This is a genomic window from Thalassospira sp. CH_XMU1448-2 (assembly GCF_037027285.1).
Lineage (GTDB): Bacteria > Pseudomonadota > Alphaproteobacteria > Rhodospirillales > Thalassospiraceae > Thalassospira > Thalassospira profundimaris_C.
Genome location: NZ_JAYMEA010000001.1, coordinates 1,324,950 through 1,555,635, shown reverse-complemented (window position 1 = coordinate 1,555,635; position 230,686 = coordinate 1,324,950). Strand labels below are relative to the sequence as shown.

The 230,686-nt window shown below is 53.9% G+C and carries 198 protein-coding genes, 5 tRNA genes and 1 other RNA gene (2 of these 204 only partly in view); 97 read left to right on the top strand and 107 right to left on the bottom strand.

Annotated elements, in window-relative coordinates; all coding sequences use genetic code 11:
• Positions 1–586 carry the 5' portion of a phospholipase D-like domain-containing protein gene (locus WA318_RS06985; RefSeq protein ID WP_336080406.1) on the bottom strand. It extends 479 nt beyond the left edge of the window, so 586 of the gene's 1,065 nt are visible here — the first part of the coding sequence; its start codon is at positions 584–586; the stop codon falls past the left edge of the window.
• 212 nt (positions 587–798) lie between these two features.
• The gene (gene clpB / locus WA318_RS06980; protein WP_336080405.1) at positions 799–3,390 is read right to left on the bottom strand and encodes an ATP-dependent chaperone ClpB; all 2,592 of its coding nucleotides are present in this window, start codon (positions 3,388–3,390) and stop codon (positions 799–801) included.
• 354 nt (positions 3,391–3,744) lie between these two features.
• Here clpB and WA318_RS06975 point away from each other — a divergent pair, with 354 nt between their 5' ends.
• Positions 3,745–4,509: an MOSC domain-containing protein gene (locus tag WA318_RS06975; protein ID WP_336080404.1), complete on the top strand. Its 765-nt coding sequence runs from the start codon at positions 3,745–3,747 to the stop codon at positions 4,507–4,509.
• Between the two features lie 71 nt (positions 4,510–4,580).
• Here WA318_RS06975 and WA318_RS06970 read toward each other — a convergent pair whose 3' ends face one another.
• From WA318_RS06970 to WA318_RS06920, 11 genes are all read right to left on the bottom strand, one after another.
• A complete protein-coding gene (locus tag WA318_RS06970; protein WP_114099161.1) occupies positions 4,581–6,170 on the bottom strand; it encodes a type IV secretory system conjugative DNA transfer family protein in 1,590 nt (529 codons plus the stop codon).
• Positions 6,171–6,436: 266 nt separating this feature from the next.
• Entirely contained in the window at positions 6,437–7,228 is a 792-nt protein-coding gene (locus WA318_RS06965; protein ID WP_336080403.1) for a DUF4167 domain-containing protein, read from the bottom strand.
• 291 nt (positions 7,229–7,519) lie between these two features.
• Entirely contained in the window at positions 7,520–8,422 is a 903-nt protein-coding gene (gene prmC, locus WA318_RS06960; RefSeq protein ID WP_336080402.1) for a peptide chain release factor N(5)-glutamine methyltransferase, read from the bottom strand.
• A 2-nt stretch (positions 8,423–8,424) separates the two neighbouring features.
• The gene (prfA, locus tag WA318_RS06955; protein WP_114099158.1) at positions 8,425–9,507 is read right to left on the bottom strand and encodes a peptide chain release factor 1; all 1,083 of its coding nucleotides are present in this window, start codon (positions 9,505–9,507) and stop codon (positions 8,425–8,427) included.
• Positions 9,504–10,850, bottom strand: coding sequence for a glutamyl-tRNA reductase (gene hemA / locus WA318_RS06950; protein WP_336080401.1), 1,347 nt, complete (start codon positions 10,848–10,850; stop codon positions 9,504–9,506). Before hemA ends, prfA begins: the two co-directional genes overlap by 4 nt.
• Before the next feature lie 7 nt (positions 10,851–10,857).
• Positions 10,858–12,099 (bottom strand): histidine--tRNA ligase, encoded by a 1,242-nt coding sequence (hisS, locus tag WA318_RS06945; RefSeq protein ID WP_336080400.1) that lies wholly within the window; start codon positions 12,097–12,099, stop codon positions 10,858–10,860.
• A gap of 129 nt (positions 12,100–12,228) precedes the next feature.
• Positions 12,229–13,353: a flavodoxin-dependent (E)-4-hydroxy-3-methylbut-2-enyl-diphosphate synthase gene (ispG, locus tag WA318_RS06940; RefSeq protein ID WP_114099155.1), complete on the bottom strand. Its 1,125-nt coding sequence runs from the start codon at positions 13,351–13,353 to the stop codon at positions 12,229–12,231.
• Positions 13,354–13,532: 179 nt separating this feature from the next.
• A complete protein-coding gene (locus tag WA318_RS06935) occupies positions 13,533–14,780 on the bottom strand; it encodes a helix-turn-helix domain-containing protein (protein WP_336080399.1) in 1,248 nt (415 codons plus the stop codon).
• A 96-nt stretch (positions 14,781–14,876) separates the two neighbouring features.
• On the bottom strand, positions 14,877–17,159 hold the full coding sequence (gene ptsP / locus WA318_RS06930) for a phosphoenolpyruvate--protein phosphotransferase (RefSeq protein WP_114099154.1): 2,283 nt from the start codon (positions 17,157–17,159) through the stop codon (positions 14,877–14,879).
• Between the two features lie 5 nt (positions 17,160–17,164).
• Entirely contained in the window at positions 17,165–18,193 is a 1,029-nt protein-coding gene (locus tag WA318_RS06925; protein WP_114099153.1) for an NAD(P)H-dependent flavin oxidoreductase, read from the bottom strand.
• A 150-nt stretch (positions 18,194–18,343) separates the two neighbouring features.
• Positions 18,344–19,564 (bottom strand): aspartate kinase, encoded by a 1,221-nt coding sequence (locus WA318_RS06920; protein WP_068519662.1) that lies wholly within the window; start codon positions 19,562–19,564, stop codon positions 18,344–18,346.
• A gap of 427 nt (positions 19,565–19,991) precedes the next feature.
• Here WA318_RS06920 and ubiG point away from each other — a divergent pair, with 427 nt between their 5' ends.
• A complete protein-coding gene (ubiG, locus tag WA318_RS06915) occupies positions 19,992–20,756 on the top strand; it encodes a bifunctional 2-polyprenyl-6-hydroxyphenol methylase/3-demethylubiquinol 3-O-methyltransferase UbiG (protein ID WP_336080398.1) in 765 nt (254 codons plus the stop codon).
• On the opposite strand, the gene WA318_RS06910 is transcribed toward ubiG, so the two are convergent.
• Both WA318_RS06910 and WA318_RS06905 read right to left on the bottom strand, forming a co-directional pair.
• Positions 20,753–22,180: a GGDEF domain-containing protein gene (locus WA318_RS06910; protein ID WP_336080397.1), complete on the bottom strand. Its 1,428-nt coding sequence runs from the start codon at positions 22,178–22,180 to the stop codon at positions 20,753–20,755. The two genes, ubiG and WA318_RS06910, sit on opposite strands and share 4 nt — an antisense overlap.
• Before the next feature lie 346 nt (positions 22,181–22,526).
• Positions 22,527–22,961 (bottom strand): DUF1178 family protein, encoded by a 435-nt coding sequence (locus WA318_RS06905; protein ID WP_114099150.1) that lies wholly within the window; start codon positions 22,959–22,961, stop codon positions 22,527–22,529.
• A gap of 116 nt (positions 22,962–23,077) precedes the next feature.
• Between WA318_RS06905 and WA318_RS06900 the strand changes: the two genes are divergently transcribed.
• Both WA318_RS06900 and WA318_RS06895 read left to right on the top strand, forming a co-directional pair.
• Positions 23,078–23,617, top strand: a complete 540-nt coding sequence (locus WA318_RS06900; protein ID WP_336080396.1) for a class I SAM-dependent methyltransferase — start codon at positions 23,078–23,080, stop codon at positions 23,615–23,617.
• Positions 23,618–23,800: 183 nt separating this feature from the next.
• On the top strand, positions 23,801–25,714 hold the full coding sequence (locus WA318_RS06895; RefSeq protein ID WP_336080395.1) for a PhoX family protein: 1,914 nt from the start codon (positions 23,801–23,803) through the stop codon (positions 25,712–25,714).
• Between the two features lie 107 nt (positions 25,715–25,821).
• Here the strand turns inward: WA318_RS06895 and WA318_RS06890 are convergent, their stop codons facing one another.
• Positions 25,822–26,361 (bottom strand): YHS domain-containing (seleno)protein, encoded by a 540-nt coding sequence (locus tag WA318_RS06890; protein WP_336080394.1) that lies wholly within the window; start codon positions 26,359–26,361, stop codon positions 25,822–25,824.
• A gap of 230 nt (positions 26,362–26,591) precedes the next feature.
• Between WA318_RS06890 and WA318_RS06885 the strand changes: the two genes are divergently transcribed.
• A complete protein-coding gene (locus WA318_RS06885; protein ID WP_114099147.1) occupies positions 26,592–26,993 on the top strand; it encodes a VOC family protein in 402 nt (133 codons plus the stop codon).
• A gap of 33 nt (positions 26,994–27,026) precedes the next feature.
• Here WA318_RS06885 and WA318_RS06880 read toward each other — a convergent pair whose 3' ends face one another.
• Positions 27,027–27,851 (bottom strand): carbon-nitrogen hydrolase family protein, encoded by an 825-nt coding sequence (locus WA318_RS06880; RefSeq protein WP_114099146.1) that lies wholly within the window; start codon positions 27,849–27,851, stop codon positions 27,027–27,029.
• 254 nt (positions 27,852–28,105) lie between these two features.
• On the opposite strand from WA318_RS06880, the gene WA318_RS06875 reads away from it, so the two are divergent.
• The 3 genes from WA318_RS06875 to WA318_RS06865 all read left to right on the top strand — a co-directional run bounded on the left by WA318_RS06875 (position 28,106) and on the right by WA318_RS06865 (position 30,997).
• The gene (locus WA318_RS06875; protein WP_114099207.1) at positions 28,106–28,777 is read left to right on the top strand and encodes a GntR family transcriptional regulator; all 672 of its coding nucleotides are present in this window, start codon (positions 28,106–28,108) and stop codon (positions 28,775–28,777) included.
• Positions 28,778–28,839: 62 nt separating this feature from the next.
• Complete coding sequence (locus WA318_RS06870) at positions 28,840–29,634, top strand: phytanoyl-CoA dioxygenase family protein (protein WP_336080393.1); 795 nt, start codon at positions 28,840–28,842, stop codon at positions 29,632–29,634.
• 25 nt (positions 29,635–29,659) lie between these two features.
• Positions 29,660–30,997, top strand: coding sequence for an NAD(P)H-dependent oxidoreductase (locus WA318_RS06865; RefSeq protein ID WP_336080392.1), 1,338 nt, complete (start codon positions 29,660–29,662; stop codon positions 30,995–30,997).
• 87 nt (positions 30,998–31,084) lie between these two features.
• Here the strand turns inward: WA318_RS06865 and grxC are convergent, their stop codons facing one another.
• From grxC to WA318_RS06850, 3 genes are all read right to left on the bottom strand, one after another.
• Positions 31,085–31,342, bottom strand: coding sequence for a glutaredoxin 3 (gene grxC, locus WA318_RS06860; RefSeq protein WP_114099206.1), 258 nt, complete (start codon positions 31,340–31,342; stop codon positions 31,085–31,087).
• Positions 31,343–31,467: 125 nt separating this feature from the next.
• A complete protein-coding gene (locus WA318_RS06855; protein WP_336080391.1) occupies positions 31,468–32,232 on the bottom strand; it encodes a ComF family protein in 765 nt (254 codons plus the stop codon).
• A 63-nt stretch (positions 32,233–32,295) separates the two neighbouring features.
• Complete coding sequence (locus tag WA318_RS06850; RefSeq protein ID WP_336080390.1) at positions 32,296–33,207, bottom strand: LysR family transcriptional regulator; 912 nt, start codon at positions 33,205–33,207, stop codon at positions 32,296–32,298.
• Positions 33,208–33,339: 132 nt separating this feature from the next.
• On the opposite strand from WA318_RS06850, the gene WA318_RS06845 reads away from it, so the two are divergent.
• The 3 genes from WA318_RS06845 to WA318_RS06835 all read left to right on the top strand — a co-directional run bounded on the left by WA318_RS06845 (position 33,340) and on the right by WA318_RS06835 (position 35,956).
• Positions 33,340–33,957: a glutathione S-transferase family protein gene (locus WA318_RS06845; RefSeq protein ID WP_336080389.1), complete on the top strand. Its 618-nt coding sequence runs from the start codon at positions 33,340–33,342 to the stop codon at positions 33,955–33,957.
• Between the two features lie 45 nt (positions 33,958–34,002).
• Entirely contained in the window at positions 34,003–34,968 is a 966-nt protein-coding gene (locus tag WA318_RS06840) for a pyridoxamine 5'-phosphate oxidase family protein (protein ID WP_336080388.1), read from the top strand.
• A gap of 88 nt (positions 34,969–35,056) precedes the next feature.
• A complete protein-coding gene (locus tag WA318_RS06835; protein ID WP_114099140.1) occupies positions 35,057–35,956 on the top strand; it encodes a methyltransferase domain-containing protein in 900 nt (299 codons plus the stop codon).
• 15 nt (positions 35,957–35,971) lie between these two features.
• On the opposite strand, the gene WA318_RS06830 is transcribed toward WA318_RS06835, so the two are convergent.
• A complete protein-coding gene (locus tag WA318_RS06830; protein WP_114099204.1) occupies positions 35,972–36,190 on the bottom strand; it encodes a DUF6500 family protein in 219 nt (72 codons plus the stop codon).
• A gap of 127 nt (positions 36,191–36,317) precedes the next feature.
• Between WA318_RS06830 and sfsA the strand changes: the two genes are divergently transcribed.
• The 4 genes from sfsA to WA318_RS06810 all read left to right on the top strand — a co-directional run bounded on the left by sfsA (position 36,318) and on the right by WA318_RS06810 (position 39,305).
• On the top strand, positions 36,318–37,031 hold the full coding sequence (gene sfsA, locus WA318_RS06825; protein ID WP_336080387.1) for a DNA/RNA nuclease SfsA: 714 nt from the start codon (positions 36,318–36,320) through the stop codon (positions 37,029–37,031).
• A 115-nt stretch (positions 37,032–37,146) separates the two neighbouring features.
• Complete coding sequence (gene map, locus WA318_RS06820; protein WP_114099138.1) at positions 37,147–37,953, top strand: type I methionyl aminopeptidase; 807 nt, start codon at positions 37,147–37,149, stop codon at positions 37,951–37,953.
• 26 nt (positions 37,954–37,979) lie between these two features.
• Complete coding sequence (radC, locus tag WA318_RS06815; protein ID WP_336080386.1) at positions 37,980–38,840, top strand: RadC family protein; 861 nt, start codon at positions 37,980–37,982, stop codon at positions 38,838–38,840.
• A 36-nt stretch (positions 38,841–38,876) separates the two neighbouring features.
• On the top strand, positions 38,877–39,305 hold the full coding sequence (locus WA318_RS06810; RefSeq protein WP_336080385.1) for a VOC family protein: 429 nt from the start codon (positions 38,877–38,879) through the stop codon (positions 39,303–39,305).
• A gap of 77 nt (positions 39,306–39,382) precedes the next feature.
• Here the strand turns inward: WA318_RS06810 and WA318_RS06805 are convergent, their stop codons facing one another.
• Positions 39,383–40,237, bottom strand: a complete 855-nt coding sequence (locus WA318_RS06805) for a MipA/OmpV family protein (RefSeq protein ID WP_258548755.1) — start codon at positions 40,235–40,237, stop codon at positions 39,383–39,385.
• Positions 40,238–40,363: 126 nt separating this feature from the next.
• On the bottom strand, positions 40,364–41,575 hold the full coding sequence (locus WA318_RS06800; protein ID WP_336080384.1) for an AraC family transcriptional regulator: 1,212 nt from the start codon (positions 41,573–41,575) through the stop codon (positions 40,364–40,366).
• Between the two features lie 610 nt (positions 41,576–42,185).
• Here WA318_RS06800 and WA318_RS06795 point away from each other — a divergent pair.
• The 5 genes from WA318_RS06795 to WA318_RS06775 all read left to right on the top strand — a co-directional run bounded on the left by WA318_RS06795 (position 42,186) and on the right by WA318_RS06775 (position 47,736).
• Entirely contained in the window at positions 42,186–43,820 is a 1,635-nt protein-coding gene (locus WA318_RS06795; RefSeq protein WP_336080383.1) for a peptide ABC transporter substrate-binding protein, read from the top strand.
• Positions 43,821–43,898: 78 nt separating this feature from the next.
• Positions 43,899–44,822 (top strand): oligopeptide ABC transporter permease OppB, encoded by a 924-nt coding sequence (gene oppB, locus WA318_RS06790; protein WP_114099131.1) that lies wholly within the window; start codon positions 43,899–43,901, stop codon positions 44,820–44,822.
• A complete protein-coding gene (locus WA318_RS06785) occupies positions 44,822–45,730 on the top strand; it encodes an ABC transporter permease subunit (protein WP_336080382.1) in 909 nt (302 codons plus the stop codon). The genes oppB and WA318_RS06785 overlap by 1 nt, the downstream gene beginning before the upstream one ends.
• 18 nt (positions 45,731–45,748) lie before the next feature.
• Positions 45,749–46,723, top strand: a complete 975-nt coding sequence (locus tag WA318_RS06780; protein ID WP_336080381.1) for an ABC transporter ATP-binding protein — start codon at positions 45,749–45,751, stop codon at positions 46,721–46,723.
• The gene (locus tag WA318_RS06775) at positions 46,720–47,736 is read left to right on the top strand and encodes an ABC transporter ATP-binding protein (RefSeq protein ID WP_336080380.1); all 1,017 of its coding nucleotides are present in this window, start codon (positions 46,720–46,722) and stop codon (positions 47,734–47,736) included. The genes WA318_RS06780 and WA318_RS06775 overlap by 4 nt, the downstream gene beginning before the upstream one ends.
• Before the next feature lie 86 nt (positions 47,737–47,822).
• Here the strand turns inward: WA318_RS06775 and WA318_RS06770 are convergent, their stop codons facing one another.
• Positions 47,823–49,577: a GAF and HD-GYP domain-containing protein gene (locus tag WA318_RS06770; protein WP_336080379.1), complete on the bottom strand. Its 1,755-nt coding sequence runs from the start codon at positions 49,575–49,577 to the stop codon at positions 47,823–47,825.
• A 290-nt stretch (positions 49,578–49,867) separates the two neighbouring features.
• On the opposite strand from WA318_RS06770, the gene purB reads away from it, so the two are divergent.
• Positions 49,868–51,178 (top strand): adenylosuccinate lyase, encoded by a 1,311-nt coding sequence (purB, locus tag WA318_RS06765; RefSeq protein ID WP_336080378.1) that lies wholly within the window; start codon positions 49,868–49,870, stop codon positions 51,176–51,178.
• A gap of 63 nt (positions 51,179–51,241) precedes the next feature.
• On the opposite strand, the gene WA318_RS06760 is transcribed toward purB, so the two are convergent.
• Positions 51,242–52,150 (bottom strand): LysR substrate-binding domain-containing protein, encoded by a 909-nt coding sequence (locus WA318_RS06760; protein ID WP_336080377.1) that lies wholly within the window; start codon positions 52,148–52,150, stop codon positions 51,242–51,244.
• Positions 52,151–52,248: 98 nt separating this feature from the next.
• On the opposite strand from WA318_RS06760, the gene WA318_RS06755 reads away from it, so the two are divergent.
• Positions 52,249–53,190: a DMT family transporter gene (locus WA318_RS06755; protein WP_336080376.1), complete on the top strand. Its 942-nt coding sequence runs from the start codon at positions 52,249–52,251 to the stop codon at positions 53,188–53,190.
• Positions 53,191–53,254: 64 nt separating this feature from the next.
• Here the strand turns inward: WA318_RS06755 and WA318_RS06750 are convergent, their stop codons facing one another.
• The 3 genes from WA318_RS06750 to WA318_RS06740 all read right to left on the bottom strand — a co-directional run bounded on the left by WA318_RS06750 (position 53,255) and on the right by WA318_RS06740 (position 55,243).
• Positions 53,255–53,962 carry a CTP synthase C-terminal region-related (seleno)protein gene (locus WA318_RS06750; RefSeq protein ID WP_336080375.1) on the bottom strand — a complete coding sequence of 236 codons (708 nt, stop codon included), beginning with the start codon at positions 53,960–53,962 and terminating at the stop codon, positions 53,255–53,257.
• 123 nt (positions 53,963–54,085) lie between these two features.
• Positions 54,086–54,763, bottom strand: coding sequence for a response regulator transcription factor (locus tag WA318_RS06745; protein WP_336080374.1), 678 nt, complete (start codon positions 54,761–54,763; stop codon positions 54,086–54,088).
• 162 nt (positions 54,764–54,925) lie between these two features.
• Complete coding sequence (locus tag WA318_RS06740; RefSeq protein WP_114099123.1) at positions 54,926–55,243, bottom strand: DUF1476 domain-containing protein; 318 nt, start codon at positions 55,241–55,243, stop codon at positions 54,926–54,928.
• Positions 55,244–55,396: 153 nt separating this feature from the next.
• On the opposite strand from WA318_RS06740, the gene WA318_RS06735 reads away from it, so the two are divergent.
• The 6 genes from WA318_RS06735 (at position 55,397) to WA318_RS06710 (ending at position 61,426) form a co-directional block, all read left to right on the top strand.
• Complete coding sequence (locus tag WA318_RS06735) at positions 55,397–56,176, top strand: NRDE family protein (protein WP_181850340.1); 780 nt, start codon at positions 55,397–55,399, stop codon at positions 56,174–56,176.
• Between the two features lie 222 nt (positions 56,177–56,398).
• A complete protein-coding gene (gene purC / locus WA318_RS06730; RefSeq protein WP_114099121.1) occupies positions 56,399–57,163 on the top strand; it encodes a phosphoribosylaminoimidazolesuccinocarboxamide synthase in 765 nt (254 codons plus the stop codon).
• Positions 57,164–57,285: 122 nt separating this feature from the next.
• Positions 57,286–57,525 carry a phosphoribosylformylglycinamidine synthase subunit PurS gene (gene purS, locus WA318_RS06725; protein ID WP_008891731.1) on the top strand — a complete coding sequence of 80 codons (240 nt, stop codon included), beginning with the start codon at positions 57,286–57,288 and terminating at the stop codon, positions 57,523–57,525.
• Positions 57,526–57,606: 81 nt separating this feature from the next.
• Positions 57,607–58,296 (top strand): phosphoribosylformylglycinamidine synthase subunit PurQ, encoded by a 690-nt coding sequence (purQ, locus tag WA318_RS06720; RefSeq protein WP_336080373.1) that lies wholly within the window; start codon positions 57,607–57,609, stop codon positions 58,294–58,296.
• Positions 58,293–60,503, top strand: a complete 2,211-nt coding sequence (gene purL, locus WA318_RS06715; RefSeq protein ID WP_336080372.1) for a phosphoribosylformylglycinamidine synthase subunit PurL — start codon at positions 58,293–58,295, stop codon at positions 60,501–60,503. The genes purQ and purL overlap by 4 nt, the downstream gene beginning before the upstream one ends.
• 137 nt (positions 60,504–60,640) lie before the next feature.
• Positions 60,641–61,426, top strand: coding sequence for a substrate-binding periplasmic protein (locus tag WA318_RS06710; protein WP_336080371.1), 786 nt, complete (start codon positions 60,641–60,643; stop codon positions 61,424–61,426).
• A gap of 33 nt (positions 61,427–61,459) precedes the next feature.
• Here the strand turns inward: WA318_RS06710 and WA318_RS06705 are convergent, their stop codons facing one another.
• A complete protein-coding gene (locus WA318_RS06705; RefSeq protein WP_336080370.1) occupies positions 61,460–62,275 on the bottom strand; it encodes a helix-turn-helix domain-containing protein in 816 nt (271 codons plus the stop codon).
• A gap of 135 nt (positions 62,276–62,410) precedes the next feature.
• On the opposite strand from WA318_RS06705, the gene WA318_RS06700 reads away from it, so the two are divergent.
• Complete coding sequence (locus WA318_RS06700) at positions 62,411–62,818, top strand: hypothetical protein (protein ID WP_336080369.1); 408 nt, start codon at positions 62,411–62,413, stop codon at positions 62,816–62,818.
• A 55-nt stretch (positions 62,819–62,873) separates the two neighbouring features.
• Here WA318_RS06700 and WA318_RS06695 read toward each other — a convergent pair whose 3' ends face one another.
• A complete protein-coding gene (locus WA318_RS06695) occupies positions 62,874–64,049 on the bottom strand; it encodes an Mrp/NBP35 family ATP-binding protein (protein ID WP_336080368.1) in 1,176 nt (391 codons plus the stop codon).
• A gap of 413 nt (positions 64,050–64,462) precedes the next feature.
• On the opposite strand from WA318_RS06695, the gene hflK reads away from it, so the two are divergent.
• From hflK to WA318_RS06675, 4 genes are all read left to right on the top strand, one after another.
• On the top strand, positions 64,463–65,590 hold the full coding sequence (gene hflK, locus WA318_RS06690; RefSeq protein ID WP_336080367.1) for an FtsH protease activity modulator HflK: 1,128 nt from the start codon (positions 64,463–64,465) through the stop codon (positions 65,588–65,590).
• The gene (hflC, locus tag WA318_RS06685; RefSeq protein WP_114099111.1) at positions 65,590–66,462 is read left to right on the top strand and encodes a protease modulator HflC; all 873 of its coding nucleotides are present in this window, start codon (positions 65,590–65,592) and stop codon (positions 66,460–66,462) included. The genes hflK and hflC overlap by 1 nt, the downstream gene beginning before the upstream one ends.
• A 116-nt stretch (positions 66,463–66,578) precedes the next feature.
• A complete protein-coding gene (locus WA318_RS06680; protein ID WP_114099110.1) occupies positions 66,579–66,770 on the top strand; it encodes a DUF2065 domain-containing protein in 192 nt (63 codons plus the stop codon).
• Positions 66,771–66,971: 201 nt separating this feature from the next.
• Positions 66,972–68,465 (top strand): DegQ family serine endoprotease, encoded by a 1,494-nt coding sequence (locus WA318_RS06675; protein ID WP_336080366.1) that lies wholly within the window; start codon positions 66,972–66,974, stop codon positions 68,463–68,465.
• 78 nt (positions 68,466–68,543) lie between these two features.
• On the opposite strand, the gene serB is transcribed toward WA318_RS06675, so the two are convergent.
• Positions 68,544–69,434, bottom strand: a complete 891-nt coding sequence (gene serB, locus WA318_RS06670) for a phosphoserine phosphatase SerB (protein WP_336080365.1) — start codon at positions 69,432–69,434, stop codon at positions 68,544–68,546.
• 206 nt (positions 69,435–69,640) lie between these two features.
• On the opposite strand from serB, the gene miaA reads away from it, so the two are divergent.
• The 4 genes from miaA to ilvC all read left to right on the top strand — a co-directional run bounded on the left by miaA (position 69,641) and on the right by ilvC (position 74,276).
• Positions 69,641–70,609, top strand: a complete 969-nt coding sequence (gene miaA / locus WA318_RS06665; protein ID WP_336080364.1) for a tRNA (adenosine(37)-N6)-dimethylallyltransferase MiaA — start codon at positions 69,641–69,643, stop codon at positions 70,607–70,609.
• Between the two features lie 152 nt (positions 70,610–70,761).
• The gene (locus WA318_RS06660; protein WP_336080363.1) at positions 70,762–72,525 is read left to right on the top strand and encodes an acetolactate synthase 3 large subunit; all 1,764 of its coding nucleotides are present in this window, start codon (positions 70,762–70,764) and stop codon (positions 72,523–72,525) included.
• A 104-nt stretch (positions 72,526–72,629) separates the two neighbouring features.
• Positions 72,630–73,139 (top strand): acetolactate synthase small subunit, encoded by a 510-nt coding sequence (gene ilvN / locus WA318_RS06655; RefSeq protein WP_114101451.1) that lies wholly within the window; start codon positions 72,630–72,632, stop codon positions 73,137–73,139.
• A gap of 117 nt (positions 73,140–73,256) precedes the next feature.
• On the top strand, positions 73,257–74,276 hold the full coding sequence (gene ilvC, locus WA318_RS06650) for a ketol-acid reductoisomerase (RefSeq protein ID WP_114099102.1): 1,020 nt from the start codon (positions 73,257–73,259) through the stop codon (positions 74,274–74,276).
• A gap of 77 nt (positions 74,277–74,353) precedes the next feature.
• Here the strand turns inward: ilvC and WA318_RS06645 are convergent, their stop codons facing one another.
• Positions 74,354–75,064, bottom strand: a complete 711-nt coding sequence (locus WA318_RS06645) for a zinc ribbon domain-containing protein (protein ID WP_336080362.1) — start codon at positions 75,062–75,064, stop codon at positions 74,354–74,356.
• A gap of 52 nt (positions 75,065–75,116) precedes the next feature.
• Positions 75,117–76,313: an MFS transporter gene (locus tag WA318_RS06640; RefSeq protein WP_336080361.1), complete on the bottom strand. Its 1,197-nt coding sequence runs from the start codon at positions 76,311–76,313 to the stop codon at positions 75,117–75,119.
• A gap of 229 nt (positions 76,314–76,542) precedes the next feature.
• Between WA318_RS06640 and WA318_RS06635 the strand changes: the two genes are divergently transcribed.
• The gene (locus tag WA318_RS06635; RefSeq protein ID WP_336080360.1) at positions 76,543–77,451 is read left to right on the top strand and encodes a pseudouridine-5'-phosphate glycosidase; all 909 of its coding nucleotides are present in this window, start codon (positions 76,543–76,545) and stop codon (positions 77,449–77,451) included.
• Positions 77,452–77,513: 62 nt separating this feature from the next.
• Here WA318_RS06635 and WA318_RS06630 read toward each other — a convergent pair whose 3' ends face one another.
• Positions 77,514–78,200 (bottom strand): pyridoxamine 5'-phosphate oxidase family protein, encoded by a 687-nt coding sequence (locus WA318_RS06630; RefSeq protein WP_336080359.1) that lies wholly within the window; start codon positions 78,198–78,200, stop codon positions 77,514–77,516.
• Positions 78,201–78,318: 118 nt separating this feature from the next.
• Between WA318_RS06630 and pdxR the strand changes: the two genes are divergently transcribed.
• Positions 78,319–79,839 (top strand): MocR-like pyridoxine biosynthesis transcription factor PdxR, encoded by a 1,521-nt coding sequence (pdxR, locus tag WA318_RS06625; protein ID WP_336080358.1) that lies wholly within the window; start codon positions 78,319–78,321, stop codon positions 79,837–79,839.
• Positions 79,840–79,961: 122 nt separating this feature from the next.
• Complete coding sequence (locus tag WA318_RS06620) at positions 79,962–81,446, top strand: cryptochrome/photolyase family protein (RefSeq protein WP_336080357.1); 1,485 nt, start codon at positions 79,962–79,964, stop codon at positions 81,444–81,446.
• Positions 81,447–81,456: 10 nt separating this feature from the next.
• Here the strand turns inward: WA318_RS06620 and WA318_RS06615 are convergent, their stop codons facing one another.
• Together WA318_RS06615 and WA318_RS06610 are read right to left on the bottom strand one after the other, a co-directional pair.
• Positions 81,457–82,047: a hypothetical protein gene (locus tag WA318_RS06615; protein ID WP_336080356.1), complete on the bottom strand. Its 591-nt coding sequence runs from the start codon at positions 82,045–82,047 to the stop codon at positions 81,457–81,459.
• 6 nt (positions 82,048–82,053) lie between these two features.
• A complete protein-coding gene (locus WA318_RS06610) occupies positions 82,054–83,601 on the bottom strand; it encodes a CYTH and CHAD domain-containing protein (protein WP_336080355.1) in 1,548 nt (515 codons plus the stop codon).
• A 402-nt stretch (positions 83,602–84,003) separates the two neighbouring features.
• On the opposite strand from WA318_RS06610, the gene WA318_RS06605 reads away from it, so the two are divergent.
• The 3 genes from WA318_RS06605 to WA318_RS06595 all read left to right on the top strand — a co-directional run bounded on the left by WA318_RS06605 (position 84,004) and on the right by WA318_RS06595 (position 88,266).
• A complete protein-coding gene (locus tag WA318_RS06605; RefSeq protein WP_336080354.1) occupies positions 84,004–85,746 on the top strand; it encodes a ShlB/FhaC/HecB family hemolysin secretion/activation protein in 1,743 nt (580 codons plus the stop codon).
• A 30-nt stretch (positions 85,747–85,776) separates the two neighbouring features.
• Positions 85,777–87,090, top strand: coding sequence for a hypothetical protein (locus WA318_RS06600; protein ID WP_336080353.1), 1,314 nt, complete (start codon positions 85,777–85,779; stop codon positions 87,088–87,090).
• Positions 87,091–87,216: 126 nt separating this feature from the next.
• On the top strand, positions 87,217–88,266 hold the full coding sequence (locus WA318_RS06595) for a hypothetical protein (protein ID WP_336080352.1): 1,050 nt from the start codon (positions 87,217–87,219) through the stop codon (positions 88,264–88,266).
• A 27-nt stretch (positions 88,267–88,293) separates the two neighbouring features.
• On the opposite strand, the gene WA318_RS06590 is transcribed toward WA318_RS06595, so the two are convergent.
• From WA318_RS06590 to infA, 5 genes are all read right to left on the bottom strand, one after another.
• Positions 88,294–88,369: transfer RNA gene (locus WA318_RS06590), tRNA-Phe, on the bottom strand.
• A 103-nt stretch (positions 88,370–88,472) separates the two neighbouring features.
• Entirely contained in the window at positions 88,473–88,673 is a 201-nt protein-coding gene (locus tag WA318_RS06585) for a DNA gyrase inhibitor YacG (protein WP_114099089.1), read from the bottom strand.
• Position 88,674: 1 nt separating this feature from the next.
• Positions 88,675–90,075 (bottom strand): ribonuclease E/G, encoded by a 1,401-nt coding sequence (locus WA318_RS06580; RefSeq protein ID WP_336080351.1) that lies wholly within the window; start codon positions 90,073–90,075, stop codon positions 88,675–88,677.
• 2 nt (positions 90,076–90,077) lie between these two features.
• Positions 90,078–90,659 (bottom strand): Maf family protein, encoded by a 582-nt coding sequence (locus tag WA318_RS06575; RefSeq protein ID WP_114099086.1) that lies wholly within the window; start codon positions 90,657–90,659, stop codon positions 90,078–90,080.
• Between the two features lie 147 nt (positions 90,660–90,806).
• The gene (gene infA / locus WA318_RS06570) at positions 90,807–91,025 is read right to left on the bottom strand and encodes a translation initiation factor IF-1 (RefSeq protein ID WP_007092059.1); all 219 of its coding nucleotides are present in this window, start codon (positions 91,023–91,025) and stop codon (positions 90,807–90,809) included.
• Between the two features lie 251 nt (positions 91,026–91,276).
• Between infA and WA318_RS06565 the strand changes: the two genes are divergently transcribed.
• Positions 91,277–91,780, top strand: coding sequence for a GNAT family N-acetyltransferase (locus WA318_RS06565; protein ID WP_336080350.1), 504 nt, complete (start codon positions 91,277–91,279; stop codon positions 91,778–91,780).
• Here WA318_RS06565 and WA318_RS06560 read toward each other — a convergent pair.
• The 7 genes from WA318_RS06560 to WA318_RS06530 all read right to left on the bottom strand — a co-directional run bounded on the left by WA318_RS06560 (position 91,777) and on the right by WA318_RS06530 (position 97,039).
• Positions 91,777–92,223, bottom strand: coding sequence for an arsenate reductase ArsC (locus WA318_RS06560; protein WP_114099083.1), 447 nt, complete (start codon positions 92,221–92,223; stop codon positions 91,777–91,779). The genes WA318_RS06565 and WA318_RS06560 overlap by 4 nt on opposite strands.
• 6 nt (positions 92,224–92,229) lie before the next feature.
• Complete coding sequence (locus tag WA318_RS06555; protein ID WP_114099082.1) at positions 92,230–92,706, bottom strand: UPF0262 family protein; 477 nt, start codon at positions 92,704–92,706, stop codon at positions 92,230–92,232.
• A gap of 43 nt (positions 92,707–92,749) precedes the next feature.
• Entirely contained in the window at positions 92,750–94,045 is a 1,296-nt protein-coding gene (hisD, locus tag WA318_RS06550; RefSeq protein ID WP_336080349.1) for a histidinol dehydrogenase, read from the bottom strand.
• The gene (gene hisG, locus WA318_RS06545; protein ID WP_114099079.1) at positions 94,035–94,694 is read right to left on the bottom strand and encodes an ATP phosphoribosyltransferase; all 660 of its coding nucleotides are present in this window, start codon (positions 94,692–94,694) and stop codon (positions 94,035–94,037) included. Before hisG ends, hisD begins: the two co-directional genes overlap by 11 nt.
• Before the next feature lie 62 nt (positions 94,695–94,756).
• The gene (gene murA / locus WA318_RS06540) at positions 94,757–96,049 is read right to left on the bottom strand and encodes a UDP-N-acetylglucosamine 1-carboxyvinyltransferase (protein WP_114099078.1); all 1,293 of its coding nucleotides are present in this window, start codon (positions 96,047–96,049) and stop codon (positions 94,757–94,759) included.
• 82 nt (positions 96,050–96,131) lie between these two features.
• The gene (dcd, locus tag WA318_RS06535) at positions 96,132–96,686 is read right to left on the bottom strand and encodes a dCTP deaminase (protein ID WP_062956196.1); all 555 of its coding nucleotides are present in this window, start codon (positions 96,684–96,686) and stop codon (positions 96,132–96,134) included.
• 191 nt (positions 96,687–96,877) lie between these two features.
• Positions 96,878–97,039 carry a hypothetical protein gene (locus tag WA318_RS06530; RefSeq protein WP_181850337.1) on the bottom strand — a complete coding sequence of 54 codons (162 nt, stop codon included), beginning with the start codon at positions 97,037–97,039 and terminating at the stop codon, positions 96,878–96,880.
• Between the two features lie 202 nt (positions 97,040–97,241).
• On the opposite strand from WA318_RS06530, the gene WA318_RS06525 reads away from it, so the two are divergent.
• Both WA318_RS06525 and WA318_RS06520 read left to right on the top strand, forming a co-directional pair.
• A tRNA-Thr gene (locus tag WA318_RS06525) sits at positions 97,242–97,316 on the top strand.
• Positions 97,317–97,345: 29 nt separating this feature from the next.
• Positions 97,346–97,420: transfer RNA gene (locus WA318_RS06520), tRNA-Thr, on the top strand.
• A 105-nt stretch (positions 97,421–97,525) separates the two neighbouring features.
• On the opposite strand, the gene WA318_RS06515 is transcribed toward WA318_RS06520, so the two are convergent.
• Entirely contained in the window at positions 97,526–98,809 is a 1,284-nt protein-coding gene (locus WA318_RS06515) for an oligosaccharide flippase family protein (protein WP_336080348.1), read from the bottom strand.
• Positions 98,810–98,815: 6 nt separating this feature from the next.
• A complete protein-coding gene (locus tag WA318_RS06510; protein WP_336080347.1) occupies positions 98,816–99,847 on the bottom strand; it encodes an NAD-dependent epimerase in 1,032 nt (343 codons plus the stop codon).
• 209 nt (positions 99,848–100,056) lie between these two features.
• On the opposite strand from WA318_RS06510, the gene WA318_RS06505 reads away from it, so the two are divergent.
• Both WA318_RS06505 and WA318_RS06500 read left to right on the top strand, forming a co-directional pair.
• The gene (locus WA318_RS06505; RefSeq protein WP_114099075.1) at positions 100,057–100,800 is read left to right on the top strand and encodes a putative metalloprotease CJM1_0395 family protein; all 744 of its coding nucleotides are present in this window, start codon (positions 100,057–100,059) and stop codon (positions 100,798–100,800) included.
• A 288-nt stretch (positions 100,801–101,088) separates the two neighbouring features.
• Positions 101,089–101,742 carry a response regulator gene (locus WA318_RS06500; protein ID WP_114099074.1) on the top strand — a complete coding sequence of 218 codons (654 nt, stop codon included), beginning with the start codon at positions 101,089–101,091 and terminating at the stop codon, positions 101,740–101,742.
• 80 nt (positions 101,743–101,822) lie between these two features.
• On the opposite strand, the gene WA318_RS06495 is transcribed toward WA318_RS06500, so the two are convergent.
• From WA318_RS06495 to WA318_RS06455, 9 genes are all read right to left on the bottom strand, one after another.
• Complete coding sequence (locus WA318_RS06495) at positions 101,823–103,781, bottom strand: response regulator (protein WP_336080346.1); 1,959 nt, start codon at positions 103,779–103,781, stop codon at positions 101,823–101,825.
• A gap of 88 nt (positions 103,782–103,869) precedes the next feature.
• The gene (acuI, locus tag WA318_RS06490; RefSeq protein WP_336080345.1) at positions 103,870–104,868 is read right to left on the bottom strand and encodes an acrylyl-CoA reductase (NADPH); all 999 of its coding nucleotides are present in this window, start codon (positions 104,866–104,868) and stop codon (positions 103,870–103,872) included.
• Positions 104,869–104,976: 108 nt separating this feature from the next.
• Positions 104,977–105,348: a YkvA family protein gene (locus WA318_RS06485; protein WP_336080344.1), complete on the bottom strand. Its 372-nt coding sequence runs from the start codon at positions 105,346–105,348 to the stop codon at positions 104,977–104,979.
• A gap of 34 nt (positions 105,349–105,382) precedes the next feature.
• A complete protein-coding gene (gene asnB / locus WA318_RS06480) occupies positions 105,383–107,143 on the bottom strand; it encodes an asparagine synthase (glutamine-hydrolyzing) (RefSeq protein ID WP_336080343.1) in 1,761 nt (586 codons plus the stop codon).
• On the bottom strand, positions 107,143–108,162 hold the full coding sequence (locus tag WA318_RS06475) for a glycosyltransferase (protein WP_336080442.1): 1,020 nt from the start codon (positions 108,160–108,162) through the stop codon (positions 107,143–107,145). The genes asnB and WA318_RS06475 overlap by 1 nt, the downstream gene beginning before the upstream one ends.
• A gap of 2 nt (positions 108,163–108,164) precedes the next feature.
• Positions 108,165–109,148 carry a glycosyltransferase family 4 protein gene (locus WA318_RS06470; RefSeq protein WP_336080342.1) on the bottom strand — a complete coding sequence of 328 codons (984 nt, stop codon included), beginning with the start codon at positions 109,146–109,148 and terminating at the stop codon, positions 108,165–108,167.
• A gap of 55 nt (positions 109,149–109,203) precedes the next feature.
• Positions 109,204–109,971, bottom strand: coding sequence for a glycosyltransferase family 2 protein (locus tag WA318_RS06465; protein WP_336080341.1), 768 nt, complete (start codon positions 109,969–109,971; stop codon positions 109,204–109,206).
• Complete coding sequence (locus WA318_RS06460) at positions 109,968–110,927, bottom strand: glycosyltransferase family 9 protein (protein WP_336080340.1); 960 nt, start codon at positions 110,925–110,927, stop codon at positions 109,968–109,970. The genes WA318_RS06465 and WA318_RS06460 overlap by 4 nt, the downstream gene beginning before the upstream one ends.
• 3 nt (positions 110,928–110,930) lie before the next feature.
• Positions 110,931–111,959: a glycosyltransferase gene (locus WA318_RS06455; RefSeq protein ID WP_336080339.1), complete on the bottom strand. Its 1,029-nt coding sequence runs from the start codon at positions 111,957–111,959 to the stop codon at positions 110,931–110,933.
• Between the two features lie 160 nt (positions 111,960–112,119).
• Here WA318_RS06455 and ygfZ point away from each other — a divergent pair, with 160 nt between their 5' ends.
• A complete protein-coding gene (ygfZ, locus tag WA318_RS06450) occupies positions 112,120–113,034 on the top strand; it encodes a CAF17-like 4Fe-4S cluster assembly/insertion protein YgfZ (protein ID WP_336080338.1) in 915 nt (304 codons plus the stop codon).
• A 141-nt stretch (positions 113,035–113,175) separates the two neighbouring features.
• The gene (locus tag WA318_RS06445) at positions 113,176–113,853 is read left to right on the top strand and encodes a hypothetical protein (RefSeq protein ID WP_336080337.1); all 678 of its coding nucleotides are present in this window, start codon (positions 113,176–113,178) and stop codon (positions 113,851–113,853) included.
• A gap of 46 nt (positions 113,854–113,899) precedes the next feature.
• Here WA318_RS06445 and ppdK read toward each other — a convergent pair whose 3' ends face one another.
• From ppdK to WA318_RS06430, 3 genes are all read right to left on the bottom strand, one after another.
• Positions 113,900–116,566 (bottom strand): pyruvate, phosphate dikinase, encoded by a 2,667-nt coding sequence (gene ppdK / locus WA318_RS06440; protein ID WP_336080336.1) that lies wholly within the window; start codon positions 116,564–116,566, stop codon positions 113,900–113,902.
• 74 nt (positions 116,567–116,640) lie between these two features.
• On the bottom strand, positions 116,641–118,704 hold the full coding sequence (gene glyS / locus WA318_RS06435) for a glycine--tRNA ligase subunit beta (protein WP_336080335.1): 2,064 nt from the start codon (positions 118,702–118,704) through the stop codon (positions 116,641–116,643).
• A gap of 3 nt (positions 118,705–118,707) precedes the next feature.
• On the bottom strand, positions 118,708–119,598 hold the full coding sequence (locus WA318_RS06430) for a glycine--tRNA ligase subunit alpha (RefSeq protein ID WP_336080334.1): 891 nt from the start codon (positions 119,596–119,598) through the stop codon (positions 118,708–118,710).
• A gap of 246 nt (positions 119,599–119,844) precedes the next feature.
• Here WA318_RS06430 and WA318_RS06425 point away from each other — a divergent pair, with 246 nt between their 5' ends.
• Positions 119,845–120,183 carry a hypothetical protein gene (locus tag WA318_RS06425; protein WP_336080333.1) on the top strand — a complete coding sequence of 113 codons (339 nt, stop codon included), beginning with the start codon at positions 119,845–119,847 and terminating at the stop codon, positions 120,181–120,183.
• Here the strand turns inward: WA318_RS06425 and WA318_RS06420 are convergent.
• Both WA318_RS06420 and WA318_RS06415 read right to left on the bottom strand, forming a co-directional pair.
• Entirely contained in the window at positions 120,163–120,948 is a 786-nt protein-coding gene (locus tag WA318_RS06420; protein WP_336080332.1) for a tRNA1(Val) (adenine(37)-N6)-methyltransferase, read from the bottom strand. The genes WA318_RS06425 and WA318_RS06420 overlap by 21 nt on opposite strands.
• 25 nt (positions 120,949–120,973) lie before the next feature.
• Positions 120,974–121,234, bottom strand: coding sequence for a putative signal transducing protein (locus tag WA318_RS06415; protein ID WP_114099060.1), 261 nt, complete (start codon positions 121,232–121,234; stop codon positions 120,974–120,976).
• Positions 121,235–121,488: 254 nt separating this feature from the next.
• On the opposite strand from WA318_RS06415, the gene WA318_RS06410 reads away from it, so the two are divergent.
• Entirely contained in the window at positions 121,489–122,526 is a 1,038-nt protein-coding gene (locus WA318_RS06410) for a polyprenyl synthetase family protein (RefSeq protein WP_114099059.1), read from the top strand.
• 99 nt (positions 122,527–122,625) lie between these two features.
• Positions 122,626–122,702: transfer RNA gene (locus tag WA318_RS06405), tRNA-Pro, on the top strand.
• Between the two features lie 119 nt (positions 122,703–122,821).
• Here the strand turns inward: WA318_RS06405 and WA318_RS06400 are convergent.
• Together WA318_RS06400 and WA318_RS06395 are read right to left on the bottom strand one after the other, a co-directional pair.
• Positions 122,822–123,574 (bottom strand): substrate-binding periplasmic protein, encoded by a 753-nt coding sequence (locus WA318_RS06400; RefSeq protein WP_336080441.1) that lies wholly within the window; start codon positions 123,572–123,574, stop codon positions 122,822–122,824.
• 49 nt (positions 123,575–123,623) lie between these two features.
• The gene (locus tag WA318_RS06395) at positions 123,624–124,964 is read right to left on the bottom strand and encodes a diguanylate cyclase (protein WP_336080331.1); all 1,341 of its coding nucleotides are present in this window, start codon (positions 124,962–124,964) and stop codon (positions 123,624–123,626) included.
• Between the two features lie 353 nt (positions 124,965–125,317).
• On the opposite strand from WA318_RS06395, the gene WA318_RS06390 reads away from it, so the two are divergent.
• The 4 genes from WA318_RS06390 (at position 125,318) to WA318_RS06375 (ending at position 129,139) form a co-directional block, all read left to right on the top strand.
• Positions 125,318–125,394, top strand: a tRNA-Pro gene (locus tag WA318_RS06390).
• A 575-nt stretch (positions 125,395–125,969) separates the two neighbouring features.
• The gene (locus tag WA318_RS06385; RefSeq protein ID WP_114099513.1) at positions 125,970–127,031 is read left to right on the top strand and encodes a TRAP transporter substrate-binding protein; all 1,062 of its coding nucleotides are present in this window, start codon (positions 125,970–125,972) and stop codon (positions 127,029–127,031) included.
• 110 nt (positions 127,032–127,141) lie between these two features.
• Complete coding sequence (locus WA318_RS06380; protein ID WP_114099514.1) at positions 127,142–127,726, top strand: TRAP transporter small permease subunit; 585 nt, start codon at positions 127,142–127,144, stop codon at positions 127,724–127,726.
• A gap of 21 nt (positions 127,727–127,747) precedes the next feature.
• Entirely contained in the window at positions 127,748–129,139 is a 1,392-nt protein-coding gene (locus WA318_RS06375) for a TRAP transporter large permease (RefSeq protein ID WP_114099515.1), read from the top strand.
• A gap of 145 nt (positions 129,140–129,284) precedes the next feature.
• Here WA318_RS06375 and WA318_RS06370 read toward each other — a convergent pair whose 3' ends face one another.
• Positions 129,285–130,421 carry a DUF2336 domain-containing protein gene (locus WA318_RS06370; RefSeq protein ID WP_114099516.1) on the bottom strand — a complete coding sequence of 379 codons (1,137 nt, stop codon included), beginning with the start codon at positions 130,419–130,421 and terminating at the stop codon, positions 129,285–129,287.
• Between the two features lie 431 nt (positions 130,422–130,852).
• Here WA318_RS06370 and WA318_RS06365 point away from each other — a divergent pair, with 431 nt between their 5' ends.
• Positions 130,853–131,251, top strand: coding sequence for a c-type cytochrome (locus WA318_RS06365; protein ID WP_114099517.1), 399 nt, complete (start codon positions 130,853–130,855; stop codon positions 131,249–131,251).
• 96 nt (positions 131,252–131,347) lie between these two features.
• On the opposite strand, the gene WA318_RS06360 is transcribed toward WA318_RS06365, so the two are convergent.
• The 9 genes from WA318_RS06360 to WA318_RS06320 form a co-directional block, all read right to left on the bottom strand.
• Positions 131,348–132,088 carry a DUF6969 family protein gene (locus WA318_RS06360; RefSeq protein WP_114099518.1) on the bottom strand — a complete coding sequence of 247 codons (741 nt, stop codon included), beginning with the start codon at positions 132,086–132,088 and terminating at the stop codon, positions 131,348–131,350.
• A 188-nt stretch (positions 132,089–132,276) separates the two neighbouring features.
• Positions 132,277–133,149 carry a formylglycine-generating enzyme family protein gene (locus WA318_RS06355; protein WP_336080330.1) on the bottom strand — a complete coding sequence of 291 codons (873 nt, stop codon included), beginning with the start codon at positions 133,147–133,149 and terminating at the stop codon, positions 132,277–132,279.
• A gap of 306 nt (positions 133,150–133,455) precedes the next feature.
• Positions 133,456–133,839, bottom strand: coding sequence for a hypothetical protein (locus WA318_RS06350; protein ID WP_336080329.1), 384 nt, complete (start codon positions 133,837–133,839; stop codon positions 133,456–133,458).
• Between the two features lie 41 nt (positions 133,840–133,880).
• Positions 133,881–134,309 carry a universal stress protein gene (locus tag WA318_RS06345; RefSeq protein ID WP_114099521.1) on the bottom strand — a complete coding sequence of 143 codons (429 nt, stop codon included), beginning with the start codon at positions 134,307–134,309 and terminating at the stop codon, positions 133,881–133,883.
• Positions 134,310–134,323: 14 nt separating this feature from the next.
• A complete protein-coding gene (locus WA318_RS06340) occupies positions 134,324–136,927 on the bottom strand; it encodes a TRAP transporter permease (RefSeq protein ID WP_336080328.1) in 2,604 nt (867 codons plus the stop codon).
• 198 nt (positions 136,928–137,125) lie between these two features.
• On the bottom strand, positions 137,126–138,103 hold the full coding sequence (locus WA318_RS06335) for a TAXI family TRAP transporter solute-binding subunit (protein WP_114099522.1): 978 nt from the start codon (positions 138,101–138,103) through the stop codon (positions 137,126–137,128).
• Positions 138,104–138,308: 205 nt separating this feature from the next.
• On the bottom strand, positions 138,309–139,142 hold the full coding sequence (locus WA318_RS06330; protein ID WP_336080327.1) for a 3-keto-5-aminohexanoate cleavage protein: 834 nt from the start codon (positions 139,140–139,142) through the stop codon (positions 138,309–138,311).
• Complete coding sequence (locus WA318_RS06325) at positions 139,139–140,515, bottom strand: aspartate aminotransferase family protein (RefSeq protein WP_336080326.1); 1,377 nt, start codon at positions 140,513–140,515, stop codon at positions 139,139–139,141. Before WA318_RS06325 ends, WA318_RS06330 begins: the two co-directional genes overlap by 4 nt.
• Positions 140,516–140,543: 28 nt before the next feature.
• Complete coding sequence (locus WA318_RS06320) at positions 140,544–141,419, bottom strand: MurR/RpiR family transcriptional regulator (RefSeq protein ID WP_336080325.1); 876 nt, start codon at positions 141,417–141,419, stop codon at positions 140,544–140,546.
• Between the two features lie 277 nt (positions 141,420–141,696).
• Here WA318_RS06320 and WA318_RS06315 point away from each other — a divergent pair, with 277 nt between their 5' ends.
• Positions 141,697–142,791, top strand: a complete 1,095-nt coding sequence (locus tag WA318_RS06315; RefSeq protein WP_336080324.1) for a response regulator — start codon at positions 141,697–141,699, stop codon at positions 142,789–142,791.
• On the opposite strand, the gene WA318_RS06310 is transcribed toward WA318_RS06315, so the two are convergent.
• Entirely contained in the window at positions 142,759–144,684 is a 1,926-nt protein-coding gene (locus tag WA318_RS06310; RefSeq protein ID WP_336080323.1) for an asparagine synthetase B family protein, read from the bottom strand. The two genes, WA318_RS06315 and WA318_RS06310, sit on opposite strands and share 33 nt — an antisense overlap.
• 5 nt (positions 144,685–144,689) lie before the next feature.
• Positions 144,690–144,962 carry a ribbon-helix-helix domain-containing protein gene (locus tag WA318_RS06305; RefSeq protein WP_114099527.1) on the bottom strand — a complete coding sequence of 91 codons (273 nt, stop codon included), beginning with the start codon at positions 144,960–144,962 and terminating at the stop codon, positions 144,690–144,692.
• Between the two features lie 75 nt (positions 144,963–145,037).
• Between WA318_RS06305 and WA318_RS06300 the strand changes: the two genes are divergently transcribed.
• Positions 145,038–145,823, top strand: coding sequence for a phosphodiesterase (locus WA318_RS06300; protein ID WP_336080322.1), 786 nt, complete (start codon positions 145,038–145,040; stop codon positions 145,821–145,823).
• Here the strand turns inward: WA318_RS06300 and queG are convergent, their stop codons facing one another.
• From queG to WA318_RS06250, 10 genes are all read right to left on the bottom strand, one after another.
• Positions 145,824–146,978, bottom strand: coding sequence for a tRNA epoxyqueuosine(34) reductase QueG (queG, locus tag WA318_RS06295; RefSeq protein WP_336080321.1), 1,155 nt, complete (start codon positions 146,976–146,978; stop codon positions 145,824–145,826).
• A 122-nt stretch (positions 146,979–147,100) separates the two neighbouring features.
• The gene (locus WA318_RS06290) at positions 147,101–149,533 is read right to left on the bottom strand and encodes a TonB-dependent siderophore receptor (protein WP_336080320.1); all 2,433 of its coding nucleotides are present in this window, start codon (positions 149,531–149,533) and stop codon (positions 147,101–147,103) included.
• 249 nt (positions 149,534–149,782) lie between these two features.
• Positions 149,783–150,853 (bottom strand): FecR family protein, encoded by a 1,071-nt coding sequence (locus tag WA318_RS06285; protein WP_336080319.1) that lies wholly within the window; start codon positions 150,851–150,853, stop codon positions 149,783–149,785.
• A gap of 100 nt (positions 150,854–150,953) precedes the next feature.
• The gene (locus WA318_RS06280) at positions 150,954–151,478 is read right to left on the bottom strand and encodes an RNA polymerase sigma factor (protein WP_336080318.1); all 525 of its coding nucleotides are present in this window, start codon (positions 151,476–151,478) and stop codon (positions 150,954–150,956) included.
• Between the two features lie 191 nt (positions 151,479–151,669).
• The gene (gene queF, locus WA318_RS06275) at positions 151,670–152,137 is read right to left on the bottom strand and encodes a preQ(1) synthase (protein ID WP_008889637.1); all 468 of its coding nucleotides are present in this window, start codon (positions 152,135–152,137) and stop codon (positions 151,670–151,672) included.
• Between the two features lie 4 nt (positions 152,138–152,141).
• A complete protein-coding gene (tgt, locus tag WA318_RS06270) occupies positions 152,142–153,284 on the bottom strand; it encodes a tRNA guanosine(34) transglycosylase Tgt (protein WP_336080317.1) in 1,143 nt (380 codons plus the stop codon).
• Positions 153,285–153,290: 6 nt separating this feature from the next.
• On the bottom strand, positions 153,291–154,343 hold the full coding sequence (gene queA / locus WA318_RS06265; RefSeq protein WP_336080316.1) for a tRNA preQ1(34) S-adenosylmethionine ribosyltransferase-isomerase QueA: 1,053 nt from the start codon (positions 154,341–154,343) through the stop codon (positions 153,291–153,293).
• Positions 154,344–154,434: 91 nt separating this feature from the next.
• The gene (locus WA318_RS06260) at positions 154,435–154,980 is read right to left on the bottom strand and encodes a VUT family protein (RefSeq protein ID WP_336080315.1); all 546 of its coding nucleotides are present in this window, start codon (positions 154,978–154,980) and stop codon (positions 154,435–154,437) included.
• A 233-nt stretch (positions 154,981–155,213) separates the two neighbouring features.
• Positions 155,214–156,740, bottom strand: coding sequence for an inorganic phosphate transporter (locus WA318_RS06255; RefSeq protein ID WP_114099534.1), 1,527 nt, complete (start codon positions 156,738–156,740; stop codon positions 155,214–155,216).
• A gap of 171 nt (positions 156,741–156,911) precedes the next feature.
• Positions 156,912–160,505, bottom strand: coding sequence for an AsmA family protein (locus WA318_RS06250; protein ID WP_336080314.1), 3,594 nt, complete (start codon positions 160,503–160,505; stop codon positions 156,912–156,914).
• Between the two features lie 469 nt (positions 160,506–160,974).
• On the opposite strand from WA318_RS06250, the gene WA318_RS06245 reads away from it, so the two are divergent.
• A complete protein-coding gene (locus WA318_RS06245) occupies positions 160,975–161,811 on the top strand; it encodes a DUF2189 domain-containing protein (RefSeq protein ID WP_114099536.1) in 837 nt (278 codons plus the stop codon).
• Positions 161,812–162,076: 265 nt separating this feature from the next.
• On the top strand, positions 162,077–163,165 hold the full coding sequence (locus WA318_RS06240; RefSeq protein ID WP_336080313.1) for a lipid A deacylase LpxR family protein: 1,089 nt from the start codon (positions 162,077–162,079) through the stop codon (positions 163,163–163,165).
• 56 nt (positions 163,166–163,221) lie between these two features.
• Here WA318_RS06240 and WA318_RS06235 read toward each other — a convergent pair whose 3' ends face one another.
• Positions 163,222–164,625, bottom strand: a complete 1,404-nt coding sequence (locus WA318_RS06235; RefSeq protein ID WP_114099538.1) for an FAD-linked oxidase C-terminal domain-containing protein — start codon at positions 164,623–164,625, stop codon at positions 163,222–163,224.
• A 254-nt stretch (positions 164,626–164,879) separates the two neighbouring features.
• Between WA318_RS06235 and WA318_RS06230 the strand changes: the two genes are divergently transcribed.
• Entirely contained in the window at positions 164,880–167,723 is a 2,844-nt protein-coding gene (locus WA318_RS06230) for a glycine betaine ABC transporter substrate-binding protein (protein ID WP_336080312.1), read from the top strand.
• Between the two features lie 54 nt (positions 167,724–167,777).
• On the opposite strand, the gene WA318_RS06225 is transcribed toward WA318_RS06230, so the two are convergent.
• Complete coding sequence (locus WA318_RS06225) at positions 167,778–168,485, bottom strand: TIGR00266 family protein (protein ID WP_114099540.1); 708 nt, start codon at positions 168,483–168,485, stop codon at positions 167,778–167,780.
• Between the two features lie 228 nt (positions 168,486–168,713).
• On the opposite strand from WA318_RS06225, the gene WA318_RS06220 reads away from it, so the two are divergent.
• The 4 genes from WA318_RS06220 to WA318_RS06205 all read left to right on the top strand — a co-directional run bounded on the left by WA318_RS06220 (position 168,714) and on the right by WA318_RS06205 (position 172,335).
• A complete protein-coding gene (locus tag WA318_RS06220; RefSeq protein WP_336080311.1) occupies positions 168,714–170,108 on the top strand; it encodes a branched-chain amino acid ABC transporter permease in 1,395 nt (464 codons plus the stop codon).
• A 72-nt stretch (positions 170,109–170,180) separates the two neighbouring features.
• The gene (locus WA318_RS06215) at positions 170,181–171,182 is read left to right on the top strand and encodes a sensor domain-containing diguanylate cyclase (RefSeq protein WP_336080310.1); all 1,002 of its coding nucleotides are present in this window, start codon (positions 170,181–170,183) and stop codon (positions 171,180–171,182) included.
• 144 nt (positions 171,183–171,326) lie between these two features.
• A complete protein-coding gene (locus WA318_RS06210) occupies positions 171,327–171,803 on the top strand; it encodes a GNAT family N-acetyltransferase (protein WP_336080309.1) in 477 nt (158 codons plus the stop codon).
• A gap of 163 nt (positions 171,804–171,966) precedes the next feature.
• Positions 171,967–172,335: a DUF4870 family protein gene (locus WA318_RS06205; protein ID WP_336080308.1), complete on the top strand. Its 369-nt coding sequence runs from the start codon at positions 171,967–171,969 to the stop codon at positions 172,333–172,335.
• Between the two features lie 65 nt (positions 172,336–172,400).
• Here WA318_RS06205 and WA318_RS06200 read toward each other — a convergent pair whose 3' ends face one another.
• The 9 genes from WA318_RS06200 to WA318_RS06160 all read right to left on the bottom strand — a co-directional run bounded on the left by WA318_RS06200 (position 172,401) and on the right by WA318_RS06160 (position 186,697).
• Complete coding sequence (locus WA318_RS06200) at positions 172,401–172,754, bottom strand: VOC family protein (protein WP_114099543.1); 354 nt, start codon at positions 172,752–172,754, stop codon at positions 172,401–172,403.
• A gap of 14 nt (positions 172,755–172,768) precedes the next feature.
• On the bottom strand, positions 172,769–174,442 hold the full coding sequence (locus WA318_RS06195) for an FMN-binding glutamate synthase family protein (protein WP_336080307.1): 1,674 nt from the start codon (positions 174,440–174,442) through the stop codon (positions 172,769–172,771).
• Between the two features lie 333 nt (positions 174,443–174,775).
• Positions 174,776–178,417 carry a hydantoinase B/oxoprolinase family protein gene (locus WA318_RS06190; protein ID WP_336080306.1) on the bottom strand — a complete coding sequence of 1,214 codons (3,642 nt, stop codon included), beginning with the start codon at positions 178,415–178,417 and terminating at the stop codon, positions 174,776–174,778.
• Between the two features lie 68 nt (positions 178,418–178,485).
• Positions 178,486–179,787, bottom strand: a complete 1,302-nt coding sequence (locus WA318_RS06185; protein ID WP_114099546.1) for a TRAP transporter large permease — start codon at positions 179,785–179,787, stop codon at positions 178,486–178,488.
• Positions 179,788–179,796: 9 nt separating this feature from the next.
• On the bottom strand, positions 179,797–180,249 hold the full coding sequence (locus WA318_RS06180; RefSeq protein WP_258548788.1) for a TRAP transporter small permease: 453 nt from the start codon (positions 180,247–180,249) through the stop codon (positions 179,797–179,799).
• Between the two features lie 193 nt (positions 180,250–180,442).
• Positions 180,443–181,417: a TRAP transporter substrate-binding protein gene (locus tag WA318_RS06175; protein WP_114099548.1), complete on the bottom strand. Its 975-nt coding sequence runs from the start codon at positions 181,415–181,417 to the stop codon at positions 180,443–180,445.
• A 343-nt stretch (positions 181,418–181,760) separates the two neighbouring features.
• A complete protein-coding gene (locus WA318_RS06170) occupies positions 181,761–182,270 on the bottom strand; it encodes a winged helix DNA-binding protein (RefSeq protein ID WP_114099549.1) in 510 nt (169 codons plus the stop codon).
• Positions 182,271–182,407: 137 nt separating this feature from the next.
• Positions 182,408–184,369, bottom strand: a complete 1,962-nt coding sequence (locus WA318_RS06165) for a methyl-accepting chemotaxis protein (RefSeq protein WP_336080305.1) — start codon at positions 184,367–184,369, stop codon at positions 182,408–182,410.
• A 330-nt stretch (positions 184,370–184,699) separates the two neighbouring features.
• A complete protein-coding gene (locus tag WA318_RS06160; RefSeq protein ID WP_336080304.1) occupies positions 184,700–186,697 on the bottom strand; it encodes a methyl-accepting chemotaxis protein in 1,998 nt (665 codons plus the stop codon).
• A gap of 278 nt (positions 186,698–186,975) precedes the next feature.
• Between WA318_RS06160 and WA318_RS06155 the strand changes: the two genes are divergently transcribed.
• From WA318_RS06155 to rnpB, 5 genes are all read left to right on the top strand, one after another.
• A complete protein-coding gene (locus WA318_RS06155) occupies positions 186,976–187,716 on the top strand; it encodes a TerB family tellurite resistance protein (RefSeq protein WP_114099552.1) in 741 nt (246 codons plus the stop codon).
• Between the two features lie 121 nt (positions 187,717–187,837).
• Positions 187,838–189,664 (top strand): ATP-binding cassette domain-containing protein, encoded by a 1,827-nt coding sequence (locus WA318_RS06150; RefSeq protein WP_336080303.1) that lies wholly within the window; start codon positions 187,838–187,840, stop codon positions 189,662–189,664.
• 219 nt (positions 189,665–189,883) lie between these two features.
• Entirely contained in the window at positions 189,884–190,756 is an 873-nt protein-coding gene (locus WA318_RS06145; protein WP_114099554.1) for a DMT family transporter, read from the top strand.
• Positions 190,757–190,761: 5 nt separating this feature from the next.
• The gene (locus WA318_RS06140; RefSeq protein WP_336080302.1) at positions 190,762–191,520 is read left to right on the top strand and encodes an N-acetylmuramoyl-L-alanine amidase; all 759 of its coding nucleotides are present in this window, start codon (positions 190,762–190,764) and stop codon (positions 191,518–191,520) included.
• Between the two features lie 71 nt (positions 191,521–191,591).
• An RNA gene (gene rnpB / locus WA318_RS06135) (RNase P RNA component class A) lies at positions 191,592–191,988 on the top strand.
• Between the two features lie 82 nt (positions 191,989–192,070).
• Here the strand turns inward: rnpB and WA318_RS06130 are convergent.
• The 4 genes from WA318_RS06130 to WA318_RS06115 all read right to left on the bottom strand — a co-directional run bounded on the left by WA318_RS06130 (position 192,071) and on the right by WA318_RS06115 (position 195,383).
• On the bottom strand, positions 192,071–192,703 hold the full coding sequence (locus WA318_RS06130; protein WP_336080301.1) for a pyridoxamine 5'-phosphate oxidase family protein: 633 nt from the start codon (positions 192,701–192,703) through the stop codon (positions 192,071–192,073).
• Between the two features lie 68 nt (positions 192,704–192,771).
• Positions 192,772–193,332, bottom strand: coding sequence for a cysteine hydrolase family protein (locus tag WA318_RS06125; RefSeq protein ID WP_336080300.1), 561 nt, complete (start codon positions 193,330–193,332; stop codon positions 192,772–192,774).
• 123 nt (positions 193,333–193,455) lie between these two features.
• Entirely contained in the window at positions 193,456–194,553 is a 1,098-nt protein-coding gene (gene corA / locus WA318_RS06120; protein ID WP_336080299.1) for a magnesium/cobalt transporter CorA, read from the bottom strand.
• Positions 194,554–194,648: 95 nt separating this feature from the next.
• Entirely contained in the window at positions 194,649–195,383 is a 735-nt protein-coding gene (locus WA318_RS06115; protein WP_336080298.1) for a hypothetical protein, read from the bottom strand.
• Positions 195,384–195,979: 596 nt separating this feature from the next.
• On the opposite strand from WA318_RS06115, the gene WA318_RS06110 reads away from it, so the two are divergent.
• From WA318_RS06110 to WA318_RS06005, 22 genes are all read left to right on the top strand, one after another.
• A complete protein-coding gene (locus tag WA318_RS06110) occupies positions 195,980–196,483 on the top strand; it encodes a division/cell wall cluster transcriptional repressor MraZ (RefSeq protein ID WP_336080297.1) in 504 nt (167 codons plus the stop codon).
• Positions 196,480–197,466, top strand: a complete 987-nt coding sequence (gene rsmH / locus WA318_RS06105; protein WP_336080296.1) for a 16S rRNA (cytosine(1402)-N(4))-methyltransferase RsmH — start codon at positions 196,480–196,482, stop codon at positions 197,464–197,466. Before WA318_RS06110 ends, rsmH begins: the two co-directional genes overlap by 4 nt.
• Positions 197,463–197,894, top strand: a complete 432-nt coding sequence (gene ftsL, locus WA318_RS06100; protein ID WP_336080295.1) for a cell division protein FtsL — start codon at positions 197,463–197,465, stop codon at positions 197,892–197,894. The genes rsmH and ftsL overlap by 4 nt, the downstream gene beginning before the upstream one ends.
• Positions 197,891–199,609, top strand: coding sequence for a peptidoglycan D,D-transpeptidase FtsI family protein (locus WA318_RS06095; RefSeq protein WP_336080294.1), 1,719 nt, complete (start codon positions 197,891–197,893; stop codon positions 199,607–199,609). The genes ftsL and WA318_RS06095 overlap by 4 nt, the downstream gene beginning before the upstream one ends.
• The gene (locus tag WA318_RS06090) at positions 199,596–201,056 is read left to right on the top strand and encodes a UDP-N-acetylmuramoyl-L-alanyl-D-glutamate--2,6-diaminopimelate ligase (RefSeq protein WP_336080293.1); all 1,461 of its coding nucleotides are present in this window, start codon (positions 199,596–199,598) and stop codon (positions 201,054–201,056) included. Before WA318_RS06095 ends, WA318_RS06090 begins: the two co-directional genes overlap by 14 nt.
• 59 nt (positions 201,057–201,115) lie before the next feature.
• On the top strand, positions 201,116–202,546 hold the full coding sequence (locus WA318_RS06085) for a UDP-N-acetylmuramoyl-tripeptide--D-alanyl-D-alanine ligase (RefSeq protein WP_336080292.1): 1,431 nt from the start codon (positions 201,116–201,118) through the stop codon (positions 202,544–202,546).
• 24 nt (positions 202,547–202,570) lie between these two features.
• A complete protein-coding gene (gene mraY / locus WA318_RS06080; RefSeq protein WP_114099567.1) occupies positions 202,571–203,659 on the top strand; it encodes a phospho-N-acetylmuramoyl-pentapeptide-transferase in 1,089 nt (362 codons plus the stop codon).
• Between the two features lie 12 nt (positions 203,660–203,671).
• On the top strand, positions 203,672–205,078 hold the full coding sequence (gene murD, locus WA318_RS06075; protein ID WP_336080291.1) for a UDP-N-acetylmuramoyl-L-alanine--D-glutamate ligase: 1,407 nt from the start codon (positions 203,672–203,674) through the stop codon (positions 205,076–205,078).
• Positions 205,075–206,214: a putative lipid II flippase FtsW gene (gene ftsW, locus WA318_RS06070; protein WP_114099569.1), complete on the top strand. Its 1,140-nt coding sequence runs from the start codon at positions 205,075–205,077 to the stop codon at positions 206,212–206,214. The genes murD and ftsW overlap by 4 nt, the downstream gene beginning before the upstream one ends.
• Positions 206,215–206,380: 166 nt before the next feature.
• Positions 206,381–207,577: an undecaprenyldiphospho-muramoylpentapeptide beta-N-acetylglucosaminyltransferase gene (murG, locus tag WA318_RS06065; RefSeq protein WP_336080290.1), complete on the top strand. Its 1,197-nt coding sequence runs from the start codon at positions 206,381–206,383 to the stop codon at positions 207,575–207,577.
• Positions 207,578–207,588: 11 nt separating this feature from the next.
• Positions 207,589–208,998 (top strand): UDP-N-acetylmuramate--L-alanine ligase, encoded by a 1,410-nt coding sequence (gene murC, locus WA318_RS06060; protein ID WP_114099571.1) that lies wholly within the window; start codon positions 207,589–207,591, stop codon positions 208,996–208,998.
• Positions 208,999–209,005: 7 nt separating this feature from the next.
• Positions 209,006–209,950 (top strand): UDP-N-acetylmuramate dehydrogenase, encoded by a 945-nt coding sequence (murB, locus tag WA318_RS06055; RefSeq protein WP_336080289.1) that lies wholly within the window; start codon positions 209,006–209,008, stop codon positions 209,948–209,950.
• Positions 209,947–210,861 (top strand): D-alanine--D-alanine ligase, encoded by a 915-nt coding sequence (locus tag WA318_RS06050; RefSeq protein WP_336080288.1) that lies wholly within the window; start codon positions 209,947–209,949, stop codon positions 210,859–210,861. Before murB ends, WA318_RS06050 begins: the two co-directional genes overlap by 4 nt.
• Positions 210,849–211,730 (top strand): cell division protein FtsQ/DivIB, encoded by an 882-nt coding sequence (locus tag WA318_RS06045; RefSeq protein ID WP_258548790.1) that lies wholly within the window; start codon positions 210,849–210,851, stop codon positions 211,728–211,730. The genes WA318_RS06050 and WA318_RS06045 overlap by 13 nt, the downstream gene beginning before the upstream one ends.
• A 277-nt stretch (positions 211,731–212,007) precedes the next feature.
• Positions 212,008–213,258 (top strand): cell division protein FtsA, encoded by a 1,251-nt coding sequence (gene ftsA, locus WA318_RS06040; RefSeq protein ID WP_114099574.1) that lies wholly within the window; start codon positions 212,008–212,010, stop codon positions 213,256–213,258.
• 231 nt (positions 213,259–213,489) lie between these two features.
• The gene (ftsZ, locus tag WA318_RS06035; protein ID WP_114099575.1) at positions 213,490–215,151 is read left to right on the top strand and encodes a cell division protein FtsZ; all 1,662 of its coding nucleotides are present in this window, start codon (positions 213,490–213,492) and stop codon (positions 215,149–215,151) included.
• Positions 215,152–215,461: 310 nt separating this feature from the next.
• Positions 215,462–216,430, top strand: coding sequence for a UDP-3-O-acyl-N-acetylglucosamine deacetylase (gene lpxC, locus WA318_RS06030; protein ID WP_336080287.1), 969 nt, complete (start codon positions 215,462–215,464; stop codon positions 216,428–216,430).
• A 279-nt stretch (positions 216,431–216,709) separates the two neighbouring features.
• Positions 216,710–217,495, top strand: a complete 786-nt coding sequence (locus WA318_RS06025) for an outer membrane protein assembly factor BamD (protein ID WP_404969467.1) — start codon at positions 216,710–216,712, stop codon at positions 217,493–217,495.
• A 259-nt stretch (positions 217,496–217,754) separates the two neighbouring features.
• Entirely contained in the window at positions 217,755–219,425 is a 1,671-nt protein-coding gene (recN, locus tag WA318_RS06020; protein WP_336080286.1) for a DNA repair protein RecN, read from the top strand.
• Between the two features lie 49 nt (positions 219,426–219,474).
• Positions 219,475–221,574, top strand: a complete 2,100-nt coding sequence (ligA, locus tag WA318_RS06015; RefSeq protein ID WP_336080285.1) for an NAD-dependent DNA ligase LigA — start codon at positions 219,475–219,477, stop codon at positions 221,572–221,574.
• A 30-nt stretch (positions 221,575–221,604) separates the two neighbouring features.
• Positions 221,605–221,997: a hypothetical protein gene (locus WA318_RS06010; protein ID WP_114099580.1), complete on the top strand. Its 393-nt coding sequence runs from the start codon at positions 221,605–221,607 to the stop codon at positions 221,995–221,997.
• An 8-nt stretch (positions 221,998–222,005) separates the two neighbouring features.
• Positions 222,006–222,554 (top strand): thermonuclease family protein, encoded by a 549-nt coding sequence (locus WA318_RS06005; RefSeq protein WP_336080284.1) that lies wholly within the window; start codon positions 222,006–222,008, stop codon positions 222,552–222,554.
• A 25-nt stretch (positions 222,555–222,579) separates the two neighbouring features.
• Here the strand turns inward: WA318_RS06005 and WA318_RS06000 are convergent, their stop codons facing one another.
• Positions 222,580–223,605 (bottom strand): DMT family transporter, encoded by a 1,026-nt coding sequence (locus WA318_RS06000; RefSeq protein ID WP_336080283.1) that lies wholly within the window; start codon positions 223,603–223,605, stop codon positions 222,580–222,582.
• Between the two features lie 140 nt (positions 223,606–223,745).
• Here WA318_RS06000 and WA318_RS05995 point away from each other — a divergent pair, with 140 nt between their 5' ends.
• Positions 223,746–224,651 carry a LysR family transcriptional regulator gene (locus WA318_RS05995; protein ID WP_114099583.1) on the top strand — a complete coding sequence of 302 codons (906 nt, stop codon included), beginning with the start codon at positions 223,746–223,748 and terminating at the stop codon, positions 224,649–224,651.
• Positions 224,652–224,732: 81 nt separating this feature from the next.
• Here WA318_RS05995 and mgrA read toward each other — a convergent pair whose 3' ends face one another.
• Positions 224,733–225,785: an L-glyceraldehyde 3-phosphate reductase gene (gene mgrA / locus WA318_RS05990; protein ID WP_336080282.1), complete on the bottom strand. Its 1,053-nt coding sequence runs from the start codon at positions 225,783–225,785 to the stop codon at positions 224,733–224,735.
• Between the two features lie 168 nt (positions 225,786–225,953).
• Complete coding sequence (locus tag WA318_RS05985; protein ID WP_336080281.1) at positions 225,954–227,978, bottom strand: aminopeptidase P family protein; 2,025 nt, start codon at positions 227,976–227,978, stop codon at positions 225,954–225,956.
• 267 nt (positions 227,979–228,245) lie between these two features.
• Here WA318_RS05985 and WA318_RS05980 point away from each other — a divergent pair, with 267 nt between their 5' ends.
• On the top strand, positions 228,246–228,437 hold the full coding sequence (locus WA318_RS05980) for a hypothetical protein (RefSeq protein WP_147252051.1): 192 nt from the start codon (positions 228,246–228,248) through the stop codon (positions 228,435–228,437).
• 194 nt (positions 228,438–228,631) lie between these two features.
• Complete coding sequence (locus WA318_RS05975) at positions 228,632–229,369, top strand: SDR family oxidoreductase (RefSeq protein ID WP_336080280.1); 738 nt, start codon at positions 228,632–228,634, stop codon at positions 229,367–229,369.
• Between the two features lie 8 nt (positions 229,370–229,377).
• Here WA318_RS05975 and WA318_RS05970 read toward each other — a convergent pair whose 3' ends face one another.
• Positions 229,378–230,686, bottom strand: the 3' end of a protein-coding gene (locus WA318_RS05970; RefSeq protein WP_336080279.1) for a PAS domain S-box protein. Its footprint extends 2,270 nt past the window's final position; the window shows 1,309 of its 3,579 coding nt (coding positions 2,271–3,579); its start codon lies beyond the right edge, outside the window; it ends in the stop codon at positions 229,378–229,380.

The window sequence follows — 230,686 nt, the reverse complement described above, 5'->3', positions numbered from 1 at the left end:
CGAAGGCGATCTTTATCGGAATGCCTGAAACAGTTTCATAGGTTGGCTTGGCGTCATGCCCTTCATTCCGCTTGCCAAAATGCCCTTGCTGAATTTCCCGAAATTCCCGGGCATAGGTTAAAGCGATTTTCTTGTCATGCAGGATCACAACATGATTAAGGTTTTTGTGCGTTCCTGTCGGTGTAAAATTCGTACTGCCGGTCAAAACAGATTGGCCATCACGAATGATAAATTTTTGATGGAAAATGCTGGAATTGAAGTCAACCTTTACGTCGATATTTGACCGTAATATTGCATCGTGAATGACACGGTTCGGCTCATTCTTTCCGCCAGGTTCAAATGGCTCGGGCTTGATCGTCGAGCTGCGCAGATAGCTTTGCTCAACAACCAGTTTTACCCGAACCCGATTTTGTCGCGCTCTAATGATCGCCTCGGCAATAGGCCGACTTTCAAGTTCCTGGACGGCGATTTCCAGACGTTTTGTCGCTCCATTGATGAATTCGACAATGACATCTTCCAGATTGTCCGGCGCACCCAGCGTATGAGGGCCATTGTAGAATTCCACATTTCCGACTTTCATCGCCATATCTGGTCCTCTCACCGCGCAACCAAAACAAACATACAATCAAATAAATTCAACCCAGAGAATATTACATATCCATGATCCAGTCAGCAATCCAGCGACCAGTGTGAATTTCATCAAAATGTCCGAATTCCGGCAGTCCGGGACAATGCAAAAGAAAACCCCGGCTTTCTCAACCGGGGTTCTCGTTTTGGCTGTTGTGATGCTTTCGATTTTTAATCGACAATCTCGACCTTTTTGCCATTCAGCAAAAGATCATTTCCCTCTGTCGAGACCGGAACGGTATCCCCGTCCTTGATCCCGCCTTCAAGGATCTGCATTGCCAGCGGGTTCTGCAGGTAGCGTTGAATAACGCGTTTGAGCGGACGCGCCCCATAGACCGGATCATAACCCTTTTCGGCCAGCCAGTCCTTGGCGGCATCATCAAGCTTGAGTTCGATCTTGCGATCAAACAGAAGCTTCTCAAGACGGCCCAGCTGAATATCCACAATCTTGCCCATCTGCTCACGGGCCAGACGATGGAACAGAATGGTTTCGTCCAGACGGTTCAGGAATTCCGGACGGAATGATGCCCGGACGATTTCCATGACCTGATTGCGGACTTCGCCGCTGTCATGCCCCGGCTGCTGATTGGCAAGAATCTCGCCTCCCAGGTTGGAGGTCAGAATGATCAGGGTATTGCGGAAATCGACAACCCGGCCCTGTCCGTCGGTCAGACGACCTTCATCAAGAACCTGAAGCAGGACGTTGAACACATCCGGGTGTGCCTTTTCGACTTCGTCAAACAGCACAACCTGATATGGACGACGACGAACTGCCTCGGTCAGTGAACCACCTTCTTCATAGCCAACATATCCCGGAGGTGCACCGATCAGACGGGCGACTGCATGTTTCTCCATGAATTCGGACATATCAATCCGCACCATGGCCTGTTCATCATCAAACAGGAACTGCGCAAGCGCCTTGGTAAGCTCGGTCTTGCCAACGCCAGTCGGACCAAGAAACAGGAACGAACCAATCGGTCGGTTTGGATCCTGAAGCCCCGCACGGGCACGACGAACCGCATTCGAGATCGAACGAACAGCTTCATCCTGTCCGACAACCCGCTTGCGCAGGGTGTCTTCCATTTCCAGAAGCTTTTCGCGTTCACCTTCAAGCATCTTGTCGACCGGAATACCCGTCCAGCGCGACACGATGGATGCGATGTGCTTTTCCGTAACCGCCTCTTCCTTCATGCCGTCAGCCTGATCTTCCTCGGCCTTTTCAAGCAAGCGTTCAAGAGCTGGGATTTCTTCATACTGAAGCTGACCGGCGCGTTCGAGCTTGCCATCACGCATGGCGCGTTCAAGTTCGCTGCGTGCCTGATCAAGCTGTTCCTTGATCTGGGTTGATGCCGCCAGTTCGGTTTTTTGCGCTTCCCATTTCGCGGTCAGAAGGGTCGATTTGCCTTCAAGCTCGGTCAGTTCCTTTTCCAGACGGCCAAGACGATCTTTTGACGCACTGTCGTCTTCTTTCTTCAGTGCTTCGCGTTCAATCTTGAGCTGGATGATCCGGCGATCGAGTTCATCGATTTCTTCGGGTTTGGAATCAAGTTCCATCCGCAGACGCGATGATGCCTCATCCATCAGGTCAATCGCCTTGTCAGGCAGGAAGCGATCCGTGATGTAGCGGTTCGAAAGCGTTGCTGCGGCCACCAGCGCCGCATCGGCAATCCGGACCCCGTGATGAAGTTCGTATTTGTCCTTGATGCCACGCAGGATCGATACCGTGTCGCTTACCGACGGTTCCGAGACAAAGACCGGCTGGAAACGCCGGGCCAGTGCCGCATCCTTTTCGATATGCTGACGATATTCGTCCAAAGTGGTCGCACCGACGCAATGCAGCTCGCCTCGTGCCAGTGCCGGTTTAAGAAGGTTTGATGCATCCATCGACCCTTCGGCCTTGCCGGCCCCCACAAGCGTATGCAGCTCGTCAATGAACAGAATGACCTGACCTGCTTCGGATTCAATTTCGCTCAGAACGGCTTTAAGACGTTCTTCAAACTCGCCACGGAACTTGGCACCGGCAATCAGCGCACCAAGGTCAAGCGACAAAAGTTTCTTGTCCTTGAGCGTTTCGGGTACGTCACCCTTGACGATGCGCAATGCCAGACCTTCGGCAATGGCGGTTTTACCAACGCCGGGTTCACCGATCATCACCGGGTTGTTCTTGGTCCGGCGCGACAGGACCTGAATCGCGCGACGGATTTCCTCGTCACGGCCAATCACCGGATCAAGTTTGCCTTCACGCGCGGCCTCGGTCAGGTCACGGGCATATTTCTTAAGCGCGTCATATTGGCTTTCCGCACCGGCACTATCAGCTGTCCGGCCCTTGCGAATGTCATTGATCGCCCCATTAAGGCTTTGCGCCGTGACACCGGCATCAGCCAGAACCTTGCCCGCGGTTGATTTCGGATCAAGGGCAATGGTCAGCAGCAGCCGTTCAGCCGTGACATAACTGTCACCGGCTTTTTTGGCGACTTCCTGAGCCTGATCAATCAGTCGGGCAAATTCCGACGAGAGATAAATCTGACCATTGCCACCGGAAACCTTTGGCAATTTCGCCAGTTCCTGTGCGCAACGCTCCTGGGCAAGCTTGGGCTTGCCGCCGGCTGCCTTGATCAGATTGGCTGCCAGACCTTCTTCGTCATCAAGCAGCACTTTCAGAAGATGGATCGGGACAAATTGCTGATGATTTTCGCGCAGCGCAAGCGATTGCGCGGACTGCAAAAACCCTTTGGACCGGTCCGTAAACTTTTCAAATTCCATTCCTGTCACTCCTTGAGCCAACAGTATTTAAACGATGTGGACCTTCTTGGAAGCATCCACGGCCTTGGCGTCATTGCCGAATTCTAAAATTATAGATTATTTCAACAGCGACAACATTGATATGTATCACCCTTGCACGTTTGCAACCATATACCCCTACAAAAGTTGCAAGAATTAATTGTGCGCCGCAGCACTGAAATCTGACATTATTCCAGCAATCATCGAACCACTCTGAAAGATACATGATTGTCCGGGGTTGCTCTTGGCAAAACAACGAATTAACGTCACCGTTTATGGCATGCATCACGCCCCCGACTTACCCGCATGTCAAAGCGCCAGACAGGAACAAAGAACATGACGGTCGAGCTCAAAGCCATCAAACGTTACCCGGTAAAGGGACTGCGCGGCATCGATATGCCAAGCGCAACAATTACGGCTCATAAAATGATTACCGATGACCGTCGGTTCGTCATTGGCACCCAGTCATCTCTGGGGCAGGACGGCGTGCAGGAATGGGCCCGCAAAAGCAACTTCCTGCAGCTGGTCAATACGCCCAAGCTTACCGAGCTTGGCACCGAATATGATGAAAGCACCTGCACCCTGACCATTCTTCGCAATGGCCGTGCGATCTGCAAGGGCAAGCTTGATGATGCCATGGGACGCACCGTGATTGAGGATTTCCTCAAGGCGTTCCTGAAAAATGACGTCGCGGGCACCCCGAAAATCTATTCAGCGCCCGACACCCAGTTCGGTGACATGAAGGAACCCTATATTTCGATCCTCAATCTTGCATCGATCCGTGATTTCGGTACCCGCATCGTGCAGGCAGATGTCGATCCGATGCGGTTTCGTGGCAATCTTCTGATTGACGGGCTTGACCCATGGAAAGAACTGGAGTGGGAAGAAGGCCAGATCATCAAGATCAATGGCGCGTCCTTCCGCTTCATTCATCCGATCACGCGGTGCAAGGCTACAAGCGTCAATCCCGACACAGCAGTTTCCGACATCAATGTCCCGCTGATGCTGCGTAAGGGTGTGAACCATCTGTATATGGGCGTTTATGTCGAAGCCATGGAAGACGTTACCCTGACACCTGGCAACGCAATCACCATCGACTGAGCCGCTTGACCATATTGACATCATGCTTGCCGGGGCATATCCGGCAAGATGATCTTTAGGTCTGCTCGAAATCAGTTATCCGCATCGAAGGTTGGCGCATGTACCGCCAGCCCGGCAAACATGTCATCATGATACCAGTCTATCCGATAGGCACGAATGGGCGGGCATCCCTTACGGAATAAAATCTGTTCTTCCTTGGGGAAACGCGCGACCTCGGCAGATTTCAGAATGGGTTGATTATCCTGTGGACGCAGATGAACAGGACGCGTCGTGTCGGCCCCGCCACCGGTATCATCAAAGCGCGACATCGCAGTCAGACCGGAAACCCAATCAAGGTTAAAGGCCCCTTCCTGACTCAGCACCGAAATGGCGTCAACCCGTCCAACAACATTCTCCCAGTTAAGACACACATCCATCAGGCCGCTGACACCGCTAAAGCCCGGCCAGACAACCATTCCATCACCATATCCGCCCCCCAGAAGGCGTTCGAACAACGGCATACGGCCAACCCGCTCAACCCCGTCAAGCAGGACAAGGAACTCCGGGTCACCGGATTTCCATCCCCGCTGATTGATCATATTCATCAACCCGGCGAGCATTACACGGCTAAAGGATGGCTGCACGTCCGGGTTTTCCCCGCCCAGTTGCCCGATCACATAGATTGAAACTGCACCGGAAGTGATGTCTTCTGTTGTAAAGCTGCTGGCACTGAGCAGTCGGGAGATTTGCGGATGATCAAACTCGGCAGTTGCATTCCGGCACGCCTCGATGATTTTCATCCGCTGGTCTTCGGTCATATCAAGAATATTAAGCGCGACCTCGGATATCCGGCCATCTGCGGAATCAATTCCCATCAGTTCTTCAAGAATTTTATAGAACCGGTGCGATGGCATGATCAGGTTCCGGCGCACCTCGCCCAGATTGCGGTCTTCTTTCAGGCTTTTCTGGATCGTATAGACGATAAAGCCCTGCAACAGGGTGCGGGCAATCCTGACTTCCTGTTCATCAAGTTCCTGTACGAACATCGGCGCCAGAAGCGTATCTGCGATCAATCCGGTATCGGTGATCATACCCTCGCCCTGCTGGCGGATGAAATCGAACGGATTGAACTGGTGTGTTTTCGTCCCGCTTTGCCCGTGGGGATCAAGCACAATGAGTTTTTGACCCATCTTGCTGCGACGATCATGTGTCGCGCGATAGATGCTGCCGAAACGCTCATATACAAACAGATTGCCTGTATGCAAAAGCGCATTGGGTTCTGCCGATGCGCGGTAATATTCATCGGGTGTGGTTGAAAATGTCAAAACACGCTTTAAACCGGCTGCACCAATCAACCGTTTCTCGTCACCCCAGCGACCCAGAACAAAGGGCGGGTTGTTTTCAAGAAGTTTACGCGCGGTAAGGTCTTCGCGCTTGGCCCATTGCCCCTCGGCCTTGATCTTGGCAGCCTGGGCCGGAGAAAGCGATTTCTTGGACTTTGGCGACGGGTGACTTGCCCGGTTAACCGCCATGATAACCAGCGGCAGGAACATCGGGATAATGAAACAAACACCCCCAAGCAGGGCTAACTCATAGTCGCCGTTAAACAGTCCCAGAGCGATGATCATCCCGCCCAGCGCCCATAACAGCACCATGACGACCCGAAATAACCCAGCCCCCATCAAAAACTCCCCGATTAAACGCGTTTTCCGATGGTCATGATCAAACACGACAAGCTGACAACAACCTCACGGAAGTATTTGTGATTTTCATAAACTGATATCAACATTAATCAGCGGTTGCACGTTATATTCCGCTTTATTGTTTTACAGGTTTGACCGGTAAAACCGCCCGTCGATCTGGCAAAATGCACCTGAAACGACAACACCCCTGCAAGTCATTGACCTGCAGGGGTGTTTGTCATGTTGAGACGAGCGATATGACGCGATCAGGCCGATACCGGCTCCGATCCCTCGTCCGAAGAAACGGCTTCTTCATCATCACGACCGGCAGCACGGCTGCGTCCGCGGCGTGCGGTCGGATGACGACCACGCGTACGCGAAGTTGCACTTGATGCGCGACGCGGTTTCTTTTCACCGTCGTCACCCTGCTCTGCCGTGTCGGCACCAGCAGGTGCATCATCAACAGCGGCATCTGCCGCCGGGGCCGGGGTGCTGTCGGCAGCAACCGCATCACCGCTTTCGGATTTGCGCGGGCGACCACGACCGGTCGCGCGACCATCGGTACGGCGTGTACGCGGGTTGCGTCTCGGCTTGTCTTCACCATCATCTGCGGATGCAGTGTCAGTGTTTTCGCTTGCCGTGGTTTCGCCGTCGGACTGGTCTACACCGTTATCATCAGACATGTTGTCTGCACTCTCGGTGTTTTCAGTCTGCGCATCGTCACTCTGACCGGACTGGTCATCTGTACGATCATCGCGGTTTCCGCGGTTATTGCGCGGGCGGTTATCGCCGCCACGCTCTTCGCGACGCTGGTTTTCCCATTCCTGAGCCGCCTGAAGAATGCGGTGGTAATGTTCAGCGTGCTGATAGAAGTTTTCCGCAAGTACAGGATCGTCGGTGCAATCCTTGGCGAGCGAAATGTATTTTTCATAGACCTGCTGCGCGTTTCCGCGAACACGACCATCCGGTCCATTACTGTCAAAATTCTGGAATTTTGGATTAACTGGACGTTTGTTAGACTGTTGCCGTCCGCGCGGACGTTTATTGTTATTTCTCATATCAACATGACTTTGGTGTTGAAGGACAATCCGGTGGCATCATCGGCCCCGGAACCACTCCGTCTGAAAAACATATTTCCCGCTAAACAGCACCGGTCAAACGGCAACTACACAAACCTGCCGAGAACCATCAAAGGAACGGAGATTGTTGACTGTTTACTGGGGAACACGGCGCTTTCATAAGCGCGTCGGGCACCCGGCCCGTTAAAACCAACCTATATGGCTTGATCTGTTATTCCAACTGTTTTTTTCATTGCCAATCGCTTTTTTTACATCACAGCGACGCAAAACTCAGATTACGCACCGCCCGACGGAACAACGGGTTTTCTTTGCTGCCACGCAGCGAACAATTCCGCCAAGGTCTTCACGATATTCCACACCAACAAATCCGGCCTCGACCAGCAGCTGGCCGACGTCCTTTTCCTGCCCGCGTCCAATTTCGAAGATCACAAACCCGCCGGGCCTGGCCAGATCAAATGCCACCTGTGACAACACCCGATAGGCCGCCAATCCGTCACCTTCGTCCGTCAGTGCGCGACGTGGATCAAACTTCCGAACTTCGGGTGACAGCGTTTCCATTTCCGCCTGTGTGATATAGGGCGGATTGGACATCACAAGATCAAATCCCTCGGCGCGCTCGCAGTCATCAAGGGCACTATCCCAATCCGAGACCCGAAATACGACCTGGCTGTCCAGATCAAGGGCTTTGGCATTTTCCTGCGCACAGGCAACCGCCCCTTCGCTGATATCAAGCCCGATCCCGGTTGCCCCGGGAAGATCACCAACAGCGGACAACAACAAACATCCTGTCCCGGTCCCGAAATCAACGATCCGTGGCGCGTCGTTATCTTCAAGGAAATCAATTGCCCATTCGACAAGCGTTTCGCTATCGGGTCGCGGTTCAAGTGTATCAGGCGCGAGTTTAAAGGTATGCCGCCAGAAATCACGTTCACCCAAAATCCGCCCGACCGGTTCATGACCGATGCGACGCGCAATCATATCGCGAAAAATCGCGGCTTTTGAGTCCGATACTTCGTCTTCGGGCCATGCCGAAATGCGACCACCATCAACACCGGCGGCACGTGCAAGTAAAATGCGCGCATCCATCCGGGCATTCTCGATCCCCGCAGCATCAAGAGCTGTAACGCCCTCAGCCATCAGACCACCAAGTGTTGATGCAGTTTGCACTGACATGCTTACCCTTCGATCTCGGCCAGTTTCTGGGCCTGTTCTTCGGCAATCAGGGCATCAATCATTTCATCCACCGACGGACCACCCGCAATGAAGTCATCAAGACGATAAAGTGTGAGGTTAATACGATGATCCGAAACACGACCCTGCGGGAAGTTATAGGTGCGGATACGTTCCGAACGATCCCCCGAACCGACCTGTGATTTACGGTCAGCCGCACGCGCGCTGTCCTTGCTTTCACGTTCCTGATCATACAGGCGCGAAAGCAGCATCTTCATCGCTTTTTCCTTGTTCTTGTGCTGCGATTTTGCTTCCTGGCTGGCCGCGACAACACCAGTCGGAATATGGGTGATGCGCACTGCACTATCGGTGGTGTTAACGTGCTGACCACCAGCCCCCTGGGATCGATAGGTATCAATACGCAGATCTTTTGGATCGATGCGGATATCGACTTCCTCGGCCTCGGGCAGAACAGCAACGGTGGCGGCAGATGTGTGGATACGCCCGCCGCCCTCGGTCACCGGAACACGCTGAACGCGATGCACGCCACTTTCGAACTTCAAACGCGCAAAGACGTCGGTGCCCGATACGTTGACGATGACTTCCTTAAACCCGCCAAGATCATTTTCGCTGGCATCCATCTGTTCGAACTTCCAGCCGCGGTTTTCGGCATAACGCTGATACATGCGGTAAAGATCGGCGGCAAACAGGGCTGCTTCCTCGCCGCCCGTCCCCGCACGAATTTCAAGAATGGCGTTTTTGGTGTCTGCGCTGTCTTTCGGGATCAGCATCAGCTTCATCTGACGTTCGGCATCAGGAAGCTTTTCGAGAATTTCATATTTCTCGACTTCGGCCATTTCGCGCATCTCGCGATCACCGGACGTATCGGCCAGAATTTCCTCGGCCTCTTCAAGATTGCTTAAAAGACGCTTATAGGCGTCAATCGCCTCAACCACCGGCGCCAGTTCCGCATGTTCACGCGACATTTTGGCAAAGCCGTCGCCATCCAGTTCGCCACTGGAAAGAAGCGCATTGAGTTCGTCGAACCGGCGTACAACGCCTTCAAGTTTACCAAGGTCCAAACTCACTCTTTATTCTCCTGTTCGGGATCGCCCGGGTCGGTATGACCGGCAAGCGGTTTATCATCAAGTTCAAACAGACGCGCCAACAGTTTCTGGGCTTTCACCCATTCCACGGTGCCTGCACCGTCTGTTGTCGTCGCCAAATCTTTCAGGGCCTGGGTCGGTGTATGCAAAAGACGATTGATCAGCAATCGGGTCGCCTTTTCTGCATCACCATGACTTTCGCGCAGCGCATCTTCGCGCACGGCTTCGAACCGCCTGCGCAAATCGGCAATCGCTGGCACTGCTGCACGCTGGGCCCGGTCGCGGACAAAACCGTCAAGTTCGGCTTCAATCAGCGTCCAGGCTTCATCAGCCTTTTCCTCGCGTCCGCCACGGCCCTCGGCCGCGATCTTTTCCAGATCCTCGATCCGGTAAAAGAACACTTCATCAATTTCATCAACCTGCGGATCGATATCACCGGGAACGGCGGTATCGATCATCAGCACCGGACGGAACCGGCGGCGTTTGACCGCCGCATGCGCGCGTTCCTTGTCGATCATGTAGCGCCGCGACCCGCCAGCGGTCAGAACCAGATCAGCCTCGGCCAGAAGCCGGTCAAGATCATCCATTTCCGACCAGTGGCAATCAAGCCTGCGCGCCACCAAACGTGCCCTTGCGGTCAGGCGGTCTGTCACAAGAATGCGACCAATACCGCGCTCGGCAAGCGATGCGGCGATCAGTTCACCCATATCCCCGGCCCCGGCGAGCAACAGCGTGCAATCCCTAAGGTCACCATGCAGATCCCTGGCAACAGATTGCGCTGCGGCGGCGATGGATACCGCTCCCTGCCCGATACCGGTCTGGCTTCTGACCTTTTTGGCAATCGCATAGGCGGTCTGATAGACCAGCTCCAGCTCACGCCCGACAAGATCATGCTTGCGCGCAATGCGATGCGCATCCTTGACCTGCCCGAAGACTTCGGGCTCACCAATCACCAGACTGTCAAGCGACGCCGCCACAGCAAACATGTGGCGAAGCGCATCACGACCGGACCGGATATAAAGTTCGCTTGCCAGCTGGTCGCGGTCGATATCGCCCCAAAGCGACATCAGATCAATCAGACGTTCACGACCCCGTTCGGCCTCGGACGCCAGAAGATGAACCTCGGTACGGTTGCAGGTTGAAACGACAACGGCCTGCCCCAGTCGGGCTTGCTCGATTGCGGCAAGAAACTGTGGCAGGCGGGCTTCGTCGATGAACAGACGGTCTCTGGTATCCTCGCTTGAGCGCCGATGATTGGTGCCGATCACCATCAGGCGATCAAGCGGCCAATCTCCGGCATCCTCATGCGTTGGTCCGTCTGTCACACCGCTCTCACTTTTTGCCGATCACATCCGCAAGCTGATCAAGCGCAACTTCCTGCTGCTCGCCGCTATCAAGATCACGCAACTGGGCGACACCCTTGGCCAGTTCATCATCACCAAGGATGACAGCACGGCTGGCATTTGCCTTGTCGGCGCGCTTCATGCGTTTCTTCATATTTCCGGAATAGCCAAGCTCGACCGCAATACCTGCTTCACGCAGGGTCTGGGCCAGCGTGCGACATTTTGCCTCGGCGGCATCCCCCATCGGGATCAGGGCAACCGGGCGTGCGCCCGCCGGTGCTTCACCGACCATAAGGGCGAGACGTTCAACACCCGCGGCCCAGCCAACACCGGCAGTCTGCGGACCGCCCATGGTCGAAATCAGACCATCATAACGGCCACCGGCCATCACCGTGCCCTGTGCGCCAAGGGTGTTGGTGGTGAATTCAAAGCAGGTGTGGCAATAGTAATCCAGACCACGCACCAGACGCGGGTTCAGCTCATAGCCGATCCCGATATCACCCAGACCACCGGTCAGGCCCTTGAAGAATTCCTTGCTGTGCTCATTCAGATACTCCGAGAACAACGGCGCATTTGCCACCAGTTCACGGTCGCCTTCATCCTTGGAATCAAGAATACGCAGCGGGTTCTTTTCAAGACGCGCCCGGCTGTCTTCGGACAGCTTGTCAAAATGGCCCTTGAAATATTCGACCAGCACATCGCGATAGACCGCACGGCTTTCGGGATCACCAAGGGTATTGAGTTCAAGCGTGATATCGTCCCAAAGACCAAGGCGTTTAAGGATATGCGCACCATAGCCAATCATCTCGATATCGCCGGCAACCTGTTCAACGCCAAGAAGCTCGGCACCGATCTGGTGGAACTGGCGCTGACGGCCTTTCTGCGGACGTTCATAGCGAAACATCGGGCCATAATAGCTGACCTTGACCGGCGACATCTGCTGCATGCCGTTTGAGATATAGGCACGCGCAATGCCTGCTGTTCCTTCGGGACGCAAGGTGATCTGTTCGCCGCCGCGATCTTCAAAGGTGTACATTTCCTTGGTCACAACGTCGGACGTATCACCAAGGGTACGGGCAAAGACCTCGGTAAATTCAAAGATCGGCGTGGTCATGCGATGGTAGCCATACAACTCGCCGATTTCGCGTGCAGTATTCGCGATGTAATCTTGCAGACGGTTCTGTTCTGGCAGAAGGTCGTGCGTACCACGGACGGGTTGAAGCGATGCCACTTTGGGTCTCCGATCTAACTTGAATTCCAGATATTTGCGCTAAAAATCCAGCATGCGCAAATTCATGTGAACATGAAAATAGCTTTCCGCCGATGTAGCGGAAAGCCAAAATTGATCAATACAGCGTTGCTATTCCGCTGCAGTCTGTTTTGCAGCTTCTTCGGCTTCGATCTTGGCAGCACGTTCCTCGACCAGTTCGACGATGTGGTCGACCATCTTTTCGGTGCTGATATTATGATCGGGACGGCCTGAGATATACATCTTGTGATTTCCACCACCACCGCCGGTCAGACCGATATCGGTCTCGCGGGCTTCGCCCGGACCATTGACGATACAGCCAATGATAGATAGCGAAATCGGGGTCGAGATATGGGCAAGACGCTTTTCAAGCTCGGCCACGGTATCAACCACGTTAAAGCCCTGTCGTGCACATGACGGACAGGAAATAATCTGAACGCCACGGGTCCGCAGACCAAGCGATTTCAGGATATCAAACCCGACATGGATTTCCTCAACCGGATCAGCCGAAAGCGATACACGCAGCGTGTCGCCAATCCCCGCCCAAAGAAGGTTCCCCATGCCGATGGATGATTTGACCGTACCACCACGCAGACCACCGGCCTCGGTAATGCCAAGATGCAGCGGATAGTCACATGCCTCGGCAAGGCCGTAATAGGCGGCAACCGCCAGGAACACATCCGATGCCTTGACAGAAATCTTGAATTCGCGGAAATCCTGATCTTCAAGAATTTTGGCGTGATTAAGCGCGCTTTCGACCATGGCTTCCGGGCATGGTTCGCCATAGCGTTCCAGAAGCTCCTTCTCAAGCGACCCGGCATTCACACCAATACGCATCGAACAGCCATGATCCTTGGCGGCCTTGACGACTTCGCGCACACGCTCGGTCGATCCGATATTACCCGGATTGATACGAAGACAGGCCGCACCGGCTTCTGCAGCCTCGATGGCACGTTTGTAATGGAAATGGATATCGGCAACGATCGGGACATGCACCTGTTTGATGATGTCTTTCAGGGCCGCCGTTGACTCCTGATCCGGGCAGGATACACGAACGATATCCGCACCGGCTTCTTCCAGACGAAGGATCTGCGCAACTGTCGCGTTCACATCGGTGGTCAGGGTATTGGTCATCGACTGCACAGAGATCGGTGCATCTCCACCAACTTCCACATTACCAACACGGATTTTGCGGCTTTGGCGGCGTTCAATATCGCGATATGGGCGGACGCTCATTTCCGGTTCCAAAATGTTCAAGATGTCTTGGGGGTGTATATAGCTTATCAGACACAGATTAGAAACCGTTGCCTGACAGATTTTCAGCCAGATTTCGCATATCTGACACGAAAAAGGCGACCCTTGGGGCCGCCTTTTGCATTTATTCGGTTCCGAGTGCAGTCTTGCTGGCGAAAAACCTACTGAACGGTTGTCTGTCCAATGGCCGACAGATCGTCAACATCAAGCGAGAAATCAGAGATCACTGCGCCATAATTGCCGACCGGTTTGGCCTCGGCACCGTCGATGCTGTATGTCAGCGCACCGGCATTCCCGACTTCAAGTTTCAAACCGTCACGATTCGGCACCTTGTAGGTGTCTCCAGCTGTCAGCATCCGGGTCAGAAGAACATTTCCATCTGCTTCGCGGATGCGAACCCAGCTGGTTTCAACCGCTGAAATCGTCACCCGGCTATCAACATTGACGGCACCAAACACACGGGCACCACCGGCATCATCAACGTCCGGCGCGGCCGGAACCGATGCAACTTCGGCACTTGGTGCCGCAGGTGCCGGTGCTGGCGTTGCAGCAGGTGCTGTCTGGGTTGCAACCGGTGCAGGTGTTGCTTCCGGTGCCTCGGCGGTTTCCGTCACAACCGGCTCGGCTGCGGCGGGTTCCTCGGCAACGACCGGTGCAGGTGCCTCGTTCGTTTCGGCAAGTTCAGCAGCAGGAGCAGCTTGCGGTTCGACAACCGGTTCCTGAGCAACGGTTTCTTCGGTCGCGGCCAACGGCGCATCAGATGCCCCCGTCACCGCAGTCTCCGAAGCAGCCGGTGAAGTTACAGGAACCTCGGCCTCGGCAGCCCTTGCTTCTGCCGCATTTTCAAGATTACGCGGTTCGGACTGTTCATTTGCCATTGTCGAATAGCTTGCCAGACGTTCTGGCAGCGGATCGACAAGATCGGCAATGGTTTTGCCCTGGCTCGACAGATAGTACCATCCACCATAGGCACCAAGGCCCAGCATCACCGCAATCAGCAGCACGGCCCCACCGGGCACACGGCTTTCCTGAACCGGTTTCGGGAAGGACAATTCGCTGCGGACCGCGGGCGCATTGCTTTCTTCACGGAAACGACGGATCATTTCGGCCCCGTCAAGGCCAAGATGCTCGGCATATGCCTTTACGAAGCCAAGACCATAGGGACCATTTGGCAAAACCGAATAGTCACCATTCTCGATGGCTTCGATATAAATTTTACGAATACGCAGCATCTGGCAAACGTCTTCGACAGATTGCCCTAATCCTGTACGGGTCGCCCTAAGCAGGCTTCCGACGTCGGCGGATCCACCGCCGAACTGATTATTCTCTGCGTCCATCACGACATCATTTGATGGCATATCCCCTGAAAGAGGCCTGAAACGCAGGCGTTCACGGGATTCATCATCCAAATGATCTTCCTTTCGCTTTTTGATCGCCAACTCCGCACCCCCACGTTACGATCTAGCAATAAAAATAGCAGACTACCCCACCAAAAGCGATATTTTTTAAAGTTTTACACCATGATCTATTGCGAAAGCCTTAAGACGCGAACGCAACGATCTGGTGGAACTGCCCATTATCGACAGAACATATTGTTCAACTTCAGCCTTGCACATACTTCTGACCATTTCCTTGATAGGACCGACAGAGGCAGGTGCCATCGACAATCGTTTGATTCCCAAACCGATAAGAGCCATCGCTTCGAGCGGGCGCCCGGCCATCTCACCACAAATGGTCAGGCGGACATTCCGCTGGTCACACAATGTCACCAATTGCCGCATAAAAGCAAATACACTTGGTGAAAGCGTATCATATCGCCCTTCAATCCGCGGATTGCCACGATCTGCGGCAAACATGAACTGCAACAGGTCGTTGGTCCCGACAGACAGGAAATCCACCCGGTCAAGCAACGCAGGCGCCTGCCAGATAAGAGCCGGGACTTCAAGCATCGCACCGACTTCGACCTTACGCGGCACAAAGCCGCGCGCAGCTTCACGCCTGAGCTGATGATCAAGAAGCTCTTTGGCCTGATCGAATTCGGCCACTTCGGCGATCATCGGGAACATGATATAAAGATCACGGTCATGCCCTGCACGGATCAATGCGCGCAACTGATGAACCAGCACTGCAGGACGATCAAGGGTAATACGGATCGACCGCCACCCCATTGCCGGATTTTCCTCTGTCATATCCTCCCAATACGGCAGCAATTTGTCACCGCCGACATCAAGGGTTCGAAATACGACAGGACGACCTTCGGCCTGTTCGAATATCCGGTCATAAAGGCGCGTCTGATCGGTGATGTCTGGCATGGCCGAGCGCACCATGAACGGGATTTCCGTCCGGTACAGCCCGATCCCGTCCGCACCGCTTTCCACAACATGGGGAACGTCGATCAAAAGACCCGCATTCACATTCAGCGAGATATCGGCTCCGTCTGTCGTGCGCGCGGGCATGTCACGCATCTGGGCATAAAGTGCCTTGCGTTCGGCACGCGCCCGTAATGCCCCGTCAATTACGGCACGCACATCTTCGGACGGGCGCACAAACAACTGGGCGTTATCGGCATCGACAATCAGCGGATCACCGCCTTCGACCTTGTCGAGAACGCCCTTGACCCCGCCCAGAACCGGAATATCAAGCGCACGCGCAACAATCGCCACATGCGAGGTATGCGACCCTTCTTCAAGGGCAAGACCACGCAGACGGGTATGGTCATAATCAAGAAGCTCTGCCGGACCGATATTGCGCGCAACCAGAATGATATCATCCGGAAGATCGCCAAATGCCGGGGACTGATATTGTCCCGAAAGGTGCTGCAACAAACGGTTGGCCAGATCTTCAAGATCATGCAAGCGCTCGCGCAAATACGGATCTGAAACCTGCGCCATGCGCGCCCGGGTATCGTCATGAACTTTTTGAACGGCCGCCTCGGCGGTCAGGCCGGTATGCACAGCTTCGGTAATACGGTTCAGCCAGCCAGTATCCTGGGCAATCATCCGGTAGGCTTCAAGGATGTCCCCCGGATCATCGGCCTCATCAATGCCGTCAATGCCCGATACGGCTTCAAGCATCTTGTCGAGATGGTTCTGAAGCCCGCGCATTGCTTCGCGCAGACGCGTCAGCTCCTCTTCGGGGTCTTCGGCAACCATGCGATCAATGACGATGCGTGGTTCGTGAAGAACGGCAATCCCCTTGCCAATCCCCGGTGCCAGACGCGCACCGCCAAGACGCAGTGGCAAAAGCGCAATCCCGTCGGTCGGTATCAGTTCCTCACGGCTGACCAGCTCACCACCGGCGACCATTTCGGCCAGCACCATGGCAACGTTTTCAAGCGCTTCCTGCTCGTCCTCGGAATAAAGGCGTTCTGTGCGGTTCTGAACGGCCAGAACGCCGATGATCCGACCACCGCGCAAGATCGGCACGCCGATCATGGAATGATAGATTTCCTCGCCCGTTTCCGGGCGATAGGCAAAGTTGGGATGGCCTTGCGCATCCTTAAGGTTCAGCGGGCGGGCATGGGCGGCAACAAAACCGACAATCCCCTCGCCGACGCGAAGACGCGTCATGTGGACGGCCTCTTTGGACAGACCACATGTCGCAAACAGCTCAAGCACCTCGCCCGCACGCATGACATAGACCGAGCAAACCTCTGCCACCATATCAGCAGCAATGATCGTCACGATCTGTCCCAGTCGTTCCTCAGCAGTCCCCGGACCAGCCATGACGTCGCGGACGCGCTTTAAAAGGCGTCGCGGACCTGAGACTGCGGCGGACGGAATGCTCATTTGGCTTAGCTGTCTCTCTTAATCAGGGATTGCACGGCCTGTTCGACCAACTCTTGCAGAATTTCTGTAACCGGTTGTTCTTTCTTTACCATACCAACCGACTGCCCTGCCATAACCGATCCGCTTTCGACGTCACCATCGATCACCGCACGGCGCAATGCACCGGCCCAGAAATGTTCGATTTCAAGCTGGGCAGCACCCTGATCAAGTTCACCGGAACGGAATTTTTCGATGACCTTGCGCTGGGTTTCACGGAACTCGTCAGTTCCCTTGTTGGCAAGGGCACGCACCGGAATAACCGGGAAACGATCGTCAAGCTGCACGGTGGTTACTGCATCGCGCGCACTTGCACGGATGAAGGCCTTTTTGAAATCAGGATGGGCAATGCATTCTTCGGCACAAACCAGACGGGTTCCGATCTGAACACCGGCGGCACCCTGCTCAAGAAGACCGGTGATGGCTTCGCCACGTCCGATACCACCGGCACAGAAAACCGGGATGTCGGAAATCTCGGGCAGGATTTCCTGCACCAGAACGGTCAGCGATACCGGGCCAATATGACCGCCTGCTTCGCTGCCTTCGATGACCAGCGCATCAGCACCCGAACGGATCAGCTTCTTGGCCAGAACCAGTGCCGGGGCAAAACAGACAACCTTGGCAAATTCCTTGGCCTGCTTGATTGATGCCGAAGACGGCAAACCACCTGCCAGAACCACGTGACCGACATTATGTTCGCGGCAGACTTCAATCAAATCATCAAGCTGCGGATGCATGGTGATCAGATTGACGCCAAACGGCTTCTTGGTCATTTCCTTGGTGGCGGCAATTTCAGCCGACAGCAAATCCGGGGTCATGGACCCGCAGGCAATCACACCAAAGCCGCCTGCATTCGAGACTGCCGAAACCAGGTGACGTTCAGACACCCACGACATTGCACCAGCCATGATGGCATAGTCGGTCCCAAGGAATTCCTTGCCCGCTGCCCACAGCTTTTCAAGGCGCGCGTGTGCTGCGTCAAATTTCGGATCGCTCATATTGTCAGTACCCCAAAGCAGAAATGCAGGGAACGCGAGGTTCCCTGCCATTTCATTACAAAGGCCGAAACACATCGTTCCAGCTAGTATGTAGTATTACACGTAATTTAACAGTGGCTTAATCGCGCAAAAGCGATCGTTCTGTCGAAATTATTCGTCATCAAGACCGTAGGCAGTGTGCAGGGCACGGACTGCAAGTTCGGTATATTCCTCGGCGATCAGCACGCTGACCTTGATTTCCGAGGTCGAGATGACCTGAATGTTGATGCCCTTTTCAGCAAGGGTTTCAAACATTTTGCGCGCAACGCCAACATGGGATCGCATACCGACACCGATGATCGACACTTTGGTCACATCAGAGGTGCTCAGGAGTTCCTGATAGGCGATCTTGTCTTTGTTTTTTTCGATAACCTGAAGCGCACGCTGGAATTCACCCCGCGGAACGGTAAAGGTCATGTCCGTGCTTTTGCCGTCTTCGGAGACGTTCTGCACGATCATATCGACGTTGATATTCGCATCAGCCAGCGGGCTGAAGATAGAAGCGGCAATACCCGGTTTATCAGCGACTTTAACCAAGGTGATCTTGGCTTCGTCACGGCTATAGGCAATTCCGCTGACGACTTCCTGTTCCACGATTTCGTCCTCGTCTACAACAAGTGTTCCTTCTGCTTCACTAAAGGTCGAACGGACCTGTACCCGGACGCGATGGTTCATGGCCATCTCAACCGAACGGGTCTGCAGGACCTTCGCACCCAGCGAAGCCAGTTCCAGCATTTCTTCGTAGGTAATCTTTTCGATCTTCTTGGCCTTGGGCACAATGCGCGGATCGGTGGTGTAGACACCCTCGACATCGGTATAGATGTCGCAACGATCAGCATTCAGTGCAGCCGCAAGCGCCACAGCAGATGTATCAGAACCACCACGACCAAGTGTCGTGATCCGGTTATCCGGGGCAATCCCCTGGAAACCCGCCACGCAAACGACTTCGCCGCCATTCATGCGCTTGTCGAGTTCGGTGGTGTCGATTTCCTTGATACGGGCCTTGGCATGTGCGCCATCGGTCTTGATCGGGATCTGCCATCCGAGCCAGGAACGTGCAGGCACATCCATGCTCTGCAGTGCCATGGCCAGAAGACCGACAGTCACCTGCTCACCCGACGATACGATGACGTCATATTCACGTGCATCATACATCGGCGAGACTTCCTGCGCCCAGCCGACCAGCTCGTTGGTCTTGCCTGACATGGCGGAAACGACAACAGCTACCTGATTTCCAGCGTCCACCTCGGCCTTGACCCGACGTGCTACGTTTTTGATTTTATCAACATCAGCGACCGAAGTGCCGCCAAATTTCATGACAATACGGGCCATGAAGTATCCCCGCTATGCTCTCCGTCCATCGGCGATCCGAGAATGACGGTATGTGATCCGGTCCCATATCAGGGGTGCAATGCCATTAACTCGGCGCTTCTCCTGATCCGGGCGGCGTTATCAATACTTCCATAATCATCGCGAAACAAGCATCAACGCAGCCGATAAATTGCGTCGATGCAATTTTTATAAGGCAAATATGTCCGGAAAGGCTCGGAGACCGCAAATTCAGAGAAATATCGTGCGAATTTTACCCAGAAACCCTGACAAACCATTCCACCCTTGCAAGGCACCTGACACCGGACACATCGCGGCTGCTGCTTATGGAAGATCGCGCTTTTGACAGCTGAGTATTGCCTTGCCGTTCCGGCCCGCGTAAACAGGGCACAGCATAACAGATTTGATTTCATGCCTTTGGAGCCACGTCATGTCGGAAGCATCCGCCAAAACCAGCCGTACCGCCAATGCAGAGGAAATTGCACGTTTTTCCGCAATGGCCGAAAAATGGTGGGATCCGAATGGCGTGATGAAGCCCCTGCACCGCTTCAATCCGGTCCGCTTGCAGCTTCTGCGAGATAATATCTGCGCCCATCTCGGTCGTGATCCCAACCAGATCGAACCGCTTAAGGATATCGAGATCATCGATATTGGCTGTGGTGCCGGTTTGCTTTCCGAACCATTGGCGCGGATGGGGGCAAAAATGACCTCGATTGATGCAGCCGAAAACAACATCGAAGTCGCCAAGGTCCATGCTGCACAATCAGGCCTTGAGATCGATTACCGTTGCTGCACGCCCGAAATGCTGGCCGATGAAGGCAAACAGTTTGATATCGTGCTGAATATGGAAGTCATCGAACATGTCGATGATCCGCAATTCTTCATGCAGGCCTGTGCATCGGTGCTGAAACCCGGCGGATTGATGTTTGTCGCGACCCTGAACCGCACCATCAAGTCACTGGCACTGGCCAAGATCGGTGCGGAATATATTCTTCGCTGGCTTCCGGCTGGTACGCATGACTGGCGTAAATTCGTCAAACCGTCTGAAATGTCGGCCTATTTGCGCGGGGCCGGGCTTGAGTTGACCGATATCACCGGGGTTGCCTATAACCCGATCAATGACAAATGGTATCCCGCGCCGCGTGATCTTGATGTCAATTACATGGTGATTGCGCGCAAGCCCGATGCGGCTTAACGCGCGACCACACGGTTACGACCGTTTTCCTTGGCTTCATACATTGCCCGGTCAGCTTCATTCAAAAGAGTATCGATCCTGATCGGCTGATCGGGTTGGCGATATAGAAGTCCGATACTGACCGTCGTATGGATCGGCACATCGTTCGCGGCCACGATGCTTGCCTGTTCGACCGCCTTGCGAATGCGTTGCGCCAATCCCTGGGCATCGACTTTGGCGATATCAGGAACAAGAATTGCGAATTCCTCGCCGCCAAGACGAGCAAACAGATCGGTTCCCCGCAAGTTGCGCTGAATGACACGGGCCACTTCGATCAGGATTCTGTCACCGGTCGCATGTCCATGGCTGTCATTGATTTCCTTGAAGAGATCAAGATCCATCACCATGACCGTCAGACGGCCCTTTTGCGCGGCAATCCGGTCAACCATTTCCTGCCCCAACGGCATGAAAGCCCCGCGGGTAAGAAGACCGGTAAGATAATCATGATTGGCCGCATGATCGAGCCGCTCGACAAGGGCTGACCTTGCACGATCAATTGACGCAACCGTCAAAGGGCCAAGGGCAAGCATGGCAATCCCCAGCCGGGTGGATATGACACCATAATAGGGGTCGGCCCCTTCTGGCAGATTAGCAAGCAGATCAAGCTCCAACACAATCATAAGCCAGAGCGAAAGCAACATAATCAGAACCGATACAACACTGAGCCGATAACTCAGCGCACACCACAAAAGTGCCGGGACCGGAAAAACGATTGCGCCCGGCCCGCCGACAAACGAGACCATAACCAGACTGAAGGCCAGTGAAAGCGCAGGCATCCCGCCCAGCAGCAATTTCCAGTCCTGTCTAATGCGCCCTGCAAGCCGCTGCCAACCATTCAGGAAATCTGGCAATCGCGACACTGCCATCGCAAAGGGAAGGATGATGACATAATTGGCGAACTCGGTGCTCGACCAGAACACGAATGCCATAACCGGATCGGAATGGAAGACAATCAGGGCGACGGCAATGCCCATCAATCCGGACCCGGTCGCGGCTGCCGCACTTGTCAGGCAAAGATAAAGAACCCCCGACGGCCTGCGCAAGTTCCGGTCTTCCGGATCGAGTTTGCTGATCAGCGCCAACCCGACGGCAACGCCGGACATATTGGCCACGGTCAACCAGGCAGCCTTGCTGACATCACTGCCGGTCAGGATATCGGCAAGCATAAACCCGCCGAATGCCGCCAGCCATCCGATCGGCGTATTCATGGATGGCACTCGCACAAATGCCGCCAGCAACAACGCATTGGCTGGCCACAGAACGGCAAGCAGCCCTTCGGGTCGCGTCAGGATACCAAAAAGTGAAGCACCAAAAACCAGTATCCCCGCACCGATTGCACCGACCAGATATGGCACGTAATCAACAATTGCAGTCCGTGACGTCACGTTTCTCCCCCGACTTTCGTCACAGCCTCAGCTCAACCGGGCACGGAACAAAGTCCTTAATGTCTCGGTGGTCATCATGAGACGGTGAAACCCGCACATGGCCAAAGCCAGTCGCACGGGACCTTTACCAAATCGCCCAACCACCACTTTTGTATAGTCTTTGCGTTTTAAAGTAATCACGGCCCGATGTTTTTCAACATGTCCAGCCGCAATAAGAGCCCATGGACCATGTTCTCCCTGCAAATTTTCCGCCGTCACCCCGTGCTGAACAGCTCGGCTCCGGCTCTTCAAAAAGTTCGTTAGGAGATATGTTCCGCAGACCCTATAGACCCACAGATTGTCGCGATCAATTTTTCTTGTGTGCGTCGTCCCAGGGCAAGGCATGAACATCAATGCCTTCCTCGACCAGTTCGGCGGTTTCCTTAAGGGATGCCTCGCCGTAGATACCGCGCTTTTTGGCTTCGCCATAATGGATCTTGCGGGCTTCTTCAGCAAATTTGCTGCCGACATGCTCGCAATTGGTTTCGACCTGTTTACGGATTTCGGCGATGGCAGCCTTGGCGGCTTCGGCAACGGCTTTCTGATGCTGCTTCTCGGCGGCCTGTTCTTTCTGGCGTGAGGTCCGCAAACGCGGCGCCATCAGGGCCTTGCCCACATTTGACGTGCCGCATACCGGACAGGACAGGTCGCCATCGGCGGCCTGCGCGTCATAGGTCGCGCCGTCTTTGAACCAACCTTCAAATTCGTGATCATGTTCGCATTTAAGCTGGAAAAGAATCATGATGGTACTTGTGGAAACCGAATATGTCGCAGAACATTAAGTTATCTGTAATATGGCCCGGACGGAGGCATTCCGCCAGTCACATGCGAAACCTTCAATAAACAAGATTTACAAAAATGTCATCCCAATTGCCGTCCAACTGGATCACACAGCACTGCCCCGCCCCGTCTGCCGGGCAAAACCATGCGCTTGATCTGGCTTGTGGTGCCGGACGTCACAGTTTCTGGCTTGCGCAGCAGGGATGGGATGTCACCGCCCTTGATCGCGATCTTTCACGTGTCGATCACTTGGCCCATCAACTGGCCGATCAATCCATTAACTGGCAGCAGGCCGATCTGGAAACCGGACATTGGCCGATGGGAAATCAGCAATTCGATCTGATTGTTGTCGTCAATTATCTGCACAGGCCGCTATTTGATCATCTGCGCAATGCCACGCAATCTGGTGGCACAATAGTCTACGAGACTTTCATGACCGGGAATGAAAAGATCGGGCGCCCCCGTTCACCTGATTTTTTGTTAGAAAAAGACGAACTGAAGAACATCTTTGCCGACTGGGGCATCGTTGCATTCCAACAAGGCCCCGTCAGACATGGCGATTCTGGGATTACAGCCATCAAACAGGCAATCGTCGCCCAAAGACCCCTGACATCCTGATATGCATACGACATCACCACCTGAGATACGGCTTGGTGCCCGCGCTTGCTTCCGCAGATTTCCTTGTGGTTTCCGATCCACCCGTCTCGCCGTTATAACATAACAAAAACATCACAATTACATTTCGAATCTTCTGGCATTTTCTCCGCGCTGTATCAGGCACTGCACAGAGAGAGAAAAGCCATGAGCGAACAATTCGAAATTATTGAAGATCGCGACGACATTCCTTCCAATCCAACCCGTAACCCGCGCATCTCGGACCTGATCGACGCACGCTTCTCGCGGCGTGGTTTCTTCAAGGGCCTGATGGCAACTTCGGCCGTGGTCGGCGCAGGCATTGCGACCCGCGGTGTTGCCAAAGCGCAGTCAGCATCCACGCTGACCTTCAAATCGATCCCGCAGAAAATTACCGAAACCCATGCGGTCGCAGAAGGCTACGACGCCGACGTGCTGATCCGCTGGGGTGACAAGGTTGTCGCCGATGCACCGGAATTCGTTCCCGGTCAGGTCGACGCAACCGCACAGAACAAGCAGTTTGGCTATAACTGTGACTATGTCGGCTATATGCCGCTTCCGGTTGGCTCAAACAGCTCGGATCATGGCCTGCTGTGCATCAGCCATGAATACACCAACGCCGAATTGATGTGGCCAGGCCTGAAAGACTCGATGGGCGCATCACAGGAACAGGCACTTCATGAAATTGCTGCTCATGGTCACTCGATTGTCGAGATCAAAAAGACCAATGGCAAATGGCAGGTCATTGACGGCTCGAAATATGCCCGCCGTATTTCCGCCCTTGATACCGAAATGCAAATCACCGGTCCGGCAGCAGGCCATGACCGCCTTAAAACCAGCTCGGACAATACCGGTACCCGCGTTATTGGCACCCTGAATAACTGTGCTGGTGGCAAGACCCCATGGGGCACCATTCTGATTTCCGAAGAAAACTTCAATGGCTACTTTGGCGGCGACATTGCCAAGACAAGCGAAGAACGCAATTACAAACGTCTCGGCATCAGCCCCGAGAGCTGGTACTCATGGGTTAAATATTTCGACCGTTTCAATGTCGAAAAAGAACCCAATGAACCGAACAAGTTTGGCTGGATGGTCGAGATTGACCCGTATGACCCGACTTCCATGCCCAAGAAACGTACTGCACTGGGCCGTTTCAAGCATGAAGGGGCAACGGTTGTTCTGAACAAGGACAACTCGATTGTTGCTTATTCCGGCGACGATCAGCGTTTTGACTATCTCTATAAATTCGTTGCTGCAAACAAGTACAACCCGAACGACCGCGCTGCCAACATGGACCTTCTGAATGAAGGCACCCTGTATGTAGCAAAGTTCAACGATGATGGCTCACTTGACTGGATGCCTTTGATCTTTGGCGAAGGTCCGCTGACCGCAGAAAACGACTTCAACAGTCAGGCAGACGTCCTGATCGAAACCCGTCGCGCGGCTGACCTTCTGGGTGCAACCCAGATGGACCGCCCGGAAGATGTTGAACCGAACCCGGTCAACGGCAAGGTCTATGTCATGCTGACCAACAATTCCAAGCGCAAGGAAGGCAATGCGCCGAACCCGCGCGCTGCCAACCCGCATGGTCACGTTCTTGAACTCACTCCTCCGGGTGGTCGTGGCAAGGATGCCGATCATACCGCCAACCGGTTCACCTGGGACATCATGCTCGCGGCCGGCAATCCGTCCAACCCGGACGACAAGGCTGTCTATCATCCGGCTGCTGAATCCTGGCTGTCCTGCCCGGACAACATGGCGATCGACCATCGTGGCCGCCTGTGGATTTCTTCTGACGGCGCACAGGGTTCGGACATTCCGGACGGTATGTGGGCAACCGATGTTGACGGTCCGGGCCGCGCCCTGACCAAGTTCTTCTTTGCCTGCCCGGTTGGTGCCGAAATGTGCGGTCCGGAATTCACCCCGGATGGAACCACCCTGTTCCTTGCAGTGCAGCATCCGGCGGATGGTTCGAGCTATGAAGCCCCGAGCACACGCTGGCCGGACTTTGCCGATGGCATTCCCCCGCGCCCGTCAGTTGTCGCGGTTACCAAACAGGATGGCGGCGAAATCGCAGGCTGATAACGCTCGCGCACACTGATCGCAACCGCATCATCTGTGTGCCAACCACATACCGAAACACCCCGGCCACAATATGTGCCGGGGTGTTTTGCTTTGCGCGAGCCCGCCTACTTGATCGGGGCCGTCATATCATATGTGCCATCATTGTCACCGATCTCCATCCAGCTGTCATTTGAAGCCGATTTGGGCTCAAGGTCCGACCATTCATCATTGGCGTCCATGATGTAGTCGGCAATATCGCTGTTCCATGTTTCGGCAACTTCGGGCGTGATGTTAAGATACAGCTCGCCATCCACGATCCGCCAAAGGTTCGGGTTGGCAGGAACCTTTGCCCCTTTTGCAACACCATAGGCGCAATGCCCGTCATATTTCGGGGCATATTTCACCGGGTCAGCCAAAAACATGTCGCGATTTCCGGTGGTTGCAAAGGCCCATTTGGCACCGTTGTAATCCGCCGTAATATCCGCACGCCCAGGCACAGCATGAGGCTGCATCATGCCATCATCTTTTTGGGTCAGGTTGAAATATGCCACCGCATCATAGCCGCTGATGGCAAAGCCGGTTTCATCGACATATTGCTCCCCCGCCACAGCGGCACTCGAAAGAGCAAGAAGGATAGCCGTCCCGGCCAGAAATTGTTTGAACATCTTTGCATCATCTCCGCTTGGGTTTCCGTGATGGCCAATCGTGCCCCGAACTGCCCGAAATTCGAAATGACGTTGCGACACTGTTTCGTGAAAACCTGTGAACTGCCCGAGAAGAAAAATCAGAAATCCATATATTTCAGTACAAATTATTGCTTGACCTGAACTTAACTTGAGGAATTACCAACAAGGAACAAGATCAATGTAACCCGCAAAAATGAAGGGGAAATGCCATGAGTGAAGCATATCTGGAACACGTGAACTTTACCGTTTCCGACCCGGCCAAAACCGCACAGCACCTGCATGACTGGTTCGGATGGGAAGTACGCTGGAAAGGACCATCAATCAATGATGGCGAAACCTATCATGTCGGCAACAGTTCAAGCTATGTCGCCCTCTATTCGCCGGGCAATGCCGACGGCAAGAGCGGCACAGCCGAGCCCAATGACAATTCCTATCACACCCGGGGTGGCATGAACCATATTGCTGTGGTGGTTGAAGACCTTGATGCGACCGAGGAAAAGATCAAGGCATCAGGTTTCAGCACCCATAACCACGCAGATTACGAACCCGGTCGCCGCTTCTATTTCCGCGACGGCGATGACATCGAATTTGAAGTGGTCAGTTACGCCTGACCACTTCAAACCGGCAATCTGCACTGTGCGTTATCAGCACGGTTTATAGGTCTGGCCGTTTTGCAGGGATGGCACCATGCGCCGGATTTCATCCACCCGATCCAGATCGATCTCGGCTGTAATAAAGCCGGGATCGGTCCCGCCATCTGCCAGAACCTCGCCCCAGGGATCAAGGATCAGGGAATGGCCGAATGTCTGACGCCCACCCGGATGATCCCCGCACTGGGCCGCGGCAATCACAAAGCAGCCATTTTCAATAGCCCGCGCTTTCAAAAGTGTATGCCAGTGCGCCTGCCCGGTCGTCCGGGTAAAGGCCGCCGGGATGCTAAGAATCCGTGCCCCCGCCTTGGCGTAATCACGAAACAGATGGGGAAACCGCACGTCATAACAGATCGAGACACCGACCTTGCCAAATTCGGTATCAGCCAGTTTTGCACTGTCGCCGGGGCGGAATGTTTTGCTTTCGCGGTAACTCTCACCATTGGCCAGATCGACGTCAAACATATGGATCTTGTCATAGGACGTGATCACCTTGCCATCCGGGCCAACGACAAAGCACCGGTTTGCCACCCGGTCTTCACCCGCGACTTTCACATGCAGCGATCCGACAATCAGGGTTGATTGCAGTTCTTCGGCCAGATCACAAAAGAATGTCAGGCCGGGATGCTCACTTTCCGGAAAGGCCGCTGCACGGACATTCTCGCCACCAAAGGACATCATTGATACGTTTTCGGGAAATGCGATCAACCGCGCACCCGCCGCATGGGCATCGCGCGCATAGGTCGCGGCACGCGCAAGGTTGTCTGACATGACGTCACGGGAATTGACCTGAACGCAGGCAGCTATGAAACGGGTCATGATGCATTCTCCTTTTTATCGTTATCGCAATCATGATGGCCCTGTCTGGGCCAAGCGACAATACGCAATTGGATGAGCGCCCCTGTGAACACGATCACGCCTGTCATTTTCCCCGGATTTCCAAGAGAAACCGCACAAACCTGTCATGGACATCAGCCAGGCGTACAATCCTGAAGACCGATAGCCCGAACTTGCATCTTCCCTTGGTTGAAATTAGTGTATACAGTATTCCGCATACTCAAGAAGGATCGAAGATGGAACCTCTTTCCGGTCGAAAAAGTCTGACTGACGAAGTGCATGACCGTCTGGTTGATGCCTTGTGTTCCGGTGCACTCCCTCCCGGGACACCCTTGCGTCAGGAAGCATTGGCTGAGGAACTCAATGTCTCGCGGCAACCAGTGTTGCAAGCTCTGGGGTTGCTGCGTCGTGACGGACTGGTCGAACCGATGGGACGACGCGGATATCGCGTTGCTGCCGTTGATGCCGATCTGGTCCGTCACGTTTATGACCTGCGAGAAGCCTTTGACGGGCTCGCCGCCCGTCTTGCGGCGCACTCCCTGGCCTCGGATCGGGAATCGGCTCTGCGGGCTGCGATAACACAGGGGAACCACGCCCTGGGCAGCGGCGACACCGCAGAACTTGTTGCAGCCGACGTCGCATTTCATCAAACGATCTATCGTCTTTCGGGCAACCCCCTTTTGCCCGAGGCATCCGCAGCTGTATGGTTGCAAATTCGGCGCGTGATGCATGCTGACCTGCAGACCGGATCATCCCGAGACCCGGTCTGGACGGAACACGGAGCCATCGCCGACGCGATCTGTGCCGGCGATGGTGACCGTGCCCAAATGCTGGCCATCACACACACGCGCAATGCCAAGCATCGCCTGATCTCGAAAATGAAGGATACCGATCACCAAACCAACTAACCGCCCGAACGGGCATCAGCCGCAACAGAACAAACAATAATGTGCGGCGCGGAGGAAACGTCATGAAACTGAGTGAGACGGAGCTCGCGAAATTTCGCGAAGATGGCTTTGTGTTTTTGCCGGAACTGTTTTCGCGCGAAGAAGCCGCCCTTTTGCTGACCGAAGCCAAGCAGATCTATGCCTCTGACCGTGAAGAGGTCTGGCGCGAAACATCCGGTGTCGCCCGCACGGCCTTTGCCGCACATACCTATAACGAAGCCCATCGCCGCCTTGGGGCCCATCCCCGCCTGATTGAACCGGTTGTTCAGTATCTTGAAGAACAGGTTTACATGCATCAGTACAAGATCAACGCCAAGGCAGCCTTTGATGGTGCTGTCTGGCAGTGGCATCAGGATTACGGAACATGGCAGCGCGACGATGAAATGCCCGAACCGCGTGCCTTTAATATCGCCCTGTTCCTTGAAGACGTGACACCGGCCAACGGTCCTCTCCTGTTCATTCCCAAAAGCCATAAGGCAGGCGTTCTCAAGGCCGGACACGATCTTGAAACCACATCCTATCCGCTTTGGACACTTGATCGCGAAACCGTCAGCAAACTCGCCGCTGAAGGTGGCTGCGAAGCCCCGATTGGTCCGGCAGGATCGGTTGTGATGTTCCATGGCAATCTGGTGCACGCGAGCCCACCCAATATCAGCCCGTTTGATCGCACGATTGTCTATCTCAGCCTGTGCGCGGTCTCGAACCATATCCGGGCCTTCAATCGCAAACCGTGGATTGCGCATCGCGATTTTACCCCGATCAGCCCGCTTGCTGATAACTGCCTTGAAGAGCTGGTCGCCAAGCGATCGGCTGCGTAACGTCCTGCCGGAGAAGTGAATTTAAATGAATCTCGATGCAAAACTGCGCAAGCGCGCCGATGAAGGCAATCCCGTGCGGGTTGGCATCATCGGTGCCGGTAAATTCGGATCGATGTTTTTAAGTCAGGCCGGACACCATCCGGGCTATCACGTTCTGGGCATCGCTGATCTCAGCATCGACCGGGCCAAGGCGGCATTACGCCGCGTTGGCTGGTCCGATGACCGGTTTTCGGCAACCGATCCGGCCAGTGCATATAAAAACCGCACCACCTGGATCACCGAGGATGCCGATGCCCTGATTGCCGCAGACGGACTTGAAGTCATCATTGATGCCACGGGAAGTCCATCGGCGGGTATTCGCTTTGCACTCAAGGCCATAGAATATGGCCGCCATATCGTCATGGTCAATGTCGAGGCCGATGTTCTTGCAGGGCCGCTTCTGGCCAAACGGGCCGAGGCTGCTGGCCTTGTCTATTCCATGGCCTATGGCGATCAACCGGCCCTGATTTCTGAAATGGTTGATTGGGCGCGGGCTATTGGCATGCCGGTTACATGCGCAGGCAAAGGCACCAAGTATCTGCCGATCTATCATCATGTGACGCCCGATGATGTCTGGCACCACTATGGCCTGACACCGGAACAGGCGCAGGCAGGCGGCATGAACCCGCAGATTTTCAACAGTTTCCTTGATGGCACCAAATCCGCCATTGAAATGGCGGCTGTGTCGAATGCCTGTGATCTTGTACCGCAGGAATGCGGGTTGCAGTTCCCGGCCTGCGGGGTGGATGATTTGCCAAGATTGCTCTGCCCGCGTGAAAGTGGCGGCATTCTTGATCGCAAGGGTACGGTCGAGGTGGTTTCAAGCCTTGAACGTGATACCCGTCCGGTATTTCGTGATCTGCGCTGGGGTGTTTATGTCACCTTCGAAGCACCAAGCGATTATGTCGCGCGCTGCTTTAACGAATATGGTCTTCTGACCGATCCAAGCGGACAATATTCCACCATGTACAAGCCCTATCACCTGATCGGGCTGGAACTTGGCATTTCGGTGGCGTCTGCGGCCCTGCGCCATGAGGCAACGGGCACGTCACGTGCATGGTCGGGTGATGCGGTTGCCACCGCCAAGCGCGACCTTAAAGCGGGCGAAATGCTTGATGGTGAAGGCGGCTATACGGTCTATGGCAAGCTTGCCCCGGCCAGCACATCGCGCGCGCGCAATGCCCTTCCGATTGGCCTTGCCCATCACCTGAAAATCAAACGTCCGGTCAACATGGATCAGACCCTGACATGGGATGATGTCGAATTTGACGCCAAGGACCCGGCGATTGCATTCCGCAAGGAAATGGAAGCAACCTTCGGCTAGACGACCAATTATCAGACCAAATAAAAACCCCGGCCAAGCTGGCCGGGGTTTTGTATGACAAATGTCTTTGACCCTGTCGGAATGCGATCAGGCAGACAGTTTTGCTTCGAGTTTGCTGGCAGCTTCAAGCGCCATCAGATCGTCGCAACCGCCGATATGTTCGTCATTGATGAAAATCTGCGGCACGGTATGACGGCCATTGGCACGGTCCATCATTTCCTTTTTGCGCTTCGGCTCCATCATCACGTCGATCAGCTGGTATTTCGCACCTTTTTCTTCCAGAAGCTTGCGGGCGCGCTTGCAATACGGGCACCATTCGGTGGCGTAAACTTCAACTTTTGCCATGTAGCAATCATCCTTCTTCAAGCAGCCGATCATGCCAAAGGACCCGCTTTACGGGGCTTTCAGCGTTTGATACGGCGCGGAAAACAGTTCAGATGAGCGCTATATAACAGATTTCTTGCACTGCGTCATCGTACGACGCGTGCAACTGTGATCACAGATACGTGCATGGCCCCTGACTGCTTTAAAACCCGGGCACAGGCATTGGCGGTTGCCCCGGTTGTCAGCACATCATCAATCAAAACCACCCGAGCCCCGTCGAGCCCGCATCTGCCAGCCCGATCTTTATCAATGGCAAAAGCCCCGCCGACTTCGCGTTTGCGCGAAGATGGCCCAAGCCCGCCCAGACTGCGTGTATTGCGCTTGCGCCCCAGGATCAGCCCATCCCACGGCACACCGGTCATGCGCGACAAACTGGCTGCGAGCAAACCCGACTGGTTATAGCGGCGATTTAACAATCGCCGCCGGTGAAGTGGCACTGGCACAATCACATCCGCCTGATCCCATATCCCGTGTCCGCATTGAAACAACCAGCGTGCAAGAAGCGGTGTCAGATCGGTACGATCCGCATGTTTGAACCGCAACAGGTAATCGCGGCTGTGATCATCATAGACCAGTGCTGCCCGCGCACGGTCAAAAACCGGTTTCTTTTGCAGGCAATTGCCACACAGGGCCTGCCCGTCCACCGCTTCGCCGCCGGGGATATTCGCGCTATCATCAAGTTCAAACGGATAACCGCAACAGGCACAATGCGGGGCAGATATGAAACGCAAGCCCGCCCAGCAATCAGCACAGACCGCATGGGTTGTGTCGGTAATAATACCGCATCCGCCACAGCGCGGCGGCAGGATGGCATCCATCCCGATCCGGCCAACTGTGCGCAGTAATGCCATAACCATACCCACGCCCCCGATCACATCAGCAACGGGGATACGATATCACAATCAATGATTGAATTAATCGGAATTCAAAACCGGATTGGATCGCAGGGTTTCGGTGGCAAGATCAATAAAGCTTCGAACCTTTGCCGGGGCATGACGGCCTTCGGGATGGACCAGATGGACCGGCACCGGATCGGGTCCGTAATCATCAAGCACCGTAATTAGCTTGCCTTCAGCAATGAATGGCGCCGCCTGATAGGACAACAGGCGCACAATGCCCCACCCGTCCATTGCGGCCTTGCGGGCGGCTTCGATGGAGTTGGTTTGCCATTTTGCATCTGGCGACAGATGGATATTGCGTCCATTGGTCGGTGATTTGAAATGCCAGTCAAGGCGCGCGGATGAGCCGGTTGATGCCACGATCCGGTGCGATGCCAGATCGGCTGGCGTTTGAGGAATGCCGGTGCGTTCGAAATATTCCGGCGCACCACAGACGACTTGCCGCACCTGCCCCAGCCGCACGGCACTCAGTGATGAATCCGCGAGATGCCCGATGCGCACGGCAAGATCAATACCCTCCTCGACGATATTGACGATGCGGTCAAACAGCAAAAGCTGGGCGCGCATATCGGGATATTGATCAAGATAGCGACCGACAATTGGCGCGACATGCATCTGGCCGAACTGCACCGGGGCCGTTATGCGCAAAACGCCGCTTGGCTTGGCATAGGCACCACCTGCGGCGGCTTCGACTTCGTGCAGATCGGCAAGCAGCCGTTTGCAATCGGCCAGATACCGCGTCCCCGCCTCGGTCATGGTGACCGTACGGGTCGTTCGGGTCAGAAGCCGTGCCCCGATGATTTCTTCAAGCTGGGCAATGGTTCGGGTGACGGCAGCCGGGCTCATATTAAGGGCACGGGCAGCAGCAGAAAAGCCCTGTTCCTCGGCCACGCGGACAAAGACTTTCATGGCGTTAAAACGATCCATCGGCATCCCCGGGACAGCATTTCACTATTTCAATAAACGGAACAATAAATTGCAAAATACGTTTATTCCATAATTTTTATGAAACATCGATGATGCAGCATCAATCACGCAGCAAATACAGGGAAACCTGCCATGAAGCTTTATCATCATCCCATTTCCGGTCACGCCCATCGTGCGCGCCTGATGCTCGGTCTTTTGGGACTGGATCATGAACTGATCGAACTGGACTTGTCCAAGGGCGCACATAAGAAACCGGAATTTCTGGCGATCAACCCGTTTGGGCAGGTCCCGGTCTTGCAGGATGGCGACACGGTCATTTCCGATTCAAACGCCATTCTGGTCTATCTTGCCAAAAAACAGGGGGCGACCGACTGGCTGCCTGAAGACCCGGCAGGTGCGGCAAAGGTTCAGCGCTGGCTCTCGGTTGCAGCGGGCCAGATTGCCTTTGGCCCGGCGGCTGCCCGCCTTGTGACCCTGTTTGGTGCACCGTTTAACGCTGACGAAGTCATTAACCGCGCCCATGCCATTCTTGGTCTGATGGAAGCCCATCTGAAAACACAGGACTGGCTTGCTGCCGATCATCCAACCATCGCCGATATATCGCTTTATAGCTATGTGGCCCGCGCGCCCGAGGGCAATGTGGATCTTGCGCCCTATGGCAAGGTACGTGACTGGCTTTCCCGCATTGAAGAATTGCCGGGTTTTGTGCCCTTCATGCATGCCCCGGCCGAGATGCTGGCATCGGCATAGGTAACTTTCCGACCTTCCTCGCACCATCAGCCTGAAAGACGCCCCATGCCTGATCGCATCGACACACGGAACGGCCATTCTCCCCAACCGCCAATGCCAACGGATGCCCCCTCACCGTGGCATGCTGGAGAAATCCGTCTTCAGCAAGTTCTGGGTGTCGATGCGCGCATGGATGAAGTCGGGCGCAAGGTGTTGCGCGATCATCTGATCGAACAACACCGGCTGTTTTACCCGCAACTGCCCTTTGTCGTGCTGGGCAGTGTCGATAGGAATGGCAAACCCTGGGCGACCCTTCGTGCCAACAGGCCGGGATTTTTATTTGCGACCGACATCTATCATCTGACGGTATCATTGCCCCGCGATGGGGATGACCCGGCCGATGCCGGGATGGAAGACGGCGATGCCATCGGAATACTGGGGATCGAGCTTCATACACGCCGACGCAATCGTCTGAATGGGACAATCAGTCGCACAAATGAGACATCGTTTGAGATTGCCGTCGGGCACAGCTTTGGCAATTGCCCGAAATATATCACGCCGCGTGATCTCGAACCTGCAGAGACCGCTGTTGCCAAAGGTTCCACTATTGAACGCGGAACAGATGCCCTGTCCGATGCCGCCCGAGCACTGATTGCGCGCAGTGACACATTTTTCATCGCATCCTTTATCGAACACGAAGATCAGAAACGAGACATCGATGTCTCCCATCGCGGCGGAGAAGCGGGCTTTGTCCATATCGAGGATGACGGGCCCCTGATCATTCCCGACTATGCGGGAAACCGGTTTTTCAACACGCTGGGCAATCTTTTGATCAATCCGCGTGCGGGGCTGGTATTTGTTGATTTCAGCAATGGCGACATGCTGCAAATCACCGGCACGGCTGAAATCATCATGGGCGGTGCGATGGTTGCAAACTTTGATCGCGCCGAACGTCTTGTATCCTTCAGGCCAACCGAATGGATATACCGCCCGGCAGTATTTCCGTTGCGCATGAGGCCTGCGAATGGCTGATTGGCTTGATGGTTGATTGCACCGCAGTACAAGACGCTCTATCTAGGTCGTAACATCTATAACGACTTTTGCCGGAGCATCCCGCCCGATGGCCGATCCGATCACTGTCTTTGATCGACAGATTCTGAAACTGCGCCGTGATCGCGCAGCAACAAAGGCACAGGATTACAACTTCCTGTTTGCCGAAACCGCCGAACGGCTTGCCGACCGGCTTGACGATACCACCCGCAAATTCCCGCTGGCTGTTGACCTTGGATGTCACAGTGGTGAACTTGGCCGAATCATTGGCAAGCGCGGCGGTATCGAAACCTTTTACCAGTCCGATATCTCGGCTCGTTACGCCCAAAGTGCGCACGCCAGCAACGGCAAAGCCACCCTTGTCGCAGACGAGGAATTCCTGCCCTTTGCCGAGGGTTCGCTTGATCTGATCCTGTCCAACCTGTCGCTTCACTGGGTCAACGACCTTCCGGGTATGCTACTGCAGGCCCGCCGCGCGCTTAAACCCGACGGGCTGCTTTTGGCCTGCATGCTGGGCGGCGATACTTTGCGTGATCTGCGCGAAGCCTTGATGACCGCCGAGGCCGAGGAAGAAGGTGGCGTATCACCGCGTGTTTCACCGTTTGTCGATGTGAAAGATGCCGGTGCGTTGCTTCAGCGCAGTGGTTTTGCCCTGCCCGTCGTCGATGCCGATGACATCACCATTGATTATCCCGATGCGCTTAAACTGATGCGCGATCTGTCGGGGATGGGTGAAAGCAACCTGATTGCCAAGCGATCAAAGAAATTCACCAAACGCAGCACCCTTGCCCGCGCAGCGGCGATCTATCACGAACGCCATGCGCGCGCTGATGGCCGCATCCATGCCAAGTTTCAGGTGATCTATCTGACTGCCTGGGCCCCTGACGAAAGCCAGCCCAAACCGCTCCGCCGTGGATCGGGTCAGGTCAGTCTGGTTGATTTCCTTGGCGATGACGCCAAAAAACAATAGGGCCTGTTTGGCGGGCTATTTGCCCGCCAGTACCATCTCGCGGATTTTGGTCGCCTTTTCGAAATGATCAAGCTGATGGGTTGCGATCCACCAGGTTGCGGCCTCCATCAAAAGCCCCGGATCATCATTGCGATTGGCAAAGAACGCATAGAATGACAGGCCGACATCCGGTCCCTTTTGCGTGATTTTGCGATCACAAACGGCAATGATTTTGTCGCGCAGGCTTTGACGCATGATGGCTCCGATAAAAACCGATTGGGTGTAAGGGGTTGATATATGACCGGTTTGTCGCAAAATTGGCACCCTGATCGCGATCATCACATGACAGTTTCTGTCAGGACAGAATTCCGAAAGGCTCGACATGCAACTTCCCCAGCCCCTGATCCATGGCAGACTGATCAAGCGTTACAAGCGTTTTCTGGCGGATATCGAACTTGATAATGGCGAGATGATCACAGCCCATTGCGCCAATCCGGGCGGGATGATCGGGCTTAAGGAACCGGGCATTGATGTCTGGCTGTCGAAATCGGACAACCCCAAACGCAAACTCAAATACAGTTGGGAGCTTTGCCAGATTGGTGATGCATGGATCGGGATCAATACCGCCCATCCCAATGCCATCGTCGAAGAAGCAATCGTTGCGGGCAAGGTGCCGGAACTGGTGGGTTATGAAAACCTGAAACGCGAAGTCAAATATGGCAAGAATTCGCGGATCGATATTCTGCTTTCTGATCCCGAGCGCGGGCTTTGCTATGTCGAGGTCAAAAACGTGCATCTGAAACGCGATGAAGATGTACCCGGCCTTGCCGAATTCCCTGATGCCGTCACCGCACGCGGGGCCAAACATCTTGATGAAATGGCAGATATGGTTGGCGAGGGGCATCGGGCGGTGATGTTTTACCTGATCCAGCGTACCGATTGTGACCGCTTTACGCTTTCGACCGATATCGACCCGCATTATGGCGAACGGTTCAAGGCCGCACGTGCCCGCGGCGTCGAGGCAATTGCCTATGACTGTTCGATTGATACCAGTGCGGTGACCGTGCGGTCGGCCTTGCCGATCACCGGTCTTTAGAATTCAGGTCCCAAATCCCCGCATATCAGCCAATCCTTGCCAATCCCGGCGTCTGGCTTTATGTCATTGGGCTATAAAACACAGATATACCTCGCTGAGATTAAGGAGATTTCGGGTGGCGAACGGAACAGTCAAACTTCACGGCCCCGAAGCATTTGAAGGCATGCGCGCCGCCGGACGGCTGGCAGCGGAAGTGCTTGATATGATTACCCCGCATGTGGTGCCGGGTGTGACCACGGGTGAACTTGATCGCCTGTGTGATGAATATATTCGTGATCACAATGCGATTTCAGCCTGCCTTGGCTATCGCGGATTTCCGAAATCCATCTGTACGTCGATCAACCATGTGGTCTGTCACGGTATTCCCGGTGACAAGAAACTGGCCAATGGCGACATCATGAATATCGATGTCACGGTCATTCTTGATGGCTGGTACGGCGATACTTCGCGCATGTATATTGCAGGCACCCCCAAAGTGATGGCGCAGCGCCTTGTCGATGTGACCTATGAGTCGCTTTGGCGCGGGATTAATGCGGTCAAGCCGGGCGCGACCCTTGGCGATATTGGTCATGCCATCCAGTCCTATGCCGAGAGCGAGCGTTTTTCGGTCGTGCGTGATTTCTGTGGTCACGGTCTTGGTCAGGTGTTCCATGATGCCCCGAATATCCTGCATTACGGCAAGCCGGGCGAAGGTCTGGTTCTTGAACCGGGCATGATTTTTACGATTGAACCGATGATCAATCAGGGAACCTATGCGTGTAAAATTTTGCCCGATGGCTGGACAGCCGTAACGCGAGACCGCAAACTGTCTGCACAGTTTGAACATTCGCTCGGCGTGACGGATGACGGGTTTGAAATCTTTACCCGCTCGCCCGCCGGTCTGGACAAGCCGCCCTACAACCTGCCCGCCGCGGCAGAATAAACAAGGGCCAAACGGGGGAAGCAGAATTGAGCGAAACCGAAGATCGCAAACCTGCTTCCGCCCCGAACAACCCCACTCCATCTGAAATTGATGACGGCACGCGGGTCTTTTTTGATCTGGCCCGCGACCATCTGGCATCGGGCACATCGCCCATCGCAGACATCCGAAGCGCGCCAAAGGGTGGCGATGCCCCATCAACGTCGTCCAAGACGGCAAAACCCCACTATCACGGCCATCGTCAACGCCTGCGCGAACGCTTTATCAAGGGTGGATCGGATGCATTGGCCGATTACGAACTTCTGGAATTGATGCTGTCCATGGCGATGCCGCGCGGTGACGTCAAACCGCTGGCGAAATCACTGATTGCGCAATTCGGAAGCTTTGCCAACGTTCTGGCCGCCCGCCCCGAAGACCTGCAAAGCGCCAAAGGGCTTGGTGAAGCAGGGATAGCTGCGATCAAGATCGCCGAGGCCAGCGCACGCCATTTATCGCGCGAACGGGCAATGGAATTACCGGTAATCGCCAGTTGGGAACAGCTGATTGATTATTGCCGGGTTCGGATCGGGCATCTTAAGACCGAAGAACTGCATTTGCTGTTTCTTGATCGCAAGAACCGGTTGATCGCCGATGAATGCCATCAACGCGGCACCGTCGACCATACGCCGGTTTATCCGCGCGAAGTCATCAAACGCGCCCTTGAACTTCATGCCTCGGCCCTGATTCTGGTGCATAACCATCCAAGTGGCGATGCCACGCCATCCAAGGGCGATATCGACATGACCCGCAAGATTGTAGATGCCGCAAAGGCGATGGAAATCACGGTGCATGATCACATCATCATCAGTCATGCAGGATATAATTCGTTCAAGACGCTTGGATTGATATAACCCGCCCCTCCATTTCATCATTTGCCGGAAAACACCATGCCCCATATCGGTTTGTTCACGCTGGTCGTGCGCGACTATGACGAAGCCATCGCTTTTTACACGGACAAAGTCGGATTTGATCTGATTGAAGACAGCGACACGGGCGGCGGCAAACGCTGGGTCGTTATTGCCCCAAAAGGGGCGATTGAAACCCGCATTTTGCTTGCTCAGGCAAGCAATGAGGATCAAACCAAGGCCGTTGGCAATCAAACCGGAGGGCGGGTTGGCTTTTTCCTGAACACCGATGATTTTGCGCGCGACCATGCCCGCATGACAGCCGCTGGCGTGATATTTCTGGAACAACCACGATATGAACCATATGGCACGGTCGCAGTGTTTGAAGACCTGTACGGTAACAAGTGGGATCTGCTTGAACTGGCAACCCGTCAGGAAACCGAAAAGATACGTGGGCCCGTCGATGAATAGGGTGAGACAAGCCCACGCCGATGCAACTATGGCACATCGGAAAGTGTGGGGTTAGATGAAAGAGACCTTGTTAGTCCCTAGAAGCTGTAGACAAGACCGATACCGGCACTGAAAACATAGTCTTCATCAATGATCGGGCTATCGGTGTACTGGTCTGGCAGATACTGGAAACCATGCGTTCCAATCAGCATGATTTGTTCTGTCAGCGGATAGGTAACCGTAAAGTCGATATGCGGGATGAAAGCAGCATCGGGCGCATAATAAGCCCGGTCGCTGCGGACTTCCTTGCGGCGGACACCAACCATGTAATCAACAAGTTTGTCACTTTGCCAGGTGACACCTCCGCCCCAGCTGAAACCTACGTCCCCCCATTGTTCAGGCACAACATAAGACATATCGACCTGATGACCATCATGGGCATCGTTCACATCTGTGAGATAGTTGGTAATCAATGAACCGCGCCAGATATCGGCCGAAAAACCAATACCGGCCTCAAACGCCATGTCCCGTTCTTCCATCCCGCGCAGATAATTGCCATCGCCATTATCAAACGGTTCCATCCGCAGCGCCCCGATCACCGATGCGCTAAAGACGTCGTTTTTAAAGAATTTGATGTCGATCCCGTCCACACCGATATGCATACGTTCAGAATCATATGCGACAATCGGCAACAGCCCCAATTCAACATCATCGGTCCCGCGATACGGATTGTTTGATACGCCACCAAATGCACCGACCTGCCAGTTTCCACCAAACCACGGATCAAGAGCATCGCCGGTTTTCGGATTGACCTGATCACGGAGAGTTTCTTTTTTAGCCTGCTGAGCCTGCGCAGGAGACATAAACAAAATCAGGAGTGCGGTCAGGCATAACGTCACGCCCGCAAACAGCATACTGTTCCCGGCACGATGCAGAACGTAATTTTCAGACATCTATTTAAACACCATGAAATGAAAAGGTGCACATAACCTGCCTGAATACGAATTACCTGGCGTCCGGCTCTATAACATCGAACCGGACAGAACGGCGACCATGGTACGAATGATCATTCGTACCATTCAATCATCTGATTTATTTGAGTTTTCGGCGCGATAGGCGCTTGGTGTCCTGCCGGTGATTTTCTTGAAAGCCTGATTGAAGGTCGATTTCGAATTGAATCCAACCTCGGTCGCAATATCGAGGATGGTACGGTTCGGCTCTTCGATCAACAGGTGTGAGGCCGCATCAATTCGGACTTCATTGATGAAATCAAAGAAGCTTTTGCCGAGATGCTGGTTCAAGACAAAGGAAAGCTGATTGGGGGTTACCCCGACTGCCGCGGCCAATTTCGGCATGGTCAGAAGTGGATCAAGCATCATTTCGTGATTCGCGACAAGCTTCTCAAGGCGGGTACGAATACGTGCGATATTCGGGTCGTCAACAGTATCACGCGACATCGATGCTTGCTGGTCCTCGGTCCCCTGGCGACCACGACGCACGGGTACATCAGCAGAAACACCTTCGTCCGTTTCCGGTTGCACAAAGAGCGCAGGATTCTGCGCAATCACCTGACACATTCGGAAGAACACAAGTACAAAGCCCACCTTGACACCAAGAGACAGCCATACAGCGTGAAAAAGAAACAGGTCTAACAGATTGGTCAGGGTAAAGACCGTAAACAACACTGTCATCCCGACAAGAAATTCGATAACCCAGCGGCGCATCCGTCGGCTATCGGTTTGCAGTTGCCGGTCGGCCTGCTGTAAATAGCGCCGGGCACACCGCCAGATCCCCGTCATATAAACAACAAATAGCACGCAAAACAGGATCACTGTCGCCAGCAGGATCAGATCGCCCAGACCTTCCGCCGAGAAAGAAATCTGCAAGCCGACATCACGCACATCTTCCAGACCGGAGATCATGCGCGCACTTTTTAGATAGACCATAAGTCCAATCATCGCGGTGACCGGAACCAGCACAAGAAAATGCAGGCATGGCCGTGATACCGGATCACTGGAAATTTCACGAAAATACAAATAGATAGACGGGATGAAGGCAAAAAAGAACGGTGCAAATGCCGGCACAAGATACAGGTTCAAAAGCGGGCTGATCAGCGGGTCAAATGTATCATCCAGGAAACTCATGCCAACGGAAAACCCGAAGACCATCAACCACCTATTCGCAGCAAATGCCCGCTTTCCTTCATCCATCAGCAGGATAATCAGGAAAATCGCCTGAGATGCGCCAAGAACCGAAACGATCAGAAAAAGAATATCGACTGTTTCAATCATTCTTGTGCCTGTGTAGCGGATTTCTGTTGATGAGAAGTGCCAGGTCGGAAGGAACGCAAGGGCCCTCTGAAGCAGGCATTCTTCGGGAATAGTTTAATGTCAGTCACTCTGCGACAAAGGTTCTTACAAACTTTGCGGCCACAATGCGTGCAAAAAATACAGTCAGGACAGTCAAAACGATCTGATACCGACCATGCAAGACTGTGCTGCACTGAGATATTTCTGACCAACTTCGTTACTTTTGATCATCCGGGTAACCGTCCATCAGACCGATTCGACAGCGATCAAACACCTCGCAAGCCCTTGAATGTGAAGCACTTCACAGGAAAAAATGCAATCCCCGCGTGTAAATAAAGAAGGCCCGCATCAGTTAAAGAGAAACCGCCCCCGTCCCGCACAGTCTATCGAAGACCGCAGGAAATAAACCATTTTTTTGATATCGCGCAAAATAAACCTCAAAAACCATCAAAATTGCGCAAACATCAACCAATTGCGTCAGTTACGTGAAATCCGACTTGCAGTTGACGCATGGCAGCCTCAGTATTTTTGCGTACGTACTTTCAGGGAGTACGTTCGCAACAAATCATAATTGTTGAGGGAGACATCACACATGTCAGAAAACGCGATGACTGCAAAAGGTCTCGTGAACGGATTGCTGAAATCCTCACGAGCACTCGTATTTGGGACGGCGCTGATCGCCGGTTCCATGACCATGCTGTCGAGCACCCATGCGCAAGCAGAGAAAATCCTGCGCATCGGCAATGACGGCGAACCGCAATCCATGGATCCGCATTTCATTTCCACAGTTCAGACCAGCCGTATCTCCGATGATATGTCGCTTGGCCTTCTGACCTATGGCCCGGATGGACAGCCGGTGCCAGGTGCGGCAGAAAGCTGGACGGTTTCCGAAGACGGCAAGACCTATACGTTCAAAATCCGCAACCATAACTGGTCGGACGGAACACCGGTTACAGCACTGGATTTCATCGCGGGCTGGGAACGCCTGCTTGATCCGGAACTTGGTGCAGAATACGCATCACTTCTTTACATCATCGAAGGTGCCGAGGCCGTTAACACCGGCAAGGAAGGCGCAAAAATTGGTGCACGTGCGATTGACGATCATACCCTTGAAGTCAAACTGACAGCACCCGCCCCCTATTTCCTTGCACAGCTGACCCACCAGACCGCATTTGCCATTCCCCGTCATGTCGTTGAAAAATACGGCAAGGACTGGGTAAAGCCGGAAAACATCGTGGTTAACGGCGCTTACAAACTGGTCGAATGGCTGCCGAACGTTCACACCAAACTGGTCAAGAACGAAGAATTCTATGATGCCGCAAATGTTCCGATCGACGAGGTGATCTACTACACCTACGAGGATCGCACCGCGATGCAGAACCGTTTCCGCGCCAGTGAACTTGATGTTGCGCGTGACATCGCATCCGAACAGATTTCATGGCTGCGCGACAATCTGGCTGACAGCCTGCGCATCGCACCATATGCCGGCATCTATTACTATGCCATCCGCACCGATAAGGACAAATTCAAGGATGTCCGCGTTCGCAAGGCACTGTCACTTGCGCTGAACCGTGAAGCCATCACCGATGCTGTCCTTAAGACCGGCGAACTTCCGGCCTATTCCTTTGTTCCGCCGGGAACCGGCAACTACACCGAACCGGCTTACGTTTCGTGGAAAGACCTGCCTTATGCAGAAAAGCTTGCTGATGCCAAAAAACTGATGGCAGAGGCCGGTTATGGTCCGGACAATCCCCTGAAATTCACGCTGCGTTACAATACCTCGGAAAACCATAAACGTATCGCGATTGCGGCACAGAACATGTGGAAACAGATCGGCGTTGAGGCAGAATTGTTCAACTCCGAAGGCAAAATCCACTATGCCGACCTGAAAGTAGGTGACTTCGAAGTTGCCCGCGCAGGCTGGATTGCTGACTATAACGATGCGCAGAACTTCCTTTTCCTTGGTGAAGAGCGCACCGGTCCGCTGAACTATGCTTCCTTTGACAACCCGCGTTACAACGAGTTGATGCTGGCTGCCGAAAACGAGGGCGACCTGAAAAAACGCGCTGATCTAATGCATCAGGCAGAAGCCATCATGATGGAAGCCCAGCCCTACATCCCCATTTACTACTATGTCTCGAAACAGCTCGTCTCTCCGAAGATCAAGGGCTGGATCGATAATGCCCCGGATCGTCACCTGACCCGCTGGCTTGACATTGCTGAGTAAACCCTGACGTCGTGTCGCAGGCTGCGCGGTTTTCCTCCCACCCGCAGCCTGTGACCACCCCGGGGATGAGAGAGAATTATGTTATCTTATGCCATTCGGCGCCTGTTGATCGCGATACCGACCTTGTTCATCGTGATCACGGTGGCCTTTTTCATGATGCGCATTGCACCAGGTGGACCGTTCGACCAGGAACGCGCACTTCCGCCGGAAATCGAAAAAAACATCAAGGCGGCCTATGATCTTGATAAGCCGCTGATCGAACAATACGCCATCTATATTGGTAAACTGTTTCAGGGTGACTTTGGCCCGTCAATCAAGATACGCGACTTTTCGGTTGCAGAACTGATCATGGCCGGTGCGCCCGCATCCATGCAGCTTGGCCTGACGGCAATCGCCATTGCGCTTGTTTTCGGAGTCGGATTTGGCACCTATGCCGCCCTTCGACAAAATAGCGCAGTTGATTTCGCCGTCATGGGCATTGCCATGATCGGCATCGCCATTCCGAACTTTGTTATGGCACCGCTTTTGTCGCTGGTGTTCGGATTGTATCTTTCGATCCTGCCGACGGCCGGATGGGGGGATGGTGAAATCCAGTACAAGATCCTGCCGATCATTGCCCTTGCCCTGCCGCAGATCGCCTATATCGCACGTCTTACACGCGGATCAATGGTCGAGGTTCTGCATTCCAACTATATCCGCACTGCACGCGCCAAGGGATTGCGTGAAAAGCTTGTGGTCAACCGACATGCCATCAAGGGCGCGCTTTTGCCTGTTGTTTCCTATCTTGGACCGGCTACAGCAGCTGTCATGACCGGTTCGGTCGTGATCGAGAGCATCTTTGGTGTCCCCGGCATTGGCACCTATTTCATCAAGGCAGCATTGAACCGCGACTACCCGCTCGTCATGGGTGTGGTCATCGTCTATGCGGTGATGATCATCATGCTGAATTTCCTGGTCGATATGGTTTACGGCCTTCTTGATCCAAAATTGAAGTCAAACTGATGATGAATAAATCTGAAAAGACAGCAATGCTGGAAGCTGCGGGCGCGCCTGTGGAAATCGAGGGCCGCAGCCTGTGGCGCGATGCCCGCATTCGCCTGTTTCGAAACAAGGCAGCCGTCGGATCGATGATCATTCTGGGCATCATCACGCTTCTGGCTGTTTTTGCACCGCTTTTGAGCCCCTATGCCTATGACCAGATCGACTGGGGCTATATTCAGGAAGGCCCGAACTGGGAAAACGGCCATATCTTTGGAACGGACGGCAATGGCCGCGACCTGTTTATCCGTGTTCTTTATGGCGCGCGCGTATCGCTTGCGGTCGGTTTACTTGCAACATCGGTCTCGCTGGTCATCGGCGTGACCTATGGGGCGGTCGCCGGTTTCTTTGGCGGCAAAATCGACAACATCATGATGCGCTTTGTCGATGTGCTTTATTCCCTCCCCTTCATGTTCTTTGTGATCATGTTGATGGTGGTATTTGGCCGAAATATCTTTCTGATCTTTGTTGCACTTGGTGCAGTTGAATGGCTGACCATGGCGCGTATTGTACGCGGCCAGACCCTTTCACTGCGCAGACGTGAATTTATCGAGGCAGCCCACGCAACCGGTGTGTCGAACTTCAAGATTATTTTCCGCCATATCATCCCCAACGTGCTTGGTCCGGTCATTGTCTATATGACGCTGACCATCCCGCAGGTCATCCTGACTGAAAGCTTCCTGTCCTTCCTTGGACTGGGCGTTCAGGAGCCACTGACCAGTTGGGGCGTTCTGATTTCCGAAGGGGCCAAGGTGATCGAGGCATCCACATGGATGCTGATTTACCCGGCTGTGTTCCTGGCACTCACCCTGTTCTGTTTCAACTTCATCGGTGACGGTCTGCGCGACGCGCTTGATCCGAAGGACAGGTAAGGCAGCAAGGACAATATCATGACAACCAATCACATTCTGACTGTCGAGAACCTGACAACCCGCTTCCAGACACCCGATGGCGAGGTCGAGGCGGTGAACAATGTCAATTTCCATATTGATCCGGGCGAAACACTGGGCGTGGTCGGAGAATCCGGTTCCGGCAAAACGCAGATTTTCCTGTCCCTGATGGGGCTTCTGGCCAAGAACGGATCGTCAAGCGGATCGGTGCGCTACAAGGATACGGAAATCCTGAATTTGCCCGCGCGCGAGCTGAATAAAATTCGCGGCGTTTCTATGTCGATGATCTTTCAGGATCCGATGACATCACTGAACCCGTATCTGAAAATCTCAAGACAGATGACCGAGGTTCTGGTCGAACACCGCGGCATGTCCGAGGCCGAGGCACTCAAACGAGCCATTGCCATGCTTGATCGTGTCGGTATTCCCGGCGCGGCCCAGCGCGTTCACATGTACCCACATGAATTTTCTGGCGGCATGCGTCAGCGGGTCATGATTGCCATGGCGCTGTTATGTGATCCGGAAGTTCTGATTGCCGATGAACCGACCACCGCCCTTGATGTTACTGTTCAGGCGCAAATTCTTGACCTGCTCCGTGATCTTCAAAAGGACTTCAACACCGCCACCGTCATGATCACCCATGATCTGGGCGTGGTAGCCGGATTGTGTGACCGGGTGATGGTGATGTATGGCGGGCGCGTCGTCGAAACCGGGTCGGTGCGCGACATCTATTACGACAGTCATCATCCCTATACCGAGGGGCTTTTGAAATCGATGCCGCGCATCGATCATGCCAATGAAGAAAACCTGTTTGCCATTCCGGGGCAACCGCCCAACTTGCAGAACCTTCCGACCGGGTGCGCCTATCAGGAACGCTGTGGCTATGTGATGGAACGTTGCAGCAAGGAACGTCCGCCGCTGAAGGCATTTGATCAGGACCGAGCAAGTGCCTGTTTCCGGGAGGACGGACAATGACCGTAATGACACCAAAATCCGGAACACAGGATACCAGTCCGATCCTTTCGGTGCGTGACCTGAAGGTTCATTTCGCCATTCCCGGCAAGGGTCTGTTTGCACCGGACCGGCAGCTTAAAGCTGTCGACGGGGTGAATTTTGATCTTTATCCGGGCGAGACACTTGGCGTTGTCGGTGAATCAGGTTGTGGCAAGTCAACCCTTGGCCGGGCGATCCTGCAACTGATTGCACCTTCTGGCGGACAGGTTGCCTGGCTTGGCAAAAACATTGTCGGCTCGCCCCACCGGGAGATGCAGCCATTACGCCGTGATCTTCAGATCATCTTCCAGGACCCGCTTGCCAGCCTTAATCCCCGCATGACCATTGGCGAAATTATTGCCGAACCGCTGGTCACGCACAAACCGGAACTCGGCAAGGAAGAAATCAAGGCACGGGTCAAACGCATGATGGCGCGCGTTGGGCTTTTGCCCCAGATGATCAACCGCTATCCGCACGAGTTTTCCGGCGGGCAATGTCAGCGCATCGGTATTGCACGCGCTATGATCCTTGAACCGAAACTGATTGTCTGTGACGAACCGGTATCGGCCCTTGATGTTTCCATTCAGGCGCAAATCGTCAATCTGTTGCAGGAATTGCAGAGGGAATTTGACCTGTCGCTGATTTTCATCAGCCATGATTTGTCGATTGTGCGCCATATCTGCCACCGCATCATGGTGCTGTATCTGGGCAATGTCATGGAGTTGGCTGATCGCGACAACATTTATGCCAATCCAAGACACCCCTATACCAAGGCGCTGATTTCAGCGGTTCCGATCCCGGACCCCGAGATCGAACGCAACAAGGAACGCATTGTCCTGACCGGTGATCTGCCAAGTCCGCTATCGCCGCCATCGGGTTGCGTTTTTCGGACCCGCTGTCCTTTTGCGAAAGACAAATGTGCATCCGAGATGCCGAAACTTGACCGGGTGTCCGACACCCAGGAAGTCGCCTGTCATTTTCATGACAGCCTTTAGATAAAAGCCACCATAACATTGCACCCTGAACTTGCCGGACCGTCCCTGTGACGGTCCTTTTTTTGCGTATAAACTTGCGAACTGGTTCAGTTAGAGATGATGAATTGTTCGATATCGACTTCATCGCACTGTTCGGGACGCAGATATTTCAGGCCATATTCGACATAGGTGCCACTGATCAGAAACAGTTCGAACAGATCGTTATCAATCTGCCCCTTGTCGCGCATATCGGAAAGGATTGCGATACATTCGGACAGAAGCTTGGGACGTTTATAGGGTCGGTCAACGGCGGTCAGGGCCTCGAAAATATCGGCAATGACCATCACCTTTTCGAGGATTCCCATGTCATCCCCGGTCAGGCCGCGCGGATAGCCCGACCCGTCCATTTTTTCATGATGGTTGCCGGCAATTTCCGGAATGCGTTGCAGTTCGCGCGGATAGGGCAATTGTGCAAGCATATCCTGGGTGATCACGACATGATCATTAATCACCTGCCGTTCCTCGGATGTCAGGGTGCCATGCGGAACCGAAAGATTATAAAGCTCGCCACGGTTAAAGCCCTGATAGATATGATCTTCGCGGTCCATCAGAACATTTTCAACACCCGGTTCGCGCAATGATGCCAGATCGGCATCACTAAGCCGTTCGTTTTCAGCCCAGGACAATCCCAGTGTCCGGTCGAAATGGCGGGTCCATGTCAGCTCGGCAATATCATGCAGGGCATAGATTGCATCTGTATCAATCTCGGCATCCCCGATATTGGCATCGGCCACCAGCGCGAACCGGGCTTCAAGTTCTGCCACCCTGGCATTGAAATCGGCTTCGCAGACCTCCGCGTCCTCGCCCGCGAGTTTGCGTTTAAGCATGTCAATTTCGGCATCACGCCTGAGAACTTCAAACCGGGTGCGGATTTCATGGATGCGGTTATGGATGGTTTCAAGCTTGGTCGCCTTTTCGATCACATGATCAGGAGTAACGATCTTGCCGCAATCATGAAGCCATGCTGCCAGATCAAGCTCGTACCATTCCATATCGGTGAGATAGAAGTTCGAAAAGGGTCCCAGTTTGTCGTCAACGGCTGCCTGTGCCAGCATGCGGGCGATCACGGGCACGCGCGAACAATGGTCTGCGGTATGGGGCGACTTGGCGTCGATCGCATGACCAAGAACACGCACGAAACTTTCCATCAGGTCACGCTGCGCAACCAGCAGGCGGCTGTTTTCAATTGCCACTGCCGCCTGACTTGCCAGCGCATTGATGATCGGCTCGATTGCCTTGTCAAAGGGAATGACATTGCCCGAATGATCCCGGGCATTGATCAATTGCAGAACACCGATCACCGTCCCGCGCGTATTTTTCAGCGGCACGGTAAGAAAGGATTTTGATCGATATCCGGTTTTGGCGTCAAAGGCGCGCGTCCCTGAAAAATCAAACCCCTTGGCGTAATAGGCATCTTCGATATTGATCGATTTGCCGCTGAGCGCGACATAGGTCGCAATATTGCGATAGTTCGGACGGCCTTCACTGTCATAAAGCGGCAATGGCGGAAAGGGTTTTTCGGCTTCGCGGCCACTGACGAAAAAGGTGTTGAGCGTATCATTCATCAGAATGCGGAAATGCAGTTCGCTTTCTTCGCGATTGACAAGATAAAGCGATCCACCATCGGCATTGGTGAAGTCACGCGCAGCCATGAGAATTTTCTGGTTAAGCTCTTCACGCCCCTGTTCGGCAGAAAGTGCAATCCCCAGATCCACAAGCTTTGCCAGATGGCTCTCGTCTGTCTTGTGGCGGTCGGTCACTTCTTTATGGTGACCCTTCGCCCCGTTGGCTTCACGCGCCATGAATTTTCCGCCCACTCAACAATCAGATTGTCAGCTTACGCGTGCTGACGCGGTATCGAATAACACTGCATATATTACCTAAGTTGCTATATTTCTAACAGATCACAAGTTTTTGCCGATAAATTAGCCCTGACATCCCTGCCATACCGTCTGCAGGGTTGCCAATTGGCCCGGAATGGACTATCCGACCCGGTGAAAGCGTGCCGGCCCTATGATCGTGCAATTGATCACGCATTCCGATCATTCGCATCATCCCCCGGCGCCCAACCATTATGCCCGGAGGCGACCGCATGATCCCCCGTTATTCCCGTCCGCAGATGACCTCCATCTGGGAACCGGCGAACAAATTCCGTATCTGGTTCGAAATCGAAGCACACGCTGCTGACAAACTGGCTGAACTGGGTGTTATCCCGACTGAGTCCGCCAAGCTCGTCTGGGAAAAAGGCGACAAGCCCTATACCCAGGATCGTATTGATCGCATCGACGCCGTCGAAGCCGAAGTCAAACATGACGTCATCGCGTTTCTGACCGAATTGGCCGAACAGGTCGGTGAAGAAGCACGCTTTGTTCATCAGGGCATGACCAGCTCGGACGTACTTGATACCTGCTTTAACGTGCAGCTCGTTCAGGCAACCGACATCCTGCTTGAAGATATGGACAAGCTTCTGGCCGCGCTTAAAAAGCGCGCCTATGAAACCAAAGACGTCCCCTGCATGGGTCGTTCGCACGGCATCCACGCAGAACCGGTGACCTTTGGCCTGAAGCTTGCAACCTTCTATGCTGAATTCAAACGTAACCGTGATCGTCTGGTTGTGGCGCGCGAAGAAATCGCGACCTGCGCCATTTCGGGTGCGGTTGGCACATTCGCCAATATCGATCCGAGCGTTGAAGAACATGTCGCCGCCAAGCTTGGCCTGAAACCGGAACCGGTTTCGACCCAGGTCATCCCGCGCGACCGTCATGCGGCCTATTTCGCAGCCCTTGGGGTTATCGCATCCTCGATCGAACATCTGGCAACCGAAATTCGTCACCTGCAGCGCACCGAAGTTCGCGAAGTTGAGGAATTCTTCTCCAAGGGGCAGAAAGGCTCCTCGGCGATGCCACACAAGCGGAACCCGGTTCTGACCGAAAACCTGACCGGTCTTGCCCGTCTGGTACGTTCGATGGCCATTCCGGCAATGGAAAACGTTGCCCTTTGGCATGAGCGCGATATTTCGCACAGCTCGGTTGAACGTAACATCGGCCCGGATGCGACCGTAACGCTTGATTTCGCCCTGATGCGCCTGACCAACGTTGTTGAAAACCTGGTCATCTATCCGGAACGCATGGACGAAATCCTCAACCAGATGGGTGGTCTGGTCTTCTCGCAGCGCGTGCTGCTGACCCTGACCCAACATGGTGTTTCGCGCGAAGATTCGTACCGTATCGTTCAGCGCAACGCGATGAAGGTCTGGAACCGCGAAGGCGATCTTCTGTCGCTTCTGAAAACCGACGAAGACGTCACCGCACGCATTCCGATGGACAAGCTCGAAGCCCTGTTTGACCTTGGTTACCACACCAAGCATGTCGACACGATCTTTGCCCGCGTGTTTGCCGACTAACGGCAACCCGGTTCAAAAATCAAAGCCCCGGTCTTCTGGCCGGGGCTTTTTTTGTTGCAACAATCAAAGTTTCTGACTGGTCACAAGATCGCGGGCTTCATCAAGCAACCAGTCCCTAAACAGCCGAACATGACTGCGCAATTCGCGCTTTTTGGGGTGCACCAGATAATAGCCAAGGGGCACCGTCATGACCTGATCAGGAAACAGATGGATTAGTTTTCCTTCCATCACATCTCCCTCGGTCAGAAGCGGGTTGGCAATCACCACCCCCTGATGATGAATAGCGGCTTCGATCACCATAGCGGTTTGATCAATATCGATATGCTTGATCTGTCGGCTTTGTTCCGGCGGCATATCGGCGAACGTCGCCAGCCAGTCGGCCCACCAGTGATGCTTGGTATCATTGATCAGGGTAGCACGAGCCAGATCAGTCGGTGTTTCCAGCCCCAGTTCATCGCGGTAAGATGGCGCGCAATAAACTGCCGCCTGCCCGCGATACAGCAACACAGCCTCAAGACTGTCGTCATTGCCGTCAAAATAGCGCACGGCAATATCAAGCCCGTCCTGATCAAAGTTTGGCTTTTCCTCGGTCGAGCCTACATGAAGGGCTGTCGTCGGATGCTTGATCAGAAACCGCGCCATGCGGGGTGAAAACCATTTGGCCGCAAAACTGGGCGGCATGGCGAAATGAACGGAATGATCCTGACGGCGGCGTAAATGGGCACTGGCGTCCGATATCTGCTGCAAGGCCGGCGCAATACGCGCGGCATAGGCCAGACCATCCTGCGTCGGCGTCACTTGCCGGACAGATCGGATGAACAGCTCAACCCCCAGCCATTCCTCAAGCTTGCGTATTTGCTGCCCGACGGCACCGGGCGTGACATTAAGTTCACTTGCCGCCAAAGCAAAGCTGTTCAGACGCAAGGCGGCCTCGAAAGCAGGCAATGATTTCAAGGGTGGATAAGACGTCATAATGCAGTTTTTCTATATCATGATGAAAATAGCATGATTTGTATAATACACTCAAAACCAGTAAATGTCGTGAAAGATCGCAATTCGGATTTTTCGGCATGAAGAAGAATGGCTATATCGTTTTCGGATTTCTCGCCCTTGTCTGGGGGCTGACCTATCTGTTTAACAAAACGGCCAGCCACTATATCACCCCGACTCAGATCGTTATGATCCGGGTGAGTATGGGCTTTCTTCCGCTGTTCCTGATTGCCTTGCTACACGGCAAGCTGAAATGGAGCCATCTGCGCCATATACATCACTTCGTGGTCATGTCGTTACTGGCTGCATCGGTTTACTATTACGCCTTCGCCAAAGGCATCGCGATATTACCATCAAGTATCGCAAGCATTCTGGCCGGAGCCATTCCGTTTTTCACCTTCATTGCCGCCTTGCTGTTTCTCAAGGGTGAACCGATCAATCTGCGTTCGGTTGGCGGTCTGTTGTTGGGTTTTACCGGTATTGTAACGATTGCCCGCCCCTGGGAAGGTGTTGGCGGCGGCATTGATCTTGCGGGTGTTGTTTATATCGCGCTCGGTTCGGCCTGTGTCGGGCTGTCTTTTGTCTATGCCCGAAAGTTCATAAGCCCGCTTGGTATTTCCCCGATTGCACTATGCACTTATCAGCTTGGCTTTGCATCTGCGACCATGCTGGTAGTGGGTGACTTTGACGGGATTGATGCCATCTTTGTCAATCCGCTGGCAACGGCTGGTTTGTTTATCGGCCTTGGCCTGTTTGGCACCGGGATTGCCTATGTTTGCTATTATTATGTGGTTGAAAAGCTGGGCGCGGTCAAAGCTGCCAGTTCGACCTATATTCCCCCTGTCATCGGACTTGCCACCGGCACACTGATCCTTGGAGAGACGGTCACACTGACCGATTTGTTCGCAACATCGGTTATTCTGGTTGGCGTGATCATCATGCAGTCGGGCAGAACACCCCCTGCAACCTCCCCTGCGACTTTACAAGATGTGCGGGTCCACAACCGGCCCGAACATGCCTGAGAGCTCCCTGTTCTCAAGGCTGCGCCCCCGTATTCCGGGGGCGCTTTTTATCTGCGTTTGGTGGTTATGACCTGTTCTGTGCAGCGGCACGAACGAAAGCCGTAATCAGCGGATGGTTCTCGCCGCGCAAGGCGGATCGTTCGGGCTGGAACGCTGTTCCGATAAAAAACGGATGATCGCGAAGCTCCACCGCGCGCGGATCGCCATCCTGATCCCAGGCAGACACACACAGCGGATGCCCGTCAAACAATCCGACATAGTCGCGATTAAATCCGTAACTGCATCGATAGGTTTCCTGTATCTGGTCGAGGCCATAATGGGAACGGATCAGACTGTCTTTGACAAGTTCAATCCCGCCATCCTGATCAATCAGCGCACAAACCAGCGGGGCGATCAGCGGAAGTTCCGCATCCGGGTCAATTTCGGCATTTGCCGCATTGCCCAGCCCCAGCACATTTCGGGCATATTCCAGCACCGCATGCTGATACCCGCCACATGTTCCAAGAAACGGCACATTATGCGTCCGGGCATGGGAAATGGCCGAAAGCGCCCCTTCAAGACTTTGATAGGGGCTGGCAGGTACGCACCATACACCGTCATAACCGCCAAGAACCTGATCTGGTTCAATGCCATCAAGTGCGGTTGTCGATACCCAGTCAAATCCTGCGGGCAGACCGATCTGGTTACCTGCAATTTCAAGGGCCTTGGGAATGGCCTGATGGGCGGTTACGTCGGGATTAAAATCGCCAACCAGTGCAAATCGGATCGTCATGTTTTATTCCTCGTTTCAGGTGACATTACGAGGGAAAGCAATTCAGATGCGGCAACAAAAAACGGCCCGTGAAATCACGAGCCGGGATTTGCGCCGCAAACAGAGCTGCCTTTGACGAACTTACTACAAACTTCCGGTACGCGCCATATCTTCCAGTGCCATTTTCACGGCCTGTGCGCGGTTGGAAACGTTCAGTTTGCGATAGATGTTTTTCAGATGGTATTTCACCGTGATCTCGCGCAGGTCGAGATGACGGGCGATGTCCTTGTTCGGACGCCCTTCTGACAACAAGGCGAGAACTTCACGTTCGCGCGGTGTCAGACGGGCAAAATCCCCCTCATTGCCAAAGCCGCCGGCAAGACGGCCTTCGCCATCACCACCGCCAACCATACCGTCACTCAGATCATTGAGGATGGATGACGGCAGATATTTTTCCCCGGCCAGGACAAGCTGCACGGCATTCGCCAGCGCCTGACCACGCAGGGTTTTGGGGATAAAGCCATGTGCGCCTGCCTCGATGGCATTGCGCACATCTTCGCTGCGATAAGCCCCCGACAGAAGAACGACAAAGGTCGATGACGCAACTTTTTCAAGCGCGCGTTTAAGACCCTCAAGGCCATTCATGCCGGGCATCCGCAGATCAAGCAGGACAAGATCAAACGAATTGTTTTCAGCGATCAGGTCCAAAGCCGGGTCCAACGCACCGGCCTCTGCAACCTCGCAATCCTCGAAATATTGCTGGAACAGAAGTGATATTGCCTCACGAACCAGATCGTGATCGTCCGCCAAAAGGATACGCAAAGCCTTTGCCCTTCTTCTACCTGATTAGCACCCTTCACCCTTGGTGAAAGATCTCACACCAAAAGGTTGCGCTCACTCATCTTTTGCATCAGCAAGCAGGATACGAAACCGCCTAGATGTTTGCAAACTAGAAGTTTTTGGCAAAGGCCTGCATCATGGCTTTCAGCTCAGAACTTCTGCTCGCGCAACCGGACGTAGCTCTTCAAGTTTTGAATTGAGCTCGGACGCCGTCATGTCGATATTCTTGCGTCCGAAATCTGCCAGAAGGGATACCACAACACTGTTGTCGCGCGGGTTTGCAACCACTTCGCCCACTGTTTTGACAGCATAGGCCTGACATTCATCGGGTGACATTCCCATCTGTTCACCAGCCCAAACGATCAGCATTTTATAAAGATGCGTTTCAACGCGAAAATCCTGTTCCAAATCAAAGCTGTACTTCGCTTCGAAACCACGTTCACGATCATTAAAGCTGTTCATACTGTTCCCTCCTTGAAGATTTTCCGGCCTCAGGACAAAGACTGGACGTCGCATTCTGACTATATATTTGAGAACAAAGGAGCCCGTTTTCACCCCTTTGCCCCATACTTTTGAATTTGACAAATGATCTGTCATCACGCTTTGATCTGGCTCATGTGCACAGTCATAATTTTACGCCGCCCCGACCATGACTGGCCGGTGATCATTGGCGCCAATCGAGACGAAATGAACAATCGCCCCTGGAAGGCCCCGGCACGCCACTGGGATGACCGCCCGGATGTGATTGCCGGACTTGATGAAACAGCCGGGGGCACCTGGCTTGGCGTCAACGAGGATGGTGTTGTTGCCGCAGTCCTCAATCGCTTTGGCACCCTCGGTCCGGCCAAAGACAAACGATCACGTGGCGAATTGCCCCTTGAAGCCCTTGATCATGCAGATGCGATTGATGCGGCCCAGTCACTGGCCGCACTCGATGGGACGGCCTATCGTCCGTTCAACATGGTGATTGCCGATAACCGGGATGCCTATTGGCTGGCCAATCGCGGGACGGGCAAGATCGAGATTACCGAGATCCCCGAAGGCCTTTCGATCCTGACGGCCCATGACCTGAATGACACGGCAAACAGCGCGCGCACCAGACGTAACCTTCCACGGTTCCGGGCGGCCCCCTCGCCCAACCCGGAAGCCGATGACTGGTTTGCCTGGCAGGCGCTTTTGGCTGATACCGGCATTGAGGCCCCCGACCCCGATCATTACGACATGCGTGCGGACGCAATGCTGGTGCGCAGCAATATGGGATTTGAGACCGTCAGTTCGTCGCTGATCGGATTACCGGCGATTCCCACCAGCGAGCATGAATTGCCCCGTCGTCCAGTCTGGTTATTTGCCGACGGACAACCTGACAGTGTTCCGTTTCTGCCCGTCGCACTTTGAGACGGCCAAAGCGACAAAACGTTGCTTTGCCAACTGGTTGCAGTGCAGAATACGCAGTCCCTTGTCAGATGGCGCGACGGTTGCAAAATTTGATTATCAAGTTTGCGTAAATAGAGCTTAAGCGACAATTGAGTTTCTCGCCAAGCACTGCTATACGGGGGGCGCGAATTTCAGGGTGCCTGCGCAGTTGCCGTGCGGGCCTAGATGTGAAAGATCCCGCCAATGTCCAGAAAGCAGCCCATTTATGAGGGTAAAGCCAAGGTTCTTTACGAAGGTACTGAGCCCGGTACGATCATTCAGTATTTCAAGGATGACGCCACTGCGTTTAACGCTCAGAAGCGCGGCACGATTGCCGGCAAGGGCGTCCTGAACAACATGATCACCGAATTCGTCATGACCCGTCTGGCAGAAATCGGAATCCCGACCCACTTCATTCGCCGCCTTAACATGCGCGAACAGCTTTGCAAGAAATGCGAAATTGTTCCGATCGAAGTTGTGGTTCGTAACATCGTTGCCGGTTCCATGGCAAAGCGTCTTGGCCTTGAAGAAGGCGAACGTCTTCCGCGTCCGATCGTCGAGTTCTACTACAAGGACGACGATCTTGGTGACCCGCTGGTTTCTGACGAACATATCCTCGCACTTGGCTGGGCAAGCCCGGATGAGCTTGAGGAAATCGTTGGCATGACCTTGCGCGTCAATGACTATCTGTGCGGCCTGATGCGCGGCATCGGTATCAAACTGGTCGATTTCAAACTTGAATTCGGTCGTGTTTGGGAAGGCGATTTTGCACAGCTGGTTCTGGCCGATGAATTCAGCCCGGACAATTGCCGTCTGTGGGACGCCGTTACCAACGAAAAGATGGACAAGGACCGCTTCCGTCGCGATCTCGGCGGCGTCGAAGAGGCCTATCAGGAAGTCGCGCGCCGTCTTGGTGTGCTCCCTGAGTCCGCCGAAATAGAGTCGCTGAACAAAGACGCGACCAAATAACACCCCAAGGCCGCGCTCGCGCGGCCTTTTCTTATGGCTGGCCGGAACAAATTTCCGGACAGCGTTTTGTTTGCAAACAGAGTCGCGCGAGCCCCGCGCCTGCGAACTTAAAGGAGCTTCTCGTGAAAGCACGTGTTCATGTCACCCTGAAGAACGGCGTTCTTGACCCCCAGGGCAAAGCCGTTCACCACGCCCTTCAGGGCCTGGGTTTTGATGGCGTCAATGACGTCCGTCAGGGAAAATTCATCGAACTCGAACTGGATGGCACCGATGCCGCCAAGGCCGAAGCCGAGGTCAAGGAAATGTGCGAGAAGCTTCTCGCCAATACCGTGATCGAAGATTACAGCATCGAGCTGGCCTAACGGCACGGGCGGGGCCTTGTCATTGCACGGCCCCTGTCTATCGCGATCAAGTAACGGACATTAATCGAGAGACGGTATTTCATGAAATCCGCTGTCATCCTCTTCCCCGGCATCAACCGGGAGAATGACGCCATCGCAGCACTCGAACAGGCCACCGGCACCAAACCGGTCGTGGTCTGGCATGGCGAGACCGAGCTGCCAAAGACCGACATCATCATGGTCCCGGGTGGTTTTTCCTATGGCGACTATCTGCGTTGCGGCGCCATGGCTGCCAAGTCCCCGATCATGCGCGCTGTTGCTGAACGCGCCAAAGCCGGTGTGACCATCCTTGGCGTTTGTAACGGTTTCCAGATTCTGACAGAAGCAGGCCTGCTGCCCGGTGCGCTGATGCGCAATGCCAGCCTGAAATTCATCTGCAAGAACACGCATCTGAAGATCGAAAACGCTGATACCCGCTTCACCAACCAGTACAAGGCTGGCGATGTCGTCGACTATCCGGTCGCCCATCATGACGGCAACTTCTTTGCCGATAGCGAAACGCTTGACCGCCTCGAAGGCGAAGGTCGCGTCATCCTGCGCTATTGCGATGCGAATGGTGTTGTCGATCCGGCAACCAATCTGAACGGTTCCCAGCGCAACATTGCCGGCATCATCAACGAGGCGGGCAACGTCCTTGGCATGATGCCGCACCCGGAAAATGCGATTGATCCGCTCCATGGTGGCACCGATGGCCGCAATCTGTTCAAAAGCTTGGTGGAGGCAGCATCGTGAGTGCTAACGATTTCAACACCCCGATCACGCCGGAACTGGTCAAGGAACACGGCCTGAACGAGGAAGAGTACAAACTCGTTCTCGAAATCATGGGTCGCGAACCCAACATCAATGAACTTGGCATTTTCTCGGTCATGTGGTCTGAGCATTGCTCCTACAAGTCCTCGAAGAAATGGCTCAAGACTCTTCCGACCAAGGCTGACTGGGTCATTCAGGGTCCGGGTGAAAACGCCGGTGTGATTGATATCGGTGATGGTCAGGCTGCTGTCTTCAAGATGGAAAGCCACAACCACCCGTCCTTTATCGAACCCTATCAGGGTGCTGCAACCGGTGTTGGCGGCATCATGCGTGACGTCTTCACCATGGGCGCACGTCCGATTGCCAACCTCAATGCCCTGCGCTTTGGCGAGGCCGATCATCCGAAAACCCGTCATCTTCTGAGTGGCGTTGTCGAAGGTATCGGCGGGTATGGCAACTGCATGGGTGTTCCGACCATCGGTGGCGAAACCAACTTCCATGCATCCTATAACGGCAACATCCTGGTCAATGCGATGACCGTGGGTCTGGCCGATGCGGATAACATCTTCTATTCGGCTGCGGCTGGTATCGGTAACCCGGTTGTCTATGTCGGCTCGAAAACCGGCCGTGACGGTATCCATGGTGCAACCATGGCATCAGCCGAGTTCGATGACGACAGCGAAGAAAAGCGTCCCACCGTTCAGGTCGGCGATCCGTTCACTGAAAAGCTTCTGCTTGAAGCCTGCCTTGAACTGATGGCAACCGACATGATCGTCGCAATTCAGGATATGGGTGCGGCTGGTCTGACCTCATCCTCGTTCGAGATGGCCTCCAAGGGCGGTGTCGGTGTCGAGCTGTGGCTTGATAAAGTCCCGATGCGCGAAGAAGGCATGACGCCCTATGAGTTGATGCTTTCTGAATCGCAGGAACGCATGCTGATGGTTCTGAAACCCGGTTGCGAAGATGCCGCCAAGGCAATCTTTGACAAATGGGAACTCGACTTTGCGGTCATCGGTATTCTGACCGACACCAAGCGCATGGTCCTGAAATGGCATGGCGACGTTGCCGGTGATCTTCCGATTGATCCGCTGGCCGAAGCATCGCCGGAATATGACCGTCCGTGGGAACCGACCCCAAAACAGGACCGTATTGATCCCGAAAGCATTTCGGCCAAGGTCAGCCATGTTGAGGCGCTCAAAACCCTGATTGCGTCGCCCGACCTTGCGTCACGTCGCTGGATCTGGGAACAGTATGACCATCTGGTCATGGGCAACACCATTGTCCGTCCGGGTGGCGATGCCGGTGTCGTGCGCGTTCAGGGCACGAACAAGGGCATTGCAGCCACCACCGACTGTACCCCGCGCTATGTCATGGCCGATCCGGTCGAAGGCGGCAAACAGGCCGTTGCCGAAGCATACCGTAACCTGGTTGCAACCGGCGCCAAGCCGCTTGCCATCACCGACAATATGAACTTCGGCAACCCGGAACGTCCGCGCATCATGGGCCAGTTTGTTGGCGCATGTCAGGGCATCGGCGAAGCCTGTATCGCACTGGAATTCCCGGTCGTTTCGGGCAACGTGTCGCTTTACAACGAAACCAACGGCGTTGGCATCATGCCGACCCCGGCAATTGGTGGCGTTGGTGTGATTTCCGATCTGGGTCACCATGCAACGATTGGCATCAAGCGTGATGACAGTGCGCTGATCATGATCGGTGCTGCGACCGGTGAACTGGGTCAGTCGCTGTATCTCAAGACCATCGAAGGTCGCGAAGAAGGTGCACCGCCGCCGGTTGACCTCAATGCAGAAAAACGCGCCGGTACGCTGGTGCGTGAACTGATTGAACTGGGTCTGGTTCGTACCTGCCACGATATCGCTGATGGTGGCCTTCTGGTCACGGTTGCCGAGATGTGCCTTGCGGGCAATATCGGTGCCGACCTGCATCTGCCGGAAGCTGGTAGCGAAATCGCATGGCTGTTTGGTGAAGATCAGGGTCGCTACGTGATCGCAACCCGCGATCCGGACAAGGTTCTCAACGCAGCAAGCAGCTCGAACGTTGCTGCGGTGATCATCGGCCAGGCTGGCGGCGATGCCGTCTCCATTGACGGTGGCGAGAAAGTATCCCTTTCCGAACTGCGCAACCTGAATGAAGGCTGGATGCCAAACTTCATGGCAGAAGCTGTTCAGTAAGTATTACCGATTTACAGAAAAACCCCGTCAGAGCGATCTGACGGGGTTTTTCTTTATCAACACAGAGATATGCCGTTCCGTTGTCGAGGCATGCGATTGTTCCCATATGACGAATATCAGATATCGTTGGGGGTGAGATGGCGCGGCATTACAGACCAATTGTCTGGACTATTCTGTGGTTCATCGTCTGCAGCATGGCGGCTTTGTTGCCCGCAAGACATGCTCATGCCCTGACCATCTATGTTGATGAAGCCAATCCACCGTTTATGTATCGCAGTGACGATCAGGCAGAGGGCATCTATCCGGACATCGTTCGGGCAGTTTTCGCGCGGGCTGGCATATCGGTAAAAATTATCGCAGTTCCCTGGCGTCGCGCGCTCATGCATCTTGAAAACGGTGACGGCGGGATCGCCGGAATATACAAAAATCTTGAACGCCAAAAGAGATATGCCTTTAGCGACCCGATCCACCGCGAAGGATTGATGATCTATCGCCCCAAAACTGACTTCGCTGGTGAAAGTGACCTTGATGATCTTGAAGGCATGAGTGTCGGAGTCATTCGTGGCTGGAGTTATGGCGATGCCTTTGACAGTGCGCGCAGAGCAGGATTGTTTTCCGCATCCGAAGCAACCGGCGATGATCAGAATTTTTCGATGCTGATCAGCAAACGGATTGATGCCGTAATTGCGGTGCGCGAAGCAGGTGATATCTGGATCAAAAAGCTCCGACTTGAAGACCAGATCGTGCGCGCTGAAAGTGCCCTTTTTGAAAATCAGACCTTCATCGCCTTGAACAGACGGTCCAAAGACCTGTCAAAGATTGCACTGATCAATCGCGCTATCGCTGAAATGGTCGAAGATGGCACCTTTGATTCCATTGTCACCAACGCCCTGCGTCAGGCTATCGGGTCTGCATTTCACTAGACAAGACACCAATTCACCTGACAATTCCACCGCCTATAGTGTTGAGGAAAGTTGTTTCAAGGCATTGCTTGTGACGTCATCAGCCGGAAGCAGCGTTTCAATTGCGAGCTCAGATAACGTTACCTCGACCGGGGTTCCAAAAACTGTTGTCGTGCTGACAAAGTGCAACACACCGGCATCCGTTTTGAGGATCAGCGGAACAATCAGGCCCTTGATTGCGTCTGCCCCGGCATCATCGCCAACGGTTTTTTCCATATTATCGTGATCAACAGGCATGGCGTAGCGACCGGCTTCATCATGAAGTCGGATCAATTCGGGATCACCGGTCACGTCGATCTGGCGGCGGAGACGATCGAGCAGATGCGTTCGCCACTGTGCGAAATTCACCACCCGTGATGCCAAGCCGTCCGGATGGAGACTAAGGCGCAACAAATTTACCGGCGGACGCAGAAATTCAGGATCAAGCCCCGACAGCAATAGCGGCACAATCCGGTTCGCCGCCACCATATTCCAGTGCCGATCCATCGCCAGCGCCGGATAGGGTTCATGGGCGCACAAGATCCGATCAACCGCATCTCGAATGGCAGTCCCTGCATCCCCATCAAAATCATGTTCTGCATAAATTGGCGCAAACCCCGCAGAAACCAGCAACCTGTTTCTTTCGCGTAAAGGTACATCAAGGCAGTCGGCAAGATGCAGAATCATATCCCGGCTTGGCTTCGATCGTCCTGTTTCGAGAAAGCTGAGATGCCGGGTCGAAATATCAGCATCCCCGGCCAGATCAAGCTGGCTCAGCCGGCGCTGTTTCCGCCATGCCTTAAGACTATTTCCAAACGCGTCATGGGTCATTGGATCGGCTGTTCTGTTTCAAAGTTTTCGCAGCCTACCACCAAAGAAAAGGATTAAACATTACCTCTGAGGTAATCGTAATCATTCCCTGATCACGGCAAGGTGTCGCCATCACCCGCAACCCGAAAGGTTTGAATGATGGCTGCACTTTCTTCCACCAAACTTCTGAAAACTGTCCTGATGATTGATGCTGCAACCTGCCTTGGCTTTGGGCTTTTGCTGACGGCTGGTTCCGGATGGCTTGGTCAATGGCTGGGGCTACCGGTCGACCTTCTGTTTTATGCCGGATTGATCCTGTTTCCCTGCGCGGCCCTGATGGCCTTCACCGGTCGCCAACCGACACCGGGTAACGCGCTGGTTTTACTCATTATCTTGGGCAATCTGGGATGGGTAGCAGCCAGCCTTGGTGTTCTGATGATGTCGTTCATTACACCGACCGTACCCGGATACGGCTTTGTAATCCTTCAAGCAATTGCAGTTGGCATTCTGGCCGTGATTGAACACCGGATGCTTGGGTCGTCCAACCAGATGGCGTCGGCCTGATTGCCCCCCCCAAATCAAACGAAAGGGCCGCAACGTTGCGGCCCTTTTTATGTGCTTATTTGAAGCTGATCTTGGGAAACAATCCCTTTTTCCTGGGCGCCTCGGCCGGACCAACACGTTCCTCAATCGCCGCAGCGATTTTCCCTGCAATGGCACCATAGGCCTTCGCATGTTCACCGTCGGCCTCTGTATGAACAATCGGTTTGCCTTCATCCGCACCCAGACGGATTTTAAGATCCAGCGGGATTTCGCCAAGGAATGGAACGCCCAGCTCATCAGCGGCCTTGCGCGCCCCGCCGTGATCGAAGACATGATCAACATGGCCGCATTCCGGGCATTTGTAATAGGACATGTTTTCGATCAGACCGAACACCGGCACATTGACCTTGCGGAACATGTTCAGGCCCTTTTTGGCATCCAGAAGCGCGATGTCCTGCGGGGTCGAAACAATCACAGCCCCGGTGACCGGAACACGCTGCGCCATGGACAGCTGAATGTCACCCGTACCCGGTGGCATATCAACCACCAGCACATCAAGATCACCCCAGTCGGTATCGCGCAGAAGCTGTTCAAGTGCGCCCATCGCCATCGGGCCACGCCAGATCACCGGTTGTTCTTCGTCAACCATAAAGCCGATCGACATGATTCGGATACCAAAGGCCGAAGGCGGGATCATTTTACCCTGATGTTCGGAGGACGGCACCGGCTTCGCATCACGAAGCCCCATCATACGCGGCAGACTCGGCCCGTAAATATCTGCATCAAGCAGGCCAACCTTGAGTCCCTTGGCAACCAGCGACAAGGCAAGGTTGACCGAGGTCGTGGATTTACCCACCCCACCCTTGCCCGAGGCAACGGTGATAATGCTGCGTACAGAGGACAATTCGAGCGGTTTTTGTCCCGCCCCTTGCGGACGCTGTCCGGGTTGGGCCGGTCTTTCAGCTGCTGGTTGGTGCGCGGCAGACTGACTTGCAGCCGTTGGTCGTTCTGCGGTCAGGGCGACACGGGCTGTTGTGACCCCGTTCACAGAAGCAACAGCCTTTTCAGCAGCTTGGCGCAAATCTTCGAGTGCCGGTCCGCGCTTGGGATCAACCGCAATCATGACATTGACGACTTCATTATTTATATCAATGCCTTGCACCATGTCCTTGGCTGTGATTGATTTGCCGTCGACCGGGTCGATGACGCTGTCGAGTGCGGCGACAATCTGTTCACGGTTGGGCGAAGTCATATTGCGGTCTCCAAATTTTGGCTTAAGTCCGTGATCACACAGAACTTGCAGGCGCGTAACATTGTTTTGCAGGGCAAGCTGTCATATAAGGCCAGAGGGTCTGGGCTCATAAATATGATTGTAATGGCAATCGCAAGATTTGCGAAACACAAGGAAAAGCCCTTAGAGCGGGTCGGTATCCCGGTCAAGGGATTTGACGCAGGAGTTCGCAAATCTTGCGATTGTCCTTCGGATTGATCGGATAGGCACGGGCAACGTTGTCACAAGGCATTGCAAGATAAAAATCTTCCTGTTGCCTCGCTCCGCGTATCTGCACCTGTCCAATCAACCATTGCAAACATATTTATGAGTCCAGACCCTGGTACTCGGTAAGCAAAGATAAACACCGAACGGCAAGAAGAGGAAAACACTCGATGCCTTGGAATTCACAAGGGGGCGGCGGCCCCTGGGGCGGCGGCGGAAATAACGGTGGCGGCCAGAATCCGTGGGGACAGCGTCCTTCCGGTGGTGGCGGCGGCGGAAATACGCCCCCCGATTTTGATGAAATGATTCGTAAAGGCCAGGAACGCCTGAAACGGCTGTTCCCCGGTGGTGGCGGTTACAAGGGCTTTGTCCTGATCGGTATCGCTGTGATCGGGTTGTGGCTTTTGACCGGTTTTTACCGTGTCCAGCCGGGCGAACAGGGTGTCACGCTTCTGTTTGGCAAATGGGTTGGCACCACGGGTCCGGGTCTGAACTACTTCCTGCCGGCTCCGATTGGCGAGGTCATCAAGCCGAACGTTGAACGGACGAACCAGATCGAGGTCGGTTATCGCGGCGCAGGCAATGTCACAACGGGCGGTTCGCGCGATGTGCCAGAAGAAAGCCTGATGCTGACTGGTGACCAGAACATCATCGACATTGATTATGTCGTTCAGTGGCGCATCAGCGATGCTGGCGCATATCTGTTTAATGTTCGTGATCCGGAAAACACCATCAAGCTTGCATCTGAAAGTGCAATGCGCGAGGTGATCGGGAAAACCAATCTGGAAGAGGCCCTGACTGTTGGCCGTGTCCGGGTTGAGGAACAGACCCGTACCCTGCTTCAGGAAATCATGGACGGCTATGATTCCGGTATCTTTATTGCAGAAGTGAAGATGCAGAAGGTTGATCCGCCGCGTGACGTTATTGATGCCTTTAACGATGTGCAGCGTGCGCGTCAGGACCGTGATCGTTCCCAGAACGAAGCACTGGCCTATCGCAACGACATCATTCCGCGTGCAAAGGGTGAAGCTGAACGTCAGGTTCTTCAGGCCCGCGCATACAAGGACCGTGTGACGAAGGAAGCAGAAGGTGAAGCTGAACGCTTTAACTCGATCTACAATTCCTTCCTGACCGCCAAGGACGTAACCACCCGTCGTCTGTATCTCGAAACGATGCAGGAAGTCCTGGGCAAGTCCGACAAAGTGATCATCGAGCGTAATGCACAAGGGAATGGCGTCGTGCCGTACCTGCCGCTGCCCGAAGTTCAGAAACGTGCGAATGCAGGAGGCAACAACTAATGGCAAGTCCTAAACTTATTGCCGCAGGCGTCGTCGTTGTCATTGCCGCCGTGATCGGTTCCATGTGTGTCTTTACGGTCCGTCAGGACCAGCAGGCACTTGTTCTTCAGTTCGGTAATCCGGTTCATGCGGTATCCGAGCCGGGTCTGCATTTCAAACTGCCGATCCAGAACGTGGAATATTACGAGCGTCGTATCCTAGAACTTGATCCGCCGGTACAGCAGGTTCTTCTGTCGGACCAGAAGCGTGTCAATGTTGACAGCTTTGCCCGCTGGAAAATCGTTGATCCGTTGACCTTCCGTCAGCGCGCAACCAACGCTGCCAACTTCGTGCAGCTGTTTGGTCAGCGTCTGAACTCGGTTATCCGTGGTGAACTCGCACAGGCCCCGCTTGTGTCGATGCTTTCGGACAACCGTGCACAGATCATGGAAAAAATCCAGGCAACGCTGATCGATCCGGCCAAGGAATTCGGCGTCGAGCTGATTGATGTCCGTATCGGTCGTACCGACCTGCCACAGGAAACCTCGCAAGCGGTGTATAACCGTATGCGTTCTTCGCGTATTGCCGAAGCAGCCCAGCTTCGCGCAGAAGGTGAAGAGCTCAAGGCGAAAATCCAGGCAGAAGCCGACCGTGAACGCATCGGCATCATCGCCGAAGCAAACCGTCAGGCCGAAGTCCTGCGCGGTGAAGGCGACGGTCAGCGGAACGTTATCCTTGGTAAAGCCTATGGCAAGGACGCGGAATTCTTCGAATTCTATCGTTCGCTTGAAGCCTACAAAATAGCGCTTGATAACGGCTCGACCATGGTGCTTTCACCAGACAGCGAGTTTTTCCAGTACTTTAATAAGTCTGGTCCAGCGACAAGCCGCTAGACAAAACACAAGGGCGACCGGCATATTAGTCAGGTCGCCCTTTTTGTTTTCATAATTATGTCCTGCCGGCGCACCGCGTAAGGCAGGCGTTTTAAACCGCCGGAACGTCCACGCCCATGAAGGAACTTGCAACTGCTATACTTCTGGCCATCGCGCTGGAGGGCATGTTTTATTCGCTGTTTCCCGGCGGCGCGAAAAGGGTGTTGGAACTTGTTCAGGAAATCCCTGAATCGCAGTTGCGCATTGGTGGATTGGTTGCAGCCGTCGTTGCAATCGGCGCTATCTGGGCCGTTAGAACCTGGCTATAAGCCACGGAAAACCGCCATACACGGGTAAAACGCCACGATGTTGTGCCGAGAATTCCTTGATTTTTCCCAGAGCCGCCCAAATTCTGCCAAAGTCGGGGTTAATTTGATTAATTAAGCGACGGGTAAATTAAGAATCCCATCGCGCGCTGCAAAAACAGAATTACAAATACCGTGAACGCGGCAACGAACAGGATCAGACACATGCTACAAGCATTATACAACCCGGTGCGGTCGAAAGTAAGCGCAGCACTGGTGATTGTTCTCCTTGGCGTGACCAGTGTTTCGCAAATCGCGAATGCCCGCCCCGCTCCTGAAAGTTTCGCAGACCTGGCAGAAAAACTGCTGCCAAGTGTTGTGAACATCTCAACCAGCCAGATTGTCGCAGACCGCCAGGGACCTGATTTCCAGTTCCCCCCGGGTTCGCCGTTCGAAGATCTTTTCCGTGACTTTATGGATCGGAATGGTCAAGGCGGTCAGGGTGGTCAAACCCCGCAACAGCGTCGCGCAACCGCTCTTGGTTCGGGTTTTATCATCTCGGCGGATGGTTACATCGTGACCAACAACCACGTCATTGATGGCGCAGACGAGATCAGCGTGCGTCTTCATGACGGTGAAACCCTTGATGCCGAACTGATCGGTCGCGATCCGAAAACCGACGTTGCATTGCTGAAAGTCACCCCGAAAGACGATCTTCCGTTCGTTAAATGGGGCGATTCAGACAAGTCGCGTATTGGTGACTGGGCGATGGCAATCGGTAACCCGTTCGGTCTTGGTGGCACTGTGACGGCCGGTATTATTTCGGCCCGGAACCGTGACATCAATCAGGGTCCGTATGACGATTTCATCCAGACCGACGCGTCGATCAACCGTGGAAACTCGGGTGGTCCGCTGTTTAACCTTGATGGTGATGTGATCGGGATCAATAGCGCGATCTATTCCCCGTCCGGCGGTTCGGTCGGTATCGGCTTTGCCATTCCGTCGGCCATTGCCCAGGGCGTTGTCGACCAGCTCAAGGAATATGGTCGTACCCGTCGTGGCTGGCTTGGGGTTCACATCCAGACCGTCACAGAAGATATCGCTGACTCGGTTGGACTTGATAGCGCATCGGGTGCAATGGTTGCTGGCGTGTCGGACGAAAGCCCCGCCAAGAAAGCAGGCATCAAACAGGGTGATGTCATCCTGAAATTTGATGGCAAGGATGTTGAGTCCATGCGTCGCCTGCCACGTATCGTCGCCGAAACCAAAATCGGCAAGGATGTCGATGTGGTGATCTGGCGCGATGGCAAGAAACAGACCGTACAGGTCGAACTTGGCGAACTTGAAGAAGAAGTCATTGCCGCAAGCGCGACGCCTTCTGACAGCCAGGAAGCACCGGCGATTGCCGAGGCCAACATCAACGAACTTGGCATCAAGGTTGCCAATGTCGATGATACCCTTCGTAAACGTTACAACCTTGCCGACGGTACCGAAGGCGTGATTGTGACTGACGTATCAGGTGACAGCTATGCTGCCGAAAAAGGTGTTCGCCCCGGTGACATCATCATCGAAGCGTCGCACAGCTCGGTCTCGAATGTCGAAGATGTCACCAAGGCTGTCAAAGCCGCCGTTGATGACGACAAGCGCACCATTCTGATGTTGATCGAAACATCTGCTGGCCCGCGTTACTTTGGCCTGACCCTTTCGGTTGCTGAATAAGTATCACCAACGATACTGACATGAAAAAAGGGCGGCCTGCCACGCAGGTCGCCCTTTTTCTTTGCGATGTTCCGGTGATCAGGAAACGAAATCGGCCTTGGCATAGCCCTGCAAATACAGGAGTGCTGTCAGATCGCCATGATTGATGCAGATGCGTGCCTGTTCCTGAACTGACGGTTTGGCATGGAAGGCAACACCGGTTCCGGCAAGCGAGATCATCTGAAGATCATTGGCACCGTCACCGACCGCAATCGCATCATCGACCGTGATGCCCTGCTCGGCTGACAGGTTTTCAAGCGCGTCCACCTTGGCCTGACGATCAAGAACCGGTTTTTTGACCTTACCGGTCAGTTTGCCGTCTTGTTCGATCAGAACATTGGCCTGATCATAGTCAAAACCAAGTTCAGCCCGAACTGCGCCAGTAAAGAAATCGAACCCGCCTGATACCAGTGCGGCAAAAGCCCCGTTTGCTTTCATGGTCGAGACAAGCGTTTTGGCCCCGCCGGTATATTCGACAGTTTTCCAAGCTTCTTTCAGCATCTCGGTCGACATGCCTTCAAGAAGGCCTACGCGTTCATCAAGGGCGGCTTCGAAATCAAGCTCGCCATTCATGGCGCGTGCCGTGATTGCCGCCACCCGTTCCTTGACCCCGGCAAATTCGGCGAGCTCATCAAGGGTTTCACCGGTCACCATGGTGCTGTCCATATCGGCAATCAGCAGCTTCTTGCTCCGGGTTGCGATTTTCTGGGTAACGGCATCCACACCAAGCTCGGACTCAGCAAGACTGGTATCAGCCACATCAAGCGTGATGCCATCAAAGATCAGATCACATGCCTCACCCTCGGCAAGCCAGGTCACATCCCCGACAAGGGCCCCTGCCCCGGTCAGGGCGATTGCTGCTTTATCGATGACGGACTTGGTCAACGCATTCGAATTCGGGGCGGCAATCAGGGTCAGTACCAACTTCATGGTCTGCGGGCTCCTTGGCGGAAAAGGCATTAAACAGATTTGTCGCCTTTATCCGAATTGCGCCCGACCCTGGCAAGAGAACTTTCGCGCAATCCGTCTTGTTTACGTGTTTTTTGCCGGGGTCATGTGTCCCAAATCGCTATGCCTTTGGCATCGAACCCAATAGACTGTCCGACCTTTGAATATCCGAGCTTGGAAGTGCCTTCATGTCGGCCATTAACGCCAACAGTTCCTTTGCCCCTGTCCTGATCGTTGCTGGCCCGACTGCCAGCGGGAAGTCCGCGCTTGCGCTTGATATGGCCGAAGCCTTTGACGGCGTGGTGATTAATGCTGACAGCATGCAGGTCTATGAGGAACTGCGCATCCTGAGCGCCCGCCCTGATGAAAGCGAAACCGCACGTGCACCCCATCGGCTTTATGGTGTGCTGTCAGGACGCGAAGCCTGTTCAGCGGGAAAGTGGCGCGAGATGGCCATGGCCGAGATTGCCGACTGCCATGCTTCGGGCAAGCTCCCGATCATCACGGGTGGCACGGGCATGTATCTGAACGCCCTGACCGAGGGAATCGCACCGATCCCGGATGTCCCCGCACGGATTCGCGACAGTGTTACCGCCGAACTCGAAGATCTTGGGCACGCAGCATTCTTTGAAAAGCTGGCAAAAGACGATCCGGAGACCGCCGCGACACTTGATGGCACCAATACGCAACGTCTGATTCGCGCCGCCGAGGTTTTCGCCCATACCGGTCGCGGACTGACAGCCTGGCACAAGGAACCGGTGATCACGCCACCTGCGAACATGAAGTTCAAAAAGCTGTGCTACATGCCGCCACGTGACATACTTTATGATCGCTGCAACCGGCGTTTTGACCTTATGATCGAACAGGGTGCAATTGACGAAGTCCGCGATTTGATTGCGCTTGGGCTTCCCGAGAGCGCCCCGGTCATGAAGGCGGTCGGCGTGCGTGAGCTTGGAGCATATCTGGCTGGCAAGATTGATCTTGCCACCGCCAAAGAGAAATCCCAGCGCGAAACCAGACGTTATGCAAAGCGCCAATTAACGTGGTTTCGTCATCAGATGACCGACAAGGAAATCATCGACGCGCAATATTCGGAAAGTTTGGCAGCAAAAATGCGTCATGATATTAACCAATTTCTGTTGACCACGCCAAAGTGAGGCGATAGGTTGGCGCTTCCCCCGCCGAAATGGCGGAAAACCGCCGTTTCGGCGGATTTTTCAACTCCAATTTGAGGATAATTGGATCATGTTTCAATCACGCGGTCATCACGCGACACGTTGTTGTCGCTAAGTAAAGAGGCTCGAAAATCATGGCAGAACGTATTTTAAGTGGTTCGGAAGTAGTGTTGCAGGCCCTTGCTGATCAGGGTGTGGAGGTCGTGTTCGGCTATCCTGGCGGCGCTGTCCTACCGCTATATGACGAGATATTTAAACAAAACCGGATTCGTCACGTTCTAGTGCGCCATGAACAGGCTGCTGTCCACGCTGCTGAAGGTTACGCCCGCTCGACCGGCAAGGTCGGCGTTGTGCTGGTGACCTCGGGACCGGGTGCGACAAACGCTGTTACGGGCCTTACCGACGCGTTGATGGATTCCATTCCAGTTGTCTGCCTGACCGGTCAGGTCCCGACTCATCTGATCGGGAATGATGCGTTCCAGGAAGCCGACACCACCGGCATCACCCGCCCGTGCACCAAGCATAACTATCTGGTCAAAAATCCGGATCGTCTTGCACGCACCATGCATGAGGCATTCCACGTTGCCTCCAGCGGCCGTCCGGGTCCGGTTGTCATCGACTTGCCGAAAGATATCCTTGTTGGCAAGGCACCGTATCTGGAACCGTCACAGGTTCAGCACCGCACCTATAATCCGGTGGTAAAAGGCGAACGCAGCCAGATTGAAGAAGCACTCGAAATGCTGGCATCGGCCAAGAAGCCGATCTTGTATTGTGGTGGTGGCGTCATCAATTCCGGTTTGCAGGCTTGCAAGCTTCTGACCGAGTTCACCCGCATGACCGGCGCGCCGATCACGCTGACCCTGATGGGTCTTGGTGCATTCCCGGCATCGGACAAACAGTATCTCGGCATGGTCGGGATGCACGGTACTTATGAATCGAACATGTCGATGCATGATTGCGACGTGATGATTGCAATCGGCGCACGCTTTGATGACCGTGTAACCGGCAACCTTGATTTCTTTGCGCCGCATTCGCAGAAAATCCAGATCGATATTGATCAGAGCTCGATCAACAAAAACGTTCCGGTCGATATCGGGATTGTTGGCGATGTTGGTCACGTTCTTGAAGACATGATCAAGATCTGGAAAGCCAAACAGTACAAGATCGATGCCAATGCACTTGATAGCTGGTGGAAAGAAATTGAGGGATGGCGTGGCAAACACTGCCTGTCCTACAAGCAGCCCAAAGACGTTATCAAGCCGCAGCACGTTATTCGTCGTGTTCATGAACTGACCCGTGATCGCAAGACCTACATCACGACTGACGTCGGTCAGCACCAGATGTGGGCCGCCCAGCATTTCGGGTTCGAACATCCCTATGAATGGATGACGTCCGGTGGTCTTGGCACCATGGGCTATGGCATGCCGGCCGCCCTTGGCGTTCAGGTTGCCCACCCGGATGCGACGGTTGTCTGCTTCACAGGCGATGCGTCGATCATGATGAATATTCAGGAATGCGCGACGATGACACAGTATCGTCTGCCGATCAAAACCGTGATCCTGAATAACCGTTACATGGGCATGGTACGTCAGTGGCAGCAGCTTCTGCATGGTTCGCGCTATTCCGAAAGCTATAGCGAAACCCTTCCTGACTTCGTCAAACTGTCCGAAGCATTCGGCTTTACCGGCATGACCTGCAACAACCCGGCTGATCTTGATGACGCCATCAAGAAAATGCTCGAAATTGACGGTCCGGTGATTCTGGATGTTGCCGTGGACGACAAGGAAAACTGCTATCCGATGATTCCGTCGGGCAAGCCGCACAATGAAATGCTGCTTGGGCAGGAAACCGACGGCAACGAAGCCATTGATTCCGACGAAGGGATGGTTCTGGTCTGATCCGCAACGACAAGCGTGCGAGACGATATCATCAAAACCATAATGAAAAGGCCGGCTCGGGCGGCACATAGATGCCCCCGACCGAGCTCTTACGGAGCGAAACCGTGAAAGAAACCGAAATCTCGAAACACACCATATCCGTTCTGGTGGACAACGAATCTGGCGTTCTGGCCCGTGTCATCGGCCTGTTCTCCGGCCGTGGCTATAACATTGAAAGCCTGACCGTTGCCGAAGTCGACGCCGACGCCCATCAGTCCCGCATCACAGTGGTCACCTCGGGTACCCCGATGGTGATTGAACAGATCAAGGCACAGCTTTCGCGTCTTGTACCGGTTCACAAGGTCAGCGACCTGACCCTTGCCGGTCCGAGTGTTGAGCGTGAACTTGCACTGGTCAAAGTGATTGCAACGGGTGAAAAGCGCGTTGAGTCGCTGCGCATTGCCGACATCTTCAAGGCCCGCGCAGTCGATGCGACCAATAATTCCTTCGTTTATGAAATCATCGGCAGCCCCGAAAAGATTGATGCCTTCATCAAATTGATGGCGCCACTGGGGCTTTCGGAAATTTCGCGTACCGGTGTGGCTGCGATTTCGCGCGGCACACTAACGATGTGAGTTTGCCCTGCCCGGTGATCCGCATCGGGCAAGGCATCGGGGTTTGTCCCCGAATTCATTATTACCATCCACCACGCACAAAAATCAGCGTGGTCCAACGTCCAGAGGTATCGAAAGATGCGTGTTTATTACGACCGCGATGCAGATGTTAATCTGATCAAGACCAAAAAAGTTGCCATCATCGGTTACGGTTCGCAGGGCCATGCCCATGCGCTTAACCTTCATGATTCAGGCGTTAAAGACGTTGTTGTCGGCCTTCGCGAAGGTTCCGCTTCGCGCAAGAAAGCTGAAAATGCCGGCCTGAAAACCATGACCCCGGCCGAAGCAGCTGCTTGGGCAGACGTCGTCATGATCCTGACCCCGGATGAACATCAGGCAGCGATCTATGCAAACGAACTGCGCGACAATCTGAAACAGGGTGCAGCACTTCTGTTCGCACACGGTCTGAACGTCCATTTCGGCCTGATCGAGCCGCGCGCTGATCTTGACGTGATGATGATCGCACCGAAAGGTCCGGGTCACACCGTTCGTTCCGAATACAAGCGTGGCGGCGGCGTACCGTGCCTGGTCGCTATCGAACAGAATGCTTCGGGCAATGCCCTTGAAGTTGCTCTGTCCTATGCTTCGGCAATCGGCGGCGGTCGTTCCGGCGTTATCGAAACCACCTTCCGTGAAGAATGCGAAACCGACCTGTTCGGCGAGCAGGCAGTTCTTTGTGGCGGCCTGACCCAGCTGATCAAATACGGTTTTGAGACCCTGACCGAAGCTGGTTATGCTCCGGAAATGGCCTATTTCGAGTGCCTGCACGAAGTTAAGCTGATCGTTGACCTGATGTATGAAGGCGGTATGGCCAACATGCGTTACTCGATCTCGAACACCGCAGAATACGGCGACTATGTCACCGGCCCGCGCGTGATCGATGCATCGGTCAAAGAACGCATGAAAGAAGTTCTTGCTGACATTCAGGAAGGCAAGTTCGTTCGTGACTTCGTTCAGGAAATGCATTGCGGCCAGCCGATGTTCAAGGCAACCCGCCGTCTGAACGCAGAACACGAAATCGAAGAAGTTGGTACCAAACTGCGCGCGATGATGCCGTGGATTGCTGCAAACCAGCTCGTCGACAAAGAAAAGAACTAAGCACCGCTCAGTTCGTTCTTACGCAAACGGCCGTCCCCATGGGGCGGCCGTTTTGCTTTGGACCTTAAGACACGCAATCAATCACCCGTTGCACACACTTTCAGGTTCCGACGGAATAAAGCAGCCTTTAGCGGCGTTGCTGACACAACTTCACGAACAGCCCTGTTTTCAGGACTGTAGTACCGGATAACTCCTACTGCCGGATGGCTCGCGATCTTTCTTGCGACGATGTATCCCCCTTTAGTTTCATCGAAGGGCTTCATCACAAAACATCTGTTTATCTGATCGTCAATTTGTTGCTGCGTTCGAGAAGCCAGCCAAGCGTCAAACTGCTTTGGCCCGACGGTATCGCTGAATTTATCCCCAGAGACCTCAGGCGTAGCAACGCGCAACGCCGTCAGTTCATCTTTTTTAAGTAATTGATGAATGCGCAGGCGTATTTCCAGCGGCAGGTTCTGCTCTTTCAGACGAATGATCAGCTCGGAGATGAAAACATCCCCGTCCCCCTTGTTGAGGAACGACAGTGTCCCCGGCGTTCCGGCTACCGTCGTATCAACACTGACCAGCTCCACATCTTCTTTGAACCAAAGCGTCTTTTTTACCTGTGGATAGAATGAAATTGTGACCGAGACAGCACCTGCGACGATTGAAACTGCCGCAAATGTCTTCAGAATCTGCTCAATACGTCTCCGCACGGGGTTCTGGTGCGTTCCGCAGTGCGCACAAATTTTGTAGTCAGGAACAATTTCGTTCCCGCACGCACAACATCTTTGCTGATCATCAGACATTCCTTCTCCCCCTGAAAAGAACTCTGCCGTCTATATCCGCAGGCATTCCCTGCTAGCGAGAAACCCGCCGCATGCTCCTGAGCGGGAACCGCAACTCGCCGATACTCCAAATAATAACACACAGGATCGAAACAGTTGATCCAAGAGCAACCACCGCAAGCCATCCGCCCATGCCATAGGCCACCGCAGAGCTTGCCGATCCACAGGCCCCGCCAAAGAAGTAGCTGGCCATATAGCCCGTGGTCAGGCGACTGCGTGCTTCGGGGCTGAGGCGATAGACCTCGCTCTGGTTCGAGATATGCGTGCCCTGAATACCAAGATCAAGCAACACCACCCCGATGGCAAAGGCCACCAGCGACCATTGCCCCCAATAGAGCAGCCCCCAGCTTGATATGGTGGTCAAAAGGAACCCGCCCGTGCTGAGCCGGGCCCATCCCTGATCGGCCAGCCGACCTGCAATGCGGGCCGCCAGAATACCAATCGCACCGATCAGGCCATAAAGCCCGATCACGGCTTCGGACATGTCATATTGGCGGACCAGCATGAAGGCCATGGATGTCCAGAAGATCGCAAAGACCGCATATTGCAACCCGCCAATCAGGCTGCGGCGACGCAGGACTTCTTCGTCACGAAACAGATGCAGGATCGACAGATAAAGCGTGCGATAGCTGGTATGGGATGTCGGTGGAATATTGGGAATGATGCGGTAACAGGCAACTGCATAAAACGCCATCAAGACGGACGCGACAATGAAGACTGAGCGCCACCCGGCAAGCTCGGCCATGATCCCGGAAAACGTACGGGCCAGAAGGATACCCAGCAACAGCCCGCTCATCACCGCCCCGACGGCAGAGCCGCGCTTGTCATCGCTGGCCAAGTGAGCTGCCAGCGGCACAAGGATTTGGGCGGTCACACAGGTAATACCGACCGAGATGCTAAAGGCAACCAGCATCAGAAACGATGGCGCAAGCCCCATGGCAAGCAATCCGACGGCTGTCAAAGCCGATGTCACGGTCAGTAACTTGCGCCGTTCATGATGATCACCAAGCGGTACAACCGCAATCAGCCCTGTCAGATAGCCGACCTGTGCCACAGTCACCAGCAATCCCGCGCTGGTTTCGCTTAAACCATACTCGCGTGCCAGCAATTCGAGCAGCGGCTGAACGTAATAAAGACTGGCAACAGACAGACCGCTTCCGATGGCCATAAAGGCCAGAAGGCCACGTGTCAGGGTGGGCTTGGCATGCATTTCAGGCGGGCTTTCAAAATTTGGTGGTATTCCAAGATATCCATCAAATCAGATGCTTACAATCCGGTCACTGGCACAAGTCCCGTGCATGGACGGCAACGATCAAACGACGCGCGCAAGGCAGCCATTCCGAAAGCTTGGTCTGCCGGGATGGTTTGGGCTGGATTTATGGGGGGCATCTGTTTAATTCTGGCCTTTAAAACTTTAAACCAGATATGAGCATATCGGAATGTCGGACTTTATTGATATCGCCCCCGAGGTCGCAGAGGCCCTTGCCGCTGGCAAGCCGGTCGTTGCCCTTGAATCCACCATTATCTCGCACGGGATGCCTTATCCGCAGAACCTTGAAACAGCACAGGCTGTTGAACAGGATGTACGTGATAACGGTGCGGTGCCCGCCACCATCGCCGTGATCGGGGGCCGTTGCAAAATCGGCCTGTCGCCCGAGGAACTCGAATATTTCGCCAAGGGCACAGACATTCTGAAACTGTCACGTCGCGATATTCCCTATTGCATTGCCAAGAAACGCGATGGTGCCACCACGGTTTCGGCAACCATGATTCTGGCCGAAAAAGCCGGTATTCGTGTCTTTGCCACTGGCGGCATCGGTGGTGTTCACCGTGATCTTGCTGGAAATTTCGATGTGTCGGCCGACCTGACCGAGCTTGGCAAAACCAGTGTTGCCGTTGTTTGCGCCGGGGCCAAGGCGATCCTTGATATTCCCAAAACCCTTGAGCATCTTGAAACGCTTGGTGTGCCGGTTATTGCCTATGGTACCGATGAATTTCCGGCATTCTATTCGGTTGAAAGTGGCCACAAAGCACCGCTTCGCCTTGATAGCCCGCAAGACCTGGCAGCATTCCTGAAATCGAAATGGGAATTCGGCCTTGAAGGTGGTGTTGTCATCGGCAATCCGCCCGAGGTCGACAAGGCACTGGCACGCGAAGCCATCGAAGGCGCAATTGAAGATGCCCTTGCCGATGCCAAGGAACAGAACATTCTGGGCCGCGATGTAACGCCCTTCCTTCTGGCGCGGGTGACCAATCTGACCGAAGGCAAAAGCCTTGAAGCCAATATCGCGCTTGTGCGTAACAACGCACGCCTTGGCGCAAGGATTGCAGTTGCGATGGCGGGCTGACCAGTCGCATCGACCAATCAGACCTAAAATGGGCTGGCAAATGATTGCCAGCCCATTTTCTTTTAGTCGCGAAGATAGCCCTGCCCTTCAAAGCCCGACTTGATCTTGCCATCGTCAACCGGTGTGCCCCAGTGAAGCGTACTGGGCAAAACACCGGCCCAGACCGGCCAGTCATAATCGTCATCGTCATCGACCGGATCACCGGCACGGACCTTGGCCGAAACCTGTGCCAGATCAAAGCCAAGGAACATGGTGGCCTTGAGTTCCTGTTTGTTTGGCTGACGGACTTTATCCCACCGCCCCGGTTCGAGCTTTTCGATAAACAGGCGGGAATGTTCCATCTTACCTTCTTCGCCATCAACCACCTCGCCCTTGCCGTAGATCACGACCGAACGATAATTCGCCGAGTGATGGAAGGCGGACCGCGCCATCACCAGACCATCAAGATGGGTAATACACAGGCATGCTTCTTCGCCTGCGGCAATCGCAGCAAGAATGCGGTTCTTCGATGCGCCATGGATGTAAATCCGTTCACCAAACCGCCAATGCGCGGTCGGGATCATGGCCGGGCGTCCATCAACAATGGTGCCAACATGGCAGATCAATGCATCATCAATAATGCCATGTACCAGGTCACGATCATAAGATGCGCGTTTCGGACCACGGATAACCTTGGTGTGGGGATGCACCTCGTATTGACCCGATGGGGTCTGCTCGGATGTCTGGGGCGACTGGATAGCTTCGGACATGGTGGCCTCGTTCTTTCTTGCGGTCGTAATTGGTGGCCCCATCATGGATAGAATTGGACTTTTAAAAAGGTCCATTATACTAAAAATGACAGAACCAATTTTGCCATCAGGAAGACCAATGCCGCGCAGCGATTATAGCTGGATTTATCCGAGCCAGACCGAAGGAGATGGGAATGACAAGGCAATTACCGCCTATCGCCGTCTTTATCACGGCATTCGCGCCGCCATTCTTGATGGCCGTTTGCATCCGGGGGAACGGCTTCCGGCCAGCCGCGATCTTGCATCATCACTTGGCATATCGCGCAACACAGTGGTGACCAGTTTCGATCTTCTGACATCGGAAGGATATCTTGAAACCCGGGTAGGTGCCGGAAGCTTTGTTGCAACCGCCCTTCCCGATCGGGACATGCAGACCGCTACCAAATCCGGACTTGCCAAACAGAAGGCCGAGAACCAACGTCCCCTGCATCTTAGTCAGAGTGCGATGCGCATGCTGGCCTATCAGCGGCGTTTTCCGCGCTTTCGGGTTGCACGCCCGTTTAACCCGGCGACACCTGATCTTGACGGGTTTCCGTTTGATCTTTGGGCGCGCCTGCTGCGCCGCGCCTGGCGGGCACCAAACATTGATCTGACAATCCCCGACGATCCGATGGGCATGCCATTGCTGCGCGATGAAATCGCCAAATGGCTGCGTCAGTCACGCGGGGTGAATTGCCAGGCCGATCAGGTGATGGTGGTTTCCGGGGCGCAGCAGGCACTTGATCTGATTGCGCGTGCCCTTGTTGATCCGGGTGACATCATTGCCACCGAAGATCCCGGTTACGAGGGCATCCGCGGTGTGTTGGCGTCAAGCGGTGCGGTTTTGCATCCGGTTGCCGTTGATGAAGAAGGGCTGTGCGTTGACGGGCTTGGAAAGACGTCATCGCCGTCACGCATTGTCGTAACCACACCGTCGCGAAACTATCCGCTGGGCACGACATTGTCGCTATCGCGCCGTTTGGCACTTTTGCAATGGGCCAGGGCCAATGACGCATGGATTGTCGAGGATGACTATGACAGCGACTACCGGTATGACGGACCGCCGCTTTCATCCTTGCAGGGGCTTGATACGGATAACCGCGTGATCTATGTCGGCACATTTTCAAGGGTATTGTTCCCGGGCATTCGGCTTGGATATCTGGTTTTGCCCCCGGCCCTTATTCCGGCTTTTCGTGGTATGCGCGGCTTTGCCGATGGTGTTCCCGCCCCAACAGCGCAGGCCGCCCTTGGTGCCTTTTTTGCCGAGGGCCATTTTGGCAGCCACGTTCGCAAGATGCGTCTGCGCTATGGCGAACGGCGCGCACATCTCAAATCCCTGATTGCCGATACGGCATCGGGGTTGCTTGAGGCCATGCCATCTGACGGGGGATTGCATCTTTGTGCGCGACTGGTTGCCGGACATGACGATATTGCTGTTCAGGAACGGATGGTAAAAGCCGGGCTCGATTGTCGCGCCCTGTCATCCTACTACCATGATAAATCTTCAAAAAATCGCGGGGACTTGCCACAGGGACTGGTGCTTGGATTTGCCGGTTGGGAAAAAAATCAACTTTCTGAAAGTTTCGGTGAACTGATCGAAATTCTCAAACGTAGATCTTAATGTACCCCGAGCCAGAGAGAGCGCCACGACTTCCCCTCAATACGCTGTCACAGTCGCGACGCTCTCTCCCCTCTGGCGTAAGACAGACCAAAGTCCCCCCTTGATAAGTTTCAGGAATACAGATGACCAAACGCCCGATCGCAATCATGTGGTTTCGCAATGATCTGCGGCTGGGGGATAATCCTGCGCTGCTGGCCGCTACGAAATGGGCGAATCAGAATGACGGGGTGGTGCTTCCTGTCTTTATCCTTGACCCTGTGATTGACAGTCAGCTTGGCGGCGCAACACGCTGGTGGCTGGAAAAAAGTCTGGAAGCTCTTGGTCACAGCATTGCAGAAGCGGGCGCCCAATCAGCCGCGACCAATGCCTCCTTGCACCTGCTGTCTGGCGATGCGGGCGACATTCTTGAAAACATCACGGATGCCCATGACGTCAAAGCGGTGTTCTGGAACCGGCTGTATGACAGGCCGTCGACCAGCCGCGATACCGATATCAAAGCAACGCTTCAGGACCGCGGCGTAGAGTGCGAAAGCTTCAAGGCCAACCTTCTGTTTGAACCATGGGAAGTCAAAACAGGTGGCGGAACTGATTTCAAGGTCTATAGCCCGTTCTGGCGTGCCTGCCAGAAACTTCCGGCACCACGTCAACCATTTGCCACCCCAAAGTCGATCACACTTGCTGACATCAAGATTGCCGGTGAAGTCAGCCTTGCAGCCCTTGATCTGGCACCAAAACCGTTTGATTGGGCTACTGGCTTTGCCGAGCGGTTCACGCCCGGGGAACAGGGCGCGAAAGACCAGCTGTTTGACTTTATCGATGAGCGTCTTGTCGATTATGCCGACTTGCGTGATCGTCCGGACCACCGGGTCACATCGGAACTTTCCCCGCATCTGCGTTTCGGGGAAATCAGCCCCTATCAGGTATGGCACAGTGCCGGTCATTTTGCCGATGCCCATCCGGGCAAGGGCAAGACAGCATCAAAATTCATGGCGGAACTGGGCTGGCGTGAATTTGCCCATCACATTCTGTTCCACGCAAGCGACCTGCGATCCATCCCGTTGCAACGGCAGTTCAGCCACTTCCCCTGGTCAAATGACAGCACGACACTTGAACGATGGCAGAAGGGCCAAACAGGCTTCCCGATTGTCGATGCCGGTATGCGCGAACTTTGGCATACGGGATACATGCATAACCGGGTGCGGATGATTGTCGGATCAGTGCTGGTGAAACATCTTTTGGTGCATTGGCGTGACGGGCTTGCGTGGTTTGATGACACGCTTGTCGATGCCTGTCCGGCCAACAATGCCTTTTCGTGGCAGTGGATTGGCGGATGCGGTGCCGATGCTGCCCCCTATTTCCGTATTTTCAACCCGGTCCTGCAGGGCGAGAAGTTTGATCCGGCTGGTGAATATGTTCGCCAATGGGTGCCGGAACTTCGCGACATGCCCGAACAATATATCCATAAACCGTGGGAAGCGTCTCCGCTGATCCTCAAGGCCGCTGGTGTCACCTTGGGACAGAATTACCCGGAACCCGTCACCGGGGTCAAAGAAGGCCGTGAGCGCGCTCTAAGGGCCTATCAGGACATGAAGCAATCTGTGGCATAGCCCCTGAACTTCAGGACTGCTTTTCAAGGTACCAGATCAGATTGTCCATGGTGTTTGGCGTCAAGATACCGTCAGAACAAATCACGGCTTCCACGAATGTGTCGAAGGCGCCCTCCGGTTGACTGTCACCAAGCCGCAAAGCCGACGTTGTAACAGCACAACGTTCAAAGTCATTTCCCTTGCCAAACGCGATCAAACCAGCCGCGCCATTTTTATGCGCGGGCTTGGTTACTGTCATCTTCTTGCTGATCACTGATGTGATGCGTCTGTCGAAGCGGGTTCTGAATTCTGGGGAGTCACTTTCAAGCTTGAGCATCTCGGGCGGCGTTACAGTTTCCCAATACCCAATTCGGATAAAGCCGTCACCATAATCAAGTGTCCACTCATAAGCCGCAGTGGCATTCTCGTAGAGACCTTCATATGGCGCTTCTTTGGCAGCGGTAACCTTGCGCCCCGATGCCTCTGCAACGTTGAACTGGATCTCCCGTCCCTTGATATAACCAGCATCGCCTGTGCTGGTGCATGCAGCAAGCAGTCCCAAAACAGCGATCAATGGCAAAGCAAGAATTTTACCCGCAAAAAACGGCTTTGGCTGGGTCATGCGAACTCACTTCCAGAACAGTTTTTGCTCGAAAAAGGCCGCAGCAGCATCCTCAAGCCCCTGAAGTTCCTGCTCGACGCGGGCTGCAAACCAGCCCGACACCAGCCCGACCGCGACCAATCCGTCCTTTGAAAGAGACGATGTCAGATCGGCAAGCCTTGCCTCGGCAACAGCGGCATCCTGCAATTGCCCAAGAATTTCCTGCATCGAGGTCAGTTTTGAGCGGAACTTTTTGACCTTTTTGGATGGATAGACCGACCCGAAGAACTCGGTGCCATAGCGCATCTGTTTGACATCAAGGCGCAAGGCATGAAGTTGCGCAACATTAAGCTCGGCGATCTTTTCACCGCGTCTGGTCACTCTTTTATATGCCTGATCCAGCAATGGTCCGGCCAGATCGGCAACCGGGGCTGCCATTGCCTTCATCTGTTCGGCACTGGCCCCCGACGCCCAGCGCGAATAACTGGCCCAGGCCCCAAGGATCAAAAGCAACTGCCCATATTCCGGCTGATCAAGCATGGTTCGCGCAGCTTCCAGCGCCTTCGCACGCTGTTTTTCGGCAGCCTTGCGCAATTGCGCTATACCGTCATGATCCGGGAAATGGCCTTCGATCATTGGCAGGGTTTGACCAAGAAACACATCCCAGTCGCGCAAACCGTCCAGTCCCTTGCTACAGGATTTCAACAATCTGCGCAGCAAGACAGCCTCACCCGCCGGAAGGTTTTTCTTGAACAGGTTCAAGCCGACGCGCAGACGACGCATGCCGATGCGCATCTGATGACATCCTTCGATATCAAGGTCATTGCGCACGCAGACCTCGTTGCTCAGGATCATGCGAAGCCCCTGCCCCAGCAGGACACGAAAGGCCGTTTCAGCTGACATGTCATCTGTCAGCTTTATCGGTGCGGCGCGATAGGCACCCGGCGCTGTGCCAAGATACAAATCACGTCCGCGCGATGCCTTTGATCGCATGCTGAGCAACAGGGGAACCGTACGCTGCAGTTCAAGCGCCAGATCAAACAAGGCCGCCGGATGTCCCTTTTTAAGCTCGAACTCGACTTCGGAAATCGGGGTTTCCTTGTCACCTGATCGCACGACACCCTGATCGATTGCCAGTTCCATCACCGCATCACGATAGGTCAGATCCACCGCGCTGCGTTTCAGGTCGCTTTCAAAGATGCGGTCGATCTTTTTCTTTTTGGCAAATTTGGTCAGAAGCTTTTTGACGTCCTTGTCCGTAAACAGATCAAGATCAAGAACGCCTTCGGAAAGCTCGACAGTCCATTCTTGGCGTGCGGGCAATGCTTCACGCAGACCATTCGATGTTTTGACCGTCTGCTCCCAGCCCTTGTTACCTTTCTTGCGAAGTCGGATCGCAATTCCCTTGTCGGCCAGGGAAAGTTTCGGGGTGTCATGATAGATCGAAACCAGATGCGTGGTTATCAGGCGACGGCCTTCTTTGACCTCGCGCAGGACCGGTGCATTTTTAAGGCGCGCAACATGTTTCGGATCGATCCGAAGTTTCAATTCGATCTCGATCTGTTTCTCGGTCATGTCAGTCCCCTGAGCATCCTGTTTGTCACCTGAACCCCGATAACACCACTCAAACTCAGATTGCAAAGCGTACCGGAATGTAAAATTTCCGCAACAAAAGGCATAAATATTAATAAAATCAAGCGCCAAAGAACGAAACACCATTTCGTTCAAAGCTTTGCTTTCAATTGAAAACGATTTGATGAAAAGAGGTTCGTTTGGCCCAAACTATCGATAAAAACACTTACCCCGTTTAAGAAGACACTGAACTCAGCTGCAATCTGATGGTCGATTCTCATGGTACCGAATGTTATTCCCGTTGTCCCTTTGCGATAAATCTAGAATACTTCCATCAACCCAGAATAAATTAGACAATCAACTATTCAGGCAGATATGGCTCAGGCTCACGACGAACGAGAACCCTTGATAAAAAGCAGCATCGGACAACTCTGGTATCTAACAACACCTTTTCTGGCAATTCTGGTTGGCGGGATGATGGCTTCTCCTGCAAGTTCGCAGGAAAACGTACATGTGAATGCAGGAACGATCCAGAAACTCAGCCGTCCAGAACGCCCGATTGTGCCTAAACAGGATAGTGATTCACTGGCACTTGACCGGCCGGTGCAATCTGAAAGTGCAATCGGCACCAGTCAGAAGGATCACCGCAGCGTTGAAATCAAAAGCCTTGTCTTCATCGGAAATTCGACAATCTCCTCCGAAGAGCTAAGCCGTGAACTTGCCCCATATCTTGAGCGTCCGCTTACCATTTCGGAACTCGGACAACTAACAGACGCGGCGTCCGGTATTTATCACAAGGCTGGATATAACCTTGCTCGGGTCGTTATTCCACCACAAGACATCGTCAATGGGACGTTGCAACTGATCGTCCTTGAAGGACGGCTGGCATCAAATGGCATTGAAATCAGCGATCTTTCCGAAGGCCGAATTTCGATTGACCGGCTGCAGAATATTCTAAGTACGCAAATCAATCCTGCAGACCCGGTGCAGCGTCAATCCTATGAACGGGCACTTTATCTTTTGGAACTCTTGCCTGGAGTCACAATACGGTCATTTCTCTATCCTGGTGACGAGGTAGGAACGACAAGGCTTCTGGTCGAAGCATATGCAACACCTGTCATGTCGGGTGTCATCGCCGCAGACAACCATGGCAGTCGGGCGACAGGTACCAATCGTGTCTCCGGATATGGGGTAGTCGAAAACGCAACAGGTAAATTCGAACGCATTGAATTGAATGCTTCAGCAACCGGACCGGGCACAAAATATATCGCAGGACGGGTTGAAGTTCCGGTTGGAACGGATGGACTCTCGTTTGGTGCGACTGGTGAGGTCCTTGGTTACGAAGAGATTGATGAATTTGATAGTGGTGACGAGCATGGCTATGGCTGGTCAACCGGTGTATTTGCCACTTATCCTGTCTATCTTGATGCTCTCAACGCCCATTTCGCTCACGGGTCGCTGAACCATCATAACCAGATCGACAAAGGCAACGTCATTGGTCGCGAAGAACAGAATATCGAAAATATCGATCTGGAACTGCGCGGCGCGACCAACTGGCAGGACCACAAACTGGCGCACACGTCCTATCGCCTTTTTGGTAATGCAGGGGCTGTCGACTTCGAGGATGGCACAGATGAACTTGGTGCCAATGGCGGATTTGCGGTTTTCGGGATCGAGCTTTCCCACCAGCAACCCATACATGGTCCTTTTTCAAGTCGACATGATCTGGGCGGGCAGATTGCAACATCAAACCTGAACGGCCTGTTCAAATGCTATGCCGGGGGCCCGGACAGCAACCGCGGCTATCCCGTTGGCGCAGTCGCAGCTGATGAGTGCATCACATTTAATAACGAGCTTCTTTACAACGTTCCAACGCCTGATCTGAATACGAACTGGCAGTTCGGCGTTTTCGTTGATCTTGCGCGAACACGCGAGAACGCCGATCCAGTCAGAGGCCAGAACAATGATCTTGATACGCTTGTCAGTTCCGGACTTTCCATGCAGGCAAGCTGGGGCACGTATGGTTTGCTCCGCGCGGCATTGGGACGTCAGTTCAACGACACGAAACAGCGCGAACGCACCGGCATGGACGATGACCGGCGTGACGCCCATTACCGCGGATGGCTGCAATTTGCGCTTTATTTCTGATATGATGACGACGTCCTGAGGATAATCGCCATGACCTCTTTGAAAACACGCATCGCGCAACGCCTCTCCGTCGCCAGTTGTCTGACGGCGATATTTTTGCTGCCTCCGACTTGGGCCGATGCCCAGACCAAGAAGTCCAAAGTCAATAGCGCGGCCTATTCAAGTTCAACCACCACGGTCAAAAAGAGCAAGCTGAACTCAGCAATCTATAGCCATCCGACATCATCAGTCGATTTCGCGAGACATAGCCCAAAACCAGCAGCAATTGATCAGGGACTGGGGGGCGCACAGTCGATTGTTACAACCGGCGCAGCATTGTCGCCAGCAATACCGCCGCAAGTGGACATCGCACCGGTTTACATTGAATCAGATGCCCCCCAACTTGCAGAAACCCTGCAAAGTCAAACGATCATCATCACGGTTGGCACAAATCCCGGTCATGGCAGTGCGCACACCCATGCACATCCCAACGGGAATGCATATCTGCATGCAAATTCAAATGCGGCTTTTCAGGGCGGGACCGTCACGACAACGACCGGCACTGCAACGGGCGTCACCCCCACCACCGGACCAACACCTCCCAACAGCGGGGGGCCTGCGGTCCCAACCGCCCAGTCGCTGACCAACACCGCACCATTGGCAAAACCACATCACGTGACTGGACAGCACCCAACCTATCCGTCAAAGCAAAAGCCGCAGGCGATAACGCAAACCACGCCGCAGCCCATGGCCATTCCAAATGCCGTGCCAAACGCGGTGCCTCAGCAAGCCGCATCACAGGGCCCGACCATGATCCCGCAGGCGATACCCCAAGCCACGCCACAGCCCATGACCATTCCAAACGCTGTGCCAAACGCGGTGCCTCAGCAAGCCGCGTCACAGGGCCCGACCATGATCCCGCAGGCGATACCCCAAGCCACACCGCAGCCCATGGCCATTCCAAATGCTGTTCCACATCAGGCCACTGCGCAGGGTCCCAAGCCTATTCCACAGGCGAAACCTCCGGCCATACCGCAACCTGTTACGCAGGGCCCGCCGGGTTTGGCTGTGGCAAACAATCAGGTTTCATTCCAGATTCCCGCTCAGGGATCGAACCAGAGTCCGTCAGCGAATCGCCCGAACAAACCGGGCCCTAACAATCCTGGCGCAAAGCCGCCAGCCAATGCCGGGGGTCAAACACCACCGTCACAACAGCAACCGCCACAGCAGCAGGGAACAGATATATTCCAACTGACGGCGAGTGATGTTGCTCGTTTCCGGTTGTCGACCCCGCAAGAAGTGCAACCAGTGTCGACAAACCTGAACCACACTGTCATCGGAATCGCCTTGCCGCGATTTGACTGACAGGTCGCACTATACTTAACCCTCTGAAAGTATGGGTGGAACTTACCCACCCATCCCTTTGCGCAGGTTTCAGCAATGCTGAACGCCGCTATGCTGCCCTTGGGACACTTAAACAAGAGGGTAATAATGAAAACCAATAAACTTCTCGGCTTTGCCGTTATGGGGACAACACTTTTACTGGCTGGCTGTCAGACAACGAGAGATTATTCCTTCTCGGAATGGCAGGAACAACCGGTTGGTAAATCACGCTTCAATATACCGACCATTTCCAACATTCCGGTCACCAAGCTTGAACAGAATGATCGCAACAACGGTCAGGTCCAGAATGAAAAATGGGAACTGGGATGCGGTAAAGGCATCGTGACCAGCGCCTATACATTTGATGTATGGTTTACGCAGCAGACCGAACAAAAACTTAAGGACGAGGAACAATTCCGTCAGGAATTTGCCAAAAACAACATTGAAATCCTCAAGGCCTTTCCTGTCACCTCAAACGATAATGGACGCGCTGTCGGATATTATGCCGACGCCAATATCGGAAGTATTTCGGACTGCAAGGTTGCCAAGTTCGGTTTCCGCGCGACGCGGGGACAGAAAATCTATGACAATGATCATGGCGGCATTGATGCCGTCGTCAGTGTCTTTTATTGCGGCGAGCCGGAACTCAACATCAATAAACTGATTCAGGGCATCAGTCTGGTCAATGATCGCGACGCCTATGCAGCAACAGTCGCAGCCCTTACTACCCCGCAATGCCCGGCGCGTAAAACGTCGGCATCCACTTCGTCCCCGTCATTTGAAGACAGCGACTGGGCAACAGCGCGCAAGGGCAAATATGACCGGACCTTTGCGATCACATGGGGTAGCGGTTTCTCTGACGGGTATCTTGAGACCAAAATCGATCTCAAGGACTATGGCGGGACCATGGAGTTCGTTGGCCCCAATAGCGCAAATTGCAAAATGCAGCTTAGTGTCAGAAAATATGACAGCCCGGCTGAAGGCACATGGTTCGCAAATTGTGACAAGGGGGATTTCGCATCAGGAACCTTTACCCTTGATCGCCAACGCAACCTGACGGGCGAAGGAACTGATCAGGACGACAAGGCTGTCGACTTCACGCTCTGGCTTCCTGAAACAGAGGCCTGCGGGGCCAAGAAACAAAAAGCCCGGCCATAAGGCCGGGCTTTTTTGGCTACCGAAAGATGGTGCCCAGGGGCGGATTCGAACCACCGACACGCGGATTTTCAGTCCACTGCTCTACCAACTGAGCTACCTGGGCATCTTTTCTTTCTCTCCGTTTCCGGAGCGTTCCCTGCGGAACGAGCGGGGTTATACAAACTCCTTTGGGGCTTGTCCAGCCTCAAATCGCATTTTTTTTACGATTAAAATTCTTCTTCATCTTCAAGGTCTTCCAGATACTCTGGCGGCTCGGTCGCGGGAATTGCATAGCTTTCATTCAACCACTTGCCAAGGTCGCGATCTGCGCACCGTTTCGAGCAGAAAGGCTTGTATTTTTCCTCTGCCGGCTTGCCACAAACCACGCAGTCAGAGCTGACTGTTTTCGTTGAATTTTCTCGGGTCATTCTAGTTCTTTTCCAACCGGTATTCATCGCTTCCAAGAGCGGGATCAGCCACTATGCTCGGGGCAGCCCCGAACGCCTTGGTCATTATCTGGATCGCCTTACCATTATCTGCAAGCTGTGACGCAAGGTTGGGCGCGACATACAAATCAACGGCCCCCACCACCCCGTTTCGGGACTGGGCAATAACATTACGCAGAACAGAATTGAGCGCAGAAACACCATTAAGCGGATCCTGATCCTGTTTTAGCAGGACGCTTGCCGCAAGCGATTCGCCAGCCCGCTGACGACTGAACTCATAGAGTCCCAAACGGGTAAAGCCACCAATCTGAACCGCACCATCGAGTTCAGGCCCAAAGGCCGCTTTGATTGCTGCGTCAAATTTATCACGTCCGGCGCGCGATTTCATGCGCAACGGATCAAGAACAACAAGGCCGCCAATATTACGCAACCGTATCTGATGAACGATTTCGGTAGCCGCGCGCAAGTTGAGGTCAATTGCACGGGTTTCGCTGTCCCGACCGGAATCGGCCCCGGCGGCATTCACATCAATCGCGCAAAGTGCCGTTGCCTGATCTATTGCAATCCAGCCCCCACCGGCAAGATCAACCCGGATGGCTAGTGCATCGGCAATCTGAACTTCAACATCCTGCTCATCAAACAACAGACGTGTTCCGGTATGGCGGTGCAAATGTTCATCGGACTTCGCATGTGCCGTTAAAATCCCGCGCAGGCGCACGAATTCGTCGACACCGTCAACAATGCAAATCTGGCCTGCCATCAGACGACGCTCGATCATCTGATCAAGTTCGGATTGCGCCTTGAAAACCAGCAACGGTTTTCGCGGATCAGCCAAGGCAGATTTGGCATTTTGCCAGTGCGACTTTAACAGACGATATTCCCCGGCAATCGCATCCTTGTCCCAGTCAAGGGCGGTAGATCGCAACATGATACCGTCGTCATCAGCTTGCAGGGACCTGATCGTACCAAGCAGCTCTGCACGTTGTTCCGGGTCTTTCAATTTTCTGGGAAGTTCGATCAGCTTGCCACCGGGGCGCAGGATCATCCCGACACCTTCGATCGCGATCTTGCCGGTCAGCTTGACGCCTTTGTCTTCAAATCCGAGACGGGAAATCTGCACCAGAACCCATTGTCCCTCATGCAACGGCCCGTCATATCGGTCAAAGGGAAGCAAACCATCATCAATGCCGTCGAGCGCAACCATTGCGCCTGCCATTTCCGGCAAAACTTTTGAAACACATCCAAGATGGATATCAAAACGCGCTGGTCCGCCACGGTCGATCCAAAGGCGCGACAGACGGTCACCTTCAATCAGGGCAACCCTGCGTTCAAGCGCAACGGCATCAATCAGCAGGCGGTCATCATGATTTCCGCCGACTGTCATGCTCAGACCTCTTTTGAGTGATAGCCAAGACCGCGCAGCAAACCGTCCACTTCACAAAGCGACAGTCCCACGACATTCGAGTAAGACCCGGAAATCGCCTTAACAAAGGTGGCTGCATGGCCCTGGATGGCATAGGCACCTGCCTTGCCCTTCCATTCATCATGCGCCAGATAGCGATCAAGGTCTTCGGCACCCAGAGTTCTGAATTTGACCTGTGTTTCGATCACACGCGACCGTTCAGTTCCATCCGGTGCAATGAGGCACATACCGCCATATACGCGATGCCGGCGGCCTGACAACAATGTCAGAAATTTTCGTGCCTCAGTCTCGTCTTCTGCCTTGCCCAGCGCACGTTGCCCACAGGCAACAACAGTGTCGGCAGCAAGCACAAAAGCCCCACCATTGACGGCTGCAACGGCACGGGCTTTTTCTTCGGCAAGGCGTAACGCAAGTCGGCGTGGACTTTCGTCTGCCTTGGGCGTTTCATCGATATCAGCCGGAGCAACCTGATCTGGCACAATTCCGATCTGCGCAAGCAGCTCAAGACGGCGCGGCGATGCAGATGCCAGTATCAGTTTCGACAAGACGTGGCTCCCGAGTATCGGATCTTCACCATGGGAACAGAAATGTAAGGATGTCACATATGTCCCGTCAGCAGCAACAAGTGACCCCGGGCGCAAGGGTAAACCGCACGCCAGACAAGGTCAATTTGCGCTGGAACTGGTTTCAGATTACTTGAAACGGAAGGTGATACGACCTTTGGTCAGGTCATAAGGGGTCATTTCAACGCTGACACGGTCCCCTGCGAGAACACGAATACGGTTCTTGCGCATTTTGCCCGAAGTGTGAGCAAGGATTTCGTGGTCATTGTCCAGCTTCACGCGAAACATCGCATTGGGCAGAAGTTCAACGACAGTGCCCTGAAACTCGATAACGTCTTCTTTAGCCATGTGACTCCTAGCTTTCGTATTGCAATATCAAAATACCGGTGGGCCGCAAACTGCTCTGAACCGGGCAAAAGGTCAAGTCCTTTCACACGCGGGGCACAGCGCCCCTGCACTGCGGCACAGACATGGCAAGAGCAAGCCCCGGCAAAATAGCAGCAACACCGCCATGATTGCACATGATTGATCCTTTAACGGCCAAACAAAGCACCGTATGTTTGCAAAACCGCACGCCTCGCCCAAAGGAAGTCCATTTCATGTCGCTCGAAAACGATCCCGTTATCCGCCTTGCCCGCGAAACCGATGCCCCGGCAATCCACGCCATGCTGCTTGAAATCGCCAAGGCGACAGGATGCGAAAACAAGTTCAAAAGCAACCCGGATGACCTTGCGCGTGACGGCTTTGGCGAGAACCCGGCCTTTGAAGCACTGATCGCCCTGGAAAATGACAAGCCCGTGGCCGTGTGCCTGTATTTCCCAAGTTATTCAACCTTCCGCGGGCAAGCGGGCCTTTATATTCAGGATCTTTACGTCGCTCCGTCGCATCGTGGTGGCGGATTTGCCCGCAAACTGGTCGTCGCGGTTGCCAAGCGCGCGCACGAGACCGGTAAAACCTATATCCGGCTGTCGGTTGATGCGGAAAATATTGGCGGCCAGCGTTTCTACGAGAAGATCGGGATGCGCCATGCCGATGATGAACGTATCTTTGTTCTCGACGGAACGGCCTTTGCCGCGCTTGGCGCCGAGCAGGATCAGTCCTAGACCTTGGGCGCAGGCCCAACCGGAAAACGGTCAAGGATGCGCTTTTTGATCTGATCACGTACCTGACGATAGGCTTCCAGCCGCACCTCGCGCGATCCTTCGATCATGGTGGCATCAAAGGTATTCCAGAATTCAACGTCACAGGCCATCGTGCGGGTCATTTCCACCGCACGGTGCTGGGCTTCAGGTGACATGGTAATGATCAGATCAAAGAACCCGTCTTCAAGCTGATCGAATGTCTTTGACTTATAGCTTGAGATATCCAGCCCGATTTCGTCCATCACTGCGATAGCAAAACCGTCAACGTCACCTGCACGTACGCCACAACTTTCAACATATATACGGGTTCCGTGATAGTGCCGCATCAGGGCAGCCGCCATCACGGAACGAACGGCATTGTAACTGCAGGCAAAAAGAACCGAGCCGGGAAGTTCTTCTGCCACTTCGCCTTAACCCCGGATGTGAAGGACACAAATCAGCGTAAAAAGGCGACGTGCCGTATTTTCATCAATCGTCACCTTATCGCTCAGAAGCTCACGAAGCTGTTCGGACCCTTCGTTATGAAGGCCGCGGCGCGCCATATCGATAGTTTCAATCTGGGCCGCACTCGCCTTTTTAATCGCGTCATAATAGCTTTCGCAGATCATGAAGTAATCTTTCACAATCCGGCGAAACGGCGACAAGGGAACAGGGATGGTGGTCAGATTTTCGCTGTCATCATCGCCTCGCACATCCATATAGATGCGATTTTCTTCAATGCGCATATGCACGGAATACGGGCCTTCGAACCCGCCAGCAGGTTCGAAGTGATTTTCTTCAAGCAGGTCATAGATCGCAACCGCCTGCTCGTGCTCCACCTCGGGACGGCGACGCACCTTGTATTTTTCGTCAAGATAAATACCGGCGATACACTGATTTGAAGCCATGGCTTTCTCCCTGCGGTCCCCTCACGCGCTGCACTGCAACAGCTTACATCTGGTTTGACCGGATCGCTACAGAAAGTCCATGTGCCTGCAGGCCTTCGCTTTCAGCCAGTGCAATTGCCGCTGGCCCGATTTTGGCAAGGCTTTCCGGTGTACACTTGATCAGCGAGGAACGCTTGACGAAGTCCAGAACCCCGAGACCGGAAGAAAACCGCGCCGAACGGGCAGTGGGCAGAACGTGGTTCGGCCCGGCGACATAGTCACCAATGGCTTCTGGCGTGTAGCGCCCCAGGAAGATCGCACCTGCATGATGAATGTGTTCAGCCAGTGCGTCCGGGTCATCCACCGCCAGTTCCAGATGTTCCGGGGCGATCCGATCCACAAGGGCCGGAGCCTGCGACAGATTTTCCACCAAGACAATTGCACCAAAGTCGCGCCAGCTTGCGCCTGCGATTTCGGCACGCGGCAATGTTTCAAGATGTTTATCAATAGCCTGCTGCACACGACCGGCAAACTCGGCGTCATCAGTGATTAAAATCGACTGTGCAACCGGGTCATGTTCGGCCTGCGACAGAAGATCAGCTGCTACCCAGCTCGGATCATTACTGCCATCCGCCACCACGAGGATTTCGGACGGACCGGCAATCATATCAATACCGACCTGACCGAAAACGCGACGCTTGGCTGCGGCAACAAAGGCATTGCCCGGACCAACGATCTTGTCGACTGGCTTGATGGTTTCCGTGCCATAGGCGAGTGCTGCAATCGCTTGCGCGCCACCGATACGATAGATTTCATCAACGCCAGCAATACGGGCTGCGGCCAGAACAAGCGGATTCATTTTGTTGTCCGGGGTCGGCACCACCATGACAAGGCGCTGAACGCCAGCAACCTTTGCCGGGATCGCATTCATCAGAACTGATGAAGGATAGGAAGCAAGACCACCGGGAACATAAAGACCCGCCGCCGAAACTGCCCGCCAGCGCCAGCCAAGCTCAACCCCGGATTCGTCAGTATAGCGTTCATCAGCAGGCATCTGTTTGGCGTGATAGGCACCAATACGCTCTGCCGCAAGCTTGAGCGAGTCCAGCAGGTCAGTTTCAATATTTGCGATCGCAGCGTCGACTTCGTCCTTCGTGACGACCATGCCCTTGGCATCGATATTGAGGCGGTCGAACCGGTTGGTATAGTCACAAACGGCTTCATCACCACGCGTGCGAACATCGGCGATGATGTCGGCAACGGCCGCATCAACATCGGCATCCGATTCGCGTTTCATGCCCAGCAGCTTGACGAAGTCTTCTTCAAAGCTGGCGTCGGTAATGGAAAGATTAAGCGGCATTTACTACCTCGGAGAAACGGTCGATCCAGGGCTGAATATCGGTCGGGCGGGTCTTAAGGGCCGCACGGTTCACCACCAGACGCGATGTCACATCTGCAATATGTTCTATCTCGCGCAGGCCATTGGCCTTAAGGGTACTTCCGGTCGATACAAGATCAACGATACGACGGCAAAGTCCAAGTGTAGGGGCGAGTTCCATCGCGCCATTGAGCTTGATGCATTCTGCCTGTACACCGCGGGCCGCGAAATGAGTGCGTGTAATATGCGGATACTTGGTAGCAACCCGGACATGCGACCAGCGCGACGGATCATCACCGTCAACCATGTCTGCCGGCTCGGCAACCGCGATGCGACAATGCCCGATATTCAGATCAAGCGGTGCATAGATGTCAGGATAATCAAATTCCATCAGGACATCGTTGCCGCAAACCCCGATATGGGCGGCACCAAAGGCAACAAAGGTTGCAACGTCAAAGCTGCGCACACGAATGATATCGATATGCGGATGATTGGTGGAAAACCGAAGCGCACGGGATTTCGGATCATCGAATGCCGCTTCCGGCTCGATCCCTGCGGATCGGACCAGTGGCATCACCTCGTCAAGAATGCGCCCCTTTGGCAGGGCCAGCACCAGCTTTTCGTCACTCATAAATCAGTCGCCTTACGCGTTTGTCTGTCGTCCGGATCGTTTTGCGATCACAGTCCGGCCAATCAGGCCGGAACCCGGACACGTTCGATCTGCGCCCCGCAGGCCGCAAGTTTTTCTTCCAGCCGTTCATAACCACGATCAAGATGGTAGACACGGTTAATAACGGTCTCGCCCTCGGCTGCCAAGCCTGCAAGCACCATTGATACCGATGCACGAAGATCGGTGGCCATGACTTCGGCCCCGGAAAGCTTGGCACTACCGCGCACGATCGCAGAACGGCCATGCACATTCACATCCGCCCCCATACGACCAAGTTCGGGCACATGCATGAAGCGGTTTTCAAAAATGGTTTCGGTGATCATGGATGCACCATTGGCAACCGACATCAGCGCCATGAACTGTGCCTGCATATCGGTCGGGAAGCCCGGATAGGGTTCGGTCATGACATCAACACCGCGAAGGGTTGCACGGTTACCGCGCACTTTCATGCCGTTTTCGGTTTCCTCAATCTCGACGCCGGCCTTTCTCATCGCATCAACAAGACTCTCGATCAGATCCATCCGGGTGCCGGTAAGTTCAATCTCGCCGCCCGTGATGGCAGCAGCAATCGCATAGGTCCCGGTCTCGATCCTGTCGGGCACAACCGAATATTCGGCACCATGCAGGCGCGGCTTGCCGGTCACTTTCAGGGTGTCGGTACCAATGCCTTCGATCTCGGCCCCCATCGCAACCAGGCAATGAGCAAGATCCGATACTTCGGGTTCCCGTGCGGCATTGGCGATGGTGACAACACCGTCGGCAAGGGATGCCGCCATCAGGGCATTCTCGGTCGCACCAACCGAGACCTGCGGGAACAGGATGTGACCGCCCTTAAGGCCTTCTGGTGCGCGGGCTTCGATGTAACCCTCGGTCAGGTGGATTTCCGCGCCCATGGCTTCCAGCGCCTTGAGATGCAGGTCAACCGGACGGTTCCCGATGGCACAACCACCAGGCAGGGAAACACGCGCGATGCCGCACCGCGCAACAATCGGACCCAGCACCAGAACCGACGCACGCATTTTGCGAACAAGGTCGTAAGGTGCGGTTGTGGACGTGATTTCCTTAGCGGTCATTTCCAGAACGCGACCTGTGTGGCCGCCATTGGGCGCATGACCGTTCAGATGCAACGCCACACCATGCTGGGCAAGAAGATTCGCCATCGATGTGATGTCTGCCAGATGTGGCAGATTTGAAAGGGTCAGCGTTTCATCTGTCAGCAGGGCCGCTGCCATTAGCGGAAGGGCCGCGTTTTTGGCACCGCCAATTGCAATTTTTCCCTGCAACCGGCGACCACCGGAAATCTTGATCTTGTCCATTCAATCCTCTTTGTGCTGCGCGCATAAACGCAGCAAACGCGCGTCTTGGCATGTCAATGCCAGATTGGTTGCCATGCCTTTATCACAGACGCGGCAATGTGACACCTTTTTGGCCCATATATTTCCCTGCGCGATCCGCATAGGAGGTATCGCACTCGCTTTCGGCTTTCAGGAAAATGAACTGGCATGCGCCTTCATTGGCGTAAATGCGTGCCGGTAAAGGTGTCGTGTTTGAAAATTCCAGCGTCACATGCCCTTCCCATTCCGGCTCAAGCGGTGTGACATTGACGATAATGCCACAACGGGCATAGGTCGATTTGCCAAGGCAAATCACAAGCGTGTCGCGCGGGATGCGGAAATATTCCACGGTGCGCGCCAATGCAAAACTGTTGGGCGGGATCACACAGACGTCGGTCTGACGATTGACGAACCCGTCATCAGAAAATTCCTTGGGATCGACAATAGCCGAGTCGACATTGGTGAAAATCTTGAACTCGTCAGCAACACGGGCATCATAACCATAGGAACTGACACCGTAAGAAATGACACCGTCACGTTTGAAACCGTCGACAAACGGCTCGATCATGCCTTTTTCCTGCGCCATCTGGCGTATCCAGTGATCCGGTCTTACCGACATATTGCCATCCCCTTGTTGCGAAAAAGTCCCAGTGCTTTTCAGCATATTCGGTTTTACCCGTGCGACGCCCCCAAGATCAACCAAACGATACGCTCGGGCGCGCTTTCTGCTAGCCCCGCACTCATCGGCATTTCGTCCGTCATAATCTCCATCCCGTTCACGAAGCGCGAACATCAGGAGGCATAAACGACCTATTTATCTGCATTCTTGTCCGAAACAGAGTCGTTCTGCGTTTCCTTGCGCGAGCGCTGCTGTTGCTTGCGCTTGGCCAGATTGGCGCGAAGGGCCTCGGCTTCACGTTTAAGACGCTCTTCATTTACCGCTGGGCGGATGTCAGATTTTTTTGCTGTCATGGTCCGATTTGGGTTTCTCGTTCAAATAGCCGGTTCATTCCTTGGGCCTGTTATAAAACAGCAGGCGAAAAATTACAGCCGATCTTGACGAAAACAGGGCGAAAAGCACGGTTGTGCAATCATTCGGAAAACTTCGCATATTTCGGGCTTGACCAATTACTGATACGTGGCCTATAACCCGCCCGCACCGCATGGGGCATACGCTGCTGTAGCTCAGGGGTAGAGCACTCCCTTGGTAAGGGAGAGGCCGGGAGTTCAAATCTCCCCAGCAGCACCATCCCCCATCGATTTGCCTGATGATATCGGGCTGCTGTAGCTCAGGGGTAGAGCACTCCCTTGGTAAGGGAGAGGCCGGGAGTTCAAATCTCCCCAGCAGCACCATTTCCCCGGACTTGTTATTTGCAAACTGTGTTTATGCGTTCAATCTGCATAAATGACATTTTGCGCATCTGCTCCGCAGATATGCTTTCCCGAAAAGTCACAGAATTATCGCTGAATAAGAAACCGCAACGAAAAGATGGTCGGGTCGACTTTAAGTGTCTTGCGGCACAAGATGGCAAGGATCATCGGGTAACCCGCCACAGACAGAGCAGCAACAACAACGCCCCCCATCATGCCGATCTGGGTCATTGCTAGTACAAGCCCGATCACAGTCAAACATGCCCAGACTGAGACTATTTTGGTCATCGCCCGGTGAATGCCCGTCATATTGAGCAAGGCAACACTTGGCCCACAGGCAGCCTGCACCCCGTATGCAACAAGCATCACGCGCAAATACGGAACAGCAGCACCATAGTCACTACCGAACAGGGACAGTAACTCGGGTGCAAAAATGAAGAATGCACCGCAAACAGGCACCGCCACCAGCATGGAGAAACCTGTCGCCCGCGATACCAGAGACTGCAATTCCCAAGTATCGTCTTTGGCCATCGCCGTGGAGAGAAACGGTGCCACAACTGAATTCACTGCAGTCAGTGCGAATGCAACCAGCATCGCCAAACGAATGACAGCCCCAATCTCACCAGCATCAAATGCCGAGAGCAATACACCGGCAAGAATAACTGGCGACTGATTGAGCAAAGCGATGGCAAGCTGGGAGAATAGAACATTCAATCCAAGCTGCAGCCAAAGGCGAATATCGGCCATGCCGGGATTAAAGGCACTTGTCCACCTGATATGGCCGCCCCTGACAACAAGGAACAGGGCCGAGAGCATTGCGACAGCAAGTGCAACCGCATAAGCGCTGACCACTGTCAGAAGGCTGAGATCGCCGTACACCCAAAAATAAAGTGTCAGAAGGCACACAGAAAAGACAAGCGGCCTGACGACCGCCTCGCCAACCACCGCACGCGACACGTTGGCATCTGCGCGAATGGCACCTTGCAAAACGGCCATTGTCACCGCCAAGGGCAAGCAAATGCCTGCCGCGAAACCGATTTCAAAGCTGTAATTTCGGAAATGGACGAGAACAACCGCAAGGACAATACCGCCGATAATCGACAGAATAGCTGCAAAGGCCAAGACAAAGCGCTGCATGCCGCTGACAAGATGCCGCTGCCCTTCCTCCCGATATTTTGGCAGAAACCGCACAATAGCGGTATCCATGCCAAATGTTACGACAGGAGCCGCCGAGATAATCAACCCGAGTATGACTGAAAAGAAGCCGAAAAGATCCTTGCCGCCATACCGTGAGATAAACACGCTGGCCAGAAACATCATGCCTGCCGAAAACGCGTTGGCGAACAGCACGAAGATCGCGGCAAATTTCACATCAGTTTATCCGTAAAAGGACCGGTACCATTCAACAAAGTTACCAATCCCTGTTTCGATTGACGTTGCCGGCTTGAAGCCAACGGCGTCGGTCAGGGCATCGACATCGGCATAGGTTGCCGGAACGTCACCATCCTGCATCGGCAACATGTTCTTTTCGGCTGTCTTGCCCAATGCCTTTTCGATCGTCTCGATCATATACATCAGCTCGACCGGGCTGTTATTGCCAATATTGAACACCCGATAAGGTGCCGAGCTGGTAGCAGGGTCCGGTTTCGCCGAGTTCCAGTCTGGATTTGGTTGTGCGACAGAGGAAATGCAACGGTAAACACCTTCGACGATATCGTCGATATAGGTGAAGTCGCGGCGCATTTTGCCTTCGTTAAACACATCAATCGGACGCCCTTCAAGGATGGCCTTTGTAAACAGGAACAAAGCCATATCCGGACGACCCCAAGGACCATAAACCGTAAAGAATCGAAGACCGGTGGTCGGCAAACGATAAAGATGGCTATAGGTATGGGCCATCAGTTCATTGGCCTTTTTTGACGCCGCATAAAGGCTGATCGGATGATCAACATTGTGATGAACGGAAAATGGCATCTCTGTATTCATACCATAGACAGAGCTGCTCGACGCATACACCAGATGCTTCACGCCATTATGACGGCAACCTTCGAGGATATTGGTAAATCCGACCAGGTTGGAATCGATATAGGCATGCGGATTTTCAATTGAGTAACGCACACCGGCCTGAGCAGCCAGATTCACGACATAGGTCGGCTTTTCGGTGGCAAACAGGTCTGCAATACCCTCGCGATCTTCAAGGTCCATGCGCACAAACTTGAAACCGGACTTCCCTTCAAGACGGGCAAGACGCGCTTCCTTAAGGTTAACGTCATAATAGTCGTTGACGTTATCCAGTCCGACAACCGTTGATCCCTGCTCAAGCAATTTAAGACAAAGATGGGAACCAATGAAACCGGCAGCACCCGTGACGAGTACCTTTTCGTTAGCGGGAATAACAAAGTCGGACATATGCGTATGAATTCCTGATTGAACGGAGCACAGCGATCATAACTATATCGCCGGAATTTGGCTTTTTTGATATCAGCAAGCCCCGGCTTGCGCAAGCCATGAGCGCCGCTTGTGTGCAGGCAAATCCGAAACAAGACTCCGAACGCGTTTTCTGATACTGTGATCAAGATGAATTCTTGTTTCAAAATCGTGGAAACATATTCGGACCAATGATTGCAGCTGGTCAAACCATAGCAAATCCGAATAGCGGCGGATTGGGCATTATCCTGAATGTTCGGGAAATTGCGCAAACGGCCGACGGGCGTGTTTTGGCCGAATATGAAGCCGTCGAGGTCCAGCGCCAATTGGCAAAGGGCAGCGGACTTTCACCTTATGCCATTGCAGGTGAAGGTGCCGATGGTGCAAGAACACGTATTGTCGATCCCAGAACCCTGACCGAAGCACAGGCCGTTGCAGGCGGCGTAAGCCGGTCTGAATATCGCGACGCACTGAAAGCCAGCGACGATAATAGCAACAGCCCCAACGCGCCCTCTGATGGCACAGACCTGGACCCGGCAGAAGAAGCTGTGGTGTCACAACTTCAGGCCCGCGACTCAGCCGTCCGTCAGGAAGAGGAAGCTCACGCTGCGGCCGCAGGCCCCTATGGATCTGCACCACAATACACTTATCAGATCGGCCCGGATGGTAATGCATACGCCATTGGTGGCCATGTGGATGTCAGCGTCTCCTTATCAGGAAGCAAAGCTGACCGAGACCGCGCTTTGGCAACTTTACAGAATGCGGCGCTTGCACCAAATGCACCGTCTGGTGCCGATATGGCAGCCTTCCGTCAGGCCAGCCTGCTGCGCGCAACAGGCAGCCACGAAAGCAGAGCATTCTCGCCGGAAGAATCCATTAGTCAGAATAGCCGTTCCGGAGACGACATCGCGCGGAACGTTTCAATCACGGCCTGATTCCCGACCTTTTGAAACACCTTCTAACCTCCCATATACTATGCATTATGGGAGAACATATTGACTCTCGATCAGATTAACCTATCTGATCGAATAGTTGAGCCTTTCAGAAACTATCCTGCCGTTTGACACAACCCCGGTTTTGTTGAATGCTGCGCTCGCGTCCGGGGGGGACGCTTGAATTGACAATCTAACGATCGCGCGTAACCGTCTCTTGAGCACGGGGAGCGTTTCCGAAGCCAATCACCAGATGTCAGAGCTTTGGACAAGAACGGGTACTGCATAAAAATGAACATCCTGCTAGCAGACGACCACGATCTCGTCAGAGACGGGATAACTTCCTTTCTAAAACTCGCAGCGCCGGAAGTAGAAGTCGCGCAGGCGAAGGATTTCGCAGAGGCACTTGCCGTCGTTGACGGCGAAACGGACGTCGAACTGACAATCCTTGATTTGAACATGCCGGGGATGAATGGCCTTTCGGGCCTGACCGTCATGCGTCAAAAACATCCCGAAATACCGGTCGTCATTCTTTCGGGTTCCGTCAAAAGAAGCGACGTTCTTAATGCACTGGAACATGGTGCATCGGGTTATCTGCCCAAAACGCTCTCGGGAAAATCACTGATCAACGCTTTGCGCCTTATCCTTTCGGGTGAGAAATATATTCCGTCGGCATTGCTTGAGGATGACGGGTCACAGATCCGTCCAGGTGAAATTGACCTTGATGGTCTCGCACCAGACAATCCCCTGCGTCAATTGACCAACCGTGAACGCGAAGTTCTTGGTCTTCTGACAAAAGGTCTTTCCAATAAGGAAATTGCCAAACAGCTCACGGTTCGTGAAATCACGGTCAAAGTACATCTTACAGGTATCTTTAAGAAGCTTGGCGCAGCCAACCGTACCCAGGCCGTAAAAATTGCCATGCAGCTTGGCTGGGAAGCATAGACAGCATCGTTGCAATTGCAAAGAATTGGAAAAGCCCGGCATAGCCGGGCTTTTCTTTTGTCTGCACAACAGAAAACTGGCTACATTTGCCCACAGACCTCTGACAACTCGTCAAGAATTCCCAGAAGTTCCTTAAGATTGAGCGGTTTTGACATCACCATCACCGGCGCATCAGCACCATCGTCATCAACCGGACGTTCGGCGTCACCGGGATGCCCCGTCATTACAATCACCGGCAATGCAGGATCACGGCTTCGCAGTTCCTTGACCAGCGAATTACCATCCATCTGAGGCATACGGATATCGGTAATCAGGATATCGGGTTGAACAACACCGGCTATCGCCAGGGCATCTTCACCGTTGCTTGCTGCCGAAACATTATAACCCTGTGCTTCGAGATACCCCGAAATAATCTCCATCGCATCAATCTCATCGTCAACGACGAGTATCCGCGTATTCTGGCGTGCCGCAGTATTTGAAGATGTATCATTAAATACCTGCTCGTCGGGGATATCAGCGAAAATATCCTCTGACACGTCCCCGAAACTCACAATCGGAAGAGTTACCTCAAAGCAGGCCCCGTCCCCCTCGTTGCGCACATCAATCTTGCCATTCATCGCTTCGATAATCCCGAAACTGACGGAAAGGCCAAGCCCCGTCCCCTTGCCTACATCCTTGGTTGTAAAGAATGGGTGGAACAACAGGTCTATGGCAGCTTCGGGCACCCCCCCACCGTTATCATTCACAGCAAGTTTCAGAACCTTGTGGTTTTCATCAACCATCGCACTCAGTCGGATAAGTCCGCCAATGCTGCCATCATCACCATTCTCGTTGATCGCGTCGCGCGCATTGGTCAACATATTGACCAGAACCTGCTCCAATTGAACCTGACGCCCTTTGACCAGACATGCCTGCGCGGGCGGTACAACCTCGATCATGATGCCTGATAAACGACAATCATGCTCGATCATGTCAACGGAGCGTTCCACCGCCTTCATTGGATCGAATGGCACAAAATCATCATCATCCGGTCGGCTATAGATTTGCAAATGTTTGATGATCTCTGACATGCGTTCCGTCTGGCTGCTGATCAAGGACAACCTTTCGCGCTGAAACGCCGGTTTGACAGCCTCCAGATCATATTGCAATGCGCAGGTATCTGCGGCCATGCGGATCACATTTAATGGCTGATTCATCTCATGGGCAACAGAGGCCGCCATCTCACCAAGGGTAGCAAGTTTGGACGTCTGAACAAGCTGCCGTTCAATTCTGCGTTTTTCGGTGACGTCTTCAGCCAACATGAGCATTGCGGGCGCACCTTCATGTGTAAACGCAATGGCCGAAACTTCCAGTTCGACGTTATCGCCGTCCGGACGCTGACAAATGATTGTAAAATCAGCGCGTCCACCATACCCGTCCTGATAACGTGCAATATATTCACCCAGCGTTTCCTTGCTGGTCGGATGCACCATTTCCATGAAAGAACGGCCAACCAGTGCGGCACTATCCTCCGCCCCAAGAATGGAAAGCCCCTGCTGGTTGATATAAACGATTTCCTCCCCGCTCAGGATCGAAATCAGTTCAGGTGCAAGTTCAACCAGCTTCCGGTAACGTTCCTCACTTTCCTTGAGCGCACGCTCCGCACGAGAACGTTCAATAGCATAGCGGATTGAACGGCGGATGGTGCGTCCATCAGGAAACTCCTTTGTCAGGTAGTCCTCCGCCCCATGTTGAAGGGCTTCAAAAGCAAGCTCTTCATCCTTGTGCCCGGTCAGGACAACAACCGGTGCGGTATTGGCACAACTGCGTATCTGACTGATGGTGGCAACACCTGATGAGTCAGGCAAAGTCAGATCAAGCAGCACCACGTCAAAAAGCGCATCGGGACCATCGCCATTCAGTACCGCCATCGCCGATCGAAGGTCGCTACGGTGTTCGATGTCAAATGGTTCTCCGGTTTCTTCCAGAAGCGTTCGCACCAGAAAGGCATCGCCGGGGTTGTCTTCAACAAGAAGAATTCGAAACCGCTGCTCAGGCATCGTCATATTTTTCCAACTGTCAGATTGGCAGTTCCCGAACGGATGCTAGTTCCCCGGGAACTGTTGATTCTGCAAAGATTTGATGACACTAGCAATCTTGTACATCAATCAAAAGCCGACCTTTGACTTGTCCCTTCAATATCCTTTCGCCCCAAGGAAGAATATCGGAAAGAGCGACCTTTGTCGTTGCAGCAGCAAGATGATCCTTTGGCAGTTCGCTGGCAAGACGTTGCCATGCCTTTATACGGGTTTCATAGGGGCACATCACTGAGTCAATGCCGATCAGTCGAACCCCGCGCAGCAGAAACGGAATAACTGTTGCCGGTAAATCCGGCCCGCCTGCCAACCCGCATGCTGAAACCACACCATGGTATTTCATCTCGGACAAAACATGGGCGAGTGTCGTGCTAGCGACACTGTCAATTGCACCAATCCACCGTTCTGTCAAAAGCGGTTTGCTTGTGTCCGTCAACTCGTTGCGATCAATGATGGTTATCGCCCCAAGTTCGCGCAAATACGCGTGGGTTTCTTCACGCCCCGTAGATGCAGCAACCCGATAGCCAAGAGCAGACAATATGGAAACGGCAACAGACCCGACGCCGCCAGCCGCACCGGTCACCAGTACTTCACCATCTTGCTTGGGCGAAACGCCTTGTTCTTCAAGGGCCATAACAGCAAGCATTGATGTAAATCCGGCAGTTCCGATAGCCATGGCCTCTGCACCGTCAAGCCCGTTTGGAAGATGAACAAGCCAGTCGGCCTTGACGCGTGCAAATTGTCCATAGCCACCCCAATGCGCCTCACCAACCCGCCAGCCGGTCAGCACAACCTCATCGCCCGGTTTGTAGCGATCATCACTTGATGAAACCACCTCGCCCGAAAAATCAACACCGGGTACATGTGGATAGGTTCGGACCAGTCGTCCCAAACCGTTCAGGATCATTCCATCCTTGTAATTAAGGGTCGACCATTTCACCCGAACAAGGACTTCACCCTCGGGCAGGTCGTCAATTTCAAGGGTTTTAAAACTTCCAACAACAGATTTATCCTGCTGATCCAGAACCAGTGCACGGAACGTCTCGCCCATGGGGTGCCTCCATCAATGATCATTTTATTGATCAAAGTTAGTGGCCCGCCGCAGGCCAGTCAAATACACCATTGGTAAAGGGGGCTTTAGTCTGCAGTGTCAAAGGGATCAGTTCCCTGACAAAGTTGCGTTTTCTGCACTGCCAAGAACCAGAATTAAAATCACCACGATGATCAGAAGACCAAGATAAAGATATACCCTTCGCGATGATGAAGCTGCATCTGTTTCAGCCGGAACAATATCGTCCTGCACTGCTGGTGGCAAACTACGATAAGACAACCAGCCCAGCAACGGGACAATCACAATGTCATCAAGCCAGCCAAACCCGACCAGAATATCGGGCAACAAATCAACCGGACTGATCAGATAAATCAGTCCGGCAAGCAGCAATAGCTTGGATTTCAGGCCGACATCCCCACGCATCAATGTGCGCAGCATATTGGGAACAATCATCCAGACTGAAGGTCCGACCCTAGGCATTCAATGCCCCTTTGACTGAAAAGTTAACCCGCATTCAGGGGGCAAGTGTTTCAAAAACGTCCTTTTGCGGGGCATGCCCCAACACATTGGTCTGATGCCAAAGCGCATAGAACAGAAGATGCCAGCAAGCAGCAGCTTCTTTCTTGCCCGGTGTTGTGAACAGCTTCTCAACAGCGGCTGGATCAGCAATCTCAAGTACACCGGCCTGATGAGCCACTAGCGGGCCAAGACGGTTACCCTTGTTTGCAATCCACTCGCCAACCGGCACCGTAAAGCCGCGTTTTTTCGCAAACGGGTGCGCCATTGGCAGACACCGCTCAAGCCAGCTCCGAAGCAGGAACTTGCCAACCCCTTTACGGACCTTGAGGCGATCGGGCAATTGATAGGCAAAATCGGCAACGGCAGGGTCCAGGAATGGTGTCCGCCCTTCAAGACCATGTGCCATCAACATCCGGTCAAGCTTGATCAGAAGATCATTTGGTAGCCAATCCGAACAATCCACGGCCTGTGCCACGGCGAGGCGCGAGCGTTTCCCACGATTTTCTCGGCTTTCCGATGCGGCAATTCCGTCGCGCCAACCGTCAAGAACACTGGGACGAAGGACATCAATCTTGTCAAAGGTTCCCTTGGAACGCATCACACGCCCCCCCAGCAACAATGGACGCATTACGGAACGATATCGACCATATCCACCAAACAGTTCGTCTCCGCCCTCACCGCACAAAACGACTTTGAAGTCGAGCGCGGCTTCGCTGGCAAGCTTGTAGGTCGGAAGGATCGCATAATCGGCAACCGGGTCATCCATCCGTGCAGCAACTTCGGGCAACAACGTCCAGAAATCACTTTCAGAGAACATGACCTCAATATGATTGGCATTGCACGCCTTGGCGACCTCACGTGCAATGTCTCGCTCGTCATGGACGCTGGATGCTTCAAAGGCCGCCGTATAAGCCGTTACCGGTCGCTCATTCAGACGATGCATCATGCCAAGCAACGACGCACTATCAATACCGCCGGACAGGAACATGGCATAATCAACGTCTGATCGTTGATGCAATCGCACTGACTCTTCGAAAACGCGGTCCCAGTCGCTCAGTGCTGCGTCGAGATTTGTTCCAACGGCACCGCGGTCTCCCAGAACCTGACGACGACGACGATCAATAATCCGTCCATTGTTGAGGACAATGGTTTCACCCGGAAGCAAACGCTTGATCCCGTCAAAGATCATGTCACTGCCGGTTGTAAACTGAACCTGCAACAATTCGGCACGTGCGTCATCGCGGACTTCGCGAGCAACCAGTCCGGCGGCAATCAGTGCCTGCGCTTCGGATGCAAAGGCAAAGAATTCGGGGGTTTCGACATAGTAAAGCTGTTTGATCCCGAATGGATCACGACACAGCACAACCTGATTTTCAATCACATCATGAATCGCAAAGGCATACATGCCACGGAGCTGGTCAAAACCCCCGATATTATCCCGTGCGTAAACTCTTAGTGCCGTTTCGCTGTCAGAACGCGTCTTGAAGCTTGCTTCACAGAGGCTTTTTCTAAGTTCGATATAGTTATAGATCTCGCCATTGGCGATCAGCACACTGCCGTTCTCATGATATAGCGGCTGATCTCCGGTATCGAGATCAATGATCGCAAGACGCGTCTGGATGAAGCCGACCGGTCCTTTGACATAACGCCCGTCACCGTCCGGGCCCCGATGGCCCAGCGCATCACGCAGACGATCCAGAATTTCGGGATCAAGTGTTTGCTTGTCCTTGGCGATATAACCGGCAATTCCGCACATTAACGCGCAACCTCGTCAAAGAAAGTCTTGTATCGGGCAACCACTACGTCTTCGGTGAAATCCGCCTCAAAGGCGGCGCGACCATTGGCTGACAATGTGTCGGAAAGCGTCTTGTCGTCAAGAACTGTACGAAGATCACGGGCCAGTGCCGGCACATCTTCAAGCGGAGAAAGCAAACCGCTCTCCCCCTGTGTAATCAACTGAACGGGCCCCTGACTTGCCTGTGCGACCACCGGTTTTCCGTTTGCCCACGCTTCGATAACCATGTTGCCTAGCGGTTCGTGGCGCGACGACGCACAGAACACATCACATGTGGCAAACAGATTGGCCACATCGCGCCGCCACCCCAGCAAACGCACACGATCTGCAACGCCGCATTCGCCAGACAATTTCAACAGATCATCTTTTAGATCCCCTGCACCCGCGATCCATAGATATGCATCCGGCACATCGACCATCGCACGGATAAGGGTATCAAACCCTTTGTTTTGATGCAGACGTCCCAATCCAAGAACAAGCGGCGCATCTTTCGGGGTGTTGAACTCCGAACGATCAATGGCAATCCCCGGTGTTGCATCAACAAAGTTGGGCAAATAGTGGGTCCGATCAGACGGCCAGCCTTCGCGCACAAGATAGTCGCAAATATCTTTGGTATTGCCGATCAGATGATCACAATCGCGGAAATTCTTGAGTTTGTAATAACCTCCAAGTCGCGCAACCTTGGTGAAGTCACCAGATGGTGTCATTCGGCTGGCACGGTTCATCCATGTCAGAACAATGCGTGGCTTGTGCTTTCTGATCTGTTGGCGCAATCCCCAGGGTGTGCGCAAATCGAACCTTCCACCGAACGGCAACTCATCAAATGATACGCCATTTTCTGCCAGAACCGAGTTCCGCCCCGCGTTCGGGCGAACAATACAATGTTGATCGCCCCCAGCACGCTGAAAACCGCACGCCAGACGGACAAAAAATTCCTCGGCCCCGCCAAACGGACTTCCTGCCATGGTTTGCAGCAGCATGGTCACCTGATCAGCCTCTCAAATGCCTCTGACGCTTGTGCCCAGCCCCAACTACGCTGCAGATCAATAGAGGCCTTGTGTTGTTTCGACCATAAAGCATCATCATTGAGTATTTCGGCCGTTCGTTTGGCGAACAAATCGTCGTCATTGGCAACAAACCCAGTTTGGCCATCCTTAATGCGTTCGGCTACGCATCCAACCTCCTGAACCACGCATGGAACCCCCATAGCCTGTGCTTCGCCAAGCGCCAAGCAGAATGTTTCACCAACATCCCCCCGATAGGGCATCACCCGTGCTGCGCGCATTTCATCAAGCAGCTGGGTCTTGGGCACAGGTCCGCGCAAAACAATACCTGCGTCGCGCAAGGTTTCCGCATGATCAAGGATTGCTTTCATACGTTGAGCTTTTTCATCACCCGCCGAACCATACGTCTGTGGTCCGGCAAACACATGTAATTCGGCATCGGGCGACAGCGGATGAATTTTCGTAGCCCACAGATCAACAAGCCAATCAAGTGAACGCAATGGGTTGGAGGTAAATATTGCGCGTTTCTGGCGGATTCCACCACCAACTTCAGCAGTCATGAAACGGTTCTCGATCCCACAGGGGATAACAACCCGTTCACCGCATGGCGCCCATTTCGGATATGTCGCCAGATGGTGTGCTCCCGAAAAGACGATGGCAGGTTTAATCTTCCAGAGGCGCGACAGGTAACGCCATTTCAACAGATAGTCCGCAGGGTTATGAATCCAGAAGATGGTACGTTTTGCATCTGGCATTTTTCCCAGCAAGCGATGCCCGCGATTGGCAATATAAAGATCGGCCGTTTTCGGAAAACCATCAGACAGTGGTTGCCACTTAACACCATTGTTTTCATGCGGCCTGTCGCAATTATTAATGATGGTAACGTCATGACCGCGTGCAGCCATCCCCTCGGCAAGCGAAATGAAAGCAGTTTCTGTGCCACCCAGCGGGCGTTCAGACAACGTGAAGCCGTCAAACTTGATACCGTCATCGGCCAGAACGATTATAGCCATCAGATCAATTTTCCTCGTACTTGGCCTTGATATAGGAAATCACCGGAAACAAGCCGGCAAATAACGCGATAAGGAAACCGATCCCGCCTTCTCTGTATCCCTTGCGCCCGACATAGCAACGAATGAAGCGCGAAAACAGGCGGCGAATATTATTTCCGAAAGACCCGATTTTTCCACTATCGCGGAGATCAGCTGCACGTGCTGTGGAATAGCTATCAAGCCGTTTGATCATATCGGAAATATTGCGGTCAACGTAATGACGGACCGGATGGCTAAGCCGTGGTCCCTTTTCACCCTTGAACGTTACGGCCGGATGGACGCGTTGCGGCCCCCAATGCTTACCACCTGCCCGGAATATCCCCCCATAAGCCGACTTTCCAAAAGATGATCCCCAGCCATAGCGTACCAGACGTGTCCCGACATAGTTATCGACAGGTAAGTCATGATATCCAAACGTGCTGACGGCAATAACGTCGCGTATTTCCCGTGCAAGCTCCTCTGAAACATGTTCATCGGCATCGACCTCAAGCACCCAGTCACCGCTAACCTGTGACAGTGCATAGTTACGTCGCTCACCTTCCATCACCCAGCTCCCCACAAGTGTTCTGGCTCCGGCAGCGCTGGCAATTTCTTCGGTTTTGTCGATGCATTTGTCGCAGAGAACAATGATTTCATCGGCAAAGGCAACATGAGCCAGACACGAAGGAAGACGTTCTTCCTCGTTATGGGCGGTGATCACCACAGTCAGCTTGGGCAATACATTGCTCATCATTGTTTTCCATTCTTACTGGACAAAAGGACACTGGCCGCATCAACAACCCTGTCGACAGAAAGGGTTCCCATCAGACTGTCGTGAGACCGCCATGTCGCCCCGGAGCTCCAGATTTCGTCATAGGACATTTCCGTCCTTACATGTGCGGTAAGAGGACCACAGGGACCATAATTTTCTTCACGGGTCGGCCCGAAAAGCCCCAATGTCGGAATACCTGCGGCAGCGGCCATATGCATGAGCCCGCTATCATTGCCAATATATAAATCGCTACGCTCAAGACAGGCCTGCACTGTTAGCAGGTCCTCATCACCGAAGATGACGGTTCGATTTGCCTCTGGCAATGCGTCAATCACTGGCTTGGCAGCTTCGCGTTCATTTGGTGCACCAACCAGAAGCACATGTGCGTCGGGTAAAATGCCGTCTTGCGACCGTAGCCGCGCGATCACATCAACGAAATTCGCTGCCGCCCATGTCTTCCCACCCCAATTCGCAGAAGGACCGATTGCTAACACCTTGCATCTGTTACCGGGAAGCAAATCATCTGCACGTGATCTGTGTTTCTGATCAATCCAGATTTTCGGATAAAGGCCCTTCTTAAGACCGATCATCCTCGCCATTTGCTCTACACGATGAATGCTGTCGTCATTGCCTTTGAGCACCACCCGTTTGCTGCCCGGAAGAACATAGGCCGTGGCACTGCCGCGCAGGTCAACAATCACATCCCACCAGTTCAGAACAACCGACTTCCAAAGCTTCCACCAATGCCCTCCGCGCTTTTGCTTGGGCATCTCAATGATGCGATCAAGGTTCGGGACGGCCTGGAAAATCGGGGCGGCAACCGGCCCGCAAGCAACGGTTACCCGGACGCCCGGATATGTCTCGACATAATGGCGCAGGACCGACGTTGAAAGGACAGCGTCCCCCAAACGGTTCGATGTGATGAACAGAAGGCGCACGGTTTAAAGTTTCTCCAGCTCGCCTGCAACATGGATCCATTCCCGGCGATCATTGCGGGCCGCCTCGGACTGGCTGGCAAAGAACGAACGATCTGTCAGAAGCTGTGTGGTGATATTGCCATAAGCCGATTCATCGGGAACAATATAACCGGTCTTTCCATCTTCGATCCGGTTCCTGGCAATCCCGCCATAGGATACCACCGGCGTTGCAGCACCAAGTGCATCGACAATCCATTGGCCGACATGATCCGTGCCGTATTTCCCGTGATGAAGGAAAACACGCGCATTGGCGACAGTCTCGGCCATATCGGCTTCGGGCTTGGGATGAAGAACCCGAACCCCCTTGTCAATCGCGCCGCGGACAAGATCAATAATGTCTTCAGAAACATCATCATTCTCGCCAGCCATGGCGCTAAACAGATCATAGGCATAGACTTCAAGGATCGCCTTGGGTGCCTTTGGCGCGACATAGGCATCCCAGATACGAATGATCTGGGCGATACCGGTTTTGGTGTTGGCCACCGTTACCGCAAGCTCGTCACGCGATTCAAACGCCCAGTGCATGTTTGATGCCATGGTAAAGGCCGATGTCGCGCCAGGCTTGACCACAATCGGCTTTTTGGCGAGTTCTGCATCAAAAGCCTTGGCCTGTGCATCGTCGCTGAAGATGACCTGAACTTTCTTTTCCTGAAGAACCAGACTCACTTCATCCGCATTCAGTCGCCCAGGATCCCCATCGAACCATAGAACAATCGTTGCACCAGCCGGAACCGAGGGATGGCTGAGCAAGGCAGGATCGCGCCAGACAATAACGGTATCGACCGCATCGCCACCAAATGGCGGCAATTCGGCATCAAGTTGTCGCCATGCTACACCGCTTGCATCCTTGTCGATCCCGCCATTGCGGCGCGCTTCGACCTTGTGACCACGGGCAACAAGGGCCTCGGCCAATGCGATGAAGGCGCGTTGGCAAGTCCCCAGCGGGCGGGCTTCACGATCCTTCGGATCAAAGCCGATTGACTGTTCAAGCATCAAGATTTTCATAAGTTTGGTTCTAGCTGCTCGGAGGCGTTTTATGAAGGGTTTTCTTGCATATGGATATGGCTTTATCCCTGAGACAGGCCTTGCGAAATTTGTACGATTGCCCCACATTTCGCCCAAACAAATCCGACAGATCGGAGCCGATAAAATTATGAGTGAGTCTTTCTACGCCATCCTGACGGATCGCGCCGTCATCCGCGTCAGCGGGCCAGATCGCGTAAGCTTTTTGCAAGGACTGGTATCAAACAACATCGAAACCGTCTCGGCAACCAGATCGGGCTATGGTGCCCTACTGACACCGCAGGGCAAATTCCTGTTTGATTTCTTTGTCTATCGACAGGATGAGGACAGCCTGCTGATTGAATGTGAACGCGGTGAAAATGGCGAACGTGCGGCTGAACTGTTCAAAAAACTGCGCATGTATAAATTACGCGCCAAAGCCGAACTGACCGACGTTACCGACAGCTATGACGTCATTGCCGTATTTGGCAAGGATGCGCTGACCAACCTGTTTACCGACACAACAGCCGGCACCACTGGACGCATTGCCGATGGTATCAAGGTCGTAGACCCGCGCCTGGCTGCGCTGGGTGCACGCATCCTGCTTCCCAAGAACGAACTTGCTGAAATGGCGGCAATCGGCGCGACTGAAAGCACCACCGAAGCTTACCACAAAATGCGCGTGTCCCTTGGCGTCCCCAATGGCAGCGATGATATGGAAATCGAGAAATCGATCCTGCTTGAAAACGGTTTTGAGGAGCTTGGCGGCGTCGATTTCAAAAAGGGCTGCTATATGGGGCAGGAACTGACCGCGCGCACCAAATATCGCGGTCTTGTGCGCAAACGTCTATTGCCGATCACGATTGATGGCCCGAGCCCCGACGCAGGCACCATCATCATGAATGGCGACAAGGAAGCCGGGACCATTCGTTCCGTGCATGGCAATGTCGGGCTTGCGCTGATCCGCCTTGAACGGGTTGGCGATGATGCCGAGCTGCATGCAGGCGATGCCAAAATCACGGTTTGCGTGCCCGACTGGGTCCAGTTGCCGGAAACCGCCGCATAACAATGCTTTGGCGAACCTGACTTTAGCCAGACAGAATATCTTTGCCACGGGTCCCGAATTTCGGGGCCCGTTTCACATTCGGGCCTGTTCGAAAGGGTAGATCCCCCTTATGTTAAGATCAGAATGAAACAGGTATTTACAATGAAACTGCGCCATGCCGCGCCCTACGTGATCGCAATGTTCGCAGCATTCTGCGTCATCGTAGCATCCCCGCAGCCAATTTCTGCCAAGCAAAACCCGCCCGGTATCAGCGACAAACCGGTTTCGGACATGTCGATCGCAGATACCAGTGCCGAACTGGCAACCATTACGCAGGTCTATAACCGTAAAGGTAACGAGATCAAGCAAATGGCACAGGGCGTATTGTTACGTTTCTATCCGCAGAAAATAGTACCCTGTGGCTCGATCGTGACCTCGGTAAGCGACTGTATTGAAAATGAATGGCCTGATCTGAGAGATTATCCGGGACATTTTCTGGGCGCTGGCGAAAAGCCAAGCCTTAGTCCAACGCTTGCGCAAGCGCGCATGACCGAAGAGAACTATTTCGACGCAGTTGAACGCGTCAATATGCTGCTTCGCGCGGTGCGCTATGAAAGCACGCTCAAGCCCGAAGAACGCTATCGCGATCACCTTGATGAAGTCATTGCGCATATGACCGATCTTCAAGAAGCCGAATTCCACCGTGCCATCCTGTACGAAAAGATGTTCAAGATCGGTGGGATCGTCCTGTTATTACTCGGTCTGTCGGTTGGCGGGATGCTGGTGATGAAGCATATCGCGCAGCGCAATGATCCGAATTCTGAAATCGGAAAAAAATAACGGCGGCAAGTTTCCCTGCCGCCGTCGGAATTTACCTGTAACGATCTTACTTGCGCGCAAGGGCCGCCTGCGCAGCAGCCAGACGTGCGATGGGCACGCGGTAAGGGGAACAGGAAACATAATCCAGTCCCTGTGCCTCGCAGAAGGCAATGGATGCCGGATCGCCGCCATGTTCGCCACAGATGCCAAGCTTGATGTCCTTGCGGGTTGCGCGACCGCGCTCGGCGGCCAGTGAAACAAGTTCACCAACTCCGTCCTGATCAAGGGATACAAACGGGTCACCTGCGAAGATGTCCTTGGCAATATAGGTATCAAGGAAACGCGACGCATCATCACGCGACAGACCAAAGGTGGTCTGGGTGAGGTCATTGGTCCCGAAGCTGAAGAATTCGGCTTCTTCGGCAATCTCGCCCGCACGCAGGGCCGCACGCGGCAATTCAATCATCGTGCCGACAAGGAAGTTCAGCTTGGCTGATTTCTCCGTCTCGACATCAGCAGCAACCTTGATGATCGCGGCTTTGAGGATCTCAAGTTCCTTCTTGCCGACAATCAGCGGAATCATGATTTCCGGGATCACCGGATCTCCGCCATCCTTTGAAACTTCGATCGCTGCTTCAAAGATCGCGCGCGCCTGCATTTCATAGATTTCTGGATAGCTGATACCAAGACGGCACCCGCGATGACCCAGCATCGGGTTGGCTTCGGCAAGATCAAGCAGACGGCGTTTTACCACCGCCTCGGACACACCGGCTGCATTTGCCACCTCGGCGATTTCGGCATCACCATGGGGCAGGAATTCATGAAGCGGCGGATCGAGCAGACGGATCGTCACGGGAAGACCCTTCATGATCCGGAACAGATCAATAAAGTCCTGACGCTGATAAGGCAGAAGCTTATCGAGCGCAGCACGACGCCCCTGCTCGGTTTCGGCCAGGATCATCTCGCGCATGGAAATGATACGTGCCGGGTCAAAGAACATGTGCTCGGTACGGCAAAGACCAATACCCTCGGCCCCGAAACCACGTGCGGTTTCGGCGTCATCAGGTGTTTCGGCATTGGTGCGAACCTTCAGACGACGCACACCATCGGCCCATTCCATCAGCTGGGAAAAATCACCAGACAGATCGGGTTTAAGGGTGGCGACCTCGCCCAGCATGACTTCGCCGGTACTGCCATCAAGGGTGATGACATCCCCTTCTTTCAGGGTTACGCCGCCGGAAATCATCGTCTTGTTGGCATAGTCGATCTTGACTGCACCAGCGCCACAAACGCAAGGCGTCCCCATACCACGTGCCACCACGGCTGCGTGACTGGTCATGCCACCGCGAGATGTCAGAATACCTTCGGCAGCATGCATGCCAGCGATATCTTCGGGGCTGGTTTCAATACGCACCAGAATGACCTTGCGGCCCTTGTTTGAAACCCATTCTTCGGCGGACTCGGCCGAAAACACAATCTGACCTGATGCTGCGCCCGGCGATGCCGGAAGGCCCATGCCAACGACCTTGCGTTCGGCATCCGGATCAAGGGTCGGGTGAAGCAACTGATCAAGCTGTGCCGGATCGACACGACGCAATGCATCTTCCTGCGAAATCACACCGTCACGACACATTTCAACCGCGATGCGAAGGGCAGCCTTCGCCGTACGTTTACCAGCACGGGTCTGAAGCATGTAAAGTTTGCCCGATTCAACGGTGAATTCCATGTCCTGCATGTCGCGGTAATGGGATTCAAGCTTGTCACGGATATCGCAAAGCTCGCCAAAGACACCCGGAAGAGCTTCTTCCATCGACGTCAGATCAGAACCGGATTCTTCGCGTTCAATCTTGGTCAGCGGCGCCGGGGTACGGATGCCCGCAACCACGTCTTCGCCCTGTGCATTGATCAGATATTCGCCGTAGAAGCGGTTTTCACCGGTCGACGGGTTGCGCGAGAAACAAACACCGGTCGCGCAATCATCGCCCATATTGCCAAACACCATGGCCTGAACGTTGACTGCCGTTCCCCAGCTTGCCGGGATATTGTGCAAGCGACGATAGGTGTTGGCACGCGCATTCATCCAGCTGCCAAATACAGCCCCGATCGCGCCCCATAGCTGTTCACGCGGATCCTGCGGGAAGGGTGCATCAAGCTCGCTCTGGACTTTCTTTTTGAATTGCCCAACGACGTCGGCCCAGTCATCGGCACCCATTTCGGTATCAAGGGAATAGCCCTTGTCTTCCTTGTGCATCTCAAGGATTTCTTCGAAATGGTAATGGTCAACACCCAGAACAACATCGCCATACATCTGGATGAAACGGCGGTAGCTGTCATAGGCAAAACGACGATCACCGGAAACCTTTGCAAGTCCTTCGACGGTTTCATCATTCAGACCGAGGTTAAGGACCGTGTCCATCATGCCCGGCATCGAGGCACGGGCACCGGAGCGAACCGAAACAAGAAGCGGGTCCTTCGCGTCACCAAACTTGCGCCCGACCAGCTTTTCAACAGCGCCGAGCGCGTTTTCAACTTCGGAATCCAGACCAGCCGGGTAAGCACGGTCATTGTCATAAAACGCCGTGCAAACTTCGGTTGTAATGGTAAAGCCGGGCGGAACAGGAAGTCCGAGATTGCTCATCTCAGCAAGGTTCGCGCCCTTGCCACCCAGAAGTTCACGCATATCCGAACGGCCTTCGGCGCTACCGCCACCGAAACCGTACACCCATTTGGTCATCTTGCCTTTTCCTCATCTGGTCAAGGCCCCTTTGGGCCTCCCCGGATGGGGAAAGCCCCGCAACCTTGACCTATTTATGACTCGATCTTCGAGAAGTCGGCAATGTCATGCAACGCAGTGCGAATTTGTGCCAACAGCTTGAGACGGTTGGCACGTTCGTCTGCATTGTCACTATTTACCGTGACCTTTTCGAAGAATGCATCGACCGGTTCACGCAACCGCGCAAATTCGGTCATAGCCGCGGCGTAATCCTCGTCACGCAGAAGTGGCAAGGCCTTATGCCGGACATCAATGAGCGCCTCATACAGCTTGCGTTCTTCTTCCTCGCGCAGAAGAGATGCGGAAACATCCGCGTCATAGGACATATCGTCCTTTTTCTCTTCGATGCGCAGAATATTGGACGCACGCTTGTAGCCGGCCATAAGGTTGACGCCGCTTTCACCAGAGACAAAATCGGAAAGCGCTTCAACACGGGCCAGCAGGCGGACAAGATCGTCCTCGCCATCCAGCGCGAACACAGCAGACACCAGATCATGGCGCACCCCCTGTTCACGCAGATGGACTTTCAGGCGGTCAGCAAAGAAGGCCAGAAGGTCTTCGACCGCCTCGTCACGACGAATGGCTGCCGGGTACTGGGAAACCGCGAATGCGAATGCGCGACGCAGCGGCATACGCAACCCGTTTTCCAGAACCAGACGGATGACGCCCAGTGCCGCACGACGCAGCGCGAACGGGTCTTTTGAACCGGTCGGTTTTTCGTCGATGGTAAAGAACCCGGCAAGGGTGTCGAGCTTCTCTGCCAGTGCAACAGCAACAGAAACCGGGGCAGTCGGACAGCTATCCGACGGACCGGCAGGTGCATAATGTTCAGCAATGGCATTGGCGACTTCCGGGGCTTCGCCATCATTCTCGGCGTAGTATTTACCCATCAGTCCCTGAAGTTCAGTGAATTCGAACACCATCTGCGACACCAGGTCGGCCTTGCCGATCTCGGCCGCACGGTCTGCCAGTTTGACATTGCAATTCGGAATGTCGGCAGACAGTTCACGCGCAAGGCCACGAAGACGCAGAACACGTTCTGCAAGCGACCCAAGCTTGGCGTGGAAGACGATGTTATCAAGTTTCGGCAGACGCGATTGCAGCGTCACTTTCCGATCCTGATCCCAGAAGAACTTGGCATCATGCAGACGCGCACGCAGAACACGCTCGTTACCAGCAATGATCTTGGCGTTGTTGTCAGCAGTTACCATGTTCGAAATGGTGATGAAGCGCGCGGCAAGCTTGCCGTCCTTGTCTTCAACAACGAAATATTTCTGATGTTCACGCATCGAGGTTTCAAGAACTTCGCGCGGGATATCCATGAACTGGTCATCAACCTTGCCCATAACCGGCACCGGCCACTCAACCAGACCACAGACCTCTTCGAGAAGACCGTTATCTTCCAGAAGCGTGACCCCTTCTGCGGCGGCCAGTTTCCTGGCACCATCAAGAATGACCTGCTTGCGCTCTTCACGGTCAAGCATGACCTTGGCGGCGCGAAGTTTTTCCTTGTAGTCCGCGCCATTGGCAACGCTGAATTCAGCCGGTGCAAGGAAGCGATGACCACGAGTGCTGTCACCAGCCGTTACCGGGCCATAGGATACCGGGATCACCTTGCCGTCAAACAGGCACAGGATACGGTCAAGCTGACGGACCCAGCGTACCTTGTGATCGGCCCAGCGCATGGATTTCGGCCATGGCAGTTTGTTCATCGCATCTTCGATGATGTCCTTCAGGACGTCGGATGCGGGGCGACCTTTCTGCTCGACAATGGCGAAGAGGAAAACACCCTTGGGGGTTTCGCGCTTTTCACATTGATCAAGGGTCACACCATTTCCGGCAAGGAAGCCGCTAATGGCTTTTTCCGGAGCGTCAGCACGCGGACCGCGGCGTTCTTCGCGCAGGTCAGGCTGTTTTTCCGGAAGACCGTCAATGATCAGAGCCAAACGGCGCGGGGTTACCAGTGCTTCGACCTTGTCAAAGGCAAGATCAGCGGCCTTGAGGCCATCGGTCACCAGTTTCGACAGGTCTTCAGCGGCACGGGCCTGCATGCGGGCAGGAATTTCTTCGGAAAACAGTTCAAGCAGCAACTCGGCCATAACTTATGCCTCCTCTTTCAGATGGCCGCGCGACCGCAGCCACGCTTCGCAGCAGGATTTCGACATGTCACGAACACGACCGATATAGGCCGCACGTTCGGTAACCGAAATTACGCCGCGCGCATCAAGAAGGTTAAAGAGATGGCTTGCTTTCATAGCCTGCTCATAGGCCGGAAGTGCCAGACCGCGTTCGATATTCACCGCACACTCGGCCTGTGCATCCTTGAAGTGAGCGAACAGCATATCGGTGTTCGCGACTTCAAAGTTATAGGTCGATTGTTCAACTTCGTTCTGAAGGAACACTTCGCCATAGGTCACGCCCTGACCATTGTAATCAAGGTCATAAACGTTTTCCACGCCCTGGATATACATCGCTAGACGTTCCAGACCATAGGTCAGCTCGACCGGGACCGGGTTACATTCATAACCGCCGACCTGCTGGAAGTAGGTGAACTGGGTGACTTCCATCCCGTCGAGCCAGACTTCCCAGCCAAGGCCCCATGCACCAAGGGTCGGGCTTTCCCAGTCATCTTCGACAAAGCGGATGTCATGGGCCATCGGATCAATACCCAGATGTTTCAGCGACCCAAGATACAGATCCTGCGAATTGGCCGGTGACGGCTTCATCAGAACCTGGAACTGGTAATAATGCTGCAAACGGTTCGGGTTCTCTCCATAACGACCATCGGTCGGGCGACGGCAGGGCTGCACATAAGCCACATTCCAGGTTTCCGGACCAAGCGCGCGCAAGGTTGTCGCGGTATGGAAGGTACCGGCACCGACTTCCAAGTCATATGGCTGCAGGATGACACAACCCTGATCAGCCCAATAGCTTTGCAGTCGAAGAATGATTTCCTGGAATGAAGGGGGACGTTGCGACCCGTCGAGCGCCATGGCGCGAACTCTCTATTACTGTTGTCTATAAATTTAGAGCGGCAAGCTACCGCCCTGCCCCCTCGCGGTCAAGAACGCAAAAGCCCTGAGACACGCTGAATTTGCAACCCTTGCATCCCCGCTCACCGTCTCATACCGCATCGCAGCAATATAGATCGGCGATCAGAGCGGGAATTCCAAGCAAAATAAGGGCAGTTTCACCCAAAGTCTTACACATCCCGATCAAACGGGTTTTGTCCGGATAACTTGGGAAAAAAGCAGAAATCAGGCATCGCAACGATGCGCGCTGCCTTCGGCATGGTAAACGCCGCAATCGGGGCACTTTTCCATTTCCTGGGCGACAGAACCCGATTGTTCTTTTTTATGGTGGCGGGTTTGCTTGGGCTGCTCATTTCTGGAAACCTGCTTGGCGCGGTTAAACAGCTTGAAGCCTTGCCAGACGACAACGATGACCAAGGCCGTAAAAATGATTTTCGAAAAGCTCAGCATGTCCGATCCCAAAGCACCATGATTTCTGCGGCAAAGACCGCAGCCATGTCGCACTTATATGCAAATATGCACAAATTAGAAACCGGGCAATGGTAAGGGATTGCGCAAAAGTTCATCGGTTTGCGGCAAATAGGTGCCCGCAGCATCATGAAGAACAAGTCCGCGACGCAAGGTCAGCGGTGATGCAACACCTTTTCTGGCTTGAACAATCACACGCAGCGGTGCGTCCGCGTCGGCCTTGCTCCAGATCGGATAAACTGTCATGTCCCCGGCCCGCCCGTGCAAAAGCCCGATAATCCGGTCAAGATGATCTGCACGGTGAACAAGGGTAATGCGCCCCTTTTGACGCACCATCTTCAAACAGAACCCGATCCAGTTTTTCAGATCCGCACTGCCTTCCTGATGGGCCGTGGCACGGCTTTCATTGGCCGGACGCGTACCCCCGGCGTAATAGGGCGGATTGGAAATAACCTGATCAAAGCTTTCAGCAACCAGTGGCAGACTTGCGTTATTGATATCACCGTGGATCGGAGTCACCCGATCAGCCAAACCGTTTTCCATCACGTTGCGACAAAACAGCGCATAGAGATCGTCTTGCAGTTCAACCCCGGTGACCTTTGCTTTTTCAAGACGCTTGGCAACACAAAGCCCGGCCGATCCGACAGCTGCACCAACATCGAGAATTTTCTCATCACGATGGGAATTGACCGACACAGCAGCTGCCAGCAACACCGCATCAACGGCAGCGCGGTAACCGTCAACAGGCTGTTTCAACGTCACCGATCCGCCTAACAGATAATCGTGGCTTATCCGGGCTTCGGGGAAGTCGGGAACTTCTATGGTTGCAACTGCACTTGCCATCCGGTCAAGGGTCCTGAATGTCGGGTTATTCCTGTGCCATCGCGTCACGCGATGAATCATTGGCAGCGTTATGGGCATCCAGATCGCGTCTGGCAATATCGAGAATGTATTTCGCCCGGCTTTCTTCTTCGTTATCGACCATCAGGCGACGGGAAAGTGCGCCGATCGATCCTTCAAGGATGCTGGAGTGATAATCAAAAATATGACTGGTGATTCCTTCGTCCGCCAAGACCGACTGGGCCCAGCTCAGTTCGATCGGATCATTGCTGCGAAAGAGTTCGATCATATGCTTTTCCCCTGAAAGTTTGCAGTTCCGGCGCCCCTACACCTTTGGATCGGGCTCACAAGAACTGACGATATGTAATATAATGTAGGGGTTTGCAGACAGGTTTTTCAAAATTCCACCGACAAAACCGCAATTTATCGCAAGATTCGTGCATGCCCTGATGACATTTGTCCACTTGACCATGATGCCTTGGCCTATCTATGTTGAGGCCGCCTGGTGTTATTTGCGATCTTCGCCGAATTCAGGCAGCGAAGATGCCCTTGAAAAAGTCGGAATACAGCGTGACCAATACCGCACCGCAGCCTAAGACTCAGCCGAGCCTTGATTCACTGGTCAATCTTGTTGACGCCGATATGAAACGCGTCAATCAGGTGATCATCGACAATATGCACAGCGAAGTCGCCCTGATTCCGCAATTGGCTACACATCTTGTCGCAGCAGGTGGCAAACGCATGCGCCCGATGCTGACATTGGCTTCTGCCCGCCTTTGCGGCTATGGCGACGGTCCCGATGCAGTTGATCTGGCGGCTTGCGTTGAATTCATTCACACTGCAACCCTTCTGCATGATGACGTGGTCGATGAAAGCCAGCTGCGCCGTGGTCAGGCATCGGCAAATGCCCTGTTTGGAAACGAAGCAAGCGTTCTGGTCGGTGACTTCCTGTTTGCGCGCGCCTTTGTCGTCATGGTCAAAACCGGATCGCTGCGCGTTCTGGATATTCTGGCTCAGGCATCCGCCGTCATTGCCGAGGGCGAAGTTCTTCAGCTGTCGACCGCCAATGACATGAGCACGTCCGAAGAAGCCTATCTTGAGGTCATTACCGCCAAGACCGCTGCCCTCTTTGGTGCCGCGTCCCAGATTGGTGCCGTGATTGCCAACCGTTCGGCCGAGGACGAGGAAGCCCTTCGTCTGTATGGCATCTATCTTGGTACTGCCTTCCAGCTTATCGACGATGTTCTTGATTATTCAGCCCATCAGGCAACGCTTGGCAAAACCGTTGGCGATGATTTCCGCGACGGCAAGGTAACACTGCCGGTGATCATTTCCTATGCCAAGGGTGACGACGAAGAAAAAGCATTCTGGCGTCGCTGCATGGAAGACCAGAATTTCGAGGAGGGTGATCTCGACCGCGCCCAGACCCTGATCCGCAAATATGATGCACTGGACGCATCAATGGATCGCGCCCGCGAATATGGTCAGATGGCGATTGAAACACTGTCACGCTTTGAAGATGGCGCCATCAAGGATGCCATGATCGAAGCCGTGGAATTCTGTATTTCCCGCCCTTATTAAGGGCCATACCCATATTGCATGCCGGGGTCGTCCGGGTTTGACGCAAAAATATCTTGCGTCATCTTCCAGAAACCAGTATCACCCGGCTTCGCAGAATGACGGAGCGTAGCTCAGCCTGGTAGAGCACTGTCTTCGGGAGGCAGGGGTCGGAGGTTCGAATCCTCTCGCTCCGACCAAATTTGATAGAAATATCAAGGTCGTACGCCCCAGCAGAAATGCTGGGGCGTTTTTCGTTCAGGCATTCCGGACACCGCACCTTTGCGCCATCGTGGATGACACTGGCACCTGGTGCGCCCTATTCCTCAAAGGTGACATCATATTTCTGCAGGAAGAATTGTTCTCTTTCTCCCTTCATCGCGATGCGCCCCTCATTCCATATCCTGATAAGTTCATGCCTGCGCTCGTCAGGCATTTTTTTCGAAAAGATTGCTCTTTCGACCAGCTTCTTTTCCAGCCCCGGTCGCACAACCTGCAGATCGTCATTCATGCCCAGACGATTTAAAACATACTGAAGAACCAGTTCGTTATCTGCATACAGATCAACACGGCCTTCCTTGATCATGGTGAATATCCGGTCCACCACATCATCGTAGCCGGAAATCACTTCAACAAATTCGGCGTTTTCCGGATCATCGATATAGTTCTGATAATTGATGCTGGCCGCACTGTAATCCCAGCCGGGGCCAGTCGCCACACGCTTGCCCACTATTGATTGGACACCGTCATAGCGCCAAGGATCGTTTCGACGGATAACGAAGGCCGTTGTGTAGGCAAATGTTTTTTCCTCGGCATACACGACATCCTTTTCCGCCTCTTTGACATATACGTATTCCGGCAACATATCGCAGCCGCCGTCCGCAACCATGGCAATCCCGCGCGCCAAAGGGACTTCGTAATATTCAATGCCATAGCCTTTTGACGCGTATATTTCGTCAAGCATATCGATCACGACACCACGTCCGGCCTCGCCATCAGTAGGAAAGATCGTCATCGGTGCCCACTGATCGTAGCAAACCTTGAGCGTATCTGCCCGTGCAATGCCGGACATACCAGCTACAAGAAGAACTGCCATCAGGACTGACAAAGGCTTCACGTTTTTACATTTCGACACGGTCGCGTCCCTTTTCCTTGGCACCATAAAGCTTCACATCAGCCTGTTTAAACAGTTCCTCGATAGAAGCATCGCCATGACGGGACGACGAAACACCAAGGCTTACTGTATAGGTGATTGTTTGAGCATCAACTTCCAGCCTGGCCTCGCCAATTGACTGCCTTAGACGGTCGGCAAGCCTGACGGCCTCATCAATACCTGTATCCGGCAGGAACACCGCAAATTCCTCACCGCCGAGACGACCGAAAAGGTCGCTTTCACGCAGCAATCTTTGAACCGCTTGGGTGAAGTGAATAAGAACCTGGTCACCCGCGAAATGACCGTATGTATCGTTGATGGCCTTGAAACGGTCCAGATCCATCAGAATGAATGACGCAGCTGATTTATCTGAACGCGCCTGAACAAGCATTTGCCTCGCCGTTTCAATAAAGCTGCCACGGTTCAGTGCCCGGGTCAGAGAATCATAAGCCGCAAGGTCGCGCAGCTTGTCATTAAGGACCTGTAGTTCCTCTGTCCGCTTTGCGACGGCTTCCTCAAGCCACATCCGCTTGCTCTGTTCATCCTGGAGCAATTTATTCTGCGCGTTTTCCATCGCGCAGAGCATCTTGTTCATATGCTCTTGAAGCTTGCTGATTTCGTTTTCTTCAACAACGGAAAGTTTGATGCGCTCCCTGCCTTTTTCACCAAGCTGGACCTCGTCAACCTGTGACATCAATTCTTTCAATGGCTTGGCAAGAAAGCGGTCCAGCGCCCAAATGAACAACAGGAACAAGACAGTCAGTTTGACAATTGCCGTAATCGCAATCAGCGCAAACCCGAACAGGACACGGTCCAGAACCACCTGAGAAGACGAGTAAAGTTTAAGCGTCCCCAACGCTATTTTTGTATTGTTCAGAAGCCATGACAGTTCAGATTCCGTGTCAAAAAGTGACAGTGGGGCTGCACCTTCCTCATATGACCGCCTTGAGACAAGAACCTTCGCGTTATTATCGAATATATCGACACCAACAATAATTGGCATCTTGAGAAGCCCGACAACAAGTGCGTCGAGTTGCTTTTGATTATATTGCCATAAGCTGGTTGCAACAGAGTCCCTGACGGTTTGTTCCAACTGTTCCAGTTCGCCTTGGATCGAGTCCTGCGTTTTCAGATATTCAGTGAGAAACTGCCCACCTGTCACAAGAGCAGACACCCCCAAATAGATGGAGAAAATCACGCGCATCAATTTTTGAGACAGATTCTTGGGACGAATAAAACTGGTAAACATAGAAATCAAAACTTCCCGACAAACTTCAGGCTTTAGCGAATCTATCTGTCGCCCAATCACTACAGGCGTTTCGAGCGCAACTTCGAATATAATGTGTATGCAATGTTAGGCGAGCTATTTGTAACTCGTCTGGCAGGTTATCCTGTTTCGCTGAGAAAATCGGGAGTTGCCCGCTTCAACTGCGACGTCTCCAGTCCGCATGCAAACATGACGAACACGCCCCCAACTGTCAGTTGCCGTCTTGCCCGTGATCTTGTTCTGTTTTGCCCCAGAAAATCACATCCCGCAGGCGATTTTATTTCATCCCCCAACAACCCTTATGCGAAGCAAGGCAACTGATCGAATTTTTTCCCCGAAACAGCCGGATTATGCTTGATCCGCCCGAAAAGAAGGGCTAAACATCCGCCCACTGACGGAGCGTAGCTCAGCCTGGTAGAGCACTGTCTTCGGGAGGCAGGGGTCGGAGGTTCGAATCCTCTCGCTCCGACCATCAGTCGGGCGGTCTTTCATTGAAAGACCGCCCGTTTTCATTTCAGCCAGGCTTAAGCCCACCGTTCATCGTGACGGGTGCTTGACACGGGCATCATTCGCCGTGCTTGAAGACAATTTTGCACCCGCAAATACCGGTCGGGAAAATCGGGCCTGTGATGGTGATGGCTATGAACCGACCCTATCCATTCCGCTAAGCCCCCCCACCCTCCGAGTATTTTCTTCCCCGATTCCATACGGCAAAAAGCCGTCTCCCCCCTATTAAATTCGGTCAAACGACAAATTCTTCCAGCTTTCTAGGGTAGTAACGGCTATACCGCTCAACCCCGCAGGAAATACGCAATTCAGTGCGCATTTCCTACTTTTGAATAGTGATGCAAGTTATTTTTCACGCAACTGCAAAGATATTTTCTTGCGCAAACGGCGAAACAAACTTGCTCATACTTGCGAAATACGCTTATGCTTCGCCCTGCAACATAAAGATCGGGGAGAAAACCGCCCCAATAATAAAAGCAAAAGGCGGTAGTCGGCCTCACGTGGTATTACCAATTTCGGACTTCTTAGGGAGGAAGACGAATGACTTTTTCTAAATTGCTCAAGTCGGCAACCTGTGCCGCTGTTCTTGCTGCAGCTGCATTCTCTGCTGCGCCGTCTGATGCAAATGCTCAGGAGCGTGTTCGCTGGAAAATGGGCTCCACCTATCCGGGCAGCCTGACCCAGCTTGGTACGCTTGGTAAACGTGTTGATGATAAAATTGACGAAGTTTCCGGTGGCAACATCAACATCAAGTTCTATGAGCCGGGCGCACTTGTTCCTGCACTTGAAGTTTTCGACGCTGTTTCAACCGGGTCGATCGATGCAGCTTTCTCCACCCCGGGTTACTGGGCGGGTAAAGTTCCCGCACTTCAGCTGTTTGGTGCCGTTCCGTTCGGTCCGCAGGCTGGTGAATATCTGGCATGGGTCAAGTTTGGCGGCGGTCAGGAAATCTTTGACAAGCTTTATGCCGAACATGGCATCAAGTCGCTGTTCTGCGGCCTGATCGCACCGGAAGCTTCGGGCTGGTTCTCCAAGGAGATCAACTCGGTTGAAGACCTCAAAGGTCTGAAAATGCGCTTCTTCGGTCTTGGCGCAAAAGTCATGGAAAAGCTCGGTGTTTCGACCCAGCTTCTTTCGGCTGGCGACATCTATCCGGCACTTGAACTCGGCACCATTGATGCAACCGAATTCTCCATGCCGGCAATTGACCTGAAACTCGGCTTCCATCAGGTCGCCAAGTTCTACTACTTCCCGGGCTGGCACCAGCAGTCCACCCTGTTCGATCTGATGATGAACAAGGAAAAATGGGACGCACTGGACAAAACCCAGCAGGCCCAAATTGAAGCCGTATGTAACGACAACCTTGCTTATGGTTTCGCTGAAGGTGAAGCAATCCAGTTCTCGGCTCTGAAAGAGCTGCAGGAAAAAGGCGTCAACATCAAGAAATGGTCGCCTGAAATGCTCGACGCAATGCGCGGTGCATGGGAAGAAGTTGCTGGTGAGCTTTCGGCTGAAGATGCCAACTTCAAAATGGCATATGACAGCCTCCAGGAGTTCCGTGCGAACTACAAAATCTGGAAAGACATCGGCTATCTCGATTAATCCGACAGGTCTGACTGACTGCTAGGCAGTCAATAAGAACAAGTCTCGGCAAGGCCGGGTGCCAAGTGCTCCCGGCCTTGACCGCGAATAAAAGACCCGGGAGACTTTCTATGGAAGCGCTATTAAAATTCAGTGACGGCATTGATAATGTTGTTACCCGTGTGGGGAAACTTGCAGCACTGCTTGCAATACCACTTATGTTCGTCATCATTTATGACGTGATCCAGCGCAAATTTGGCGGACAGGGATCGATCAAGCTTCAAGAGCTTGAATGGCACCTCCACACCGGCCTGTTCATGCTGTGCTTTGGATATGCCTATGTTCGTGATTCCCACGTTCGCATTGAACTCATCCGCGATAATCTGCGTCCGCGCACACGCGCCATCGTCGAAATGATTGGCGGTATTGTCTGCGTATTGCCGTTCTGCGCACTGGTTATGTATTTCGGTTTCGATTTTGTTGCCCGGTCTTTTGAAAACCACGAAGTTTCGGCGGCAACGACCGGCTTGACTCATCGCTGGATCATCAAATCCACCATTCCTATCGGCTTTGGCCTTCTCGCCATGGCGGGGCTTTCGATCTTCCTGAAATGCTTCGTCTTTGTCTTTGGTCCGACCAACCTGCACAAGCGGGCCGGTTACTATGTCGGAACTCACCATGCAGATCTTGGCGACATCGCCAAGATAGAAGACTAAGCGGAACGGGGATAATTCCAAATGGGTAACTTCTATATCGAAGACTGGTTTCCGCTGTTCATGTTTGCCTCTCTCGGCATTCTTGTCTTCACGGGGCTTCCGGTAGCATTTGTCATTTCGGGTATCGGGATCGCCTTTGGCTTCCTCGGAATGGCCTATGACGTTTTCTCTTTTATTGAATTTTTCAATATCGTTTCACGTATCTGGGGCGGCATCTCCGAGAACATGGTGATGGTTGCCGTGCCGATGTTCATTTACATGGGTACGATGCTTGAAAAAAGTGGCGTTGCAGAAGACCTTCTGGAATGCCTGAACATGCTCCTGCGCAAGGTTCCAGGTGGTTTGGCACTGTCTGTCACCCTGATGGGGACGATCATGGCCGCAACCACCGGCATTATTGGCGCATCGGTTGTGATGATGACCCTTCTGGCCCTGCCGGTCATGATGCGTCGTAACTATGATCCATCCCTTGCCACAGGAACAATTGCTGCATCCGGTACGCTGGGCATTCTGATCCCGCCATCGATCATGCTGGTTCTGATGTCCGATCTGTTGTCGGTTTCGGTTGGCAACCTGTTCCTTGCAGCCATCATTCCGGGTCTTCTTCTGGCAAGCTTGTATACGGTCTATATCTTTGTCCGTTGCCAGATTAATCCGTCATTGGCACCGCCCCTTCCAGAAGGCGAAGCCGTTCACGGCATGGATCTGGTGCGCATGATGCTGCGCAGCTTCCTGCCGCCGGTCTTCCTGATTGTTCTGGTGCTGGGTTCCATCTTTGCCGGTTTTGCAACCCCCACCGAAGCCGCAGGCGTCGGTGCGGTTGGTGCGACCTTCCTGGCGCTGGTTAAAGGCCGTCTGAAATGGCCGGTTCTGAAAGACGTTTGCGAACGCTCTGCGCTGACCGGTGCGATGCTGTTCTTCCTGTTTGCCGGTGCGACGGTATTCTCCTATGTGTTCCGTTCGCTTGGTGGTGATGATCTTGTCATTGACCTTGTCGAAAGTGCCGGTCTTGGCTCTTGGGGCATTCTGCTTTTGCTGATGATGATCGTCTTCATTCTCGGCTTCTTCTTTGACTGGGTTGAGATCACCCTGATCGTTCTGCCGATCTTTGCACCGGTCATTGCCCAGCTTGATTTTGGCCATCACCTTGATATCGGCGGTATTCAGGCAAGCGAAGCACAGATTCTGACCTGGTTTGCGGTGCTTGTTGCGGTGAACCTGCAAACAAGCTTCCTGACGCCCCCCTTCGGGTTTGCCCTGTTCTATCTCAAAGGCGTGGCGCCAAAATCGATCTCGATCCAGCAGATTTACAAAGGCATCATTCCCTTTGTGCTCTTGCAGGTCCTTGGTCTTATTATGGTGATGTATTTCCCGGAACTGGCATTGTGGATGCCAAATACATTCCTTGAATAAACCGGACAGATTTCTTATCAGGCGCTGCTTTCGGGCAGCGCCTTTTTTGTTTGCCTGATGATCAGACTGTCAATCAGCTTGCCAAAACAAAACCGCCCGGATCAAAGATCGGGCGGTTCATAATGTGATAGAATGATGATCGAGATTAATTGTGCAAAGCCCGTTCGCTTGGCAATTGCAGCATGCGGCCCATCAGATAATCCACATCGTCGGAATCAAATTCCACACCAAGATCACCATACTGGGTCAGTACCCGTTCGATCATCCGGCGTGAATAACGTTCCTTGTCCTGCTCCCCCCCGTCAAAGGTTGTCTCACGGGCAACTTCAATAGCAGCACGCACACCCGGGAAGAAATGTTCGGGAAGCTTGGCCTTGTTGTAGATCGCCTCAAGACCAAAAGGCCCGCTGTCATGAATGAGAATGCGGGTATTGATCAGCGATACACCTGCCCGCTTGGCAAGGGCCGCTTCAAAGAATGAAACATCCCCCATGCACAGGGCCCGCAGGATAAGGCCACTGGTCAGGCGGTTATTGGCATAAAGATGTTCGACAAGCAATTCGACATCACGGTCTTCTACCCCCTCGCCCAGAAGGCCGATGGTGGCACTTTCCTGCGATTGGGTCATGACGGCATTTACGATGCCCTCGGGGATATGCCCGCGTGAAATCAGTTGTGACCGCATGCGGTCAGACACCAGCGTCACCAGTCGTTCGGCAATCGTGATCGGCAAATGATTGCGTTCGATCATTGGCTTCTGGATGCGTTCGTTATCGCCAAAGTCGGTAACGACCTTCTGCAGCGACACTTCGCTGATCTCGGCCCCCTGGTTCGACATAAGGTCGACCATCACATCTTCATGGCCGATATCAACAAGCGTGGCCGAAACAATTTCCGAAACATAGGCACGCGACGCGATGGCGCGCTGCTTTTCAACGCTGTCGGCATTGTCGCCGATGATATCGACCAGATCGTCGTCGTTGAGAACTTCGGAGAATTCAAGAACCGGAAGAGCGACTTCATCAACGTCGCGCGCCAAAGTCGCTGCCACGTCATGAGGAACAAGTGGTGTCTGCGCGAGGTTCTTTGCAAGCGCCTTGCGCACGCGGACCTCGGCATCGCGGATCATCAGACGAAAGATATCTTCAGCCAGAACACGTTCACTGTCAGAGAGCGTATCTGTGGAAAACTCACGGCTAATCTTATCGGCTGTCTCAGCACGGTTTTGCCCTGAAGGGTCCTGAACCAGCTTATTCAGATCGTCTTTTGTGATACGTGGCAATAGATATCTCCTGGCACGCTTCTCAACTGGCTGCCAATTTACATATGCACATTATACTTCTGGCAATAAATCGACAAACATATTTTCCCCAAAACGGCGACAAGTTCCTGATTTTCAAACATCCTGCGGTTCCCCTTGCCTGCAAAACCGGCAAGGATGCGGTTTATCAGCCCTGCGGCCAGATTTTATCGGACAACCCCGTTTGCACACCCCACATATTCAGAGCATCAAAGGCTTTGCCACGTCGAATTGATGAAGCTCAAGAACCCCATATGTCTGATATGGTAAATGTCATCGTGATTTTCCAATATCGGACACGAATGCTATTTTTTCGATGCGAAGCCGGTTTTGTTGACCTGCCGTTTACCCGATGGGATGGTAGTCTGAAGCGAAGAACCCTGATGAATAACGAACCAGGAGAGAGACCCATAATGACCTATTTGCGCAAACTTTCTTTTGTCGCCAGTTCTCTGGTCATCCTTGCCGCGACACCGGCAATTGCCGGCGATGCTGCCAATGGTGAAAAGCTGTTCAAACGTTGCGCTGCCTGCCACAGCCCCGATGCTGGTGTGAACAAGGTTGGCCCAAGTCTGGCAGGCTCGGTTGGCCGTGAATGCGGGACAGTAGAAGGCTATAAATACGGTAGCGGCTATCTTGCTGCCTGCGAGAAGGGCTTTGTCGCAGACGAAGCATTCCTGACCGATTACCTGAAAGATCCCTCTGCAAAGCTGAGTGAGGTTGCGGGCTCTAAACAGCGTTCCAAGATGACCTTCAAGCTTAAGAAAGACGATGAAATCGCTGATGTTATCGAATATCTGAAGACCCTGTAATCTTCGACAGGCTTTCACATGCAAAATGGCCGGCTGCAACATGCACCGGCCATTCTTGTTTCAAAACCCAAAGGCATCACGCCATCTGATGGCGCTTCATGCCGCCCTGCGACGCCGGCCAAGTTCATCACCGATCGCCCGGATCTGCTCAACAGCAGTGACATCTTCGGTCGACGTCACTTCAAGATCACGATCTTCATAAACATCCTGATCAGGCTGCTTTACCTGCCAATCAGCAACAGCAATGTCGCGTTTGCGGATCAATTCTTCTATCTGTGGGCGAAACAGAACCATCATGCCTGACACCCAGCGATTAACCGGCCACGATGGTTGGGCATGATCAATCAGGAACCCGTCAAGCATTCCAATTACATCTTCTGCGTCATACCAGACTTCACCGGTAACCCAGCGGTTCGTAGTGAAAAGGCGCTGACAAAAACCGAATTCATCCATTGAAAAAGCAACCAGATGCGAAAGCGCATCGTTTGGCCCCTCCGGATAGTCGAACCCGTCTATCTGCTTGGGTTTGCAATTTTCCGGCATGCCACGTGGACGCATGAAGGTATGAAAATGCCCATGTTCATCCCAGTCGCGGCGCTCTTCCTTGGGATGGGCGTGATAATAGAACTGGGCATGAGATTGCCGGTCATAGACATCGCCTTCCGGGTAATGGGTCCATTCATAGAATTGCCCAGCCCCCTTGATCAGTTCGCCAACGATATTATCGCCCGTCGCAGTCAGAACACGATGGCATTCCATAACGTCCCGACCAGCCGCCAACATTTTTTCAAGTTGGGAGGTCGGAATGGCCGTCCAGTCAATTGCAATTTCGGTCATATAGTCACCAGCATCTTTGCGATCCGCTCAGAATTTCCGCAAAGGCAGAATAATCGGCAGTCATCCGCTTCTGCGAATAAACACCGATCAAGAGTTAGTGATTTCACGTTTGTTTGCAACAACCTTCCGTCAAAGCGCAGTGTTTTGACAATTTCAGGCTCAGAACAACCGACAGGAAAACCGGATCCTCAATCCCGATACATCACACGAAATCCGATCAGGATATGCTTGAGATGTTCCGGACGTCCGTGACGTGCAGCTGGCCTGCAAACCCCGCACCCACGATCATCCCATGAACCGCCCTTGACCATGCGATATCCCGCCTGGGCTGATGTCGACGTCCATTCAAACACCTGTCCGGCACCGTCATACAGACCATAGGGGCCTGGCTCGAACTGTCCGACCGGCATTGTATCGAACGGGCCGCGATCGCCGCTATTGAGCAATTCGGGATCAAAGATATTGCCCCAGGGATAAAATGTTCCTTCCGGACCACGCACGGCTTTTTCCCAATGCAGTTCGCTTGGGAGGGACCATGTTTTACCGGTTTTCTGACTGAGCCACTGCACATAGTCCTCGGCATCCTGCCAGGATACAAGAACCACCGGATGGTTGCCCCGCCCTTTGGGTGGCTTGCCATTCGACCAGAGGAACGGCTGGATCGTATCATAGTTATAGATCAGTCCCTGACGATTCCAGTCATCCCGGCTCATTTCCGGAGCAGGATGACCGGTATCAGAGATAAAAGCGGCATATTGGTCATTGGTCACCGGCGTTTTACCAATGTGATAGCCCAGAAGATGGACCCGCCATTTATCGCCTTCGATATCATACCAGCGATTGCGACGGCTTAGATCATGGCCATAGACCTGCTCGTCTATCTGATAGGCATATTGCCGTTCAACCGCATCCGACCCCTGCCAGAACCATCCCGATGGAATATCCACAACAAATGGAATTACATCGTCGCCAGCATATGCCTGTGCACCCGCCGACATCGTGGCAAGCACAGCCCCGGCACAAATATTTCGAATGGAAGCGATACTGTCCCCAACTCTCATATACGATTTCCGTCCTGATCGAATATGGTTCTCACGGTTTATTTAACCGTCGTTATGATTTCGACTGATCGTCTTTCTTAACATCAACATGAGTAAAAGTGATCGTACTTTCAATCAGTTTGACGATTTAAATCCTGTCATACAGCTTCCATCCATCGCGAAGGATCAGTGATCAGGAACAATCCGGTCCCCGGCAATCAACACAGAACTCTCACATAACAGTGAAACCATGTGACGCCGCCACCTGCGCGTTTTGCCTCATAGTGCCTGCACCGACCACCCGAAAGAGTGTGGCCGGACATGATTTTACAGGACCTTCAGAGAGGCTAGGATGACAAAGAAAACCCAACGTTTCGCGAAAACCGCATTGCTTCCGGCTCTTGCAGTCGGAACCAGCCTTGCAATGGCGAGCCCGATGGCAATGGCCAGCCCGCTGCCAACCCCGACAGCCGAAGTTGCAACATGCACCGCGAACCCCTGTGCGGCTAACCCGTGTGCAGCAAAGAACCCTTGTGCGGCAAATCCCTGTGCTGCGAAAAAGATCGTAAACCCTTGCAGCCCGTGCGCGGCAAACCCTTGTGCGGCTAAAAATCCCTGTGCAGCAAATCCATGTGCTGCCAACCCGTGTGCTGCCAAGTAATAGCTTTCGCGTCCCGGCGACCCTTCCAACAAAGGGGCGATGCCATGCATCGCCCCTTTGCCTTGTTCGTTTGCAGTTTGTAAAACCGGGATCAGTCGCGGACCACCATCACCGAACAATCGGCATGGCGGACAACACGGGCAGCATTCGGCCCAAGCAAATAGTCCTTGAGTTCCGGACGATGGGCCCCGATCACGATGAGATCGCAATTGGTTTTCTTGGCCATCTTCAGGATCACTTCATAGACAGTTCCCTGACCAACGATGTGCTGCACCTTGATGTCGGCCGGGATGTTGGCCGACACGAATTCGTGCAAACGCTGGTTATAGGCTTCAAGCACCTTGCTTTCGTAACCCTTCGGGAAGAATTGCCCGACCATTGACATACCAACAGTCGGAACAACTGTCAGGACGTGCAGGCGCGCGCCAAAGCTTTGCGCCTGCTTGATCGCAACCGGCACGGCCTTCTTCCAGGAAGACTCATGATCAAGGTCTACTGTAACCAGAATATCCTTATACATGCTCATTCTCCCCGTCAGACCGTACCAAGCGCGCCTTCAGCGCGCTTGCGACGGCGTTGCAGAACAATGATCCCACCCAGCAGCAGGAATGCCGGAATGAAGAACACTTCCTTAGGCAAACGATCAGCCTCGACCTTCACCGCAGTGATTTCAAAGTCAAAATCAAGTCCGGCTTTCTCGGCAGGACCTGCAAAGACCAGATCATCAATAAAGATGCGACCGTCTTCGTTACGGATACCAATCCCGGCATTGTAAAGGCGATCCTCGCCCGACCCTGCCGGACCAAGCGGCAACATCACGGATTTGGATATTTCCTCACCCTCGATATTGATGCCTTCAACATCCAGCAGGATACTTGAATTTTCCGGCATCCCTTCGGCATCTTCAATAATTGTCGTTGCCGGAAGGTTATCGTAAGGCGGCTCGATCAGATCAAGCCAGAAGCCCGGACGGAACAGAGTGAAAGCAATCAGCAACAAGGCCGCACTTTCCCAAATCTTCGAACGGGCAAAGAAATACCCCTGCGTTGCTGCGGCAAAGACCAGCATGGCGACTGTCGATACTATAATCACCATCACAACATCAAATGGATGATCCAGACCGATCATCAAAAGCTGGGTATTGAACAGGAACAGGAACGGCAGAACTGCGGTACGCATCGAATAGAAGAACGCAACCACACCCGTCTTCATCGGATCTGAACCCGATACCGCGGCGGCGGCAAAGGATGCCAGGCCAACCGGTGGTGTCACATCGGCCATGATGCCGAAATAGAACACAAACAGGTGAACTGCGATCAACGGCACGATCAGACCGTTTTCCGCCCCCAGTTCGACGATCACCGGCGCCATCAGGCTCGAAACCACGATATAGTTCGCCGTGGTCGGAAGCCCCATGCCGAGGATCAGACTGATCACTGCCGTAAAGATCAGGATCAGCATCAGGTTGCCGCCGGAAATCAGTTCGACGAATTCAACCATCACCTGCCCGATACCGGTCAGCGATACTGTACCCACGATAATACCAGCCGCAGCCGTCGCGACACCGATACCGATCATGTTACGCGCACCGGTCGCAAAACCGTCAATGACATCGGCAAAGCCCAGTTTCAAACCGGCAGCAAAGTCAGGCGTCTTGCGGAAGTACGATTTTGCCGCATGCTGGGTCAGCATGATGAAGATCATCAGTACGGTGGCCCAGAATGCAGAAAGCCCGGGTGATTTGAGCTCGATCATCAGGAACCAGACCAGCACGACAACCGGCAGCAGATAATGCAATCCGGCCTTTGCCGTTTCACCAAGTGCCGGCAGTTCCAGAACCGGCTGGTTCGGATCGTCCATTTCAAGATCGGGATATTTGGCAGCGTAGTAGAGACCCGCCAGATAGATCGCAGCACATTCGGTCGCAACGATCCAGCCGACTGCGGCGCCAAACAGCTGCTTCTGGAAGAGAATGGCGTAATAGACCAGCCCTGAAAGAACGATCAGCGACAGCACGAACAGCAGCGACCGGATCAATGTCTGGCCGAGGGTCGAGGTCACCCGTTTCGGCAGACCTTTCATGTTCGCCTTAAGAGCTTCAAGGTGAACAATATAGATCAGCGCAATATAGGAAATCGTTGCTGGCAGGAAGGCATGCTTGATAACTTCCGGATACGGAATACCGACATACTCGACCATCAGGAAGGCCGCAGCCCCCATCACCGGTGGCATGATCTGACCGTTGACCGAAGAAGCAACTTCCACCGCACCGGCTTTTTCACCCGAGAAACCAACGCGTTTCATCAACGGAATGGTAAATGTCCCGGTGGTCACAACGTTGGCAATCGACGAACCGGAAATCAGACCGGTCATCGCCGATGACAAAACAGCAGCCTTTGCCGGACCACCGCGCATATGACCAAGGGCAGCAAACGCGACCTTGATGAAATAGTTGCCTGCCCCTGCCTTATCAAGCAACGAACCAAACAGCACGAACAGGAAGACGAAGCTTGTCGATACGCCAAGCGCGATACCAAACACGCCTTCGGTCGTAATCCACTGATGGGACATTGCCTTGGAGAAGCTGGCACCGGCCCACTGAAGAACTTCCGGCACCCAGGGTGCATTCCCGAAGAACACGTAAACCAGGAACAGTACAGCCACACACATCAAGGGCGGACCAAGTGCGCGGCGGGTTGCTTCAAGCAACAGCACCAGCCCGGCACCTGCGACGACAAGATCCTGGGTAATCGGAAGCCCCGGACGCCCTGCGAGATCGCGATAAAAGATGTAAATATATGCAGCACAAAAAGCAGCCGCAGCGGCAAGAATCCAATCTACAATCGGGATATAGCTGCGCGGCGAGCTTTTGAAGGCCGGATAGGCCAGAAACGCAAGAAATACAGCAAAAGCCAAATGGATCGACCGTGCTTCGGTCGAGTTGAACACGCCAAAACTGACAATATAAGGCAGCGGCGATGCCAGCCACAGCTGGAACAGGGACCATGCGACGGCCACATACAGCAACACCTTTGCTGTCATGCCGGTCGGCTGGCGCGCCCCTGTATCATTTTCCGCAATCAGGTCTTGCAGGTCCTGATCAGACGCAGCCTGGTTTGCGTTTTTCACGTCGGTCATTTCAAACTCCCGGTCTGATCGGAGATTTATGTTCCGGCTTCCCAGAAACAAAAAATCTCCGTCGACACACACCCGGTCGCCCACGGAGTACATTGGTATCAATCAAAGATACCGGTTTTTTAAAGTTTTTTGGTCGTACCCAACGGGCGAAAGAAAGAAAAACGGAGGGCAATTTGCTGCCCTCCGTTCCTGCCTGAATTACATCAGGCCTGCTTCTTTGTAGTATTTTGCAGCGCCGTCATGCAGCGGAGCCGACAGGCCGTCTTTGACCATTTCTTCTTTAACCAGATTTGCGAAAGCCGGATGCAGCTTTTTGAAATCTTCGAAGTTGTCAAAGACTGCTTTAACAACGTGGTAAACGACGTCCGCGTCAGTTGCGGTCGAGGAAACGAAGGTCGCGCCAACACCAAAGGTTTTGACGTCATCCGGGTTGCCGCGATACATACCGCCCGGAATGGTGGCAACACGATAGTACGGGTTGTCAGCAACCAGTTTGTCGATGGCTTCGCCAGCAACTTCAACCAGAACGGAATCACATGCAGTGGTTGCTTCCTGGATCGAACCGGACGGATGGCCAACGGTATAGATCATTGCGTCAATCTTGTTGTCGCAAAGCGCCTGGGACTGTTCAGCCGGCTTCAGTTCGGACGCCAGTGCGAAATCGTCAAGGGTCCAGCCTTTGGCTGCCATAACGATGTCCATGGTGTCGCGCTGACCCGACCCCGGGTTACCGATATTCACGCGCTTTCCTTTGAGATCGTCAAAGGTTTTGATGCCGGCATCTGCACGGGCAACAACGGTGAACGGCTCGGGATGGATGGAGAAGACCGCACGAAGGTCTTCGAACGGACCAACCTCTTTAAAGGCTTTCTCACCATGCAGCGCATAGTACTGAATGTCAGACTGGGCAACACCAAGGTCCAGCTCGCCGGAACGAATGGTGTTGATGTTGTAGGAAGAACCACCAGTGGATTCAACCGAGCAACGAATGCCGTGCTCTTTACGATCCTTGTTGACCAAACGGCAAATCGCGCCACCGGTCGGGTAGTAAACGCCCGTCACGCCACCGGTACCGATGGTGATGAAACGGTTTTCCTGTGCTGATGCCTGACCAGCAAAAAGCGATGCGCCAGCAATAGCTGCGACTGCAGTCGCTACTGCAATTAGTTTTTTCATTAGGATTAGCTCCCTTGTACACCCTGTTATAAGGCATCCTTCCATTCGTCCTTGGAACAGAAGAATTTCTTGAAAACACCCAACATAGTAGATGTTTTGACGCCGGGATTATAGGTTCCAGCTTGATGAATTAAAAGCCCATAACCCCGAAGCTCCTGATATTTCGCTGATTATTTCATTATGATATGCGTTTAAACTGTGGCTCCTACCATACCGGTTGCATGAGGCATTTCGCCTGTTCACCTGTCGCGATTTTACGCCCCATCAAGCGAGAACCCTCACGCGCCTGAGCAATCAATTCAGCATTGTCCGACGCTGGCGATCCGTCAACCTTAAGATGATTATTTTCAAACCCTATGCGCGCATGACCACCAAGACCGGCACCGGTCAAAATACAGGCATTCTCAAATGCCCCGAATGCACACAACATCCATTCGGATATATAGGAACTCGTTCCAAGGAATGGCAACAGCTCGGCCGGATCGGATATCTGTCCGACTGTGTAACGCCCCAGAACGAATAGAACCGGGAACTTTTCGCCCGGAAGAACCCCGATTTCGACCAACTGGTTAAAGCGCACGACGTCCTCGGGCGCATAGAGGATGAATTGCGGCAGGATGCCTGCTTCGCGCATGAATTCGGAAAACACCTTCAAGGCGTTCAGGTCTGCATCAATCGGCGCAATTTCCCGAACCGCAATTGATACCGCATCGGGAACAAGGTCGCGGATCATCGCCATCTGATCGCGCGCGCTATACATTCCGACGGCCTCGGTCGTCACCTGCAACAGCATATCCGGTCCGACAGCCGCCCGTACCTCGGTCAGCATTTCGCGATAGCGGCCAACATCGAGACTGTGTTTCTGGTCATCATCGCGCACATGAAGATGCATCATCCCAGCCCCGGCCTGTTTGCAGGCCAAGGCTTCCCGGGCAACCTCGGCGGGGGAGATCGGAATATTGATCAGATCCGCCTTGGTTTTCCGGGCTCCATTTGGTGCTGATGCAATCAGAAACGGTGTTTCGCCATAGACCATCATGAAAGTCCCTCGGCTACAAAGACGTCATCAAGCGCCGCACCAAACAGATCAACGATCTTTGCAACATCGTCTTCTGTCACGATAAATGCAGGGGCAAACAGCACGTGATCCCCACGCACCCCGTCAATCGTCCCCCCCATCGGATAAGCCATCAATCCACGGGCAAATGCCGCTTTCTTGATCTTGGCATTGATCTTGAGTGACGGATCAAACGGCTCTTTGGTTTCACGGTTCGCAACAAGTTCGACACCACGGAAAAGACCGCGCCCACGAATATCCCCAACAAAGGGATGCTGACCAAGTTTGGCCTGCAATCCATTCACAAGGTTTTCCCCCTGCGTGACCACATTTGCCAGAAGATTGCGTTCCCGAATGACACGCTGGGTTGCCAGTGCTGCGGCGCAGGCTGTTGCATGCCCCTGATAGGTATGGCCATGCTGGAAGAAGCCCGACCCGGTGGCAATCGCATCATTGATCTTTTTGGAAACCAGAACCGCACCGATTGGCTGATAACCGGCACCAAGCCCCTTGGCGATGGTTTGCAGATCGCCGGAAATGCCTTCCTGTTCGATGGCATGCAAAGTCCCGGTTCTGCCCATCCCGCACATGACTTCATCAAGGATCAGCAACACGCCATACTGATCGCAAATCTCGCGGATACGCTTGAAATATCCCGGTACCGGGGCAAGCGCACCAGCAGTCGCGCCAACAACCGGCTCGGCGACAAAGGCAGCAACATTATCCGCACCAAGTTCAAGAATGGCGGTTTCAAGTTCGTTCGCAACGCGAAGGCCATAGGCCTCTGGCGTTTCATCAGCCAGCTGATCACGATACTGGTAAACCGGTGCGATATGGCTTGCGGTGATCAGAAGCGGTTCAAACTGTTTACGCCGCCACATATTGCCACCAACCGACAGCGCGCCCAGCGTATTGCCATGATAGGACTGACGCCGGGCAATAACGTATTTACGCTCCGGCTGGCCGATCTCAAGGAAGTACTGCCGCGCCATCTTAAGGGCCGCTTCGGTTGCCTCGGACCCGCCGGAAACGAAATAGACCTTATCAATACCGGCCGGTGCATTGGCGACCAGTTCGTCAGCCAGTTCTTCCATGGCGTCTGATGAAAAGAACCCGGAATGGGCATAAGCAATCTGATCGATCTGGGCATGCATTGCTGCACGAACGTCCGGGTCGGAATGACCAAGGCATGAAACAGCGGCCCCACCGCATGCATCAAGATAACTCTTGCCCGTCTCATCAAAGATATAAATACCCTCTCCGCGCACGGCACGTGGCGGGGTCGCGATGCTTGTACGATGCAAAACGCGGGTCGACGCATTGGGAACTGTTTTGGTGTTTGACGCAGTTGTCATGTTCGGAAATTCCGTAAGAGCCCTGACCCTAGTTTTCAAAATAGGTATCAAAGGCAGCAAGTTGTTCTTCTGCAGCAGAAATCCGTTGCAGGGCCTTTTGACCGCCGCGCGCGACAAGCAGCGCAACAAGCGCCTGCATGACCGACAAAGCGGCGGTAAAACTCTGGAAAAAGGATTGCGACGTGTCACGAACAACCAGTTTGGTCATGGCTTCAAGCGCAATCGGGGAAACATCGGAATCGCTCACCGCGATCACCGGGCAATGCTGGGAGCGTGCAAAATCAACTGCGCGCACCGTGTCACGGATATAGGGTTTTGCCCCGACCGCAATCATCAGGTCACGGCGACCAATCCCGCGCAATTCATCCCCGAACGCGCCGGAATGACCATCAACCAGCACCCCGTTGTCACGAAACAGGCGATAGGCATAAGCAAACTGATAGGCCGCAGGATAAGCAGCCCCGCGCCCGACAATATAAACATGACGGGCATTTTCGATTGCCATACAGGCTTCGATCATCCGCGCGCTGAGATCAGGACTGAATGCCGCACTGATATTGTCAATTTCCGTACGCGCGATACTTTCCAGCAGATGCTCGTCGCGATTGGCATCATTTTCCGTGCTTTGGGTTTCGCGGGCGCGCTGGGCGTAGCTGGCGGGTTGATCAAGCAGTCTCGTCTGATAGTGATCGCGAAATTCTTGCCAGGTCTCGATCCCGATGGCCCCCATCAGCCGGGTAATGGTGCTTGGCGGCACACCCGCCGCCGCCGCAAGCGCGCGCATCGAACGCAAGGCAACCTCATTGGGATGATCAAGGATATAGCGCGCAGCTTTCTGCATCTGCGGACTAAGCTTGGCGTAGCCCGAGATCAGTTTTTCGCGCAAATCAGAATACAAACCCATCAATCAGGCACCTCTGCACAACAGGACACATGAAATTACGCCACAAGATGCGCGACATCGCAACATATGTTTCAAAATTACACGACATGAAACACATGTTTCATCACAGTGTTTCATGCGTTTAAAGTCCGCCACGCTGGCGAAATTGAAAAACCATGGACTTATTAGAAAAAACTGTAACAATAATAAGAGTCACTCAAGGAACCTGAGCGTTTCAGATAAAAAGAATATTTGTGCCGTTTGGTAAGGGACTGGGCACCGAATCGGTAGGTGGCCAATGGAACATCAGATCATCAACGCGCTTGCGCAAACACAAGCAGGCATTGCGCTTTTTGACGCTGACGAACGGATTGTCTATGCCAATCCGGCGTGGGAACAATTAATCACGGGCGTTGCCGAAGAAGACCTGATCTTCAACGAAACCGAACTTGCCGATGGCGGCATGATTTCAATCTGCTTTGTTAAGCCACAACACGTCCCGCTTGATAAGATCAATCTTTCGAACTCGGCCAATGATGCCAAAATCGGGACTGTGATCATTGCCGATGACAGCGAAAGTAACCGTATGGTCGCCCGCCGGATCCTTCAGGCCGAGGGATACAGCATCGTCGAAGCCAGCAACGGTCAGAGCGTTCTGAACATGTTGCGTCGGGGGGTGAATGCCGATTTGATCCTGATGGATGTCGAAATGCCCGACATGGACGGCTTGCACACAACTCGCCGGATCCGTCACATGCCCGGCCCCGTATCACAGACCCCGATCATCGCCCTGTCGGCCCATCAATCGCGTGACTGGAATGTTATTGCCCGGCAGTCCGGTGTTGATGAATTCATCAACAAGCCAATCCAGCGTGAAAAGCTCATTGAAACCATGCAGGACCTGATTGCGCGCACGTCGGGTGCCGCAAAAAATGCAAAAGCGACATCCTCCCCCCCGCCACATCTGCGCAGCAAAAGTGCCCGCCTTGGTCGTCCTTCCCGCCCGGAATCCCTGACCAGTCCGGTACTGGATATCCGGGTGTTGGAACAACTTTACAATGATGCCGGCGAGGAGGGTGCTCGTTGTGGCATTGACATCTTTATCAATGAAACGGAATCCCGACTGGTCAAGATCGACAAGGCATTGTCCGAGGACGATCTGAAAACAGTCCGCAACGAAGTTCACGCCCTTAAAAGCACGTCGGGGACGTTTGGTCTGCGCCAACTGTCCGAACTTTGCGAGACGACCCAGTCCATTTTCGAGGATGCCGAATTTGACGAAGACCGCGTGCTGGCACTGTCACGTCAGGTTGTCCAGCTTGCACCAACGGCATTGACTGCTTTGAACCTGTATCGACGGTCACGCCATATCGGCAGCAACAACACGATCTGATTTCTGCCCGGGTGATTTCTGTCTGGTGTGCTCAAGGATATCACCACGCGGCCCGTCAATCATTTCCCAGACCTTCCACACCATTAATGCCCAAACAGTCAACGCCATGTCCGCATCCCGACCGGATGTCGCACGCGTCCAGCACATCCTTTGCCGTTCTTTTGGCAGACCGATTTCACCAAACACCGCATTTAAAATACTGTCGTCATCCCCCCAAAGGTACGTGCCCAGTTTGGCAAGCCAGTCCGCCAGTGGTGGATTAAACCCGATCTTGCGATTGCCAAGATGCCCGGCAGGAAAATGGGGCTCTATGACGTCACGCCAGACCGATTTCGCCCCATCCCGCAAATGCTGTGTTGCAGAAATCACCGCAGCAGACCGGATCACGTCATGACCAAGCAATGGCGGGCGATATTCCAGCCCGAATGCCATGCCGCACCGGTCCGACATTACAAGCTGATTGCCCGGCAATGTCACATCCCGGTCAAACTGCATCATCTGATCGGCAAGATTGCCGTTCTGCATCAAGCTGTCTGTTATTCCGGCAAGTTCTGTCTCAAACTCCGGCACGGCACAGCGACTGTTCCAGACGTCAAATGCTGACCGCAGATCATCACATCCCCCCGAAAGAAACCGCACCAATTCACGATGGCTTGTCCATTTGCCAATCCGGGCTGCCCACTGTCGCAAAGGTCGCGGAACATGTTGCCAATACCGGTCATACAAAAATGCGGCGCGATATCTGGGATAGCCGCCAAACAGCTCATCCCCGCCATCACCAGTCAGACAAACACGGACATCCTGCCCAACCTGCGATGACAGTCGCTGCATCAAGACAATCGACGGATTGGCAAATGGCGCACCAACCGCCCCCAGCCCCGCAATCAGTTCGTCATATATCTCTTCCCCGGTTTTCGGGGCACGAACGATGCAAAGCGTTTGCCCCAAATGATCACAAAGCTTTCGGGCAGCATCGGTTTCATCACGGGCCGGATCGTCAAACCCCATGACGAATGCGGGTGGCAAGTCCCGGCCCTGTTTGCACGCGATATCACAGGCAATCGCCGATATCCCGGCACTGTCAAGCCCGCCGGAAACCAGACATCCAAGCGCACAATCGACATCCATCGCATCCGCAACCGATTGCCTGACCTTCTGACGCAGATCAGAAACCCTGTCAAAAGACGTCGGCTTGGCACTTACATCCTGTGCCGGATGGGCAATCGCGCTTCTGGTGATCGCGCCATTCTGCCAGCAGATGACGGATCCGGGCTTTAAGAGTTCGATACCCATAACGCCACTTGCCGGTGCTGGCACAAACAGATGGGCCAGATAGCGAGCCCTGCTCGTTTGATCGAACCGAAGACTTTGCACTTCACCAAGTGCCGCCAGTTCCGAAGCAAATGCCAGATCACCGGTCGGGCTGCTGTGGCAGACATAAAGCGGCTTGATCCCGACCGGATCGCGCGCCAGCCATAAGCTGCGTTCCCGAACATCCCAGAACGCAAGTGCATATTGCCCCGATAATGCACCGAGTATATTGGCAATATCATCGCCCGCCATGACGGCACGGGCCAACAGATGCAAAACCAGTTCCGCATCATTCTGGCTCCGCATGTATGCACCATCCCGGACCAAGTCGGCGATCTTACGCCGGTGTCCGGCGATGTAGCCATTGAACACCAGAACAAACCGCCCATCAGCGGTCACCAATGGCTGATTGGCTGTGTGTGTCGGGTCCGTGGTGATCAGTCGTGCACATCCTAACGAAATGGCACCATCCGGATCAGACCAGATCGCGGTATTGTCGGGGCCGCGATGGGCAAGTTTACCCAGGATACGCGCAAGTGCGGATTGACCATCTGATGTCGTGATCCCGGCAATTGCGCACATGGCTGCTAAGCCATCTCATCCGGTTCAGAACCATCATCGGGCAGGTTTTCGTGACCCTGCCCGTTTATGCGATTCTGAAGATCACGCAGGATGTAAAGCCGAAGGGCACTGGAAAGATTGCCTTCACGTTCGGAATCAATTTCGACCACCAGTTCCGCCAGTGTGAGGTCCCGGCGTTCGGCAATTCCGACCAGTTCCTGCCAGAAAGCATCTTCAAGCGAAAAACTGGTTCTGTGGCCTGCAATTGTCACTGATCTTTTACGAACGGTGTCATCCATCGGCGTTTATATCTTTTCATGTCTGGGAAAAACGAACATGATTTCAAATGCTTTCCGCCATGATAGGGCATCGTCATGAAATTCATACATCTTTCCGATCTTCATATTCTTGCACGCAATGACCTGTCACGTAAGCCGGATGCCGCGGCAACCCTGCGCAAGGTTATCGGTGAAATCAACACCCACCATCACGATGCCGAAATCTGTGTGATTACCGGTGATATCACGCATCGCGGAACAGCCGAACAGTATGAACAGGCCGTCGATATCCTGTCCGAACTTGCCATCCCCTATCTGATCATTCCCGGGAACCATGACATTCGCGAAGCTTTCCGCGACGCCTTTCCGACCACGTCGGTTGATGCCAACGGCTTTGTCAATTTTGGCCAGACCTTTGACGGGGTGCGGTTTGTCATGATGGACAGCATCGTGCCGGGTGATCATCACGGCACCCTGTGCGAAAGACGTCTGGCCTGGCTGCGTGACGAACTTGCCGCCCATCGCGATACGCCAACTTTCCTTTTCATGCATCATCCGCCGTTTGAGATGGGCCTGCCCTTCATGGATACGATCCGCCTTGATGTTGAGCACGAACTGGGTGAAATCGTCCAGGCAAACCCGCAAATCAAGCATCTGTTCTTTGGGCATTTACACCGGCCTGCGACCGGCACTTGGCTTGGTGTACCGTTCGTTCTGGCCAACAGCACCCAGTGCGGCGAACCACTTGATTTCCGTCATGAAAAGGAAGAAGAGCTCGAAGACCGCAATCCGCTTGGTCCGGGATACGGCATTGCCTTTTCCGACCCCAAGGGCGGGCTTCGCTATCACTTTGATTTTGTGAAGTTCGATATGGGTGCCTGATCAGGCCGCAATTGTACCCCGATCCCATTCAGTACGGACAATCGGGTCTTCTTCTTGCACGGCCTGACGTGTCCGCAGTTGATCAAACGCTTCACCATCCATCAATTGCGACAGCGCCCAGACGGCACTGGCGCGGATCAGCGCACTCTCATCACCCAGCAAGACGATAATTCTGGGGATCAGACCTTCCGACCCGCTATTGCCCGCCGCGATCAAAACATTGCGCAAAAACTTTGCCCGACCGATCCGCTTGATCGGTGATCCGCTAAAGAATGCGCGGAATGTTTCATCATCAAAATCAAGGAAATCGGCCAGACGCGGCGCAGTCAGTTCCGCGCGCGGAATGAATGCGAGCTCTTCTGTTCTGCTCGCAAACTTGTTCCAGGGACAGGCTGCCAGACAATCATCACAACCATAAATGCGATTGCCCATCGCCTTGCGAAATTCAAGGGGGATGGGTCCATCAAGCTCGATCGTCAGATAGGAAATGCATTTGCGCGCATCAAGCTTATAGGCTGCCGGAAAGGCGTCCGTCGGACAGGCCGACAGACATTTTGAACAAGACCCGCAATGATCAATTTCGGGCTCGGCTTCGTCAAACGAGATCGTAGTAAAGACCTCGCCCAGAAACAGCCAGCTGCCAAATTCCCGCGACACGAGATTGGTGTGCTTGCCCTGCCAGCCGATACCCGACGACTGCCCCAGCGGCTTTTCAAGAACCGGGGCAGTATCAACAAAAACCTTTACCTGTTCGCGCCCGCCCGATTGCTCAACCAGCCACCGGGCCAGTTGTTTCAGGCGTTTCTTGATCAGATCGTGATAGTCCTTGTTGCGCGCATAGACAGAAATCATCGCCCGGTCCGGGTGATCAAGCAACTCCATCGGATTTTCGGCCGGGCCATAATTGCTGCCCAGTACGATCACTGATTTGACGTCGGGCCACAGCATTTCCGGATCACGACGCCGTGGCAAACGTTCCGGATCATTCATCCATGCCATTGAACCGTATTCGCCACCGGCAACAAATTCATCAAGGCGTTGCTGATTACGCGGATCAATCTGCGGACGCGCCACACCACAGACATCAAAGCCGATTTCGCGGGCTTTGGCCTTAAGCATTTCCAATGTGATCTGGCGTTCGGTCGTTGTGGTCATGTTTGCGGGTCGGTGTTCTGTGCAAAGCGATCTCTCTTTATCGTGCTTTATATAGGTTTGCCGACAAAACGCAAAAGACCGCAGCGTCATGCTGCGGCCTTTGAATGCTGATCAAAGAAAGATCAGAAGCGATAGCGAAGCGTTGCAAGGATCGAACGCTCTTCACCGTAGTAACAGTTATCCGACCACTGTGTGATCAGGCACGAGGCCACATATTCCTCATCAAGCAGGTTGTTTACATTGATGCGCAGGTCCGTGTTATCAAAGCCAACCTTGGCCATGTCGTAATTCAGTGCCAGATCAAAAATGGTATAATCGGGCACCGTAATCGTATTGGATTCATTGCCCGCCATCTCCCCGACGAAGCGTGCACCTGCCCCGATGCTCAGCCCATCAAGAGCGCCCGAATGGAACCCGTAATCGCCCCAGATCGATGCCATATGTTCGGGAACCTGCATCGGACGTTTGCCGTCCTTGGTATCGCCCGGCGCATCATAGGCCGCGTCAGTATAAGTATAGGATGCGATCACACTGAGGTTTTCATTCAAATTTGCCCGCGCTTCAAGTTCGAGCCCCTGACTTTCGATCTCGCCAAGCGGATCATAGGCAAAGGTCGACGCGTTATAGATCGCGACATTATCCTGTTCGAGATAGAAGGCCGCGGCACTCAGCATAAGATTGCCGTTTTCGGGCTGATATTTCACACCCGCCTCATACTGAGTTCCCTCGGAAGGCTCAATCGGGTTGCCCGCAACATCTGAAGACAGGCTCGGATTAAAGGATTCCGAGTAACTGACATAGGGTGCGACACCATTGTCGAACAGATACAATATACCGGCCCGCTTGGTAAGTTTCTGGCGATCTTCGCCGGTTTTCTTGTTGGTCAGGCGATCAAGTTTTTTAGTTTCCACCCAATCCTGTCGCAATCCCAATGAAAGGCGCCAGTTTTCGTAGGAAAACTGATCTTCAAGATACAAACCCACCTGTTCAAGCGTTCTCACATTGCTTGTCGTTGGTGCACCAAGTGTAACCCCGGGGTTTCCATAAGTCGGTGAAAACGGATTGATGTTCGAAGCAGACGGAAACTGCCAGCTATTTTCGGTCCGACGGTGCTGATAATCAAAGCCCATCAACACAGTATGATCTATATCCGACGTTGCGAAATCGGCTTGCAGCTGGTTGTCTACGGCATATGCGCGCATGGTTTCATCACCACCGCCATAGGAACGCTTCAGTTCGTCTGTCGAACCAACCCAGCCGGTCTGGTAGATCTGGTCAATATGGACGTCAGCATCGAGAAAACGAAAGTTCTGTCGCGCTGTAAAGGTCTCGTCGAAATCGTGTTCGAATTGATAGCCGACCATATTCTGCGTTCTTTCGAAGGCCTCCAGCGATGGATCGCCATCAAAGAACCCGGTCGAGATATATTTGCCATTTCGCGGAAACAGGGTGCCTTCTGATGGCACGCCGTTATGGGTTCCTCCTTCCGGATCTTTTTGCAAATAAGCCATCAGGGTGACGCGCGTATCATCGGTGAAGTTCGCCGTCAAAGACGGGGAAATTGCATAGCGTTCTTCTTCTGCACCTTCAAACTGGGTATCAGCAGCATCGGCCTTACCAACCAGGCGATAGGCCAGTTTACCTGCTTCATCAAGCGGTCCTGTCAGGTCAAACCCGACACCACGCTGATTGCGGTTGCCATAGGAAAGTTCGACTTCACCCTGTTGTTCGAATTGGGGCTTCTTGCTTGAAAGTGCGACAAGCCCACCCGGGGAGCTCCGCCCATAAAGAACCGATGCCGGGCCTTTGACAACATCGGCACGCTCAACGAAATAGGGGTCGACCTGCATCGAACTATAGGTCGAGTCATCACTCATGGTCTTAAGACCATCAAGGTAAATGTTGTCAATCGACCGGTCGACCAAGCCGCGCAAGATCACGTAATCGTAGCGGTTCGACGCGCCGACCTGCCCGGTAAAGGCACCGGGGGTATAACGCATCGCCTGCATGATGGTTTGTGCCCCCTGATCTTCCATCTGATCACGTGTCACCACAGTAATGCTTTGCGACGTTTCAAGGATGGGGGTCGCCGTTTTGGTTGCAGCCAACGACTTCGTGGCAATGTAACCCGGTACCGGGCCGTCGGCCTTTTCGTCAACACTGTTTGCTTCAACACGGACAGCATCGGTGACATTTTCACCGCTTGTGGCAAGCTGTTCAATGGTGATCGTTCCACCATCCGTGTAGCGCCAGGTATATCCGCTTCCGCTTAAGAGCGTTCCAAGGGCGGCATCGACCGTCATCTCGCCCTTAAGCCCGGACACCTTCACATCCCCCAGCCCGTCCGAGGGAAACATAAGCTTCAAATTCGCCTGATCGGCAAATGTTGTTAGCGCCCGGTCAAGGTCTTGGCCCGGAATGTCGAGAAGAACCACATTTGACTGGGCGATTTCGGCACCGATTATTTCGGTTGTGCCGATTTCGGCAGCATTGCCCGATAGCGGACAAGCTAGAGCAATCCCTGAAATAACGGTGGTCGCCGCAAGACGTCGCATCCAGTCATTTCGTCCAACACCCCCTGAAATCACAGTCCGTTGGCCGCATGCCACAAGCTTCATCACATTCGTTGAATTCATCATAAGGCCTTTTTGGTTCAATTCCCCTATTGCGAATGATATTAAGAACCGAAATCATTCGCTTTACCTTGTGACGATTTCACCTGACGTGATTTGCACCCCCTTTTTCATTTTTTTGAAATTCTTTGAAAATAGCCCGAAACACGGTCCGAAATCGCACGACCGGGGCTAATAGATGACGGTCAAAAGCGGCAAGCGAACAAGCTTGGCACCCGTTGTCTGCTCCAGAGAATTAAGCAGCTCATCAAGCTCGGCGGTTTCAAAAACGCCGGTAACCCTGAGATTACGCAAAGCATCACGTGCAATAACGATGCGTTCGGATTTGTATCGCTGGACCTCGTCAATCACATCACCAAGCGGACGGTTATTGAAGATCAGCTTTCCGCGTTGCCAGCTGCCATAGGCCGCAAGATCAGCATCCTCGACCAGTTTCGGGACTGTGCCATCCTGATAATAGGCTTGCTCACCGGCATTTAACCGAACAGAGCTGCCCGACTGGTTGCTGACCTCAACCACGCCTTCCTGAACGGTGACACCAACGCAATCATCTTCGATCCGGACCCCATAAACAGTTCCAACCGCCATCGAAGCCCCATCCCGTGCTGTGACAATAAAGGGATGGCTGGCGTCCTTGGCGACATCGAAAATGACCTCGCCTGCGGCAAGGTTCACCTGTCGGATATCGCCGGAGAAATCGATGGAGAAGGCCGATGATGTATTCAGATGGGCAACCGTGCCATCCGGCAATGTTATGGTTCTGGAAACCCCGATAGCGGTGCTGTAATCCGCATTCCAGCGTGCCCATAAATCCTGCCCTTGAAGACTACCAATGATGGTCAGGGCAAGCACTGCACAAAGCGAACCGGCCATAACGCCCCAGCGTTTTGGCACAAACGACATATGCCCTGTCATTGGCCGTTTGCGTCGCGTTGCCGGTCGACTGACGGATGTGGATGCCAATGTCAGTGAAGCCATCGCCAGATCGTGGTCGAGCCCGGACCAGTTTCGGGCCACCTCGGTCTCGTCAACCGCTCCGAAAAGCAATTCAGCTTCCCGGACGGCACGGGCATGATCGTTGCTTTGGGCACGCCAATGTTCAAATGCCTGGCGTTCCACATCCGAAGCATCGCCGGATTGCAGACGCACCAGCCACTCGATGGCCTGATCGCTCAACGCGATCATGTCATCGTCATAGCCTTTCAGCACAGACTGCTGATCTGCGGTTGCACCCGACGTCAAATGCCCACTCCCCGATCAAAATCCGTTCCCGTTCCCGACAAACGGTAATCTCTGTTTATAAGACGAACCAGCCAGGCGAATGATGCCATCAAAACTGACATTATTTTTCATCCCCGGCCAAAAGCGCGTCACGACAATGACGCAAGGCGCGGCCAATATATTTCGCGACCATACTGTTTGAAACACCAAGTTTGTCGGCAATCTCGGTGTGAGACATCCCTTCGACCCGAAACATCAGGAGTGCCGCACGCGCGTTATCGGGTAATTCTTTCAAGGCCCGGTCCAGCAGCATGATCTGTTCGCGCGACAGGTAAATCTTTTCCGGCCCAGGTTTGGGATCACTGATTTCCAGCGCCCCCTCGTCCCCGTCATGAAGCGCAGAAAGACGTCTGTCACTTCTGATCTGGTCAATCGCAAGATTGCCCGCCACCCGGTAAATATAAGCCCGCGGGTTATCAATCTCGTCATCGGTGTCGGGCGTTTTGGCAAGACGCAAATAGGTGTCCTGCACGACATCGGCCGCGCGCTGGGAATCACCATTCAGCTTCCGGGTCAGAAACCGCAAAAGCTGTTCATAGTTTTCCTGAAAACTTGCAATGAGGACAGATGCGCTTTGACGCGCCATCGTCATTCCCAACCAAACCAGTGTCACAAAGCAGGCCCCCTGCCATCTCCCTGACTTAGCAGGATCAATTGAAAATGACAATGAGAATAATTATCATTAACTAATGATGTGAAATAGCCATACCCAAAGAAAAAGGCTGCCCGAACAAGGCAGCCTTTCAAATTCATATGTTAACCGTTGTCCTGACGGGCCTAACCACGGCCGCGATAGGGCGCCACACCCTGCTCAGGGATCCAGACGCCTTCGGGGGCCGGGCCGGTCTGATAAAACACATCAATCGGAATGCCGCCGCGCGGATACCAGTAACCGCCAATGCGCAGCCATTTCGGATCAAGTGTTTCAACAATGCGCTTGCCAACCTTGATGGTGCAATCTTCGTGAAACGACCCATGGTTACGGAACGAAGTCAGAAACAGCTTCAGCGATTTGCTTTCTACGAGCCAGTCACCCGGCACATAGTCAATCACGAGATGGGCAAAGTCTGGCTGACCGGTGATCGGGCAAAGCGACGTGAATTCCGGTGCGACAAAGCGCACACAATAATCTGTTCCGGCTTGCGGGTTCTGAACCCGTTCAAGAACGGCTTCGTCCGGGCTGGCAGGCTGTTTGGTGTCGCCACCCAGCATGGTCAGATTGTCGTATATGGTCTGATCGGCCATGGAATTAATCCTCGATAATTGGCACGGGATCGATATCCCCGCCTTCCTGTCCAGCATGGAAATCACGTGCGAACGCGTCCATCCGGCCTTCGGCAATGGCTTCGCGCATGCCGCGCATCAAATCCTGATAATAGGCAAGGTTGTGCCAGGTCAGCAGCACCGCACCCAGAATTTCACCCGCCTTGATCAGGTGATGCAGATAGGCACGCGAATATTTCGTACAAGCCGGGCAGTTGCACTGATCATCAAGCGGGCGATCATCATCACGATGACGACCGTTCTTAAGGTTCAGGGTACCGCGATGGGTAAAGGCCTGTGCATTACGGCCCGAACGGGTCGGAAGAACACAATCAAACTGATCAATCCCGCGCATCACCGCACCAACCAGATCAGACGGCTTGCCAACCCCCATCAGGTAGCGCGGCTTGTTGGCCGGTAACATATCGACACAGAAATCAAGCGTATCAAACATGATCTGCTGGCCTTCGCCCACGGCAAGCCCGCCAACCGAATGGCCCGGAAGATCAAGTTCAGCCAGCTTTTCAGAACTTTCACGGCGCAGGTTTTCAAAAACGCTGCCCTGCTGAATGCCATAAAGCGCATAGCCTTCGCGCTCGACAAAGGCGTCCTTTGACCGTTTGGCCCAGCGCATCGACATGCGCATGCTGTCAGTCGCCTGCTGTTCAGTTGCCGGGAACGGGGTGCATTCGTCAAAGGCCATGGTGATGGTCGAACCCAGAAGATGCTGGATTTCCATCGACCGTTCCGGCGTCAGGTTGAACTTGCGACCGTCGATATGGCTTTTGAAGGTCACGCCTTCTTCGGTGATCTTGCGAAGCTTGGCCAGCGACATGACCTGATACCCACCGCTATCGGTCAGGATCGGCTTGTCCCAGTTCATGAATTTGTGCAAGCCACCAAGACGCGCAATGCGTTCCGCACCGGGACGCAGCATCAGGTGATAAGTATTGCCCAGAAGAATTTGCGCGCCCGTATCAGCGACATTTTCCGGCAGCATGCCCTTTACAGTGGCAGCAGTTCCAACCGGCATGAAAGTCGGCGTATCAATGACGCCGTGCGCGGTGTGGATGCGCCCCAAACGGGCCTTGCCATCCTGGGCAAGCAATTCGTAGCGAAATTCGGTCATGACAGATTATGTCCGTGCATCAATTTTACTGGCGCATTCAAGCAGGCTGCAATCGCCATAAGAATAAAAACGGTATTCGTTCTCGATCGCGTGGTTATAGGCCGCCTTCATCCGGTCAAACCCGGCAAAGGCCGAAACCAGCATAAACAGGGTCGAACGCGGCAAATGGAAGTTGGTCAAAAGCATATCCACCGCCCGGAACTTGTAACCCGGCGTGATAAAGATGTCGGTTTCCGCTTCGAACGGTTCAACCACGCCGTCTTCACGTGCCGCACTTTCAAGCAAACGAAGTGACGTTGTCCCGACCGCAACAACACGTCCACCATTGGCGCGCGTCTCGTTGACCAGATCAGCAATTTCCCTGCTGATGGATCCCCATTCGGCATGCATCTTGTGGTCTTCTGTATCGTCAACCTTGACCGGAAGGAACGTCCCCGCCCCGACATGCAGCGTAATGGTGCGACGGTTAACCCCGCGCGCATCCAGATTTGCCAGAAGTTCCGGGGTAAAATGCAGACCCGCCGTCGGGGCCGCCACCGCGCCGTCCTTTTGGGCAAAGATGGTCTGATAATCGGACTTGTCCTGATCATCGCCACCGGTCTCGCGACGGATATAGGGTGGCAGCGGCATCACACCGTATTTCTCAAGGGCCGCGATCAGATCGGCACCCGACCGGTTGAATTTCAGCGTAACCTCGCCGCCATCCTTCTTATCAAGAACCTCGGCCTCGAATTCGTCATTGACCTTGAAGGTTTCACCGATCCGAAGCTTTTTGGCAGGCTTTGCGAATGCAACCCAGGTTCCCAAGCCTTCCTGCTTGTGCAGGGTCACTTCGACCTTGGCATCACCGCGTTTGCCAAACAAACGTGCCGGGATAACGCGCGTGTCATTGGAAATCAGCAAATCGCCCGGACGCAGAATATCGGGCAGCTCGCGCACGATACGGTCATGCATGCCATCGGCAGACAGATCAAGCATACGCGCAGCGTCACGCGGGTTTGCCGGATGTTCTGCAATGCGTTCGCGTGGCAATTCGAAATCGAACAGATCGACTTTCATGGATCGGGGTAATTCCGGATTATGGGACAAACAATTGAAGGGGCGTTTTATGCGCCCCTTCGTTTAAAATCACAAGGTATTGCGCGACATATCAGCCCTGTGCCGGTTCCGCATTCAGGCGCGGTGTCACCACAGCCATCAACAGACGGAACGGCGCAAGACAGGTCAGCGCCATGATGACCTTGGCGGTAAAATCACCCAGCGCCCAGGTGTCCCACGGAAGACCGGTACCGGCAAACGCGATCGAGAAGAACAAGGCGGTATCCACCGCCGAACCGATCCCCGATGACACCAGCGGTGCTTTCCACCAGGTTGCCTGACGCAGCTTGTCAAAGATCGTCACATCAAGCATCTGGGCAATCAGGAAGGCCGAACCCGACGCAATGGCAATGCGCGTGTCTGCAAAGATAAGCGACAACACAACTGCCAGTGCAAAGCCCGCCAGCACGACAATGCGCGCAGCCCCCGCACCGCGTGCGCGGTTGGTCAGATCGGTCACAAGGAAGGCTACCGGATAGGTGAAGGCACCATAGGTCAGCCAATCCGCCAGAACACCCGGCAGCGGGTATTCAACAAGAATGTTCGACGCGACAACAGTCACCGCCATGGCGAGAACACCGAAAATGATCGCTTTCATCGTCTTGTCCTTCAACAAGGTGAACCCACGCATAACAAATCTCGCGGCCCACCTTACTGGGCGACGATCAGGACCGGGTTCTTTTCAACTTTGGTTGCCGGGTGTTTACGCCCAAGCCCCAAGAGGGTCAAGGAAAAACGGCGATCAGGGAAACCCTGATCGCCGCTGCAGATCGCTGCAAGTCGCCCCGGGGAAAGTGGGACGCCGTGCCGCGAAACTTTATTCTTTTGCGATTACAGCATGATACCACGAATGGTGAAGAACAGTAGCGCGCCAAGGAAGGCACCAGCCGGAACCGTCACCACCCACGCTGTCGCAATCGTCACCGCATAGCGGCGACGCACCAGAAGACGCTTGCGCATTTTCTGTTCTGCTTTTTCAGCTTCGTTCGGATCAATCTGGCGCAAGGCTTCAAGATGTTCGTCCGCCTGCAGGTCGTCGGGCTTGTCAACCAGCATTGGCGATGCGACCTGACGACGACGATGCGACAGGCTTTCACGCAGGAAGCCGACACCAAACACCGCGCCAACCGCAATATGGGTCGAACTGACCGGAAGGCCGAGTGCCGAGGCCACAATCACTGTCAGTGCTGCCGACAGAGCCACCGTATAGGCACGGATCGGATCAAGCTTGGTAATCTTTGATCCAACCGTCTTGATCAGTTTAGGACCAAACAGGATCAGACCAGCCGAAATACCAATTGCGCCGATAACCATAACCCAGATCGGAATGGGGGCCGATGTCACGATCTGACCGCTATCGACACCCGACACAATGGCCGCCAGTGGACCGATTGCGTTCGCAACATCGTTCGAACCATGGGCAAAGGAAAGAAGGGCTGCCGAAACCACCAGCGGAATTCGGAACAGCGATGCGATTTCCTTGCGGCGCCCTGTCATGGTTGCCGATGCACGATGAACCGCCTTGCGCACCGGGAGGACCGTAATGAAGAAGGCCGCAATACCGATAGCAATCACAACCGATGTATCTGCTTTCCAGAGTTTCTTGACCCCCTTCATCATCAGATACATCGAGAAGGCCGAGACCATAACACCAACCAGGATCGGCACCCATTTGCGGGCAGCAGCAACACGGTCTTCTGTATAGATGATACGGAATTTGATAAAGGCCAGGAAACCAGCGGCGATCAAACCGCCAAGTACCGGGGAAATCACCCAGCTGGCAGCAATCGTCCCCATGGTCGGCCAGTTCACAGCATCAATGCCGACGGCTGCCATACCGGCCCCCATAACACCGCCGACGATGGAATGGGTGGTCGATACCGGCGCACCAAGCCAGGTCGCAAGGTTCAGCCAAAGTGCTGCGGCCAGAAGGGCGGCCATCATTGCCCAGACAAAGGTCTGCGCATCAGGCATCTGGTTTGGATCAATGATCCCGTTCTTGATCGTTCCAACGACATCGCCACCGGCGATGATCGCGCCGGCGGCTTCGAACACAGCCGCAATCAAAAGGGCGCCAACCATGGTTAGCGCCTTGGAACCGACCGCCGGACCAACATTGTTGGCAACGTCGTTGGCACCGATATTCAGCGCCATGTAACCGCCGATCACAGCAGCCGCGATCAGGAAGCCACTTTGCGGCAAGCCACCCATGTGAAAGGCGACAAACGCGCTACAGGCAATCAGGAAGACAATGGCAAGACCAAGCTTTGCGCTGATCGAGGCAGTGGCCCCCATCCCCGCATCCATGCGCTTTTGCCACTTGAGGTCCTTATCCAGAGCAGTTTTTTTAACCGACATAATCAACCGTTACCATCAAAGGGAATCGACGCGCGGATCATGTCGAAGCCGGACCCGTTTGTTAAGGTTTTTTTGCCGTTATATTACGATGACCTGTCAAGCATCTGAGGTTAAACGAAAAACGGCCCCACATGTCGGGGCCGTTCTCGCTGACTTTAGCCCGTCAGGGGATTACCGACCAAACTGGTTCAAAAGACCTTTCAAGAGCCCTTTTGCCGCATCTTCGGCCGATCCGCTGCCTGAACCCGAACCACCGCTGCTTGATCCGCTTCCGCCAAGCGCCTTGTCGAGAATGTTATCAAGAACCTTCACCGCGATCTTGTCCATGCGACCGGTGATCACAGGATCATCGATCTTGCCTTTGGCATAGACGCTAAAGGGCGGCAGTTCTTCGATCTTTTTGGAGAAATCGAAATCAGCAGTGGTGTCCATCACCCATTTCGGCAGATCAAGTGTTGCATCGGCATCCGCCGTCCCGACCCGCGAAAGGGCTTCGACGCGGGTGGTCTTGGCAATACCGTTGGTGATGGCAATATCGCCTTCAAGCGACTGCAGAAGATCATTATTGCCGACCCCTTCAACCACCATGGCTTGTGGCCCCTGACGCAACAGAGCTTCAATATTCAGCTTCGGATCACTTGACCGCTTGCTTGCATTGCTAAACCGGACTTCAGTCAGGACCAGATTGGCCGTGCCATTCAGCGCAGAAACCAGACGACGTGAAGTATTGCCCGATGCCTTGACATCGAATTTAAGGTTCGCACCGCCAATGACAGTGTCATTGGCAACCTTGATCGGTGTCAGCTTTTCAATCCGCGCCTTGTCAAGGCCGCCCTTAAGGGCAAGTTGCGGAACATCACTGTTACGGGCATCGAACGTCCCATCAATACCAAGATCACCATCCCCCAGAAGCCCCTTAAGGTTCGAGATGGTCAAAAGCCCCTGCACAAGGTTTGCCTTAAGGTCCGGCTTCACAAGGCTGTAGGCGTCAAAATCAAGCTGATCAAGGGCGATGGCGATATCCGCATCAATCGACCGCAGGGCCGATACGTCAATAATCGTATCATCCCATGGTGTCCCGTCACGCGCATCGACATTGGTCACCTTCATGCCCGAGGGCAGATTAAAGGCAGCCTTGCGCGGCCCGCTACCCGCGCCGGGCATCAGGCTTGCGCGTTTTTCGGCAGGCAGGAACGGGTCAACCACAAGGCTTCCGCCCGAAAGTGCGACCGAAAGTTTCGGCTGTGCCTGTGATGCGTCAAATGTGACCTTGCCCGCTGTTTCAAACGCGCCAACCACAAGCTTCAGACCATCAAGGACGATATTCTGTGCATTGCCCTTGACCGCACTTGAAACGGCAAACCGCCCCAGATTGCCCGACGGTGTATATGTCGGCGCAACAAGATCAAGTGCGCGGTTCAGGCTTGACGCCTGAATGGCAAGTTTGCCGTCCAATCCGGGATTTCCACCCAGCATCTGCGAAACAACACCATCAAGGGCGACCTGCATCAACGGATTGGAGACATCAAGTTTAAGGGACGGCACGGTAACCGGACCATTCAGACCAAGATTTGCCTGAATGCTTTTATAGCTGCTTGCCGGTGCCGGAAGCGTAATCCCGGTCAGCTTTGCAAAGGGCTCAAGCGTCTTGGCTGTTACCCGAACAGACAACCCGTCAAAGGCAGGAACATCTGCCGACCCGTTGAAGGTGCCCTTGGCAGACGCGGCAAGCCCGGCTGCATCAGAGACAGCAAGATTGGTCAGGGTAATGTCTCGGCCCTTGATGCTGCCATCAATCATGATGCCGCGCACGGCAACACCTGATGAGATAACTTCGTCAGCAGCAAGACGGTAGTTTGCCGCCAAACCGTCAAGCGGCGCCAGGGCATCCCTGATGACCTTGACCATGTCTTCCTTGACCGCAGAAGACTGCGCAGCGCTATCAGTCGACGCACCGCCTGCTGTGGCACCACCTGAAGCAGTATCTGACGACGTTGTTGCAGCGTTATCATTTGCCGGTGCGCTTGGCATATATTGATCAAGATTGATGCGATCAAGCTTCAACCCGATGCCGAGTGCCGGAAGCCCTTCCCCGCTCAGATTGGCGACCACCGCACCACGAATGGCGGTATCATCAATCCGCAGATCAAGATCAGAAATATTAAGCTGATCAGGCGTTCCCTTGATCCCGCCGGTCAGGGAGAACCGGCGCAGTCGATCGGCGCGTACGCCATCGACATCAACACCAAGCCAGCGAATCACAGCCCGGATATTTTCAGATGCAACTTCATAGCTTAATGCCGCCGACAATTCCGGCTTCTGACCGGAAATGCTGCCAAAGACGGCCAGATCCGTGCCCCCCGGAAGACCGGCGGACACCTCATTAAGCGTCACCTTGCTATCCGCAATCGCGGCATTGATACGCGCATTATGCACAGGCGTCTGGTTATAGATCAGGGTTTCGACTTCAAAGTCGATAGATGCCGTCAGGTCAGACGGAATGGCGGGCGCATTGGCTGCCTTGCCGTTATTCACCGAGCTTTGCGATGGAATGGATTGAGCTGCACCATTGGCACTCTTTGATCCATTCGTGCCTGTATCGGCCTTATCCGGGGAACCGGCAGCGGAACCGGATGCAGGTGCCGCCTTGCCGTCGCCCATATCAGCCAGAACAAGGATGCTATCAAGATCGAGCTGATTGAACCGCAATGCGACATCCGCGCGCATGCTCGGTTCCTGATCAATCGCAATCGCACCCGATCCACGGGTTTCACCAAAGCGGATCGACAAATCATTCAACGTGACGGATTTGGCATTGGCGGCAATATGCCCGCCAAGGTTAAAGGGCTTGGCGGCGATATCGGGGATATCCGCACCTTCACCTGCAACGCGCAGTGCTGCCTGACGGAGATCGTCGAAATTACCATCAATCTGGCCATCAAATCCCGGATTATCCGAGGACAGATCAACCCGACCACCAACCGTAATACCGCCATCTACCTTGTCGATGCCAAGTTTCAGGCTGACCGGGAAAGGTGCAACCTGACTGATCTGACCAACATTAAAGCCGAATGTCAGCGGGATACCGCGATAGAAAACATACCCTTCACCCTCAAGCGGACCATTCAGGCTGTCTGCCGATACACCAATGGTCAGGCCTTCGATACGTTCTTCCGAACCCGGAGCACGATAGATGATGGTCGCGTTTTCGATCTCAAGCCGGTCGATCTTGATCGTGCTGGCGATATCGCTGCCTGCGGCATCGTCAGATCCGCTTGCCGGGTTATCGGCACCTGTCTGTGATTGTTCTGGCGTCTGCGTTCCACTTTCGGGCATCGTAATCGTGCCTGCATCCGGCCCGGAACGTGCGGCTTGTCCCGGATCGAAGACCAGATTGTTGCTGCCATCTTCGAATGTCTCGATCGCGATTACAGGGTCGATCAGACTGACTTCCTTGATCTGAACATTGCCCGTCAGAAGCGGCATCAGGGCAACCGACACACGCACCTCTTCGATTGACACCATGTCGGCGTCCTGGGCACCAGGCAGATTGCCAAGGCTGACCTGGCTTGCCGAAAGCGACGGCGACGGGATCAGCGACATGGACAGATCGCCCTCAAGAACAAGCTCCCGCCCCGTGGCATCGCGCACGGCTTGGCTGATCTGTGCCTTGTAGCCATTCCAGTCAATCAGGGAAGGAATGATCAGCAGTGCTGCGACAAGCACCACAACTAATGCACCGATTACGGCAAGGATCTTTTTCAACAGTCAGGCTCCGCTCGCTCACAAGGTCATTCTGCACGTCGCAGTGACCTTCAATGATTTGATTTTAAGTCCAAAAGCATAGGGCTCGTGACAGCTCTCGCAACAGAAAATGGCAACAGAATGTTGCATTCTTCACAGTTCGTCATTTGCACCTGAATATAATGACTTGCCTGCCATGGAGGTGCACCTTCGGTATCCCGTCTGTTTCATGTGAGAGGCCAAAGGTTCGGCATCAAGCGACAATTTAAAATTTCGAGATTTTAATAAGTAAAAACAACTCCGTAATTAACGGAAAGAACAGCCCAATTCAGATTGATGCGCATGGATTGCTTCCGGATATGGCGGGCAAAGCCAACAGGACGCTAGAAATCCCTGATTAAAATGATACATTTTACAAAACAACAAATTCAATCCTGACTTTCATTTCTGCCGAAAGTTTGGCGCGCTTCAAGGCGACAGGGAGGATAAAATGGCCGAGACAATAATCGAAACCCCGGAAAACACGGTCGAACCAAGCCTGCATGGCATCACCATCCGCACCATCACAACAGACCAGTCCGGCTCCTGGTTGCAGGCCGGATGGCGCGACTTCAAGCAAACACCGGCCATTGGCCTGACCTATGGTGCTTTTTGCGTTATTGCCGGATGGCTTGTTGTGCTGAGTATCTTTCAAACCGGCCAACCCTATCTGACTTTGCCACTGGCCGCCGGGTTCATGCTGCTGGCCCCGCTGGTTGCGGTTGGTCTGTATGAAACCAGCCGGCGGCTTGAGATGGGTGAAAATGTCACCATCTGGCACAGTCTGAACGGTTTCCGACGCAATCCCGGTCAGATCGGGGCCATCGGCGTTGTCCTGATGCTGTTCTTTCTGGCCTGGACGCGTATTGCGATGCTGCTTTTTGCGTTGTTTTACAACGGCACGATGCCGTCACTTGATGTCCTGATCTGGGAAACATTCTTTTCACGTGATGCCATGACCTTCCTGATCACTGGCAGCATCCTTGGCGGGGCACTGGCATTCATTGTCTTTGCCATATCGGTTGTCTCGATCCCGCTTCTGGTGGATCGCGACGTTGATGTGATCAGTGCCGTGATTATCAGCGTAAATGCGTTTCGCAAGAACTGGAAAGTTCTGGTCGGCTGGGCTGCTGTGATTGCCATTCTGGCTGCATGCGGCATGGTTGTCCTGATGTTCGGACTGGCCGTTATCATGCCACTTCTGGGCTATTCAAGCTGGCATGCCTATCGCGGAATCGTCGATACCAGCCAGTCTGACGTTCCCCGTCTGCGTCGTCAGGTACCATGACCGCCAGCCACAGCGATAAGGAACACAAACGCCGCCCCGACCGGGCGGCGTTTTCATGTCCGCCGTTCGATCACATTCTGTCATTCGTCGTATTGTTGGAACAATCCGTGCGACGGAGTGTTTAGTCATCACCCGCTGTTGTGTGATGTCATGGAACCAAATAGAGTTCTGGCAATCCCGCCACAAATTGTCCAAATTCTGTCGTCAACAGTGAGCCTGCAAACCCTATTCCTGCAACCATCTGCGTTCATGAGATAAGTTAACCATGTATCAGGCTCCGGCAGTGCGTCATGTTGTCGCCCTTTCAACCTCTCTGATTGCCTTTATGGCCGGAATGGGTGTTGCATATGCACAAACCAATACCGCCGATGGTCCACAATCAACCCGCACACCTGACCAGAAATGGGGGGTATCCCTATCCGTCGAGAACGATCTGTTTACGCCAAGCAATAGTGATCAGCATTATACAAACGGCGTGCGCCTTGCCTTTGTGTCACCAGAAGACAGCGCCCCGGCTGCGTTTCTGAATGTCGCCAAACAGATTCCGTTTTTTGCATCCGACGGACGCATCCGCACCAGCTATTCGCTGGGACAAACCATGTATACCCCTGATGACATTACGATTGCGGAAAACCAGCCCAACGACCGCCCCTGGGCCGGAATGCTGTATGGCACCGCCGGACTTTTGTCCGATACCGGACTTCGTAGCGATGATGGCGAAAGCAACTATTCGCGGATCGACACACTGGAACTAACACTGGGTGTCGTCGGACCCGCATCCCTTGCCGATAAAACCCAGGACTTTGTCCACAAGGTCATTGACAGTCCCCGCCCCAAAGGCTGGGACAACCAGATCAAAAACGAGCCGATTATCGGCCTGACCTATGAACGGAAATATCGCAGCTGGTTTGAAGCAGACATTGCCGGGATCGAATTTGATGCGACCCCGCATGGCGCCGTCACCCTTGGCAACGCCTTTACCAATGCGGAACTTGGGACCATGTTCCGCATGGGTTTTGACCTTCCTGCCGATTATGGGCCGCCACGCATTCGACCAAGTCTTCCGGGGTCTGATTTCTTTGTTCCGGACACCGAAGGGTTCCCGATAAGTGGCTATCTTTTTGCCGGGTTTGCCGGGCGCTATGTGCTGCGCGATATCACCCTTGATGGCAATACTTTTGCCGATAGCGCATGGGTCGACAAGGAACCGCTGGTCGGCGATCTTCAGATCGGTTTTGCGGTCATTGTAGGTCAGGCGCGCCTGACCTACACCCATGTCTATCGTACCCCGGAATTCACCGCCCAAAGTGGTGCGGACCAGTTCGGGTCGCTGTCCCTGTCATTTCGCTTTTAACAAAAAACGGGGCCATCGGGCCCCGTTTTGTAACGCATTTCAAATTGTATGATGATTTAAAGACCCGGAATCAACTTACCGGGATTCATCAGACCTTTCGGATCGATTGCCGCCTTGATGGCACGCATCAGCGCAATCGTATCCTCGCCATGTTCGGTCACCATGAAATCAAGCTTGCCATAGCCGATACCATGTTCACCCGTGCAGGTACCACCAAGTTTCAGGGCACGTTCGACCATGCGCCTATGCAGACGGTTGGCTTCTTCCATTTGTGCCGGATCTTCGGGATCAAGCAGGATCAGGGTGTGGAAATTGCCATCCCCGACATGACCAATGATGGTGCAGGTCAGCGGGCTCGCATCACAATCGGCACGGGTTTCTGAAATGGCCTCGGCCAGTCTTGAAATCGGCACACAGACATCGGTCGGCATGCCAGCCTTGCCCGGCTCCAGCTGCAGCGATGCATAATAGGCCTTGTGACGCGCAGCCCAAAGCTTGTTACGATCTTCCTGACGGGTGGCCCACTGGAATTCCTCGGCACCATATTCTTCTGCAACCGACTGCACAAACTCGGCTTGTTCCTTGACCCCGGCCTCGGTGCCATGGAATTCAAAGAACAGTGTCGGTGCTTCCTTATGGTCCAGCTTCGAATAGTTATTGACCGCGCGCACCTGCAATTCATCAAGGAACTCGATACGTGCAACCGGAATACCGGCCTGAATGGTCAGGATCACCGTATCAACGGCCGCATCGACTGTCGGGAAGGCACAGACGGCCGCCGACATGGCTTCGGGAATGCCATAAAGCTTCAGACCGATCTCGGTAATCACACCAAGCGTGCCTTCTGAACCGACAAACAACCGCGTCAGGTCATAACCCGCCGACGACTTGCGTGCACGGTTGGCCGTCTTGATGATCTTGCCGTCCGGGGTCACCACTGTCAGACTCAGGACGTTTTCACGCATGGTACCATAACGCACTGCATTGGTTCCCGACGCGCGGGTCGCTGTCATGCCCCCGATTGAAGCATTGGCACCCGGATCAATCGGGAAGAACAAACCCGTGTCACGCAAATGCTCGTTAAGCTGTTCACGGGTCACACCGGCCTGAACCCGGCAATCAAGATCGGCTTCGTTAACCTCGATGATCGCATCCATACGCGAAAGATCAATGCAAATACCACCACGCAGGGCTGCAACATGGCCTTCAAGTGATGAACCGGTACCAAACGGCACAATCGGAACTTCATGTGCTGCACACAGCTTGACGACTTCTGCAACTTCTTCGGTCGAGGTTGCAAAAACAACCGCATCAGGTGGAGACGCCTCATGCCAGCTTTCATCCTTGCCATGCTGTTCGAGTACGGCAGCCGCCGTTGAAAGACGATCCCCCAGCATTTCGCGCAACGTGCTGATCAGGCTTTCGGGGGTTTCGATGCGTTCATATTTGCGATCTGACATGATGTTATTCTTTGGCCTTTAGTTCCTGGTGACAGTCGGAAAACCGGTTTGTCTTATGCGGGGCGCAAGCCAGTGACCCGCGACAAGGGGTTACTACCTTACGCCGGGATCCCCAAAATTGGTATTACCTTTTGCGCATTCCTGCAATTTTGACATTTTTTCCCCTCAGGGGTTGAGCCCTGAGGACAATCCAATATTTTGGAAGATCGAAATGAATTCAGCGATCTAGCATCCGATACCCTCAGGAGAACGCCATGGTTCGGCAATTTGCCACGTGGACATACAAACAGCCACTTGTTCTCATGGTCCTGTCGGTCGGCCTGTGGATGCTGTATCCCCCGGTCGTCAACCATCTTGTTGACCAGATCGGAATGTTTCAGGTCGCCGCAATGGCGCACAGCTTTGCTGCTGTTTCGACCCTGATATTTGCGTTCATTGTCTTTCGCCGTCAAATAGCACATCTGGGCAGGGTTTTACTTTCCCGTGCCCGTTTCCGTCTGCTTGCCCTGCCCACGCTGACTTCCGGACTGATGATTTGTCTTAATCATCTTCTGTTGTACGGGGCTTTGAAATCGTCGTCTGATTTTGACGTGGTTGCCATTCTGGTTTTTGAAACCTGGCCAATCCTGTTTCTGTATATCGATACGGCCTACCGGAACAAGACCGGCAAGATCACGGTAAATGACTATATTTTCTCGGGCGCGGCGTTCGCTGGGTTTGTCCTTCTGACCGCACCGAATATGGACTTTGCCGACTGGATCCTGCTTGAAGGCGAAATGTTCAAGACCATTGGCCTTGCCTTCCTTGGCGGCATCGCAATGGCGACCAACTGCCTGTTTCGCATGAAATGTATGGATGGCTGGAAACAGGTTTCTGACGAAGAAAATCTTGCCCTAAGTAACTTCAAAAAGGGTCTGTTGACTGAGACCTTTGCCAGAAGCCTTGCTGCACCACTGTTCCTTGTTGCCCTGTTTGTCAGTGAACCGCAGCTTGTCGATGTCGATCTGTTCAATATGTTCCAGATTGCCTGTGTTGGCATCTTCATTCTTGCCATTGGCAGCCTGCTTTATGACCTGTCGGTGTTTCAGGCGGAAAATGCATCGGTCGGCATTCTTTGGTACCTGATGCCGATCGGATCGGTCATTATTCTGGCGCTTGTTGATAGCCGCCTGCTGACCCAGTACGAGGCAGTCGCCTCTGTGCTGATTGTTTCATCGAATATTTTCCTGGCTCTTAAATATCCGCTGAAGTCGTCGCTGCTGTTCCTGTTTATTGCTATCTGCCTGATCGGGATCTGGCTTCTGGTCGTTCCTGTGGCAACCATCGACAATTACTACGACCTGCTTGCTGTATCGACTGTCTTCTTTGTTCTGCTTGCAACCTTTGCGCTTGAACGATCCACATCCCTCAACCGCGAACGCGAGGACCTTTTGGGGGATTTCCGCCAGAAGCTGATGGCGATTTGCGAACAGAGCGAACACAAAGTGGCTCGACTGAGCCATTTCAGCCTGCTGCGCGAATACAGCCTGATCCATCTTCATACATTCTTGCGCGCCTTTGACGATGTTCGGGTATTGGGGAAAACGCAGGAACATACAGAAACACTAAAGTCTTCCATTCTTCCGGCCTATTCCAAATCCGATGAAAACCGTGAACAGGTACTTGAGCTGTTTCGGATCGGCGACAAGATGCTCACCCTTGAAAGTGACCGGATCACACCGGGCGAATATGTGATCCTGATTTTGCTGGGTGCGACCAACGTTCTGTTTTCGCTGATCTTCCGGCCCGAAACATTATCGGCATCGCTGTTTGCAATGATCGTCGCTACATCAATGATCTATCTTTTGCTGATCATCCATGACCGCGACAAATACACGCAAATCCGGCGGGATCATGCCCTGCAATGCAGGAGTATCCTGCAATATATCGACAAACTCGCAGGTGAACCCGCCGACAGGGCCGACAAAGCTCCCGATACCAAGCCAGATATTTCGCAACAGATTATCAACACACTGAAATCAAAATCCTTCGACATTGATACCGGCCCGGCAATCTACTGGGTCTTTGCGGTGTTTTCATTTCTGGTTGGCGGATTTGGCTACGGGTTCCTCTATCAATCCTTTGAAAAGAACCCGATGCCCGAAACGTCACCGCTTGCCATTCTGGGCACACAGGGACGCAGCGAAATTGATATCGCCCTGCTTGACTGGCCCTCGGCTGAGATCAAGGCACATATCCTGGCCAATATCATCGAAGAATATATTCATCGGTCAGCAAACCTGATCAGCAGCGCAAATGATCAGGCTTTCCGCGAAATGAGTGACTCTGACGGTCGCATCGACATCCATCCGGAAATCTGGGTTCAGAACAATCCGAGGCTGATCCGTCGATATGTCCGGGCATTTGGCACCGTCAAACTCAGCACCAACCGGGTCGAAGGGAAACAGGGGTTGTGCTATGCGGGATTTGATAATGCTGCGGTCGGGCCTCTAACCATCAAGGACCTGAAAAATCCCGCTATATCTGGACAGTTTGACATGTCCGGTGATGGCAAAGGCGATATCTGGGTCGGAGATGAAGGATGGGCATCATCGGAAATTGAACGTGAACGGCTTGGCGCGTATGGCCTGAACGAACTCTATGATTTCAGGGAATTTGATTACCAGATCCTGAGCACACTGGTGCAACGCAATGCTCTGACCAAACGTCCATCCCTGTTCTTCTGCTATTACCCCGACACGATTTTCACCCGTGCCGACGTTACCTTCATCAGATCCGACAGTCATGATCCCGAAATATGGCAACAGATCATGAATGGTGATCAGACGTCATTGAACCGGGCAGGCACAAGCTGGCCTGACACAGACATTCGTCTTGCCTATCGTCAGGCGCTGGCAAACGATCTTCCCGAGCTTTCCAACTTGCTTGAGAATTTCGTGATCCCGAATGATGAACTGGTCGAACTTCTGTCCCAGCTTCGCGATGGCGCAACCGCCAGCGCCCTTGCCCGCCAGTGGGTCGATGCGAATGGCGACCTGATCCTTGAATGGTTGACCGGTTTCAACCTCAGAACCCCGGACAACCAGCAGGCCGGATAATGCAATTGCAGGCGGGGACGTCTTCGCGCCCCTGCCTGCTGTAATCGCGTCGCTTTATCCCTTGTTACGATCCTGTGGCAAAGCCGCTGCGATACGATCTGCAAGCCGCGAGAATGGCAAGCTTTGCAGCCATACTGTCCCCGGCCCTTCAAGGGTCGTGACAAAAAGCCCCTCACCACCAAACAGTGCGTTGGTAAAACCGCCCACAAACTTGATCGAATAATCGATGGACGGTGTCATGGCGACCAGTGCGCCGGTATCAACACGCAATGTCTGACCAGGTTGCAAATCCTTGCGAATGATCGTGCCACCCGCATGCATGAAGGCCATGCCATCCCCACGCAGACGCTGCAGAATAAAACCCTCGCCACCAAACAGACCCGCGCCAAGTTTCTTGGAAAAGGCGATATCAATATCAATTCCGGCTGCGGCACACAGAAACGCATCTTTCTGACAGATGATTTCCCCACCATGTTCGACAAGATCAAGTGGCACGACCTTGCCCGGATAAGGGGCGGCAAAGGCGACATGTCCCTTGCCGGATCCTTCATGAACAAAGCTTGTGATAAAGAACCCTTCGCCGGTCAGCATGCGCTTGAAACCGGAAAACAGGCCACCGCCCGTTCCGGTCTGCATGGCAATGCCATCGCCCATATACATCATGGCCCCTGCTTCGGCCCGGACCCCCTCGCCCGGATCAAGTTCGATCTCAACCAACTGCATTTCTTCGCCATGGATCGTATAGTCGATCACGTCTGCCATGCGGGCGTCTCCTGTTTCGAGTTTGATCTGGTTAATTGCGGCAAGTCTGAAACCAGTTGCCCCTGATCGCAAGAAAAAGGGGCAATAATCCGTCAAGGAATGTGATCACGTTCTTGTAAAAAGCTTAAAATCAAGCAGGATATGACATCACCAACTCCGCCGGGGGATTGCGTGCGTCAACTGCTGAGGATTTTACATCATTGGCGTTTGGTCTTGCTGATGCCGTTAATGGCCATCGGCCTCATGGCCTGTCAGCCTGAAAATCCCTGGAATTTCAATATCTGCCGAATTGCCCTGCCTGGGATCGAAGATGACGTTTCGAAAATCCGCCTTTTGACCCGGTTTGATGAGATTGAAGACCCGACGCACATTACCCTGCGCTATCAGATCCTTCTTGATCCGTCCCCATCCTTCATTCCCAAGACCCACTCATCGGTTCCTCCGACATCCTTACCGATACATCGTTTGACCTGTCAGTTTGCGGCAGCCGAAATGCCCAACAGTCCCGGCATCCTGATCGGGATTGAGACCAGTCGATATGGCACGATCTCGCCGACCCATCTGTCGATCCTCAACCGCTTCTGGCTTGATCGGGTTGGAAGTTACGCGTTGGAACGATATGAGAATGCCGACCGGCACGGATTGATGGCCAATGTTCCCGACATCCGATCGAGACTGGCCTATGGTGTTCAGTTGGCGATCAACGGATTGTCGCGCGGGGCGATTTACGGATTGCTTGCCCTGTCATTTACACTGATTTACGGGCTGATCGGGCGCATCAATCTGGCCTTTGGCGAGATCGTCATGACTGCGGCCCTTTCGACCGTCATCACGGGATTGTTGCTGTCATCAAGGATCGGCTGGAACATTGTCCTGATCGTGATTGCTGCGGCCCTGATTGCAATGTTTGTCGGAACCGGGCTTAGTCATCTGACATGGCGGAATGTGTTCGGCCCGCTGGGACGCAAGGCCGCAGGAGGCCGGGCGATCATTGTCGCATCACTCGGATGCGTTTTATTCATTCAGGAATTTGTCCGAATCATCATTTCGGCGCGGAATTTCAATCTGCCGCCACTTTGGCAATATTCATTTCCGGTCCTGCGCAGTGACCACTTTGTCGTGCGCGTTCTCGGATTTGATGTTCTGTCGATTGGCATGGCAGTCTTGATCGGCATAGGCCTGATCTGGTTGATGGCCAGAACCCGGTTTGGTCGGCAATGGCGGGCAATCAGTCAGGACCGGATTGCCGCGAGCCTGTGCGGCGTGTCCCTGCAACGCATTGAAAGTCAATCATTTGTACTGGCGGGATTCTTGTGTGGTATTACTGGTGCGATAATGGCATTGCGTTATGGCGTGATTAACTTTCATTCCGGTACACTTTTCGGATTCAAGGCACTGGTTGCGGCCATTCTGGGCGGGATCGGGCAGATGCGCGGGGCTTGGCTTGGTGGTTTTGTCATTGGCCTGACCGAGGCATTCTGGTCTGGATATTTTGGCGGGGCCTATCGCGACGTTGCCGTTTTCGGATTGCTTGCTGCCATTCTTGTTCTCCGGCCCGGCGGGCTTTTGGGGGTAAATGATGGAAAAGACAGCTTGTTCTCGCCGCGCATTAGACAAATATGAAAATAACAAACCCGAACGAAAGCCACAAAGCGGGCTTGGATAACCGGGCTGTATAAGACAAAGGCGGTCAGAATGGTCATGCTCAAAACAGTCGACTGGCTCACACAGGACGAGGCGATGCAGGCATCCCTCGACAAGTGGCAGCGCGTTGTCGATCTGATGACCCGATTGCTGGGTGCAACGGCCGGTTATGTGATCGAGTATAATGAAAATCTTGGCTATCTATCCGCGCTTACCAGCCAGAACCCCGAAAATCCCAATCCCAAGGTTTCGCTTATTCCCCAGCCAGCAAACTCGAACCTTTATTGCCGACGGGTCGTCATGACCAAGGCCGCCTTTTACGAACCGGATTCAACGGACAAACCCGAATGGGGCGATAACCCCGACCGTGTCGATGATGGATATATATCCTATTTGGGGATGCCGCTTTTATGGCCGAATGGATCGGTCTTTGGCACCCTTTGCGTTTTTGACACCAATCCGACCGGCTATGATCAGACCCAGCAGGAATTGATGGAGGTCTTTCGCGATCTGATCGAAGCGGACCTGCGCCTGTATGAACAGTTCGAAATCATGCGCAACCTGTCGATGAGCGATCCCTTGACCGGCCTGAATAACCGTGCCGGGTTCGAATTGCTTGCCCACCAGAAAATCAGGATCGCCAAACGATATCACCACAATATCGGGATCATCTTCATTGATCTCGACAATATGAAACACTGGAATGACGATTACGGGCATGCTGCCGGGGACGCCGCCTTGCGTGCTGTTGGTGATGCCATCACCGAAAGCATCCGCGAGGTGGATATTTGCGGCCGGATTGGCGGGGATGAATTTGCAGTTCTGGGCTATGTGCGCAATCGCGGGGATCTCACAACAATCATTGCGCGCGTGCGCAACGCCCTTAGCCAGGTCAAACTGACTGTACCAACATCAAAATCCCCGATCCGCGAAACCCCGCAAATCAGTTCGGGCGCATCTGTCTTCTTTGAACCGCTTAACCAAAGTCTTGAGGACATGATGGCGGTTGCTGATCTGGAAATGTATCGCGACAAGCGTAACCGTCAGCGATAGCAGCCCTTCGCATATTTCGTATGGTAATTTGAAAAATTGTCACACCATCTTTCATCCATTAACGACATGGTATGAATTTTGGCCCAGACTGCGTGCCGGGGTCCTGGAACCCGCAAAATAGAATAACGCATACGAGCATAAAAAATGCAGATCCGCAAAGGCACTGCCGACGACCTTCCGTTCATCCGCGACCTTACCAAACGCGCAACTGACTCAACATATTTCATCGACGGCATGGGCGATTCTGCGGCCAGTCTGGTCGCACACTATGTCGAAAAATCGACCGGTGTCTTTGAGCTTGCCCTTGGCAGTTCCAATCACACGGTCTATGTCGCCACCAAGGACGACACCCTTCTGGGCTATGTAATTGCCATCCATGATGTTCCTGAGATCGACTGGATCATGGTCGATCCGGCATCCCATGGCAGTGGTGCAGGCAAGGCATTGATGATCGCTGCCCTTGATGCACTGGCCGAAAAAGGTGCACGCACCAATGTACGCCTGACAGTCGTTGCCCATAATGAACGCGCCAAGGCCTTTTACCGCAAATTCGGCTTCCTTGTGACTGGCCCGGTGCCGGATCGCGATATCCCGACTGTGGAAATGCAGCGCGCTGCCTGACTTAACAGAAACTGCTCTAACCCGCTTTGTCAAAACCGTATAAAAATCCGCTTTTGCAAAGTCTTATCTTGCAAAAGCGGACAGTTCCCTGCCAAATATATTTACACGCATTACGGGATTATCTTGCGCAAGCACCAAACAAAAATATATGCGGGACCATACAATGACCGACACAAACTCTGTAAGCATTGAAACCACCGGAGACGAAGGTTTCACCGGAAATATTCGTCTGATCTATATCCTTTATCTTGTCGGGATTGTGCTCCCGCTGGTGGGGCTGGTTGGCTTGATCTTTGCCTATGTCAAAAAAGGCGATGCACCGGAATGGGCGAAAACCCATTACCGTTTCCTGATCCGGACCTTCTGGATTTACATACTTTATATCGTGGTTGGCTCGATCACCTCGATGATCATCATCGGCTGGTTCATTCTGCTGGCAGCCTTGGTCTGGTTCATCATTCGCATGGTGAAGGGTCTGAACGGTCTGCGCACCGGTATTCCCCATCCGAACCCGACCGGCTGGATGATCTGATTGCGTACCGCTTTGCATTATTGAGGTCTGAGACCAAAAGCCCGGCGATATCTGCCGGGCTTTTGTCATTTATGTTCCAGAATATTGACCAGCTTCCCGAATGGGTCCCGGACATAGAACCGCCGCACACCCCACGGCTCGTCCGCCGGGCCATATTCGATCCTGATCCCGGCATCAGTCATTTTACCCAGCATTTCATCAAGGTTATCGACCTCGATAGACATTTCGGGGACCGGAGTGCCTGAGCCGCCCTCGGTGGCGAAGTTGACTTGTGTCGTCATGGTCTGACCGGCAACCGCAAAGGTTCTGATCCAGCCATGATCCATCACGGTATCAAGGCCAAGGATATCCTCGTAAAAACTTACCGCCTTGGCGATGTCGTCAACCGCGAAATTTGCAACAATGCGTTTAACAGCCATGGGAATTTGCAATCCTATTGGGCAGCTTTGCTGACTTCTTCGGTATGTCGCTTATAGGGCCCAAACGGGATTTCCTTGGGCGCAAAGGTTTCCGCAGATGCCCTGCCCCAACGCGAATGCCATTCTGCCAGTTCCGGGGTCTCGGTCTCGGCAACAAGGAAGCCTTCGGGCAGGTACGGATAGGCTTCGTTGCCATCAAGAAACTCATTGTCCTTTTGGCGGACCATGAAGTGATAGGGCATGAAGTTGCGCGGATCGGTCAGGCCAGCCGCACCGGTGATTTCGGCCAGCGCATGCATGGTGTTTTTGTGGAACCGTGCGACGCGTTCGCTTTTATCCTCGGGCACCAGGGCGCGTTGGCGGATTTTATCCTGTGTCGCGATGCCCACCGGACAGCAGTTGGTGTGACAGCTTTGCGCCTGAATACAGCCCAGTGCAAACATGAAGCCGCGTGCTGCGTTACACCAGTCCGCCCCAAGGGCAAGGGTCCGCGCAATATCAAAGGCCGAAACGATTTTACCCGCCGCACCGATTTTGATCTGATCGCGAAGACCCGCCCCACGAAGAGCATTATGAACAAAGGTAAGCCCTTCCTGCATCGGCATGCCGACACGGTTGGCGAATTCAACCGGAGCAGCACCGGTGCCGCCTTCCTTGCCGTCAACCACAATGAAATCAGGCGTGATACCGGTTTTGAGCATCGCCTTGACGATGGACATGAATTCACGGCGATGCCCGATACAGAGTTTGAACCCAACCGGCTTGCCGCCGGAAAGATCGCGCAGCTTGCCGATGAATTCCATCAAGCCAATCGGGGTTGAGAATGTGCTGTGTGCCGAGGGCGAAACACAGTCCAGCCCCATCGGAATGCCACGGGCCTCGGCAATTTCGGCTGTGATCTTGGCCGCGGGCAACATGCCGCCATGACCGGGTTTTGCCCCTTGGCTGAGTTTAAGCTCGATCATTTTGACCTGCGGGTCAGAGGCAGTCTTGGCAAATTTTTCCTCGGAAAATGTGCCGTCATCGTTGCGCGCACCGAAATAGCCCGATGCCACCTGATAGATCAGATCACCACCGCCTTCGCGGTGATAGCGTGAAATGCTGCCTTCGCCGGTATCATGGGCAAAGCCCCCCTTTTTCGCCCCCTTGTTGAGCGCAAGGATCGCGTTGCCCGACAGCGCACCAAAACTCATGGCCGAGATGTTATAAAGGCTGCAATCATAGGGCTGCTTGCAATGCGGGCCGCCAACACGCACCCGGAAATCGGTATCGGTGATGTGGGTCGGGGCGACAGAATGTGTGATCCAGGAATAGCCGGATTTATAGACATCCTCGATGGTGCCAAACGGACGTTTGTCTTCGACGCCCTTGGCACGCTGATAGACAAGACCACGGGCCTGACGGCTGAACGGAATTTCGTCCTGATCACTTTCCAGAAGATACTGGCGGATTTCCGGGCGGAAGCTTTCAAGGATAAAGCGGATATGCGCACTGATCGGATAGTTGCGCAGGATTGAATGCCTGGTCTGGTGCAGGTCATGAATACCGACCAGAAACAGCAAACCGAATATGACCGCTGGCACCCAGAACCAGCCATCAACCGCCCCGGCAAAAATCACGGAAATCACTGTCAAAAGCGCAACGCCGATAATGACAAAATAGCGCTGGTTCAAAATGAAGAATTTCACGGTGCTCTCATCCTGTCTGTTCAGGTCGGCCTGATTGATCCCGGATTGCAGCCTGTGCGGGCAGGCTTTGGCAACCCGATCCTTGATTGAAGCATTGCTTGTGATCATCCCTGATTTGAGCGCGCGCCTCAATGGCAATGTCGTTGATTATCAAAGAAGTCCCCATAATCCATCCATGTAGGGACGATCCTTGCAACATCAAGAAAAATGCCGCCCAGAAGGTAAACTCCGGGCGGCAAAGTTTCTAGCAGGGAGGTATTGGACCAGAAACACCGAAGACTTGGGGGAAACGGTGTTTCTGGTCTGGTCGGATGATGGGGTTGGCAATGGCCCTTAGGCCTTACCGTAACCGCCACCGCCCGGGGTTTCGATGATGAAGACATCACCCGGATGCATTTGGGCACCATCGGTTCCTTTAAGCTCGATCACCGTACCATCGACACGTTCGATGGCGTTGCGGCCAAGCTTGCCCGGTTCACCACCCGCAACCGCCTGATTAGGCACGCGACGGTGGTTGGACAGGATCGATGCGGTCATATCTTCGAGGAAGCGGACACGACGGGTCGTGCCATCGCCGCCCTTGAACTTGCCGTTACCACCCGAACCCTTGCGGATTTCAAAGCTTTCGAGCATTACCGGGAAGCGCCATTCAAGGACTTCCGGGTCGGTCAGGCGCGAGTTGGTCATATGGGTATGAACACCGCTGGTCCCGTCAAAGTCAGGACCGGCACCCGAACCACCGCAGATGGTTTCATAATACTGATGCGTATCATTGCCCCAGGTGAAGTTGTTCATGGTCCCTTGCGCACCCGACATGACGCCAAGGGCGGCATAAAGGGTGTCGGTGACATGCTGTGATGTTTCAACGTTACCGGCAACAACGGCGGCCGGATAACGCGGGTTGAGCATGGAACCTTCGGGCACGATCAGATTAACCGGCTTCAGGCACCCGGCATTAAGCGGAATGTCATCGTCCACAAGCGTTCTGAAGACATAAAGAACCGCTGCACGGGTCACAGCCGACGGTGCGTTGAAGTTGTTATCAAGCTGATCAGACGTGCCGGTGAAATCAACCGTCGCCGAACGGGTTTCCTTGTGGATGGTGACCTTGGCTTTTACGACCGCACCATTGTCCATTTCATAGGAAAACTCGCCGTCTTTGAGAACGTCGATCACGCGACGAACGCTTTCTTCGGCATTGTCCTGAACATGGCCCATATAGGCGTGCACAACATCAAGGCCAAAGTGATCGACCATCTTGCGCAGTTCCTGCACGCCTTTTTCATTAGCCGCGATCTGTGCGCGCAGATCGGCGATGTTCTGATACGGGTTACGGGCCGGGTATTTCGCCCCTTCAAGAAGGGCCGTCAGGCCAGCTTCGTCAAACTTGCCCTGATCAACCAGTTTGAAGTTGTCGATCAGAACGCCTTCTTCTTCGAGAATGCGTGAATTCGGGGCCATCGAACCCGGGGTAATCCCGCCGACATCGGCATGGTGACCACGCGATGCGACATAGAACAGGATGTCCTTGCCATCATCACCAAAGACCGGGGTGATCAGGGTGATGTCGGGAAGATGCGTACCACCATTATACGGGTCATTGAGCATATAGACATCGCCCGGCTTCATAACACCGACATTGTTGCGCATGACGGCCTGAACCGACTCACCCATCGATCCCAGATGGACCGGCATATGCGGTGCGTTGGCGATCAGCTGACCTTCCTGATCAAACAGCGCGCATGAGAAGTCCAGACGTTCCTTGATGTTTACCGAATACGAGGTGTTGGCAAGGGTTACACCCATCTGCTCGGCAATGTTCATGAACAGGTTGTTGAAGACTTCAAGCATCACCGGATCAGCCTGCGTGCCGATGGCTTCGGAACGTTTCATGGCGACAACACGGTTCAGGACCAGATGGTCACGACGATTGACCTTGGCTTCCCAGCCCGGATCAATCACGGTGGTGCCGACCGGTTCGACAATCACCGCCGGACCACGCACGACCGCACCCGGTTTCAGGTCTTCGCGCTTGTAGAACGGGGTATCCGCGATCTTGCCATCAAAGACGACCGGACGCGTTGCCAATGCGCTGATCGCAACATTGTCACCGGTGACTTCGGCTTCGGTATCGGGAAGGCTTTGGGTTTCACCGATGGCTTCGACCGCAACCGCTTCGACGACCAGCGGCTTTTCATCCATGACAAAGCCATAGCGCTGCTTGTGCTGTTCTTCGAACTGCGCCTTGATGGCAGCAACATCGCCGAAATCAACGATCAGCGGCGTATCGGTACCGTCATAGCGCAGATGCAGCTTTTTGAGCATGGTGATCTTGGTATCCGGGATGCCCTGTTCGTGCAATTCGGCACGGGCATCAACGGCAAGATTGTCAAGCTGCTCATCCAGACCGGCTAGTGCGTCAGACGCCAGTTTCGCTTCGACCGCCTGTTCGCGCATCGCACGAATATCGGCAAGGCCCATGCCATAAGCCGACAGAACACCGGCAAACGGATGGACAAACACCTTGGTCATACCAAGGGTATCAGCCACCTGACAGGCATGCTGACCACCGGCACCACCGAAGCATTGCAGGATATAGTCGGTCACGTCATAGCCGCGCTGAACAGAGATCTGCTTGATCGCGTTTGCCATGTTTTCAACTGCAATACGCAGGAAACCCTCGGCGACTTCTTCGGGCGTGCGGGCCTGACCGGTGCTTTCCTTGATCTTGGCAGCCATGGCTTCGAAACCAACACGAACCGCATCGGCATCAAGCGGCTCATTGCCTTCGGGGCCAAAGACATTCGGGAAGAAGTCCGGCTGAACCTTGCCCAGCATGACGTTGATATCGGTAACCGCAAGCGGACCGCCACGACGATAGGCCGCAGGACCCGGATTTGCACCGGCACTGTCCGGACCCACACGGAAACGCGCGCCATCGAAATGCAGGATCGAACCGCCACCGGCCGCAACCGTATGGATTTTCATCATCGGTGCGCGCATACGAACGCCGGCAACCTGGGTTTCGAAATCACGTTCATATTCGCCGTCATAGTGGGAGACGTCAGTCGACGTGCCGCCCATGTCAAAACCGATGACCTGTTTGAAGCCATCCATTTCTGCGGTACGGACCATGCCGACAACACCGCCAGCCGGACCGGACAGGATCGCATCCTTGCCCTGGAACTTGGCCGCATCGGTCAGGCCACCATTGGACTGCATGAACATCAACTTCACACCACCAAGTTCGGCGGCAACCTGATCAACATATCGACGCAGGATCGGCGACAGGTACGCATCAACAACCGTGGTATCACCGCGCGATACCAGCTTCATCAGCGGGCTGACTTCGTGACTGACGGAAACCTGGGTAAAGCCGACTTCACGGGCAATTTCGGCCGCCGCATTTTCATGGGCGGTATAGCGATAGCCATGCATGAAGACGATGGCACAGGCACGAATGCCGCTATCGAACGCCGCCTGAAGATCTTTACGCAAATTGTCGCGATCAAGCGGGGTCAGCTCAGCCCCCTGGGCGTCGAAACGACCATCGGCCTCAATCACGGTTTCATACAGGGTTTCTGGCAGCTTGATATTGCGATCAAACAGACGCGGGCGGTTCTGATAGGCCAGACGCAGCGCATCGCGGAAGCCCTTGGTGGTAACCAGAACCGTGCGGTCGCCCTTACGTTCAAGAAGCGCGTTGGTCGCAACGGTGGTGCCCATTTTGACAGCTTCGATTTTCTCGGCCGGGATTTTCTCGCCTGCCGGAACTTCAAGAAGTTCACGAATGCCCTGAATGGCTGCATCGCGATAGCGTTCCGGGTTTTCCGACAGCAGCTTGTGGGTGACAAGCGAACCATCGGGCTTGCGGGCCACGATATCGGTAAAGGTACCGCCGCGATCAATCCAGAACTGCCATTTCGGCTGACCCGATGTCTGCGAGGCGGGGGAATTTTGGTCGTGAGAAGCCATGATGCTTACTCCTTGGGCATCTGTAGTCATAAAAATCTGTACGAACGATCAGCTATTTCAAAAGCCGGTTAGCCATTCATTTGCCGGGGTAGCCATGTTGCGATTTCCGGGAAGACCGTAATCAGCAAGACAGCAAGCAACAGCAGGAAGAAGAACGGCAAGGCAGCCAGTGCAATGGCAAACAGGTTCTTGCCTGTCAGACCTTGCAAAACGAAAAGGTTGAAACCGACGGGCGGGGTGATCTGCGACATTTCGACCACCAGCACCACATAGATACCAAACCACAACAAGTCGATCCCGGCAGCCTGAACCATCGGCAGGATGACCGAGGTGGTCAGAACCACCACCGAAATCCCGTCAAGGAAACAACCCAGAACAATGAAGAACACGGTCAATGCTGCCAGAAGCGCATAGGGCGACAGATCCATCTGCGCGATCCATGCGGCCAGTTCGCGCGGGATACCGGTAAAGCCCATGGCAACAGTCAGTACCGCTGCCCCTGCGAGGATAAAGCAGATCATGCAGGATGTGCGCGTTGCCCCCATTATGCCTTCGATCAGGCTTTCGCGGGTCAATGAGCCACTTAATCGTGACAGGATCAGCGCACCAACCACGCCAAAGGCCGCAGCCTCGGTCGGGGTGGCGATCCCCCCGTAGATCGATCCGATAACGGCCGAGATAAGCAGGATCACCGGGATCAGACGGCCCGAAGCGCGGACTTTTTCGCCAAACGGAATGCTGGGTGCGGCTGGCGGCATCTTGTCCTTGTTTACGGTGGCCCAGATGCCAACGAAGCTCATGAACAGGATGATCAGCATGACACCGGGCAAAACGCCGGCAATGAACAGACGGGCAATCGACAGTTCGGCCGATACGCCATAAACAATCAGAATGATCGACGGCGGGATCAAAAGACCCAGAGTGCCCGACCCGGCCAGCGTGCCAAGGATCAGTTTATCGGCATAGCCCTGCTTGCGCAGTTCGGGGATCGACATGCGTCCGATGGTCGCCGCCGTTGCCGCAGACGAACCCGATACAGCAGCAAAGATGCCACAGCCCAGAATATTCACATGCAACAGACGACCCGGCAGCTTGTTCAGCCAGGGCGCAAGACCGGTGAACATGTCTTCGGACAGGCGCGACCGGAAAAGGATTTCACCCATCCAGATAAACAGCGGCAGTGGCGCCAGCGACCAGGTCGCAAGGCTTGCCCATGCGGTCGTTGCGATGATCGGACCAGTCTGTGCACTGGTAAAGAAATCAAGGGCGAATACGCCAATCGCAAACAATGACAGAGCAACCCACAAACCTGCACCAAGGAACAGGAACAGAAGCCCCATCAGGACAAGGCCAATTTCAAGTACTTCCATGACCGTCCCCTATTCGTTCAGTTCGTTGGCTTCGCCGAGGGCGAAGGCAGGTTTGCGACCAACAACGGTATCGACCAGTGCTTCGATCATACCGACGGTAAAGACGATCAGGCCAAAGGCCATTGCCGCTTGCGGGATCCAGAGCGGGAAGGCGAGAACGCCTGGCGACGTATCACCGTAGGAAAAGCTCTCTTCGGCAAGAACCGTCATCCACCATGCGAAGTAACCGCCAAGGAAGGTTGCAGCCAGAAGCGTGATGCTTTCGATCACCCGGCGCAGACCACCGCGCAGATGGGACAAAACAATCATCACCCGAATATGGGTGCCGGCCCGAAGTGCGGGACCAAGCGCCAGGAACGTTCCCGCCGCAAGGCAAAAACCTGCGAGTTCGTTGGCGTCATGAACCGCAATTCCGATCAGACGGCCAAGTGATTGCGCCAGAATAAGAAGTGCGATTGCCACCAGGAAAAATGCAGCCAACCCGGCACTGAACTTAAATAAATAGTCTAGTAATCTGCGCACAGCAGTCCCCTTTCCGCCCGCGAAGTCGCGATGGTGGTTGAGCGATCCATACGGACAGTAACATTAAAATGTGGGGCTTGTCCGGGACCGGACAGGGGACGACACCTGCCCGATCCCGAGGAACGAAAGAACCTTAGTTCTTGAAAGCGTCGATGATGGCTTTGCCTTCATCGCCGGTTTTTTCGAGCCAATCGGCAACCATGGTTTCACCAACTTTGGCCAGACCAGCTTTGAGCTCTGCGCTTGGCGCAGCAACGTTCATACCGTTATCAGCAAGGATTTTCTTCTTTGCTTCGGATTCAGCCATGCTCATTTCCAGACCACGTGCTTCGGCTTTGACCGCGGCATCCATGACAGCTTTCTGGGCTTCTGCCGAAAGACGATCAAACGACTTTGCGTTCACGATAACCATGTTTTTCGGAAGCCATGCCTGAACGTCATAGAAGTTCGAAACAAAGTCCCAGGCCTTGGAGTTCGCACCGGTCGACGGCGAAGTCATCATGGCTTCGACAATACCGGTTGCAAAGGCGGTCGGGATTTCCGGAACTTCAACCTGGGTCGCTACCATTCCGGTCAGATCGGCAAGCTGCGAAGTGGTCGAGTTGTAGGCACGGAATTTGATGCCCTTAAGGTCTTCAACCGTGCTTACCGGGTTTGCGGTGTAAAGCCCCTGTGACGGCCACGGAACAGCATAGAGAACTTTCAGACCGTCTTTCGCAAGGGCTGCTTCGATGCCTGCGCGTGAGACTTCCCAAAGTTTCTTGGAGTCCTCATAGGAGGTCGCAAGGAACGGGATCGCATCAACGGTGTAAATCGGGTTTTCGTTGGCCAGCAGCGAAATCAGTGTTTCGCCAATCGGAACCAGACCGCGCTGAACCGAACGTTTGATATCAGCATGCTTGAACAGAGACCCACCGGAATGAACGGTGATGGTCAGTTCACCACCGGACGCATCATTCACGTCCTTGGCAAATTCGATAATGTTCTGGGTGTGGAAGGTCGCATCCGGATACGGCGTCGCCATATCCCATTTTTCAGCAGCAGCCGCCAGACCGGCGGACATGGTGATGGCTGCGACTGCAACCGTCGAAAGCGCTTTTTTCAGCATTGATCAAGTCTCCCTGTGTGTTGAGGCGGAGGAGTCAGAGTAACAAAGACTCCAAAATATTCACCCGACATCTTGATCACATTTTACTGACAAATTGTCAATGTAATTTCATAACTACCATGCGAAATATGCAACTCACGCAGTTCGCACCTTGTCAAAACCACCTTAATCACTTGAAATAAATGAGCATTTGAAAGCGGCACAGCATCGCGTGCCATTCGGAATACCCCACGAAAACAGAACGGGCAGCAGTTCAAAGGAACCACTGCCCGTTCGATTCATGAAGCTTTCCGCCTTTGCGCCGACAAAAAACCGGTCTGCTCGGAAAACGCCAACTTGCTTGTTACATCGCACTCGCGGCACGCGATGCCTGGTCATAGACCCCGGAAATGGCGCGCAGGGTCTTGGCAACATCGCCGACTTCCTGACTATTCACACCAAGGCGCTGGAAGGTTTCAACAAGGCAGGCTTCGCGGACCTCGCGGTATTTCTCGCACATGGCACGCCCGTCAGCGGTCGTTCCATAGTGGACTTCCTTACCACGCTTGATGCCTTCGACCAGACCAAGCTTGCGCAGTTTCTTGAGTGAGTAGTTCACCAGGTGGCTGTCTTCAACATTGAGAACAAAGCAAACTTCAGAAAGGCTTTTTTCACGTTCGCGCGAATTGACGTTATGGAGCACCAGAATATCAAGAACCGAAACGTCCGGCATCCCGGCAGCACGCATGCACCGTACCATCCATCGGTTGAATGCGTTCCCTGACAGGATCAGGGCAAATTCAAGTTCCGATAATTCTGCAGCCCGTTCCGAAACGAGATGCGACGATGAAACAATACGTGGTTTATCTGCCATGCGACATTCCCTGCTTTGATAGCTGTTCTGATTTTGCGGTTCATCTTCTATAAAACGCCACAAGTTTGTCGGGATTTTATCGCGATAAAAGCAGTCGGGTAAAGACCCGACTGCCGTTTGTTATCGGCATTTCGTCGTTAAAGTGAGCGCATCCGCTCCAGAAAGCCGTCAATTTGCTGCCGAAGGTCACCGCTTTGCCGACCAAGATTGTCTGCCGAACCATGGACCTCGGTTGCGGCGTTATTGGTTTCACCGACCGCTGCGGACACTCCCTGCATCGCAGACGAGATTTCTTCTGTCCCGGCGGCCGCCTGTTCAACATTTTGCGAGATTTCGCTGGTCGCGACAGTTTGTTGTTCAACAGCAGCGGCGACAGCTGCTGCGCGTTCGCTGATATCAGCGATCATGGTCACGATTTCATCAATCGCACTGACAGCAATGCCGGTTGCCTGCTGAATTTCACTGATCTGTGCCGTGATGTCTTCGGTTGCCTTCGCCGTCTGGTTTGCAAGGTTCTTGACCTCGCTTGCCACCACGGCAAAGCCCTTGCCTGCGTCCCCTGCGCGCGCGGCCTCAATGGTGGCATTCAGAGCCAGCAGGTTCGTCTGGGCAGCAATATCACTGATCAGACCAATAACCTCGCCAATCTTGATGGCAGAGTCATTCAGCCCCTGAATATTGTCATTGGTTGAGCGTGCCCGTTCGGTGGCGGATTGCGCCATGGTCGAAGTTTCACTGACCTGTCCTGATATTTCGTTGATCGAAGCGGCAAGCTCAGTTGCCGCCGTTGCGACCAGTTGCACATTCGACGATGCTTCTTCTGCACCGGATGAAACCGCCATTGACTGGTCAGCAGCGGTTTCAGCACTGTTGCGCAACACGTTTGAGACCTGATGAAGCTGTTTGACCGCTACCGCCACATCAGCCATCACCGCGACAACGGCATTGTCGAATTCCTGGATATATTGTTCCTGGGTTTCCATTCGTTTGCGTCGACGTTCATCCTGGGCCTTCTGTGCTGCCTCCAGCTTGACGCGCTCTATACCGTTTTCACGGAAAACAAGCACGGCACGCCCCATCTCGCCGATCTCGTCAGCGCGATTGACTTCATCAAGGTCCACATCAAAATCATTCTCGGCAAGGCGCGTCATCTTGCCCGTCAAACCGCTAATTGCACGTACAATCGCGCGCGACAACAGAACCGAAAGCCCAAGAAGTACAATCACACCGATCACATACATGGTGACCGTTACAGTCAGGCTTGTTGCTGCAATTTGTTCAGCCTTCGCCTTTTGGTTATTGGCAAGTTCTGCAATCGAGGCGCTGAGGGCATCAAGCAGCGGTTCTGCCTCGGCATAATAATCTGATAGCAGGCCAAGCTCGGAATTGCGTTGAAGGATCTTCTCGGCCAGCGATTTGAAATCACTGACATAGGAATTCATCAGTTTGCTGATATTGGCCTGCTCGGTGGACGGAATATCCGATGCGGCCAAGGCCGGACCGAATTCTGCCAGTCGCTGACCAATGCTATCGATGTATTTCGCGTCCATTCGGGCCAGAAAATCTTTTTCATGCCGACGCATCATCAGCATGATCACCGTCAGCTTGTCAGCCTTGTATTTACCGAGTTCGGTTTCAACAGCATGGACCGAACCACGCAAACGGCCCAGAAGCCCGTCTTCCTCGTTCAAGCCAATTTCGCGTTGCAGGGTGACAATCTTGCCAAACTCATCGGCATAATTGGCAAAGGCAGTCGTAATCCGGGAGATCTCGGCATCAAATGCTGCAAGCTCCTCGTCCATTTCAAGTTCATGCAAACCCGCCGTCACCCGCTCAACGACTTCGTCATGTTGTCTGGCATATTTCTCATCAAGCCTGAGAAGAAAGTCCTTTTCCCGTCGCCTTGCATGCAGAAAGTCACGTGACACAGCATCCGCGATCAGACGATCGTCCAATGCCTCCTGTGCAGCCATTTGCGCAGCACCACGTTGTTGATCTGCCACCATCTGAACGGCGGCGACCACGACAAAGATCATAAGACCAACCGCGCCAATCAGCGAGATTTGATAAAGCAGTTTCATGCGAGACAGAAAATTCACGGCAACCCCCAAGCCAATGCCCGACCTGTATTCCAAACACTGGGTTCACAGGACACACGCAATACAATGCAAGACAGCGAGACGGAAATATTCCCCGCACCCCATTCAGTTTTGGACAAACTGACCGGTTCATCAGACGGGGAAACAGTACGATTATTTAACAAGCCTCCGGAACCGACACCGCCAGGTGTCGAAAACGCAATTTGTTTCCAATCCCGCACCCGCAATAAGGAATTACATTTGCACCCGCCCCATACAAAACAAGGGGGAAGACTAATCCTCCCCCTTGCGTATAGACCAAATTATCAACTGGTCAGATCAATCAGCGGCTCAGCTTACGGCACGCATGCGCTCAAGGAACTGGTCGATGCGTTCGCTCAGACTGTCACTCTGACGACCAAGGTTATCTGCAGACCCGCGGACATCGCTGGCTGCCTCGGTGGTGTCTGCAACTGCTGTGGATACGCCCTGCATTGCAGATGAAATCTCGCTGGTGGCGGATGCCGCCTGTTCGACATTCTGCGATATTTCGCTTGTGGCCACAGTTTGTTGTTCCACCGCAGCCGCCACCGTTGATGCCCGTTCACTGATATCCGAGATCATGCGAACAATTTCGTCAATTGCCTCAACCGCAGACAGGGTTGCCTGCTGAATTTCGTTGATCTGGATTGTGATATCCTCGGTTGCCTTGGCTGTTTGATTGGCAAGATTTTTGACCTCGCTTGCTACAACGGCGAAGCCTTTGCCAGCTTCGCCAGCACGGGCGGCTTCGATTGTTGCATTAAGTGCCAGCAAGTTGGTCTGACCAGCGATGTCATTGATCAAGCCGATCACCTCGCCGATCCGCACAGCCGCCGCATTCAATCCCTGAATATCCTCGTTGGTTGTCTGGGCACGTTCGCTTGCGGAAATTGCCATTTGCGATGTGTCGCTGACCTGTCCGGCGATTTCATGGATCGAAGCCGACAGTTGAGTTGCCGCTGTTGCGACAAGCTGCACATTTGACGAAGCTTCCTCTGTGCCCGCAGAGACGGTTGTTGATTGTTCATTTGCAGTTGATGCGCTGTTTTTAAGAGCTTCGGAAACCGCATGGAGTTGTTGCACAGCCGTCCCGACTTCGCTCATCATTGCGACGACATCGTCATCAAACTCGCGGATATGCTTTTCTTGCTGTTCGATACGTTGGCGCTGCTTTTCATCAAGCTCGCGCTGCTGGGCTTCAAGCTTCTGACGCTCAAGCCCGTTTTCACGAAAGACGACAACCGACCGGCCCATTTCGCCAATTTCGTCCTTGCGATTGGCTTCATCAAGCTGCACGTCGAAGTCGTTGTCGGCAAGACGGGCCATTTTGGTCGTCAAACCTGCAATTGCACGTGCGATTGCGCGTGCCAGGATAATCGACAATAAAACCAGTATCAGGGCGCCGGCGATGAAAATCGCAAATGTGACCTGAACCCCAGTATGCGCGATTTGTTCGGCACGTTGCTGCATTTTCCCGGCCACATCGCCGATGGCGCTGCTCAGTTCCGCAAGTACCGGTTCAACAGCCGAGTAATAGGCGCTCAGACGCGCAAGCGATTCTTCACGCGCCAGAACAGCATCGGCCAGTGCCTTGAAATCGGAAATATATGATGCCATCAGTTTGCCAAGCTCAGCCTTCTTGTCATCCTGAATGCTTCCCGCTTTTTGCAGGGCTGCGTCGAATTCCTTGGCCGTCGCCGTAACACTGTCAAGATAGGCCGGGTCAAGACTTGCAAGGAAATCCTTCTCGTCACGTCGCATTTTCAGCACCGCAATCGAGATATCCTTGGTGTTGGAAAGCCCCAGCATGGCTTCAAGCTGCGCAATTTTGCCAAGTGCGGTTTCGACCTCTGTTGCGGCATTGCGCATTTCGCCAAGCAAACCTGAACTCTGATCAAAGCCCACCTTGCGCTGTAAATCGACAACGGTTGTAAACTCGCTGACATAATCTTCAAACGCGGCTCTTGCCTGATCAACCTTGCCAAGAAGCTCGCCCAGTTCCTCGCGTTTGGCGAGGTCATCCAGGCCTGCTCGCACAGACATTGCAGCGGCAGCGTGAGACGCGACATATTCTTCGTTCTTGCGCAGGACAAAGTCCTTTTCATGTCGGCGCGCGTTCAGAAATGCCCGGGATATACCATCAACCAGCGACTGGTCGGCGCTGGCTGCCTCGGCAATTGTTTGCGCCGACTGGCGTTGTTGATCCGCAATGAACTGCGTTACGCCAACAACTGCGAAAATAATAAGTGCGACCACACTTATCAGAGAAATCTGGTAGACAAGTTTCATGCGTGACAAGAAAGACATGTTTCCACCCCTAATTATACGGATCGTTTTTGTTATTATTTTTTTACTACCTGATTGTCATAGAACCACTCTACCAATGGTAGATCAACAAACACTTAAGTATAGACGTTTGGGTGTTATTCAACGTCCAAGCCAAGAAATAACGCCAATTCGCCATTTATTTCCGTGACCTGCAAACTATGTTGGTTGTTCTGGTAAGATGGTAATCTTGCTGCAAGAATACGACCGCACACTGCAAAACACAGCAATCAGGACGAACAATCACCCATGAGCATCGCATGAGTATCTGGGGCAAAATTATTGGTGGAGCCGCAGGCTTTGCCTTGGGCGGACCGCTTGGCGCGATCCTTGGCGCAACAGCCGGTCATGTCGTAGACAAGATCAAGAGTGCCGCAAACGGGGGGCCGCAACTGGGTGGTCACGACCCGAGGCAGGTTGCCTTTGCCACGGGCGTCATCGTTCTTGCTGCCAAAATGGCCAAGGTTGACGGTCATGTCAGCCGCGACGAGATCAATGCCTTCAAGCGCGTTTTCCATATTCCGCCCGGCGAAGAAAAGAATGTCGGCCGTATCTTTGATATGGCTCGTTCATCATCGGACGGCTTTGAACTCTATGCCCGTCAGATCGCCACCATGTTTCGGGGTGAACGCGCGCTTTTGGAAGGCATCCTTGAAGCCCTTTACCAGATCGCCATGGCTGATGGTGAATTGCATCCGGCAGAACAGGATTACCTGAAAAAGGTCGCCCATATCTTTGGCTTTGCCGATGTCGACTTTGATCGCGTACATCATGCCTTCACCTCATCGAACGGTCCCGACCCCTATGAGCAACTGGGCCTTGGACGCGATGCCAGTGATGATGAACTGAAAGCAGCCCATCGCAAATTGTCGCGCGAAAATCATCCAGACACCCTGATGGCCAAAGGTATGCCGCCCGAATTCATCGAACAGGCCAATGATAAAATGGCCCGCATCAACGCCGCATGGGATCAAATCCGCAAGGAACGCGGTATCCGCTGATCCAAATCGGCTGGATAGAGATGATGACAGATGATTTCCCTTGCAACGGCACCGGATTTGCTGTTTGCAAGGGGCCTGTCACGCTGACCAATTTTCTGAACTCAAGCTTATCGGTTTTTCCATGGCGCCACCGCTGATTAATATTAATGACATTCGCCTGACCTTTGGCGGCAATGATCTGTTTTCCGATGTGTCATTTGCCATTGGCGAACGCGACCGACTATGTCTGGTCGGCCGGAATGGTGGCGGGAAATCGACACTTCTGAAAATCATCGCCGGCGAGATCGAAGCCGACGGTGGCGAACGGTTTGTTCAACCGGGTTGCAAGGTTGCCTATCTCAATCAGGAACCGAAATTTGACGGCTATGACACGGTCGAGGATTTCGTTCTTTCGGCTCTTGATGAACATGAACAGGACTATGCCTATCGCTCTGACATGCTGTTGGCATCGGTCGATATTGATCCCAAAGCCGATCCAAAACAGCTTTCTGGCGGTGAAGGCCGACGCGCGGCAATCGCGCGCGCACTGATTGCCGATCCGCAGGTCCTTTTGCTGGACGAACCGACCAACCATCTTGATCTTCCGACCATTGAATGGCTTGAAGGCGAGATCAAGAATTTCCGCGGTGCGGTTGTCGTCATCTCGCATGACCGTGCCTTCCTGAATGCGGTATCGAACGGCGTGCTTTGGCTTGACCGTGGTGTCATGCATCAGGGCGCGATCAATTTCGCCAAGTTCGAAGAATGGTCCGAAGAAATCTATCGCAAGGAAGCCGAGGAACGCGCCAAGCTTGACAAGCTGATTGCACAGGAAACCGTCTGGTCCGTGCAGGGCATTTCCGCCCGCCGCAAACGTAACCAGGGTCGCCTGCGCCGTCTTTATGACATGCGCGAACAGCGCTCCAATCAGGTTGACCGGATCGGCAATGTCTCACTTGCAGCCGAGGCTGGCGAAACATCGGGCAAGGTCGTGATTGAGGCCACTGATATCGCCAAGTCATTCGGGGATCGCCAGATCATTGCCGATTTCTCGACCCGTATCCTGCGTGGCGACAAGGTTGGCATCATCGGCCCGAACGGTGCAGGTAAAACCACACTGCTTAAAATGCTTACCGGGCAGCTTGAACCCGACAGCGGCACGATCAAGATCGGCACCAACCTTAATCCAAGCTATTTTGATCAAAAGCGTATTGCGCTTGATGACGATAAAACGCTTTGGGATACGCTGTGTGATGTTGGCGGCGATCAGGTGATGGTGCGTGGCAACCCGCGCCATGTTGTCAGCTATCTGCGCGATTTCCTGTTTGACGAAAAACAGGCCAGAAGCCCGGTTGGTGCCCTTTCGGGTGGCGAACGCAACCGTTTGCTTCTGGCGAAATTGCTGGCAAAGCCGACCAACCTTCTGATCATGGACGAACCGACCAACGATCTGGATATGGATACGCTAGACCTGCTTCAGGAAATGCTGGACGACTATGAGGGCACCCTTCTTCTGGTCAGCCATGATCGTGACTTCCTTGATCGCGTTGTAACGTCATCAATTGTGATGGAAGGCGACGGAACGGCAGTTGAATATGCCGGTGGCTATTCCGATTATATCGCTCAACGCAAACTCTCAAACGCCCCCGCAGCCAAAGATGACAAGAACCTTGGCAAGCTTGGTAAAAAACCTTCGGGTAACAACAATGCGCCCAAAGCAAAATCGGTTTCAAAGCTGAGCTACAAGGATCAGCGCGAATACGACAATCTGCCTGCGGCGATGTCAAAGCTCGAAGCAGAAATAAAAACGCTTGAAGCTGCCCTGTCTGACAGCACCCTGTTTACCAAGGATCCGACCGGCTTCCAGAAGAAGGTCGACCGGCTTGACACTGCACGAAGCGAACTTGAAGCATCCGAGGAACGCTGGCTGGAACTTGAAATGATGCGCGAGGAGCTCGGTCAGGCCTGATGATCTGACCGGGTCATCGCCCACAAACATCCCGACGATGATCCTCTGTTCTTGCTACCGGTTGCTTTACGTCTGGTGCGCATTGGGACACACTTGTCTGCAAACCAGTTCAGTCTGGGTTGAAAAGAACTCATTTGTCCTTTGTCTTCAAACAGATGACAAAGGACGGTGTCGTCAACGCAGACGCTTCTGTGCTGCCCCTTATTGAAAGCCCGCGCCATGCCCCTCAAAGCAGTGCTTATGGCCCTGTCCGTCGCCATCATCTGGGGCATTAACATGCTGACCGTCAAAGGTGCGGTTTCAGAAATTCCACCCTTTATGCTGACCGCTATCCGCTTTGCTTCGGTTGCAATTCTGCTGATCCCGTTTACCCGCATGCCACGCGGTCGCATGGGACGCCTTGCCGTCATCTCGCTGACTTTTGGCAGTCTGCATTTCGGTGTTTTATTCTTTGCACTTTCAATGATTGACGCCGGACCGGTCGCAATTATCGTCCTGCTTGGCGTGCCGTTTTCTTCGATGCTGGCGACCTATTTCTTTAATGACAGGCTGGGCTGGAAGCGGCTTTCGGGCATGACGCTTGCGTTTGTTGGCGTAACAATCATGTTCTGGGACCCGACCATGACCGATCTGCAATTGCCATTATTGTTGGTGGTGTTTGCAGCTTTCATGTGGGCGGTTGCCAATGTGATGATCAAGAAACTGGGCGATATTGACACCTTCCAGCTTAATGGCTGGATGGCATTGTTTGCCGCCCCGCAGCTGCTGCTTCTATCGCTGGTTTTTGAACCCGAATCCTTTCAGGCAGTGCGTGATGCCAGCTGGATGGCGTGGGCCAATCTGAGCTTTACGGTGATCATGTCATCAATTGTGGCCTATGGTTTCTGGTATCATTTGCTCAAGACCCAGGATGTGAATGCAGTCGTGCCATGGTCATTGCTCGCACCTGTCATCAGCGTTCTGGGATCGTTTGTGGTATTTAACGAAGCATTCTCGATGCTTAAGATCATTGGCGGTATTGTTGTTCTGTGCGGGGTCACGGTTATCATGCTGCGCAAACCCGTTCAGCGTAAAACACAGGGAATGGATTAAGCCAAATGGCCGATGGACAGTCCGACGGGCGATCAAAAGACAGTTTGCCAGCAGACATCATCAAGCATCCCTCACCCAATTTCGGCCCGCGCCCGGATGGTTGCCCGATTGATATCCTTGTGCTGCATTATACCGGCATGCCCACTGGCAATGCCGCCCTTGAACGCCTGTGTGATCCTGAAAGTTCGGTTTCGAGCCACTATCTGATCGAAGAGGACGGCCGTGTTTTTGCCCTTGTCGATGAAGACAAACGGGCATGGCATGCCGGGCGGGGTTGCTGGCAGGATTGCGCAGATGTGAATTCACATTCCATCGGGATCGAGATCGTCAATCCCGGTCATGAATTTGGCTATCGCGCCTTTCCCGATATACAGATCGCGTCCGTCATCACGTTGTGCCGGGACATTCTGGCCCGTCGCAACATTCCGGCAGATCGGGTGATTGCCCATTCCGACATGGCCCCGGACCGCAAGGAAGATCCCGGTGAATTGTTCCCCTGGAAATTACTGGCCGACAACGGCATCGGGATTTGGCCCGATGTAACTGACGATATCACTGTTGATCCCGATCGCTTTGACGGGTTGCTTGATCAGATCGGCTATGGATGGCCGGCAAGTGATGGGGATGGCGCATCCAACGAAGAGTATCGCCTTAAACGGACAATTGCCTTTCAGCGGCACTGGCGTCCGGCGGATATTTCCGGTGTCCTCGACGGGCAATGCATGGCCATTGCCACTGCCCTTGCAAATGCGATTGGCAACTAGCTTTCTGAACTCGCCCCCGTCGCCACCGCTTTTTCTTGACGTTATGGTCGATGTAACCTACATCCGCACCACCAGATGGCCGGATGGCCGCCCTGATTGCTTGCAATCGGGGAGGAAAGTCCGGGCTCCACGGAGACACGGTGCCAGATAACGTCTGGCGGGGGCGACCCTAGGGAAAGTGCCACAGAAAGCAAACCACCGACACAGCGCAAGCCTGTCGGAAAGGGTGAAAGGGTGCGGTAAGAGCGCACCGGTCCTTCAGCAATGCGGGACGCATGGTAAACCCCACCGGGAGCAAAACCTAATAGGAATGGTCGGCCGGATGCTTCGGCATTGTCGGCAGGTGGGTTTTCGCACCACCATTCGGGTTGGTTGCAGGAGGCGTTCGGCGACGGACGTCCCAGATGAATGGCCATCCAGTGCGGTTCGCCGCATGGACAGAACCCGGCTTACAGGCCATCTGGTATTATTTCCCAAACGAAAAAGGCGATGAAAATACGCTGTCACCGCCTTTGACAAGTTCAATAAATCTGTGCTTACAGCACGATGATCAGCCTTTTTCCGCAATTGATTGCGTGAAATACTTGTCGGCCTCTTCCTGGGTGCCGACGTCGAAATCAGCCGCAGTCTGATCCTTGATCATCTTGCCAAGGGTCGGAAGCGTTTTACGGTCAATCTGGGTATTCTGGTCCCACAATTTGGAACGCATCAGCGATTTCGCACAATGCAGGAAGGCTTCCTCGACCGTAATTTTAATCGCCGTGATCGGTGGCTTGGGCGTATCGGCAAACAATCCCAGCAAAGCCGGATCTGTACTGATTTCAGCCGTACCGTTCAAGCGCAGTGTTTCATTCACACCGGGCACAAAGAACAGCATCCCGACTTTCGGGTTATCGACGATGTTTGACAGGGTATCGACACGGTTATTGCCCGGACGGTCCGGCATGACGATGGTGTTATCATCTACAACCTTGATGAAGCCCGGCCCATCGCCGCGCGGGCTGACATCGGCATCGCCATTGGCATCGGCCGATGAAACGACCGCAAAGGGTGCCAGTTCAATGAAATGCTTGCAGTGTGGGTCAAGCCGCGACAGGCATTTATCAACAGCAAGTCCCATCGGCTCCCCATAAATTGCGCGCAGCTTTTCCTGGGTATCGATTTTGGTATTGGCAGAAGTCATTGGCAGGCACCTTATGCGGGAATCACGGGCCGAAGGTGCGTCACTTGAGAACGCAAGTCAATCGCTGATCAAACCTGACTTGGCGATCCTATGATCTGTTCGACGGTTTTCACTGCAGCAAACTCGCCATTGAGACTGGAAAGTGCCACATCATGCACCAGCTCGGCCGGGAAAACCCGCCCATCCGGAAGGCTGCGATCAAAGGTCGCACAGGCATCAGATGCAATCGTTACCTCAAATCCAAGATTCCCGGCCATACGGGTGCTGGTATTCACACAATGGTCCGTTGTGATCCCGCACAGAACAAGGCGCGAAATACCCTGCGCACGCAGATCCGCCTCAAGACTGGTGCCGATAAAAGCCGAATTGACATTCTTGCCATAGACCGGCTCCCCCTCAATCGGGGCTAGTGCCTGTTTGATGGCGTTGCCTTGATGATCAGGATGGAGACGCGATTGCGGTTCGGTTGAGTCATGCTTGACATGAAAGACCGGCTGCCCGGCTTTGCGCCAGTGTGTCAGAAGTTTCTCGCCATTTCTTTCGGCATCGGGGTTATTGCGATTTCCCCAGTAATCAAGGTCATCAAATCCTTGTTGCCAGTCAATCAGGATCAGGGCGGTCTTGTTCATTTCGGGGCTCCGACGGTTGGGTGCATATCATTGCTGGTGGCGATGCACGGCACCTTACCAGTAATTTATCTGGCGGAAATGACAAACACCCCACCAATCTCGCCAGAATTCCGTCACCGACTTTTAGAGCCACCCTTTGCGTTTGAAATACCAAAGCGGCAAAACAGCGGACAGGATCATCAGGCCGATTGCAACCGGATAGCCGAATTCCCAGCCAAGCTCGGGCATTACTTCGAAATTCATGCCATAGATGCTGGCGATCAGGGTTGGCGGCAGGAAGGCCGCCGCAGCGACCGAGAAGATCTTGATGATGTTGTTTTGCTCAAGACTGATCATGCCAAGGGTCGCATCGAGCAGGAACGTCACCTTGTTGGCGATAAAGTTGGCATGTTCGGTAATCGAGACGATATCGCGTGAAATCACCTTAAGCCTTGCCTTGGCATCCTTTTTCAGACGCGTCTGCGTTGACAGGAACAATCCAAGTCGATGAAGGTTCAGCAAGCTGTCCTTCGCCTTGCCAGACAGGTTGCCGGTACGTCCGATCTGGCGCAGGGTTTCCCGGTGATCCTGATCCGAGCCGGGTCCTTCCGGGCTTGCAAACACCTGATTTGACAGGTTTTCAAGATCGGTTGCGGTCTGTTCCATCAAATCCGCCAGACGGTCAACAATCTGTTCGAGCAGCCCGAACATGACCGTTTCGGCACTATTGGCCAGTGACGGTGTTTTCTTGACCCGGCGGATGAATGTCTTGAACGGTACCGGATCAGCATAGCGCAGCGTGATCAGGGTCTTCTTGACCAGAATGAACGTCACGGCCGCCGTTTGCGGCGCATCGGTCGTCGCGCGGGTCAGGACCGAAACCGTCATGAAAAGTGCCCCGTCCTCATCATACAGACGAGATGAAAGTTCGATCTCCTGCATTTCCTCGCGGGTCGGCACCTCGATCCCGAAACGTTGCTCGATATCGTGAATTTCATCAGAGGTCGGCGACAGCAAGTCAATCCATACCGGTGTACGTTCGGATTTGGCGACGTCCTGCTTGCCTGCCGTTGCGTCGGCATTTGCATTGTCAACGGCATTGGCCGTGATCTTCGCAGCTGATTTTCCGTCTTCTGCCGGTTCGGTTTCCGCAACACCAGTCCGGGGCGCAGCAGAGCCATCTACGCCAGCCCCATCGTCTGTTGTTGCCCGAAGCGGAGCAAAAAACTCGCTGGTATCCATTAACCTTCTCCATCCTGACCGGCTTGTCGTTTGATACGGATGCCAGATTATTGCTTGGCTGTCATATGGTGTTTCTGTTGCAATCCCGCCGCCAGTCAGAATGGCAGAACCGTCTGGAATGAAAACGGATCAATGTCGGGATTGGTTCCGCTTTTTTCGCCAAAGGCAGTACGGACCTGATCGAGAAACTCTTCCTTGCTGATCATCTGATCTTTATTGGCATCGTAGGCCGGAAACAGCAATTCAAGGCGTCGGCTTTCCGTGCGCAGTCGCTGGCGATTGGCATCGGCAGTGCCGGGCAACTGTTCAACTGCCGAAAACTCGCGCATGACCAGCACGCTGTCGCCATTAATATCACGCCTGCGGAACATCCAGCTTGAATAGGACGCAGCCTCATCAGCGCTGATCCGGCCATCCTGATTGATATCAACCGGATGATATTGTTCACGATACAGTTTTACCTGTTCTGGCACCCCTGATGTCACGACACCTGCCCCTGCATTTTTCTGGGCAAGGGCCTTGGCAATCGCATCATTCAAACCGGGGATGTTTGTGGCCCCGGCAGCACCTTCACCCGCCGCCCCGGCCACACCGTCAAGTGCGCCAAGTCCGGACAAACCGCCAAGACCGAATTGCGACATCAGTTCAGGGTTGCTTTGAAGCTGCTGCATGATCAGGGGCAGAAGTTCACGAACCTGTGGTGATGATACTTCTGGCGATGTCGAACTGCCGCCGGCCTTATCCAGGGTCAGTCCCTGCGCCCGGGCACTGCCATCACCATTTACGGTGATCCCCGGAACCGAAATACCCGCAAAAAACGCACAACTCATTAATAGAATGGCAGCTTTTATCCGCAACAATCGCTTCCTTCATCTCGCTGACGCTGCCCCGCGCCAGATGTTTGAACCCGGTACCATCTTCCGACATCCGACAACCCGGCATGACAATCAGATGGTCCGATACCGTCACCCGATAAACGTCCCTTCTACATTTTGCAGGAGTTCGTTCGCGCATCAAACCCGATTGGGAGTCAAATCGCAAATTGTCTTCGCCCATCCCGTCATTTCCCGAAATGTCGACTGCACCATCAAACCCCATAAAACCGGGTTTTTAATGGTCACCGATGGGGCCCCATGGAACCGTTTTGGGATTTCATGGGCCGAAGATGGATAAGACCGTGATTTCAAGTGTTTTTGGCTGAATTCAGGCTTTTCGCATGTACCGCGGAATCCGCAGAAACACACCAAATCGTCACATTTGGCCCCATCAAATCCCATTGACCCCCATCCTTTCCCATGGTACCCCATTAACAGGCATAAATTCTGTGCCATGCGGGGCATATCCATTTCAAACATCGACCGGTCATTGAACCGACCGTTTCAGACCGTGTTTTGAAATCGGATTTTTTGATCAGGGGAATGGCAAAGTGCTGTTCACAGGGACGCACATTCACAAGCTGGACCGGAAGGGACGCGTATCCGTCCCCAAACGGTTCCGTGCGGCCCTTGAGCTGGAAGAATTCGCAGGCATCTACCTGTATCAATCCCACAAGGAAAGCGCGCTCGAAGGTTGCAGCCACAGCCATATGGAGCGCATCGCCGCATCGCTTGACGAACTTGATATGTTCTCTGACGAGGCCGACGATCTGGCTGACACCATCCTTGGCTCCTCGCATATGCTTCCTTACGACGGCGAAGGCCGGATCATTCTTCCCGCAGAATTGATCGAATTTGCCCGTATCGAAGATCAAGTCGCCTTTGTCGGCCGTGGTCGCACCTTCCGCCTGTGGAACCCTGACATCTTCAAGCCCCTGCAAGAAGCCAGCCGGACCCGCACGCTCAACCGTGGTGCGACGCTTAAGCTCAAACCAGTGTCCGAACTCCCCAAAGGCGCACGTCCCGGCGCCCCGAACGAGGAGGACGCATCATGAGCGACAAGGATATCAGTTTCGCCACTGAAGACCGTCCGCACAAACCGGTCCTGCTGCGCGAGGTGCTTGAAGCCCTTGCACCGGCTGACGGGGAAATCATGGTCGATGGTACCTTTGGCGCAGGCGGTTATTCCCGCGCCATTCTTGATTCCGCGAAGTGCGAACTCTATGGCATTGATCGCGACCCGACAGCGGTCGCAACAGGCAAAAAGCTTGAAGCCGAGTATGACGGACGGTTCCATATGGTCGAAGGTTGCTTTGGTGATATGGGACGTTTGATCCCGGCTGCGGGGCCAGAACTGGTCGACGGTATCGTTCTTGATATCGGTGTTTCCTCGATGCAGCTTGATCAGGCTGATCGCGGTTTTTCGTTCCGTGAAGATGGCCCGCTTGACATGCGCATGTCGATGTCCGGCCCAACAGCCGCAGACTTCGTCAACACTGCCGAAGAAGAAGACATTGCCAATGTCATCTATCGCTATGGCGAAGAACGGGCATCGCGCAAGGTTGCGCGCAAAATCATCGAAATGCGCGCAGAAGAGCCCTTTGCCACGACATCCCAGCTTGCCCGCGCTGTGCGTTCTGTCGTGCGCAAGTCCAAGGACGGCATTGATCCGGCAACCCGGACGTTTCAGGCATTGCGCATTTATGTAAATGACGAGCTTGGCGAACTTGAACGCGCAATGGATGCAGCCGAGACACTTCTGAAGCCCGGGGGACGCCTGGTGATAGTGACGTTCCATTCGCTCGAAGATCGTCAGGTCAAAACATTCATGAAGGCGCGTTCAGGCGACCCCAGAAAAATGTCACGTCGCCTGCCCGGCGAACCGGAAGTCGCCATTCCGACCTTTACGACCATCACGCGAAAAGCCGTCACCGGTCAAAAAGACGAAATCCGTGCCAATCCGCGCGCCCGATCCGCAAAACTGCGCGCCGTTGCCCGCAATGAGCAACCTGCAACAGTGCAGGGAGGCCGGAAATGACCCGTGCTGTCACGATCATTGGCCTGTTCCTGACCATTCTGATTGGCGCTGGCACTTATTGGGTCAGTCACGAAGTCGAGCGCCTTGAAAAGCATTACGCCGAGATCCAGTCGGACATTCTGGCCGAACAGGAAAGCATCCACGTACTTGAAGCCGAATGGAGCTACCTGAACAATCCCGAACGGATTGAGCGTCTGTCGAGAGAATATCTGAGCCTTGATCAGATCCAGGTTCTCCAGATGGCAAGCATCGACGACCTGCCAGAAGTGTCCGACATGCATCAGTACCGTATCGACAAGTTTGGCGAAGCCGTTGCCTTCATGCCAACCCCGCGCCCGCGCCCGGGCAGCCGTGCCTATGCCGAGGCGGCAGAAAGCATGATTGTTGATGCACCGTCCGTCGCCACAAATACCGGAGGAGCGCAATGAGCTTTACCCGGTTCTCATACTGGCTGCGTGGTGATCGCCCGGAACTTGGTCCGGACCAGCGTGAACGTCTTGCCCTTGAAACGGCACGCAACCGTATTTTCATCACCGGTGCCATGTTCATCATCGGGTTTTCGTGGATCACATATGGTCTGGTCGATGCATCCGTGCTGCGTCAGGGCAATGAACCAGCACTGGCATCGGGAACCGACACGCGCGAGCTCAAGACCGAGCGCGCCGACATTGTTGATCGCAATGGCCTGCTGCTGGCGACCGATCTTCCAACCAATTCGCTTTATGCCGATGCCCGTGTGGTCAAGGACCCGGTTGCCTCGGCCGATCTGTTGCTGACCGTCCTGCCCGATCTGGATCGCGACACGCTGATCCGACACCTGAGTTCACGCAAGGCATTCGTCTGGTTGCGCCGTAACCTTACGCCGGAACAGCAATATGAAGTTAACTCGCTTGGTATTCCGGGATTGAATTTCCAGCGCGAAGAACGCCGTGTTTACCCGCATGGGCGCCTGTTCTCCCACGTTTTGGGCTTTACCGACATCGACAATAACGGCATCGCCGGTGCAGAACGCAAGTTCGATAACGAACTGCGAATCAATAACGGTCCGCTCCAGCTTTCGCTTGATACCCGCGTGCAGTTCGCGCTTGAGGAAGAAGTCGAAAAGGCGATGGAAACCTATAGTGCGATTGGTGCTGCGGGTCTTGTCATGGATGTCTATACCGGTGAAGTGATCGCGATGACCTCGCTTCCGAACTTTGATCCGCACCGTCCGGGTCAGGCACCGGCGGATGCGCGGTTTAACCGCTCGACCCTTGGCGTGTATGAAATGGGCTCGGTGTTCAAGCTGTTTAACACCGCCATCGCGCTTGAAACCGGCACATCCAACCTGAATTCCGTTTATGACGCGACCGAGCCGCTGCGCATCGCCCGCTTCTCGATCCGTGATTACCATGGTGAAAACCGCTGGCTGACTGTACCGGAAATTCTGGTGCACAGCTCGAACATCGGTTCTGCACGCATGGCGATGGCTTTTGGTGGCGAGGCGCAGAAAAAGTACCTCAAAAAGCTTGGCATGCTCGACAAACCCGAGATCGAGCTCCCCGAGGTCGGTGGGCCTCTGATCCCCAATCCCTGGCGCGAAGTCAACACCATGACGATTTCGTTCGGTCATGGTCTTGCGGTCACCCCGCTTCAGGTTGTCAACGGCATTTCAACCATCGTCAATGGTGGTATCCGCCGCCCGTCAACCATCCTTAAGCAGGATGGCGCACCGGCAGGCGAACGTGTGTTTTCCCAGAAAACTTCGGAACTGCTGCGTCGCCTGATGCGACTGGTTGTAACCGAAGGATCGGGCAAAAAAGCCGAAGTCGCAGGTTACTTCCTTGGCGGGAAAACCGGCACCTCGGAGAAACTTGTGAACGGGCGCTACGTCAAGAACGCCCGCATGTCGACCTTTGTCGCCGCCTTCCCGATGCAGGACCCGAAATATGTGGTTCTGGTGACGCTGGACGAGCCCAAAGGCACCAAAGAAACTTATGGATTTGCCACAGCAGGTTGGGTGTCCGCCCCTGCGGTTGGCAAGGTTGTGACACGTATTGCTCCCCTCCTGGGCATTGAACCGGCGAATGCGAAGGCGCCGGAGATTGAGCAAGCGCTGCAGATCGAACTTCGCAAGGGGGAACGCAAACTTGCGTCTTTCTGAGCTCATGGCAGGTGATCAAGCGGCATTGAAACATGCCGAAGGACAGGACCCGAACATCACGGGCCTGACAGCAGACTCACGCACCGTGAAGGATGGCTATATGTTTGCCGCCCTGTCCGGTGCCCGCGACGACGGCTCCAAATATATCGCTGATGCGATCAAACTTGGTGCGGCCGCCATTCTGGCAAAGGATGGAACCCCCAGACCGGTCGCCGCAACGGTTCCCCTGATCCCGGTGGAAAATCCGCGCAAACGCTATGCACAGCTTGCTGCCCGTTTCTATGGCAAGCAACCGGCAAACATCGCGGCAATTACCGGGACGAACGGCAAGACATCAACGGCGATCTTCACCGAACAGCTTTGGACGATCCTTGGCAATATGTCCGGTTCGATCGGAACGCTTGGCATTCGTGCAGCGGGTGCAAAAATCCCGGGATCGCTGACCACGCCTGATCCGGTTGCCCTTCACCAGAGCCTTGATGAAATGTCGGGTATCGGTGTCACCCATGTGGCAATGGAGGCCAGCTCACACGGGCTCGACCAGTATCGTCTTGACGGCGTGAAGGTAACCGTCGCGGCCTTTACCAACCTGTCGCGCGACCACCTTGATTATCACGGCACTTTTGAAAAATACTTTGCCGCCAAGGCACGCCTGTTCTCCGACCTTCTGGTTGCCGATGGCACAGCGGTTCTTAATGCAGATGTCGAACAGTTCGCCCTTCTTAAAAAGATGTGTGAAAAGCGCGGCGTGAATGTTCTGTCCTATGGTCAGAATGCCGATGACATCAAACTTGTCAAAGCAACACCTGACAGCAGCGGTACCAAGATCACCCTTATGGCCAACAAGGGCGAATACAACGTGCATTTGCCGCTGATGGGCAGCTTCCAGGTCATGAACGCGCTTGCCGCCCTTTCCATCGTGGTGGCATCGGGTGCCGATATTGATCAGGCCGTCCTTGCCCTTGAAAAACTTGAGGGTGTTCGCGGTCGTCTTGAACTGGTTGGCAAAACAAGTTTCGGTGCCCCGGTCTTTGTCGATTACGCCCACACACCGGACGCGCTTGAAACCGTGATCAAGGCGGTTCGTCCGCATTGCAAAGGCCGCATCGTTTGTGTATTTGGTGCCGGCGGAGACCGTGACACGGGCAAGCGCCCGATAATGGGCCAGGTCGCGCATGATTTTGCCGATATCGCCATCATCACCGATGACAACCCGCGCAGCGAAGACCCCGCCCTTATTCGCGCCGCCATCAAGGCGAAATGCGAAGGTGCCGTCGAGATCGCCGACCGGGCAGAGGCCATCAAACGCGGCATTGGCATCCTGCAACGCAACGATGTCCTTATTATTGCCGGAAAAGGCCATGAAAGAGGCCAAATTATCGGTGATACGGTCCTTCCGTTTGATGATGCATCCGTTGCCCGCAGCATCCTTGCTGGCGGCAACTGACCTGAATTCCCGTTACGGCACGCTGGCCGTGACGGCCTGAGCGAAATGAAAGTGACGTTATGACGAAGGCTGTTTTATGGACGGCGAAAGATGCCGAAACCGCAACCGGTGGCAAAACGACCGGTAACTGGTCGGTATCCGGCATCTCGATTGACAGCCGAAAAGTCAGCAAGGGTGATCTTTTCATCGCACTTAAAGGCCCGAACTTCGACGGCCACAAATTTGCGCAAGCCTCCCTTGATGCCGGTGCAAGTGCCGTGATGGTATCTGATGCTGCGGGCGTCACCGACACCGACAAAGTCCTTCTGGTTGATGACACCCTTGATGCGCTGGTACGACTTGGCCTCGCCGGACGTGCGCGCAGCAATGCCAAAATCGTCGCCATTACTGGCAGCGTCGGCAAGACCGGGACCAAGGAAGCACTCAAATACGTGCTTTCCCAGCAAGGAAAAACCCATGCAAGCCCGGCAAGCTTCAACAACCATTGGGGCGTGCCTATCAGTCTGGCGACGCTTCCGGTTGATGCACAATACGGTGTGTTTGAAATCGGCATGAACCATCCCGGCGAAATCAGCCCGCTGGTCAAGATGGTCAAACCGTCCGTTGCCCTGATCACCACCGTGGTCGGTGCCCATACCGAGTTCTTCAAGGACGAAGCCGAAATTGCCATGGCAAAGGCTGAAATCTTTGACGGCCTTGAGTCCGATGGCGTCGTGGTTCTGAACCGCGACAACATGCATTATTTCGCCCTCGCACGTCGCGCCAAGGAACTTGGCCTGAGCAACATCAAATGCTTTGGCACCGACGCGATGGCCAATTATCGCCTGTTTGAAGCCAATATTGTCACCGATGGCAGTGCTGTACGTGCCCGTGTTGGTGGCCGCGATCTTGAATATTTCATTGGCTGTCCGGGCGAACACTGGGTTCTCAATTCTCTTGCGGTTCTGGGCTGTGTGGATGCGATTGGTGCAGACCCGCTGCGCGCGGCACAGGATCTGGCCGATGTCACCCCGCCTTCCGGGCGCGGCGAAATCTCGACGATCAAGGTTCCGTCAGGCGACGGCACGTTTACCCTGATTGATGATGCCTATAACGCCAATCCGACATCGATGATGGCCGGGATCAAGGTTCTGGCACAAAGCAGACCTGGAGAAGGTGGTCGCAAGATCGCCGTTGTCGGTGATATGCGCGAACTGGGTGACGATGCGATCCGCATGCATGCCGATCTGCACCATCCCCTGACCGCAATGGAAATTGACCGGGTGTATTCGGTCGGCCCGTTGATGGCCGAACTGGATAAAACCCTGCCCGCTGAACGCAATGCCGGTCATTTTGACACTGCCGAAGACGCGATCGAGCCGATCAAGGCCGATTTACGCGCCGGTGACGTGGTTTTGGTCAAAGGATCGCTTGGCATTTACGTTTCGAAAATTGTATCGGCCCTAAAATCATGTGGCGTGGTGGAAAAGTCCACAACCGTACAGGATTAAGTCGCAGAAGGAACGACCAGAGCAATGCTCTATAATCTGCTTTATCAACTGTCTGATCAAATGCCGGTATTGAACCTGTTTCGGTACATTACCTTCCGGACGGGCGGTGCGATCATTACATCGCTGATCCTTGCATTTGTGCTGGGTCCGTCCCTGATCAACTGGTTGCGTTCCAAGCAAAGCGAAGGACAGCCGATCCGTGAAGATGGTCCGGAAAGTCACCTTCTGACGAAAAAAGGCACGCCGACCATGGGCGGGCTTTTGTTGTTGCTCTCGACATCGATTGCAACCCTGCTTTGGGCTGATTTGACCAATGCCTATGTCTGGGCGGTTTTGCTGGTCACCATCGGGTATGGCTTCCTTGGTTTTCTTGACGATTACCTCAAGGTCTCCAAGAAAAACACCAAGGGCCTTCCGGGCAAACTCAAATTGCTGGGCCAGTTTTCAATTGCGGCCCTTGCAGCATGGTGGATTTCCTATAACACCGCAGATCCGCTTTCGACGGCGCTGGCCTTCCCGTTCTTCAAGAATTTCCTGCTCGATCTTGGCTGGTTCTTTGTGCCGTTTGCGATGTTTGTCATGGTCGGTGCATCAAACTCGGTCAACCTGACGGATGGTCTTGACGGATTGGCCATCGTACCAGTGATGATTGCAGCGGCAAGCTTTGCCCTGATCACCTATCTGATCGGTAACATTCAGTTCGCCGAATATCTTCAGGTCCATTATGTCGCCGGATCAGGCGAGCTGACCATCTTCCTTGGTGCCCTTGTCGGGGCTGGCCTTGGCTTCCTGTGGTACAACGCCCCGCCCGCAATGGTGTTTATGGGTGATACCGGGTCGCTTGCCCTTGGCGGCGCTTTGGGCGCAGTTTCGGTCGTCACCAAACACGAACTGGTTCTGGCAATTATTGGCGGTCTGTTTGTTCTTGAGACCCTTTCTGTGATCATTCAGGTCGGGTCATTCAAGCTGACAGGCAAGCGCGTGTTCCGCATGGCGCCGCTTCATCACCATTTCGAGAAAAAAGGCTGGCAGGAACCGACCATCGTGATCCGTTTCTGGATCATTGCAGTGATTCTGGCCCTTGTCGGCCTTGCCACCCTGAAACTCCGGTAAGGATGCCCTATCGTGATTGATCTTTCGCATCTGCGCGGCAAAACCGTTGCGGTACTGGGTCTGGGGAAGTCCGGACTGGCCAGCGTAAAAGCATTGATCAATTCAGGTGCCATTGTCTGGGCATGGGATGATAACGCGCACGGTCGCGAACTGCTTGAACCGCTTGGTCTTGCGCCGATCAATCTGGCCGAATGCGATTGGGCCGAACCCGACATGCTGGTCATTAGCCCCGGCATTCCGTCGACCTTTCCGACCCCGCATCCCGCCGCCGAAAAGGCCCGCCGGGCAGGCAAACCGATCATTTGCGATGTCGAGTTGCTATGCACCGCACAGCCGGACGTCCCGACACTGGCGATCACCGGTACCAACGGCAAATCAACGACGACGGCACTGACTGCTCATATCATTGCGAATGCCGGGATCAAAACCCAGGCTGGCGGCAATCTGGGCAATGCAGCCCTTGGTCTTGATCCGGCGACCGCTGATGACTGCCTTGTTCTAGAACTGTCGTCCTATCAGCTTGATCTTCTTGAGCATGCCGCGTTTGACGCTTGTGCGCTTTTGAACATCACGCCGGACCATCTGGATCGTCACGGCGGAATGGATGGCTATATCGGTGCGAAACGCCAGATCTTTGCCCGGAACAAGGGCCCCAAATGGGCGATCATTTCCGTTGATGATGAACCATGTGCCAAGATGGCGGTTGAGCTTGCCCGCGAAGGCGGACGCCATATCATCGAAGTTTCGGTCAAAAACCCGGTCGATCATGGCATCTATGTTGATGAAAATGGCTGGCTGATTGATGATCTTAGCGGTGCTGCAACACCGATCCTTGATCTTGCGATGGTCACACACATGCCGGGCAAACATAACTGGCAAAATATTGCCTTTGCCTATGGCCTGTGCCGGGCACGCGGTGTTGATGCAACACGCATCATTGACGGCATCATGACCTTCCCGGGTCTTGCACATCGTCAGGAACGGTTGGGCAGCATCGGGAATGTCATTTTCGTCAATGACAGCAAAGCGACCAACGCCGAAGCATCGGCAAAGGCACTGTCAGCCTATCAGAACATCTACTGGATTGTTGGTGGCAAACCAAAAGAAGGCGGGATCAACGGTCTTGAGGAGTTTTATCCTCATATCAAAAAGGCCTACTTGATCGGCGAGGCCGCTGATGCCTTTGCCAGGACCCTTGATGGCGACGTGCCATGGGAAAAATGCAAAACCCTTGATGTGGCAACAAACGCCGCCTTTAACGACGCCCGATCCAGTGGCGACGACGCACCTGTGGTGATGCTGACCCCGGCCTGCGCATCCTTTGACCAGTTCAAAAGCTTTGAAGCCCGCGGCGATGCATTCCGCGATCTGTATTCCCAGTTGGCCAATGCCAACGCATCCGGGAAGGTCGGCGCATGAAGTCCCTGTTTGGAAACAACACCAACATCGCCTTTTCACGTGCAGACACGTCTGTTCTGGGCATCTGGTGGTGGACCGTTGATCGCTGGTTGCTGGCCGCAATCATTCTGTTGATGGGGATCGGCGCGCTTCTGGTTATGTCGGCAAGCCCGCCGGTGGCTGACCGCATCAATGTCGACAGCTTCCACTTTGTGACCCGCCAGTTCGTGTTCCTTGGCATGGCGGTCGTCTGTATGTTTGGCATTTCACTTTTGCCGGTGAAATGGGTCAGACGACTGGCATCCGTCATGTTTTTAGGTGTGATTTTCCTCTTGATCATCACCCCGTTTATCGGTTCTGACATCAAGGGTGCGGTGCGCTGGATCAACGTTGCGGGAATTAACCTGCAACCATCCGAGTTCCTGAAACCCGCCTTTGCAGTTGTCGTTGCATGGATGTTCGCCGAAGGTCGTCTGAACCCGAACTTTCCGGGCTATATCGTCAGCTGTTTGATGCTCGCAGTTTGTATTTTCCTGTTGATGATCCAGCCCGACTTTGGTCAGACGGTGGTTGTGACCTCGATCTGGTCCGTACAGATTTTCCTGGCTGGTCTTCCGATCATTCTGGTGTTCTGTCTCGGGCTTGGCGCCGTTGGCCTTGCTGTTAGTGCCTATCTGATCTTGCCGCACGTTCAGTCACGTGTGGACCGCTTCCTTGATCCGGCATCGGGTGACAACTATCAGATCGAACGATCCATGGAAGCCTTCATGAGTGGTGGGGTCATGGGACGTGGCCCCGGTGAAGGCTGGGTCAAGAACTCCATCCCGGATGCCCATTCCGACTTTATCTTTGCCGTGGCTGGCGAGGAATTCGGATTGCTGTTCTGCGTGCTGGTGGTGGGTGTCTTTACCTTTATCATCATGCGCGGGCTTTCGCGCCTGATGGGGGAACGCAACCTGTTTGTGGTGCTGGCTGTGAGCGGCATTCTGGTTCAGTTCGGCCTGCAAGCCGTGATCAATATGGCATCGACCCTGCAACTTGTGCCGCCAAAAGGCATGACCTTGCCATTCGTTTCCTATGGCGGTTCGGCCACCATCGGCATTGCCATTGGCATGGGGTTTGTTCTTGCGCTCACCCGGAAACGTCCGGGCGAATAGCTGCGTATCAATGGTTCTTTTGCCTGAACTGAAATTTCTGCATCAAAACGACAAAATCCGACCTTATTCCATTCCCGGTTTGAAGGGATATTAACCTTTGTCGGGTTCTGATGGGGGGAACTGTCCGGGGTCTCCCCGGTGCTGTGTCGTTTTAGATGTGGACAAGATGACTGACTTCACAAAACTTGATATTTCCGCCTCCGAGACCCCGCTTGCGGGTCAGGTGATTGCTGTGACGTCAGGTGGAACCGGCGGGCATATGTTCCCCGCTGTTGCCTTGTCCAAATCACTGGTTCGACGTGGCGCGAGGGTACTGTTTTTTACCGATGCCCGCGCAGCACGCTATACCGAGGGCGTTGAAGGTGTCGAGACCATCATCCTTCCCGCAGGTGGCATTGCTGGCAAAGGCATCAAGGGACGTCTGACAGGGGCACTTCGTCTGGGGCTTGGCACGCTTAAGGCACGCTCTCTGATCAAGAAGGCAAAGCCCGCCGCTGTTATCGGCTTTGGCGGTTATGCCTCGATCCCGGCAACCATGTCGGCCAAGTGGCTTGGGATCCCCTATGCCATTCACGAACAGAACGCGGTTCTTGGCCGGGCAAACCGACTGGTGGCAAGCCATGCCGAACGCATTGCCACATCCTTTGCCAAAGTCACCATGATCGCACCAAGCGACGAAGCCAAGGTGATCTGGACGGGCAACCCGGTGCGTGCCGAAGTCGCAGCCCTTGCCGTTAGCGAGTATCACGCCCCTGAAAGCGACGGCCCGATCCGACTTTTGATCACTGGTGGTTCACAGGGCGCGCGTATTCTTTCCGAAGTTCTTCCAGATGCGCTGGTCAGTCTGCCCGAAGACATTCGCAAACGCCTTCATGTCACCCAGCAAGCCCGCGACGAGGATATCGATGCCGTGCGCGAGACCTATGATGGCTCGATGATTGACGTGACCCTGGCATCCTTCATCAACGACATTCCGGAAAAATTGCGGGACTGTCATCTGGTGATTGCGCGATCAGGGGCATCAACAGTTGCCGAACTGACCGCGGCGGGACGTCCGGGTTTTCTGGTTCCCCTGCCCCATGCCATTGATGATCATCAACGTTTTAATGCCCAGCAGGTCGAAGAGGCCGGTGGCGCATGGTTGCTGCCACAGGATCGCTTTACCAGCGAACTGGTTTCAGAACGGCTGGCGAAACTTTTAACCAATCCCGCGGCCTTGACGCGCGCCGCAAAGGCCGCCAAAAGCAGCGGTCGCGCCAATGCTGCCGAACGGCTGGCCGATATGGTGCTTGATATGCTGGGACTGAACCCGGCCGGAAGCCCGAATAACGAGAACATGGGCAAAGACCCCCAAAAGGTATGAGGAGACATGCAATGAACACCCTGCCGCTCAACATCGGCACCATCCACTTTGTCGGTATTGGTGGCATCGGCATGTCCGGTATTGCCGAAATTCTCCATAACCTTGGCTATTCGGTTCAGGGATCGGATATCTCTGACAATGCCAATGTCCAGCGCCTGCGCGATCTTGGCATCAAGGTTTTTGTCGGTCATCAGGGATCGAATATCCAGGACGCCAAGGTGGTTGTGATTTCCACTGCGGTCAAAGCCAGCAATCCCGAAGTCGTTGCCGCGCGCGCCGAAATGATCCCGGTGGTCCGCCGCGCTGAAATGCTGGCCGAACTCATGCGCCTTAAGGCAGCAATTGCCATTGGCGGCACACATGGTAAAACCACGACGACCTCGCTGGTTGCAACCATGCTTGATGCCGCCGGGCTTGATCCGACCGTGATCAATGGCGGGATCATCAATTCGTATGGCACCAATGCGCGCCTTGGCGAAGGTGACTGGATGGTGGTCGAGGCCGATGAGTCTGATGGTACCTTTGTCAAAGTCCCGTCGACCATTTCGGTTGTGACCAATATTGATCCCGAACATCTGGACCACTGGAAAGATTTCGATCAGCTGCGCGAGGCCTTCAAGAACTTCGTTCAGAACATTCCGTTCTATGGCTTTGCCGTTCTGTGCATTGACCATCCCGAAGTTCAGGCCCTGATTGGCAAGGTGACGGATCGCCGCATCTTTACATTCGGTTTCTCGCCGCAGGCTGATGTGCGCGCGGTCAATGTGCGCACCAATATTGGCGAAAGCATCTTTGATGTTGTCATCCGCGAACGCGTCGATAGCGAAGAACGCGTGATCAGGGATGTCCGCCTGCCGATGGTTGGCGATCACAACGTTTCGAACTCGCTGGCCGCAATCACGGTTGCGCTTGAACTCGGCATTCCGGACGAAAAGATCGTATCAGCCTTTGACGGCTTTACCGGCGTCAAGCGCCGCTTCACCAAGACCGGTGAAGTCGATGGCGTGACCATCATTGACGATTACGGTCACCACCCGGTCGAAATCAAGGCCGTGCTGAAAGCTGCCCGTCAGGCCACACAGAATAACGTCATTGCTGTTGTACAGCCGCATCGCTATTCGCGCCTGCATGATCTGTTTGAAGATTTCTGCACCTGTTTTAACGATGCCGACAGCGTCATTGTCGCCGATGTCTATGAAGCAGGCGAAAGCCCGATTGAAGGCGCATCGCGTGATGCACTGGTCGAAGGATTGCGCAACCGTGGCCACCGCCATGTCAGCGCCCTTGAAGGACCGGACAAGCTTGCCGAGATCATCGCACAGGATGCCAAACCGGGTGACCTTGTGGTCTGCCTTGGTGCCGGATCCATCAGCGCATGGGCCAATGCCCTGCCCGCACAACTCGAAGCCCTGAAGAACTGAGAGACGAATGAGCACGCCGGAACACCACACGCCACTGATCGACCGCCTGCCCAAGGTTCGGGGCAAGCTGCGTGAAGGCGCGCAATTGGCCAAGGTCACCTGGTTTCAGGTTGGCGGTCCGGCCGATGTGATGTTCCGCCCGGCCGACGAAGCCGATCTTGCCGACTTCCTTAGGGGCAAACCCAACGACATGCCGGTGACTGTGATCGGCGTCGGATCAAACCTTCTGGTTCGGGATGGTGGTATTCGCGGCGTTGTCATTCGACTTGGCCGTCCGTTTACCGACGCCGTCGTCAAGGATGGAGATCTGCATGTCGGGGCCGGTGCGCTTGATCTTAACGTCGCGCAGGTCGCCCAGCAGGCTGGCATCGCCGGTCTTGAATTCCTGTCGGGCATTCCGGGTACGATTGGTGGTGCACTTCGCATGAATGCAGGTGCCTATGGCAGCGAAATCAAGGATGTGCTGATTTCTGCCACCGCCATTGACGGCAAGGGCACGACTCATACCGTCACCCCCGATGAAATGGGCATGTCTTATCGTCACTGCGATCTGCCCGAAGACTGGATTTTCACATCCGCCATCTTGCGCGGAACGCCGGGGGATCCCGCCAATATCGCCAAGCGCATGGATGAAATCGCAGAAGCCCGTTCCGGATCGCAACCGATCAAGTCACGCACCGGCGGATCGACATTTGCCAATCCGCTGCCCGATCGCGCCTGGGAGGTCATTGATGCCGCCGGGTGCCGTGGCCTTACCATCGGTGGCGCGCAGATGTCCGAACAGCATTGCAATTTCATGATCAATACCGGTGATGCCACCGCCCTTGATCTTGAGCAGCTGGGCGATGAAGTCCGCAGACGGGTTAAACAACATAGCGGCGTTGAGCTGCGCTGGGAAATCCGGCGCATCGGTGAACGCCTTGGCCACTCGATCATAGGAAAAGACGCATGAGCAAACATGTCGCTGTCATTCTGGGCGGTTGGTCAGCAGAACGAGAAGTATCCCTGTCTTCGGGGCGCGAATGCGCCAAGGCGCTGCGCGAAAAGGGATATGACGTCACCGAAATTGACGCCACCCGTGATCTTGCCGGGCAGCTGACCACTATTGATCCCAAACCGGATGTAATTTTCAACGCCCTGCATGGTCGCTGGGGCGAAGACGGTGCGGTTCAGGGGCTGCTTGAAATTCTGAACATTCCCTATACCCATTCAGGCGTGCGTGCATCGGCGATTGCCATGGATAAAATGTCGGCAAAAGCGATGTTTGCCGAATATGAAATTCCCTGTGCCCGCCATGTCTGGGTCACGCGTGGTGATATCGCCAATGGCAAGGCACTGCCACCGCCCTATGTTCTTAAACCCAACAATGAAGGGTCATCTGTCGGGGTTGAAATCATCCTCACCCCAGAAGAAGAACAGAACATGCTGGCGCGTGACTGGGTCCATGGCGACGGCATCATGCAGGAAGAATTCATTCCCGGCCGTGAAATGACTGTTGCCGTCAAGGATGGCAAGGCGATGGAAGTCATTGAAATCCTGACGGGCAATCATGCCTTCTACGATTTTGAATCCAAATACGCCCAGGGCGGGTCCGAACATATCGTACCAGCCGACATTCACAGTGACCTGCGCGACCGCCTGCAACGCCATGCAGAGGAAGCCTATCGTGCGCTTGGGTGCCGTGGCGTCGCACGTGCTGACTTCCGCTATGACCCGGAACAGGATCGGCTGGCGATCCTTGAAATCAACACCCAGCCGGGCATGACGCCGACCTCACTGGTTCCCGATGCGGCACGTCATGACGGCATGAGCTTTGCCGATATCGTTGCATGGATGGTGGAGGATGCTTCATGCGAACGCTAGGCACGATTGGCACGCTTGAAGAACAGGCGCGCGAACGCCGCGAAAAGCTTGATAAAAAGCATGGCATTGCATCCAACCTTAAACGGGTTGCCCGCGTCATGTGGTGGACGGGCTTTGTCGGGGCAATCACCATCATTCCGGCAGCACTTTGGTATACCGGCAAGGCTGACAAATGGATTGCCATCGGTCAGGACGAAAGTGTTCGCCTGTCGGCTGAACTGGGCATGACGGTCAAAAATATCGAAGTATCGGGACGCGAAAAAACCGATACCAATGCGCTGCTGGCCGCCATCGGGCAAAAGCCCGGCACGCCGATCATAACATTTGATGTTGATGCCGCGCGTGAACGCATCGAACAACTGTCATGGGTGCGTACAGCCACCGTCGAACGTCAGTTGCCCGATACGCTGATCGTGTCGATTGTTGAACGCAAACCGCTTGCGCTTTGGCAAACCGAAGACCGCGGGCACGTTCTGATTGATGGCGATGGCGAGCAACTTCAGAACTATGAGCTTGGCGATTATCTTGATCTGCCGGTTCTGGTTGGCGATGATGCCCCGCAACATGCGGCCGAAATGCTTCAGACCATTCAAAGCATTCCCGATCTTTACGGCATGGTCACCGGCGCACAGCGCATTGGTCATCGTCGCTGGAACATTCAGCTGTCAAACGGCATGTTCATTCGCCTGCCCGAACACGACATGGACAAGGCCTGGCAACGCCTTGAGACGCTTGTTCGTCAGCATGACCTGCTTGAACGCGATGTATTGATTGTTGATCTGCGCTTGCCAGATCGAACCTTTGTTCGCCTGACACCCGGGGCGGCGGAAAATCGCCGCAATCCCCCAAAGAAGGAGGGAGCGGTCTAGAACGACCGCCCGCCATCACCGATCAGGACTGATTGACGCGCCAGACAGGGGGCGGATCGCAAGCCTGCCGGGTGACAGGCTATTGATCGCATCAGGAAGATGCGATGCCAGCTGCTGCCCCGCTAAAGTCTGACATTTCCGAGAAAACAGGACCGCTATGCGGCACACTCGATACAGCCTTAACCAATTTGCAACCGCTTATGGTGGAAAACGGGCTTAATAAGGTAGGGCAGGTCCGCCTGTCCCCAATAACTTTAGAAGAATTCAGAGCACTAAATTGGCACGCGGCAAAACCAGATCAGGATTGATTGCAGCTTTGGACATCGGTACGTCCAAGGTCTGCTGTTTCATTGCGCGACGCGAAAAGGACCATCCGCCGAAAATCATCGGCATCGGACACAACATGTCCAAGGGCCTGCAAAGCGGATCGATCGCAAATCTTGATGCCGCCCAGGAAGTCGTTCTGGCTGCGGTAAACGCGGCGGAAAAGATGGCCGGTCAAACCATCGAATCGGTCATTGTGAACCTTTCTGGTGGCCGTCCGGAATCGGAAACCCATACGGTTGAACTGCCCCTTGGTTCCCGCCCGATCGGCAATCTGGAAATCAGGAAGCTGAATGACCAGAAAGAAGCCCTGCTCCGTCAGGCTGGCGATGAACTGATCCATACGGTGCCGCTTGGTTTCCGCCTTGATGGTGCGAGTTCGATGAATGATCCGCGCGGTATGTATGGATCAACGCTTGGTCTGGATCTGCATTTTGTCCGTACCCAGACAGCACCGCTACGCAATCTTGATACATTGCTTGGCCGTTGCCACCTTGCGATTGAAGAAACCGTCGTCACCCCGCTTGCATCGGGTCTGTCGGCCCTGACACCGGATCAGCGCGAACTGGGCGCAACCGTCATTGATATGGGGGCAGGCACGACAAGCGTTGCTGTCTTTAACGGCGGTCAGGTGATTTACACCACCTCGATCCCGGTCGGTGGCGCGCATGTGACACGTGATATCGCCTATGGGCTGAACACGTCGCTTAATCATGCCGAACGGATGAAGACACTGCATGGCAGTGCGCTGACCTCGCCGTCAGATGATCAGGAAATCCTTGCCGTTCCGATCATTGGTGACGAGGACGAGAACAACTTCAATCACGTTCCGCGCTCGATGCTGATCAACATCATCAAGCCGCGCCTTGAGGAAACCTTTGAGTTGATTCGCGATCAGCTTGAAGAACATGGTCTGACCCAGATTGGCGGGCGCAGCATCGTGCTTACCGGTGGTGCCAGCCAGCTCAATGCCATTGCCGATCTGGCAAACCAGATGTTCGAACGCCCGGCAACTGTCGCCCACCCGCATGGCGTTACAGGCCTTGCCGAAGCCACCGCAGGCCCGGCATTCTCGGCCTGTGCAGGCCTTCTGCTGCGTGCGGTGGAACAACAGAACGACCCGCTCAGCGAAGCCATGGCATCAATCCATCAGTCAGGTGGACGCTGGGGGCGTCTTGGCGCCTGGTTCAAGGAAAACTTCTAGTTTTCAGCACCGGCGAACGCCCTGTTCGCCGGAAACTGGCAGTTTCCGAAAACAAGTGCATTTTTTTCTGCATTTTTTCGAAAACTTTTCCGCGCATTAACAAGCCAATAACTCTTTGCCCGCTAAAACGGACTCGGAGGTCTTTGTGTCCGAAGCATTTCGGGCACACACAGGCAAAGGGAAGGCTTGTGTGATCTTTAAGCTCTAAAGCGCGGAGAGGAAGAGCAAACAATGAGTACAATCAATTTTTCCGTTCCTGAAACGGAAGAAAACCTTAAGCCGAAGATCACCGTAATTGGTGTCGGCGGCGCCGGCGGCAACGCCGTTAACAATATGATCGCATCCGAACTCGAAGGATGTGACTTTGTTGTAGCCAACACCGATTCACAAGCCCTGACCCAAAGCAAAGCCACGCGCAAGATGCAGCTTGGCCGCAAGATTACCCAGGGTCTTGGTGCAGGCGCACGTCCCGATGCGGGCAGTGCCGCCGCCGAAGAATCCATCGAAGACATTCAGGCACAGCTTGAAGGCAGCCACATGGTATTCATCACCGCCGGTATGGGCGGTGGTACAGGTACCGGTGCCGCCCCGGTCATCGCACGTGCTGCCAAAGAGGCCGGCATCCTGACCGTTGGTGTTGTTACCAAGCCGTTCCATTTCGAAGGCACGCGCCGTATGCGTACCGCCGAACAGGGCATTGAACAGCTTCAGCAGTATGTTGATACCCTGATCATCATTCCGAACCAGAACCTGTTCCGGGTTGCGAATGAAAAAACCACCTTTGCAGATGCCTTCCAGATGGCTGACGACGTTCTGCGCAACGGTGTTCGTTCGATTACCGACCTTATGATGGTTCCGGGTCTTGTGAACCTCGACTTTGCTGATATTCGCACTGTGATGAGCGAGATGGGCAAAGCCATGATGGGTACCGGCGAAGCAACCGGCGAAAAACGCGCACTTGAAGCTGCCGAGGCTGCCATTGCAAATCCGCTTCTCGAAGATGCATCGATGAAGGGCGCACGTGCTGTCCTGATCAACATCACCGGCGGCATGGATATGGCTCTTTATGAAGTTGACGAAGCCGCGAACCGTATTCGCGAAGAAGTCGCTTCGGAAGCCAATATCATCTTTGGTTCGACCTTTGATCCGACCATCGAAGGCGCACTGCGCGTTTCTGTGGTAGCCACGGGCATCGACGCCGAAGAAGTACGCCGCCCGCAGCCGACCACCGTTTCCGTTGCCCAGCCCAAAGCAGCCCAGCCGATGGAAAAACCGGCCATGCCGTCCTTTGGTCAGCACGGCGCGGCAAATGCAGCCGCAAGCGTTGCTGAAACTACTTCCCCGGCAGCAACCGGCGACTATGCAGGTGGTGCATCAATTGATCACATTCCGGCAGAACGTTTTGCCGCAACCGGCAGCGCACAGCAGCCGGAACTGAGCCATCAGGCAGAAGCCCACGAAACCGGTTCCATTGAAATGGGCCAGACGGTTCTGAAACCGAAACCGGTTCTGCGTGCCAACAAGCCGATGGAAAAAGCCAACAGCAATGGCGACATGGCTTTCATTCCGCCGCGCGCTGTTTCACCGGGTGAAGCAGAACAGGTCAATCACAGCCCGGACGTATTCGAAGCGGCCGACGCTCAGAACGCAACATCGCCGCGTTCGGTCCTGAGCAGCCTGTTTGGCAAAAACAAAACCGTCAGGGAACCACACCAGCATGTGGAACCGAAAGTCTCGCAGCCGCAAGCACCGGCACCGCGTCAGACCGAGATGCCCCTTGGCGAAGACAGTGCATCTGTCATGAAGAAGGAGCCCGCTTCCCGGGGCAAGGCGCAGGGTGCGTCTGACGACCTTCTTGAAATTCCGGCCTTCCTTCGTCGTCAGGCAAACTGACGACGATCTCCGCGCGAAGAAAGGGAAGGCCCGGGGGCCTTCCCTTTTTTTATAGGTGGACAATTTCCACTGACGTCCGGGCGCGATGATTGTGAACAGAAATGTTTCACAAATCGGAAAATCAATATAACGTATTGTTTTATATTCATATTTTTTGAACTCGAATGATTTACAAAGCGTAACAAAGAGTGATTTGAGTGATTGTCACAACCTCTGTAGTGTCTGAAGCTAACGAAGTGAGGGTTCCGGCCCTGCAAACGACTTCGACCATGATTGATGACAACCTGACAAACCTGATTTGGGGGTTCCTGTGAACAACATTTCCGACCTTAGTTCTGCTTTCGCGCAGACAGGCGTTTCCGGTGACGATTATGTGCGTCAGCGCACATTGAAATCGTCCATCGGCTGTGCAGGCGTCGGACTGCATTCGGGTCACAAGATCCGGATCACATTGCACCCTGCCCCGGTAAATCATGGCATCGTATTTCGCCGCACGGATCTGGAAGACCAGCCGTTATTCCCGGCACGTTACGATGGCGTGATCGATACCCGTCTATGCACCTGCCTTGGCGATGCTTCCAAAGGCATCAAGATCGGAACCATCGAACATCTGATGGCCGCCCTTGCCGGATCGCGCATTGATAACGTCCTGATCGATATTGATGCCGACGAAGTACCGGTAATGGATGGCAGCTCCGCACCGTTCAATTTCCTGATCGATTGCGTTGGCATCGAAGAACAGAATGCCCCGCGTCAGGTCATCGAAGTCCTGAAACCGGTTGAAGTCGAATATAACGGCTGCACCGCACGTGTTGAGCCCGGCCACGGTTTTGAAATCGACTTTGAAATCGACTTTGCCAGCAAGGCGATTGCCAACCAGCGCATGAATGTCAAATTCGATGATGGCGTTTTCGTTGCCAATATCTCGCGTGCACGCACCTTTGGCTTCCTGCACGAAGTCGAAGCGATGCGTTCTGCGGGGCTGGCCCGTGGCGGTTCGCTCGACAATGCTGTTGTGCTGTCGGGCGACGAAGTCATGAACGAAGAAGGCCTGCGCTACGAAGACGAATTTGTGCGTCACAAGATTCTTGATGCGCTGGGCGATCTTTATACCGCTGGCTTGCAGCTTCAGGGCAAGGTAACCGCCTATAAGTCCGGTCACCATGTCAACAACCTGCTGCTTCAGGCATTGCTGGCAGACGAGACCGCCTATCAGGTTGTCCCGATGCCCAAAACCGCGCTGCACGGTGTTGCGGCCCCGGTTCTGGCGACCGCCTGATTTCGCCTTAAAGCATTGGCGACAGATACCAAATCAATCGTAAATGGCGCCCCAACGGGTCGCCATTTTTGTTTGGTCGGGCTAATTTCTGAACGCAGATCAACGCACATGACCGCAAGCACGCATAAAAGTCGTTATTTGGCGACACAACTACTTGCCCAACCACGCCCTTCACATGATATAGTCCGGCGGATTTTCTCGTGAGTGCGTCACAAAATTCAAGGATAGGTCCCAGTGCTTAGTACCGTTCGCGCCAAACAGATCATTGCAACTTGTGGCATGGCCATTCTGCTTGCTGCCTGCTCAAGCAATGAGGCACCGGAATATATCGAACGTCCGGTTTCCGAACTGTATAATGGTGCGCAGGACCTTCTTGATGCCAAGGAATATCAGAAGGCTGCAAAGGCGTTTGACGAAGTCGAACGCCAGCATCCCTATTCTGTCTGGGCGACCAAGGCGACCCTGATGTCGGCTTATTCGTACTATCAGGACAACAAATATGATGACGCCATCAACGCACTTGATCGCTTCATCTCGTTGCACCCGGCAAACCCCGATGTGCCCTATGCCTATTATCTCAAGGCATTGTCCTATTACGAACAGATTTCCGATGTCGGTCGCGATCAGCAGATGACCCAGCATGCGATGGATGCGCTTGATGATGTTATCCGTCGTTTCCCTGACAGCAAATATTCCCGCGACGCCAAGCTGAAAAAAGACCTGACGGTCGATCACCTTGCCGGCAAGGAAATGAGCGTCGGTCGCTATTATCAGGATCGCCAGGAATTTCTGGCTGCGATCAATCGCTTCAAATCGGTCATCGAAACCTATCAGACCACCACGCACGTACCCGAGGCACTGGCACGTTTGACCGAATGCTATCTTGCGCTGGGTCTTGAGGGTGAGGCAAAGCGTACCGCTGCTGTACTGGGCCATAACTTCCCGGGCAGTGAGTATTACAGCGAATCCTACGACCTTCTGGTTGGCGGTGACGGTACCGGCCCTGAGCGTACCGAAGAAAGCTGGTGGGACTCAGCAACCAAGTCGGTCTCTGATCTGTTCTGATCAAGGTTGCCTCAAACATCCGGCCAATATCAGGTTTTCTTGACATCCGGGGCAAAACACCAATAGAACAGAACAGGAACAAATTGTAATTAGGTCCTGTTTTAAAACCCTTTTGACCTGAACCCGCAAAATGGGAAACTTTGATCATGTGCGGGCTCTTGCAACACTTGCAAGGCGGGTCGGTATTGGGCACTCTGCAAGTCGAAAAGATGTTTGACCAAACTGTCTGCAGCCCCGTTAACAACATCAGTACCCAGAAATGCTTCGACGCCTCAGCATTCGGAATGTAGTCCTTATCGACAAGCTGGATCTTGATTTCCACGACGGGCTTAGCGTCCTGACGGGTGAAACCGGTGCCGGTAAATCCATTCTGCTTGATTCGCTGGGGCTTGCACTGGGTGCGCGCGCCGATAGCGGCCTTGTCCGCCATGGCTGTGACAAGTGCAGCGTGACAGCAACCTTTACCCTGCCTCAGGGACATCCGGTTTTCGGGCTTCTGGCCGATCAGGATATCGATCTTGAAAGTGAAGAACTGGTTGTCCGGCGTGTCGTGACTGCCGATGGGCGGTCGCGTGCCTATGTGAATGATCAGTCGGTTTCCGTTGGCCTGTTGCGCGATGTCGGCAATTACTGTGTGGAAATCCAGGGTCAATTTGATCAGCATGGGCTGCTTGATCCGACCACGCACCGCGCGACCCTTGATGCTCATGGCAATCTTGGCAATCTTGCTCTGACGGTGCGGGATCACTGGCGGGCCTGGCGCGAAACCCAGAAAGAACTGAACGCGGCGCGCACGCGCATCGACAAGGCGCGCGAAGAAGAAGAATGGCTGCGCCACGCCGTGGACGAACTTGAAAAGCTCGGCCCCGAAGAAGGCGAGGAAGAACGTCTTGCCGAAGAACGCCAGTTCCTGATGCATGGCGAAAAGCTGGTTGCCGCCCTTAACGATGCAGGCAATGAACTTTCGCGCGGCAAGGGTGCGGAAAGTGCCCTTCGCGGTGCGCAACGGTGCCTTGAACGCGAACTTGAAAAGGCCGATGGCCGGTTTGAACCGATCATCGAAGCACTTGATCGTGCCGCAATCGAACTTGAAGAAGCCAACCGGGCGATTTCAGCAACCCTTGCCGATCTCAATGTCGATACCGGCCATCAGGAAAATGTCGAGGAACGCTTGTTTGCCCTTCGAGCTGCGGCCCGCAAATATAACGTTCCTGTTGATGGGCTAAATGCCCTAATGAAAGATTTCAGATCACAGATCGACCAGCTTGAATTTGGCGAGAAGGAACTGTCGCGCCTGACGGCTGCGGTTGGTGAACATCGCAAGGCCTATATCGAGGCAGGCCAGAAATTGCATGCTGCACGCCGCGAAGCCGCGGCCAAACTTGATGGCGCGATTAATGACGAATTGCCGCCCCTTCGCATGGAAAAGGCGCGCTTTGTCACCGACATCGAAGAACTCGATGAAAACGAATGGGGCATTGATGGCATTGACCGGGTCCAGTTCACCGTGGCCACCAACCCCGGAAGCCCGCCCGGCGCGCTAAACAAGATCGCATCGGGTGGCGAACTTTCCCGTTTCCTGCTGGCGCTTAAGGTCGTGCTGGCCCGCGTTTCGGCTGTGCCCAGTCTTGTCTTTGACGAAGTCGATAGCGGTGTTGGCGGTGCAACCGCGGCCGCCATCGGGCAGCGCCTGCATCTGTTGGCACAGGAACGCCAGATTCTGGTTATCACCCATAGCCCGCAGGTAGCTGCACGCGGTCGCACACATTTCTATATTGCCAAGCGCGAAACTGAGGGCACCATGGTCACCCGCGTTGATGCGCTGGTCGACGGTGCCCGGCGTGAGGAAATTGCCCGCATGCTTGCCGGACATTCCGTCACCGCCGAGGCACGCGCTGCTGCCGACAGCCTGCTGGAACAACCCAATTAAAACCCGGCATCAAATGCCGAACCCACTTTGAATACGGAACAAAAAGAATATGAACGCCGAGCATGCGTCAAACACGTCCAGCCTTCCGGAAATGCCCGCCACCAGTACCGAGGCGCGCAAGCAACATGCCGAAATTTCCGAACGCATTCGTTCCTTTAACGAAGCCTATTACGTTAATGACGAACCGCTGGTCCCCGATGCTGAATATGACGCGCTGTTCAATCGCCTGATCGAACTGGAATCGCACTATCCGACGCTTAAGAAAAACAGCCCGACACAGGAAGTCGGTGCCGCCCCGGCTGACGGCTTTGCCAAGGTAAGGCATGCGCGCCCGATGCTGTCGCTTGGCAATGCGTTTTCGCGCGAAGACATTGTTGATTTCCTTGCCCGTATTCGTCGTTTCCTGAACCTGACTGCGCACAGCCCGGTCGAGGTTGTGGGTGAACCAAAGATTGACGGTTTGTCGCTTTCACTGCGTTACGAGGGCCGCAAACTGGTCACCGCCGCCACCCGTGGCGACGGATCGGAGGGCGAAGACGTTACCGCCAATGTCGCCCATATTGATGACATCCCCAAAACCCTGCCCGACGATGCGCCCGATGTGGTCGAAATCCGCGGCGAGGTTTACATGGCCCGTTCGGCCTTCCAGAAATTGAACGAAACACAGGCCGAAACCGGGGGCAAAACATTTGCCAATCCGCGCAATGCAGCGGCCGGATCGCTTCGTCAGCTTGACCCGTCAATCAGTGCCAAACGCCCGCTTCGCTTCTTTGCCTACAGCTTTGGCGAGCTGTCAGAAAGCCTTGCCCAGACCCAGTGGGATTTCCTTCAGAAAGTCGATGGCTGGGGCTTTGTGATTAACCCACTGACGCGTTTGTTAAATGATGCCGATGACATCATGACGTTTTATGAGGAACTCGGTAAACAGCGCCCGGACCTTGATTACGACATAGATGGCATTGTTTATAAGGTCAATGATTTCGAACTCCAGCTGCGTCTTGGTTTCGTCAGCCGGTCACCACGCTGGGCAATTGCCCACAAATTCCCGGCCGAAAAGGCCCGCACACGCCTGAATGCCATTGATATCCAGGTTGGTCGCACCGGCGCACTGACCCCGGTCGCCCGTCTTGAACCGGTCACGGTTGGTGGCGTTGTCGTATCCAACGCCACGCTTCATAACCGCGACGAGATCGAACGCCTTGGCGTTCGGGTTGGCGATATGGTCGTTATTCAGCGCGCTGGCGATGTCATTCCGCAGGTGGTTGAAGTCATTTTGGACGAACGCCCGGAAGGCACCGTTGACTATGCCTTTCCCGATACCTGCCCCAAATGTGGCAGCCACGCCATGCGCGAAGAAGGCGAAGCCGTTACGCGCTGCACCGGTGGTCTTATTTGCCCGGCACAGGCGGTCGAACGCCTCAAACATTTCGTGTCACGCAATGCCTTTGATATCGACGGCATGGGTGCGAAAAATATCGAAAGCTTCTTTGAACTGGGGTGGGTGAAGTCGCCAGGTGATATCTTCCGGCTTGAAACCGACCATGGGGACGCCATCAGAAAGCTTGAAGGTTGGGGGGATAAATCGGCAGCCAAGCTGTTTGAAGGCATCAATGAACGCAAGACCATCGGGCTTGACCGGTTTATCTATGCGCTGGGCATTCGCCAGATCGGACAGGCAACGGCCAAGCTTCTTGCGCGCCACTATGGATCGGTTGCCGAATGGCGCAGTGCTATGATTGCGGCCAATCAGGCCGATAGCGATGCCCTTCGTGAACTGATCAATATAGACCAGATCGGGCCGGGTGTGGCCAAGGACCTGATTGAATTCATGGCCGAGGACCATAACCTTGCCGTTCTGGACGATCTGCAGGCCCAGCTTGACATCACCGATGTCGAAGCTCCCAGTGTCTCTGACAGCCCGGTAAGTGGCAAGACGGTTGTCTTCACCGGCAAGCTTGAGCTGTTTTCACGCAACGAGGCCAAGGTCAAAGCCGAAAGCCTTGGGGCGAAAGTAGCGGGTTCGGTTTCAGCAAAAACCGATTATCTTGTTGCGGGACCGGGTGCCGGATCCAAATTAAAGAAAGCAGAAGAATTAGGTGTTACTGTTCTTGATGAACAAGGATGGCTTGATCTGATTGCCACCGAATGACGCGGACCATGACCGAAGGGATGCCTGCCGATGGAAGATCTAGGAAGTTTTTTTCACCGCTATGTCGATGCGCATCTCAAGCTCGAAGAAGACGCGCTTGATGAGTTTTATCACTTCCCCTGCCTGATCAACGATCTGTCCGGCGTCCATGCAATTGCAAAGACGGATGATTTGCACAAATATCATCAGTCTTTCTTTGAAGAGCTCAAGAACGCCGATCTGGCCATGGCAAAATCGATGGTGATCGAACAGCATTCCGCCCTTCCGGGCGGGGCGCGGGCAATTGTGTCCTTCCGCTTTGGCAATTCGGAAAACAATCTGATCTTTGATTGCGACTATGCCTTTGCCCTTCTCAAACAGGAAGAAAAGTGGAAAGTCGTCTTCGCCCAGCTTGATGAAATCCGCTATAGCGACCTGTATTGAGGTCCTTGATGCCCTTTGCCGGAAGACGTCCGATCCTTCCAGTCCTGGTGCTTATCCTGATCCTTGCACCCATGCTTGCCAAGGCCGATCCCGATTATGAAACCCTGTCGGGGCCGGCACGGGCCATTGATGCCGATACGCTTGAGTTCGGGTTCAAGCGCATTGATCTTTGGGGCGCGGATGCGATGAACCGTTTTCAGAAATGCATGGTGAATGGTCAAAGCACGGCCTGCGGGGCCGAAGCGTGGCAAGTCACCACCAATCTTCTGGTTGCGACACCGATCGCCTGCGAAGTGCGGGGCAAGAACCGCTATCACCGCAATATGGCGGTATGCCGAAATGCCAATGGTGTCGATATTGGTCAAAGCCTGATTGCGCGTGGCATGGCCGTCGCACGCCCGGACCAGATGCCCGAATATGTCCTAATCGAAGACCGCGCCAAACAGGGGAAAACCGGTATCTGGGTCGGACAGTTCATCGATCCGTTGAAATGGCGACGGGGCGAACGTCTGCCCGAACATGAAACTGAAGTGCGCCGCTGGCAGCGCGACAACTGATACCCCCCGTCCCGTCAGTCAGGTTTCAGGACTTGGCGTTCGATGCAAATGGCCGCGCCAGCAACCGCCCTAACCCTGCCAGACTGACACTGTTTTTCAACGATGCGACGCCAAGTGTCACAACCGCAAAACCGATCATCTGTGGAAGCGTCAGTATTTCACCCAGAAACAGCCACGCTGCAAAGAAGGTCATAGCAGGACCTGACAGCGATATCAGTGACGCCTGTGTCGCCCCGATCCGGCGGATACCCTCATAAAGCAGGAAGAACGGGATCACCGTACAAAAGATCGAAATCCCTGCCGTCCACAGAACCCCGTTAACATTAAGATTCAATGGCTTTTGCACGACCAGCTCATAAAGAACCATCGACATACCGGCCATCGTGTTGATCAGGGCAGCAAAATGCATCGATCCGATGGTTTTGATCATGCTCTGTCCGAAATAAAGATACAGGGCATACGTCAGCGCCGATCCGAACGCCCATGCAGCCCCGTACCACAAGCTGCCTGACACCATGTCAAACCCGTCGGGTGCCAGAACCAGCATCAGCCCGCCATAGGTCACGACAAAGCAGATCACCTGACGTATTGGCGGGAACCGGCCCTTGTGGATTGCTTCAAGGATCATCACCACAGCCGGGAAGGTAAACAGGACAATCCGCGATACCGTCACATCAATCAGCGAAACCGCTGTAAAATCAAACAAAGCGGCAAGAAAGAACAGCCCGCCATACAAACCACCCCATACCAGATCGACCGGTTTCATTTTCCGATCACCCGGCCGGTTCTTGCCAAACATCAAGACGCCCAGCCAAAAGAACGGCATCGCGATCAGAAATCGCAACAACAACAATCCGTCAACCGTCATGCCAGTCGCATAGACGAACTTCGCCAGCAACCCCTTCATGGCAAGTGCGAGGGTCGCCAGCAACACAATCGTCAGGGCCGAGCCAACCGGCTTTTCTGTGCCTTGTACCTTTGGCGCGGGGGCGTTTGATGGTTCAGCCGTCGCGGGTGATGCAGCAGCGTCGGCCTGGGGCTGTGATGTCATGATGGTCTCTGGTCCTCTCCTGCGCAGCATAGTCACCCGCCAGCTGTCATTATTCAAATCGAATTAATTGCTATCAGATATCAGCTTTGGCTATATCTTGGAGTATCACATCGACTTTGCCGCAATCAGGATTGTCTTTTATGGACATCAAACAGCTCAGAAGTTTCGTTCATATTGCCGAACTTGGCAGCCTGTCGCGCGCAGCAGAACGGCTCAACCTGTCACAGCCCGCACTCAGTCGGCAATTAAACCTGCTGGAAGAAACGCTTGAGACCAAACTTCTCGATCGTACCGGCCGGGGCGTAAAACTGACCGAGGCAGGACAGATGCTGGCCGAACGTGCGCGCGTCATTCTGGCTGATCTTGCCCGTCTCGAAGCCGATCTGACCGCACGCAGCAGCAAAGTCACCGGTCATGTTCATGTTGGTGTACCGCCAAGTGCGGGCATTGTGATTACCGGTGCGCTGATCGAACGCCTGCGCGCGCATTTTCCTGATCTCAATATTTCGGTCGCTGAAGACCTCACCGGCGATGTGCAGGAAGGCTTGCTGTCGGGACGTCTTGATATCGGGATTTTGCATGACGGCATGATTTCACGCAGTCTGCATGCTGAACCATTATGGCGAGAAGATCTGTTTCTGATTTCTCATCCGACACAAGTCGGCGAGCAGGAAACCGAGATCGCCTATGAAGATGTCTTGTCCCTGCCCCTGATCATGCCGACAAACCGGCACGGGTTGCGCGCCAAGATGGAAGAAGCAGCCTTTCGCGCCGGTCGCCCCCTGACCCCGGTGGTAGAGGCAGACGCATTGCGTGTACTTGTTGATCTGGTCCATCGCAATGTCGGACATACAGTCTTGCCAAGAAGCTCGTTGGTTATGGAGCTGTCAACAGGACGCCTCAAGGCACGCCGCGTTGTCAGCCCGCAACTTTCACGTACGGTCATGCTGTCATGGCTTCATGACAGACCTCTTAGTGCCGGGGGCAAAGCAGTTGTTGATACCCTGCGTGATCTGGCCGGCACAATGCCAATGGCAGAAAAATAACCTGTGCCCACCGGATAAAACAAAACCCCGACTGAATTAACGGTCAGGGTTTCGTCTGTTTACATGTTTCGTCCAAAAAAATCAGACCGGAGCCTTGCTGTCTGAGGACTTCTGCCAAAGGTTCAGTCCGCCATCGGCTGCATATTTGTCGATTTCGGCCAGTTCATCTGCACTGAATTCAAGGTTATTAAGTGCATCTAGGCTGTTATCAAGCTGCTGAACATGACGTGCACCAATCAGCGCCGAGGTGATTTCCGGGCGGCGCAACACCCATGCAATCGCCATCTGGGCCAAGGTCTGGCCGCGGCGTTCGGCAATGGCGTTCAGCGCACGAACGCGATCAAGATTTTCTTCGGTCAGCATGCCCTTCTGGAACGAACCTTCAAGGGCAGCACGAGATTCCGAAGGAACCCCGTTCAGATACTTGCTGGTCAACAGCCCCTGAGCCAACGGCGAGAAAGCAATACAGCCCATACCAAGATCAGACAGGGTATCGAGCAAGCCCCCCTCGACCCAGCGGTTCATCATCGAATAGGACGGCTGATGAATGACACAGGGCGTACCAAGATCCTTGAGGATGGCGTGTGCCTCGCGGGTCATTTCCGGTGAATAGGACGAAATACCAACATAAAGCGCCTTGCCCGATCGCACAATCTGATCAAGTGCCCCCATGGTTTCCGCAAGTGGTGTGTTGGGGTCAACACGATGGGAATAGAAGATATCGACATAATCCAGCCCCATGCGCTGAAGGCTCTGGTCAAGGCTGGAAATCAGGTATTTACGTGAACCCCATTCGCCGAACGGCCCCGGCCACATCCGATAGCCGGCCTTGGTCGAAATGATCAGTTCATCACGATGTTTTTTCAGATCCTGGCTCAGAACCTTGCCAAAGTTTTCTTCGGCCGATCCCGGAGGCGGGCCATAGTTATTGGCCAGATCAAAGTGAAACACACCACGATCAAAGGCCCGGCGGACCATGGCGCGCTGGGTCTCATAGACATCCACACCACCAAAATTCTGCCAAAGGCCAAGAGTGATTTTCGGCAGCATCAGGCCGCTATTGCCACAGCGTGTCCAGGTCTCATCGTCATAGCGGTTGGGGTTTGCCATCCACTGCGCTTCGACTTCAGCCATGTCTTCCTCCTGTTATCAGAGGCGGTTTCATATTCCGCCTTTTTGAATCGATCCAATACCTATTCTTTAAGGCATTCCGGTTCGCTTGTCAGTGCACTAAACATCAAAAAGCCGCCCCGAAGAACGGGACGGCTTGTCTTTTTCACATCATGGCAAAGACCGCACCGCTCACGCGACTTTCTTTTTGATCGGCGCGGTTGCGTTTTGCAGCCATTCGCGATGATCGTCATCCAGATCGTCGGCATACATGGCGTAAACCTGCGCGTGGTAATCGTTAAGCCACTGCAGTTCGTCTGTTGTCATCAATTCTGGATCAATCAGTTTGCGTTCAATCGGCGAGAAGGTAAGTGTTTCAAAACCAAGCATCTTGCGATCTGCACCAATCGGCGCATCGATTTCGCACACAGCAATCAGGTTTTCGATACGGATGCCATACTCGCCTTCTTTATAGAAACCCGGCTCGTTTGAAAGAACCATGCCCGGTTTCAGGGCAATCGTATTGGCCGCCTTGGAAATACGCTGGGGCCCTTCATGCACACCAAGATAACTGCCAACGCCATGCCCGGTACCGTGATCGAAATCAAGCCCGGCTTCCCATAGCGGCATGCGCGCAAGGGTATCAAGCTGCTGTCCGGTGGTGCCAACCGGGAAGATCGCACGCGCGAGCGCAATATGCCCCTTCAGAACGCGGGTAAAGCGATCACGATGTTCCTGGGTCGGTTCACCGACAATAGTGGTACGTGTGATGTCGGTCGTGCCGTCAAGATATTGCCCACCCGAGTCAATCAGGAAGATTTCACCCGGCGTCAGTTTGCGGTTGCTCTCCGGCGTATTGCGATAATGGCAAAGCGCTCCGTTAGGACCACTGCCCGGAATGGTTTCAAAGCTTGAATCACGGAACAACGGATCTTCTGCACGCAGCGAAAGCAACTTGTCCGCAGCTTCGCGTTCGTCAATGCCGCCATCAATTGCGGTTTCATCAAGCCACTTGAAATAACGGATGATTTTTTCGCCATCGCGCTTGTGGGCTTTACGCGAACCTTCAAGTTCTACCTCGTTCTTGCAGGCTTTGGGCAGGGCGACCGGGTCGCGCCCGACACGCACCGTCGCACCAGCCTCGGCAAGCTGCATGCGAAGCCAGTCACCTGCTGTTGCCTCGTCGAGACGAACTGACTGATTGCCCATTGCCTTAAGGGCATCGGCCAATTCGCCCGGCGCCCGAACGGTTGCTTCATCGCGCAGCCATGCAACAGTTTCACTGGCAAGCTTGCGTTCATCCATGAACAACTCAACCGAAGCATCGCCATTAATGATCGCATAACCAAGCGCAAGCGGAGTTTGCGGCACATCGGCCCCACGAATGTTCAAAAGCCAGGCAATGCTGTCAGGCGCAGACAGGATTGCGCTGTCACAAGACAGGCGCGACAAAAGACCTGCGATCTGGGCGCGTTTATCCGCACTTGATTTCCCTGCATATTCCAAAGGATGCGGGCGGACCGGGCCAAGTGGCATGGCAGGCTGATCACGCCAGAGCACATCAATCGGATTGGTGTCAATCGCAATCAGTTCTGCACCGACACCTTCGCAGGCCGTCCGCAAATGGTTTGCCTGCTGCACGGTATGAAGCCACGGATCATAGGCCAGTTTCTGACCGGATTTCAGATTGTCATGCAGCCAGCCGACCACCGGCTCATCGACCAGATGACGATATTCAAACAAATCACGATCGACCTGCTGGCGGACCTGAATGGTGTAACGCCCGTCAACAAATACGGCAGCCTTGTCTGCCAGAACCACCGCGGCCCCCGCCGATCCGGTAAAGCCGGTCAACCATGCCAGACGTTCGGCACGGGCGGGAACATTTTCACCCTGATGTTCGTCTGCGCGCGGAACGATGAAACCATCGACACCCTTGACCGCAAGATATTTGCGAAGTGCTGCAATACGCTCAGCCGGATTAAAATCGGCCTTGGCGGTTTTGAACAATCCTTTACGCTGATCGCGCAGGGCAAACAACACGGCCTTGAGTTCTTCACTCGGGCGCGCGCAAATCAGATCAATCCAGTCGGTTCGCGTGTCACCATCGGCGGCCGCAAGCACGCCATCAATCAGGGCAATGACAGCGTTAACATCCTTATCGACATTATCGCGTTCCAGAAGGGTCGCGAGTTGGGCATCACCGGGATTGGTCATAAACGTCCTCGTTTTCTTGTGTGGGGCAGATGGAACCAGGGTCAGAACCCTATGTAAGGGTTATTGCCGATTACGCGCAAGCAGCAAAGATATTTTGCATATTTTATAAAATCACCCCTTAAATCGGAAAATCAGGTTCTCCACATGCGTCACAGGTATGAATGCGTTGCAAGCTTCGCAATGCAAATTAGTCAAAGATTAACTTATTACATCTCCGTGACAAAAAGATGGCCCGTCGGGACGTCAATTTGCAGGAGACCATGAACGGTGATCCGTTTTCCTATTACTGCCCTAAGTGTTGTGCAATCGCGTCGTCGTCAGACGGCCTATGATGGCCTAGAGCGCCTGACCCTTGGTCGCAAAGCCGCGCTCGGTCTTGATACAGGCCCTGCCCATCTGGCAGACGATGATACGGACCGGTCCCCAACCGGTTCCGAAGACACCAAGGACAAGGAATAAAGGATCAGTCCCGCCCGGAATGGTTGGATGCCAATGGCGAAGCGCAGGATCACGGTTCATGATCCTTGCGGTCTTTTTTGTCTTTTCCCTCTGAGACGGCCCTGCTCCTCCACAGCAGGGCCGTTTCTTTTTGACCAATTCCGTTGATCCACACCATAGTAGCCTCAAAGCGTCACATCGCCCTGGGAGGAACCATGCCAAGAACAATTCTGATTACCGGCGGATCACGTGGGATCGGTCGTGCAACTGCTGTCCTTTTTGCACGTCAAGGCTGGAATGTTGCCCTCAGTTTTGTTGGCAATCAGCAAAGCGCTGATGAAACCTGTGCTTTGTGTGAACGCGCCGGGATCACAGGCAATGCCTTTGCGCGCAAATGCGATGTCCGCGACGAAACCAGTGTTGTGAATTTCTTTAATTCCGCCCGCGAACGTTTCGGGTCAATCGACGGGGTTATCAATAATGCCGGGATTGTCGCCCCCAAAAGCGCGCTTGCCGACATGGATATCGAACGTATGAAGAATGTGTTCGACACCAACGTTCTCGGCGCCTATCTGGTTGCCCGCGAAGCAGCCCGCACCCTGCAATCCGGCGGTTCGCTCGTCAATGTCTCGTCGATAGCCGCCAAGCTCGGCTCGCTAGGCGAGTATGTTGATTACGCCGGTTCAAAGGGGGCAATTGATACCCTGACCATCGGCCTTGCCAGGGAACTCGGCCCCAAAGGCATCCGCGTCAACGCCGTTCGCCCCGGTATCATCAATACAGAAATCCACGCCAGTGGCGGACGACCGGAACGGGTTGCCGAACTTGGCCCCGCCTGTCCATTGGGACGTCCGGGCGAGGCCGATGAAGTCGCGCAAAGCATCTATTGGCTGACTTCAGATTCTGCATCCTATGTCACCGGATCAATCATTGATGTTTCAGGTGGCCGCTAGGATTCTGCTCAAAGCTGGTCGAACTGATGGGCCTCATCACTATTGCGCTCCGTGGAAGCCTTGTCCTTGCGACAGGTTGCCGCCAAGGCATCATGAAGTTCGACCACATCAACGGGCTTTGCGAGAATACAGTCAACATCAAGCGCCTTGTACGCAGAGATAATCTCGTCTGACGCATAGCCTGTCATGACAACAACCGGAATATCACTGCCATTTGCACGCAATGCTTCGACCAGTTTGACACCGGTCACGCCCGGCATTGTCTGATCGGTCAGAAGCCCGTCAAACCTTGCATCCGGCGCCGTGATGGCCGCAATGGCATCATCTCCGTTGTGGAAAGTCTCAACACTATAACCGATCCGCTCGAGCATCCTTGAACAGAGCTTGAGGTTCTTTTCCTCGTCATCAACAACGGCCAGATGTCCACTGGCACGGGTTATCTCGCTGCGCAAGGTGTGCTCACCATTTTCATCTGTGCGACCAAGCTCCGGCAACAAAATAGAGAAACGTGTTCCCTGCCCCAAACGGCTATAGACCGTAATCTCGCCCTTGTGACCGGCAATGATCCCGTGAACCGTCGAAAGGCCAAGTCCCGTTCCCTTGCCCGGTTCCTTGGTCGTAAAGAACGGATCAAAGATTTTCTTTGCCGTTTCCGGGTCCATGCCGGTTCCGTTATCAATCACGGAGATCCGGATATAAGGCCCCGGCGCCAGAAGCGGATGCATTTCGGCACTGTCGTCGGTCAGTTCAAATGGTCCGGCTTCAATCCGTATTTCACCCTGTTCGCCAACGGCGTGATAGGCGTTGGTGATCAGGTTCATCAAACACTGGTCAAGCTGGGTGGCATTGCCCAGAACGGATTTTGTTTCCGGAGCAATTCTGGTGACCAGCGACACACTTGAGGGCAAGGACCCCCGCGCAAACCTTACAGCGCCCTTGATCATCGTCGTAACATCAATCGGGGATCTTGCTGTTTCGGAATTACGGCTAAAGGACAGGATTTGCTGAACGAGATCACGGGCACGTTTGGCCCCGTCCCGAATTTCTGTCACATCATCACGCAAGGGCGAATCTTCCGGCAAATCACTATAAAGCAATTCGGCGTAGCCACTTATCGGCTGCAGTATATTGTTGAAGTCATGGGCAATACCACCGGCCAGAACCCCGATTGTCTCCATGCGTTGTGAATGTCGAAGCTGTTGTTCGAGCTTTTCACGTTTGCGATCAGACAACATGCGCTGCAATTCGGCCGATGCACGTGATGCAAAAACACCGACAATCGACCGTGCCAATTCCGGATCGGTCAGAGGCTTGTCT

What these genes read in the sequence shown, in the direction of transcription:
- clpB (WP_336080405.1), bottom strand. Translation starts at nt 3,390, where the DNA reads ATGGAATTTGAAAAGTTTACGGACCGGTCCAAAGGGTTTTTGCAGTCC.
- WA318_RS06975 (WP_336080404.1), top strand. Translation starts at nt 3,745, where the DNA reads ATGACGGTCGAGCTCAAAGCCATCAAACGTTACCCGGTAAAGGGACTG.
- WA318_RS06970 (WP_114099161.1), bottom strand. Translation starts at nt 6,170, where the DNA reads ATGGGGGCTGGGTTATTTCGGGTCGTCATGGTGCTGTTATGGGCGCTG.
- WA318_RS06965 (WP_336080403.1), bottom strand. Translation starts at nt 7,228, where the DNA reads ATGAGAAATAACAATAAACGTCCGCGCGGACGGCAACAGTCTAACAAA.
- prmC (WP_336080402.1), bottom strand. Translation starts at nt 8,422, where the DNA reads ATGTCAGTGCAAACTGCATCAACACTTGGTGGTCTGATGGCTGAGGGC.
- ispG (WP_114099155.1), bottom strand. Translation starts at nt 13,353, where the DNA reads ATGAGCGTCCGCCCATATCGCGATATTGAACGCCGCCAAAGCCGCAAA.
- ptsP (WP_114099154.1), bottom strand. Translation starts at nt 17,159, where the DNA reads ATGAGCATTCCGTCCGCCGCAGTCTCAGGTCCGCGACGCCTTTTAAAG.
- WA318_RS06925 (WP_114099153.1), bottom strand. Translation starts at nt 18,193, where the DNA reads ATGAGCGATCCGAAATTTGACGCAGCACACGCGCGCCTTGAAAAGCTG.
- WA318_RS06920 (WP_068519662.1), bottom strand. Translation starts at nt 19,564, where the DNA reads ATGGCCCGTATTGTCATGAAATTTGGCGGCACTTCGGTCGCTGATGTT.
- ubiG (WP_336080398.1), top strand. Translation starts at nt 19,992, where the DNA reads ATGTCGGAAGCATCCGCCAAAACCAGCCGTACCGCCAATGCAGAGGAA.
- WA318_RS06905 (WP_114099150.1), bottom strand. Translation starts at nt 22,961, where the DNA reads ATGATTCTTTTCCAGCTTAAATGCGAACATGATCACGAATTTGAAGGT.
- WA318_RS06900 (WP_336080396.1), top strand. Translation starts at nt 23,078, where the DNA reads ATGTCATCCCAATTGCCGTCCAACTGGATCACACAGCACTGCCCCGCC.
- WA318_RS06895 (WP_336080395.1), top strand. Translation starts at nt 23,801, where the DNA reads ATGAGCGAACAATTCGAAATTATTGAAGATCGCGACGACATTCCTTCC.
- WA318_RS06890 (WP_336080394.1), bottom strand. Translation starts at nt 26,361, where the DNA reads ATGTTCAAACAATTTCTGGCCGGGACGGCTATCCTTCTTGCTCTTTCG.
- WA318_RS06885 (WP_114099147.1), top strand. Translation starts at nt 26,592, where the DNA reads ATGAGTGAAGCATATCTGGAACACGTGAACTTTACCGTTTCCGACCCG.
- WA318_RS06880 (WP_114099146.1), bottom strand. Translation starts at nt 27,851, where the DNA reads ATGACCCGTTTCATAGCTGCCTGCGTTCAGGTCAATTCCCGTGACGTC.
- WA318_RS06875 (WP_114099207.1), top strand. Translation starts at nt 28,106, where the DNA reads ATGGAACCTCTTTCCGGTCGAAAAAGTCTGACTGACGAAGTGCATGAC.
- WA318_RS06870 (WP_336080393.1), top strand. Translation starts at nt 28,840, where the DNA reads ATGAAACTGAGTGAGACGGAGCTCGCGAAATTTCGCGAAGATGGCTTT.
- WA318_RS06865 (WP_336080392.1), top strand. Translation starts at nt 29,660, where the DNA reads ATGAATCTCGATGCAAAACTGCGCAAGCGCGCCGATGAAGGCAATCCC.
- grxC (WP_114099206.1), bottom strand. Translation starts at nt 31,342, where the DNA reads ATGGCAAAAGTTGAAGTTTACGCCACCGAATGGTGCCCGTATTGCAAG.
- WA318_RS06855 (WP_336080391.1), bottom strand. Translation starts at nt 32,232, where the DNA reads ATGGCATTACTGCGCACAGTTGGCCGGATCGGGATGGATGCCATCCTG.
- WA318_RS06850 (WP_336080390.1), bottom strand. Translation starts at nt 33,207, where the DNA reads ATGGATCGTTTTAACGCCATGAAAGTCTTTGTCCGCGTGGCCGAGGAA.
- WA318_RS06845 (WP_336080389.1), top strand. Translation starts at nt 33,340, where the DNA reads ATGAAGCTTTATCATCATCCCATTTCCGGTCACGCCCATCGTGCGCGC.
- WA318_RS06840 (WP_336080388.1), top strand. Translation starts at nt 34,003, where the DNA reads ATGCCTGATCGCATCGACACACGGAACGGCCATTCTCCCCAACCGCCA.
- WA318_RS06835 (WP_114099140.1), top strand. Translation starts at nt 35,057, where the DNA reads ATGGCCGATCCGATCACTGTCTTTGATCGACAGATTCTGAAACTGCGC.
- WA318_RS06830 (WP_114099204.1), bottom strand. Translation starts at nt 36,190, where the DNA reads ATGCGTCAAAGCCTGCGCGACAAAATCATTGCCGTTTGTGATCGCAAA.
- sfsA (WP_336080387.1), top strand. Translation starts at nt 36,318, where the DNA reads ATGCAACTTCCCCAGCCCCTGATCCATGGCAGACTGATCAAGCGTTAC.
- WA318_RS06810 (WP_336080385.1), top strand. Translation starts at nt 38,877, where the DNA reads ATGCCCCATATCGGTTTGTTCACGCTGGTCGTGCGCGACTATGACGAA.
- WA318_RS06805 (WP_258548755.1), bottom strand. Translation starts at nt 40,237, where the DNA reads ATGTCTGAAAATTACGTTCTGCATCGTGCCGGGAACAGTATGCTGTTT.
- WA318_RS06800 (WP_336080384.1), bottom strand. Translation starts at nt 41,575, where the DNA reads ATGATTGAAACAGTCGATATTCTTTTTCTGATCGTTTCGGTTCTTGGC.
- WA318_RS06795 (WP_336080383.1), top strand. Translation starts at nt 42,186, where the DNA reads ATGTCAGAAAACGCGATGACTGCAAAAGGTCTCGTGAACGGATTGCTG.
- oppB (WP_114099131.1), top strand. Translation starts at nt 43,899, where the DNA reads ATGTTATCTTATGCCATTCGGCGCCTGTTGATCGCGATACCGACCTTG.
- WA318_RS06785 (WP_336080382.1), top strand. Translation starts at nt 44,822, where the DNA reads ATGATGAATAAATCTGAAAAGACAGCAATGCTGGAAGCTGCGGGCGCG.
- WA318_RS06780 (WP_336080381.1), top strand. Translation starts at nt 45,749, where the DNA reads ATGACAACCAATCACATTCTGACTGTCGAGAACCTGACAACCCGCTTC.
- WA318_RS06775 (WP_336080380.1), top strand. Translation starts at nt 46,720, where the DNA reads ATGACCGTAATGACACCAAAATCCGGAACACAGGATACCAGTCCGATC.
- WA318_RS06770 (WP_336080379.1), bottom strand. Translation starts at nt 49,577, where the DNA reads ATGGCGCGTGAAGCCAACGGGGCGAAGGGTCACCATAAAGAAGTGACC.
- purB (WP_336080378.1), top strand. Translation starts at nt 49,868, where the DNA reads ATGATCCCCCGTTATTCCCGTCCGCAGATGACCTCCATCTGGGAACCG.
- WA318_RS06760 (WP_336080377.1), bottom strand. Translation starts at nt 52,150, where the DNA reads ATGACGTCTTATCCACCCTTGAAATCATTGCCTGCTTTCGAGGCCGCC.
- WA318_RS06755 (WP_336080376.1), top strand. Translation starts at nt 52,249, where the DNA reads ATGAAGAAGAATGGCTATATCGTTTTCGGATTTCTCGCCCTTGTCTGG.
- WA318_RS06750 (WP_336080375.1), bottom strand. Translation starts at nt 53,962, where the DNA reads ATGACGATCCGATTTGCACTGGTTGGCGATTTTAATCCCGACGTAACC.
- WA318_RS06740 (WP_114099123.1), bottom strand. Translation starts at nt 55,243, where the DNA reads ATGAACAGCTTTAATGATCGTGAACGTGGTTTCGAAGCGAAGTACAGC.
- WA318_RS06735 (WP_181850340.1), top strand. Translation starts at nt 55,397, where the DNA reads ATGTGCACAGTCATAATTTTACGCCGCCCCGACCATGACTGGCCGGTG.
- purC (WP_114099121.1), top strand. Translation starts at nt 56,399, where the DNA reads ATGTCCAGAAAGCAGCCCATTTATGAGGGTAAAGCCAAGGTTCTTTAC.
- purQ (WP_336080373.1), top strand. Translation starts at nt 57,607, where the DNA reads ATGAAATCCGCTGTCATCCTCTTCCCCGGCATCAACCGGGAGAATGAC.
- WA318_RS06710 (WP_336080371.1), top strand. Translation starts at nt 60,641, where the DNA reads ATGGCGCGGCATTACAGACCAATTGTCTGGACTATTCTGTGGTTCATC.
- WA318_RS06705 (WP_336080370.1), bottom strand. Translation starts at nt 62,275, where the DNA reads ATGACCCATGACGCGTTTGGAAATAGTCTTAAGGCATGGCGGAAACAG.
- WA318_RS06700 (WP_336080369.1), top strand. Translation starts at nt 62,411, where the DNA reads ATGATGGCTGCACTTTCTTCCACCAAACTTCTGAAAACTGTCCTGATG.
- WA318_RS06695 (WP_336080368.1), bottom strand. Translation starts at nt 64,049, where the DNA reads ATGACTTCGCCCAACCGTGAACAGATTGTCGCCGCACTCGACAGCGTC.
- hflK (WP_336080367.1), top strand. Translation starts at nt 64,463, where the DNA reads ATGCCTTGGAATTCACAAGGGGGCGGCGGCCCCTGGGGCGGCGGCGGA.
- hflC (WP_114099111.1), top strand. Translation starts at nt 65,590, where the DNA reads ATGGCAAGTCCTAAACTTATTGCCGCAGGCGTCGTCGTTGTCATTGCC.
- WA318_RS06680 (WP_114099110.1), top strand. Translation starts at nt 66,579, where the DNA reads ATGAAGGAACTTGCAACTGCTATACTTCTGGCCATCGCGCTGGAGGGC.
- WA318_RS06675 (WP_336080366.1), top strand. Translation starts at nt 66,972, where the DNA reads ATGCTACAAGCATTATACAACCCGGTGCGGTCGAAAGTAAGCGCAGCA.
- serB (WP_336080365.1), bottom strand. Translation starts at nt 69,434, where the DNA reads ATGAAGTTGGTACTGACCCTGATTGCCGCCCCGAATTCGAATGCGTTG.
- miaA (WP_336080364.1), top strand. Translation starts at nt 69,641, where the DNA reads ATGTCGGCCATTAACGCCAACAGTTCCTTTGCCCCTGTCCTGATCGTT.
- WA318_RS06660 (WP_336080363.1), top strand. Translation starts at nt 70,762, where the DNA reads ATGGCAGAACGTATTTTAAGTGGTTCGGAAGTAGTGTTGCAGGCCCTT.
- ilvC (WP_114099102.1), top strand. Translation starts at nt 73,257, where the DNA reads ATGCGTGTTTATTACGACCGCGATGCAGATGTTAATCTGATCAAGACC.
- WA318_RS06645 (WP_336080362.1), bottom strand. Translation starts at nt 75,064, where the DNA reads ATGTCTGATGATCAGCAAAGATGTTGTGCGTGCGGGAACGAAATTGTT.
- WA318_RS06640 (WP_336080361.1), bottom strand. Translation starts at nt 76,313, where the DNA reads ATGCATGCCAAGCCCACCCTGACACGTGGCCTTCTGGCCTTTATGGCC.
- WA318_RS06635 (WP_336080360.1), top strand. Translation starts at nt 76,543, where the DNA reads ATGTCGGACTTTATTGATATCGCCCCCGAGGTCGCAGAGGCCCTTGCC.
- WA318_RS06630 (WP_336080359.1), bottom strand. Translation starts at nt 78,200, where the DNA reads ATGTCCGAAGCTATCCAGTCGCCCCAGACATCCGAGCAGACCCCATCG.
- pdxR (WP_336080358.1), top strand. Translation starts at nt 78,319, where the DNA reads ATGCCGCGCAGCGATTATAGCTGGATTTATCCGAGCCAGACCGAAGGA.
- WA318_RS06620 (WP_336080357.1), top strand. Translation starts at nt 79,962, where the DNA reads ATGACCAAACGCCCGATCGCAATCATGTGGTTTCGCAATGATCTGCGG.
- WA318_RS06615 (WP_336080356.1), bottom strand. Translation starts at nt 82,047, where the DNA reads ATGACCCAGCCAAAGCCGTTTTTTGCGGGTAAAATTCTTGCTTTGCCA.
- WA318_RS06610 (WP_336080355.1), bottom strand. Translation starts at nt 83,601, where the DNA reads ATGACCGAGAAACAGATCGAGATCGAATTGAAACTTCGGATCGATCCG.
- WA318_RS06600 (WP_336080353.1), top strand. Translation starts at nt 85,777, where the DNA reads ATGACCTCTTTGAAAACACGCATCGCGCAACGCCTCTCCGTCGCCAGT.
- WA318_RS06595 (WP_336080352.1), top strand. Translation starts at nt 87,217, where the DNA reads ATGAAAACCAATAAACTTCTCGGCTTTGCCGTTATGGGGACAACACTT.
- WA318_RS06585 (WP_114099089.1), bottom strand. Translation starts at nt 88,673, where the DNA reads ATGACCCGAGAAAATTCAACGAAAACAGTCAGCTCTGACTGCGTGGTT.
- WA318_RS06580 (WP_336080351.1), bottom strand. Translation starts at nt 90,075, where the DNA reads ATGACAGTCGGCGGAAATCATGATGACCGCCTGCTGATTGATGCCGTT.
- infA (WP_007092059.1), bottom strand. Translation starts at nt 91,025, where the DNA reads ATGGCTAAAGAAGACGTTATCGAGTTTCAGGGCACTGTCGTTGAACTT.
- WA318_RS06565 (WP_336080350.1), top strand. Translation starts at nt 91,277, where the DNA reads ATGTCGCTCGAAAACGATCCCGTTATCCGCCTTGCCCGCGAAACCGAT.
- WA318_RS06555 (WP_114099082.1), bottom strand. Translation starts at nt 92,706, where the DNA reads ATGGCTTCAAATCAGTGTATCGCCGGTATTTATCTTGACGAAAAATAC.
- hisD (WP_336080349.1), bottom strand. Translation starts at nt 94,045, where the DNA reads ATGCCGCTTAATCTTTCCATTACCGACGCCAGCTTTGAAGAAGACTTC.
- hisG (WP_114099079.1), bottom strand. Translation starts at nt 94,694, where the DNA reads ATGAGTGACGAAAAGCTGGTGCTGGCCCTGCCAAAGGGGCGCATTCTT.
- murA (WP_114099078.1), bottom strand. Translation starts at nt 96,049, where the DNA reads ATGGACAAGATCAAGATTTCCGGTGGTCGCCGGTTGCAGGGAAAAATT.
- dcd (WP_062956196.1), bottom strand. Translation starts at nt 96,686, where the DNA reads ATGTCGGTAAGACCGGATCACTGGATACGCCAGATGGCGCAGGAAAAA.
- WA318_RS06530 (WP_181850337.1), bottom strand. Translation starts at nt 97,039, where the DNA reads ATGACAGCAAAAAAATCTGACATCCGCCCAGCGGTAAATGAAGAGCGT.
- WA318_RS06510 (WP_336080347.1), bottom strand. Translation starts at nt 99,847, where the DNA reads ATGTCCGACTTTGTTATTCCCGCTAACGAAAAGGTACTCGTCACGGGT.
- WA318_RS06505 (WP_114099075.1), top strand. Translation starts at nt 100,057, where the DNA reads ATGATTGCAGCTGGTCAAACCATAGCAAATCCGAATAGCGGCGGATTG.
- WA318_RS06500 (WP_114099074.1), top strand. Translation starts at nt 101,089, where the DNA reads ATGAACATCCTGCTAGCAGACGACCACGATCTCGTCAGAGACGGGATA.
- WA318_RS06495 (WP_336080346.1), bottom strand. Translation starts at nt 103,781, where the DNA reads ATGCCTGAGCAGCGGTTTCGAATTCTTCTTGTTGAAGACAACCCCGGC.
- acuI (WP_336080345.1), bottom strand. Translation starts at nt 104,868, where the DNA reads ATGGGCGAGACGTTCCGTGCACTGGTTCTGGATCAGCAGGATAAATCT.
- WA318_RS06485 (WP_336080344.1), bottom strand. Translation starts at nt 105,348, where the DNA reads ATGCCTAGGGTCGGACCTTCAGTCTGGATGATTGTTCCCAATATGCTG.
- asnB (WP_336080343.1), bottom strand. Translation starts at nt 107,143, where the DNA reads ATGTGCGGAATTGCCGGTTATATCGCCAAGGACAAGCAAACACTTGAT.
- WA318_RS06475 (WP_336080442.1), bottom strand. Translation starts at nt 108,162, where the DNA reads ATGCTGCTGCAAACCATGGCAGGAAGTCCGTTTGGCGGGGCCGAGGAA.
- WA318_RS06465 (WP_336080341.1), bottom strand. Translation starts at nt 109,971, where the DNA reads ATGATGAGCAATGTATTGCCCAAGCTGACTGTGGTGATCACCGCCCAT.
- WA318_RS06455 (WP_336080339.1), bottom strand. Translation starts at nt 111,959, where the DNA reads ATGCTTGAACAGTCAATCGGCTTTGATCCGAAGGATCGTGAAGCCCGC.
- ygfZ (WP_336080338.1), top strand. Translation starts at nt 112,120, where the DNA reads ATGAGTGAGTCTTTCTACGCCATCCTGACGGATCGCGCCGTCATCCGC.
- WA318_RS06445 (WP_336080337.1), top strand. Translation starts at nt 113,176, where the DNA reads ATGAAACTGCGCCATGCCGCGCCCTACGTGATCGCAATGTTCGCAGCA.
- ppdK (WP_336080336.1), bottom strand. Translation starts at nt 116,566, where the DNA reads ATGACCAAATGGGTGTACGGTTTCGGTGGCGGTAGCGCCGAAGGCCGT.
- glyS (WP_336080335.1), bottom strand. Translation starts at nt 118,704, where the DNA reads ATGGCCGAGTTGCTGCTTGAACTGTTTTCCGAAGAAATTCCTGCCCGC.
- WA318_RS06430 (WP_336080334.1), bottom strand. Translation starts at nt 119,598, where the DNA reads ATGGCGCTCGACGGGTCGCAACGTCCCCCTTCATTCCAGGAAATCATT.
- WA318_RS06420 (WP_336080332.1), bottom strand. Translation starts at nt 120,948, where the DNA reads ATGGCAAGTGCAGTTGCAACCATAGAAGTTCCCGACTTCCCCGAAGCC.
- WA318_RS06415 (WP_114099060.1), bottom strand. Translation starts at nt 121,234, where the DNA reads ATGATCGAACTCTTTCGCAGCAATGATCCGATCGAACTGAGCTGGGCC.
- WA318_RS06410 (WP_114099059.1), top strand. Translation starts at nt 121,489, where the DNA reads ATGCCCTTGAAAAAGTCGGAATACAGCGTGACCAATACCGCACCGCAG.
- WA318_RS06400 (WP_336080441.1), bottom strand. Translation starts at nt 123,574, where the DNA reads ATGTCCGGCATTGCACGGGCAGATACGCTCAAGGTTTGCTACGATCAG.
- WA318_RS06385 (WP_114099513.1), top strand. Translation starts at nt 125,970, where the DNA reads ATGACTTTTTCTAAATTGCTCAAGTCGGCAACCTGTGCCGCTGTTCTT.
- WA318_RS06380 (WP_114099514.1), top strand. Translation starts at nt 127,142, where the DNA reads ATGGAAGCGCTATTAAAATTCAGTGACGGCATTGATAATGTTGTTACC.
- WA318_RS06375 (WP_114099515.1), top strand. Translation starts at nt 127,748, where the DNA reads ATGGGTAACTTCTATATCGAAGACTGGTTTCCGCTGTTCATGTTTGCC.
- WA318_RS06365 (WP_114099517.1), top strand. Translation starts at nt 130,853, where the DNA reads ATGACCTATTTGCGCAAACTTTCTTTTGTCGCCAGTTCTCTGGTCATC.
- WA318_RS06360 (WP_114099518.1), bottom strand. Translation starts at nt 132,088, where the DNA reads ATGACCGAAATTGCAATTGACTGGACGGCCATTCCGACCTCCCAACTT.
- WA318_RS06355 (WP_336080330.1), bottom strand. Translation starts at nt 133,149, where the DNA reads ATGAGAGTTGGGGACAGTATCGCTTCCATTCGAAATATTTGTGCCGGG.
- WA318_RS06350 (WP_336080329.1), bottom strand. Translation starts at nt 133,839, where the DNA reads ATGCATGGCATCGCCCCTTTGTTGGAAGGGTCGCCGGGACGCGAAAGC.
- WA318_RS06345 (WP_114099521.1), bottom strand. Translation starts at nt 134,309, where the DNA reads ATGTATAAGGATATTCTGGTTACAGTAGACCTTGATCATGAGTCTTCC.
- WA318_RS06340 (WP_336080328.1), bottom strand. Translation starts at nt 136,927, where the DNA reads ATGACCGACGTGAAAAACGCAAACCAGGCTGCGTCTGATCAGGACCTG.
- WA318_RS06335 (WP_114099522.1), bottom strand. Translation starts at nt 138,103, where the DNA reads ATGAAAAAACTAATTGCAGTAGCGACTGCAGTCGCAGCTATTGCTGGC.
- WA318_RS06330 (WP_336080327.1), bottom strand. Translation starts at nt 139,142, where the DNA reads ATGATGGTCTATGGCGAAACACCGTTTCTGATTGCATCAGCACCAAAT.
- WA318_RS06325 (WP_336080326.1), bottom strand. Translation starts at nt 140,515, where the DNA reads ATGACAACTGCGTCAAACACCAAAACAGTTCCCAATGCGTCGACCCGC.
- WA318_RS06320 (WP_336080325.1), bottom strand. Translation starts at nt 141,419, where the DNA reads ATGGGTTTGTATTCTGATTTGCGCGAAAAACTGATCTCGGGCTACGCC.
- WA318_RS06315 (WP_336080324.1), top strand. Translation starts at nt 141,697, where the DNA reads ATGGAACATCAGATCATCAACGCGCTTGCGCAAACACAAGCAGGCATT.
- WA318_RS06310 (WP_336080323.1), bottom strand. Translation starts at nt 144,684, where the DNA reads ATGTGCGCAATTGCCGGGATCACGACATCAGATGGTCAATCCGCACTT.
- WA318_RS06305 (WP_114099527.1), bottom strand. Translation starts at nt 144,962, where the DNA reads ATGGATGACACCGTTCGTAAAAGATCAGTGACAATTGCAGGCCACAGA.
- WA318_RS06300 (WP_336080322.1), top strand. Translation starts at nt 145,038, where the DNA reads ATGAAATTCATACATCTTTCCGATCTTCATATTCTTGCACGCAATGAC.
- queG (WP_336080321.1), bottom strand. Translation starts at nt 146,978, where the DNA reads ATGACCACAACGACCGAACGCCAGATCACATTGGAAATGCTTAAGGCC.
- WA318_RS06290 (WP_336080320.1), bottom strand. Translation starts at nt 149,533, where the DNA reads ATGCGACGTCTTGCGGCGACCACCGTTATTTCAGGGATTGCTCTAGCT.
- WA318_RS06280 (WP_336080318.1), bottom strand. Translation starts at nt 151,478, where the DNA reads ATGGCGCGTCAAAGCGCATCTGTCCTCATTGCAAGTTTTCAGGAAAAC.
- queF (WP_008889637.1), bottom strand. Translation starts at nt 152,137, where the DNA reads ATGGCCGATCAGACCATATACGACAATCTGACCATGCTGGGTGGCGAC.
- tgt (WP_336080317.1), bottom strand. Translation starts at nt 153,284, where the DNA reads ATGACCGAATTTCGCTACGAATTGCTTGCCCAGGATGGCAAGGCCCGT.
- queA (WP_336080316.1), bottom strand. Translation starts at nt 154,343, where the DNA reads ATGAAAGTCGATCTGTTCGATTTCGAATTGCCACGCGAACGCATTGCA.
- WA318_RS06260 (WP_336080315.1), bottom strand. Translation starts at nt 154,980, where the DNA reads ATGAAAGCGATCATTTTCGGTGTTCTCGCCATGGCGGTGACTGTTGTC.
- WA318_RS06255 (WP_114099534.1), bottom strand. Translation starts at nt 156,740, where the DNA reads ATGTCGGTTAAAAAAACTGCTCTGGATAAGGACCTCAAGTGGCAAAAG.
- WA318_RS06245 (WP_114099536.1), top strand. Translation starts at nt 160,975, where the DNA reads ATGGCCGAGACAATAATCGAAACCCCGGAAAACACGGTCGAACCAAGC.
- WA318_RS06240 (WP_336080313.1), top strand. Translation starts at nt 162,077, where the DNA reads ATGTATCAGGCTCCGGCAGTGCGTCATGTTGTCGCCCTTTCAACCTCT.
- WA318_RS06235 (WP_114099538.1), bottom strand. Translation starts at nt 164,625, where the DNA reads ATGTCAGATCGCAAATATGAACGCATCGAAACCCCCGAAAGCCTGATC.
- WA318_RS06230 (WP_336080312.1), top strand. Translation starts at nt 164,880, where the DNA reads ATGGTTCGGCAATTTGCCACGTGGACATACAAACAGCCACTTGTTCTC.
- WA318_RS06225 (WP_114099540.1), bottom strand. Translation starts at nt 168,485, where the DNA reads ATGGCAGACGTGATCGACTATACGATCCATGGCGAAGAAATGCAGTTG.
- WA318_RS06220 (WP_336080311.1), top strand. Translation starts at nt 168,714, where the DNA reads ATGGCCATCGGCCTCATGGCCTGTCAGCCTGAAAATCCCTGGAATTTC.
- WA318_RS06215 (WP_336080310.1), top strand. Translation starts at nt 170,181, where the DNA reads ATGGTCATGCTCAAAACAGTCGACTGGCTCACACAGGACGAGGCGATG.
- WA318_RS06210 (WP_336080309.1), top strand. Translation starts at nt 171,327, where the DNA reads ATGCAGATCCGCAAAGGCACTGCCGACGACCTTCCGTTCATCCGCGAC.
- WA318_RS06205 (WP_336080308.1), top strand. Translation starts at nt 171,967, where the DNA reads ATGACCGACACAAACTCTGTAAGCATTGAAACCACCGGAGACGAAGGT.
- WA318_RS06200 (WP_114099543.1), bottom strand. Translation starts at nt 172,754, where the DNA reads ATGGCTGTTAAACGCATTGTTGCAAATTTCGCGGTTGACGACATCGCC.
- WA318_RS06190 (WP_336080306.1), bottom strand. Translation starts at nt 178,417, where the DNA reads ATGGCTTCTCACGACCAAAATTCCCCCGCCTCGCAGACATCGGGTCAG.
- WA318_RS06185 (WP_114099546.1), bottom strand. Translation starts at nt 179,787, where the DNA reads ATGGAAGTACTTGAAATTGGCCTTGTCCTGATGGGGCTTCTGTTCCTG.
- WA318_RS06175 (WP_114099548.1), bottom strand. Translation starts at nt 181,417, where the DNA reads ATGCTGAAAAAAGCGCTTTCGACGGTTGCAGTCGCAGCCATCACCATG.
- WA318_RS06170 (WP_114099549.1), bottom strand. Translation starts at nt 182,270, where the DNA reads ATGGCAGATAAACCACGTATTGTTTCATCGTCGCATCTCGTTTCGGAA.
- WA318_RS06160 (WP_336080304.1), bottom strand. Translation starts at nt 186,697, where the DNA reads ATGTCTTTCTTGTCACGCATGAAACTTGTCTACCAGATTTCTCTGATA.
- WA318_RS06155 (WP_114099552.1), top strand. Translation starts at nt 186,976, where the DNA reads ATGAGTATCTGGGGCAAAATTATTGGTGGAGCCGCAGGCTTTGCCTTG.
- WA318_RS06150 (WP_336080303.1), top strand. Translation starts at nt 187,838, where the DNA reads ATGGCGCCACCGCTGATTAATATTAATGACATTCGCCTGACCTTTGGC.
- WA318_RS06145 (WP_114099554.1), top strand. Translation starts at nt 189,884, where the DNA reads ATGCCCCTCAAAGCAGTGCTTATGGCCCTGTCCGTCGCCATCATCTGG.
- WA318_RS06140 (WP_336080302.1), top strand. Translation starts at nt 190,762, where the DNA reads ATGGCCGATGGACAGTCCGACGGGCGATCAAAAGACAGTTTGCCAGCA.
- WA318_RS06130 (WP_336080301.1), bottom strand. Translation starts at nt 192,703, where the DNA reads ATGACTTCTGCCAATACCAAAATCGATACCCAGGAAAAGCTGCGCGCA.
- WA318_RS06125 (WP_336080300.1), bottom strand. Translation starts at nt 193,332, where the DNA reads ATGAACAAGACCGCCCTGATCCTGATTGACTGGCAACAAGGATTTGAT.
- corA (WP_336080299.1), bottom strand. Translation starts at nt 194,553, where the DNA reads ATGGATACCAGCGAGTTTTTTGCTCCGCTTCGGGCAACAACAGACGAT.
- WA318_RS06115 (WP_336080298.1), bottom strand. Translation starts at nt 195,383, where the DNA reads ATGAGTTGTGCGTTTTTTGCGGGTATTTCGGTTCCGGGGATCACCGTA.
- rsmH (WP_336080296.1), top strand. Translation starts at nt 196,480, where the DNA reads ATGAGCGACAAGGATATCAGTTTCGCCACTGAAGACCGTCCGCACAAA.
- ftsL (WP_336080295.1), top strand. Translation starts at nt 197,463, where the DNA reads ATGACCCGTGCTGTCACGATCATTGGCCTGTTCCTGACCATTCTGATT.
- WA318_RS06095 (WP_336080294.1), top strand. Translation starts at nt 197,891, where the DNA reads ATGAGCTTTACCCGGTTCTCATACTGGCTGCGTGGTGATCGCCCGGAA.
- WA318_RS06085 (WP_336080292.1), top strand. Translation starts at nt 201,116, where the DNA reads ATGACGAAGGCTGTTTTATGGACGGCGAAAGATGCCGAAACCGCAACC.
- mraY (WP_114099567.1), top strand. Translation starts at nt 202,571, where the DNA reads ATGCTCTATAATCTGCTTTATCAACTGTCTGATCAAATGCCGGTATTG.
- ftsW (WP_114099569.1), top strand. Translation starts at nt 205,075, where the DNA reads ATGAAGTCCCTGTTTGGAAACAACACCAACATCGCCTTTTCACGTGCA.
- murG (WP_336080290.1), top strand. Translation starts at nt 206,381, where the DNA reads ATGACTGACTTCACAAAACTTGATATTTCCGCCTCCGAGACCCCGCTT.
- murC (WP_114099571.1), top strand. Translation starts at nt 207,589, where the DNA reads ATGAACACCCTGCCGCTCAACATCGGCACCATCCACTTTGTCGGTATT.
- murB (WP_336080289.1), top strand. Translation starts at nt 209,006, where the DNA reads ATGAGCACGCCGGAACACCACACGCCACTGATCGACCGCCTGCCCAAG.
- WA318_RS06050 (WP_336080288.1), top strand. Translation starts at nt 209,947, where the DNA reads ATGAGCAAACATGTCGCTGTCATTCTGGGCGGTTGGTCAGCAGAACGA.
- WA318_RS06045 (WP_258548790.1), top strand. Translation starts at nt 210,849, where the DNA reads ATGCGAACGCTAGGCACGATTGGCACGCTTGAAGAACAGGCGCGCGAA.
- ftsZ (WP_114099575.1), top strand. Translation starts at nt 213,490, where the DNA reads ATGAGTACAATCAATTTTTCCGTTCCTGAAACGGAAGAAAACCTTAAG.
- WA318_RS06025 (WP_404969467.1), top strand. Translation starts at nt 216,710, where the DNA reads ATGGCCATTCTGCTTGCTGCCTGCTCAAGCAATGAGGCACCGGAATAT.
- recN (WP_336080286.1), top strand. Translation starts at nt 217,755, where the DNA reads ATGCTTCGACGCCTCAGCATTCGGAATGTAGTCCTTATCGACAAGCTG.
- ligA (WP_336080285.1), top strand. Translation starts at nt 219,475, where the DNA reads ATGAACGCCGAGCATGCGTCAAACACGTCCAGCCTTCCGGAAATGCCC.
- WA318_RS06010 (WP_114099580.1), top strand. Translation starts at nt 221,605, where the DNA reads ATGGAAGATCTAGGAAGTTTTTTTCACCGCTATGTCGATGCGCATCTC.
- WA318_RS06005 (WP_336080284.1), top strand. Translation starts at nt 222,006, where the DNA reads ATGCCCTTTGCCGGAAGACGTCCGATCCTTCCAGTCCTGGTGCTTATC.
- WA318_RS06000 (WP_336080283.1), bottom strand. Translation starts at nt 223,605, where the DNA reads ATGACATCACAGCCCCAGGCCGACGCTGCTGCATCACCCGCGACGGCT.
- WA318_RS05995 (WP_114099583.1), top strand. Translation starts at nt 223,746, where the DNA reads ATGGACATCAAACAGCTCAGAAGTTTCGTTCATATTGCCGAACTTGGC.
- mgrA (WP_336080282.1), bottom strand. Translation starts at nt 225,785, where the DNA reads ATGGCTGAAGTCGAAGCGCAGTGGATGGCAAACCCCAACCGCTATGAC.
- WA318_RS05985 (WP_336080281.1), bottom strand. Translation starts at nt 227,978, where the DNA reads ATGACCAATCCCGGTGATGCCCAACTCGCGACCCTTCTGGAACGCGAT.
- WA318_RS05975 (WP_336080280.1), top strand. Translation starts at nt 228,632, where the DNA reads ATGCCAAGAACAATTCTGATTACCGGCGGATCACGTGGGATCGGTCGT.